Genomic DNA, 230,686 nt, shown 5'->3' on the forward strand with positions numbered 1-230,686 from the left:
TGCCGTCCTGGTATTCGTCCATGAGGTGCTATGAATCATGAGGAGGAGGGATAATGAAAGCGCTGATTTACAGCGGCATACTGTTGCTAACGCTCAGCCCGCTTGGGTGTCAGGCCAGCTTGTGTTACGTGAAGCAAGGTAAGGCCGATTGCATTGTACGCGCTGGCGAAAAGATGGCGCTGAAACAATCCTACAGTCCCTGTGATGAAGTGACTGTGATCTGCCCGGGCGCCACCCTGTGTTACACAAACCTGCAGAGCGGTATTTCATGCCTGGAGAGTGGCGCCGTGCTCGAAGACGCCGACACGGACGGCGCGGCCACCATCGACATTGCAGCACGCTCGAGCCGGCGCGACGACGCCTCTTTTTTGCAGGTGCTGCGGGATATCTTCTTTCCCCAGGCGGTCACCCACCTAGGGATGAAGCGGCTCAATACCTACGAGGAACTGGCCGGCTTTCCTGACGGCTATGTGCTCATGCCCGAACAAGCCCTGGTCTTCTCCAGTCACGACAAGGGCCATGCCCGCATCGAATCCTTTGCCTTGTGGCGCGCGCATGAGGAGCAAGCGATTCTCAAGCTGGATCGCCCCGGCGCCAGTGTCCGTATTCCTGCCGCCTTGCTCATGCCGGAGCAGCAGTATCGTTGGCGGGCGCTTGCCAATGGTGACGAGTTTGGCGGCGGGTTTACCATTGAATCCCAAGCGTATCAACAGGAGTTCGAACAGGCGTTGAACCAGGCGCTGCAGCATAGTGATTCCGCTAATGTGTCGCGGCACATCGTTCGGGCAGCCTTGGCCAAGAAGTACGGCTATAGTTTCGATTATCTGCAATCAGTGCAAATGGCACGCAATGAGATTAACAAAAGGGATCAGCCATGAGCATGATGTGTTACACGTCCCGCCTCGGATATGGCTTGCTGTTGCTGCTTTGCGCTGCCGCCATTCAGGCCGGCGAAGAGCAACCAACCCGCGTCGCCGGCTTGTTTGACGATTTCAAGGAGCAGCTCAAACAGCGCCTGGAGGAAAAGAGCGCGGCAACGCAAGAGACTGAGAATGACCTTGCCGAGACCGAACAGGTCGACCTGGATGTGCTGGCCCTGGCGGCCGAGGCCCACGACTACGAGGGCGCGCTGCGACCGGATGATTACACCTGCGCCACTATCGTCGAACCGTTCACGCTGGAAAAGAATATCGCCCAGCTTTTCGGCGCGTCGGATATGACGGGCCTGATCACGTTATTCAAGAAACCCGACAAGGCGGTATTGCTCGACAGCGCCAAACAGAAGGCCAAGCGCATGAACTGGCTGCCCATGGGGTTCGAGCGCCAATACGGCAGCCAGCTGCATGAGCAGAAGATTGCCTCGGATCCCAAGTTTATCGCGCGCAGCGGTGTGGGGCGGGCCAAACGCCAATACCAAATGGCCGATGCGTTGTTACAGCGGGTGGTGGCGTCGATCCATGAAGATCATCCCTATGAGTTTCACCTCTATCTGCTCAATAGCAGCCAGATTCAGGGGTACAGCGCGCCCGGCGGTTATATATATTTAAGCACTGCTGCCTTGGAGAGCGATTACGCCGATATGGTCATGGCCCATGAAATTGCCCACGTCCTCAAGCGCCACCAAACCCGTGAATTGCAGGCCCGTTTGATCGATACAGTGACCACCCTTGATGAATTAAAAGACCTGATGGATCTGAACGGCGTGGCGCGCGAGCGTTACGGCAAACTGCTGCTGCGCCTATCCGGCAGCTATCTGAACTTTTCCAGACAGCAGGAACTGCAGGCCGACGCCTGTTCGGTGCGCATTGCCGGCAGCCTAAGCAGCGCCGATATGCGCCACCGCATCGTTTCTTATACGGGTGAGCTGGAGAAGGCGGATCGCAGTGATAAAGAGCGCCTGTTCTCGATCCACGCCAGCTATCCCGATCGCTACCAGCGCATGGAGGCGGTGGCGGCGAGTATGGAAAAGGAAAGCGATAATGAGCGCTGAATCCGGCGACCTCAGAACGTCTTGACGAAATCCATGTAGTCCAGATAATACGTCACGGTGATGCGTAACTCTTCGACTCGTTGCAGCATGACCTCGCAGGTGTCACAGGTATAATCGCCTTTTTGCAGCCGCACGGTATAGTCGCTCACCTGCTGCTGCAAGGCGGCGCGTGTCGGCCATTGGTCATGATAGGCCTGGTTGAACTCCTTACAGACCTCCCCCTCCAGCGCTTTCTTACCGAAATAGTTCATGTGCTCGCCACAGGCATCGGCCATGTCGGTCAAGCGCGCCAGGGTCTTGATGAGATCCAGAATTTCGGCCTTTTCGGTCGCCTCTTGGGCGTGCAGAGGGGTGGTGGAGAAGAGGGTGACGGCGATCAAGAATACGGTTTGTAACTGTTTCATTAAGGGGCCTGCTGTCGATTTGAAGAATTTCCGTTGTGGCAGGCCCTAGTGTAAATCTTTTTATTCTCATGACAAACGCTGCGCGCCGGCCAAGACGATTTGCGCCGCTGCGACTTGCTATAATGCGGCGATGGCAAACAAACGCAGTAACGCGCGCCCTGCGCGTCCTCCCCGTCGTTATACCCTGTTTAAATCGATGTTTATATTGGGCGTGGTGGGTCTGCTGGCCCTGGCCGGCTACACCCTTTACCTCGACCGGGTGGTGCAGGACAAATTCGAGGGCAAACGCTGGTCGGTGCCTTCGCGGGTCTATGCCCGGCCGCTCGAGCTTTACCCCCACAAACCGCTTAGCCCCGAAAATCTGCTTACCGAGCTGAAACTGATCGGCTACCAGCCCTCGGTGGATGGCTTCGCACCGGGCAGCTATCGGCGTGACGGCGATGATTTCGTGATCACCACGCGCAGCTTTCGCCATTGGGACACTGAAGAACCCGCCCGTGCCATGCGCCTCACCTTTGCCGCGCAGCGTCTGGCATCACTGACGGATGCCGTGAGCGGCAAACCCCTTACCCTGCTGCGCCTGGAGCCGATGATGATCGGCATCATCCATCCGGCCAATCGGGAAGACCGGGTGCTGGTGCGTCTGGCCGACCTGCCGCCATTGCTCACCGTCGCGCTGCAGGCCGTCGAGGACCGCCACTTCGCCCGCCATCACGGCCTTGATTTTCGCGCCATCGCCCGCGCCGCCTGGGCCAACCTGCGCGCCGGTAAGGTAGTGCAGGGCGGCAGCACCCTGACCCAGCAGTTGGTGAAAAACTTCTATCTCAACAGCGAGCGCACCCTGACGCGCAAGATCAACGAGGCCATCATGGCGCTGTTGCTGGAGCTGCGTTATGACAAAGAGGCGATCCTGGAGGCCTATGCCAACGAGATCTATCTGGGCCAGGACGGCAACCGCGCCATCCATGGTTTCGGCCTGGCGGCACAGTTCTATTTCAACAAACCGCCGCAAGAGCTGACCCTGCCCGAGTCGGCCCTGCTGGTGGCCATCCTGCGCGGCCCCGCCTATTACAATCCGCGCCGTCATCCCGAGCGCGCCCGCGAGCGGCGCAACCGGGTCATCGAAATCCTGTGGCGCGACGGCGTCATCGAGCGGGCGCGGGCCAAAGCGGCCCAGGCCGCGCCGCTGGGGGTGACCCCCAAGCCCAACCTGGGCAGCAGCCGCTATCCCGCCTTTCTCGATCTGGTGAAACGCCAGCTGCAGCAGTATTACGATGATGCGGATCTGCGCAGCGAGGGGCTGCGCATCTTCACCACCCTGGACCCGGTGATTCAGGAGACCGGCGAACAGGCCCTGAGCCGGCGTATTCAGCGTCTGGCGCGTGACTACGGCAAGCGCGGCCTGGAGGGTGGGCTGGTGATCACGCGTCTCGGCAGCGCCGAAGTGGCCGCGGTGGTGGGCGGCCGCCAGCCCCGTTACCGCGGCTTCAACCGTGCCCTGGACATCCAGCGCCCGGTCGGCTCGCTGCTGAAACCGGCGCTCTACCTCACCGCCCTGAGCCGGCCAAGCCAATACACCCTGGCCACCCTGATCGACGACGGCCCGGTAGAGCTGAAACAGTCCGACGGCACGGTCTGGTCGCCCACCAACTATGATCGCGAGAGCCACGGCCAGGTCATGCTGGCCACCGCCCTGAGCCACTCCTACAACCAGGCCGCCGTCCAGCTGGGGTTGGATCTCGGCCTGCGGCGGGTGGTGGATACACTCCATGGCCTGGGCATCGACCAAACCATTCGGCCCTATCCCTCGGTGATCCTCGGCTCGCTGGAGCTGGCCCCCATCCACATGGCCCAGATGTACCAGACCCTGAGTGACCAGGGCTTCCACACGCCCCTGCGTGCCGTGCGCGAGGTGCTGGACGCCAAGCACCAGCCCCTGCAGCGCTACGCCCTGGAGACGGAACAGCGCTTCGACCCGGCGCATGTCTATCTGGTCAACCAAGCCCTGCGCCTGGCCTTGCGTGAGGGGACCGGGCAAAGCGTCGGCCAACACCTGCCCGAGGATTTGTCGCTGGTGGGTAAGACCGGCACCACCGACGACCTGCGCGACAGCTGGTTCGCCGGGTTCGGCAGCGACTATGCCGCCGTGGTCTGGATCGGCCACGACGACAACAGCGTCACCGGCCTGACCGGCGCCAGTGGCGCATTGCCGGTGTGGGCGGATATCATGCAACAGATCAACCTGAGTCAGGGCGCCGTGCCGCCGGCGCGGATCGAAACCGTCGCCGTCGATGCCGCCACCGGCCTGCGTGCCGCCGGCGGCTGTGATGAGCAACATGAGCTGCCCTTCGTAACAGGTTCCGCGCCGCAGGATTACGCTCCCTGTGCGGGTGGAGCAGTGAAACGCTCGGTGGGTAATTTTTGGGACCGGATTAAAGGAATGTTTCGATGACAAGAATTTCACTACTGATCGTTGTGCTCTTGCTCAACGGCTGCGCGCTATATAGCCCGCCCAAACAGGGCGAGCCGGTCGGCCCGGCGGAGATCCTGCTGGCCCAGGCGCAGGACAAAACAGCGGCGGGCGAATCCGAGCAGGCCGTCGCCCTGATCGAGCGGGCGCTACGCCTGGAGCCGCGCAAGGCCGAAGGCTGGCTGGCACTGGCGCAGCTCCATTTCGATGCCGGAGACCTGCGTCGCGCCGAGCAGTTCGCCCGCCGGGCGTTGCAGTTTGCCGGGGCCGATAAGCGGCTGGCAGGGGAGAGTCGGGCGTTGTTGGAGCGGATTCGGGCGGTGCGGGAAGCGGGGTAGGGGACTGCCGGGGGGGGGAACCCCCAAGCCTGATGTTATTCCAGGTGTGTTCTGAGAAGCCTGTGGTTACTCGCCTACTACCGGCTTGGGAACACTAACCCGCTTTTTATGGGGTGGAGGACCTGCTACTCGCACCGGGTTATCAAGCGGATTAACGGGGTAGGAACAAATATCGCATGAGTCAAATGCCGTCAACAGACATGGAAGCACTGCTGAATAACATCAGCACGGTGATTCAACAGGCCCGTGGCCAAGTGCGCCAAGCGGTCAACCACGCCATGGTGGTCAGCTATTGGGAGATTGGCCGCCTGATTGTTGAGGACGAACAACAGGGCGAGGCCCGCGCCGCTTATGGAAAGCAGCAGCTGAAATACCTCTCGGGCCAATTGACTGAGCGATTTGGCAAAGGTTTTGATGTCACGAACTTGCGCAATATGCGCCGGTTTTATCTCGCTTTTCCAATTCGCGAGACGCTGTCTCTCGAATTAAGCTGGTCCCACTACAACATACTGGCCCGCGTGGAAAATCCCAAAGCGCGAGAGTGGTACATGGCGGAAGCCGCGCAGCAGCATTGGAGCGTACGCGCCCTGGAACGCCAAATCGGCAAGCTCTACTACGAGCGCCTGCTCAGCAGCAAAGATAAAGAGGCGGTAGAGCAAGAAGCCGCACAACAGACCTCGCCCTTGGCCGAACAGCCCAAGGAGTACCTGCGTGATCCCTACATCCTCGATTTTCTCAACCTCGACGCGGGTCGCTACCTGGAGAGCGATATCGAACAAGGCATCATCGACAACCTACAGCACTTCCTGCTCGAATTGGGTAAGGGATTCGCCTTTGTCGAACGCCAACAGCTAATCCGTTTTGAAGACGAAGACTTTTACATAGATCTGGTCTTCTACAATTTCAAGCTCAAATGCTTTCTGCTTATCGATCTCAAGCTGGGCAAACTTACTCATCAGGACGTAGGGCAGATGGATACCTACGTCCGCCTCTACGACGAACAACGTAAAGACAACGACGACAATCCCACCATCGGCCTGATGCTGTGCAGTGAGAAAAGCGAAGCGGTGGTCAAATACTCCGTGCTGGCGGACAATCAGCAACTCTTTAGCGCCAAATACCTGCCTTACCTGCCCAGTGAAGAGGAACTGAAACAAGAGTTGCAACGTGAGCGCGCGCGAGTGGTGGCGCAATTGCAAAAACAACAGGAAGCAGGGGATGAATAAATCCCAGCTTTTGGGAGGTTGTTTTCCTAAAGCCGTAAATTAAAAAAAAGGGGGAGGTTTAATTAGACCCCACTCCGGCGTAATGTAACACCCCAAGATACCCTAAAATCCCCACCACCATCCAGCCGGTCTTGCGTTACAACCCAACATCTTGAACGCATCGATTGTTAACACTTTTCTAATATTCGCCTCAAATGACAATAGGGATATGGGCCATTTTGTCCCATATCCCCATTGCGAATCTGATCGCCGGGCGTTGCCGAGGTTCGCGTGCCCAAAATGGCTCAGCCCGGTCAGTGGGCTATTTAATCTCACGTCGTTTTAATAGCGCTGCATCATAAGAGACGCGCTGCTCATCGGTCAGAATCATACGCATTTCGACAAGGTGCGCATGACGGTGGCGCAGGATCGTGTTCTTGATGTCCGTCAGTTTATCAATGGCCTGGTTGATCTCCGGCTGCGTGATGTCGTCCTTGATGGTTAATCGGTTGAGTTGTTTGTGCGCCTGTTCTTCGTCGGCCTTGAGTGGCTCCAGGATTCGGTCCAGCGCATGGTGCATCCGGTCGACCTGTGTGCGCTGTGGCTCGGTTAATGTCTTCGACCAATGGGTGGCGTTTTGCGCCGGCCCCTGTTCCTGTCCATCCTGGTCATGTTGAGCTGTCGCATAACTTGAGCCGGTTCCCCCTGCGAACAGGGCGCCCAGCATAAAAATGCCTGTTAATAGTTTGTACACGATACTCTCCTTGCTGATTTAATGGGGACCGGCGGATGTCGACGGCAATCCAGGCCTACAGCGCCCGTAGCCAGGTGGCGATCCGCGCGGGAATTTCGGTCATATCCGTATAGCGCTGCAGCGTGACCAGCTCGGGATATTCCATCTCCAGCTGGATGACGTTGTGGATATTCAGCCGTGAGTGCTCGATGGTGGGGTTGAGAAAGCCGAGAATCGGTTTGTCGGCAGCGATGAAGCGCATGGCATTGACGCCTGAACCAAACCCGGCTTCATCAAACCCGTAGATGGCGACCCGGGCTTCGTCCTGGAAGCGCCGGTCGCGTTCCAGAAAGAAGGTGGTGGTGAGTTGGTCTTCGTTGTTGAATTTGGTTTTGTGCAATGCGCGCCAGGCGGGCCAATCCTTGTCGTAGTATTCAATCGGGTCGCAGACCATGCGCGCGAAGTCGTCGACGGGCATGTCGGGGAATTGCTGGCGGTAGTAGTGGTAGCGGGTGTCGTAGCCGAGGCCGGTGGTTGCCAGTGTTTGCATCACCGTGGTTTTGAAGGCCCAGGTGGTTTGCCCGGCGTGCATGCCTTTGCCGCTGACGTAGCAGGGGATGGACATCGCCTTAATCCGTTTTACACCATAGGCGTGGCTTGAACAGCAGGGCGGCGAACGCACCGCCGATGGCGCCGTAGAGGTGGGCATCGACAATGACCGGGCCGCCGGCCATGTCGGCGGAGCCGGGCAGGGCGCCGTAGAACTGTTCCCACATGAGCTTGCCGACCACGGCGACCAGCAGGATGGCTTCGCGCCGGTCGCCGCGGCGGATGCCGCCCACGGCGCCGCCGACGAACAGGCCGTGCAGTACCCCCGAGAGTCCCACATACCAGAGCAGCTGGGGGTTAAAGGCCAGCAGGCCGAGGCCCACCGCCAGCGCGCTGACGAAGGTGATGATGAGCCACTGACGCTGATTGAAGGCGCCCCAGAACAGGCCCCAGATCAGGCCCAGCCCGAGCAGGTTCATCAAGGTGTGCCCCCAGCCCAGGTGGACCAGGTTGCCGCTCAGCAGCCGCCAAAGCTCACCGCCTTTGATCTCCGCGGCCTGGTAGCGCAGGGCCTCGTTGACGCCGTCACCGCCTAGCGCCAGCAGCAGGGCCAGCAGGGTGATGACAACCGGCAGCAGGTGCGGCTTGATGCTGGGTGGTGTGACGCTCATAGGCGGCGTGTCTAATCTTCGAGATAAGAAATGATGGTCTGGCGCAATTGTTCCAGCACCTGCGGATCGCTGATCGGTTGCTTGTCCTTGTCGCTGATGAAAAACACGTCTTCGACGCGCTCGCCGATGGTGGCGATCTTGGCGTTCTGCAAATGGACATTGCATTTCATCAAGGCCTGGCCGACCTTGGACAGCAGGCCGGGGCGGTCGGCGGTAATCATCTCCATGACGGTGCGGTGGTTGCGCTGATCCTGGTTGAAGCTGATGTCGGTGGGTGTATCGAAGTGCTTCAAGCGGCGCGCCCTGCGGCGGTTGATTTCTTTGTGGGTGTAGCTGCTCTGCTGCAATTCGCGGCGCAGCGAATTGAGGATGTCGTTGACGCGGTGATGGCTTTGGATGGCTTCGCCGGTTTCTTCCAGCAGCACATAGGTGTCGAAGGCGTAGCCGGTGTCCGAGGTGATGATGCGCGCGTCGGCGACGGTCAGACCCAGTTGTTCGAAGGTGCCGGTGCTGGCGGCAAACAGATGATCGGCGATGGGCATGTGAATGAAGATCTCAGTGCCGCCGCGTTGGGCGTGCTGCTGCACCAGAATCAGCGGGAAGGTCTCGCCGTCATTGCTCAGAATGGCCTCGGTGTGCCAGGCGATTTCATCGGCCGAATGGCGCATGAAATATTCCTCGCTCAGGGTGCGCCACAATTTATCGACGCGCTGCGGCGCGACATCCTGACGTTCCAGAATTGCGCGCGCCTGGCGCTGAATCTCTTGGCAGTATTCGTTGAGATCCTGCGGGTTTTCCAAGCCGCGGCGCAGCGCCCGGCGGGTGGCCTCGTAGAGTTCGCGCAGCAGGGTCGCCTTCCAATCGTTCCAGATGCTGTGGTTGGTGCCGCGCATGTCGGAGACGGTGAGCAGGTAGAGATAGTCGAGGCGGGTGGTGTCGCCGACCTTGGCGGCGAATTCGGTGATCACGTCGGGGTCGCTGATGTCCCTGCGCTGGGCGGTGGTGGACATGATCAAGTGTTGTTTGACCAGCCAGGCGACGATGTTGGTGTCGTAGTTACTCAGGCCGTGGTGCAGGCAAAAGTCTATGGCGTCCAAGGCGCCCAGTTCCGAATGGTCGCCGCCGCGACCCTTGGCGATGTCGTGGAACATGCCGGCCAGGTAGAGCAGTTCCGGTTTGGGAATGCCGCGCATGATCTTGCTGCAATTGGGCAGCTCATGCTCGTACTGCTTCAGCGTCAGGCGGCGCATATTGCGGATCACCATCAGGGTGTGTTCGTCGACGGTATAGATGTGGAACAGGTCGTACTGCATCAGGCCGACGATGTTGCCGAACACCGGGATGTATTTGGCCAGGATGCCGTAGCGGTTCATGCGGTGCAGTTCGTGGCTGACGCGACGCGGTTGGCGCAGGATTTCCATGAACAGGCTGCGATTGCGTAGGTCTTCGCGGAAGCTGGTGTCGATCAGGTGGCGATGGCTGCGGATCAGGCGGATGGTGGAGGCGCGCACCCCTTTGATGTCGGTGTTCTGTTGGATCAGCAGAAACACCTCCAACAGGGCGAAGGGGTAGCGGCTAAAGATGCGCTCATTGGTGACCTCGATAAAGCCTTTGCGAATCTGGAATCGTTTGTTGATGACCGTGGGTTTGCCGTGGCTGTCGGCGTAGAGGATGGCCTCCTGGAACAATTGCAACAGCATTTCGTTGAGCAAGCTCAGCTCCATGAGGGTGCGATAATATTTCTTCATGAACTGCTCGACGGCCAGATTGGTGTTTTCGTCGCGATAGCCGAACAGCTCGGCCAGGGTGCGCTGGTAGTCGAACAGCAGCCGGTCTTCGCGCCGCTGGGTAATGGTGTGCAGGGCGAAGCGCACCTGCCAGAGGAAGTTTTGGCCCTCCATGAGCTGGAAGTATTCTTCCTCGCTGAGGAAGTGGTGTTTCACCAGGTCGTGCAGGGTGTCGGCGTTGAAGTGGCGCTTGGCCACCCAGCCGATCATCTGGATGTCGCGCAGTCCGCCCGGACCCTCCTTGATATTGGGTTCGAGATTGTAGGCGCTGTCGTCGTATTTGTGGTGGCGCCGGATTTGCTCGTCCCACTTGGCTTCGAAGAAGGCGCGGCTGGGCCAGATGCGGTCCGGGCCGGTCTCGTGGCGCAGGGTGTCGAACAGCTCGATCGGGCCGGCCAGATGGCGCGCCTCGATGAGATTGGTGGCGATGGTGATATCCTGCTTGGCCTCGGCCACGCACTCGTCGATGGAGCGCACGCTCTGGCCGATCTCCAGGCCGATGTCCCACAGGAACATGACGAACATTTCCAGCGCCTCACGATAACGCTCCTGATCGGCGTTGCGCAGCAGGATGAGAATGTCGATGTCCGAGCCGGGATGGAGTTCGCCGCGGCCGTAACCGCCCACGGCGATCAGCGCGATGTTGGGGTCCTTGGCGGAGAAATAGTCGCGCCAGACGCGGGTCAGGACCTGGTCGATGAGTTCGGCGCGCGCCTGCACCAACGCGGCGGCGCGGCGCTCCTCCATGAAGCGCTGTTCAATGGCCTTATGGGCGTTGCGCAGGAATTCGCGATACACCTGCACCGCGGCGCGGCCATCGGCCAGCTCCTCCTCGAAGCGGGCGGAATCAAATACGGGTTGCGGTACGGCGGACATGGGTGGGGTGCGGGCTAAAGTGCGTCGCCGGCCAGTTGCGTCAGGACTTCATGACCGTCTTCGGTCACCAGGATGGTATGCTCCCACTGCGCCGACAGGCTGCGGTCCTTGGTCACCACGGTCCATTTGTCCGGCAGCAGCTTGACCTCGCGGCGGCCGGCGTTGACCATGGGTTCGATGGTGAAGATCATCCCTGGTTTCAGGCTCAGGCCGGTGTCGGGCCTGCCGTAGTGCAGCACCTGGGGGTCTTCGTGGAATTCGGCGCCGATGCCGTGACCGCAATATTCGCGCACCACGGAAAAACTGTTCTGTTCCGCGTATTGCTGGATGGCATGGCCGATGTCTCCCAGCTTGACGCCCGGTTTGACCATTTCGATGCCCAATTTCAGGCACTCGTGGCTGATCTGGCAGACCCGGCGCGCCAGGATGGAGGGCTCGCCGACGAAAAACATTTTGCTGGTGTCGCCGTGATAGTGGTCCTTGATGACGGTGACGTCGATGTTGACGATGTCACCGCTCTTGAGCACCTTTTGGCCCGGAATGCCGTGACAGACCTGGTGATTCACCGAGGTGCAGATGGACTTGGGAAAACCGTGATAATTCAACGGCGCCGGAATCGCCTGCTGCTCATTGACGATATAGTCATGGCATAGCCGGTCCAGTTCCTCGGTGGTGACACCGGGCTGCACATGGGGGCGGATCATCTGCAGCACCTCGGCCGCCAGGCGGCCGGCGACGCGCATTTTCTCTATTTCTTCCGGGGTTTTTATCTTGACGGCCATGCTGAAGAACCTGAATAAACTACTAAGGAATGGGTATCCCGACCATATTAGCGTGTTTTGCATCTCCTTGTCAGCCCACAGATTTTTGCCTTTTTTCCGGCGCTGGCGCAGGGCCGTGAAGATTGAGCGCAAGGCCGCTTTATGGTATAAAGCGCGCCAACCGGATGGAAATTCACCGGTTTGGACGCAAGGCGCCTGTTGCAACCTCGTCATCGCGGATTTACCCGGTTTGACGGGCGTCTTTAAATAACCGCCGGTTTTGGCCGGCAAATTCACACGTGCATCGTCACCGCTGCCTGGGTGCCTCAGGGTCGAATATAGCCACAGAGGTTGGGTCGTCGGGATGTACGGAGGCTTAACCCGATTCAGGAGAATCTAAATGTCTAACGTTTCTATGCGTCAAATGCTGGAGGCCGGTGTTCACTTCGGCCACCAGACCCGTTACTGGAACCCGAAGATGGGTCCCTACATCTTCGGCGATCGCAACAAGATCCACATCATCAATCTGGAAAAGACCCTGCCGCTGTTCAACGATGCCATGAACTACGTCGGCAGCCTGGCGGCCAAGAAGGGTAAAATCCTGTTCGTCGGCACCAAGCGCGCCGCCCAGGACATCGTCCGTGAAGAGGCCACCCGTTGCGACATGCCCTATGTCAACCACCGCTGGTTGGGTGGCATGCTGACCAACTTCAAGACCATCAAGCAATCCATCAAGCGCCTCAAGGAGCTGGAGGCCATGGAGCAGGACGGCCGCATGGAGCGCTTTAATAAGAAAGAGGCGCTGGGCTATCGCCGCGAGATGGAAAAGCTGGAGCGCAGCCTGGGTGGCATCAAGAACATGGCCACCCTGCCCGATGCGATCTTCGTCATCGATTCCGGCCACGAAAAGATCGCCATCAGCGAGGCGCACACCCTGGGCATTCCGGTGGTCGGCGTTATCGACACCAACAACGATCCCCGCGCGGTGGATTACATGATCCCCGGCAATGACGACTCAGCCCGCGCCATTGCCCTGTACGCGCGCGGCCTGGCCGACGCCGTGATCACCGGCCGCGCCTCCGTGGTCAGCGGCGGTGCTGACGAATTCGTCGAAGTCGACGATCTGGAAGAAGCGGCCGTGAAGACCACCGTCAAGCAGCCGAAGAAGACCGCGGCGGGGCAGGACGAAGCAGGTAAATCGGCTCAGGCCTAAACGCCGTCGTCGTTCACAGGTCGAACGAGCCGCCCCCTGGGCGGCTCATTGTATAGACAGATATTAACTAGTTAATTTAGCGAGGTTGAGGCAATGGCAATTACAGCAGCCCTGGTGAAAGAACTGCGCGAACGTACCGGCGCAGGCATGATGGAATGTAAAAAGACATTGGTGGAAACCGACGGCGACATCGATGCGGCGATCGAGTTGATGCGTAAAAGCGGTATGGCCAAGGCGGATAAGAAGGCCGGCCGGGTCGCCGCCGAGGGCATTATCGCCATGGCGCGCGGCGCCGACGCCAAGCAGGCGGTGCTGGTGGAAGTGAATTGCGAAACCGACTTTGTCGCCAAGGGTGATGATTTCACCGCCTTCGCCGACAAGGTCGCACGCCGCGCCCTGGACGCCGGTGTCGATAGCGCCGAAGCACTGTCGCAAACCGCCATCGAAGACGGCGGCGCCACGGTGGAAGAGGCGCGCAAGGAACTGATCGCCAAGATCGGTGAAAACATCTCCGTGCGCCGCGTCAGCCGGGTCGAGTCGGGCGGCGTGGTGGGCGCGTATCTGCACGGCAGCCGCATCGGCGTCCTGGTCGCCGTCGAGGGCGGTGATGAGGCGCTGGCGCGCGACATCGCCATGCACGTGGCCGCCAGCAAGCCTGTCTGCGTAAGCGCCGATGAGGTGCCCGCCGACGTCATCGACAAGGAAAAGGAGATCTTTTCCGCTCAGGCGGCCGAAAGCGGCAAGCCCGCCGACATCATCGAGAAGATGGTCTCCGGCCGCATCAACAAGTACCTGAAGGAGATCACCCTGCTGGGTCAACCCTTCGTCAAGGATCCCGACCAGACCGTCGAGAAACTGCTTGCCGCCAAGGGCGCCAAGGTCACCGGCTTTGTGCGCCTCGAGGTGGGTGAAGGTATTGAGAAGAAGGAAGAGGATTTCGTCGCCGAAGTCATGGCTCAAGCCAAGGGAGCCTGATACGTGAATGAGGCAGTGGTAAAAGCTCCGAAGTACAAGCGCATCCTGCTAAAGCTCAGCGGCGAGGCCCTGATGGGTGAGGGTCAATACGGAATTGACCCTGATACCATCAAACGTATCGCGGAAGAAGTGGAGGGCCTGGTCAAGGCCGGTATCGAGGTCGGTATGGTGATCGGCGGCGGCAATATTTTCCGCGGCGCCGGACTGGCCGAGGCGGGCATGGATCGGGTTACCGGCGACCACATGGGTATGTTGGCCACGGTCATCAATGCCCTGGCCATGCAAGACGCCCTTGAGCATCGCGGCATTTACGCCCGTGTCATGTCGGCCATCAAGATCAACCAGATCTGCGAGGACTATATCCGTCGGCGCGCCGTGCGTCATCTGGAAAAGGGGCGCGTGGTGATCTTCGCCGCGGGTACCGGCAATCCGTTCTTCACCACCGATTCCGCCGCCAGTCTGCGTGCGGTGGAGATCGGTGCCGACCTGCTGATCAAGGCCACCAAGGTGGATGGGGTGTATACCGCGGATCCGGTCAAGGACGCGTCGGCGCAACGTTATAGGACGCTGGATTTCGACCAGGTCTTGGATCAGCGCCTGGCGGTTATGGATGCCACCGCGATCGTGATGTGTCGCGACTACAAAATGCCCCTGTGTGTATTGAATATCAACAAACCCGGTGCCCTGATGAATGCCTTGTTGGGGAATGAAGAGGGCACTTTCGTTCGGTAAAGGGATTAAGCATGATTGAAGAAATTAAGAAGGATGCCGCGACGCGGATGGGAAAAAGCATCGAGGCCCTGAAAAGCGAATTTTCCAAGATCAGAACGGGCCGCGCCCACACCAGTCTGCTGGATCACGTCAAGGTGGACTACTACGGCAACGAAGTGCCGCTCAATCAGGCGGCGACGGTGTCGGTTTCCGACGCCCGCACATTGACCGTGCAGCCCTGGGAAAAGAGCATGGTGCCGGTGGTGGAAAAGGCCATCCTCAACTCCGACTTGGGCCTGAACCCGTCCACCTCCGGTGAAACGATTCGCGTGCCCCTGCCCATGCTCACCGAAGAGCGGCGCAAGGAGATGATTCGCGTGGTCCGCAACGAAGCCGAAGGCGCGCGCGTGGCGGTGCGCAATATCCGTCGTGACGCCAACAACGACATCAAAGAGTTGTTGAAGGAAAAAGAGATTACCGAGGACGAGTCACACCGCGGTGAAGAAGAGATTCAAAAAATCACCGACAAGAACATTGCCGACATAGAACAGTTACTGGCAGTCAAAGAAAAAGATCTCATGGAGATCTAGTGTTGGAGGGGCCGTGGCGGTCCCGTCCAAGTTTCAGTGCAATTTGCTCCATACCTGTAGGTAAGCGCATGTCTGAAGGCCCACAAGCGGAAGAATATTACGGCAAGATCCCTCGCCACATCGCCATCATCATGGACGGTAACGGGCGTTGGGCCAAGCGCCGTCATATGCCGCGCGTGGCGGGGCATCGTGCCGGCGTGGAGTCGGTGCGCGCCATTGTGCGGCGTTGCGGTGAGCTGGACGTCAAGGTGCTCACCCTGTTCGCCTTCAGCAGCGAAAACTGGCGCCGTCCGGAACAGGAAGTGGGGCTGCTGATGGAGTTGTTCATGCTCGCCCTGCAGCGTGAATCCAAACGCCTGCATCAGAACAATGTGCGGCTCAGGATCATCGGCGATCTGAGCCGCTTTTCCGGCAAGCTGCGCGGCGAGGTCGACAAGGCCGAGGCCTTGACCCAGGATAACACCGGTCTGCAGCTGGCCATCGCCGCCAACTACGGCGGTCGCTGGGACATCACCCAGGCGGTGAAGACCATTGCCGGGCGTATCGCGGCCGCCGAGATCGCCGCCGAGGCTGTCTCCGAAGACTTGATTCATCAACAGCTGTGCCTGGCCGACATGCCCGAGCCTGATCTGTTTATCCGCACCGGCGGCGAGCAGCGCATCAGTAATTTCCTGCTCTGGCAGCTGGCCTACAGTGAACTCTATTTCACCGACACCCTCTGGCCCGACTTCAATAAGGATGAACTGGATGCGGCCCTGCACTGGTTCGCCAGTCGCCAGCGTCGTTTCGGACGCACCGGCGATCAGGTGGAGCAGATCAGAAGTGCTTAAGCAACGTCTGCTGACGGCACTGGTGCTCATACCACTGGTGGTGTGGGCTGTGTTGGGCTTGAATACCGAGGTGTTGGCCTTGATCCTGGCGCTGTTCGTGGTGATCGCCAGTTGGGAGTGGGGCCGTCTGATCGGGTTGAACTCCGTGGTGACGAAAACCGCGTATGCCTTGATGATCGTCACTTTGTTGCTGTTGGCCCATCTCGGCGCGCGGCAGCTGGCCGGTGTCGGGTTCATGATCTTCGCCCTGGCGGGCGCTTGGTGGTTGGTGGGCGCCGCATGGGTGTTTGTTTATCGCGGTGCCAAGGGTATCAAGGCGCGGGATACCTTTATCGGTATGCTCGTCGGTATCCTGGTGCTGGTGCCGACCTGGCTGGCGCTGACCCGCATTCACGGCTTTTCCGCCGACGGTCCCTACCTGATGCTGTTCGTGATGGTGCTGATCTGGGCGGCGGACAGCGGCGCCTACTTCGTCGGCCGCAAGCTGGGTCGGCATAAACTGGCGCCGGCGGTGAGCCCCGGCAAGACCGTCGAAGGCGTCGTCGGCGGCTTGGTCGCGGCGGGTCTGTTCTCGCTCATCGCCGCCTTCGGTTTTGAGTTGCCGCTGTTGGGTATCGCCGGTTTTGTCCTCTTGTCCCTGGTGGTGGTGCTGTTTTCCATCGTCGGTGATCTGTTCGAAAGTCTGGTCAAGCGCCGCGTCGGCGTGAAGGACAGCGGCCAATTGCTGCCCGGCCACGGTGGTATGCTGGATCGTATCGATAGCCTGACCGCGGCGGCACCCATTTTCGCCCTGGGCTTGAGCCTGTTCGGAGGGGCACGATGATCGGCGTTACCGTACTCGGATCCACCGGCTCCATCGGCGTCAGCACCCTGGATGTGATCGCGCGCCATGACGATCGCTATCGTGTTGTGGCCCTGAGCGCCAACAGCGACGCCGACCGAATGGCGGCGCAATGCCGTGAATTCCAGCCGGATTACGCGGTGATGGCCGATGAGGCGGCCGCCGAGGCCTTGGCGCTGCAGTTGCAGCAGACCGGCCTGGAGACCGAGGTGCTGGCCGGTGAAGAGGGGCTGGTCAAGGTGGCGAGCTTGGCCGAGACCGATTGCGTCATGGCCGCCATTGTCGGTGCCGCCGGGCTGTTGCCGGCATTGGCGGCGGCGCGTGCCGGCAAGCGTATCCTGTTGGCGAATAAAGAGGCGTTGGTGGTCTCGGGCCAGATCTTCATGGACGCGGTGCGTGAGAATGGCGCCGTGTTGTTGCCGGTGGATAGCGAGCATAATGCCGTGTTCCAGTGTATGCCGCCCGGTTACAGCGGCGATATGCTTCACGACGGTGTGCGGCGCATTTTGCTGACCGCGTCCGGCGGTCCGTTTCGCAGTGTCGATCTGGCCGAGCTCGAGGCCGTGACACCGGACCAGGCCTGCGCCCATCCCACGTGGGTGATGGGACGCAAGATCTCGGTGGATTCGGCCACCATGATGAACAAGGGCCTGGAGGTGATCGAGGCGCGTTGGTTATTCAACGCCGAACCGGAGCGGATTCAGGTGGTCATACACCCGCAGAGTGTGATCCATTCGCTGGTGGAATACGTGGACGGCTCGGTGCTGGCGCAGTTGGGCAGTCCCGACATGCGTACACCGATCGCCAATGCCCTGGCCTGGCCCGAGCGCATTGCCGCCGGCGTCAATCAGCTGGACCTGTTCGAAGTGGCGCGCTTGGACTTTGAGGCGCCCGACTTCGCGCGTTTCCCTTGTCTGCGCCTGGCCTACGAGGCCTTGGAGCGGGGCGGCAGCGCCTCGGCGGTATTGAACGCCGCCAATGAAGTGGCCGTTGCCGCCTTCCTCGACGGCCGTCTCAAGTTCACCGCCATCGCCGCCGTGGTGGAGCAGACATTGAATGCATTGCCGCCTGCTGCGGCGGATTCCTTGGAGCAGGTGCTGGATGCCGATCGCGAAGCGCGCGCATTCGCCGGGCGCTTGATTAATTAAATAATAGAATTATCTATGGGCACAATTTTATCGTCAGTCTTTTTCTTCATCGTCGCGCTCGGCATCCTGGTCACGGTGCATGAATTCGGCCATTTCTGGGTGGCCCGCAAAGCGGGCGTCAAGGTGCTCCGTTTTTCCGTCGGCTTCGGCAAACCGCTGTGGAGCAAGACCGCCGGTCCGGATCAGATCGAATACGTGATCGCCGCCATTCCCCTGGGGGGGTATGTGCGCATGCTGGATGAACGCGAAGGCGAAGTGGCGCCGCATGAACTGCATCGCGCCTTCAATCGCCAACCCCTGGGCAAACGCTTCGCCGTGGTGCTGGCCGGACCGTTGTTCAATTTCATTCTGGCCATCATCGCCTACTGGCTGATTTTCGTGTTGGGCGTCACCGGCATGAAGCCCATCGTTGGGACAGTTGCTGAAGATTCCATCGCCGCCCAGGGCGGCATGCAGGCCGGTGATCGAATCGTCGCCGTCGGCGGCCGCGAGACGCCCACTTGGTCGGTGGTGGTGGTGTCCATGTTGGAGCATGCCCTGGACAGCGGTGAGGTGGTTATGCGGGTAGCGCCGGCGCAGAGCGACGCCGAGACCCAACGGGTAATCCGCTTCGACAAGATCCCGGAAGACCTGAATCGCGGCGGGCTGCTGGACTTTATCGGCATTCGTCCCTATCGTCCGTTGATTCCCGCCTTGATCGGTAAGTTGGCGCCCAACGGGGCGGCGGAGCGCGCCGGGCTTGAGGTGGGTGACAGAGTGGTCGCCGCCGACGGGGAGGCGATCAAGGATTGGGAGCAATGGGTGGATTATGTGCGCGCCCGTCCCGAACAGACGATAAATGTCGGCGTCGAACGCGACGGCGAACGGATTAATCTGGATTTGACCCCGGCCCGCGTCGAAGGGGATGTGGGCAAGATCGGTGCCGGCGTGCGGCTGCAGGAGTTGCCCGAGGAGTTGAAGTCCGAGGTGCGTTACGGTCCGGCCGAGGCGCTATTGAGCGCGACGGTGAAGACCTGGGATATGTCCATTCTGACCTTGCGCATGCTGGGCAAGATGGTGACCGGCGATGTCTCCCTGTCTAACCTCAGCGGTCCGTTGAGTATCGCGCGTTACGCCGGCTATTCCGCCAGCGCCGGTTTTGTCTCTTTCTTAACCTTTCTGGCGGTGGTCAGCATCAGCCTGGGGGTGTTGAATTTATTGCCCGTGCCCATGCTCGACGGCGGCCATTTAATGTACTACATAGTCGAGTTTTTCAAGGGCAGTCCGGTATCAGATGCGGCCCAGATCACGGGCCAGAAGATCGGTATTGCTTTGCTGTTAGGGATGATGTTGCTTGCCTTTTATAACGATATTCTTCGGTTCTTTGTCAGTTAAAGCCGCAATGAGACGAGCGCTAACCTTGTTGTTGATGTGTCTTGCCCTCGCTTGGACGAGTCTTGCCGCCGCTTTTGAAGAGTTTTCGGTCGACGACATCAAGGTGCAAGGGCTGCAGCGCATCAGCGAAGGGACGGTATTCAATTATCTGCCGGTCGAGATCGGCGATCGCATCGGCGAAGCCACCACCCAGCAGATCATTTCGGCCCTGTATAAGACCGGTTTTTTCAAGGATGTGGTGCTGCTGCGCGACGCCGATACCCTGATCGTCAAGGTGCAGGAACGTCCTTCCATCGCCTCCATTACCATCAGCGGCAACAACGAGTTGGGCACTGAGGATTTGCAGGAAGGCCTGAAAAAGGCCGGCTTGGTGGAAGGGCGGATTCTGGACGCCTCGCTGCTGGACCGGATCAAGCAGGACCTGCAACGCCAATATTTCGTGCGCGGCTACTATGCCGTGGAGATCGAGACCGTGGTCGACGAGACCGGTGAAAACCAGGTCGACGTCACCATCAATATTCAAGAAGGCGAAGTGGCCCTGATTCGAAAGATCAATATCATCGGCGCCGAGGCCTTTGCCGAAGAAGAATTGCTGGATGAGTTTGAGCTTGGTATCCCCGCCTTTTATGCCGTGTTCAGCGACCGCGATCAATACTCGCGCCAGAAACTGTCGGCCGATATCGAGACCCTCAAGTCGTATTACCTGGACCGCGGCTATATCAACTTCAATGTCGAGTCCACCCAGGTCACTATCACACCGGAAAAGAAGGCCGTGTTTATCACCCTCAATATTCATGAGGGGGAACAATTTACTATCGAGTCCATTGAGCTGGCCGGTGATCTGATCGTGCCCCGTGAGGAATTGCAGGCGCTGGTCGACCTGCAGCCCGGCGACGTGTTTTCGCGCCGTGAAGTGAATGCCGTCAGCAGCGCCATCACCGAGCGCCTCGGCAATGAGGGTTACGCCTTTGCCAACGTGAATGCCATACCCGAGATCGATAACGAAAATCGGGAGGTGGCCCTGACCTTTTTTGTCGACCCCGGTAAGCGTGTTTATGTGCGGCGCATCAATATCACCGGTAACGAAAAGACTGAAGACGAGGTCATCCGGCGCGAATTCCGGCAAATGGAAGGGGCGTGGGTGTCGACCAGCAAACTGAATCGTTCACAGGTGCGCGTGCAACGCTTGAGCTATCTGGATCAGGTGACCCTGGAAACACCCATGGTGCCGAACAGCAGCGATCAGGTTGACGTCAATATGTCGGTCACCGAACGGCCGTCGGGCAGCTTGATGCTGGGCGTGGGGTATTCCGGGGGTGAAGGGATGCTGTTCAATGCCAGTGTCAGCCAGGAGAACTTTCTCGGCACCGGCAAGCGCGTCAGCACCGAGGTCAATACCAGCGCGGCCAACAAGATCTACAGTTTTTCCCATACCAATCCCTATTACACCCTGGACGGTGTGAGTCGCAGTGTGCGCCTGTCCTATCGCAAGACCGATGCCGCCGAGGCCAACCTGGCCAACTACATCGCCAATGTCTGGGGTGGTTCCATAACCTACGGGATTCCCATGTCGGAATACGATACGCTACGTCTCGGCGTCGGCTATGACAACACCGAGATCGAAACGACTGTGTTTACGCCACCGTCGTATATCGATTTTCTGGCCGCCAACAGTGATGATTTCGATGTCTACAAGCTGAGTCTGGGCTGGACTCACGATACCCGCAACAAGACCGTCTTCGCCACGCAAGGGGTGGTGCAGTCGCTGACCACGGACGTGGCCCTGCCCGCCGGTGGATTGACCTTCTACAAGGTGACGTCCAAGACGCGCTGGTTCCATCCGCTGTCCAAGCGCTACACCGCCTCTTTGGAGTTGGAGCTGAATCACGGCGACAGCTACGGTGACACCACCGAACTGCCGTTTTTTGAGCGTTTTTACGCCGGCGGCGCCCATTCGGTGCGAGGCTATCGCGCCAATACGCTGGGGCCGCGCGAGAATGATGTAAACTTGGGGGGTGATTTTCGCGTGGTCGGCAGCGCCGAGCTGATTTTCCCGCCACCGTTTTCCGAACAGAACAGCACGGTCCGTATGAGTGTGTTCTGGGACATCGGTAGTGTCTTCGACGAGATCAACAAGTACGAAAGTTCGGAGTTGCGACAATCCGCCGGCGTGTCGCTGATTTGGTTGTCACCCATTGGGCCGTTATCATTCAGTTTGGCCAGACCTTTGAATGATGAGCCCGGAGACAGAACTGAGCCGTTCCAGTTCACCTTGGGCACACTCTTTTAATTCAGGAGGACGTTGTTTTGAAAAAACTCACCGCGAATCTATTGATGTTGGTTGCCTTGCTGGCGCCGTTTGCCGCGGGCGCCGCCGATCTCAAGATCGGCTTTGTCAATGGCACCCGTCTGGTGGAGGAATCACCCCAGGCCCAGGCCGCCGCCGAGCGCATCAAGAAAGAATTCGATCCGCGCCAGCAGGAAATCCTCGAGGCCCAGCAGCAGTTGCGCCAGCGCGAGGAGCAGTTTCTCAAGGACAGCGCCTTCATGAGCGCCGACGAGAAACAGAAAAAGGAACGCCAAATCGTGTCGGCGCAGCGGGAATTGCGTTTGCGAGAGACCGAATTGCGCGAGGATTTCACCATCCGCCGTAACCAGGAAATGGCCAAGGTGTGGGAGGTGTTGCGCGACAGTATTCAGAGTTACGGCAAGGATCACAATTTCGATCTGATCCTGTTCGAGGGTGTCTCCTATGCCAGCCCCGAGGTCGATGTGACCGACAAGATTCTCGAACGTCTGAAATAAGCGGGCGGCGCGGTGGCGATGACCCTGGCTGAAATCGCAGCGCGCTTAGCGTGCGAGCTGCACGGCGACGGCGCGTGTCTGATCCGCGGCGTCGCGACCCTGCAAAACGCCACGCCGGGCCAGATCGCGTTTCTCGCCAACCGCCGTTACCGCCGTCATCTGGCGACCACCCGGGCCAGCGCCGTCATCCTCGCCGCGGACGATCTGGACGCCTGCCCGGTGAGCGCCTTGGTCTCCGAGAACCCGTATCTCGTGTATGCGCGGGTGACGGCCTTGCTGAATCCGCCCGCGCCGGTGCCGAACGGTTGCCATCCCTCCGCCGTCATTGAACCCGGCTGTCACATAGACCCCAGTGCCGCCATCGGCGCCCACTGTGTTATCGGTGCCAATGTCACCATTGGCGCCGCTGCGGTGATTGGTCCGGGTTGTGTCATCGGCTGTGGCGCTGCCATCGGCGACGCTACCCGGCTGACGGCCAATGTGTCCATCGGCGACGGTGTCAGCATCGGCCGCCGGTGCTTGGTGCAGCCCGGCGCGGTGATCGGCAGCGACGGCTTCGGCTATGCCCAGGATAAGGCCGCCTGGGTTAAGGTGCCGCAGCTGGGCGGCGTGGTGGTCGGCGATGACGTGGAGATCGGCGCCAACACCACCATCGATCGCGGCGCCCTGGAGGATACGGTGATCGAGGACGGTGTGATCCTGGACAATCAGATCCAGATCGCCCACAACGTGCGTATCGGCGCCCACACCGCCATCGCCGGCGCCACCGCCATCGCCGGCAGCACCCGCATCGGCAAGCGTTGCCAGATCGGCGGCGCGGTGGGCATCGTCGGCCATCTGGAGATCGTGGACGATGTCTACATTACCGCTATGAGTCTGGTCACTGGTAATATTAGACGGCCCGGCCTGTATTCCTCCGGGACCCCGCTGGCCGACAATAAGGAATGGCGCCGCAATGCCGCCCGCTTCGGCCAGCTAGACGACATGGCCCGCCGGCTCAAGGCCCTGGAAAAAAAGCTTGAAGATAACTGAACGCTATTGGGAAAATGGATAATGCAAGAAGGTAATGACTCATTGAACAGCATGGATATTTATGAGGTGCTCAAGCACCTGCCGCACCGTTATCCCTTTCTGCTGGTAGACCGGGTTATCGACTACAAGGTGAACGACTATCTCACCGCCATCAAAAATGTCTCCTACAACGAACCTTGTTTCCCCGGCCATTTTCCCCATCGGCCGGTGATGCCGGGAGTATTGATTCTCGAAGCCTTGGCCCAGGCCACCGGTATTCTGGCCTATAAGTCCACCGCCCAGACGCCGACGGAAAAGTCGCTGTACTATTTCGTCGGTATCGACAAGGCGCGCTTTAAGCAGCCCGTGGTGCCCGGCGATCAGCTTACCCTGGAGGTGAAGCTGACGCGCACCCTGCGCGGCATTTGGAAATTCGACGGCCTCGCCTGTGTCGACGGCAAGGTGGTGTGCGAGGCTGAATTGATGTGCGCTGAAAGGGATGTGTAGTTGTGATAGATGAGCGCGCCATCGTCGATGCCAAGGCCAGCGTTGCAGACGATGTCAGCATTGGTCCGTATTCCATCATCGGTCCTGATGTGGAGATCGGTGCCGGTACCTGGGTCGGCCCACATGTGATCATCAAAGGGCCTTGCCGCATTGGTCAGGACAACCGCATTTTCCAATTCAGCTCCATCGGAGAAGAGCCGCAGGACAAGAAATACAATGGCGAGCCCACCCGCCTGGAGATCGGCGACCGCAATGTGATCCGTGAATACTGCACCCTCAATCGCGGCACCGCGCAAGGCCTGGGCTACACCCGCGTCGGTAACGATAATTGGATTATGGCCTATGTCCATGTCGCCCACGACTGCATGGTCGGCGACAACACCATCTTCGCCAACAACGCCACCCTGGCGGGGCACGTCAACATCGAGGATTACGCCATCTTGGGCGGCGCTTGCCTGATTCACCAGTTTTGCACCATCGGTACCCACAGTTTCATCGGCATGGGCAGTGCCATCGCCAAGGATGTGCCGCCGTATTTGATGGTGTCGGGCCAGCCGGCCCAGCCTCACGGTCTGAACGCGGAAGGCTTGCGCCGCCGCGGTTTCAGCCCCGAGGCCATCAAGGCCTTGCGGCGGGCCTACAAAATCGTGTACCGCTCTGGTCTTACCGTCACCAAGGCCTTGGAACAACTGGCCGAGTGCAAAGACGCGTTCGCCGAGGTCGCTGCGTTCGCCGAGTTCATCGCCCAATCCGAGCGTGGTATCGTCAGATAAAGGGTCTATTCACAGGCCCTAACAAGCTACCCAAAGGTCAATGAAAATAGGCATTATCGCAGGCGAGGCATCGGGGGATCTGCTTGCCGCCGGATTGATCACAGCGATCAAGGCCGAACATCCCGACGCGCAATTCGAAGGTATCGCCGGCCCGGCCATGGTCGAGGCCGGTTGCCGTGCCCTGTATCCGGCGGAAAAACTGGCCGTGATGGGACTGGTGGAGGTGCTGGCGCACTACCGTGCGCTGAAACGCATCCAAACCAGCGTGGTGGAACACTTCAGCCGTCATCCGCCCGATGTCTTCGTCGGAGTGGACGCGCCGGATTTCAATCTCACCGTTGAACGCAAGCTCAAGGCGCGCGGCATCAAGACCGTGCACTATGTCAGCCCCTCGGTGTGGGCCTGGCGCCAGTACCGGGTGAAGAAGATCGCGCGCGCCGTGGACTTGATGCTGACCCTGTTCCCCTTCGAGGCCGAGTTTCACCGCCACCATGGGGTGAAGGTGGAATTCGTGGGCCATCCCCTGGCGGAGATGATCCCGCTGCAGGCCGATGTCGCCGCCGCCCGCCAGCGGTTGGCGCTGCCGCAGGACAAAAAGCTCGTGGCCTTGCTACCGGGCAGTCGCATGTCCGAGGCCAAGCAGTTGGCCGGCTTGATGCTCGACGCGGCAGGCCGGGTGGCGGCAGAGCACCCCGGTGTCGAGTTCGTCATGCCCTTGGCTACGCCCGCCATCCGCAGTTACGTAGAGGCGCTGCGCGATGACTCGGCGGACGGCCCCGCCTTTCACCTGGTCGATGGTCGTTCGCGCGAGGTGATGGCCGCGGTGGATGTGATCCTGCTGGCCTCCGGTACCGCGGCGCTGGAGGCCATGCTGTTCAAGAAACCCATGGTGGTAAGCTATAAACTCGCCCCCTTGACTTATGCCATCGTGCGGCGCCTGGTCAAGACAGCCTATGTCTCCCTGCCCAATATTCTGGCCGGGGAGGAGTTGGCAAAGGAGCTGATTCAAGCCGAGGCCACGGCCGCCAATATGGCCGCCGAGGTGCTTCGATTGTTGCGCGATGAGGACGCCGCCGCGGCCATCGGTGAGCGCTTCACCCGGATTCATCGCACCCTTAAACAGGACGCCAGCCGCAAGGCCGCCCGGGCGGTGCTGGAATTAACCGCCGCCGGCGTCGCAACGGATTCACCCAGCTGATGAAAATGCCAATGCACAAATCTACTAACAAGTCTTTCATGATGAGTACCGATGTGCCGAAACCGCTGGCCGCAGGGCCGCGGCCGTCGAGCGTAGCGGGACGTGTTCACAGCCTGTGTCAGAACATGGGTATTCATCACTTAAGTCGTGCGCGTATGTTACGAAGGTTCATTCCCAGTTTGATCGGGGTCGTGCTGTTGTCCGCCTGCGGCGTGGACAAGGAGCATCCCAAATACGATCAGCGTCGCTATGATGAATTACAGCGGGCCAATTGCCATGACATGGCCTCGGTCTTGTCATCCAGACTGTTGATGGAGACGCCTGAGGAGTTTGATACGGCCCTGAAACGTTGTCAGGACACCAAAAGCCTGAGCTTCGAGGAGTACCAGGCGCTGGCGGATTACGGCCGCGAAACGGGTGAATGGGATATCTATGCCGTCTATCCGGAGAAGCGCTCCAGCACGGCGCCCACGCACGCGAATCCTGCGCCTGAGCCGCAACCCCGGTGAGAAATGCGGGCTAGCTCACATTCAGAACTCGAATAATCGATCATCAATCAGACAACAAAATGAGTTTTACACGCCTGTCACTGCGTACCGTTATGGTCATCTTCATGGCGCTGACCAGTATGATTTTGGTGCTGGTAGCGTGGGAGGTGTATCGTGATTCCGCCCTCGACAGCCAGCGCCAGTCCTTGCAAGAGGTGCTGGCGCGCGAGACCGAACGGGTAATGCAGCAGGTGCGCGAAGCCAGCGCTGAACTGGCGGCGGCGATCCAAACCGACGCCGACTTTCGGCAGGCCTTGGCGGCGCAGGATAATGACCGCCTGGCGCAGATACTGGGGCAGCAGTTTCAGCGCTACCATGTCACCTCCGGCGTGCTCAATCTGGTGCAGCTCACTGCTGTCCCATAAACATGGAATAAAAAAGGCTTAAATCCCAACAAGTTGTTACAATGAAAGTGCGACCAAACACTGTAATAACAGAGAGATTTAAGCCATGGCACATCATAATACTATTTTCGCACAATTGCTAAAATTCGTACCGAGACATGAATTTGAAAGCCTCTCAAAAACGCATCATGAAGGTAGACAGTTGCGGAAAACAAGCCGCTGGTCCCAGTTTGTCGCGTTGTCTCTGGGGCAATTGGCAGGCCGCCATAGCCTAAGGGATATTGAGAGCAATATGAGCGCACAATCCAGTCGTCTTTATCACTTAGGAGCCAAACCCATTGCACGCTCAAGCCTGGCCAGATTAAATGAAAAGCAACCTGCTAAGTTATATGAGGCCTTGTTTGCAAAGCTTTATGCCAACTGTCAGAAGCTGACGTCCGGCCACCGGTTCCGTTTCAAGAACAAGCTCTATTCATTAGACGCCTCCTTGATTGACTTATCACTAAAAATATTTCCCTGGGCCCACTATGCCTTGGGAAAATCAGCAATGAAACTCCACCTGAGTTTAGATCATGATGGATACATCCCGAATTTCGCAGCTATTACCGAAGGTAAAGCATCCGATATAGAAATAGGGAGAACACTCCACTATAGCAAAGGCAGCATCGTCGTCTTTGACAAAGGATATACGGACTATGAATGGTTTAAGGCCCTTAATAACAAGGGTATTTTCTTTGTTACCCGGATCAGGAAGAATGCCATATGGAAGATTGAAGAGCGAAGAGCCGTCGATAAATCCAAAGGACTGACATCGGATCAAACAATCGTTTTAACAGGTGTTAAGCCAAAAAAGATCGGCATGCCAAAGCTACGACGAATTGGCTATCGAGATCCTGAGAGCGGAAAAGCCTATGAGTTCCTGACAAATAATTTCGCTTTAAGTGCACAGACCATCGCAGAGATTTATAAAGAACGGTGGCAAGTAGAATTATTCTTCAAATGGATCAAACAAAATCTAAAGATCAAGGCCTTCGTGGGCAATAGCAAGAATGCCATTATGACGCAGATATGGATCGCGCTCTGTACCTATTTGATACTGGCCTATTTGAAATTCAGTGCCAAGCTAGGATGGTCCTTACAAAGTATGTTGCGATTATTGCATCTGAATTTGTTTCTACGAAGAGACCTGATGGCATTACTTCGTGGTGATCCGCCAAAACAAAATGCTCTGGAAATACGGCAGCTATGCTTGGTGTAAAAGTTTATGGGACAGCAGTGGGTGCAGCTCTATGCCTACGACACGTCCTACGAGGTGGTCGCCTGGTCTCAGCTCGGACCTTCGGCACGGGGCGAGGTCGGCATCATTTGCCAAGAACTGCTGGCGCGGGCCAGACAGCGGCGCGGCGCCGAGCATATCAAGATCCTTTCAGGGTTGTGCCAATGGAAAGGGCGCGCCTATTTTTCCCTCATCGTGCCCGTCGGCGGTATCCAACAGCAGGGCTATCTGCAGTTGGTCACGGACCCGTTGGCGAACATGGTCAATCTGGAACAGTTTCTCGACATGCCCGTCAGGCTCAGTTCGGTCAACGGCGATCGGGTCTACCGCTCTCATGCCTGGCGCGGCGGCGCGGCGGGCCAGGACTTTATCACCGCCCATTACTGGCTGCAGGGCGGCGCTGGGGGGCGCCTGACCCAGGTCAGTGTGCAGCACGATCTGGACCTGTTCAACCAGCAGGTAACGGAGAGCCGCAATCTGCTCATGACCCTGGCCGGCGTGATCACCTTAGTGATGGTGCTGTTCACCCTGTGGGTGTTGCAGCAGTCCATGCTTCGCCCCATGCGTGCCTTTATCAATCAGCTCAACCTGGTGCGCAGCGATCGACGCAATCTGGGCAGGCCTATCGAGTTGCCCGCCAACGCCGAGCTGCGTGAGCTGGTACAGGTGTTCAACGACATGAGTCGGGAACTGGCCGTTGCCTATGAGGAATACGAAGACCTGGCCTTCACCGATCAGCTCACCGCGCTGCCCAACCGTGCCCTGTTTCTCGACCGTTTGAGGCAGCTCATCCTGCTGAGCAAGCGCAAGAGCGAGCGTTTCGGCGTCATGCTGTTGGATCTGGATAGTTTCAAGGAGGTCAACGATACCCTGGGGCACCATCTGGGGGATGAATTGCTCAGGCACATCGCCCTGCGCCTGCAGCGTATCCTTCGCGCCTCCTCCACCATCGCCCGCGTGGGCGAAGACAATACCGGCGAAGAGCCGGGCAAGGCCCTGCTGGAGGCGGAAGAGACCACCGTCGCCCGTCTCGGCGGCGACGAGTTCGCCTTTCTGCTGCCCAACCTGGGCGGTGTGGACGGGGCGGTCGCTGTCGCCCGGCGCGTGACCGAGGCGCTGGAAGCGCCGGTGGACGTGGACGGCAATTTGATCGTGGTCGCGGGCACCTTGGGCCTGGCGATGTTTCCGGAGCATGGCGACAGTGCCGAGACCCTGCTGCGCCGCGCCGATGTGGCGCTCTACGTGGCCAAGCATATCCAAAGCGATTTCTCCGTCTATGATCCCGCTTATGACCGCAACAGCGTCAAGCAGCTGGCGTTGAAGGCGGAACTGCGCAGCGCCATCGATGATGATCAGCTGCTGCTCTATTACCAGCCCAAGCTCGATCTGGAGAAGGGCTGTGTCGCCTCGGTGGAGGCGCTGGTGCGCTGGCAGCACCCAGAACAGGGCTTGATACCGCCCAATCAGTTCATTCCCATGTCGGAACAGCGCGGCCTGATCGGGCCGCTGACCGAGTGGGTAATCCACACGGCCTTGCAGCAACACCGCAGCTGGCAGGAGCAGGGCATTGATGTGAAAATCGCCGTCAATCTTTCCTCGCGGGTGTTATATGACTTGTCGCTGCCCGCTAAGGTCGAACAGGCGCTGGTCAAGGCCCAATTGTCGCCTGCGGCCCTGGCGCTGGAGATCACCGAAGAGGCCACCATGCTGGATCCGGAGCGTGCCATGATCATCCTGCAGCGGCTCAACGAAATGGGTATCTCCCTCTCCATCGACGATTTCGGCACCGGTCATTCCTCGCTCAGCTATCTCAAGCGCCTGCCGGTGGATGAGATCAAGATCGACCGCTCCTTCGTCATGGAAATGGAAAGCTCGGACAATGATGCCAAAATCGTGCATGCCACCATCGATCTGGCCCACAACCTGGGTCTGAAGGTGGTGGCCGAAGGGGTGGAATCGGAGCATATCCTGAGCATGTTAAAGACGCTCAACTGCGATTACGCCCAGGGCTTTCATTTGAGCCGGCCGGTGGCCGCCGACGACTTGGTGAAATGGTTGGCGGTTTCCGAATATCGTTGCGGCATATAAAATCACAAATCACGAAGGGAGGATAAATGGAACTGGGGAGAATGCTGATCGCAGGCGTGGATGAAGTCGGGCGCGGCCCCCTGGCCGGGCCGGTGGTGACGGCGGCGGTGATTCTGGACCCGGACATGCCCATCGACGGGCTGGTGGATTCCAAGCTGTTGCGCCCGGAGCGCCGCGAGGCATTGGAGCCCTTGATCAAGCAGCATGCCCTGGCCTGGGCGATCGGCCGCGCCGATGTAGATGAGATCGACAGCCTCAATATCCTGCACGCCACGATGCTCGCCATGCAGCGCGCCGTGGCCGGCTTGGCGCTGCGTCCGGCACGGGTGCTGGTGGACGGCGACCGTTGTCCGGATTTCGGCTGTCCCGCCGAGGCGGTGATCAAGGGTGACCAAAGTGTAGCGGCCATCTGTGCCGCCTCCATTCTGGCCAAGGTGTGCCGCGACCGAGAAATGATCGAACTGGATGGACTCTATCCCGGCTACGGCTTGGCCAGTCACAAGGGCTATGGCACCAAACAGCACCTGGAGGCGCTGCAATCGCACGGGGTGAGCGTGATCCATCGGCGCAGTTTCGGTCCGGTGCAGCGCTTGCTTTAAGCACCGCCGCGCAGTTCACGGCTTATGACAATAATGTAATTAATACATTCAGTTACCTGTAGTTGTTCGTGTTGTTTATTGAAATCTTTCGTCGCCACATGCGTTTTTTGCTGACGCGTATTTAGGTTAATATGAGCGCCATGCCCGCACCCTCATTCATCCATTTGCGCGTCCACAGCGAATACTCGCTGGTCAACGGCATCACGCGCATCAAGCCCTTGGTCAAGGCCGCCCGGGCGGCGGGGATGCCGGCCCTGGCGCTCACCGACCAGTGCAACATGTTCGCCATGGTCAAGTTCTACAAGGCCGCCCTGGCCGAGGGCCTGAAGCCCATCATGGGGGCGGACTTGTGGCTGTTCGAGGACGAGAATCATGGCCAACTCAGCCGTCTGGTGTTGCTGTGTCAGAACCGCGCGGGCTACCTCAATCTCAGCCGTCTCATCACGCGCGCCTATCGCGAAGGCCAGCACCGCGGCATGGCCACCATCCAGCGCGCTTGGCTCGAGGGCAGCAGTGACGGTCTAATCGCCCTGTCCGGTGGGCGGCAAGGCGATGTGGGTCAGCAATTGATCAGTGGCCACCCGGAGCAGGCCGCCAAACTCCTGGCCGACTGGCAGCGCCTGTTTCCGCAGCGCTATTACCTGGAGCTGCAGCGCACCGGCCGCGAAAACGAGGAGTTTTATATCCAGCAGGCCGTGGCCCTGGCGAGTCAGGCCGAGGTGCCGGTGGTGGCCACCAACGATGTGCATTTCCTCAAGCGCGAGGATTTCGAGGCCCACGAGGTGCGCGTCTGCATCCATGACGGCCGCACGCTGGACGACAAACGCCGGCCCAAGCACTATTCCGACCAGCAGTATCTGCGCACCCCCGAGGAGATGGTGGAACTGTTCAGCGACATCCCCGAGGCGCTCGAGAACACGGTGGAGATCGCGCGGCGCTGCAATCTGCCCCTGACCCTGGGCAAGTATGTACTGCCCGATTTCCCTATTCCCGGCGGCATGACCGAGGATGAGTATTTCCGCCAGCGCGCCCGCGACGGTCTGACGCAGCGCCTGCGCCTGCTGTTCGACCCGGCGGCGCCCGACTTCGAGCAACGCTGCCGGCCCTATTGGGAGCGCCTGCAGATCGAGCTGGACGTGATCCTGGGGATGGGCTTTCCCGGCTACTTTCTGATCGTGTCCGACTTCATCGCCTGGGCCAAGCGCAACGGCATCCCGGTGGGGCCGGGGCGCGGCTCGGGCGCCGGTTCCCTGGTGGCCTATGCGCTATTAATAACCGACCTAGATCCATTGGCATACGACCTACTCTTCGAGCGATTTCTCAACCCTGAGCGGGTCTCCATGCCCGATTTCGATGTCGACTTCTGCATGGACCGGCGCGACGCGGTCATCGACTACGTGGTGCAGACCTATGGCCGCGACCAGGTCTCCCAGATCATCACCTACGGCTCCATGGCGGCCAAGGCCGTGGTGCGCGACGTGGGCCGTGTCTTCGGTCATCCCTACGGCCTGGTGGACCGCATTGCCAAGCTGATCCCCTTCGAGATCGGCATGACCCTGGAGAAGGCCCTGCAACAGGAAGAGCAGCTGCGTGAGCTGTGCGAGCAGGACGAGGACGTCAACACCCTGATCGAAATGGCCCGCGCCCTGGAGGGTACGGCGCGCAACGCCGGCAAGCATGCCGGCGGCGTGGTGATCGCGCCCACGGCGCTGACCGATTTCTGCCCGCTCTATTGCGAGCCCGGCGGCGCCAACCTGGTCACCCAGTTCGACAAGGACGATGCCGAGGCGGTGGGCCTGGTCAAGTTCGACTTCCTCGGCCTGCGCACCCTGACCATCATCGACTGGGCTCTGAAGGCGGTCAATGACCTGCGGCAAAAGCAGGGCGAGGCGCCGCTGGATATCACCCAGCTGCCCCTGGATGACGAACAGAGTTTCCGCCTGCTGAAGAACTGCGAGACCACCGCCGTGTTCCAGCTCGAGTCGCGCGGCATGAAGGACCTGATCAAACGCCTGCAGCCCGACAGCTTCGAAGACATCATCGCCCTGGTGGCGCTCTTTCGCCCCGGCCCGTTGGAGTCGGGCATGGTGGACGATTTCATCAACCGTAAGCACGGCCGCGCCCGGGTGGAGTATCCCTTCCCGGAGACCGAGGAGATCCTCGGCCCCACCTACGGGGTCATCGTCTACCAGGAACAGGTCATGCAGATCTCCCAGGTCATCGGCGGCTACTCCCTGGGCGGCGCCGACCTGCTGCGCCGCGCCATGGGCAAGAAGAAACCCGAAGAGATGGCCAAGCAGCGCAAGCTCTTCATGGCCGGGGCGCAGAAGGGCGGCTTCGACACCGAAAAGGCCGGCGCCCTGTTTGACTTGATGGAGAAGTTCGCCGGGTACGGCTTCAACAAATCCCACTCCGCCGCCTACGCCCTGGTCTCCTACCAGACCATGTGGCTCAAGGCCCATTACCCGGCCGCCTTCATGGCGGCGGTGCTGTCCGCGGATATGGACAACACCGACAAGGTGGTGATGCTCATCGAGGAATGTCGTCAGATGCAGCTCACCGTGCAGACGCCCGACATCAACCGCTGCATGACCAAGTTCACGGTGGCCGATGATGGCTCGGTGCTTTACGGTCTGGGGGCGATCAAAGGGGTGGGCACGGGGGCCTTGGAGGCCATCATCGCGGAACGCGAAGACCACGGTGCGTTCCGCAATCTGTTCGATTTCTGCAAGCGTATCGATTTGCGCAAGGCCAACCGCCGTCTGCTGGAGGCCCTAATCCGCGCCGGTGCCCTGGACCGGCTCGGTCCCAATCGCGCCACCCTGATGGCTTCATTGCCGGCGGCCATCCAGACCGCCGAGCAGTTTCATCAAAATCGTAATGCCGGCGTTTCCGACATGTTCGGCTTCGATGCGCCGCAGCCGGATGACGCCCTGGTGGACTTCGTCCACGCACAGGATTGGCCCGATAAGCTGCGGCTGCAGGGGGAAAAAGAGACCCTGGGGCTGTATCTGACCGGGCATCCCATCGATCGTTACGAGACCGAATTGGAACGCTTCGTCAGCTGCCGCCTGGCCGGGCTCAACCCGGATCGCAATCAGACCGTCATCATCGCCGGCCTGGTGGTGGCGGTACGCACCATGAACACCAAGCGTGGCGACCGGATCGCCTTCGTCACCCTGGATGATCGCACCGGCCGCATTGAGACGGCGGTGTTCTCCGAGGGCTATCAGAAATACCGTGACCTGCTGGTCAAAGACCGGGTGCTGGTGGTGGAGGGCACGGTCAGCGTGGATGAATACTCTGGCGGTTTTCGCATGAGCAGCGACCATGTCTATGAGTTTGAGCAGGCGCGCGAGCGTTTCGCCAAGCGCCTGGAGATCCGCATCGGCCCCGAGCAGGCCGCCAACGGCTTCGTCGATTCCCTGGGGCAAATCCTCAAGCCCTTCAACGAGGGCGGCTGTCCGGTGTGGCTGGATTACGCCGGCCAGGGCGCCCAGGTCAAACTGGTGTTGGGTAACGCCTGGCAGGTCCGGCCCACCGACGAACTGCTGCTGCGTTTGGGCGAGTTGGCCGGGAATGACCATGTCAACCTGGTCTATGCTTGACGCGTGTTTCCCCGCGTCCGTAAACCGTTTAGAATACTGCTCATTAACCAATTGACGGCCAAAGAGAATAATGCGTTTCCTAGATTTCGAACAACCCATCGCCGAACTTGAAGCCAAGATTGAGGAGCTGCGCAACGTCAGCAGCGACAACGATCTCAACATCTCGGAAGAGATCGGCCGCCTGGAAACCAAGAGCAGCAACCTGATCGACCAGATCTTTTCCAAGCTCAACGCCTGGCAGGTGTCGCAATTGGCACGTCACCCCAGCCGCCCGTATACCCTGGATTACATCGGGCAGATCTTTACCGACTTCGAGGAGCTGCACGGCGATCGCGCCTATGCCGACGACGCCGCCATCGTCGGTGGCGTGGCACGCCTGGACGGCAACCCGGTGATGATCATCGGTCAGCAAAAGGGCCGCGACACCCGGGAAAAGGTCAAACGTAATTTCGGTATGCCGCGCCCCGAAGGCTACCGCAAGGCCATGCGCCTAATGCATATGGCCGAGCGTTTCAAGCTGCCCATTCTCACCTTTATCGACACCCCCGGCGCCTATCCCGGCATCGGCGCCGAGGAGCGCGGTCAGAGCGAGGCCATCGCGCGCAACCTGTTCGTCATGTCGGAACTGAAGACGCCCATTATCTGCACCGTGATTGGCGAAGGCGGTTCCGGCGGTGCTCTGGCCATCGGCGTGGGCGATCGCGTGATGATGCTGCAGTACGCCACCTATTCGGTGATCTCGCCCGAGGGCTGCGCCTCCATCTTGTGGAAGAGCGCGGAGAAGGCCTCCGATGCGGCCGAGGCCCTGGGGCTGACCTCCGCCCGCTTGAAAGAGCTGGGCTTGATCGATCGCGTGATTGAAGAACCGCGCGGTGCCGCCCATCGCAATCCGGCGCAAATGGCCGCCAAGGTCAAACAAGCCCTGCTGGAAGAGCTGGATGCATTACAGAATATGGATACAGAGACTCTGCTGCGCCAGCGGTATGAGCGTTTGATGGGGTTCGGGCGCTACAACGAACGCAGTTGATAACGGAGACGTGCAGCGCCGCTCCCGCCCCTTTACCCCCGTCCTCATCCCCCCCTTTGAAAAAGGGCACCCGAAATTCGGGCATAAAGGGTTAGGGGGGATTTTAAGACGTTTAAATCCCCCTCGATCCCCCTTTACAAAAGGGGGAGGCCAAATCGTACAATGAGCCGGGCCAGGCCAGACATGCTTACCCCCGAGACATTGCAGCATGCAATGCCACCCTTGGCGCGCGACAAAGTTGTCTGGGTCGCCTACAGCGGCGGCTGCGACTCCCATGTCCTGCTGCATCTCCTGAGTCAGCTGCGCAAATCAGTGCCGTTCGAACTCAAAGCCGTCTATGTCGATCATGGTCTCAGTCCCAATGCCGCCCAATGGGGCGAGCACTGTCGCGTGGTGTGCGCAGAACTCGCAGTTGAAATTCTCACGCTCAATGTGGATGCCACCCCCCAAGACGGCGCAAGCCCCGAAGCCGCCGCGCGCCAGGCCCGCTATGCCGCCATCAAGACGCTGCTCAAATCCGGCGACACTCTCTGCACCGCCCATCACCAGGAGGACCAGGCCGAGACCCTGTTATTGCAACTGCTGCGCGGCGCCGGCCCCAAGGGCCTGGCCGGTATGCCGCCGAGTTCGCCACTGGGCCTCGCTACGCAAGTGCGACCATTGTTGGGTTTCAGCCAGACACAACTGCGCGACTACGCCGAACAATACGGCTTGCAGTGGATCGAAGACGAAAGCAACAGCGACACCGGCTTTAACCGCAACTACCTGCGCCACGAAATCCTGCCCCGTTTGCGTGAGCGCTGGCCCGCCAGCGACGCCACCATCGCCCGCAGCGCCGCTCACTGCGCCGAAGCCGCGCGGTTGATGGAGGTGTTGGCGGAGCAGGATTTCCAATCGGTCAAGTCTGTAAGCTCGACCGAACTGGAAATCGAAGCGCTGCTTCGACTCGAGAATGCACGGCAGAAAAACCTGCTGCGCTACTGGATTCATCAGGCAGGTTTGCCCCTGCCATCCGAGATTAAGCTGCAACACATTCTCAGCGACGTGCTGACAGCGGCGGAGGACAAGATGCCGCTGGTGGCCTGGCCCGGTGCCGAAGTGCGCCGTTATGACGGCCGGCTGTATGTGATGGCGCCGTTGCCGGAATTCGACACGACGCAGGTGATTGAGTGGGCCGATCTCAGTCGCCCGCTTGAATTACCTGACGGGTCAAGGTTGTGCTGCGAATCAAGCGATCAACGTCCGGCGCTGGACCTCAAGCGGCTGCGGCAGGGGAGGGTGACCGTTCAGTTTCGTCAGGGCGGGGAGAGATGCCGTCTTGTCGGCAGTCAGTATCACAAAAGCCTGAAGCAGGTCTTTCAGGAACGAGCTGTGCCGCCGTGGCGGCGATCCAGAATTCCGTTGCTTTACGTTGACGATATGCTGGTGGCGGTGGTTGGCGTATGCGTAACGGATGTGCTTTTTACCACAGAATTCGCCCACGGGTCGGTTGTTCGGCTATCTTGAGTGATTTTGTGGCGCTAAGCCGGTAATATCCTGGGCGTTTTTAATGGTTTGTGGTAGATTAGTAGCCGCTTAAGAACAATAAACATGCTGGTCGCTGTTGTTTATCGGGGGTCGGGAAGGGGTAGGCCTTTCGACTATTCTCCTGAATCCTTACAGGCGGCCAGACGAGTAGGGGGTCGCTGTAGTCATGTCTTTTTCTGCGCGTATTTGTGCTTCTTTTTTTTCGTTCCTTATTATTCTCTCCTTGTTTGCTTCCGAGGCATTGGCCGAAACCAGCGGTGGAATTTCGGGGACTGTAACGGCTGCCGATAGCGGTGAAGCCTTAAGCGATAGGTCGGTATACCTCTATCGCTTCGATGGTGGTTTCGTGTCCTGGGCAAATACGGACCCTAATGGCAATTTTCAATTTAACGATCTCGCTGCCGGTCCCTATTACCTGAGGGTGTGGGGAGAGGACTATATTGATGAGGTGTATTCCGGGGTGGAGTGCGTAGACCAGTGTGATGTCACAGCCGGGACGGCTGTCATGGTAACTGCAGGAGAGGTTTCTACCGGAATTGATTTTGTCTTGCGGCGTGGAGGGGTTATAAGCGGCACCGTGACCATGGCCGATACGGGAAACGCGCTTAGCGATCGATTCGTAACTGTCTATGACGCGCATGGAAATCAAGTTTGGTCTTTTGCAAACACTGACATTGACGGTGAATTCCAGCTCGTCGGGCTTCCCAGTGGTAGCTACTATGTGCAGGTCCATGGTCGGGACTATATTGATCAAGTGTACTCCGGGGTTGAGTGCGCAAAATATTGGTGTGATGTCACCGAGGGGAAGGCAGTTGCGGTGATCGCCGGGGAATCCGTTGCCGGCATCGATTTTACCCTTGATCGAGGGGGCTCCATCAGCGGCGTGGTAAAGGCGCTGGACACCGGCCTGCCCCTCGGCGGCCACTCTATCAAGATTTACGCCGAAGGCGAGGAGTCGGTCGTCGCGCACGAGTTTTCGGCACAGGATGACGGTAGTTATGCTGTCATGGGGCTGCCGGCAGGCGATTATTTCGTGGTCGCAGAGGGGGCCGGTGACTATATCGGGCAGTACTTCGGCGGCCCTCTCTGCGTAGGCTGGTGCTCCAGACCATCCGGCACCCTTGTCACCATTGTAAAAGGACAAGACAGTGCCGGCATCGATCTTCTGTTGACCAAGGGCGGTATGATCAGGGGGGTGGTCAGTTCTGCTGAAGGCGGGGCACCTGTCGTCAACGCAAGGGTCTCGGTGGGTGATGTCGCCGGGGGCTCGGTGTGGACTAACTCGCAGGGTGAGTATCAAATTGGCGGCCTGGTGACGGGTGACTACTATGTACAAGTCTCCACAAATGGGCACGGCGGCATGGCATACGGCGATGTGCCCTGCCCGAGCGTTGACTGTGATTTGTCCCAGGCCAGCACCGTTGAGGTGGTGCAGGGACAGATCGTTGACGGTATCAATATCACTATGGCGCCCACCGGCAGCATTGCCGGCACGCTGCGCGATCAAGCTACCGGCCTGGGCTTGGGCTATCAACTTGTCGAAGCCTATTCCTGGGATGGACGGCCTGCAGGCGACGCATGGACCAACGAGCGCGGGGCTTATCATATAGACGGGCTGTTGCCGGGCGCCTATTTTGTCGCCGGCCCGGTCAATAGTGATTATATCCGTACGATTCATGGCGGACCGGAGTGTTTAGGGCCGTGGCGCTGTATGCTGGTTCTAGCCACTGCCGTGGAGGTCCTCCCAGACCAGGACACTACCGGAATAGATCTGGTGTCGCGCAAAGGTGGCGAAATATCGGGTGTGGTGACAGATGCAGATTCCGGAACGCCCTTGTCCAATGTATATATCGAAGCGTATGGGGGAGCATACTCGGGAAATGCATATACGGATGGCCAAGGTGGATATCGCATCAGCGGACTGCCACCCGGCACCTACACAATCCTTGCCCATGACGGGCGAACGCATAGCCGACAGGCCTATGGTGACTATCCCTGCGACGGCTGCAATATCGAACTCCTGGACGACACCGGCATTAGCGTTACTACAGGCCAGAGCATTTCCGGAATCGATTTCGCATTAAATGCGAAACAGGTGCCGGATACCGGAATCAGCGGCAGGGTGATTGCGGGCGACACCGGGCGGCCGCTAAAAGGTATACACATAGGGATCAGGGACCCGGACGGCATGGGTGTCGCTAGTGCGGTGACGGATGGAGAGGGCCGTTATCGAGCCGCGCTGCCTCCCGGCGACTACTATGTTGAGGTTCATCCTAAAGAGTACGTTGCAGAACACTATGATGGGGCACCATGTCCGAACCATTTTTGCGATACGGTCGACGGCACGCTGGTTACCGTGGCCGCAGGTCAGCTCGTCACGAACATTGATTTCAGCTTGACCAAGGGAGGAATGATCTCCGGGACGGTGACTGCTATCGATGGCAAGTATCTCGGCAAATCTGTATACGTAAAGGTGGTTGATCTCGATGGCTGGTACGTTGCGAGTAGCTCGATCGATGCCATGGGTAGTTATCGTATCGTCGGCTTGCCGGCGGGGAACTATTTTGTGAGCGCCATATATTTTAGCAGTGCTCCCGTGCCACCTCTATATACGGGCAAGGTATACAAAGGCGAGGATTGTGTCCCGGGGTGTTTCAATGTGGTCAAGGGTACCCCCGTGCGCGTTGCCGAGGGCGCGTCAGTAGCGGGTATCGACTTCACCCTCCATCGCGCCGGCGCGATCAGCGGTACCGTCCGTGCCGCGGACACGGGCGCAACCGTCGCCCACGCGCGGGTTGAGGTCTATGACGGCGATTCCGAGTTGCTGCTTTCCGGCGTAGCGAATGCCCAGGGTGAATATCGCCTGGGGGGACTGCCCACCGGCCGGTATTATGTGAAGGTTGTACCCGTGGTTAAACGGCAGAATGGCCATGTATATTCCGCGCCGTTACCAGAAGCGGTTGATTATATGGCGACGCTGTTTGGTGATCTCCCCTGCGTCAATCTGTGTGATGTGACGCGCGGGGTCGCTGTGAGTGTCACCATGGGCGAGACCACGTCGAATGTGGATGTCGCGCTGAGTCGGGGAGATGGTATAGCCGGTAAAGTGATCACTGGGGAGACGGGGGTCGGGGTGCCCTATGTTCTTCTTTCGGTCTTCGATTCGGCCGGCACCTGGGTGGGATTTCAGGCCTGGACCGATGCCAATGGTGATTACCGGGTGCGCGGATTGTCGCCGGGTCGCTACTACCTTCTGGCCCTTGGGGCAGATAAGGAGGATAACCAACTTTTCGATAGGCTGCCCTGTTCCTCCGAGGAATGTGTGATTACCGATGGCACGGCCGTTGAGGTTGTCCGGGGCCGTGATACTACAGGTATTGATTTCGTGTTAGGCGGTGTGGTTGAGGAACAGCCGATTGACGCTGTGCCGGCTGACAGCGGTGGCGGCCTAATCGGTTGGCAGCTTCTGGTGTTGATGCTGTGTTGGATGTTGTATGCCCGTGCAGCATGCTTGCGGCGCGACCGCGCATGGTAGCGCTCCGATAACAGCGCCTTCCCGCCATCTCCGGATGACTGTTCCAGGGTGCCGGCGCAGAGGTTGACCGCCACGTTGATTTTATGCAGCTTCTCTTTTAGTTAGTCTGAAACTCTCAGTATTAGTGTTTTTGCATGTGTATATGTTCGCAGGGGCGGGGCTGGCTGTTTAACGCCTGCGCTGATTCATTCAGGTTGTCCCCCAAACGGGGGACGGGAGTTGGCCAGCCGAGCCAAGCAGGGCCGAGCCAATCGACCGAGTGACAGTCATCAGGAGGGGACAAGCGCCTGCGGGATGCATTGAGAACCCCCCCCGTTTCTGGTAGTCTGCACTCCCGTCTTGATGTTGTTTTTTGCGCGGCTCAGGTTTTCATAATTATATGACTAAGTTCATTTTTGTCACAGGCGGGGTGGTGTCGTCCCTGGGTAAGGGGATTGCCTCGGCCTCTCTGGCGGCCATTCTCGAAGCACGGGGTCTGAAGGTGACCCTGCTCAAGCTCGACCCCTATATCAATGTCGATCCCGGGACGATGAGCCCGTTCCAGCACGGTGAGGTCTATGTCACCGAGGACGGCGCGGAGACGGACCTGGATTTGGGGCATTACGAGCGCTTCGTGCACACCACTATGTTGCGCAGCAATAATTTCACCACCGGCCGGGTCTATGAAAACGTGATCCGCAAGGAGCGCCGCGGCGATTATCTGGGCGGCACGGTGCAGGTCATTCCCCATATCACCGACGAGATCAAGCGCTTGGTGGTGGAGGGCGCCGACGCCGCCGACGTGGCCATGGTGGAGATCGGCGGCACGGTGGGTGACATCGAGTCGCTGCCCTTCCTCGAGGCGATTCGCCAGATGGGCGTGGAGTTGGGCCGCGACCGGGTGCTGTACATGCATCTCACCCTGTTGCCCTATATCCCTACAGCCGGCGAGCTGAAGACCAAGCCCACCCAGCACTCAGTCAAGGAGTTGCGCTCCATCGGTATCCAGCCGGATATCCTGCTGTGTCGCGCCGAGCAGTCCATTCCCGCCGAGGAGCGGCGCAAGATCGCTTTGTTCACCAATGTGCAGCAGCGCGCCGTCATTGAGTGCATCGACACCGATACCATCTACAAGATCCCGCGCCTGCTGCATGAGCAGGGGCTGGACGAAATCGTTATTCAGCGCCTGCAGCTGGATGCGGAAAAGGCCGACCTTGAGGCCTGGGACCGGGTGGTCTATAACCTGACCCATCCCGAGGCCGAGGTGAACATCGCCATGGTGGGCAAGTACATGGATTTGACCGAGGCCTACAAGTCCCTGTCCGAAGCCCTGATTCACGCCAGCATCCAGACCCTGACCAAGGTCAACATCACCTACATCGATTCGGAAAATATCGAGCAGAACGGTGTCGCCTGTCTTGCCGGGATGGACGCCATCCTGGTGCCCGGCGGTTTCGGCGAGCGCGGCGTGGAGGGCAAGATCAAGGCGGTGGAATACGCCCGGACCCATAACGTGCCCTACCTGGGCATCTGTCTGGGGATGCAGGTGGCGGTGATCGAATACGCCCGTCACGTGGCCGGCCTTGAAGGTGCACACAGTACCGAGTTGAATCCGGGCACGCCGCACCCGGTGATCGCCTTGATTACCGAATGGGTCACCCAGGACGGTGCCGTGGAGCGGCGTACGGAAGACTCGGACCTGGGCGGCACCATGCGCCTGGGCGGCCAGCAGTGCCGTCTGGAAGAGGGCAGTCGGGCGCGTGCGATGTACGGCCGTGAGGTGATCGTCGAGCGTCATCGCCACCGTTATGAATTCAACAACAACTACCTGGAGCAACTATCCCAGGCGGGGCTGCGTTTCTCCGGTAAATCCATGGACGGCCACCTGGTGGAAGTGGTCGAACTGCCGGACCACCCGTGGTTCGTGGCCTGCCAGTTCCATCCGGAATTCACCTCCACACCGCGCGACGGCCATGCGCTGTTCACCGGATTCGTGAAGGCGGCGCTGGAACACAAGCGCACATAACTGAGTAAGGACACTATGAGCATGAAACTGTGCGGATTCCAAGCAGGCCTGGACAAGCCCATTTTTCTCATCGCCGGACCCTGCGTCATCGAGAGCGAGGCCCTGGCGTTGGAGACCGCCGGCGCCTTGAAGGAGATGTGCGCGGCGCTCGGCATGCCCTTCATCTACAAGTCGTCCTTCGACAAGGCCAACCGCACCTCCAGCCAGAGCTTCCGCGGGCCGGGCCTGGACGAGGGGCTGCGTATCCTGCAGAAGGTCAAGAAAGAGATCGGTGTGCCGGTGCTGACCGACGTGCATGAAGACACACCGCTGGCCGAGGTGGCCGAGGTGGTCGACATCATGCAGACGCCGGCCTTCCTCTGCCGCCAGACCAATTTCATCCAGAACGTGGCGCGCCAGGGCAAGCCGGTCAATATCAAGAAGGGCCAATTCCTGGCCCCCTGGGACATGGCCAACGTGGTGGCCAAGGCCAAGGAGGCGGGCAACGAGCAGATCCTGGTGTGCGACCGTGGTGTCTCCTTTGGCTACAATACCCTGATATCCGACATGCGCGGCCTGGCGGTGATGCGCGATACCGGCTGCCCGGTGGTCTTCGACGCCACGCATTCGGTGCAGCAGCCGGGCGGGCAGGGGCAGCGTTCCGGCGGTCAGCGCGAGTTCGTGCCGGTGCTGGCGCGCGCCGCGGTGGCGGCCGGAATTTCCGGGCTGTTCATGGAGACCCACCCGGACCCCGACAAGGCGCTGAGTGACGGTCCCAACGCCTGGCCGCTGGGTAAGATGCAGGCCTTGTTGGAAACGCTGCAACACATCGATCGCGCCACCAAGGCGGGCGGCTTTTTGGAACAAAGTCTGTAGAGATTTACACAGCCGAACTGAATTCAGATCCTACGCATTAATACTTAGAAGAAACGGAGCAATCAATGTCACACATCAAGGACATTCGCGCACGCGAGATCATCGACTCACGCGGCAACCCGACAATCGAAGCCGATGTCATGCTGGAATCCGGCGCCATGGGCCGCGCCGCGGTACCCTCCGGCGCCTCCACCGGTTCGCGCGAGGCCATCGAGCTGCGCGACGGCGGTGAGCGTTTTATGGGCAAGGGTGTGTTGCAGGCGGTGAAACACGTCAATGAAGAGATTCGCGAGGCCTTGCTGGGCATGGACGCCAAGGACCAGGCCAAGCTCGACCAGACCATGATCGAGTTGGACGGCACCCCCAACAAGGCCAAGCTGGGCGCCAACGCCATCCTGGCGGTGTCCCTGGCCGCGGCCAAGGCGGCGGCGGCCGAGGCGGGCCTGCCGCTGTATCGTTATCTCGGCGGCGAAGACGCCACCACCATGCCGGTGCCGATGATGAACATCATCAACGGCGGCGAGCATGCCGACAACAGCGTCGACCTGCAGGAGTTCATGATCATGCCGGTGGGCGCAACCAGCATCAACCAGGCCTTGCAGTGGGGCGCGGAAGTGTTCCACAACTTGAAGAAGGTGCTGAGCGCCAAAGGCTACAACACCGCCGTGGGCGATGAGGGCGGTTTCGCGCCCGACCTGAAATCCAATGAAGAGGCCATCACCGTCATCTTGGAGGCGATTGAAAAGGCCGGTTACGAAGCGGGCAAGGATATCTTCATCGCCATCGATGCCGCCGCGTCCGAGTTTTATAAAGGTGGCAAATACGTGTTGGCATCCGAGAACAAAACCCTGAGCTCCGAGGGATTTGCCGACTTCCTCGCCGCCTGGGTCGATAAGTATCCCATCATCTCCATCGAAGACGGCATGGACGAGGGCGACTGGGACGGTTGGAAGGCGCTCACCGACAAGGTCGGCGATAAGGTGCAGTTGGTCGGTGATGACCTGTTCGTCACCAATCCCGAGATCCTGCAGCAGGGGATCGACAAGCATATCGCCAACTCCATCCTCATCAAGGTCAACCAGATCGGCACCCTGACCGAGACCCTGGCCGCCATCAAGCTGGCCAAGAAAAACGGTTACACCGCCGTGGTGTCGCACCGTTCCGGCGAAACCGAAGACACCACCATCGCCGACCTGGCGGTGGCCACCAATGCCGGCCAGATCAAAACCGGCTCCATGTCGCGGTCGGATCGTATCGCCAAATATAACCAGCTGATCCGCATCGCCGAAGCGCTCGGCGGCAAGGCGAGCTACCCCGGTCAAGATGCCTTCTATAATCTGTCAAAATGAGGCATTGCGTTATCGCGCAACTCTTCAGTTTGGGTTTAAGTTCCCCGCTTTCCTAAAGGGGGGACAGGGGGGGGGTAAAGGCAAAACCAAGGCGCCCATCCGTGACAAGTGCACCCTGTTTTTATGAAATGGATTATCGCCATCCTTGTTATCCTGCTGCTGTCACTGCAGTACAAACTCTGGGTGGGGCAGGGCAGCTTCGCCGAGGTATCACGGCTGCAACAGGCCATCGAAAAACAACGGACCACCAACGCCCGACTGCGCGGGCGCAACGCCGCCCTGGATGCCGAGGTGCAGGACCTTAAAAAAGGCGTGGAGGCCGTTGAAGAACGCGCCCGTAGTGAATTGGGCATGATCAAAAAAGATGAAACCTTCTTCCAGATCATCGATGAACAACAGGAATAAATACTATTGTGTGGTGCCGGCCGCCGGTGTCGGCAGCCGGATGGGCACGGCCGTGCCGAAACAGTACCTGCGCCTACACGGCAAGACGGTTATCGAGCATACCCTGGCCAGGCTTTGCGCCCATCCGTTGATCGAAGGCGTGGTGGTGGCCATCGGTGCGGACGACCAATACTGGCCGCAACAACAGTTACCCGATCCGGACAAGATTTACGTGGCGCAGGGCGGCGCGGAGCGTTGTCACTCCGTGCTTAATGGTCTGCAGTTTTTGAGCGGTTTTGCCGATGTCGACGATTGGGTGCTGGTCCACGACGCGGCGCGTCCCTGTCTGCATCATGACGATATCAGCCGCATGATCGATATGCTTAGCGATCACCCCGTCGGCGGGCTGTTGGGGGTACCGGTGGCCGACACCGTCAAGCGCAGCAATCCCGCCGGCGAGGTACTGCAAACCGTCAGTCGCGACCATCTCTGGCGTGCCCTGACACCGCAGATGTTTCGCCTGAGCCAACTGCAGCAGGCGCTGCAGGCGGCGCTGGATGAGCATTTTCTCGTCACCGACGAGGCCTCGGCCATGGAGCATGCCGGTCTCAAGCCGCATATGGTCGAGGGCCGCGCCGACAATATCAAGATCACCCGGCCTGAAGACTTGTCACTGGCCGAGTTATATCTGGCCCAACAGGAGACGGCCTGATGAGAGTCGGTCACGGCTATGACGTGCACAGATTTGCCGAAAACAGGACCTTGATTCTGGGCGGCGTCACCATCCCTTACGCATTGGGTATGGCGGCGCATTCCGACGGCGACGTGCTGATTCATGCCCTTATCGATGCCCTGCTGGGCGCGGCGGGCATGGGCGACATCGGCGCTCACTTTCCCGATACCCGCGCCGAGTTCGAAAACATCGACAGCCGCATCCTGTTGCGTGATGTCATCAGCAAGATGAGTGATGAAGGTTTCAGTATCGGCAACGCCGACATTACCCTCATCGCCCAGGCACCCAAAATGAATCCCCACCTCCCCCAGATGAAAAAGAATCTCGCCGCCGACCTGCAGGTCGGCGAGTCGCGCCTGAACATCAAGGCCACTACCACCGAAGGGCTGGGCTTTGCCGGGCGCAAGGAGGGCATCGCCTGCCATGCGGTGGTGTTGCTGCTTGAATCCGGTGATTAACGATGTCCTCCCCCCCCTTTGCCAAAGGGGAAAACAGCAAAGCCAATAACTAAAATGCCAACGACAATAACGCTAGCCCACGCCCTCGGCCAACCAACTCTCAAGGGCACCGTTCGCGCCACTCCCGAAGATTTTCAAGTAGACGAAGTGCTGGGCTTCGATCCCGACGGCAGCGGTGAACACGCCTGCCTTCATATCCGCAAGCGGGGCGCCAATACGGCCGACGTCGCCAAGCAGCTGGCCCGCCTGGCCGGGGTGAAACACATGGACGTCAGTTACGCCGGTCTAAAAGACCGCCACGCCGTTACTACCCAGTGGTTCAGCGTCTACCTGGGCAACACGCCCGAACCGGACTGGTCGCAACTGGAAAACGAATCGGTTAAAATCCTCACCGCCACGCGCCACCGACGCAAGCTCAGGCGCGGCACGCTCAAAGGCAATCGCTTCAAGTTGTGGCTGCGTGAGTTGCAGGGCGATACGGCTGATCTGGGACAGCGGCTGCAAACCATCGCCGCGACGGGGGTGCCCAATTACTTCGGTGAACAGCGCTTCGGTTACGACAACCTGGAAAAGGCCGGCGCCATGTTCGCAGGCCGCATCAAGGTCAAGGACAGGAATAAGCGCAGCATCTATCTTTCTGCCGCGCGCGCGGCGATCTTCAACCATGTCCTGTCACAGCGCGTCGCGGCCGGTACTTGGAATTGTGGTCTGAACGGCGATGTCATGATGCTGGCCGGCAGTCACAGCATCTTTCCGGTCGAACAAGTGGATGAGGACATCGAACGCCGTATCAAGGAGCAGGACATCCACCCCACCGGGCCGCTATGGGGCCGGGGCGCCTTGCCCAGCGGTGCTGAAGTCAATACCCTGGAACGGACCTGTGGCGCGGCGCATGCCGTGTTCTGCGAAGGCCTGGAACGTGCCGGCATGCGCCAGGAGCGCCGCGCCTTGCGTCTGCCGCTTGGGGAACTGGAGTGGCGGCTTGATGGGCGGGACCTGTGGCTTGCCTTTTTCCTGCTTTCGGGCAGCTATGCCACCGCCGTATTGCGCGAGTTGGTCTCGGCGTAATCCATAGGCGCGTCATTCGCCCCGCTCAAAGGTATACAACAGATCGGCCGATTGCTCGGCGCCGGATTCGGCGATGAGTTGCCAGCTGTCGGTAATTTCGTAGCGCAGTCTGAGGGTATTCACGGCGTCGATCAGGCCTACGCCGTAGCTGATGTAGAGATCAGGGGAAAGATAACGCCCCATCAGCAGTGAAGCTTCTTGACCCGACTGGGAGGTCTCCACCCGCACTTCGTCCAGGCCGAAGCGGTCGCCGATCTTGCGCGCCAGAAAATCTCCGCCTTTGAGCCCCAGGGCCAGGGCCGCACCGGCCACCAGCGAGCCGTCCGAGGACGCGCCTTCCTCCAGCGGCCGGCCGAGCAGTAAGTAGGCCAGGGCATCGGTCTGGCCCATGGCCGGGTTGCTGAACACGTCGAATTTGGGATTGCGCAGGGTGCCGGAGACGCTGACGCCCGCGGTCACATCCTGCACCCGGCGCACGGCGCGCAGGTCCAGGCCGGGGTTATTGAGCGGACTGCTGGCGAACAACAGGCGGCCGCGGACAATCTCCAGGCGCTGGCCATAGGCGCTGTATTGACCTTCCACCACACTCAGTTCACCCACCCCGATGGTGGGCTTGCCGGGCTCGCTCTTCAGCACCACATTGCCGGTGATGCGCCCTTCGAAGCCGAAGCCGTTAAGGAAGACGCGCTCGCTGAGAATCAGCCGGATATTGCTGTAAATCTTCCAGTCTTCTTCGGGTGCGGACTGCGCCCCCTCGATGCGCACGTCATCGGATGGCAGCTTGGCGTTGCTGATATCGGTGGGCTGAAGCTTGGCATAGGGAACTCTGACCGTACCTTCGACATCGATACGGCGGCCCTTGATGTGGATGGAAAGTTCCGGTGAGACATCGATTCTGGCCTCGGGGATGCTGGAGACTTCCAGGTCCTTGCCGCTGATATCGATCCGCGTCGGCCATCCGGCCTCCGGTTGCAGCTGGGTCTCGCCCCGGGCCTGGACATGACCGTCGCCGGACTCGGCATCGAGTTGGTAGTTGAGTTTGCGATCATTGCCCTCGGCCTTGAGATTGATATTCTTGATATGCAATCCGAGCCGCGGAATGTCCATGGCGCCGTCCTCCAATGCCAGCCGCCCGCTGACTTGCGGTGCCCCGAGCGTGCCGCGGGCGCTTGCCTCCACGGTGAGCAGCCCCCGGATGTCGCGTGCTTCGTAGATCATGCCCTGCAGCAGATCCAGCTGATCCAGTTTCAGGCTGGCCGAGGCCTTTAGCGGTTGGGTGTCGGGGTTGAACTCAAGCGCATTGAAGCGCGGCAGTTCGGCCTTGACGCTTAGCGAGTCCCGCGCAGTCACCGTGAGTTGCAGGCTGGCCTGTAAGCCGTCCTGGTTCAGGCTGAGATTGGCCTGGCCCCCTTGATAATCCCAATGCTCCATCTCATTGTCCAGCATGCGTACATCGACACTGCCGGGATGCAATTGCACCTGCCCATCGGCGCGCAGCTGTTGTTGTTTGTTGAGCGAGGCCTGCAGGGTGAAATCCGCTTCGCCGCTCAGCGCCATGCGCTCCTTCAGCAAGGGGGAGAACACGGCCAGCGGAAAATTCGTACTTTCGAGCTTAGCGTTCCAGGTTTGTCGGGCGTAATCGATATGCAGGCAGGCATGGGCCGCGTCACTGTCAAGACACATGCGCTGCAGAACCACCTGTTGCTCGGAGAGCCGCAATTCGACGGCTTGGCGTTGTGCCCAGTCGCCGAACTGCGGGCTGGTGATGCGAACGTCGTGCACCTGGCCGTGCCAGGTGTGTTGCCGCAGGGTGCCGGTGGCATGCAGTTCGATGGCAGCGTCCGCGTGCGTGATCTGCAGCGCAAGCTGCTGCCGGCCTCGTTCATTGTTCAGGTCGACAGCGATGGATTGCAGGGTTTGGCCGGCCAGTTCGAGCTGCTCGGCGCGGGCCTGCAAGGCGACTTGTTGCCAGCGGAACAGATCGGCTTCACCATTCGCTTTGATGCTGCCGATGGCGTAGTTGCGCCAGGCCAGGGACTGGCCGCTGAGTTGCAGCTGCAGCAGCGGCGTGGCGCGTGCGCCGCGCAGCGTGCCGGAGGCCGACAGGCTACCCTTCATATCTGGATGCAGTTGTGACAATTGCGGCGAGACCAGTTGCCAGTCCAGTTGCAATTGCGCCCCGATAGCGCCGTGGGCCTTGACCACCGATTCGGCCGAGCGGAATTCGAGTTGGTGCAACGACAGCGTGTCGCCCTGCCAGTCCAGACTGCCCGAGAGTTGCACCGGACGCTGCTGCAGGCGGCCGTCGAATTGTTTGATCGCCAGGCTGGCGGACAGGCCGCCCTGCGTATCGCCCTCGCTGTCGATCTTGAAATTGATTCGCCCCGGCAATTGGGCCAGGCGCTGGCCGGGGTCGAGGCCGCGGGCGGTGAGTGTGGTCTGCCAGCTGAAGCCCTCGGCCCAATCCAGCTTGACAGGTCCGGTGATGCCGCCGTCCAGGGTCAGCAGCCGGGCCTCGATGATATCCAGCCCCGTCAGGGTGCCCGTGCCGATACCGCGCAGGTGACTGTCATTCCAATAGGGGCTGCTAAGATCACCGGCCAGGCTCCATTGGTAATCCTCCAAACCGCCCTTGATATAGGCGCTGCCGTGGGCGCTGCTGATTTGACTTTCGCCTTGCAGCGGCCAGCCGATGCCGTGCCAGGCGAGGGCGAATTCGCCCTGTTTGCTCTGTGGTTGCAGCTCGCCATGCAGGCTGGCGCGGCGCCGACCGTCGGGCGATTGGAGAAGCAACTGGTCGACTTGAATCCGATCCGGGCTGGCGGTCAGCAGGAATTCAGCGTCGATGTCGGACCATTGCTCGGAACGGCTGCGGAAACCACCTTCCAAGGTCTGTTGTTGCAGGTCGCCCTGGATGCGGGTATCCAGCGCCAAGCTCGCCTGGGGCAGATCGGGTCCCAAGGCTTGCAGGGGAAATAGCTCGGCCTTGATCTGGCCTTCCCAATGGGGCCGACGCAACAGATCGCGCAGGTTCAGCTCGGCGCGCGCGGAGATGGGTTGATGTAAAGCGTGACTCAAGTGTGTGCCATCGAGGTCGCCTTTGAGCGTCGCTTGGCCACGTGCGCGGCCCACCGGCGTGTGCTCCACCTGCCAATTGAAGCTTAGATCATGGCGATACATATCACTCAGTTCGGCGGTGCCGCGCGCTTCCAGCCGGGCGTTGAGGGCGGACAGCTGCAGGCGTTTAAGCTTAAGCTCATCCCAGTGCAAGGATGCGGCCAGGCCCAGGTGGTCGATGCTGATGGGGGGTTGCTCGGGACGCCGGATTTGAATCTGATGCAGCTCGAGCCTGGCAAGGGCGACGCTGACGGGAACGGCGATACGTGGCAGCGCGGTGACGCTGTTCGCACCGGATGGCTGCGCAGCGGGCAGGTCCACGGTGAGTCGTTGAGCGGAGATGTCGCTGAAACGCAGTTGTCCCACCAGCAGGGCGCTGGGACTCCAGTCCAAATGCAGTTGTTCGATCTCCACCGCCATGCCGTCGTCCTGGCGATAACTGAGCGTGGCGATGTCCACCGGCCCACTGAGACGGCCGCGCAGTTGTTCCAATTGCAGGTCGCCGGGCAGATAGGGATGTGCCTGTTCGACTGTCCAGCGCAGGCCTGATTCGGTGTTGAGGATCCAGGTCAGGAAAAGTAACAGGCCGAATAACAGCATCAACAGCGCGGCACGTAGGATGTTGAACCAGCGCTTCATAGATCCGGCCCCACGTTAATATGAATACGCCAAGGTTCGCCCGGCTGACTCAGGGCCGACGCCAGGTCAAGGCGCACGGGGCCGATGGGTGTTTGCCAGCGCAGGCCGAAGCCGGCGCCGTATTCCAATGGGTCATTCATGTTGTTGATGGCATTGCCCTGGTCATAAAACACTGCCACCGCCCAATTTTTATTCAGACTGTGCTCCAGCTCTACGCTGCCGACCAGCAAATGTTTGCCGCCTACGACGCGGCCCTGATCATTGACGGGGCCGAGGGACTGGTAGGAGAAACCGCGTACGCTTTGGGAGCCGCCGGTAAAAAAGCGTACCGAGGCGGGCAGCTCATTGAACGCCTGCGTCCAGGTGCTGCCGGCCCTGCCGCGCAGGATAATCCGGTTGCTACCGAGGAAGGAGCGGATCAACTTGGCCGACAGTGTCGCCTGGGTAAAGTTGGTGTCGGACAGCACGGCGTCGCTGGCGCCGCGCACGCCCAGCTGCAGGCGCATGCCGTTGTCGACATCGGCGATGTCGTCGGCCCACACCCGACTCCAGTCGGCGCCAGGGATTAACAGTTTGGAGCGACCGCTCTCGTCGGCGATGGTGAAGGTTTCGTCCTGATAGTTGAGCGACAGCACGCGGCGCCAGGGACCCGGCGTCTGCACCAGGCTGACGCCGATGTTACGCACCAGGCTGTCGCTGGTGTCGGTGGTGGTGTCCACCACGGCGGCGTTAAAGGCGACCTCTTCGGTGGTGGGGTCGCCGATGGGGATATGGTAATTCGCGCTGACGCTTTTGCTGATGCCTGAGACCTTGATTTCACTATCGAAACGGTGGCCATACCGATTGACACGCGGGATGGCCCAGCCCAGTTTGGCGCGTGCCTTGGTGTCGCTGCCGTAGCCGATGCCAATGGTGTACTTATGGCGTTTGCGCGGTGTCAGTTTGACGTTTACCGGCACTGCGTGTTGCGGATTGGTGCTGGTATCCGGCTCGATTTCGATGTCGTGAAAATAGTCGCTATTCGATAATGCCTGCTGCAGTGCGATCAGCTCGCTGACCCGATAGGGATCGCCGCGCTCGAAGGGGATGAAACGGCGCAGGAAATCCTCTTCGAGCACGTCCTGGTTGAGGTGGATTTCACCGAAGTGATAGCGCGGTCCGCTATCGAACTCCAGTTCGATGCTGGCATTGTATTGTTCCAAGTTGATGAGGATGCGTTGGCGAATAAACTTGCTTTCGAAAAACCCCAGCTCACTGGCACTCTGAACGATGTCGGATTTGGCCGCTTCGTAGCGTACCTGATTCAGTACATCGCCGCGCTGCAGGGGAAAGTTGCTGAACTCCCGGCTCAGTTCGGGTGTGTCGCGGCCGTCTCCTCTTAACTCCACCGTGACGCTCGCCAGTCGCAGCGGTTCGCCGGGATCGATAACATATTCGGCGCGCCAGCTTTCCTCGCTGATACGGTCGAGCCGTGTGTCGATCTCGGCGCGGTAATAGCCGTAGGGTTTCAGGGCGGTACGGATCTCTTCCTTCGCTTTCTGGTGCAGGCGCTTGATACGGCCGGCGCTGAGCAGCGGATGGCCGCGCTGCTGCTGAATGCTCAGCAGCAACTGTACGTTGGTCAACAGCTCGTCCTCGACTCCCCGGATGTTGACATCGACATTAGGTGCAGCCAGCACCGGGACGCTGAGACAAAACAGCAACAGGCTGCACCACAGGTACTGGGTACGGCTGAATAAGGCGGATCGTGACTTATCTTCAAAAAGCATTCTGGACAGGTAATAAGCGCCGGGTTAGTGGGTGAATTGGCCCGATTCGACAGCCCCCTTGTGCGCAGCTAAGGAATCGTTTTTTAACAAAATAATACCATCGCCGGGGCGGCGCATTGATAATTGTTTGTCGGCCCGCGTCGCTGTCGACGAGGATGTGGAAACAGGTGAGGAGGGGGGGGATGAACGGGACAGGCAGACCTGACCCTGAGTGAGGATATTCACTCAGGGGATGCGCGCCACACTCGGGTGGTGTTACTTGCCTGTCTTGGTTTTACTGCTCACGGCGCTGTTATCGCGCTCACTGCCGGGTACGCTGCAGTCATAACCGTCGCGGCAGTGGACGTCCTTGCCGATGGCGGATTCGACCTCGTAGGGAAAGGTACCGCATTGATTGTGGCTTGATGTGTCACAGGACTTGACATGGCTGGCGGCATAGAACGGGTCCCAGCCCAACATACCGGTGAGCAGGGGATAAAGCGCGACAAGTGGCAGATAGGCATACCAGCCCAGTGTGACGCCCCGGTACAGGTCGAGAAACACAATCCCCACCAGGGCTAAGCCGATCAGGGTACGAACCACTCGATCCAGCCAGCCGACATTCTGTATTGCGCCCAGGTTTTTGTAGGCGAGTTGCATGGTAATCACCTCCTTTGGCATTGCAGTTGGTTACAGGTATTAATATAGAAACTATGGCTGAGAATATCTGTGACAAACTCACATATAAAAGGCATCTTTTAGTGTGGCTTAGATGGCGCCGAGGGCCGCGCGATCGGTGATTTCGATACTGCCGCGATGCAGTTTCAGCCAGCCGTTGCGTTCGAATTCCTTGAGTAAGCGGCTGATGACTTCACGTGCGGTACCGAGCTCGGTGGCCACAGCCTGATGGGTCGTTTGCAAGCGCGGCTGTTGCCGGGTGCATTCGAGTAGAAATTGCGCCAGACGATGATCCAGATGGCCGAAGGCCACCTCCTCAACTAGTGTCACCAGCTCGCTCATGGCGTCGTCGATAGAACTGTAAATCGCATTACGCAGCTGCGGGCTTTTTTCCAGCAACTGTTTGAATGCCGCCTTGGGAATTGTGAGCAGTTCCACCTCGGTTTCGCTAAAGGCCTCGGCGGGATAGCGCTGGCCGCCCAACAAACAGCTGTTGGTGAGTTTGCAGCTTTGTCCGGGAAGGACGTGATACAGCACAATTTCGTGGCCGTTGTCGGTGAGTTTTTGTACCCGCATGCTGCCTTTTAATAGCAGTAGAAACCCCGCGCAGCTTTCACCTTCATAAAACAGCCGCGTGCCGGCGGGAAAATGCTGCACCTGCACCTGCTTGACCAACCAGTCTCGGTCTTTGGCATCAAGTTGTTGCAGGGCGGGGAAAGATTCAAACACAGTCGAACGACTGGTCAGCATAGCCATATCTCCCGGTCATACAGTTTAATCGGTTGCTTGGGCCTGCCCGTTGCCCGGGTGTAGTCAACGGGATGGCGCGGGTATAAATCTTTGATCAGAACATGCTTAAGTATAGGCCCCCCTGTCAGGGATTGACATGGGTACGACTGCGGCCTGCGCCGTTACAGGGCATTATTGCTTCAACTAGGGTTAGTAATATACTGAATTCAGAACTCTTATAACGGGATCAAACAATGGCCATAGTCACGCGAGTTGTACTGGATGTGCTCAAACCCCACCGCCCCAACGCCCTGGAATTTGCCAGCCAGTTGGCCGATCTGGACCCCGGCTATCAGGTCAATCTGGTGGTGCAGGAGGTGGACGACAAGACTCAGAGCCTGATCCTCAGCATCAGCGGCGCAAAGCTGGATTTTGACGAAATCAGTCGCAATATCACCACCATGGGCGGGTCGGTGCACAGTATCGACGAAGTGGATGTGCGCGGCGGGGGCGCCGAGGCGGCGCCTTAATCAACCCGAGGCCGCATTCATGTTCGCCAGGCTTCGTTATCTCGTCGAACTCAGTCATGCCCACCGCATCGCGCGGCGCTACTTCGTTACCAACGGGTTTGACGGCGTGTTGGCCATGCTCGGCCTGTTGATGGGATTTCGGGTGACCGGCTCCAGCCCCGTGGAGGTGATGGTCGGCGCCTGTCTCGGCACCGCCGTGGCGCTGCTGATGAGCGGACTGACCAGCGCCTATATCAGCGAATCGGCCGAGAAGGCACACGAACTGCGCGAGTTGGAAAAATCCATGGTGACCTCGCTGGACGACAGCGCCCATGCCGAGGCGGCGCGGCTGATGCCCTGGCTGATCGCCCTGGTCAACGGCCTGTCGCCGTTGTTGCTGGCGCTGCTCATCCTGCTGCCGCTGTTGCTGGCACAGCGGCAAATTTGGCCGTCTGCCCTGCCGGTGCTCGACAGCGCCATTGTCATCGCCGTCTTGCTGTCATTTTTGTTGGGCGTGTTTCTGGGCCGCTTGAGCGGTCGCTTTTGGCTGTGGACCGGCGCCCGTGCGCTGCTGATCGCCGTGGTCACCGCCGCGCTTATCTTGCTGCTGAACCAGTTTCTGGAAAGCCCGTGAGCGAAGCGGCCTGGCATACGGCCGCCGCGGCCGCCCGATGAAAGCATCTTCGCCGGTTGGAGGCGGCAGCACCTGGTGTGGGTCGGATTGTTAATCGGCGCGGTCTCGCTGGCGGCTCAGGCATGGGCCTATGAACGCGGGACGCACTGGCGGACTCTGGTGTTGACCGTACTCACCTTTTTGTCAGCTGGCCCATGTGATGGTGATCCGTTCCGAGACGCAGTCGTTGTGGCGGCAAGGGGTGTTGTCCAATCTGCCATTGCTTGGGGCTGTGGTGTTGCAGTTGGCGGTGACTTACGTGCCGGGGTTGAATACGATCTTTAAGACCGAGGCGTTGAGTTTGTTTGAGTTGGGCGCCTGTTTTGTATTGCCGTTGATTGTGTTTGGGGCAGTTGAAATTGAGAAGATGTTGCGGCGGGCGCGGACGAATCTATTCGTCGTGAATTTATATTTTCCCCCTATTCCGTGATTTGAGTCGTGGTTTTTTTCCTCTGTCGACTTCCAGTTTTGATGATGGAGGCATTGACTTAACTGCTAAATGTTTGAGACATACGAACCAATTTCTACGTATTATTGTTCTATTCCATTCATTAGTAGTAGTGAGTATTGATTTAATTGTGTTCTGTGGCCACATTAGGATGTGGCGCGAATATCGAATTTAATAACGTTCTGAAAATCCATGAGCAAAGGGGGTGCTTATCAAACAAACAGAGAAAACGCTGCTTGAGCAGATGCAGATTGGTGATTTTGAGATTGAACAGCGCAAAACTCTTTTTTCTTTAACGGACGCCAACATTGCAGCGCTCAAGTCAGCAAAACCAATAATCGACGCTAATATTGACGATTTAGTGTCTAAATTTTATGAGCTGCAAACGAGCATTCCAGAAATTTCATTGCTGATTGGAGATGCGGACACCTTAAACCGTTTGCGTCATGCTCAACGAAAGTACGTAGTTGATCTGTTTTATGGTTTATATGATCTTGAATATGTAAACAATCGCCTTCGGATCGGGCTGGTACACAAGCGAATCGGTGTTGAGCCGAAACTCTATCTTTCAGCGATGTATGCACTCAAGAGATTGCTGTATGACTTGCTGACTCAAGAGATACAAGACCTAGGGCAACGGGAAGAAGTGCTTGCGGCACTTGAAAAGCTATTATTGTTTGACATAAGTCTTGTGTTTGATACTTACATCAGGAGTCTGCTTTCTGAAATTGAGATTTCGAAAGAGAAATCCGATCAATATGCACAAGATCTAGAATACAAGATAAAAGAACGCACCCGCCAACTTGAGCATTTGTCTCGTACAGACCCATTGACAGGCTTGTTAAATATGCGACACCTGGTGGATATTCTCACCGGGACTTTGCGAGCGGCTCAGCGACGCGCTGAGCCTGTGAGCCTTGTGTATATCGATATTGATGATTTTAAAGCGCTCAACGATACGCGCGGTCATCAATATGGCGACGAAGTGCTCAGGATTTTAGGCGCGTCCATCGCAAAGGTTTCTCGCAAAGAAGATAGTTGTTTTCGCTATGGTGGCGATGAGTTTTGTATTATTTTGCCGAATTGCACGGAAGACGCGGCGTTGGAATTATATAAACTGCGTCTCAGTGAGGAAGTGTTGGATAAATCGAAGGAAATCGTATTAAGTATCGGTATTGTTCAGACAGGTCCGTTGGAGTATTTGGAGCCGGAAGCGTTAATCAGGAAAGCCGACAGACGAATGTACAAGGCAAAGCAGGCAAAAAAATCCAGGTTAAAAAATACGGATATGAACACCTTGCGTTATGACCCTTCCGGCTCTTCATCAAAGGAATATAATGACAACAAGGTGCGGGATAAAAAATAAAGGGGGGACGGCTTAGCCGATAACTTCAATTTGGCCATTGACGGCTCGAGTAAAGCCAGCGGCCCTGACATGCCCTTTAACCTTCGTTATAGGACCTCTAGTCAAACCCGGTCATAATCGCTCACGAGTGAGGATTTATCCTCAGCTGGATGCGTATCCACGCTCATGGAAAGGATTAATGAGGCTATGCAGGCCGAATCCGCTGCATATTCTTAACCCGCGCCTCGTACGCCTCCCGGGCAATGCGGCAATCCTCAAGAAAATACGGCAGTTCACTCAACAATAAGGCCTGCGGCCCGTCCACCAAGGCCTTGGCCGGCGCCGGGTGAAAATCTACCAGCACCATGTTGGCCCCGGCGATAATGCCCTGGGCGGTGACGTGGAAGACATCCATGATGCCGTCGGGCGAGGCTTCACGACTGCCGACGGAGTGCGACGGGTCGACACACACCGGCATGCGGGTGAGGCGTTTGACGACCGGCACATGGGCGAAGTCGACAAAGTTACGGTGCGGGTCGCCCATGTTGGTCTTCATGCCGCGCAGGCCGAAGACGACTTTGCGGTTGCCTTCGGAGGCCAGGTATTCGGCGGCGTTGAGCGACTCTTCCAGCGTGATGCCGAAGCCGCGCTTGAGCAGCACGGGCATTTCCTGTTGACGACCCACCGCCTTGAGCAGTTCGAAGTTCTGGGTATTGCGGGTGCCGATCTGCAGCATGACCCCGGTGGGGTGGCCGGTTTGTTCCAGCGCCTGTTGGATCTCGTGGACGTGCTGGTCGCTGGTGACCTCCATGGCGATCACCTTGATGCCGTATTTACCCGCCAGCTCGAAGACGTAGGGCAGGCATTCGGCGCCGTGACCCTGAAAGGCGTAGGGGCTGGTGCGCGGCTTGTAGGCGCCCATGCGGGTGGTGACCTGGCCGTGGTCCTGCAGAGTCTTCATCATCTGTTCGACGTGGCTTGGATTGTCCACCGCACACAGGCCGGCGAAGATGTTGAGATTATTTTGGCTGAAGGTGACGCCGTTGTATTCGAAATGGCTGGAGCGATTGTCATCTTTGTGACGGCCCAGAACGCGGTATTCCTGGGATACGCGCACTACCCGCTCGACGCCGGGTAGGGCGCTGATCTCGACATCTTTCAGACCCTTGGTGTCACCGACCAGGTAGAGTTCGGTCAATACTTGCTGGGCGCCGGTTTCTTCGTGCACGCGCACCTGGATGCCGCTCAGGTTGGCAAGGTAATCCATGACGGCAGTGTAATCGGGGCCGGATTTGTCGATGCCTGGTTCGAGTATGACAATCATTGTGCTTGGTGTCCGTTGCGGTTGCGGGATTCAGGGACCGTATTATTTCATAATTTGCCGGACGCGTCTGGTTAGTCGCGGTATCTCAAACTCAGGTCGGCGTAGTCGTCGATACGCCGGTCGCGCAGATAGGGCCAGATGCGGCGCACCGCTTCGCTGCGGCCGAGATTGACTTCAGTGATCAGCACGGCGGCTTCGGCGATGGGGGCCTCGGCGAGAATCTCGCCCTGGGGACCGGTGACGAAGCTGCTGCCCCAGAATTGGATGCCGCCGCCCTGGCCGCTGGGATCGGCCTCGTACCCGGTCCTGTTGCAGGACAGCACCGGTATGCCGTTGGCCACGGCGTGGGCGCGCTGAACGGTAATCCAGGCCTCGCGTTGGCGCTGTTGCTCGGCCTGGTCGTCGCGCGGGTCCCAGCCGATGGCGGTGGGGTAGAACAGCATCTCGGCGCCGGCCAGGGCCATCAGCCGCGCCGCCTCCGGATACCACTGGTCCCAACAGACCAGTACGCCGAGGCGGCCGACGGAGGTGTCAATGGGGGTGAAGCCCAGATCGCCGGGGGTGAAGTAGAACTTCTCATAGAAGCCGGGATCGTCGGGAATGTGCATTTTGCGGTATTTACCGGCCAGGCGCCCATCGCGTTCCAGCACTACCGCGGTGTTGTGATACAGGCCGGTGGCGCGTTTTTCGAATAGGGAGGCGACGATGACCACCTTGCATTGCTTGGCCACGGCGCCGAGCTGCTCGGTGCTGGGGCCGGGGATGGTTTCGGCCAGGTCGAACTGGGCGGTGTCTTCGGTCTGACAGAAGTACAGGCTGTTATGCAGTTCCTGCAGCAGCACCAGCTCGGCGCCCTGGGCGGCGGCCCGCTTCACAGCGTCGAGGTTGGCGGCCAGGTTGGCCTGCAAATCGTTATCGGCGACGCTGCGTTGAACCAGCGCGACTTTTAGGATTCGTTGCTTCACTATAGCGGGACTCCTGCGGGAATTTGCATGGTGACGCAGTGCAGGCTGCCGTATTGCTCGATCAGCGGTTTGCAGTCGATGCCGATGATCTGGCGCTGTGGAAAGCATTCGCCCAGCCGTTGCAGGGCGAGGGCATCATGGGCATCGTGATAGGTCGGTACCAGCACGGCGTCGTTGATAATCAGAAAATTGGCGTAGGTGGCCGGCAGGCGTACGCCGTCTTCGTTATAAATGGCCTTCGGCAGGGGCAGGGCGACGCGCCGATAGGGCTCGCCATTCACTTGCCGGAAGGCCGCCAGTTCCTCCGCCATGGCCTGCAGCGGGGGCCCGTGTTCGTCGGCCGGGTCGTCACAGCTGACATGGCAGAGGGTGTCGGGCGCACAGAACCGCGCCAGGGTATCGACATGGCTGTCGGTATCGTCACCGGCCAGGTGGCCATGGTCCAGCCATAAGACCCGCTCGGCGCCCAAAAGTTTATGTAGGCGTTGTTCCAGGGCGATCTTGCCCATGCCTGGATTGCGCTGTGGCGACAACAGACAGCGGCTGGTGGTGAGCACGGTGCCCTGGCCGTCGCTTTCGATGCTGCCGCCTTCCAGCACCAAATCGATGGTCTCGATGGGCGTGTCGCCGAAGGCGTTCTGGCTGCACAGGTGACGGGTGACGGCGTTGTCCAGGCCGGCGTCGTATTTACTGCCCCAGCCGTTGAATATGAAGTCCAGCAGCACCGGGCGGCCCTGCTTCAGGACGGTGAGGGGGCCGTGATCGCGCGCCCAGGTGTCATTAGAGGGGACGCTGTAGTAACGCACCCGCTCGGGGTCGACACCGCGATCGATGAGGCAGCTGCGGATGTGACTTTTGTGGGATTCATTCCAGCAGACGATCACCACCCGTTCGCGCAGGGAAATATGGTAGGCGATGTCGCAAAACACCGGTTCCACCCGGCTCAGAAGCGCCTGCCAGTCGCTGTGGGCATGCGGCCAGGTCAGCATGACGCCGCTCTGCGGCGCCCATTCGGCGGGAAGTTGGGTCACCATTGTGTCTCGCTCATAAACGCAAAAAAAATCCGGCCGCGGCCGGATCGGGTGGTGATCTAGGCTTAGGCTACGCCGGATTCTACTGCGGCTGCTCGCTGGTGGCTACAGAATGAATCACGCGGCGGTCTTCAAAATAGACCATCATGCCATCATATTGCCAGCGGCTGATGGGCGGATCACCCACGGTGTGGAGGCGCTGGGCCGGTTCGCCGAAAAAGCGCCTCACCTGTTGCATCTCCATCCCCCGCACGGGCATGGAGCCAAGACCGGCGGCGGATTGGCGCGCTGCGGTTTGCGCATTGCTTTGGGCCACCGCGGTGGCGGGCAGGATCACGGCGAGGCAGAGGGGCAGTAGCAGGCGCAGCAGTGTAGGCATAGGGATTCCCTGTAACGACGATATCCATGTTATCGGAAGCGCAGCGGCGGATGTTAGCCGCCGGGGATTTATTCGGCGGCGGCTTGGTAGCGGCAGCAGTTTCTGCCACCGCTCTTGGCCTCATACAGGGCGGCGTCGGCGCGCGCGAACAGGCTCTCGCGGGTTTCGCTGTCGCGCTGGGTACAGGTGACACCGATACTGACGGTGGTGGAAACATGGGTGCCGTCGCAGATGATGCAGGTTTCTTCGATCTTCTGCCGCAGGCGCTCGGCCAGCAGGGTGGCACCGTCACGATCGGTGTTGCTGAGCAGGATCAAAAATTCCTCGCCACCGTAGCGAAACACCATGTCGGAACTGCGGATAGCGGTCTTGGCGGCCTCCGCCACGGCCTTGATGACGCAATCACCCACGGCATGGCCGTAGTTGTCGTTGATTTTTTTGAAATGGTCGATGTCCATCGCCAGCAGCGACAGCTGGGTCTTGTGGCGGATGGCAAGATTGACTTCCCTGTCGATCACTTCGTCCATGCTTGCCCGGTTGTTGACCCCGGTGAGGGGATCTTTGTGCGCGGCCTCGACTGCCTTTTTGTAGAGCAGGGCGTTGCGCAGCGGATAGACCAGACCACACAGCAGGGTTTCGATCAGTGTGGTCTCGGCCTTGGTAAATTTCTTGCGCCGGCTGATGACCAGTTCGCCCAATGTCTCGCCGGATACCACCAGGCGATAGGTGCAGGAGTGCGCGGCGCTGTTGCCGATGCTGTGCTTGATCCCCAGTTCGTCCTGGGTGTAGCTGATGGATTGATAGTCCACCAGGCGAATAATTTCGTGGGCGAAGATATCGATGAGTTGGCTGACGTCCAGGGTGGTCTGGAGGATGCCCGACAGGCGCAGCGCGTGTTGCAGTTCGTCCTGGCTGTCGTCCTGCGGCAAGGGCATGACCATGGCCAGATTGCCCAGGCGATCGTAGCGGGGTTGCTTGTGTTCTTGTTGTTGTATAACTGCGCTCATAAGCAAAAAACCTCCTGACTGCCCCTAGCTATGCGAGATGCATGCCAATCTCGAGTATAAATCCCTAAAAACTATTAAAACAGTAAGTTATATCCCAAGCTCGGCATGGCGGCGATTCTATCGTCAACACATTGACAGGCTAATGGCACCACAAGTTCCCTGGTAATACGCTGCTGCGACACAATTCCGACGCATGCCCGAACATTAAAATTTACCTTTATTCATGGTGATACGGAAATAAATTATAGAGCTACTAGAGAAATATGCAACAAGTGTGTGTAATTCCCCGGGGGGCACAATCTTGCCGCGTATATAAAGGTAAAGGTCAAAGAGGGCGATGATCCTATATGGATAATCCAGCCACGCGGGTGTGAGCAAGATGCAAACCTATGCCGTAAAAACCGACAACGATCTGAAGGCGCTGCTGCGTGTGCACAAACGCATGCCCGATATGCAGCTGGGCGATGCCTTGATTGAGGAGGGAATGATCAGCGCGGAGCAGTTGGAAACAGCGTTGGAGGCCCAGCGCCAATACAAAACCAGCAACCAGCATCTGGGACAGATATTGGTGCAATCCGGTTTGGTCACGCCCGAGCAATTGACGGTGGGCTTGGCGCACAAGCTGGCGATTCCGTATGTCAGCATCGCCGAGTTCGAAATCGAGCCTCAGCTAATCAGCCGGGTACCGCCGGAATTGGCTCAGCACTACAAGGTGCTGCCGTTGGCCAATTTCAACGGCAGCTTGGTGGTGGCCATGATCAATCCCTTCGACCAGGCCGCCGTCGATGCCCTGCGCTTTAATTCAAAAATGAACATCGAGGTGGTGATGGCCTCGAGCGAGGAGGTCGTCGAGGGGGTGAACAAGCACTACAGCAGCTACGAAGAGATGGAGGCGCTGGAAGATCTTAAGCTCGACCCAATCACCGAGCCCGCTTCCAACGAGCAGGCCCTGCATAGGGTCGAGGCCGAGGCCAAGAAAAAGCCCATTGTGCGCCTGCTCAACTCCATCGTGTTGCAGGCGGTCAACACCAAGGCCTCGGACATCAATATCCGGCCGGAAAAGGAGCGCGTCAACGTCTTCTTCCGCGTCGACGGCAAGATGCAGTTCGTTCGCAGCCTGAGCCGCAATCTGCTGCCGGCCCTGGTGAGCCGGGTCAAGATCACCGGTCAAATGGACATCTCGGAGCGGCGCCTGCCACAAGACGGACATGCCCGCCTGCTGCGCCAAGGCAAGCAGATCGATCTGCGTATTTCGGTGGTGCCCACGGTCAACGGCGAGAGCGTGGTGATTCGCATATTGGATAAGGATGCGGGTCTCAAGCCGCTGGACGCATTGGGCTTCAGCCCCGATGAGCTCAGGCAGATCCGGCGCCTGATCAGTCGTCCCAACGGCATCTTTCTGGTGACGGGCCCGACCGGTTCCGGCAAATCCACCACGTTGTATGCCGTGCTCAACGAAGTCAAGCAGCGCAACCCCCACATTCTGACGGTGGAGGATCCGGTGGAGTACGACATGGCGGGGGTGGAGCAGGTGCAGATCTCGCTGGCCAAGGGCTACACCTTTGCCGAGGCCTTGCGCCACTTCCTGCGCCACGACCCGGACGTGATTATGGTGGGTGAGATCCGTGACGAGGAGACCGCTCGCATCGCCAACAAGGCGGCGCTGACCGGTCATCTGGTATTCAGTACCCTGCACACCAATGATGCCGCGTCCACCGTTACGCGCTTGTTGGACATGGGCATCGAAAGCTACCTGCTCAGCACCACGCTGTTGGGCGTGATGGCCCAGCGCCTGGTGCGGGTCAACTGTCCCGACTGCAGCGCCGAGGAGAGCGTGGAGCCGTATATCCGCAAAACTCTCAATCTGGCGCCGGACGAAAAATTCCAGCGCGGTGCGGGCTGCTTCAAGTGTCATTACAGCGGCTACCATGGTCGTACCACCGTCATTGAATTATTGCGCGTCACTCCCGAAATCGCGCAACTGATTATCGCCGGACGGCCCGCCAGGGAGATTGCCGACACGGCCGTCAGCCAAGGCATGCGCAGCCTGCAGCAATGTGCCTTGGACCTGGCCCGGCAGGGCAGAACCTCGCTGGAAGAGGTCTACGCCCTGTTTACGGAGTAGATTTATTCAGTTTCGTTTAACCCTGCTTGGCTAATCTGCGGCTGTAGTCAACAAACAAGGGTTAATGCGATGAAGTCAGACTCAAAAACAAGTATCAATGTTTGGGACCCGCTGGTGAGGGTGTTTCACTGGTCACTGGCGCTGTTCTTTATTGTCTCTTATCTAAGCGGTGATGAAGAGTCGCTGCTCCACGTCTGGTCCGGTTACGCCATTGTGACATTGTTGGCTATCCGAATCGTATGGGGGATTATCGGTTCTAAATACGCGCGCTTTTCCAATTTCGTTTATGGGCCGGCCGAGATTCGCGGCTATGCGAAAGGCATGCTTAAGGGTGATGCGCCACGCTATATCGGCCACAATCCGTTGGGCGGACTGATGATCGTCGTCTTGCTTCTAAGTCTGATGGCGACCACCACCACCGGCATGCTTTACTACGGTGCGGAAGAGGGCAAAGGGCCGCTGGCCGGTGTCGTGGCAGAGCAAAGCATTATCATGCCCAGCCTGGTCAGCAGTGCCCACGCCGATGACGACGGGCATGAGGCCAAAGAGCACGGCGATGAACGGTATGAATACCTGGAAGACCTGCATGAATTCTTCGCAAATTTCACACTATTCTTGGTGATGATCCATCTCGCCGGCGTGTTGGTGGAAAGCGCGTTTCATAAAGAGAGTCTGGTAAGGGCCATGTGGACGGGGCGGAAACGGGTCGGGCCGCAAGTTTGATTCGTCGAACCGCGTAAGCTAACAGAGGGCCCAGGGAAGGGCCCTTGACTTAATGTATCAGCGCCAGAACATACGAGCCTGTGAGTCCCAAATGATGATGCCTCTACGTGGATGTGCGCGCGGCACTCCCTGCCCTGATGTCCGTCTATAATCCGTTGTGAACAGTGCTGTTTTAAATCCACTGTGATTGTATTAATCTAAAGGTACAGTCCGCAGTCGATAGCTAGGAGAGCGTGTTGACCGTTCGTAGAGCAGAGGGGACCTCTCTATTTCACCACCTGGGGGCGTTGGTCCTGTTTGTCGGATTGTGGTGGTTGCTAAGCGGTGAAGATCGGCAATCCTGGATTGTGGGTGTACCCACCATTATCCTGGCCTGGTGGGTGTTTTCGCGCAGTCGCGGCGCGGTGCTGGTGCCGGTGCGTTTGGGCCCCTTGGTTTCTTTTCTGCGTTTGTTCTTCAATTTCAGTGTTCGAGGCAGCGTTGATGTGGCCCGGCGGGTCTTGTCGCGTGAAATGGATATTGATCCCGGCGTAGTCAGATTTACCTTTACTAAATTGGCTCCCGGTGGCGGACGCTTGTTGTTCGTCGCAGTAATCGGGTTATGTCCCGGCACACTCTGCTTTGATCTCGGCGATGATTCGGTGAGTGTCCATGTATTGGATCGCAACGCCCCCATAAACGATGAGTTGTGTCGCGTGGAGGCGGCCATCGCTGCTCTGTTCGGGCCCGTGGCGGAGAGTGCTTGATGGACGCCTTTTATCTGCTCATGGCCTTGATATTACTTATAACTATACTGTTCGGGCTGATTCGGGTGGCGCGCGGCCCGGCGGCGGCCGACCGTATGTTGGCAGTGCAATTGTTCGGCACCACGGGCGTGGCCGTTGTGTTGTTGTTGGCCAAGGGGCTTGATCAACCGCGCTTGTATGAGGTGGCGCTGGTGTTCGCCGTCTTGGCCGCCATCGTTTTGATAGGATTTGTACGCTTGTACTGGCGCACCGAGGAGCGACGGGCAGGATCATGATCGAGTGGCTGGCCGCGGTATTGATCCTGGCAGGCATGGTGTTCTTTATCGCCGGAACGGTGGGCCTGTTGCGTCTGCCGGATGTGTATTGCCGCCTCCATGCGCTGAACAAGGCCGATAATATCGGGCTTGGCTTGGTGGTATTGGGGTTGCTGATTCAGGCCGACAGCCTACGCCAGGTGCTGCTGCTTGTGTTGATCTGGTTGTTGGTGTTGTGCGCCAGTGTGGTCGGCGCCTACCTGGTTGCCAACCGCGCACACTTAAAAGGGATGGCCCCGTGGCAACGCTGAGTGAGTCGGTGCTATGGGGCTTTGACCTGATCATGGCGGCGTTGTTGCTGGGTTTAAGCTGGCGCCTGATGCGTTGCCGCGACGTGTTTACGGCGGTGGTATTGTTCATTGCCTTCGGTTTGGTAATGGCCTTGGTATGGGTGCGTCTCAATGCCCCGGACGTGGCCCTGGCCGAGATCGCCATCGGCGCCGGTGTTACCGGCGCCCTGTTGCTGACCGCGCTGGCACGGCTCGAGCATCACGATACGGTTCAAGCCAAGGATCAGAACCATGCGCCTTGATGAAGCGCCCTTGCCGCAACGTCGCTGGCTGCAGCCACTCATCATCGCCACCTTGACGCTTGTCGCGGCCGCGCTGATCTGGGCCGTGTTCACCATGCCGGACGCAGCGCGACCGGCGCGGCAATTGGCCTTTGAGCGCCTGAGCGAGAGTGGCGTCAGTAATCCGGTGACGGCAGTACTGCTCAATTTTCGCGCTTACGATACCTTGCTTGAGATCAGCGTGTTGTTGTTGGCGCTCACCGCCGTGTGGGCGGTGGGGCGGGTCCAGCCGCCGCTGCCGCCCGCCGATGCCAATTTCATGCTCAAAAGCACCGCCCGGCTGTTGACACCGGTGTTGATCCTGGTGAGTGGCTACCTGCTCTGGACCGGCGCCAAGACCCCCGGCGGCGCGTTTCAAGCGGGCTCGGTGTTGGCGGCGGCGCTGCTGCTGCAGTTGTTTGCCGGACAACTGTCACTGCGCCTGGCGCATTGGTCGATGGCGAGCTGGCGCTGGTTGACGGCGCTGGGTCTGATGGTGTTCGTATTGGTGGCGCTGGCCATGGCCCTGGCCGGGCGTCATTTGCTGGAATATTCCCCTGCCGGTGCCGGCCGTTGGATCCTGTTGATCGAAACGGCGTTGACCGTCTCCATCGCCGCCATGCTGACCGGCCTGTTTCTCGGCTGTGAGCCGCCCGCCTTGTTGCGTCACCGTCCTGGCATCGACACGCGCGCACGCGAGCAAACGGATGAGTAGCGGCCAGTTTTTTGCCGTGGTCGGGGTATTGTTGTTTGTCTCCGGACTGGGCGGCGCCATGATCAGCGCCCATGTGGTGCGCCGCATCCTGGCGTTGAACGTGGCCGGCAGCGGGGTGTTCTTATTGTTGGTGGCCTTGGCCTATCGAGGTCAGGATGCGGTGCCGGACCCCATCCCCCACGCCCTGGTGCTGACGGGCATCGTGGTGGCGGTCTGCACGACCGCCTTGGCGCTGGTGTTAGCTGTGCGGCTGGCCCAGGAAAGGACACATGAATGAGCGCGGTAATGCCGGTGTTTTGGCCCCTGCTGGCCGCCGTGGCGCTGGCCGCGTTTCCGCGCGCGGTGCGTGTCTGGATCGGACTGGTGGGCGTCGGTACGGCATGGGCGCTGGCGCAGTTATACGAGCGCATTGGCAACGCGGGCCCGCTGCGCTATCAATTGGGCGGCTGGGGCGCGCCGTTGGGGATCGATCTCTACATCGACGGTCTCGCCCTGTTCATGCTCATCACCACCTGGTTGGTGGGCTTGGCCGTGTCCTTATATGCGCTGGGCTATTTCGCCGGCGCCGAGCATAAGGCGCGCGAAGGGCGCTACTTCTGGATACTCTGGTTCTTTCTCTGGGCGGCCTTGAATGCCCTGTTCATGTCGGCCGACCTGTTCAACCTCTACGTCACCCTGGAGCTGGTGAGTATCGGCGCGGTGGCGCTCACTGCGCTGTCGGCGAGCAAGGCGGCCCTGACTGCGGCGCTGCGTTATCTGCTGGTCGGTTTAGTGGCCTCGCTGAGCTACCTCATGGGCGTGGCGTTGCTCTACAGCGGTTACGGTCAACTTGATATCTACGCCTTGGCCGGGGTGGTCACGGCCCAGCCTCTAACCTGGTGCGTCATGGCCCTGATGCTGGCGGCGGTGATGATCAAGACGGCGCTGTTTCCGCTGCACTTCTGGTTGCCCCCGGCCCACAGCAGCGCCCTGGCGCCGGTCAGCGCGCTGCTGTCGGCCCTGGTGGTCAAGACCGGTTTTTATCTCTTTGTGCGCCTGTGGTTCGAATTGTTCGAATCCGTGACCACTATGGCACTGGCCAATCTGGTGGGTGTCTTGGGTGCGGCCGCCGTGTTGTGGGGGTCGATTCAGGCACTGCGCACGGCGCGCCTGAAACTGCTTATCGCCTATTCCACGGTGGCTCAGTTGGGCTATCTGTTCTTGTTGGCGCCACTGGCCATGTCCACCGTCGGGGCGGTGGCTTGGAGCGGGGTGTTTTATCTGCTCATCGCCCATGCCTGCGCCAAGGGGGCGTTGTTCCTCAGCGCCGGCACCATAATGAAAGTGCTGGGGCATGATCGTCTCAATGAATTGCAGGGGCTGGGCAAGGTCCTGCCTTTGACCCTGGCTACCTGTGCGTTGGCGGCGGTGAGCCTGGTCGGTTTGCCGCCCAGCGGCGGCTTCGTGGCCAAGTGGTCCTTGCTGGTGGCCGCCGCCGAGGGTGGACAGTGGTGGTGGATCGTTCTGTTGGCGGTGGGCGGTTTGCTCACCGCCGCCTACCTGTTTCGGCTATTGTCACCGGCCATGGCCGGGGGGACATTTGAAAATGAAATACGCGAACGGGATTATCCACTCATGGTCTGGCCGGCCTTCGCCCTGGCGGCCTTCGCCCTGGTGCTGGGTGTGGTGGCCCCGAACTTCTTCGAACTGCTGCTGATCGGTGCGCCGGTCGCGGCGGGAGGCAACGGCGCATGACTTGGCACAGTCTTTTGCCGCTGTTGTTGGTGTTGAGTTCGCTGATACCGGGCCTGGCCATTTTCTTTCTGCACGAGCGGGCGCGGCGCACCCGTATCGCGCTCAACTTGGGCGGCGCGCTGCTCAAAACCGGCCTCATGGGGGTGATGATTGCCGGTATTTATGCAGGCCAGGATTTTGAATTCCGCATACCCTTTATGCTGGATTACGACCTGGTCTTGCACGGTGACGCCATGTCGGTGATCTTCGCCTCGCTGTCCACGGTGCTGTGGTTGGTGACCACCGTCTATGCCATCGGTTATCTGGAAGAATCGCCCAATCGCAGTCGCTTTTTTGGATTCTTCAGCCTGTGCGTCAGCGCCACCATCGGTATCGCCCTGGCGGGTAACATGATCACCTTCGTCGTGTTCTATGAATTGCTGACCCTGACCACCTACCCGCTGGTGGTGCATCGCGGCACGCCCGAGGCGCTGCGCGCCGGCAAGATCTATCTTATCTATACTTTGGTGAGCGGCACGCTGTTGCTGGTAGCGGTGCTGTGGCTGCGCACCCTGGCGGGGCCGTTGGATTTTACCGCCGCCGGCCTGTTGGCTGACATCGATCCACTTCATTATGACGCCTTGATTATCATCTTCTGGATGTTGATCGCCAGCCTCGGCGTCAAGGCGGCACTGGTGCCTTTGCACGGTTGGCTGCCCCTGGCCATGGTGGCGCCGGCGCCGGTCAGTGCCTTGTTGCACGCGGTGGCGGTGGTCAAGGCGGGTGCCTTTGGCATCATTCGCGTGGTCTACGATGTCTACGGCATCGAGTTCTCCGCGCGCCTGGGGGTGTTGACGGGCCTGGCGGTACTGGCCGCGATTACCGTGATCTATGGTTCGCTGCGCGCCTTGTTTCAGGATGATTTAAAAAAACGCTTGGCCTATTCCACGATCAGTCAGGTGTCGTACATCATCCTCGGAGTGGCCATCTTCGGGCCCCTGGCCACTATCGGCGGGGTCACCCACCTGGTGCACCAAGGCATTATGAAAATCACCCTGTTCTTCTGCGCCGGTAATCTGGCCGAGACCCTGCATATCCATCGCGTCAGTGAAATGGCCGGGGTGGGGCGGCGCATGCCCTGGACCATGCTGGCTTTCACCATCGGCGCCCTGGGCATGATCGGTCTGCCGCCGCTGGCGGGCTTTGTCAGCAAATGGTTTCTCGGCGTTGGCGCGGCGGATCGGGAGATGGCTTGGGTGCTGTGGGTATTGGCCGCCAGCAGCGCCCTCAATGCCGCTTATTTTCTGCCCATACTATATACCGCCTGGTTCAAACCCCCTCAGCGGCAGTGGCATGAAGAGTTTCCGCGCGCCCGTTTCGAGACCCATTGGATGTTGCTGTGGCCGCCCGTTGTCACCGCCCTATTGGTATTGCTGGCGGGTCTGTTCGCCGCGAGTGAGTACAGCCCGTTGAGTTGGTCCAAGATCATCACCGCCCGGGAGTATCTGCAATGAGTGCGGCCCTGTTATTCGTTACGCCGCTGTTTCCCCTGTTGCTGGCAGTCGCCGGGTTGCGTTGGCCGGCATTGTCGCGCTGGAACGCCGTGGGCCTGGCGCCGGCGGTGGCGGTTCTGGTCGCTGTGGAGATAGACAGCAGCGCCAGTTACACCTGGTGGCTGCTGGGTAGCGAACTGGGGCTGGACCGCACTGCCTTTGTGTTCCTCTGTTTTACCGTGGTGCTGTGGCTGACGGCGGCGCTGCTGGCCAATGGAGAGATAGACGCAGCGCGACGGTCGCGTTTCAGCCTGGTGTTTCTCATGACCATGAGCGGCAACCTGGGCGTGATTCTGGCCCAGGATGCGGTCACCTTTTATCTGTTTTTCGCCCTGATGAGCTTTGCCTCCTACGGCTTGGTGGTTCAGCGCGGTGACGCCGCGAGCAGGCGCGCCGGCCTGATCTACCTGGTGGGTATCATGATCGGCGAGGTGGCATTGTTTGTCGCCTTAGTCATGCTTGACAGCGCTGCCGACGGTATCGGTTTTGATGGCCTGAATAATATCCAAGTGCCGGCGGCGGTCATGCTGTTGTTGCTGCTTGGGTTCGGCATCAAGAGCGGCATGCTGCTCTTGCACGTCTGGATGCCCCTGGCCTATGCCGCCGCCCCCAGCGCCGCCGCGGTGGTGTTGGCGGGGGCCATGGTCAAGGTGGGGCTGCTGGGCTGGCTGCGTTTTCTGCCCTTGGGCTGGGATATCACTGCGGTATGGGGTCAGATATTTTTAGTGGCGGGTTTCGTGGCCGCGTTTTACGGTGTCGTGATCGGGCTGTTGCAACGCAACCCCAAGGTGATCCTGGCCTATTCCAGCGTTAGCCAGATGGGCCTGATGACGGCCTTGATCGGCGTGGGATTGCTGGCGCCGCAACACTGGCCGAGCCTGCTGACGGTCACGCTGATCTATGCCGCCCATCACGCTCTCGTCAAGGGCGCCCTGTTTGTCGGGCTGGGGACGCTGGCTGCCAACACCGGTCTCTGGCAGCGGCGCGCGCTACTGCTGAGTTTCGTCATTGTCGCCCTGGCCATGGCCGGCGCGCCGGCATTGAGTGGCGCCGTCGCCAAGCTGGCCTATAAATCGGCGACCAAAGAGGTGCTGGATCTGGGGCTGCTGCTCAGCCTTTCTGCCGTGGCGACCGGCCTGTTGATGGCGCGTTTGCTCGATTGTTTGCGCTATCTGCCGCGCAGCGATCGGCCGCTGAGCCAGGGGCCCTGGTATTTGTTGTTTGCGCTGTTGCTGCTCTGGCCCGCCCTCTGGCCGACGGCGCGTATTTACCTCATCGATACCCTGACGGCGGCGCATCTTGTCGCGGCCCTGTGGCCGGTGCTGGCCGCGGCGGCGGGATACGGACTGTTCATGTTGCTGCGGCGCTTTGTCTTCCATGGCCTGGATATAGGCGTGCCGCCCGGCGATGTGCTGATGATTTACGCAGCCGTGGTGCGCGCCTTGGGGCGGACGACGGATTCCGTGGTGCAGTATGTGGCGCAGTCGGCCACGGCCATCTCGATCGCTTGGCAACAGACGGCGCTGCAAATGCGGCAGTGGCTGCGGGTGGGAGAGTTTGAAGCACTGCTGCTGCGCTGGGAAGTGGCCTGGAGCTTGTTCCTCGGTTTGATGGTGCTGTTGGTGCTGGCGGCGTTGGTGGTCTGAGCCGGCTGAGCGACCGAACGCTTATTGGTGTACGCCGTGGCGCCGCAACAGCCACTTTTCGATTTCCACCATAAACAGTACGCTGGCCGCCACCGGCACAATCAGCCCCCAGCTGGCCAGCGCCAGCGCCGTCGTCCCGAACAGCGTCTGGGCCGGGGCGGCATAGGTAAACAACAGTTGCATGACCATTAGGATGCCGATGGCCCAGAGCACATAGCGATTGCCGAAGAACCCTGCCCGGTTGAGCACACTGCCGGTGATATAGCGGGTGTTGAAGATGTAAAAGATTTCGAACATCACCAGGGTGTTGACCGCCACGGTGCGGGCATACTCCAGCTCCGCGCCCTGGCTGCGATACCACAGGAACAGGCCGAAGGTCCCGGCGACGATAATGGTGGAGACGAAGCCGATGCGCCACACCAGCATGGTCGACAGGATGGGGGTGCGCGGGTCGCGCGGCGGGCGCTGCATAACATTGGCCTCGGACGGTTCGAAGGCCAGCGCTAGGGCCAGGGTGACGGCGGTGACCATGTTGACCCACAGGATTTGCACCGGTGTGATGGGCATGGCCATGCCCAATAAGATGGCGGCGATCAGGGTCAGGGCCTCGCCGCCATTGGTGGGCAGGATGAACAGGATGGCCTTTTTCAGGTTGTCATAGACGGTGCGGCCTTCTTCCACGGCACTGGCGATGGAGGCGAAGTTGTCGTCGGTGAGCACCATCTCGGCGGCTTCCTTGGAGACCTCGGTACCTTTACGGCCCATGGCGATGCCGACGTCGGCGCGCTTCAGGGCCGGGGCGTCGTTGACACCGTCGCCGGTCATGGTGACCACATGTCCCATCGCCTGCAACGCCTTTACCAGGCGCAGTTTGTGCTCCGGGCTGGTGCGGGCATAGACATCCACCTGCTCAAGCCGCTGTGCCAGTTCGGCGTCGTCCATGGCGTCCAGTTCCACGCCGGTGAGGGTGGCTTCGCCGTCGCCGATGTGCATCTGCTGAGCGATGGCGGTGGCGGTGATGCCATGATCGCCGGTGATCATCTTGATGCGGATGCCGGCGGCCTGGCACTGGCGCACCGCTTCGATGGCCTCTTCGCGCGGCGGATCCATGAGACCCACCACACCCAGCAGGGTCAGGCCGGACTGGACATCATCGAAGTGCAGCTCGCGCTTATGGTCCACGTTGGCGCCCGAGGCAATGGCAAGCAGCCGATTGCCGCGGCGCGCCATGGCATCCATTTGTTGTTGCCAGTAATTGTGATCCAGCGGGATATCCTCACCGCGCATGCGTTGGCAGCTGCACATCTCCAGGATGCGTTCCGGTGCCCCCTTGATATAGATAAAGCCGTGACCGGCATGGTCATGGTGCAAGGTAGCCATGTAGCGATGTTCGGATTCGAACGGAATCACATCGGTACGCGGCCATTCCTCGTTCTCCCGCTGCAAATCGAGACCGGCCTTGAGGGCCAGGGTGATCAGCGCCCCTTCAGTGGGATCGCCACGCATCTGCCATTCGCCTTGGTGACACTCGACCGCGGCGTCGTTGCACAGGCTGGCGGCGCGGCACAACTCCTGCAGCACGGGATATTGTTCCGCATCGACAGGCTTATCATCGAGCAAAAACTCGCCGTGGGGGTCGTAACCGCCGCCGCTGACCTCAAACAGGCCGCCGGCGGTGGTGACCATGCGCGCGGTCATTTCGTTGCGTGTCAGGGTGCCGGTCTTGTCGGAGCAGATCACCGTCACCGAGCCCAGGCTTTCCACCACCGGCAGGCGCCGCACAATGGCGTTGCGCCTGGCCATGCGCTGGACACCGATGGCCAGGGTGATGGTCATGATGGCGGGCAGGCCCTCGGGAATGGCCGCCACCATCAGTCCGACGGCGGCGAGAAACATCTCCGCGGCGCTGTAACCCTTGAATAGCACGCCGAAGGCGAAGGTGGCCGCGGCAATGAGGATAATGGCCGTCGACAGCCACTTGCCGAATACGGCAATCTGTTGCAGCAACGGTGTGGTGAGTGTTTGCACCTCGCCGAGCAGGGTGCTGATGCGACCGATTTCGGTGCGATCGCTGGTGGCGACCACCACGCCGCGGGCCTGGCCCGAGGTGACCAGGGTGCCGGAGTAGGCCATGCAGCTGCGATCGCCGATGCCGGCCTGTTCCGCTACCGGGTCGACGGACTTGTGCGCTGGCACCGATTCGCCGGTGAGCATGGCCTCGTCGACGCGCAGCTCCTTCACCTGGGACAGGCGCAGGTCGGCGGCCACCTTATCGCCCGATTGCAGCAGCACCACGTCGCCCGGCACCAGATCTTCAGCCGGAACGGTAACGGCCTTGCCATCGCGCCGCACCGTCGCCTGTTGCGACAGCATGTTGCGAATCGCATCGAGGGCCTTTTCCGCCTTGCCCTCCTGGATAAATCCGATCACGGCATTGAGAATCACCACCGCCAGAATGACGCCGGTATCGATCCAATGCTGCAAAAAGGCGGTCATCACGGCGGCGCCGAGCAGGACATAGATCAAGACATTGTGAAACTGGCTGAGGAGGCGCCGCAGCGCGCCGCGTTGTTGCGGCGGCTTGAGGCGGTTGGGGCCGTACTCTTTGAGTCGTGCCTGGGCCTCGGCTGGTGTCAAACCGTCATGCTTCGTATCCAACTGCGAAAATACGCTGTCGATGTCCTGGCTGTGCCAGGTCGGTGAGGAAGATGCTGTTTCAGGCGTATTCATAGCTGGACAGTGTGACAGGAACGTCGCTGACAAGAAAATTCAAGCCTTCCAGAAGGCTATAGGAAGTGACACGCAGGCGCAATATATCCTATGTTAGGGTGGCTGTAACACAGCTATATTAAAGTGCATGAGCGCCGATTCCCCGACCGCCCGTCGCTTATGCGGCAAATTCAACAGGAGCCTTCATGATACTGGTTATCAACTCAGGCAGTTCCTCCATCAAGTTCGAGCTTTTCGAATCCGAGACATTGGACGTAATCGCCGCCGGTGTGGTGGAGCGCATCGGCGAAGGGCAGGCCCGGCTGCATTATCGCCATCGGGCCGGCGACGGCTTCGACGAGCAAAGCGACGATGATATGGACATCCCGGACCACGATGCGGGTCTGCGTGAAATCGTGCGGCGTTTGTCCACTTACACCGGCGCTTCGGGGGAAAAACTGCGGGGCATCGGTCACCGCGTAGTGCATGGCGGCGAACGCTATAAGGCTGCGGTGTTGATCGACGACGAGGTGATCGAGACCATCCGCGCGCTGATTCCCCTGGCGCCGCTGCACAACCCGGCCAATCTCAGAGGCATGGAGGTGGCGCGGCAGTGCTTCGGCCATGTGCCGCAAGCAGCGCTGTTCGATACTTCGTTCCACCATACCCTGCCGGAACATGCCTACCGCTATGCCCTGCCGGCGCAGTGCTATGAACAGCACCAGGTGCGGCGCTACGGCTTTCATGGGATTTCGCACCATTATGTGGCGAAGCAGGCGGCGGCCTTGTTGGATATGCCTCTGCAACGCTTGAATCTGATCACCCTGCATCTGGGCAACGGCGCCAGTGCCGCGGCGATTAAGCAGGGCCGCTGTATCGATACCTCCATGGGCATGACGCCGCTGGAGGGCCTGATGATGGGCAGTCGCTGTGGCGATCTGGACCCGGCCGTGCCCCTGTATCTGGCCAAGGCCATGAATAAAAGCGATGATGAGATCGACCAGCTCTTGAACGAGCAAAGCGGTCTGCTGGGTGTCTGCGGCGTGAACGACATGCGCGAGGTGCAGCGGCGCATCGGCAAGGGCGATGCCGACGCGCAGCGGGCCTTGGAGATGTATTGCTATCGCATTCGCAAGTATATCGGCGCCTATTACGCCGTGCTGGGAAGGCTGGACGCACTGGTATTCACGGCCGGCATCGGTGAGCACGATGCCGAAGTGCGCTGGCGCAGCTGCGCGGGCCTGGAAGCGCTGGGCATCGCCGTGGACCCGCGCCGCAATGACGCCGGCAGTGGCGCGCTGACCGAGATCCAGCGTGCGGACGCTGCGGTCAAGGTGCTGGTCGTGCCCACTGACGAGGAACGCGAGATCGCCCGGCAGACCTTGACACTTATCAATGAATCCGCCTGAGCACTGTGTAAGCCTCATTGATCCGGCAATTGCCGAAAGCAGAGTTGTATCCGCCCAATGACAAGCGTAAGGAGCACCGCATGGACGAAACCATAGAACGCATTCTCGAGCAGGGTCCGCTGAGCAACGAAGAGGTACGCCTCATCGACGCCTATTGGCGTGCGGCCAATTATCTGTCGGTGGGGCAAATCTACTTGCTCGACAATCCTTTACTGAAGGAGCGGCTGAACATCGATCAGGTGAAACCGCGTTTGCTGGGCCACTGGGGCACGACGCCGGGCTTGAATTTTATCTACGCCCATCTCAACCGTCTCATCAAGGCCCAGGATCTGAACATGATCTACGTCGCCGGCCCCGGCCACGGCGGCCCGGGCCTGGTGGCCAACACCTATCTGGAAGGTGCCTATAGCGAACTCTATCCTGACATCACCCAGGATGCCGGGGGGATGAAGAAGCTGTTCAAGCAGTTCTCCTTTCCCGGCGGTGTGGGCAGTCACGTAACGCCGGAAACGCCGGGCTCCATCCACGAAGGCGGTGAGTTGGGCTATGCCCTGTCCCATGCCTATGGCGCGGCCTTCGACAATCCCGACCTGATCGTCACCTGCGTGGTCGGTGACGGGGAGGCCGAGACCGGCCCCCTGGCCACCGCCTGGCATTCCAACAAGTTTCTCAATCCGGTGCATGACGGTGCGGTGTTGCCCATTCTGCATCTCAACGGCTATAAGATCGCCAACCCCACCGTGCTGGCGCGTATCTCCCATGACGAGCTGGAGAGCCTGTTTTTCGGCTACGGCTACAAACCCTATTTCGTCGAAGGCGATGACCCCGATGTCATGCATCAGAAAATGGCCTTGACTCTGGATGCGGTGATCGCCGAGATCCGGGAAGTGCAGAACATCGCCCGGGAAAGCGGTCTGGCGGCGAGGCCGCGTTGGCCCATGATTGTGCTGCGCACCCCCAAGGGCTGGACCGGTCCCAAGGAGGTGGACGGCAAGAAGACCGAGGGCTCCTGGCGTTCGCACCAAGTGCCGTTTTCTGACATGTCGGCCAAGTCCGGCCATCTCAAATTGTTGGAAGACTGGTTGCGCAGTTACGGGCCGGAAGAATTGTTCGACGAGGCGGGAACCTTGCACGCCGAGATCGCCGACCTGGCGCCCAAAGGCGAACGCCGCATGGGCGCCAATCCCCATGCCAATGGCGGTGTCCTGTTGCGCGATCTGCGCCGGCCGGAGTTTCAGCAGTTTGCCGTCAATGTAAAGCGCCCCGGCCATACCGTGGCGGAGGCCACCCGGGTGATGGGCGAATATCTGCGCGAGGTGATGCGGCTCAATCTCAAGCGCGGTAACTTTCGCGTCTTCGGGCCCGACGAGACCGCCTCCAATCGTCTCGGCGCCTTATTCGATGTGACCGGACGCACCTGGATGGCCGAGACCGTGGAGCAAGATGACCATCTCGCGCGCGACGGTCGGGTCATGGAGATCCTCAGCGAGCACACCTGCCAGGGCTGGCTGGAGGGCTACCTGCTCACCGGGCGCCATGGCTTCTTTTCCTGTTACGAGGCCTTTATCCACATCATCACCTCCATGTTCAACCAGCATGCCAAGTGGCTCAAGGTGAGTCAGGAGATCCCCTGGCGCCGGCCCGTCGCCTCGCTCAATTATCTGCTCACCTCCCATGTCTGGCGCCAGGACCATAACGGCTTTTCCCATCAGGATCCCGGCTTCATCGACCACGTGGTGAACAAGAAGGCCGATACCATCCGCGTGTATCTGCCGCCGGATGCCAACACCCTGCTCTATGTCACCGACAAATGCCTGCGCTCGCGCGATTTGATCAATGTCATCGTCGCCGGCAAGCAGGCCCAGCCGCAGTGGCTGGATATGGATGCGGCCATCAAACACTGCTCCGCCGGTATCGGTATCTGGGACTGGGCTAGCAACGACATCAACGGCGAACCGGACGTGGTGATGGCCTGCGCCGGTGATGTGCCCACCCAGGAGACCCTGGCGGCGGTGCAGTTGCTGCGCGAACAGGTGCCCGATCTGAAGATCCGTGTCGTCAACGTGGTGGACTTGATGACCCTGCAGCCTAAGGAGGAGCACCCCCATGGCCTATCGGATCGTGACTTCGATACGCTGTTCACCACCGACAAGCCGATCATTTTCAACTATCACGGTTATCCCTGGCTGATTCACCGGCTCACCTATCGACGCACCAATCATAAAAACCTGCATGTGCGCGGTTATAAGGAAGAAGGCACCACCACCACGCCCTTCGATATGGCGGTGCGCAATGACATCGACCGTTTCCATCTGGTCGGCGATGTTATCGATCGCGTGCCCAAGCTGGGCTATACCGCGGCCTATACCAAACAGATGATCCGCGACAAACTGATCGAGCATAAGCACTACATCACCCAGCATGGTCAGGACATGCCGGAGATACGGGAGTGGAAGTGGAAAGGCTGAGAGACGCATGAAGGCCACCCACTATTTATCGCGCGAATTACCCGCGGGACTCGAGCTGTTGCTGGAACTGACCACCGACCTGCGCTGGAGCTGGAGCCACGCCGCCGATGCCCTGTGGCAGACAATGGACCCGGACATCTGGTCGCAGACACGCAATCCCTATGTGGTGCTGCAGAACCTGAGCGAGGAACGGCTGCAGCAACTGGCCCAGGACCCCCATTTCAAGCAGCGCCTGGAAACTACCGCCCAGGCCCGCGAAGACTATCGCCGTCGTCCCGCCTGGTTCGGCGAAAACTACGCCCAGGCGGGGCTGCGCGGCGTGGCCTATTTCAGCATGGAGTTCGGCCTGGGCAACGCCCTGCCGCTGTATGCCGGCGGTTTGGGGATTTTGGCGGGGGACTATCTCAAGGCGGCCAGCGATCTGGGTGTGCCCCTGGTGGGCATCGGGTTGCTCTATCAGGAAGGCTATTTTCGCCAAAGCCTGGATCGCGCCGGCTGGCAGCAGGAGGTCTATCCCTATAACGATCCCACCATGCTGCCGGTGGTGCCGGTCTTCAGCAGCGCGGGTAACTGGCTGCATGTGGACGCCAACTTGCCCGGGCGGCGGGTGCGCTTTCGTATCTGGCAGGCGCGGGTGGGGCGGGTGACGCTGTATTTGCTCGACAGCAATGATCCCCTCAACAGCCCGGCCGACCGCGGCATTACCAATAAGCTCTACGGCGGCAGCCACGAGATGCGCCTGCTGCAGGAGATCGCCCTGGGTGTGGGCGGTTGGCGCGTGGTGGAGGCGCTGGGTCTGGATATCGATATTTGTCATCTGAACGAGGGCCATGCCGCCTTCGCCGCCATCGAACGGGCGCGCTGTTACATGGACCGCCATGGCGTCGACTTCCACCAGGCGCTGTGGACCACGCGCGCGGGTAATATCTTTACCACCCATACCCCGGTGAGCGCCGGTTTTGATCGTTTCCCCGCGGAATTGATATTCAAATACGGCCAGGAGTATATGGCAGGCCTGGGGCTGGATTTCGATGCGCTGCTGGCCCTGGGGCGCCTGGATGCCAATGACCGGCGTGAACCCTTCAATATGGCCTACCTCGCCATGCGTACCTGCATGAAGGTGAACGGCGTCAGTCAGCTGCATGGCGAGGTGAGTCGCGAATTATTCAATCCCCTGTATCCCCGTTGGCCGCGCCATGACGTGCCGGTGGACTATGTCACCAACGGGGTCCATGTGCCGTCCTGGGATTCACTCTGGGCCGACGACCTGTGGACCCAGGCGGTGGATAAGCAGCGCTGGCTGGCGGAACCGGAGCCCTTGTCCGGGGCGATCGAAAGGCTCACTGACGAACGGCTGTGGAACTTCAAGGGCCACGAACGGGCCGACCTGGTGACCTATGCCCGCGAGCGTCACAGGCGCCAACTCGGTTACAGCGGCGCCTCGGCGGCCGAGCTCGAGCGCGCCGGGGACGTGCTCGACCCCAACATCCTAACGCTGGGCTTCGCGCGCCGCTTCGCCGAATACAAACGCCCCAATCTGTTGCTGCATGATGAAGCGCGTCTGACACGGCTGCTGACCAATAACGACACGCCGCTGCAAATCATCGTCGCCGGCAAGGCCCATCCTCAGGACGACGCGGGCAAGTGCTTCATCCAACACTGGGCGCGCTTTGCGCAACGGCTGGAGGTACGCCATCGAGTGGTATTTTTGGAGGATTACGACATGGCCCTGGCCCAGGAGTTGGTGCAGGGGGTGGATGTCTGGATCAACACGCCGCGTCGTCCCTGGGAGGCCTGCGGCACCAGCGGTATGAAGGTGCTCGCCAATGGCGGCCTGAATCTATCGGTGCTGGACGGCTGGTGGGCCGAGGCCTATGGCGACGATGTGGGCTGGGCGGTGGGTGATCGCGAGAATCACAACGACAGTCGTCATGACGGACTTGAGGCGGAGCAACTCTATCGGCTGCTGGAAGAGGTGGTGGTGCCGGAATTCTATCGCCGCGATGCCAACGGTATTCCCCGTGCCTGGACCGCGCGTATGCGCGCCAGTATGGCCCGGCTGGCGCCCCAGTTCAGCACCAATCGCATGATGCGTGAGTATGTCATGCGCATGTACCTGCCGGCATCCGAGGCCTATCGGCTGCGCAGCGCCGATGAAGGTAGGCTGGGCCGTTCGCTATGCCGGTGGGCGGAGCGGCTGCGGCATCATTGGCAGGGGATTCATTTCGGCAACCTGGTCAGCGAGCGCCATGACAAGCGCCAGCGCTTCGAGGTACAGGTCTATCTCGGCGATATCCTGGCGGAGGCTGTGCAGGTGCAGCTCTATGCCGAGCAAGAAGGTGTGAGTGAGGCGAGTTGCGCGCTCATGCAACAGGGGGAGCCGATCCCGGGGTCCGCCAACGGCTATGTCTACCGCGTCGAAATAGACACCGAGCAGGCGGCGGCGGACTTTACCCCGCGCGTGGTGCCGCACAACGACGGTGCGCGTATTCCCTTGGAATTGCCCTTGATCAAGTGGTTTCGTTGAGCGCTGTTTGGCGCAAAATAGGACATGGGGTTTGAAATGTTTCCGAGTCTCCCTATTTATATAAAGATAGATGTGAAACAGGGCTAACGCGCCGACGACGAATCCATGGAATACAAAGACTATTACAAAATACTCGGGGTTGACCGTAAGGCGACTCAGGACGATATCAAGCGCGCCTATCGCAAGCTGGCGCGCAAGTATCATCCGGACGTCAACAAGGACCCGGCCGCCGAGGACAAATTCAAGCAAATGGGCGAGGCCTACGAGGTACTCAAGGACCCGGAAAAGCGCGCCGCCTACGACCGCCTGGGCGAGCAATGGCACGCCGGCGAGGAATTCCGCCCGCCGCCGGACTGGGATGCCGGCTTCGAATTCAGCGGTGGCGGTGCGGGCGTCGGCGCCGAAAATTTCAGTGATTTCTTCGAGACCCTGTTCGGTCGTGGTTTCGGCGGCGCCGGACCGGGCCGGGGCGGCTTTCGCGCCCGCGGCCAGGATCACTTCGCCAAGGTGATGATCGACATCGAGGACGCCTTTCACGGCGCCAGCCGCGCCATTACGCTGCGCGTCCCCGAGGTCGACGCCCAGGGGCAGCTGCATACCCGGCAGCGCAGCCTGAATGTAAAAATCCCCAAAGGCATTCGTCAGGGCCAGCATATCCGCCTGGCTGGGCAGGGCGCCCCGGGAATGGGCGGCGGCGAGACCGGCGACCTGTATCTGGAGGTTGCCTTCCGCCCCCATCCCTTTTACCGCGTCGACGGCAGCGATCTCTATCTCGATCTGCCGGTGGCCCCCTGGGAGGCGGCCCTGGGGGGGACGGTGAAAACGCCCACGCCTGCCGGGGCGGTTGACTTGAAAATTCCCGCCGGCAGCGAGAGCGGCCGCAAGTTGCGCCTAAGGGGGCGCGGCATTCCCGCCAAGCAGCCGGGCGATCTGTACGCCGTGCTGCAGATCGTCACGCCGCCGGCCAAGAGCGCGCGTGACGAGGCGCTGTACCGCGAAATGCAGCAGCACATGGACTTCAACCCACGCCGTCATCTGGGGGTGTAGCGCGATGAACAACCGCGATTTAATGGAAGTGCTGGCCGGTGAGATCCTGGAAGAGGAGATGCGTCTCACCCTGACCCAGCTCAGCCGTGCCTGCGAGGTGCGGAACGAGTGGCTGCTTGAGCTGGTGCGGGAGGGCGTGATTGAACCGGAGGAAACCGCCGCGCGGGAATGGATTTTCGCCGGCGCCAGTCTCAGACGGGCGCGGGTGGCGCTGCGCCTGCAACGCGATTTGGGGGTGAATCTCTGCGGCGCCGCCCTGGCGCTGCAACTCATGGACGAACTGGAGACACTGCGGGCCCGACTCGAGGCCGTGGAGCGACACGACTGAGGCATGGAATCCGTGCTGTGGTATCGACATGCCTTGTTGAATCGGCTGCAGTCGCTGTTGCTGCTGCTGGTCATGGCCGCCTTTCTGGCCCTGCTGGGCGGCTTGCTATGGGGCGGCGCGGGCCTGATCTGGTTGACGTTGATTGGCGCCGTGCTGGTGTTGTTCAATCCCATGAACTCGCCGCAGTTGATTATGCGCATGTATCGCGCCGTGCCGCTGCGCCCCGGCGAGTCGCCGGCCTTGTACGGTTTGCTGCAGCAATTGGCTCAGCGCGCCGGACTCAAGCATGTGCCCGAACTCTATTACCTGCCCAGTCCGATGGTCAATGCCTTCGCTGTGGGGCAGCGCGACACGAGTGCCATCGCCGTCAGCGACGGCCTGCTGCGCACTCTCAACAGCCGCGAGGGGGCCGGCGTGCTGGCGCACGAGATCAGTCATATCCGCAGCAACGACATGTGGGTGATGGGGCTGGCCGATCTGTTCAGCCGCATGACCGCGTTTTTGTCCCTGTTTGGACAGATCCTGCTGTTGCTCAATCTGCCGCTGATCATGCTCGCCTCGGTGAGCATCAACTGGTGGGCGATACTCATCCTGATTCTGGCGCCCAATCTCAGCGCCCTGGCGCAGTTGGGCCTGTCGCGCACGCGCGAATACGATGCCGACCTGAATGCGGTGCGCCTTACCGGCGATGCGGAAGGTCTGGCCAGCGCCCTGGTTAAGATCGAACAACGCCAGGGTGGTTGGCTGGAGCGCATTCTGATGCCGCAGCGCGGTACTCCGGAACCCTCGCTGCTGCGCACGCATCCGTCCACCGAGGAGCGCGTGCGGCGCTTGCGGGCATTGCAGCATTCCTTTGATCTGGATGGCGCCCGGCGCCAACCGCTGACGCAACTGTCCGCTGAGGTGCCCTTAGCCAAGCCGGTGCGCCGTTCACCACGGCGTTGGCATATCAGTGGTCTGTGGCATTAGCTAAGCGAGACACCCCCCCTGGCGCCGCCGGGGGTGATTTAACTCCGGCGTTCTCCCGCGCTGCCGGCCGCGGACCAACTTGATAATTAAACTGCTTCGTGTAGGCTGTTAAATAAGAATTTTTGTCAGGCAGTCAAGCGCTTGGGTTCTTTATATCCGCTGAGAAATGCGGGCGAGCTGCCGCTCGACAGCCTTCCCCCGGGCCTGTTGCTCGCCCGTCCTTGAGCTATCATAAATAAATCTGGATAAGAATTTTCGGGAGTTAGTAGATGATTAACAAATGCCTGTTTCCTGTCGCAGGTTATGGCACACGGTTTCTGCCGGCCACCAAGGCCATGCCCAAGGAGATGTTGCCGGTGGTCAACAAACCCTTGATCCAATACGGCGTGGAGGAGGCTCATGATGCCGGTATGCGGCGCATCGCCTTCGTCACCGGCCGTACCAAGCGTGCCATCGAAGATCATTTTGATATCACCTATGAGCTGGAAGATCAGATCAGCGGCACGGCCAAGGAAGACCGTCTGGGCGAGGTGCGCGCCCTGATCAAGGATTGCACCTTTTCCTATACCCGTCAGATCGAGATGAAGGGGCTGGGGCATGCCATTCTCACCGGTGAGACCCTCATCGGCAACGAAGCCTTCGGCGTGATCCTGGCCGATGACCTGTGTGTCGGCACCTCGGCGGGGGTGATGTCGCAACTGATGGCGGTGTATGACAAGTATCAGTGCAGCGTGGTGGCGGTGGAAAAGGTGCCGGCCCAGGAGGTGGATAAATACGGCGTGGTGGCGGGTGAGTTCATTGAAGAGGGTTTGATGCGGGTCAGCGATATGGTGGAGAAGCCGCCGGCGGACCAGGCCCCGTCCAACCTGGCCATTATCGGGCGTTATATCTTGACGCCGGATATTTTCGCCATTTTGCGCGAGACGGCGCCCGGCAAGGGCGGGGAAGTGCAGATTACCGACGCCTTGTTGGCCCAGGCCCGGCAGGGCAAGGTGATTGCCTGCCGCTTTGCGGGGCAGCGTTTCGATTGCGGCAGTGTGGACGGCTTCGTGGCGGCGACCAATTATTTTTATGACATCTATAAAAAAACCCAGGGATAATCCCGTTCCCTCGTTCAAACACAAGCATGTTGAGTTATTGATTGAATGAATATCCGTTTTGCCGGCGAACAATTGAAAGAGGATACCTGGCTGGACAAGCAGTCGCACACCTCGTTGCAGCGTCTGTTGCCCAGGCTGGACGCGCGCTTTAAGGAACAGGTCGATGCGGATGAGTGGCAGAATTATCTGCAACGTCTCAAATATCACTTTCCACGCCTGTTCAAGTGCCTTTACCACGTCTACGGCGCGCAATACGATTTTTTCTACCATCTGGAAAATATCCTCGCCTCGGCCACCCAGATGTGGCTGGAGCGTCCCAGCGAATTGAAGGCGCTGGATGCCATGCGCGAGGCCGATCCGCATTGGTATCAGTCCAATCGCCTGGTGGGCGCCATGTGCTACATCGATCTGTTTGCCGGCGACCTCCAGGGCATGTTCGAGCGCATCCCCTATCTCAAGGAGATGGGCATCAACTATTTGCACCTGATGCCCTTGTTCAAGGAGCCCGAGGGCGATAACGACGGCGGTTACGCGGTCAGCAGTTACCGCGAAATCAATACCAAGATCGGTACCATGGAGCAGCTCAGCGAGCTGGCCGGCGAGTTGCGCGCCCGCGGGATTTCCTTGTGTTTGGACTTTGTCTTCAATCACACCTCGGACGAGCACGACTGGGCGCAGCAGGCCCTGGCCGGTGATCCCGAATATCAATCCTATTACCGACTGTTTCCGGACCGCAGCATGCCGGAGGCCTATGAAAAGAATCTGATCACCATTTTTCCCGATGAGCGCCCGGGATCGTTCACCTATCGCAACGGCCTGAAAAAATGGGTCTGGACCACCTTTCACAATTACCAGTGGGATTTGAACTACGAAAACCCCATCGTCTTCAGTCGCATGTTGGAGGAGATGCTGTTTCTCGCCAACCAGGGCGTGGAGATCCTGCGCCTGGATGCGGTGGCCTTTATCTGGAAGAAGCTCGGCACCACCTCGCAGAATCTGCCCGAGGCCCACGTGCTGATCCAGGCCTTTAATGCCGTGGTGCATATCGCCGCCCCGGCCATGGTGTTCAAGTCCGAGGCCATCGTGCATCCCGATGAGGTGAGCAAGTACATCAGCGAAGAGGAGTGCCAGCTATCCTATAATCCGCAGCTGATGGCCCTGTTGTGGGAGGCCCTGGCGACCCAGGATGTGAACATCCTGCGTCACGCCATGGAGCGCCGCTTCAGCATTCCGGAGAATTGCGCCTGGGTCAATTATGTGCGCTGCCATGACGACATCGGTTGGGCCTTTTCCAATGATGACGTCGCCGCCTTCAATTTGGACCCGGGCGCCCATCGTCATTTCCTGACCCGTTTCTATACCGGTAAATTCGAGGGCAGCTTCGCCCGCGGCCTGCCGTTTCAAGAGGATCCCGAAACGGGTGACGCCCGTGTTTCAGGCACTTGCGCCTCGCTCACCGGTCTGGAAAAGGCGGTAGAGGAGAAAGACGAGGCGGGCGTGGACCTGGCCATCCGCCGCATCATGCTGCTTTATGGCGTGACTTTGACCATCGGCGGCATTCCCGTTATTTATCTGGGCGACGAGCTGGGGGCCTTGAACGACTACACCTATGATCAGGATTTGGAAAAGGTCGGCGATACACGCTGGGTGCACCGACCGCCCTTCGACTGGGGCAAGGTCGAGGAGCGCCACGATCCCAAGAGCATCAGCGGGCGGGTCTATCACGGCCTGCTGCGCTTAATTCAGATACGCCAGCAGAATCTCGCCTTCACCCGCTCCGAGACCGAGATCGTCGACACCGGCAACAAACACGTATTTGGCTATTTTCGCAATCATGATCACTATAATGTATTGGTGCTGGCCAATTTCAGCGGTCTGCCGCAGAGCCTGGAGGCACGCCGCTTGCGGATGTTGGGCTTGCGCAAGACGGTGGTCGACTTGGTGGCCGGCAAGGCGATCACCGCCACGCGCGAATTGTTGTTGGACCCCTACGATTTTATGGTGCTGGCCAAACCCAGTCACTGAGATAAACACGAACACGGTAGCTAACGGGAGCGGAAACTTGATCAGGCTGACGACGGGGTTATCCCTATGAGCACGAATCCCAAGGATCTCTATATTGTCCTGGTCAGTGTCCACGGCCTGATCCGCGGCGATGACCTGGAGCTGGGGCGTGATGCCGACACCGGCGGTCAGATACTCTATGTGGTGGAGCTGGCACAGGCCCTGGCCAAGCATCCGGACGTGGCGCGGGTCGACCTGCTGACGCGCCTGGTCGACGATGAACGCGTCTCCTCGGATTACGCTCAGCCCGTCGAAGAGATCGGCGACGGTGCACGGATTGTCCGCATTGAAGCCGGACCGCCCGGGTATATCGCCAAGGAACAATTGTGGGATCACCTGGATGCCTTCGCCGACAACACCTTGAACTATCTGCGTGCAGGCGAGCGCCTGCCGGATGTGATTCACGGGCATTACGCCGATGCCGGTTACGTCGGCTATCGACTCGCCAATCTGCTGGCCCTGCCCATGGTGTTTACCGGTCACTCCCTGGGGCGGGTTAAGCGCCGTCGTCTGCTGGCCAGCGGCCTGTCGGCCGAGGATGTGGAACGGCTGTACAATATCACCCACCGTATCGAGGGCGAGGAGCTGGCCCTGGCCTCGGCGGAGCGTGTTATCACCAGCACCTTTCAGGAGATCGAAGAGCAATACGAACTCTATGATCATTATCAGCCTGAACAGATGCGCGTCATTCCCCCCGGTACCAATCTATCGCACTTCATGCCGCCGCAAGGCGACGAGAAGCATAGCGCACTGTTCGACGAGCTCAAGCGCTTTCTCAACCAACCCAATAAGCCCATGATCCTGGCCCTGTCGCGCCCGGATAAGCGTAAGAACATCAGCGCCCTGGTCAAGGCCTATGGTGAATCGGAGCGCTTGCAGCAGCTGGCCAATCTGGTGGTGGTGGCCGGCAACCGTGATGACGTCGACGAACTGGAAGAGGGCGCCCAGGAAGTCTTCCACGAGCTCTTCGTCACCATCGATCGCTATGATCTGTGGGGTAAGATCGCCTTTCCCAAACATCACGCGCGCAACCAGGTGCCGCTGTTTTATCGCCTGGCGGCCAGCCTTAAAGGCGTGTTCGTCAATCCGGCCCTGACCGAACCCTTCGGCCTGACCCTGATCGAGGCCGCCGCCTGCGGCCTGCCGCTGGTGGCCACCGACGACGGCGGGCCGCGCGATATCATCGAAAACTGCAACAACGGCGTATTGATCGATGCCCTGGATACCGACGCCATGGGCACCGCGCTGGTGGAAATCATCTCGGATAAGGATACGTGGGAACAGCTCTCCGCCGCCGGCCTGGCGGGCGTGCGCGAGCACTATTCCTGGGATGCCCATGCCAGTCGCTATCTGGAGGTGATTGACCCCATCGTCGAACTGGGGCGCAAGGATCTGATCGAGCGGCGACCGGCACAGTTGAAGCAACAACTCTACCGCAGCCGCGCCATCTTTACCGACCTGGATCAGAACCTGATCGGCGACGAGCAATCACTGCGGGAATTTGTCGGCGTGATGCGGCAACATCGCAAGCTGGTTAAGTTCGGTATCGCCACCGGGCGCCGTCTGGATTCGGCCTTGAAAAAGATGAAGCAGTACGGCATTCCCGAGCCTGATTTTCTTATCACCAGCGGCGGCACCGAGATCTATTACGCGCCTAAACTGACCGTCGACGACGCTTGGAAAAAGCAGATCGATTATCATTGGACGCCGCATATCGTGCGCCGCGTGCTGAGTGAAATGCCGGGCTTGGAGCTGCAGCCTAAAACGGAGCAAAGCCGCTTCAAGATCAGCTATTTCTATGATCAAGAGAACGCCCCGGACGTCCGCGAAATCAACAGTCTGTTGCACAAAGAGGAGCAATCGGTGAACGTCAGCCTGGCCTTCGGCCAGTTCCTCGATATCACGCCGATCCGCGCCTCCAAGGGGCTGGCACTACGTTATATCAGTGACCGCTGGGGCATCCCCCTGGAGCACATCCTGGTGGCGGGCGGCTCGGGTGCTGACGAGGATATGATGCGCGGTAACACCCTGGCGGCGGTGGTCGCCAACCGGCACAACGAAGAGTTGTCGCAGTTGATGGATAAGGAGCGTATCTATTTTGCCGAAAGACCGTTCGCCGCCGGGATTCTTGAGGCCATCGAACATTATGATTTTTTCGGCAGCTGCAAAGGGCCGGACGACCGGTGACAATACAGGAGGAAGCGATGGCACAGGCTGACAGCGCGGGCCGATTGAAGCCGGTCATTTTCGGCGAGGTATTGTTTGACTGTTTTTCCGATGGTCAGACCGTATTGGGCGGCGCGCCCTTCAATGTCGCCTGGCACCTGCAGGCCTTGGGTGACGCGCCGTGTTTCATCTCGCGCGTCGGCGATGACAGTCATGGCGCCAACATCATCCAGGCCATGGCGCAATGGGGCATGGACGTCAGCGGCCTGCAGCGGGACGACAGCCATCCCACCGGGCAGGTCATTGTCACCATCGAAGACGGTGAACCGCACTACGATATCAAACGCGATGTCGCCTACGATTTTATCCAGGCCGCCGCATTTCCTGCGATTGATCAGCCCGCGTTGCTGTATCACGGCACGCTGGCGCTGCGTAATCCGGTCTCGCGTCAAGCCCTGGATGCGTTGCTGCAGCGCGGTGATTTTTCCATCTTTCTCGACGTCAATCTACGGCCGCCGTGGTGGGACGGCAGTAGGGTGCATGAATATCTGCAGCGCGCCCGCTGGGCCAAGCTCAACGAGCATGAGTTGGCCCTGCTCACCGACGAGCAGGCCGATGCCGAGGCGCGGGCGCAGGGTCTGCGCCGGCGCTGTGGTTTGGAGCTGTTGTTGGTGACCCACGGATCAAAAGGGGCGGTGGCCTATGCGGAAGAGGGTGCGGTCGCCCGGGTCGCGCCGGCCGCAGCGACGCAGGTGGTGGATACGGTGGGTGCAGGGGACGCCTTTACCGCGGTGCTGTTGCACGGCCTGTTGAACGACTGGCCCCTGCAGCGGACCCTCGATACGGCTCAGAACTTTGCCAGCGCGGTGGTGGGGATACGCGGCGCGGTGCCGAGCGACGTCCGTTTTTATCGTGATAATTTGCCTGGGCTCGGCTGAGGCTATGCGGCGTCGCACAGAGGATGAATCAGAAGGGTAAGTCCACATCCACATAGAGCTTGCCCCGTTTCACCGCCACCTTCTTTAATACGCCTCGGGCCATCTTTTCGCGCAGTTCAGTGTCCTTCAGCTCATACACCAAGATCATCGGCAGACTCTGTTGACTGATGCTGCTGAGCATTTGTTGCACCGTGCCGGTGAGTTGCCGGTCGGCGTTGGCGAAGCGGATGTTGTTGATCTGCGGATCGTGCAGATAAAACTGGTGCGTCTCCTTGCGGTATTCCAGGTCGCCGTCGATCTGGCCGCGCCCGGCGATGGCCATCATGCCCGGCATCTCGGCACGCACGGTGACCTCCAGACCGATGCGATTGGTCTTTTCGTCCAACATCACGCTGGGATTGGAATAGGTGACGCGGGAGAAAGGGGTCTGCTGGCTTAACGGAAAGTAGTCCACCACATACTGCTGCAGTTCGGCGCGGTTGAATTCCAGGGTATAGGCATGAGCGCTGAGGCTGGCGCCGCACAACAACAAGGTAATTAATGTTTTAAATCGGTTCATGGGCCCACTCGATTTCGCGACTTAGGGGTAAGGGTTTTTTCGGTATGATAAATGAAAACCGCTGTCAAAGGAGTAATGCCATGAATTCTTTTTGCAGGCTGATTTGCGTTGCCTTTATGTGCTGCGTGCCGATTGCGGCGGTGGCGCAACAGGGCGCCGCTGATGACGCTAAGCTGCGGGTGGCGACCAAGCACGCGCCGCCCTTCGCCATCAAGCACGAGGACGGCAGTTGGAGCGGCATCAGCATCGATCTTTGGCGCGATATCGCCACCGAGATGGGCCTGAGCTACACGCTGCAGGAAGAGAGTTTGGCCGGTATGCTGGAGGGCGTGAGTGACGGCACGTATGCCGCTGCGGTGGCGGCGCTGACCGTCACCGCGGAGCGCGAGCGGCAAATGGATTTCAGCCATCCGTTTTATAGTTCGGGCCTGAGTATCGCCGTGCCCCCTGAGGGTCAGGGCGCCTGGTTGAGCGTGGTGAAACGCTTTTTTACCCTGCAGTTTGTTACTGCGGTGATGGCCTTGCTGCTGGTATTGCTGGTGATCGGGGTGCTGGTGTGGCTGTTCGAGCGCCGCCGCAATGAGCAATTCGCGGGCGCGGCGGTGAACGGTATCGGCTCGGGGCTGTGGTGGTCGGCGGTGACCATGACCACGGTGGGCTACGGTGACAAGGCGCCGCTCACCCTCGGCGGGCGCTTGGTGGCGCTGGTGTGGATGTTTGCCAGCATTATCATCATCTCCAGCTTTACCGCCGCCATCGCCTCGTCGTTGACCGTGGGCCAGCTTTCCAGCGGCATCAGCGGGCCCCAGGATCTGTATCGCAGTCATACCGGCAGCGTAAAAAATTCGGCCAGCATGGCCTATCTGGAGAGCCGCCACATCAGCGCCACCGGGTTCGACAGTGTGCAGCAGGGCCTGGCGGCATTGGCCAGGGGCGAGTTGGACGCCTTCGTTTACGACCAACCGCTGCTGCAGTATTTTGCCGAGACCGATTTCCGCGGCCGGATTCAGGTATTGGCCAATGATTTTCGGCGTCAGGACTATGCCATCGCCCTGCCGGAAAACAGCGCCCTGAAAGAGCCGATCGACCGCCAGTTGTTGAACCAGTTGGAGTCCGCCGCTTGGCAACAGCAAGTGGCGCGTTATTTGGGATTGGATGACATATAGGCTGACAAAAACCGCCCCCGGGGCGGCTTTTTAGTCTGTCGGGCTAGTCTTTAAGCCAGCCCTGCAAGGCATCGATAATGGCCTGGGCCTGATCGGGGCTGGAGATATTGAATTTGGATTTTTGGAAGTATTCGCCGTTGCGTTTCTGGTAGCGGCGGATGGTGTATTTTTCCTTGCCGTATTCCTCCTTTTTGGCGTCCCAGTCCTGATAGCGGAAAATGAGCGTTGCCCAGGCGCCCTTTGACAGCACCTTCTTGTCCAGTTCCTTGACCAGTACCTGGTCGCCTTCGGAATATTCCACGCTGAGTTCGTCGACGCTTGAAGCCATGGCTTGATTTATCTCCCTTGATTGAGTGTCGCGGCCGTCGTTACGTCCGCTTGGGTAACACATAGCGCTCTAATCATTATATGCTATGCAAAGTTAATCGTTTGTAATCATACCGTTATAACCATATGGTATTAGTGGGTATATGTAAAGAATCACGGCAACGGTTCGTTAAGATAAGCAGAGAAAATAAACAGGGAGTGTACCAAATGAGCGATAAACCTGATTTCGAAAAGATCGGCGCCTCGGTGCTGGGCGGCGAGTTGACTTTGAAGGAATGCGAGGTATTAAGCGGTATCATGGATGCACGCCAGCTTAAGGACGGCGAAAACCTGGTGAGCGAGAGCGGTACCGAACACACACTGTTCGTCCTGATTGAGGGTAAGCTGAAGGTGCTGAGCGAATCGGAAGGCCAACTCAAGCATGTCTATACCATGAAGGCGGGCGAAGTGGCCGGTACCCGCGCCTTCGTCGATCGCACGCCGCGTAAGGCGACATTAGAGGCCGACGGGCAGGCCACCGTCTATACCCTGGAGCCCGACGCCTTCGAGTCACTGCTCGACACGCATCCGCGGATTGTCTACAAAGTCATGCGTTCCATCTTTCGCATTACCCATTCCAATCTGTTGCGTATGAATCAGGAAACCGAGCAACTCACCAACTACATCAACAAGACCCACGGCCGCTACTGATCAAGGTGACGCTGAGTGTGGAGGTCGGGGCTTCGCGCCCCTTTTTTGTTGGCGCAGCGCGCGGCTGTGAATTCGGCGGGGGTGTGTTAGAATCCGCCTTCTTTTGTATTTTCTGATCCGATTCAGCAGTACGCACCGGTTATGGTGGTCCGCGTCGGTCACCCCGCAACGATACATTGCGAACCCCGCCAGGCCCGGAAGGGAGCAACGGTAGTGATGGATTCGTGTGCCGGGGCACGGCGGGCGCGGGCCGCCTCCTATCTTTGCATCCCCCCTGATTTGTCCGGCCGCGACCGTGTGGTGAACGCCGTTTTGAGTTAAAATCAGGCCTTATGTCATTCAACAGCTTTCACAATCCAGACTGTCGGGGCGCCGTATGAGTTATCAGGTCTTGGCGCGTAAATGGCGGCCGCGCAATTTTCCCGCCATGGTGGGACAGGCGCATGTGCTGCGCGCCCTGATCAACGCTCTGGACAACGAGCGTCTGCACCATGCCTATTTGTTTACCGGCACCCGCGGCGTGGGCAAGACCACCGTTGCGCGTATCTTTGCCAAGTCGCTGAATTGCGAAACGGGGGTGAGCTCCACACCGTGCGGTGAGTGCGGCGCCTGCCGCGAGATCGACGAGGGCCGCTTCGTCGATCTGATTGAAGTGGACGCCGCCTCGCGCACCAAGGTGGAAGACACCCGCGAGCTGTTGGAAAACGTGCAGTACGCCCCCACCCGCGGGCGCTACAAGGTTTACCTCATCGACGAGGTGCACATGCTCTCCGCCCACAGCTTCAACGCTTTGTTGAAGACCCTGGAGGAGCCGCCGCCGCACGTCAAATTCCTGCTTGCCACCACCGATCCGCAAAAGCTGCCGGTGACCATTTTGTCGCGTTGTCTGCAGTTCAATCTTAAGCGCATGGCGCCGGAGATGATCGGCGGCCATCTTGCCCATGTGCTCGCGCAAGAGGGTGTTGAGTTCGACCCGGCGGCCCTGACCCTGATCGCCGCGGGCGCCGACGGCAGTATGCGCGACGCCCTCAGCCTGCTCGACCAGGCCATCGCCTACGGCGGCGGCAAACTGGTGGAGGATGAGGTACGCGCCATGCTCGGCACGATTGACCGTGGTCATGTGCTGCGCCTGTTGCAGGGCCTGGCGGATAACGACGCCACGGCCATCCTGGAGACCGTCAACGACCTGGCCCAGCAGGGCACGGATTTCAGTGCCGTGCTGGCGGAACTGATCTCCCAACTGCATACGCTGGCGTTGGCCCAGTTGGCCCCGGCGACGCTAGAAGGTCTTGCCGATCAGCAAGCGCTGGCGGCCCTGGCGGACAAAATCAGCGCCGAGGATATCCAGCTTTATTACCAGATCGGTCTGATCGGGCGCCGTGATCTGCCCCTGGCCCCGGAACTGCGCAGCGGTTTGGAAATGGTATTGCTGCGCATGCTGGCATTCCGCCCCGACAGTTCCACGGCGCAACCTGAGGCGCAGGCGCAAACCCCTGTCACGGGGCATGCCCGGCCCGCCACGACATCGGCGCCAGCCGAGCGGCGCCCATCCGCTGTGCAAGAGCCGGCGCCGCCGACTGCGCCGACAACCGGCCCGGACGCCTGCCCGTGGCCCGAGGTGGTGCAGCAGCTCGGCTTGAAGGGGATGGCCTACCAACTGGCGGCCAATTCCGTGCTGGTGGGCAGGCAGGGCACTGTGATCCGCCTGGCGCTGTCCAAGCAGCATGCCACGCTGCGCAGCAAGACCCTGGAGCAGCGCCTGCAGCAGGCCTTGAGCAAGTATTACGGCGAGAGCGTCAGGCTGGAATTCGTCAGCGGTGGCGATAACAGCCAGACCCCGGCCGGTATCCAACAACGCCAGGCCGAGGACCGGCAACAGGCCGCGGTGGATGCCATTAGCACCGACCCCAATGTGCAGCGCATACGTGAAGTGTTCGATGCCCAGGTGGTACCGGATTCGGTGCGGCCGCTGGAACAATAAACCCCCACTCAATACACAGCGAGGTAGACATGATGAAAGGTGGATTGGGCGGCCTGATGAAGCAGGCCCAGAAGATGCAGGAAAACATGCAAAAGGCCCAGGAGGAACTGGCCAACATGGAGGTCACCGGCCAGGCCGGCGGCGGATTGGTGAGCGTGGTGATGACCGGCCGCCACGACGTACGCCGGGTCTCCGTCGATCAAAGCTTGATGGAGGAGGACAAGGAGATGCTGGAAGACCTGCTCGCCGCCGCCGTCAATGACGCCGTGCGTCAGGTGGAGCGCGAGACCCAGGAGCGTATGTCCGGTATGACCGCGGGTATGGGCCTGCCGCCGGGAATGAAACTGCCGTTTTAATATTATTCAAAGGCAGTATCACACCCCTTGAAAACCCACATCGCTGAAATGCCGCCGCGGGCGGCGGACTGAATTGATGACGCAAAGCTCACTGATCGCCGATTTGATCGAAGCCCTGCGCTGCCTGCCCGGCGTGGGGCCCAAGTCCGCCCAGCGCATGGCCTATCATCTGCTGGAGCGTGATCGTGACGGTGCCCGGCGCATGGCCGCGGCCCTCACCGCAGCGGCGGACAAGGTGGGGCATTGCACCTCCTGCCGCACGCTCACCGAATTGGAGATCTGCCCTGTCTGCGCCAGCCCGAGCCGCGACCGTTCCCTGCTGTGCGTGGTGGAAATGCCGACCGATGTGGCCGCCATCGAGCAGTCTAATGTCTACAAGGGATTGTATTTCGTGCTCATGGGCCATTTGTCACCCCTGGACGGCATTGGCCCCGCTGATATCGGTCTCGATTTGTTATCGATCCGGCTGGGGCAGGGGGAGATCAAAGAGGTGATCCTGGCCACCAATTCCACCGTGGAGGGCGAGGCGACCGCCCACTACATCGCCGAGCTGGCGCGCAGCCATGGCGTGGCCGTCAGCCGTATCGCTCGCGGCGTGCCCATGGGCGGTGAGTTGGAATACATCGATGGCGGCACCCTGTCCCATGCCATGGCCGGCCGGCAGACGCTGTGAGGAGTCAAACTACATCATGATAGGCGGCACCCTACTGTTCGTAATCGCGACCTACGCCCTCATGGTGTGGGCCTTCTTCTGGGCCAAGAAGCGCTATTTCCACATCCCGGTGATGGCCTCCATAATGCTTATCGATCTGTTCTTTCCCGTCTATCTGGTCTTGAACAAGGACTGGTACCGGCGTCTGATCGAACAGGAGGAAATCCTATCCTTCATGATCTGGATGCACTTTATTCTGGTGTTGGTGCTGTATGCGCTTTACGTGCTGCAGATTCTCACCGCCAGGAAATTACTTAAGGGGGATGACAGCGTGCGCGCCGATCATCGCGCCCAGGGCAAGGGCATCCTGATCGCCCGCGCACTGGTGATCCTGTCGGCGGCCATGTTGATCGAGCCGGTGGACCAATAGGGTACAATTAAGACTCATCGCCAAGGACAGAACCCCGACCCATGCAGTTGACCCTCTACACCGATTACTCCCTGCGCGTGCTGATCTATCTCGGCATGCGCCCCGAGCAGCAGGCCACCATCACCGAAATCGCCGACAGCTATGGTGTGTCGCGCAATCACCTGGTCAAGGTGGTGCACAATCTCGCCAACCTGGGGTATATCAAAACCACCCGCGGGCGCGGTGGCGGCATGCTGTTGGCCTACCGTCCGGAGCAGATCAATATCGGCGAAGTGGTGAAAAAGACGGAACCCAATTTTGATTTGGTGGAATGTTTCGATAAGGAAAACAATACCTGTCCCATCGCCCCCGGTTGTGCCTTGATCAAGGCCTTGAAAGCGGCTCGGTCCAGCTTCCTCGAGGTGTTGAATCAATACACCCTCGCCGATGTGGTGGCCAATGCCGATGAGCTGGCGGCCTTGCTGAAAGTCGAAATTTCCGCTATCGGCAGGCACTGAGCGACACCAGGATCTCCAGGTAATTAGCATAGCGCCGCGGGCTGATGCGGCCGTCCGCCACGGCCTGCTTGACGGCGCACTGCGGTTCGGCGTGGTGGATGCAGTTATGGAATTTGCAGCGACCGAGATAGGGGCGAAACTCGATAAAGCCGTGGGCCAGATCGGCCGGCTCGATGCGCATCAGGCCGAACGCCCTCACCCCCGGTGAATCGATCAGGTCCCCGCCGCCGTCCAGGTGATACAGGGTGCTGGCGGTGGTGGTGTGCTTGCCCTTGCCCGATAAGGCCGATACCGCACCGACGCGAATCCCGACCTGCGTTAGCAGGCTGGCGATGATGGATGATTTGCCCACGCCCGACTCACCCACGAAGACACAGGTCTGATTCTTTAATTGAAGGCGCAATTGCTCCAGGCCGTGAGACTCTTGGGTGCTGGTGTGGATAAGGGTGTAACCGATGTCGCGGTAAGGCGCCAAATCCGCTTCCAGCTGTCTGCGTTCCGCGCCGCTGAGCAGATCAAGCTTGTTGATAAGAATGATCGGCGTGATGGAAAGGCTTTCGGCGGCCACCACATAGCGATCGATGAGATTATGATTGAGATAATAACTCTCGTCGCTTAAGGCCTTCACCGTCGCCACGATAATAAGCCGGCTGATGTTGGCGGCGATGGGTTTTTCGCGGCCGGCGTCATCGGGGCGGGCCAACAGGGTGGTGCGCGGCAGGCGCTCCACGATCACCCCTTCATTGTCGTGGGTCGGCTGCCACATGACCCGATCGCCGCAGACCACGGCACCGAACTTGCGCCGCGAGGTGCAGCGATACAGCACGCCGCTCTCATCCTCCACATCCAGCTCGGCACCAAAGCGCGCCACCACCAGTCCCGGGTTGAGTGCCTGGGCAGCAATACTGCTTGGGCTGATTTCCTGTTTCTGTCGTTGTTGCTGGCGGTGGGCGGGGCGTTTGCGCGGCATCAGGGGAGGGAAGGGTTACGGCTTGGGGAATTTATAATAAGTGTCGTTGAGATACTCGATCACTTGCCTGATTTGTGCCTCGCTCATATGGGCCTGGGCGGCGTTGTCACAAAACTCGACGCGCGCCTGCAGTTCGGAATAGGCGTGGATAATGCTGTCGCTGCGGGTAAAAATACTGTTGTCATGACAACGCTGACAGTGCTTATCCACCAAGGCCTTGCCCGGATCTTCCGCGGCCTGCGCGGCGGGCACGAGGCTGAGCGTCGCAAACATCAATACAATGGGTGAAGGTCTCATTGCCGTCCTCGTCAATTAAGCTGGCGCCCATTCTATCCCATTTTATCTGATCACCATAACGCGGCCGTGGTCGTCACGCTGCGCATCTGTTGCTAGAATGATTGGATCATATGTGCAAATTGGAAACCGCATGCCCCAAAATCAAAACAACCTGATCTGGATCGATCTGGAGATGACCGGTCTGAATCCGGACAGTGACCGCATCATCGAAATCGCCACCATCGTCACCGATGCCGAGCTGAATATTCTGGACGAGGGGCCGGTGCTGGCCATCCACCAGAGCGACGAGGTGCTGGACCAGATGGACGATTGGTGCACGCGCCAACATGGCCAATCCGGCCTCACCGAGCGGGTGCAGAACAGCCGCATCAGCGAGCGCGAGGCGGAGTTGCAGACCATTGAATTTTTACGTAACCATGTCCCGGCCAACACCTCGCCCATGTGCGGCAACAGCATCTGTCAGGACCGACGTTTCCTGTATCGCTGCATGCCGGAGTTGGAGCGGTATTTCCATTATCGCAACTTGGATGTCAGTTCCCTGAAGGAGTTGGCGGCACGCTGGGCGCCCAAGGTGGTGCAGGGGTTCAGCAAGAATGCCACCCATCTGGCCTTGGACGATATCCGCGACTCCATCCGCGAGTTGCAGTACTACCGTGAACACTTCATCAAACTACCGGCGGGGTAGGTTGCAGCCTAGGCATCGGCTGTGTTGTTTGTGCCCATGCGCGTGCATGGGTGAACTTTTTAGCGCAGCTGGTCCAGAGCCCATTGCACATGCTCCCTGACCATCTCGGAAGGATGCTCCAGGCGCCCCTTCAAGGCATCGATCACTGCCTCGCTCTTGGCGCCATTGCCCAAGGCTACCGCGATATTGCGTAACCAACGTTCATGGCCGATGCGGCGGATGGGTGACCCCTGCAGCCGCTCATTGAACGTTTGTTCACTCCAAGCGAACAACTCGATCAGGTAGGGGGCGTCCAAGCCATGGCGCGGCAGAAAGTCATCCTCGCCCGATAACTGAGCGAAACGGTTCCAGGGGCAGACCAACTGACAGTCATCGCAGCCGTAGATGCGGTTGCCCAGCAGCGCGCGCAGCTCCACCGGGATACTGCCGTGCAGCTCGATGGTGAGATAAGAGATGCACAGCCGGGCATCCAGTTGATAAGGCGCGACGATAGCCCGGGTGGGACAGATATCGATGCAGGCGCGGCAGCTGCCGCAATGCTCCTCAGGGCTGTCATCGGTGGGCAGGGGTAGGTCGGTATAGATCTCGCCGAGGAAAAACCAGGACCCCGCCGTGCGGCTGAGCAGATTGGTGTGCTTGCCTATCCAGCCCAGCCCGGCCTTCTGCGCCAGGGCCTTTTCCAACACCGGGGCGCTGTCGACGAAGACGCGGTAACCGAATTCACCGACGCGCGCCGTGATCCAGTCGGCCAGCCGCTGCAGCCGTTTGCGCATGACTTTGTGATAGTCCCGGCCCAGGGCGTAGCGCGACACAAAACCCAGTTCGGGATTGTTCATCACCGCCTCGGCATCGCCGCTCGGGGGCAGATAGTCCATGCGCACACTGATGACGCGCACAGTGCCGGGGACCAGCTGTCGCGGGTCGTCGCGCAAGGCCTGGTGGCGCGCCATATAGCCCATTTCGCCGTGGAAGTTGGCCTGCAGCCAAGCGCGGAGATGTTGCGAGGCCTCGCTCAGATCGATATCGCTGACGCCCAGCTGTTGAAAACCCAGCGCCCGGCCTTGTTCCTTGATGGCGCGCGCCAGGGCCGGATAGTCGACAGCCTCATGCGGCTGGGTTAACGTGTGTTTTTCCGTCATACATCAATCATACCTAGCCAAACAATATTTACCATGAGCCGCTTACCTAACACGCTTTATCGTGCCGCCGATGTCAGAGAATTGGATCGTATCGCCATCCAGGAATTCGGTATCCCGGGCATCGAGTTGATGAACCGGGCCGGAACCGCCCTGTTCGACGAGCTCTGCAGCCGCTGGCCCGCGGCCGGGCGCGTCGCCGTGGTCTGCGGCGCCGGCAACAACGCCGGTGACGGCTATGTGGTGGCGCGCCTGGCCAAGGAAAAGGGCTTCGAGGTGACACTGCTGGCCCTGCTCGACCCGGCTGAACTGAGGGGCGACGCCAAGACCGCCTGGGGTGCAGCCCAGGCCGCCGGTGTGACGGTAAATGAATTCGAGGCCGAGGCGCTGGCTGACGCGGAGGTGATCATCGACGCCATCTTCGGCACCGGCCTGGACCGGCCGGTGGCGGGGCGCTGGGCCGATGCCGTCGCGGCCATCAACGCCGCAGGGCTACCGGTGCTGGCGGTGGACATCCCCTCCGGCCTGCATGCCGACAGCGGCCGGGTCATGGGCGTGGCGGTGCGGGCCGCGGCCACGCTGAGCTTCATCGGTCTCAAACAGGGGCTGTTCACCGCTGCCGGGCCGGATTATTGCGGGCTGCTCGGTTACGACGACCTGGGCGTGCCGGCGGCGGCCCTGGCCAGACGTAGCCCGGCGGCGCAGCGCGTCGATTGGCTGAATCAGCGCGCGCGCCTGCCGCCACGACCGCGCAGCGCCCATAAAGGTTTGTTCGGTCATGTTCTGGTGGTGGGCGGTAACCACGGCATGGCGGGTGCGACGCGCATGGCGGCGGAGGCGGCGGCGCGGGTGGGCAGCGGACTCACCACGGTGGCCACCCGTCCCGAGCACGTGGCCGCCATGGCGGCGTTTCGGCCCGAAGTGATGTGGCACGGGGTGTCGGGCGCCGCCGAGTTGCGCCGGGCCCTGCAGCGCGCCACCGTGGTGGCCGTGGGGCCGGGCCTGGGCCGGGATGAGTGGGCCCGAACCATGCTTGAGACGGTGCTGGCCGCCGGTCTGCCTCTGGTGGTGGATGCCGATGCCTTGAATCTGCTGGCCCAGGACCCGTGTCGCAACGACCAGTGGATTCTTACGCCCCATCCGGGCGAGGCCGCCCGGCTGTTGCAAACCGATAGCGGCGCGATCAACGAGGATCGCTTCGCCGCGGTGGCGCAGCTCGGCCAGCGCTATGGCGGTACGGTGGTATTAAAGGGTGCCGGCACGTTGATCGGCGATGAACGGGGCGCGCTGGCCCTGTGCAGCGGCGGCAATCCCGGTATGGCCAGTGGCGGCATGGGGGATGTCCTGACCGGCGTGATCGCCGGCCTGGCGGCGCAAGGCCTGGCCTTGACCCAGGCGGCAACGGCGGGGGTGGCGCTGCATGCCGCGGCTGCCGACAAGCTCGCTCTGAGCGGCGAACGCGGCATGTTGGCGGGGGATTTGATGAGCGTATTGAGGGGCTTGGTCAACTAGCCCGCATCGCGGCATCGAGCGCGTCGTCGGCCAATAGCGCCCGGGCGCTCATAATGCCGCTTTTCACTGCGCCCTCCAGGGTCGACGGATAGCCGGTGTTGAGATAGTCCCCCGCCAACCACAGGCCTTCGACCGCGGTCTTGGCCTCGGGGCGTTTTTGTTGAATGCCCGCGTCACAACCGAAGGTGGCGCGCTTCTCGCGCAGCACTCGCCAGCGCATGGCCGGTGGCCAGTGCGGATACAGCGCCGCCAATTCCTCCATGAGCGCCTGCGCCAGGGTCTGGTTGTCCAGGGTCATGTGGTTGCCGGGACCGCAGATCACCACCGCCATCAAGCCCGGCTGACCGTTGATGCGGCGGTCAAAGACCCAGTGGCCGATGCCGTCCACCAGGCCGATCAAGTCATTGCCCAGGCTGACGCTGTCCGGATATTGGAGGTAGATCGTGCAAATGGGGTGATGATGAAATTGCGCCAGGGTGTCGGCCAGGACTCGGGTTTGCGGGTGTGCGCTGAGCAGTTTCTGAGTGCTCCAGGGCGGCGTGGCGAGGATGAGCCGTTCACAAGGCTGGAAGGCCTCGCCGCAGTAAAAGCCCTGCAGTTTGCCGGCGGCGATGGCCAAGCCGGTGATGCGCCGTTGCAGATGCAGGCGACCGCCGTGGTCCTCGATAAAGTGCCGGGCATGGCGTGGCAGGGCATCGCTCAGCCGGGGCAGAATGAAGAGCAGGTCCGAGTCCTCGCGTTCGCGTGCGAAGTGTTTGCGCAGGATGCGCAGGAATACCTGGGTCGAGGCGTCTCGAATCGGGGTGTTGAGCATGGCCAGGCACAGGGGTTGCCACAGGAACTGGATCAGACGGCGGGTCTGGCCGTGCTGCAGCAGCCACTTTTCCAGCGGCTGGTCCTGGCCGATGCTGAACCGATTTCTGATCAAGCGGGCGCCCAGGCGCAGCGCCGTCCCGCGTTCATGCAGGTCCAGCCCCTTGGCGCGCATCAGGCCCCAGAGCAGATGCATGGGCGCCGCCATATTGTGGACGTGCAGGGTGACGGTTTGCTGTCGGGCGCTGCGCATTTCAAACTGCAGCAGTTTGCGTTTCACCATGCGGTGTTCCGGAATGCCCAGGGTCTGCAGCATGCCGAGAATGTTGCGGTAGGCGCCCAACATCATGTGCTGACCGTTGTCGATGTGCCAATCCTGATTGCTGACGGAGCGGGCACGACCGCCCAGGACGCTGCCGGACTCGAACAGGTCCACGGCCATGCCGTAGCGGCTCAGGGTGGTGGCGGCGGCCAGTCCGGCCCAGCCGCCGCCCACAACGACGGTGTTCAGTGCTTGCGTCGCCATTGGCGGTAGCGGCGTTTTTCGTGCCGGGCGCTGCGCCAGGCGATCCAGAATTTGCGCAGCGGTGTCAGCGAGATGCGTTGATCCAGGACGCGATAATTGTCCTTTTCGATTTCGTCCAGCGTGGCTTGGTAGATGGCGGCCATGATCACGCCGCTGCGCTGGCGGTAGCGATCCTCTTCGGGCAACAGGGCGAAGGCCTTGGTGTAATACTCGCGCGCCCGTTCGGCCTGAAAGGCCATCAGCTTGGCGGCATTGTCGCTCATTTGGTGATTAAGGATGTCGTCCTGCGCGACACCGAAGCGCTGCAGCTCGTCCTGCGGGATATAGATCCGGCCGCGCGCCGCATCCTCGGCCACATCGCGTAGGATGTTGGTGAGTTGGAAGGCCATGCCCAGGTTGTGCGCGTACTTGAGCGTTTGCCGGTTTTGATAGCCGAAGATCTCGGCCGCCATCAGGCCGACGACCGCGGCGACGCGATAGCAGTACAGGCTCAGGTCCTTGAAGCTTTGGTAACTGAACTGTTCCAGGTCCATGGCCATGCCGTCGATGATTTCAAGAAAGTGCTCCTGGGGCAGATTGAAGCCTTGAACGGCTGTTTGCAGGGCCTGGGTGACGGGATGGGTGGGTGTGCCGTCGAACAGGGCGGCGATTTCCGTGCGCCACCACGCCAGTTTGGTGGCGGCCAGGTTCGGGTCGCTGCATTCATCGACGACGTCGTCCACTTCGCGGCAGAAGGCATAGAGGGCGGTAATGGCCTGGCGCTGAGGCGGCGCCAGAAATATAAAGCTGTAATAGAAGCTGGAGCCGCTTTTGGCGGCTTTGTCCTGACAATATTGGTCCGGGGTCATGATGTCGTATCGATCGGCGCTGTTGCAAAGAAGGGGCCTAGGATACCGAAGTCCTTGCCCGCTTGCGAGTTGCCGCGCCAAGTGGCGGCGGATTGTTCAGGCGCTCTTTTTGGTTTGTTCATCCCGCGGCAGAGGGTCCTTGATTTCGGTACCGTCCTGCATGCGTTGTTCCGCCTTGGCGGCGCTGGCGCCGAATACCGACACGGCGCGGTTGTAGCTGTTGAGCACGCCGCTGAGCTCCGACCCCAGTTCGGCGATCAATTTGATAAACGTACCGAAGCGCTTGTATAGGTGCACGCCGGTCTCGCGGATCTTCTTGGCGTCGCCGGAGAAGGCCTGCTGGCGCCACCCGAAGGAGACGGTCTGGAACAGATTGAACAGGTCGGTGGGCGTGGCCAGAATGAGTTTGTGTTGCTGCGCCAGTTGCAGCAGATCGTTGTCGACCTCCAGCGCGGTAGCGAGGTAGTGATCGTTGAGGATCATCAGAATATGCGCCGAGGGCGGCTGCCGGTATTGGGACAGGTAAGCGCGACTGCTCATTTCCATGATGCGTTCGCGCAGCTTGCGCGCATGGCTTTCCAGGTGCCAGCCCCTGACCGTGGCGTCCGGGGCCTGGCAGATATTGACATAGGCCTCCAACGGCGTGTTCGGGTCGACGGCAATGGTGCTGTTATTGGGCAGTTTGATCAGGCAGGGCGATGAGCGTTTGGCATCGTCGCTAGTCACATCTTGCATGCGGTAATGGTCGGTCATGTAAGTCAGTTCGAGCAGCTTTTTCAGGGTCTGGATGCCCCATCGGCTGCGAGTCTCGTTATCCCCCAGTGTCCTGGCGATCTGCTTGAGATCGCCGCGCCCCAATTGTTGCGGGGCGCGCAGTATATCGAGTTGTTTCTGGATCTGACTTTGCACCTTTTGGCCCTCGCGCAGAACGCGTTTGGCCTGCTGGTCGGCGCTGAGCAGGGATTCCTGCAGCGGCCTGAGCAGGGTGCCGACGAAGCGTTCCTTGTCGGATAGGTCCGTGCCCTCGAGTGCCTCATCCTCGGTCAGGGAGGACAGGCTGTGTTCCAGATCTTCGCGCATCTTCTCCACCGTCGAGAACTTCTGATGGGTGTCGTTCCGATGGGTGCTCAGTTTTTCATTCAGGTCGATGTATTTCTGTTTCAGTTGATCGAGCTGGTGGCGGGATTTGAGCATGGACAAGACAAAGCCTAGCGCCGTGGCGATGATGCTGACGATGAGAATGACGGCGAAAAAGGCTGAGTTATCCATACGTGTACCTACTGGTTTTTAGGCGACCGCGCGGCCGAGCCAGGTGAGTATGTCCTGAGGTTGGTCGATCATACCGTCGGCACCCCACTGGTCGGGATGCTCGTGTTCGCTGATATAACCGAACAGAGCCGCCAGGGTTCTCATGCCGGCGCGCCGGCCGGCAACGATGTCGCGTTCAGCATCGCCCACATACAGACATTCGCATCCACGTGAGCCGGCCAGTTGGCAGGCGAACAGCATGGGTTCCGGATCCGGTTTGCGCTTGGTGGTGGTGTCGCCGGAAACGATACAGGCGGCACGTTGTTTAAGGCCCAGTTGACGCAGCAGGGGTTCGGTAAGCCAGCTGGGTTTGTTGGTGACCACGCCCCAGTTCAGGCCTTTGGCCTCCAGGGTGTCCAGCACCTGTTCCATGCCAGGGAAGAGGCGGGTCTTGTTGGCGATGTTTTCGAGATAGGTATCGAGCAGCTGATCGCGGATGGCGTCGAATCCCTCATCGCCGGGAGAAAGTTCGAAACCCAGGTAGATCAAGGCGTTGCTGCCGTGCGAGACGATCGGGCGGATGACGTCGTAGGACATCGGGCTGAAGCAGTTCTGCTCGCGCACCGTGTTCAAGGCGTCGGCCAGATCCGGCGCCGTATCTGCCAGGGTGCCGTCCAGGTCGAATAACACGGTACGCACGTTGAGAAGTTCCTTGGTCATGATTTGCTTATGACAGGTTTATCGGCGTAAACAACTGTTTTTTTATATTTTTCGCCGCGAATCGGACCAGGGTCATGCCTTGCGCGCATGCACCAGATAGTTGACGTCCATGTCCTTGCCCAATTTGTACTGGCGCGTCAGTGGGTTATAGCTCATGCCGGTGATCTCGACCAAGTCCAGGCCGGCGCCGCGCAGCCACCGGCCCAGTTCCGAGGGGCGGATAAACTTGCGGTAATCGTGGGTGCCCTTGGGCAGCAGCTTGAGGAGGTATTCGGCGCCGACAATGGCCAAGGCGTAGGCCTTGGGGTTGCGGTTGATGGTGGAAAAGAATAATTCGGCGCCGGGCTGGGCCAGCTCGGCGCAGGCGCGGATCACCGCGGCGGGATCGGGGACGTGTTCCAGCATCTCCAGGCAGGTGACCACCTCGAACTGGCCGGCGTGCTCGGCGGCATAGGCCTCCGCGGTAGTCTGTTGGTAATCGATCTGCACATTGGCCTCCAGGGCGTGCAGCTTGGCCACCGTCAGCGCTGCCTGGCCGGCGTCGATGCCGGTGACGACGGCGCCGCGCTTGGCCATGCTCTCGGCCAGGATGCCGCCGCCGCAGCCCACGTCGATGACGCGCTTGCCCGCCAGGGCGGCACGCTTGTCGATGTAGTCGAGGCGCAGCGGATTGATCTGGTGCAGGGGTTTGAATTCGCTGTTGGGGTCCCACCAGCGTGCGGCCAGTTGTTCGAATTTGTTGACTTCCGCCTGGTCCACATTGGCTGAGGCTGTGTTCATGGTGATTCCCTCTACTGCTGTTCGTCGGCGGCCCGGATCTTCTCGCCCCAGGCGACGGCCTTATGCCGAATCATGTTCTCGTCCATGGTGGTGAGTGTAGCATCCTTGACGACATGCTTTCCGGCGATCCAGACGTCGCTCACCTTGTCGCGGCCGGTGGCGTAGACCAGTTGGGAGATGGGGTTGTAGAGCGGCTGGCTGTCCAGCCCGCCCAGGTCCACGGCCACCAGATCGGCGGACTTGCCGATCTCCAGCGAGCCGGTCTCGGCATCGATACCCAGGGCCCGGGCGCCGTTGATGGTGGCCATGCTCAAGGCGGTGGCGGCGGGGACGGCGCTGGCGTCACCGGCCACCGCCTTGGCCAGCAGGGCGGCGCTGCGCATTTCGCCGAACATGTCCAGGTCGTTGTTGCTGGCGGCGCCGTCGGTGCCCAGGGCGACGTTGATGCCGGCCTTGAGCAACCTGTCCAGCGGGCAGAAGCCGCTGGCCAGCTTGAGGTTGGATTCGGGACAATGCACCACGTGGCCGCCCAGTCGGGCCATCAATTCGATGTCGTCGTCGTCCAGCTGGGTCATGTGCACGGCCAAGAGACGGGGCGAAACCAGCCCCAGTGTGTCCAGGCGCTGCAGCGGACGCATGATGTGTTGCTCGACGCTGGCGGCGACTTCGTCGGCGGTTTCGTGGACATGCATGTGGATGGGCACGTCCAACTCCTCGGCCAGGGTGGCCACGCGTTGCAGCGGTGCGTCGGAGACGGTGTAGGGTGCGTGGGGGGCGAAGGTGGTCTTGATCAGCGGATGGTTGCGGTAGTCGTCGTGCAGCTTGAGCCCTTTACGGATGTACTCGTCGGCGTCTGCGGCCCACACGGTGGGAAAGTCGATCAGGATCATGCCGATGCTGGCGCGCATGTGATTTTCCGCCGCCAGCCGGGCGGTCTCATCGGGAAAGAAGTACATGTCATTGAAGCACGTGGTGCCGCCGCGCAGCATTTCGGCGAGCGCCAGACGGCTGCCGTCATGGACGAAATCGGGGCTGACCCAACGCCTCTCGGCGGGCCAAATGTGGTGATTGAGCCACTCCATCAGCGGCAGGTCGTCGGCCAGACCGCGAAACAGGGACATGGCCACATGGGTATGCGTGTTGATCAGTCCCGGGATCAGGGCGTGGTGTTCGAGATGGAGTGACACGTCGGCCCGGTATTTCCGCGCCGCCTCGGCGGCCGGCAGCAGGTCGATGATGGTGCCGTCGTGAACGGCCAGGGCATGGTCTTCGTGCCAGCTGTGCTCCGGCACTACCGGGATAATCCATCGGGCGTGTATGAGGGTGTCGATGTGCTGCATGGCGCTCCAGCCTTTAAATGAACCAGACGGGAGTATAACCGAGGGCGATGGTGGCGAGGCAGTGGACCAGCGGCCGCTGCCCAGGCATCCGGAATCCGACAGGCTCCCGGGCGGTTTAACGCTGCCAGTGAACCGCGTAAATGGAGACGTGACGATTGCGCCGGCGCCCGTCTCGGGTCCAGTTCTGGTCCACCGGATGGTATTCGCCTTTGCCGATCAGGTTGATGAGTTCGGGGTCGATGCCTTTGACGGTCAGGTAATTGCGCACGATGCGGGCGCGCCGGTCGGAGAGTCCATCGTTATACGTTTTACCGCCCACTTCGTCGGTATGGCCTTCCACCAGGATGCGTTTGATATTGGCGTGGCGTCGCAGATAGTCCACCGCCGCGTCCAGCGAACGTTGGCCCTGGTGCGTAATCGTGGCCTTGCCGCTGTCGAAGTGAATAGGGCTGAGCGGCACGTATTCGAACGACTCCGGCGCCATCTCCTCGGTGGGAACATGCAGCGAGTCCGGCGGCAAGGCGGCGGCGCCGTCCCACAGCCCGGGGGTGGCGGCCAAGGCCGGCAGGCAGGCCAGGATCAGCGCTGCGGCGAGCAAATAGTTTGGTGTGCTGATTTTATTCATTTCATGCTTGATATCGGTCGGCTGCGGCTGTGAGTTTAGGTTTTGGCCTGGATCGCAATAATCGGTATCATCGCAGAGTTTTTTAGTGACGGAGAACACTTCCATGCGGCACCACGACAGGATCAGGGCGGTTGAATGGAGCGACGCGGGGTTGAAATTGCTGGATCAACGCCTGTTGCCGCGTCTGGAACAATGGGTGCTGCTCAGGGATGCCAAGGGCGTGGCGGAAGCGATTCGCGACATGGTGGTGCGCGGCGCCCCGGCCATCGGTGTTACCGCCGCCTACGGCGTGGTGCTGGCGGCGCGCGACCGCTATGCCGAATCGCCGCAGCACTGGAAAAACGCCATCGAAGAAGACTTTCGCGTGCTGGCAGAATCGCGCCCCACCGCGGTCAATCTGTTCTGGGCCCTGGAGCGTATGAAGACACAGCTGGCGGGGATAGACGGCGACCCGGCGCCGGCCCTGCTGAACGAGGCCCGGCGCATCCACGAAGCGGATATCGCCGCCAACTATCGCATGGGCGAACTGGGCGCGGCCCTGATTGACACCCCCGGCGCGGTGCTTACCCATTGCAACACCGGCTCCCTGGCCACCGGCGGCTTCGGCACCGCCCTGGGGGTGATCCGCGCCGCCTACGGCACCGGTCGGGTCGATCATGTCTTCGCCAGCGAGACCCGGCCCTGGCTGCAGGGGGCGCGCCTGACCGCCTGGGAGTTGGTGGAAGACAACATCCCCGTTACTTTGATCACCGAAGGGGCGGCCGCCACCTTGATGAAGCAGGGCAAGGTCAACTGGGTGATTGTGGGCGCCGACCGTATCGCCGCCAACGGCGATGTGGCCAACAAGATCGGCACCTATTCGCTGGCGGTGGCGGCGCGCCATCACGGCGTAAAATTCATGGTGGTGGCGCCCACGACAACGGTGGACATGAACATTACCAGCGGCGCCGACATTCCCATCGAGGAACGCGCCGAGGATGAGGTGCTGACGCTGGGCGGTACGCGCCTCGCGCCGCCCGCTGCCCATGCCTGGAATCCCTCATTCGATGTCACACCGGCGGCGCTGATCGATGCCATCGTCACCGAGAAGGGGGTGGTGGCGGCGCCGACCCTGGAGAAAATGCAGGCCATGATGGCGGCCTAGCCTGCATTTTCTCCCCGGCCGGCCAAGGGCTGTGATGTGTCTGATTGATACTGATGAAGCACGATCTAACGAGAATATTGGATCGACCCGCCAATGACACTCGGTTCACGCCGCCGGTCTATGGCGGTGAGAAAGGTGGGCCAGCCCCTGTTTTTGCCGAGCCGGGACTCACCCGCCGGTGAGGGTGTTTTTCCTAGCAATCCAAAGGGCTTACAGCGACAAAAAGGTGCCGAGCCGGGGCCGGGTGTGCTAAAATTCGCTCCTTTATATCTAGGGGCTGTAGCCCGGCGGGGTTGGATTTTTGCGGCTGCAGACTGCGCTGTATTTTGACAAAGAAAGGCACTAACAAATAATCCATGGTTGATTTTGCTCAAGAAGTTCTCCCGATCACCATCGAGGAGGAAATGAAGCACTCGTACATGGAGTACGCCATGAGTGTCATCGTGGGGCGTGCTCTGCCGGATGTGCGAGACGGTCTGAAACCGGTCCATCGCCGCGTGCTCTACGCCATGCGCGAACTGGGTAACGATTGGAACAAGCCCTACAAAAAATCCGCCCGTGTCGTCGGGGATGTGATCGGTAAATATCATCCCCACGGCGACACCGCCGTCTATGACACCATCGTGCGCATGGCCCAGCCCTTTTCGCTGCGCTACATGCTGGTGGACGGCCAAGGTAACTTCGGCTCCATCGACGGCGATTCCGCCGCCGCCATGCGTTATACGGAAGTGCGCATGGCCAAGATCGCCCATGAGTTGCTGGCCGATCTGGAAAAGGAGACGGTCGATTTCGTCCTCAACTACGACGAGACCGAAACCGAGCCCTCGGTCTTTCCGACCCGCATCCCCAACCTGTTGATCAACGGCTCCGCCGGCATCGCCGTCGGCCTGGCCACCAACATCCCGCCGCACAATCTCAACGAGGTGATCGACGCCTGTCTCGCCCTGGTGGACGATCCGGAGATTGACATCGCCGGGCTGATGGAACACCTGCCGGGCCCCGATTTTCCCACCGCCGCCATCATCAACGGCGCGCGCGGCATCCACGAGGCCTATTACACCGGTCGCGGCCGCATCTATCTGCGCGCCCGCAGCGAGATCGAGATCGACGAGGCCAAGGATAAGCAGACCATCATCATCACCGAGCTGCCCTATCAGGTGAACAAGGCCAATCTGCTGGAGAAGATCGCCGAGCTGGTCAAGGAAAAGAAGGTCGAGGGCATTACCGAGTTGCGCGACGAGTCCGACAAGGACGGCATGCGCATGGTGATCGAGTTGCGTCGCGGCGAGACCGCCGAGGTGATCCTCAACAATCTCTACCAGTACACCCAGCTGGAGAACGTCTTCGGCATCAACATGGTGGCCCTGGTGGACGGCCAGCCCAAGCTGCTCAACCTGAAGCAGATGCTGCAGGCCTTTATCCGCCACCGTCGCGAAGTCGTGACGCGGCGCACCATTTTCGATCTGCGCAAGGCGCGCGAACGCGCTCATATTCTGGAAGGTCTGGCGGTGGCGCTGGCCAACATCGACGAGGTGATCGCCCTGATCAAGGCCTCGCCCAGCCCGGCCGAGGCCAAGGCCGGCTTGATGGGTCGCCCGTGGCAGCCCGGCGTGGTCACCGAGATGCTGTCACGCGCCGATGCCGACATGTCCCGCCCCGAGGGCTTGCCCAAGGAGTTCGGTCTGGGGGACGGCGGTTACCGCCTGTCCGAGGCCCAGGCCCAGGCCATCCTGGATCTGCGCCTGCACCGCCTCACCGGCCTGGAACAGGACAAGATCACCGCGGAATACAGAGAGATCCTGGAACGCATCGCCGACCTGCTCGACATCGTCTCCAATCCGGAGCGGCTGATGCGGGTGATTCGCGAGGAGCTGGTGGAGATCCGCGAGCAGTATCAGGACAAGCGCCGCAGTGAAATCGTCGCCGAGCGCCTTAACCTGACCCTGGAAGACCTGATCTCGGAAGAGGACGTGGTAGTGACCTTGTCCCACGCCGGCTACGTCAAGGCCCAGCCGCTGACCCTGTACCGGGCGCAAAAGCGCGGCGGTCGCGGGCGGGCGGCGGCCAGCGTCAAGAATGAGGACTTTATCGACAAGCTGTTCGTGGCCAACACCCACGACACCATTCTGTGCTTCTCCAGTCGCGGCAAGCTGTACTGGAAGAAGGTCTACGAACTGCCCCAGGCCGGGCGCACCGCGCGCGGCAAGCCCATCGTCAACCTGTTGCCGCTGGAAGAGGGTGAGCGTATCAACGCAGTGCTGCCGGTGCGCGCCTACGAAGAGGGCAACTTCGTGTTCATGGCCACCAGCAATGGCACGGTGAAAAAGACGCCGCTGACCGATTTCTCGCGGCCGCGCGCCAACGGCATCATCGCCCTGGAGTTGCTCGGCGACAACTGTCTGGTGGGCGTCGACATCACCGACGGCAGTGATGACGTTATGTTGCTCAGCAGCGCCGGCAAGGCCCTGCGTTTCAATGAGAAGGACGTGCGTCCCATGGGGCGCACCGCGCGCGGCGTCAAAGGTATCAAGCTGGGCCCGGGTCAGGAGGTGATCGCGCTGATCAAGGTGGGCGAGGGCGATGTGTTGACCGTCACCGAAAAGGGCTACGGCAAGCGTACCCCGGTGGCGGATTATCCCATCTACGGGCGCGGCGGTCAGGGCGTGATCTCGATCCAGACCAGCGAGCGCAACGGCGCGGTCATCGGCGCCACCCAGGTGTGCAGTGATGACGAGCTGATGCTGATCACCGATCACGGCACCCTGGTGCGTACACCGGTGGGCGATATCTCCTGCATGGGTCGCAACACCCAGGGCGTGCGGCTGATCAGGCTGTCTGAGGATGAAAGTCTGATCGGCGTGGAAAAGATCGTCGAGCAGGAAGAAGACGCTATCATCGAAGAACAATAGAGCCGGCTGACAAAGACTCGCGCAGACCGCGCCGGCAAGACCGGGACGGCGGTCGAGTGTCTTTTCGGCCTTCAAGCAACGCATACAGCAACGAGGGAAATTATGACCAGAATCTACAATTTCAGTGCCGGCCCGGCCATGTTACCGGAAGCGGTATTGCGGCAAGCTCAGGACGAGATGCTGGACTGGCAGGGCAGCGGCATGTCGGTGATGGAAATGAGCCACCGCGGCAAGGAGTTCATGTCCATCGCCGAACAGGCCGAGGCCGATCTGCGCCAGCTGATGGCCATCCCCGACAACTACAAGGTGCTGTTCCTGCAGGGCGGCGCCAGCAGCCAGTTCGCCATGGTGCCCATGAACCTGCTGCGCGGCAAGCAAGGCGCCGATTACGTCAATACCGGCAGTTGGTCGAAAAAGGCCATCGCCGAGGCCAAGCGTTATTGCCAACTCAACCTGGCCGCCACCACGGAAGACAGCACGTTCACCCGCGCCCCGGCGCAGAGTGAGCTGAAGCTCGATCCCGATGCCGCCTATGTGCATTACACCCCCAACGAGACCATCGGTGGGGTGGAGTTCAACTACATTCCCGACACCGGTGATGTACCGTTGGTGGCGGATATGTCCTCCACCATCCTGTCGCGTCCGATGGATGTGTCCAAGTTCGGTGTCATCTATGCCGGTTCGCAGAAAAACATCGGACCCGCCGGTCTGACCGTGGTGATCGTGCGCGATGACCTGATCGGTCAGACCCTCGACGGCACGCCGACCATGTTTGACTATGCCGCTCACGCCGAGGCCGGTTCCATGTACAACACGCCGCCCACCTATGCCTGGTATCTGGCGGGCCTGGTGTTCGCCCATCTGAAACAGCAGGGCGGCCTGGAGGCCATGGCGCAGATCAACCGCAACAAGGCGATGAAACTCTACGCCGCCATCGACAACTCTGATTTCTACGCCAATCCGGTGGAACCGGAGAGTCGCTCGTGGATGAACGTGCCCTTCACCCTGGCCAATGCCGAACTTGATGCGGAGTTCCTCAAGCAGGCCTCCGCGCGCGGCCTGCAGACGCTCAAGGGGCACCGCTCCGTGGGCGGTATGCGCGCCAGCATCTATAACGCCATGCCGGAAGCGGGTGTGGATGCGCTGATCGAGTTTATGGCGGAGTTCGAACGCAAGCACGGATAAAGGGGGCTATATGTATAAAATCCTAACGCTGAATAACATTTCGGTCACCGGCCTGGAACGCCTGCCGCGCGACAACTACGAGATCGCCTCGGAGATCCAGCATCCGGACGCCATCCTGCTGCGTTCCTTCAAGATGCACGACATGGCGATCCCGGACACCCTGAAGGCGGTGGGACGCGCCGGCGCCGGTGTGAATAACATTCCCGTCGATAAAATGAGCCAGCGCGGCATCCCGGTCTTCAACGCCCCAGGCGCCAATGCCAACGCAGTCAAAGAGCTGGTGCTGGCCGGTATGCTGCTGGCCTGCCGCAACCTCTGCCAGGCCTGGGATTACACCAACAAGCTCGACGGAGATGACGCCGAGCTGAGCAAGCTGGTGGAGGCGGGCAAGAAGAAATACGCCGGTTTTGAACTGCCCGGTCGCACACTGGGTGTGGTGGGTCTAGGCGCCATCGGCATCCGTGTCGCCAATGCGGCCTTGAGTCTGGGCATGAAGGTGATTGGATATGATCCACAGATCACTGTGCGTAGTGCCTGGCAATTGGAAGCCAATGTGGAACAGGCCCATAGCGTCGACGATCTGGTGTCGCGCTGCGACTTTATCACCTTCCACGTGCCGCTGGTGGAGGGTACGCGCAACATGCTCAACGCCGCGCGCATCGGCATGATGAAGCAAGGCGCCGTGGTGCTCAACTTCGCCCGTGACGGCATCGTCGACGACGACGCGGTGTGTACCGCGCTGGCGCAGAATAAACTCTATGCCTACGTTACCGACTTCCCGACCAATGCCCTCAAGGGCCAGCCGGGTGTCATTGCCCTGCCGCATCTGGGCGCCTCCACCAAAGAGGCCGAGGACAACTGCGCCGTCATGGTGGCGGAACAGGTGCGCGATTTTCTCGAAAACGGCAATATCGTCAACTCGGTCAATTTCCCCGAGGTGGTCATGCCCTATAGCGAGGGCGCGCGACTGGCAGTGGCCAACTCCAATGTGCCCAATATGGTGGGGCAGATTTCCACCGCCGTGGCCGAGGCCGGCCTGAACATCATCGACCTGCTCAATAAATCCAAGGGTGAGGTGGCGTATACCCTGGCCGATATCGAAGGCGAGATCCCCGACTCGGTGGTTGAGCGCATCAAATCCATTCAGGGCGTATTGTCGGTCAGGGTTCTGTAAGCGGGGATGGCTAACAAATACACCAGCCTGGACCAGGTGCGTGAGCGCATCGATGAGCTCGACGAGCAGATCCAACGCCTGATCAACGCGCGCGCTGAGTGTGCCCAGGCGGTGGCCCAGATCAAGACGCAATCGGGCCACACCGAGGCGGACTTTTACCGCCCCGAGCGCGAGGCCCAGATCCTGCGCCAGGTCATCGAACGCAATCCCGGTCCCGTGTCCGGCGAGGAGATGGCGCGCCTGTTCCGTGAGATTATGTCCGCCTGCCTGGCCTTGGAACAAGCCATGCGCATCGCCTTTCTCGGGCCCGAGGGCACCTATACCCACGACGCCGCGTTGAAGCATTTCGGCCATTCGGTGACCGCCGTGCCCCACGGCGCCATCGACGAGATCTTCCGCGACGTGGAGGCCGGCTTTTCCCACTACGGCGTGGTGCCCATCGAGAACTCGACCGAAGGGGTGGTCGACCACACCCTGGACATGTTTCTCAATTCGCCGCTGCAAATCAGCGGCGAGGTGGAGCTGCGCATTCATCATTGCCTGCTCGCCAAGGGGGATAGTTTGGACGGCATCAAGGCGGTCTACGCCCATCAGCAGGCCCTGGCCCAGTGCCGCGAATGGCTGGACGAGAATCTCAAGGATGTGCCGCGCATTGCCGTCAACAGTAATGCCGCGGCGGCCAAGATGGCCGCCGCGGACGAGGCCGTGGTGGCCATCGCCTCCATGGCGGCGGCCGAGTTGTACGCGCTGAACAGCATCGCCTGCAATATCGAGGACGAGCCGGACAACACCACCCGTTTTCTCGTCATCGGGCGCCAGTCCCCGGCCCCCAGCGGCAAGGACAAGACCTCGCTGCTGGTCTCCACGCCCAACCGCCCCGGTGGTTTGAACAATCTGCTCAAGCCGCTGGCCGACGCCGGGATCTCCATGACCCGTATCGAATCGCGGCCGTCGCGGCGGGCTATGTGGGAATATGTGTTTTTCATCGATATCGAGGGTCACAAGGATGATGTTAATGTGGCCGCCGCGCTGGACGTTCTGGCCGATCGGTCATCGGTATTGAAGGTGCTCGGCTCGTATCCGGCGGCGGTTGTATAGCCCAGCAGCATTTCGAACTTTTTAAGGTAAGCAAGCATGATTATAATTCTGCGTTCCAACTCCAGCGACGAAGACATCAGCTCCGTCGAGGCTAAGATCCGCGACATGGGCCTGGAGCCTCATGTCTCCAAGGGTATCCAGCGCACCGTCATCGGCGCCATCGGCGACGAAAGCAAGATCGACAAGGAGATCCTCGAGGCCCTGCCCTGTGTCGAGAATGTGGTGCGGGTGATGAAGCCCTACAAGATCGTGTCGCGCGACTCCCATGATGGCGACACCGTGATCGATGTGGGTGGCGTGCCCATCGGCGGCAATCGGGTCCAGGTGATCGCCGGCCCCTGTTCGGTGGAAACCGCGGATCAGATGAACCAGGCCGCCGATGCGGTCGCGGCGGCCGGTTGCCGGCTAATGCGCGGCGGCGCCTTCAAGCCCCGCTCCAGTCCTTACACCTTCCAGGGGGTGGGCGTGGAAGGCTTGGAGATGTTCCAGAATGCGGCGCGTAAGCACAACTTACCCATCGTCACCGAGTTGATGGACGTGCGCATGCTCGACACTTTCCTCGAGCACAAGGTGGATGTGATCCAGATCGGCACGCGCAACATGCAGAACTTCGACCTGCTCAAAGAAGTGGGCAAGGTGCAGACGCCGGTGATCCTCAAGCGCGGCATGTCGGCCACCGTTTCCGAATGGCTGATGGCGGCCGAGTACATCGCCGCCGCCGGTAACCACAACATCATCTTTTGCGAGCGCGGCGTGCGCTCCTTCGAAACCGCGTATCGGAATATGCTCGATGTCACCGCCATTCCGGTGCTCAAGCGCGAGACCCACCTGCCGGTGATTATTGATCCCAGTCATGCCGGGGGTAAGGCCTGGATGGTGCCGTCACTGTCACGCGCCGCCATCGCCGCCGGGGCCGACGGGCTGTTGATCGAGGTCCATCCGCGTCCGGCCGAGGCCTGGTGCGACGCCGACCAGGCGCTGAGCCCGGATCAGCTCAATACCCTGATGGGTGAGCTGCGCGGGATTGCGCAGGTGATTGGGCGGGATCTCTAAGCGCGAGGGGATGGAATTTCGTGCTTGGTTTGGTGGCAGCGGCTGTTAAATCCCCCCTAGCCCCCCTTTTGCAAAGGGGGGAACAAGGGGGCAGGCGAATAGCGCGGGAGCACCCCCGAAGCATCCCCCCCTTTGCAAAAGGGGGGCTAGGGGGGATTTATAAACTAGCGGGGATTTATAAACTAGCGGGGATTTATAAACTAGCGGGGATTTATAAACTAGCGGGGATTTATAAACTAGCGGGGATTTATAAACTAGCGGGGATTTATAAACTAGCGGGGATTTATAAACTAGCGGGGATTTATAAACTAGCGGGGATTTATAAACCAGAGGCGATTCATAAAAAGGGAATTCCTTCATGATCCGCCAACTCACCATCATCGGCGTCGGCCTCATCGGCGGTTCCCTGGCGCGCGCGCTTAAACAGGTGGGGCATGTGGGTGAAGTCGTCGGCTGCAGCCGCAACCAGGCCCACCTGCAGGACGCCCAAAAGCTCGGCGTCATCGACCGTTTCACCACCGACATCGGCGCAGCGGTGCAGGGCGCGGACGTGGTGCTGCTGGCCGTGCCGCTGGGGGCGATGGAGGACTGTTTCCGCGCCATGGTCGGGCACCTGGGGCCCGATACCGTGGTCACCGACGCCGGCAGCGCCAAAGCCAGTGTGGTGGCGGCGGCGCAGACCGCCTTCGGCACGCTGCCGGCCGGTTTCGTGCCGGGGCATCCCATCGCGGGGACGGAGCAGAGCGGGGTGCAGGCCTCGTTTGCCGAGCTCTACCGCAACCGCCGGGTGATCCTGACCCCGCTGGCGAGCTCGTCGCCCGCGGCGCTGGAGGCCGTGCGTAACATGTGGCAGGCGACAGGTGCCTTTGTGGATGAAATGGGCGTGGAGCACCACGACGAAGTGTTGGCCGCCACCAGCCATCTGCCCCATCTGCTGGCCTACGGCTTGGTGGATACCCTGGTGTCCATGGACGAAAGCGAGGAAATTTTCCGCTTCGCTGCCGGCGGCTTCCGCGATTTCACCCGCATCGCCGCCAGCGATGCGGTGGTGTGGCGCGACATCTGTCTTGCCAATCAGACGGCCTTGCTGGCGGTATTGGAGCGTTATCGGGCCGATCTGGAAAAACTCACCGAGCTGGTGCGCCGGGGTGACGGTGAGGCCCTGGCGGCGCTCTTCACGCGCGCCAAAGCGGCCCGCGGCAGGTTTGTGGATCAACTTGAAAAATAGCATATAACTTAGTGAAAAATATAATTTATGTCTTCTAATAATATTCGCTTTGTGGTCTACCCGGGCGGTAGCCTGAATGGCGACCTGCGGGTGCCGGGCGACAAGTCTATTTCGCACCGTGCCATCATGCTCGGCTCCCTGGCTGAGGGGACGACCCAGGTGAGCGGTTTTCTCGAGGGTGAGGACAGTCTGGCCACCCTGAAGGCCTTCCGTGCCTTGGGGGTCGAAATCGACGGTCCCGAGGCGGGCCGGGTGCTGATCCACGGTGTGGGGATGCACGGTCTGAAGGCGCCCCAGGGACCACTGGATCTGGGAAACTCGGGCACCTCCATCCGGCTGATGGCGGGCCTGTTGGCGGGGCAGGATTTCGATGTGGAGATGGTGGGCGACGCCTCGCTCTCCAAACGCCCCATGCGCCGCGTGACCGAGCCCCTGGCGCTGATGGGGGCGAACATCGATACCGCCGCAGGCGGCACGCCGCCTTTATATCTGCATGGCGGCGCCCGCTTGAAGGGCATCGATTACACCCTGCCCATGGCCAGCGCTCAGGTGAAATCCTGCCTGCTGCTGGCGGGGCTGTATGCCGCGGGCGAGACCCGGGTGACCGAGCCGGCGCCCACCCGGGATCATACCGAACGCATGCTGCAGGGCTTTGGTTACCACGTGCTGCGCGACGGCGCCACCGCGTGCCTCAGCGGCGGCGGCAGGCTCAGTGCGACGGCTATCGATGTGCCGGCGGATATTTCCTCCGCGGCCTTCTTTATGGTCGGCGCGGCGATTGCGGAAAATGCTGACATTTTACTTGAGCATGTCGGCGTAAACCCAACGCGCACGGGTGTTATTGATATTCTGCGTCTCATGGGTGCGAATATCGAGGTGCTCCATGAGCACGAGGTGGGCGGCGAGCCGGTGGCCGATATCCGGGTCCGCTCCAGCGCCTTGAAGGGCGTCCGCATCCCGGAGGAATGGGTGCCTCTGGCCATCGACGAATTCCCGGCCCTGTTCGTGGCCGCGGCCTGTGCCACGGGCGAAACCGTGCTCAGCGGCGCCGCGGAGCTGCGCGTGAAGGAGAGCGACCGCATTCAGGTGATGGCCGACGGCCTGGTGAAGATGGGCATCAAGGCCGAAGCGACGCCGGACGGCATTGTCATCCAGGGCGGCCCCATGCAGGGCGCCGAGGTGGATGCCCACGGCGATCATCGCATCGCCATGAGTTTCGCCATGGCGGCGCTTAGGGCGCGCGGCGAGGTTGTCATCAACGACTGCGCCAATGTGAATACCTCCTTTCCCGGTTTTGTCGACCTGGCCGCCCGCGCCGGGCTCAAAATCAGCAATCTGGATCCCTAACTGCATGAGTGAGCAAGAACACAACGCCGACGTCATCACCATCGACGGCCCCAGCGGCTCGGGCAAGGGCACCATCAGCCGCCTGCTGGCCAACAAGCTGCACTGGCATTTTCTCGACAGCGGCGCACTGTACCGCCTGGTGGGTCTGGCGGCGCGCAACCACGCCATCGCGTTTGATGACGAAGAGGCGCTGGCCACCCTGGCGGCCCATCTGGATGTGGAATTCGGCGCCGATGAGGATGCGGACGAAACCCATATTTTCCTGGAGGGAGAAGAGGTTAGCAGCGTTATTCGAAGTGAAGAGGCAGGTAATGACGCCTCGCGCGTGGCGGCGGTGCAGGCAGTGCGCGACGCCCTGTATCAGCGCCAGCGCGCCTTTTTGCGCCCGCCCGGCCTGATCGCCGACGGGCGTGATATGGGCACGGTAATCTTCCCGGATGCGCGACTCAAGATCTTTCTCACCGCGAGCCTGGAAGAACGCGCCCGCAGGCGCTATAAACAGTTGAAGGAAAAGGGCCTTAATGCTAATCTATCGGCCCTTTTGGATGAGCTGGCGCAGCGTGACGCACGCGACAAAAACCGCTCTGCCGCGCCCCTGGTCCCCGCCGCCGACGCGGTGAGCATCGATACCTCGGATTTGAGTATTGATGCGGTGGTGGCCGAGGTCTACGGCCGCTGGCAGCGCATCCAACAGGCGTAAGGCAGGACGTGCGGGCGCATGTCCGGCTGTGTGTATGGTACGGGTGGCCTGATGTCAGGCCGTTTTTTTATTCACTCCGCTGCGGCGGAACAACAACTGCCCCGCGATCCCATTGGGGGATGAAGGGTTAAAGGTACAAACGAATGAGCGAAAGCTTTGCACAACTGTTAGAGGAAAGCCTGGTCGACGAGCGCATGCGTCCCGGCACAATTTTGACGGCGATGGTGGTCAGTGTCGACCCCAATATGGTGGTGGTCAACGCCGGTCTGAAATCGGACAGTGCCATCCCCGCCGAACAGTTTTATAACGACGCCGGTGAGATCGACGTCAAGCCCGGCGACGAGATCGAGGTGGCGCTGGAGGCCGTGGAAGACGGCTACGGCGAGACCCGCCTGTCGCGCGAAAAGGCTGTCCGCGCCCACGCCTGGACGGTGCTGGAAAAGGCCATGGACGCCGACGAGGCCGTCATCGGTGTCATGACCGGCAAGGTCAAAGGCGGCTATACAGTTGAGCTGAACGGCATTCGCGCCTTCCTGCCCGGGTCGCTGGTGGATGTGCGCCCGGTGCGCGATGCGGCGCACCTGGAAGGCAAGGATCTGGAATTCAAGGTGGTCAAGCTGGACCGCCGGCGCAACAACGTGGTGGTTTCACGCCGCGCCGTGGTGGAGAAGGAAACCAGCGCCGAACGCGAGCAGTTGCTGGAAAACCTGCAGGAAGGCCAAGTGGTCAAGGGCATTGTCAAGAACCTGACCGACTACGGCGCCTTCATCGACCTGGGCGGTATCGACGGCCTGCTGCACATCACCGACATGGCCTGGCGCCGGGTGCGTCAGCCGTCTGAGATCGTCAACGTGGGCGACGAGATCGAAGTCAAGGTGCTCAAGTTCGACAAAGAACGTCATCGCGTCTCCCTCGGTTTGAAGCAGATGGGCGAGGACCCCTGGGAAGATATCGCGCGCCGTTATCCGGTCGGTTCGCGCCTGTTCGGCAAGGTCACCAACATCGCCGACTACGGCTGCTTCGTCGAGATCGAGAGCGGTGTCGAAGGTCTGGTGCACGTCTCCGAAATGGACTGGACCAACAAGAACATCCATCCCTCCAAGGTGGTGCATGTGGGCCAGGAAGTGGAAGTCATGGTGCTGGATATCGACGAAGAACGTCGTCGTATCTCGCTGGGCATGAAGCAGTGTCAGGAAAATCCCTGGGACGCTTTCGCCGCCACCCACAACAAGGGCGATAAGATCAGCGGCACTATCAAGTCCATCACCGACTTTGGCGTATTCGTCGGTCTGGAAGGCGGTATCGACGGTCTGCTGCACTTGTCCGATCTGTCCTGGAACGATGCCGGCGAAGAGGCTGTGCGTGAGTACACCAAGGGCGAAGAGATCGAGGCCGTGATTCTGGCCATCGACCCCGAGCGCGAGCGTATCTCGCTGGGTGTCAAGCAGCTGGATCAGGATCCCTTCTCACTCTTCGTGGCCGCCAATCCCAAGGGCAGCATTGTTAAAGGAAAGGTCACCGAGGTCGATGCCAAGATGGCAGTGGTGAATCTGGCCGAGTCTGTCGACGGTGTGCTGCGCGCTTCCGAGCTGTCGCAGGAACATGTCGCCGACGCCCGCAATGTGCTGAATGTGGGTGACGAGGTCGAAGCCAAGTTTACCGGCGTTGATCGCAAAAACCGCACCATCATGCTGTCCATCAAGGCCAAGGACAGTGATGAGGAAGCCGAAGCTATCAAGGAATACAGCGGCGCTTCCGAAGGTGGGGCAACCACGTTGGGCGACCTTCTGAAAGAACAGATCGAAACCCAAAACTAAAAAAATCAGTAAATCCCCCTGGAAGTTGATTTCAGGGGGATTTTCTTTCAAACAGCTGTTGCCAAACAAGCGAAGATGCGCCAATATTGTATGATCTACAAGGGGTTACGGCCCCTTACTGTTAGAGGAAGACAATAATGACAAAGTCCGAGCTGATTGATTTATTGGCCCAGCGGCAGAAACACTTGACCTATAAAGACGTGGAGTTTGCGGTCAAGACCATGATTGAACAAATGGCCCAGAACCTCTCCACAGGGGAACGCATCGAGATTCGCGGCTTCGGTAGTTTTTCTCTCCATTATCGTCCGCCCAGACTGGGCCGGAATCCGAAAACCGGTGAGTCGGTGCCCCTGGCGGGCAAATACGTGCCTCACTTCAAGCCCGGCAAAGAACTCAGGGAACGCGTCAACCAAAGTATCGAGCGCGTTGATATCGTTGACAGTTGATTCGGTTCTCTTCCAGGGGAGGAGAGATGTCTAAAATAATTGGGCTCATCTTTTTATTCATTCTCGCCGCGGTGGTGATCAGCTTTACCACCCTCAATGCGCAATCCATCCAGATTGATTATTACCTCGGTTCAGCGGAAATCCCCCTGGCCATCGCCTTGGTGATCGCCATCGCCGCGGGTATCCTGTTCGGATTCGTCGCCAGTTTTGGCATGGTGTTGAGATTGAAGCGGGAAAATCACCGACTGAAAAAATCCGCCAAAAGCGCAGAAAGCGAACTCGTCTCTTTGAAAGCCGCACCCTCCCAGCACAGCCATTAAAATGGAATTGAGTCTGCTCTGGCTTCTCCTTCCTGTCGCGGCGGCCTCCGGCTGGTATGCGGCGCGGCGCGAATATCAAAAAAAGGCCCGGCAGTCGGCCGCCAATCTGCCCCAGGATTACTACAAGGGGCTGAACTTCATCCTCAACGAACAGCCCGACAAGGCCATTGACGTATTTATGAAATTGTCGGAGTTGGACGACACCACCATCGAAATCCATCTGGCCCTGGGCAGTCTGTTCCGGCGTCGCGGCGAGGTCGACCGCGCCATCCGTCTGCACCAGAACCTAATCAATCGTCCCAATCTGAGCGCCGTGCTCTACAGTCAGGCCCTGCAGGAACTGGCCCTGGATTACACCAGCGCCGGTTTGCTGGATCGGGCGGAAAATCTATGCCTGGAACTGGTGGACGTGGACGGACGCAACCTCGCCGCGCTGCGCCTGCTGCGCGATATCTACCAACAGGAAAAGGAATGGTTTCGCGCCATTGATGTGGCGCGCAAGATCAGCGCCTGCCTGGGCGAGCCCCAGTCTCTGATGATCGCCCATTACTACTGTGAAATGGCCGAGCAGGCCTGGCGTAAGGACGATCCGGTCCAGGCCCAGCGCATGCTCGACAAGGCATTGCAGGAAGACCCGCGCTGCGGCCGCGCCTTTATGATTCGCGGCCGCATCGAGCAGCAGCGCGGCAATTACGACGCCGCCATTTCCGCCTATCAGAAGCTCGAATCCAAGGCGCCGGAATACATGTCCGAGATCCTGCAGGAATTAAAGACCTGTTATCAGGCCATCGGCCAAAGGGAAAAGATGGTCACCTATTTGAAGCGCATCATCCGCCATCATCACGGCGTCGAACTGGTGTTGACCGCCGCGCACATGCTGCAGGAATACGAAGGCGCGGATGTTGCCTTGGCGTTTCTCGGCCACGAGGTGACGGAGCGGCCCTCGCTGCGCGGGGTGCAATATCTGCTCGAGCTGGACTTGGGCCAGGTCAATGACGAAAAGGGTTATCTGGCGGTGATCAAGGCATCCTTGGACAAGCTGCTGGCCAACAAGCCGGTGTATCGTTGCAACAGCTGCGGCTTTACCGGGGTGGAGATGCATTGGTGCTGTCCGAGCTGTAAGAAGTGGTCGAGCATCAAGCCGATCCATGAGTTTCAGTGGGGGGCGAGTATCTAGACGTTGTGCTCGACAAATCGCTCTACAATAGAATGACTGCCGATAATAAACCCATCATCATCGCACTCGATTTTCCCAGCGCGGCACCGGCGCTCGAGCTGGCGGAACGTCTCGATCCCGACCGCTGTCGTCTCAAAGTGGGCAAGGAGCTATTCACCCGCGCAGGGCCGGCTGTGGTGGAGCAGTTGCAATCCAAGGGCTTTGAGGTCTTCCTCGATCTCAAATTTCACGACATCCCCCATACCACGGCAGCCGCTTGCAGTGCCGCCGCCGAGCTGGGTGTCTGGATGGTCAACGTCCATGCCTCGGGCGGACGGCGCATGATGGAAGCAGCGCGCGAGGCCATCGACGCAGGGCGGCATCGTCCCCTGCTGATCGCCGTCACCGTGCTGACCAGCATGTCCGCCGACGAGCTGACCGAAATCGGTTTGTTCACCGACCCGGCGGATCAGGTCATGCGCCTGGCGCGCCTGGCGCATCAATCCGGGCTGGACGGCCTGGTGTGTTCCGCGCAAGAGGCCGCCAAACTGCGCGACGAATTCGGTGCCGGGTTCAAGCTAGTCACCCCGGGTGTCCGACCGGCCGGGGCCGACAGCGGCGATCAACGCCGGATCATGACGCCGGAACAGGCGCTCCAGGCCGGCGCCAGCTACCTGGTCATCGGCCGTCCCATCACTCAGGCGACTGATCCGGTCGCCGCCTTCGAACATATCCAACAACAAATCGCTGTGTCTCGATAACAGGGCGCGCCCAACCAGTCCCCCTCTTCGCAAAAGAGGGGCCAGGAAGGATGGCGTAACTTGTTCCTCTGCCAGGCGATGAATCCACATAACTCTGCTAAGGCGTGACAACCCGCCTCCCCCTTTGGAAAAGGGGGAGTGAGGGGGATTTGAGGAATCTGACTCGACTGTTAAATTCCCCGCCCGCTTTTTTCAAAGGGGAATGACCGCGCCAAGATTGATGTGGGTACCCATGTTAGGAGGGGAAGGGCTTTGGTAGGCACCCTTCGAACCAGGGGAAATTTAAATGGGCGGCAAATCGCCCCAAATCCCCCCGATCAACATATTGACCAATCATCACAGATTGTGCATCCTAAAACTGCATTAAAAAAATGCATAATTAAGTAGGCACTAACATTCAAAATAATAAAGGGGGTTTTATGTTTAAGCATATTGTTATGGCTGTCGCGCTGATGTTTGCTGCCTTCACGGCACAGGCGGCAGATACGATCGACATCAACCAGGCCGACGAGCAGGTGCTAGCGAGTGAGTTAGTCGGCATCGGCCCGACCAAGGCCAAGGCGATCGTGAAACACCGTGAAGAGCACGGTCCATTTCGTAACGCCGATGAGTTGACCGAGGTCTCCGGTATCGGTGAAAAGACCGTTGAAAAGATCCGCGACAAACTCTCGTTTTCAGACGAAAGCAAATAGTCGTATTTCCATGATGACCCAAACGCCATGCCGAGTGCATGGCGTTTTTTTTGGTCTCCTGTTTGAGATGCTCGGGGATGGATAACTAGAGTGCTTGGGGCCAGGGGAGAGCTGGGCGAGATTTAATAAACTCTAATATACTCCATTTAATACGTCACCCATGCAGAGGGATGGGAAGGGGGTGTTACCAAGAAATGCGTCAGTAAAACAACAAAAATCGCGGTTGTTGCTGTAAAATACTGACGCTTACCGGCACAAAGATTGGCTGCGCAGCATAAATGAAAGCTTTATAAAGATGGATATTCAACCCGTAATTCTGAGCGGCGGCTCCGGCACCCGCCTGTGGCCACTCTCCCGCGAACACTATCCGAAACAATTGATCGCTCTGTGTGGAGAAAACACCCTGCTGCAAGACACCGTGCTCCGCCTGGATGGATTGGAAGAAAGGGCGGCCAATCCCGCTGAAACGTTCTCAGTCAAAGCCCCGCTGATCATCGCCAACGAAGAACACCGCTTCCTCATCGCCGAACAACTGCGCCAAATCAGTCAGCCCTTCGAAAAGATCATCCTCGAGCCGGTAGGTCGCAATACTGCCCCGGCCCTGACCCTGGCCGCCCTGGCGGCGGTTCGAGGCGGCGACGATCCCATCCTGCTGGTTATGCCGGCGGATCATGTGATCCAGAGCGTCGAGGCCTTCCAGCAGGCCATCCTGCAGGGCGCCAAACTGGCCAGCGACAATTACCTGGTCACCTTCGGTATCGTCCCTGACGCACCGGAAACCGGCTATGGGTATATCAAAAAGGGCGAAGCTCTCGGCGGCGGCGCAAGCCAGATTGCCCAATTCGTGGAAAAACCCGACCAGGCCACTGCAGAAACATATCTGGATTCTGGCCAATACCTCTGGAACAGCGGCATGTTCATGATGCGCGCCTCGGTCTGGCTGGCGGCCATCGAAAAACATCAGCCCAAAATGGCGGCGGCCTGCAAAGAGGCCTGCGAAAAGGGGCGCGAGGATGTGGACTTCTACCGGGTCGACCACAACAGCTTCGAGGCCTGTCCCAGCGACTCCATCGACTACGCCGTAATGGAAAGAATCACCGCCTTACCCCCTCTCCGCCATGGGGGAGAGGGCGGGGGTGAGGGGGTGAAGAACACGCCCTTCAACGCGGCCGTTATCCCTCTAAACGCCCAATGGTCCGACGTAGGCTCCTGGTCCAGCCTCTGGGAGGTAAGTGACAAGGGTGACGATGGCAATGTCATCAAGGGTGACGTCTACACCCACAACACAAAAAACAGCCTGCTGATTTCCGAATACCGCCTCCTGGCCACCGCCGGCCTGGACGATGTCATCGTGGTCGAAACCGCCGACGCGGTCATGGTGGCGGCAAAGGACCATGCCCAAGACGTGAAGAAACTGGTGGAGAGCCTGAAAGGGGACCAGCGCAGCCATCATCAAAGCCATCGGAAGGTCTATCGACCGTGGGGCTGCTATGAATCCATTGATGGCGGTGACCGGTTTCAGGTTAAACGGATCACCGTCAAGCCCGGTGCCTCGCTGTCGTTACAGATGCACCATCATCGCGCCGAGCATTGGGTGGTGGTGCGAGGCACTGCAAAGGTGACCTGCGGTGAAAAACAGGTTTTGTTGACTGAGAATCAGTCGACGTATATACCGATTGGGGTGACACATCGATTGGAGAATCCGGGGACCATCCCACTTGACTTGATCGAGGTGCAATCGGGGAGTTACCTGGGTGAAGACGATATCGTCCGGTTCGAGGATGTGTACGGGCGGTAATAGAAGACCGCCGGCAGACAAAAATATTCGCTGCCCCTCCCTAAACTTCCCTTTACATGCTTGATTTTCCTATCTAGAATGGGTTTTTGTTCACTGGCTGAACAGAATGATTGCGCCTATTGGTACGCACTGTATGTCGATATATCGTGTTGTCGGCTTTTAGTGTGCAGTTGTCAGTAGTCAGGGGTTACCAACTGAAACCTTGATTCTGGATTATGTTGAACCTGATTTGGGGTGAAGCAGGGCGGTAGCGTGCCTTTTTGAGCTGTTTCTTTAATTAGTGGGTTACCGACTACCGTTTACTGACACTACTGACCCTACTGACCCTACTGACCCTACTGACCCTACTGACCCTACTGACCCTACTGACCCTACTGACCCACTGTTACTTTGATCTTAAACGACGAAACTCGCTATCAACTGCTCAAATTACTCGAGCAGAACCCGAATCTCACACAACGCGCATTGGCTAGTGAGTTGGGGATCAGTCTAGGCAAAACAAATTACTGTCTTAATGCCCTGATAGAAAAGGGTTGGATTAAAACGCGTAATTTTCGCCGCAATAAAAAAAAGTTAGGTTATGTCTATTTGTTGACGACCAAAGGACTTGATGAAAAAGCACGTATGACATTAAAGTTTCTGCGCCTCAAGCAACAGGAATATGATGAACTAGTTAAAGAAATCGAAGCACTTCGTGAAGAAGCCGCTTTGATCAATTTAGCTGAGGAGGGGGAATGATAGAAGCACATCAGCAATGGTTTGTAGTTCAAACCAAGCCACGTAAAGAGTCAGTGGCTTCAGAAAATCTGGAGCGGCAGGGTTACACAGCCTACTGCCCCAAAATAACCATATCTAAACGTCGCAAGCAGCGTTGGTGTCAAATCGTCGAGCCCCTGTTTCCTCGTTATCTGTTTGTTAAGCTCGAAGTAGGTGAGGATGATTTTTCTCCCATCCGTTCGACACTAGGTGTTCAGAACTTGGTTCGATTCGGTGAAAAAACTGCAGTTATGCCGGAACAAGTGATTGAAGCAATCAGGTCGCAGGAGCATTGCTTTTTGGATCAGTGTGCAAATCATCCTGATTGGAAAGCTGGCGATACTGTTGAAATTATAGAAGGGCCCTTTGCAGGCCTTAAAGGTGTTTTTCAAACCAAAAATGGAGAAGAACGGGCCATTGTGTTGCTGAAATTACTCGGGCGCGATAGCTGTGTATCAGTAAATGTGGATACGTTAGCTTCCCGACCTACCCACGAAAAGTAGACACACATCATTAATGCAATAATATCTAATGAGACGTGTCACTATGGCTAGAATGAAAACCAACGCATATTCTGAAGCATTCCGTAAAGAGGCGGTTCGTCTTGCAAACCTGCCAGACCGAACAGCCACCGATGTAGCCAAAGAGCTGGGGATTCATCCCGGGCAAATCTACAACTGGCGGACTCAATTCAGTAAGCTATCCAAGGGTCAATTCAAAAAGGTGGATGGTGTGGACTATTCAAAAGAAGAAGCCGAGGAGATTCGTCGGCTGAAAAAGGAAGTCTCCAAACTCAAAGAGGAGCGTGACTTCCTAAAAAAAGCGACGGCGTACTTTGCCAAGGAAGACAAGTAAAGTACGCCCTAATCCAGTCATTACGTGACGAATTCCACATCAATATGATGTGTCAGTTGCTGGGGGTGTCCCGTTCTGGATACTATGCCTGGTTAAAACGCCCGGTCAGCCAACGCCGACAACGCAGAGATTTGGTGTGCGATGCCGTTGAAGCCACCTATCATGGCTTCAAGCGACGCTATGGTGCCCCCAGGCTTACCGTAGAGCTGAACGAACAGGGAATCGACTGCAGCCTGAATCATGTCGCCATGCTACTCAAGGAAAAAGGCCTCAGGGCTCGAAATGGCAAAGGCTTCAAATACCGTGCGCGCATTGAATCCAAAACCAATGTCAGCGACAACCTGCTGGGGCGGCGATTTGAGACGAATGCACCCAACCGGAAATGGGTGTCAGATATCACCTATATCAAGGTGGGTAGAGTCTGGGTTTATTTAGCAGTTGTGCTGGACCTGTATTCACGCAGAGTCATTGGCTGGGCACTGGATACGCATATGCGCGAGGGGCTTATTTTGGAGGCCTTTAATATGGCCGTGTCCAGGCGAGACATTCAGGGTAATCTAATGCTGCACTCAGATCGAGGCGTACAGTACCGCGGGCATGAGTATCAGGCGGCTCTGGAAGAGAACGGTGTGCGGTGCAGCATGAGCCGCAAAGGTGACTGCTGGGACAATGCTGTGATGGAGTCATTCTTCAGTCGTTTGAAGGTTGAGCTCGTTTAAGCGGAGAATTACACAAATGTTGAAGAAGCCAGGGCAGGAATCTTCGAATATATTGAGCTGTTCTATAATCGAGTCAGACGGCATTCCGCCATTGGTTATACCAGTCCGGTTGAATATGAACAGAAATTTAAGAATTTTACCGTGTCCACTATTCGTGGGTAGGACCACTTCGTAATAACGGAACGGTAGTTAACAACATACAAGTGAAGAGAAAATATAGTAATACACATTTTAGGTTATACACTGATTTGCCTAATTCTTCTGAGGAGTCAGTGAAAGGATATGTGTGGTGTATTACCTCTTTAACTCAACTGGTTGTCATAAAGTGAAACTTTCTCCTCTTCTCAAAAGATTATGGGTTCATGTTGCGCCGCGTCGGCGTAAACAACTCGGACTGTTATTTGCTCTTGTGGTTATTACGTCTTTTACAGAAGTGGTGGCTATTGGCGCGGTTCTACCTTTTTTAGCAGTTCTTTCTAAACCAGAGACAGTATTTTCACATGAGCTGGCTCAACCTTTAATTAAAGTTTTAGAGTTAACTGCGCCACAGCAACTTGTATTACCTATTACAGTTATTTTTGCCCTGGCTGCTGTTGTATCGGGAGTGATGCGAATCGCAATGCTTTGGGGGCAGGCACGGCTTGGGCAAGCTATAGGCGCCGATCTCAGCTATCAAGTTTATCGCCGCACTTTATTCCAGCCTTACTCTGTTCATGTTGCACGTAATAGTAGTGAAGTTATTGCTGCAGTTACAAGTAAAACTAATCAGGTTGTTGCTGGGATTGTCTTGCCAGTATTAATGATGACTGGTTCCGTATTGCTTATGGTGGCAATTTTGGCGACGTTAATTTCTATCAGTCCTATAATAGCATTGAGTGGAATATTAGGTTTTGGAACGATTTATGGGGTAATAGTCTGGGTGACCAAGAAAAGACTGTTGATCTACAGTCATCGTATTAGTGATGGGGGTAATCAAGTTGTAAAGATTGTACAGGAGGGGTTAGGAGGAATTAGGGATATACTCATCGATGGTGCTCAATCCACATACTGTAAATCGTTTCGTACGGTTGATGTGTCAATGCGGCGCGCTCAAGCTAATAGCCAAGTTATTAGTTTGACTCCTCGTTATGGCATTGAATCGTTAAGTATGGTGCTAATAGCAGTAATCGCTTTCAGTTTGGTTGGAAGCAGTGGTGGATTGATAGACGTGCTTCCGGTTTTAGGGGCTTTTGTTGTGGGAGCTCAACGTCTTCTGCCTGCCCTGCAGTTGATCTATGCTAATTTGTCTTCAATGCGAACCGCTCAGATTGTATTGGTAGATATTTTGAGTTTAATTGAACAGCCGCTGCCCAATTATACGGGTGCTTTTGCGCAACCACCGTTATCTTTTGAGCGTAGTATTAAAATAAATGACCTTGGTTTTCGTTATGCTTCAGACGCACCATGGGTACTGCGCGGCCTAAATATTGAAATACGTAAAGGTAGTAGGGTCGGTTTTATAGGCTCCACTGGTAGTGGAAAAAGCACATTGCTTGATATTGTCATGGGGTTACTCCACCCGGTAACAGGAACGTTAACTATTGATGACAAACCAATAACAGAGGAAAATTATCGAAGTTGGCAAGCGCATATTGCACATGTTCCGCAGGCAATTTTCCTGTCAGATGCAACAATTGCTGAAAATATTGCATTCGGGGTTCCTGTAGAGCAGATTGATCTTGAGCGCGTTTGTCAGGCTGCTAGACAAGCTCAGATAGCTGAAACAATCGAATCTTGGAAGTCACAATACGAGACAATTGTTGGTGAAAGAGGAATGCGCCTTTCCGGTGGGCAGCGTCAGCGAATAGGTATAGCACGTGCGCTTTATAAGCAAGCTGATGTTATCGTATTTGATGAAGCCACGAGTGCTTTGGATAATGAGACCGAGCAGGCTGTTATGGATACTATTGATAATATTGCTGGAGAAACCACCATTCTTATCGTGGCCCATCGATTAACGACTCTTAAGAAATGTGATCAGGTAGTTGAATTGGAAAATGGCACGATTAAACGATTCGGAGTGTATGAGGATATTGTTGCATAATTATTTATCCTTTGTTTGGCGATAGATTTAATTTGGCTGATTAATAATGTTCTGGAACTTTTTAAATTATGATCCCATATGGTAAGCATTATTTAGACGAAGATGATATTGAGTCGGTAGTGAAAGTGCTACGCGAAGGGAGGCTAACACAGGGGCCTAAGGTGGCAGAGTTTGAGCAAGCAGTTGCCGATTATACTGGAGCGACGTTTGCTGTTGCTGTTTCGAGCGGAACTGCCGGATTGCATTTAGCGTGCATTGCAGCCGGTATAACATCAGGATGTCATGTTTACACCACAGCCAATACATTTGTTGCAAGCGCGAATAGTATTCTTTATGCAGGGGGACAACCGAATTTTTGTGATATTGATCCAGAGACACTAAATATGTCAACGGGTTACCTTGAAGAAAAGCTACAATCTACCCGTAAGCTTGATGGAATTATTCCAGTCCACTTCGCAGGATTGCCATGTGATATGGTAAAAATATGTGAAATTGCAGATTCATATGATGCCCCCGTTATTGAGGATGCGGCGCATGCATTTGGTGCTACTTACCCAGAAGGGGGGCGGGTAGGAAATTGTCAATATTCTGATATGACAGTTTTTTCTCTACACCCTGTTAAAGGGGTTACATCAGGAGAAGGCGGTGTAATTACAACTAACAATGAAAAAATATATCGTAAATTACTGCGTCTAAGGAGTCATGGTATTTGTAAAGGAAATTTCGACCTGCCTGGTGTGAGTGTTGCAGATAGTGATGTGCTGTATTATCCAGATGACGCTCTTTATGATGGGAAGCTTAATCCGTGGTATTACGAGATGCAAGAGCTTGGGTTTAATTATAGGCTTACAGACTTCCAATCTGCACTTGTCCTATCTCAACTAAAGAAAGCAGAGCCTTTTTTAGCCAGAAGAAAAGAAATAGCTGCAATGTATGATGAGCTTTTCGAAGGAGTAGATAGCATCACGGTTAAGCAGAAGCATGATAGATACAATACGTCACTGCATTTGTATGTATTAGAGATAGATTTTGAGAAAGTTGGCCGTGCTAGAGGCCAGGTTATGAGAGATCTATTCGAGAAAAACATAGGTACACAAGTTCACTACATCCCAGTTCCTTTTCAGCCATATTATGCGAAGCTAGGTTTTAAGAGGGAAGACTACCCTGTTACTCAGTCATATTACAATAAGGCTTTGTCTATCCCGATATATTATGGGTTGACAGATGATCAAGTGAAGTTTGTGGCAGATGAAATTATAGACATTGTTTTGGCATAGTTCTTTCCTAAGGTAGTCAATCGGTTGAGGGGCTTATTTGATTTGTGAGGTTCTTGTGTATGAGTGATAGGAATGGCTCTTATTAGATTAATAACTGAGCGGCTAATTCTGCGCGCTATGACAGTCGATGGTGTTTCTTTAGAGTATGTCTCTTGGCTTAACGATCCTGAAGTTAACCGTTACTTAGAGTCTCGTTTTATTGAGCATAATTTCGAAGACGTTGCAGGATTTGTGAGGCGCTTGCAGGCGGATGATTCCACGATATTTTTAGGTATATACCTTAAAGATAGCGACAAACATATAGGAAATATCAAGCTTGATTCAATTGACTCATACCATAGCCGGGGCATCGTCGGTCTAATGCTGGGTGATAAACAAGAGTGGGGGAAGGGGTTCGCGACCGAAGCTATACGCGAAATAACTAAATATGCTTTTAATGAATTAGGGTTAAAGAAAGTTTCTGCAGGTTGTTACGAGAGCAATCTTGGGTCAAAAAAGGCTTTTGAACGAGTTGGTTATGAGGTTGAAGGTTTTTTAAAGAGTCATGTAGAAACGGGCTCAGGAAGAGAAGGTTTGTGGCAGTTGGGAATGCTATCGGATAGTTTTCGCCTTGAAAAATAAGATTGCATTAGGCACTGTCCAGTTTGGTATGGCCTATGGTGTATCTAACACATCCGGGCAAACTAATCTTAATGAAGTAGAGGAAATTCTAACTTATGCTTTTTCCCATGGCATTAGTACTTTAGACACTGCTATGGCTTATGGCTCTTCTGAAGAGATTCTTGGGAGCACCATTCATCAATGTGGTGATAATTGGGAAATTGTCACTAAGACCCCTCACTTTAAGTCAGCAGAAATTACTCAAAAAGACTTAGATACGCTTAAGGCAAGTCTTGATAACTCGCGTGAGAAGCTTGGGAAGTCGAGCCTGTATGGGTTGCTTGTCCATGCATGTGACGATTTGTTTAAGCCAGGTGGGTGGCGGTTGATTAGTTGTATGGAGAAGCTTAAAGATCAGGGGCTGGTTAATAAAGTTGGTGTCTCTTTGTATTGTAGCGGGCAAATAGACAAGCTTTTGGAGTGCTGTTCTATCGATTTGGTTCAATTGCCATTGAATATTTTAGACCAGCGTTTGATTGAGAGTGGTCACTTGACTAAGTTGAAAAATAAAAATATTGAGATACATGCGAGAAGTGCTTTTTTACAAGGCCTGCTGCTTATGCCATTGGATAAAATTGACTCATGGTTTTCACCCATTAGAAATATGCTTTCAGGGTTCCACCAGGCGGCACTAGATAGAGATATAACTGTTTTACAGCTTGCTTTGGGTTTTGTCTCTAATATTAAAGAAGTCGATAAGGTCGTTGTGGGTGTGAATAATTTAGATCAACTACGAGAGATTGTCGCAGCCACTGATATTAATATTGATGTGGTTGATTTTAAGTTTCTTTCTGTTAGAGATCCGGCATTTATAAATCCCTCTAAGTGGAAGTTGAAGTGAAAGTTGTAGCAATTATTCAAGCGCGCATCGGTTCAACTCGTTTGCCCAACAAGGTGATGAAAACTATCAATGGTGTGCCAATGATAGAGCTTTTGTTAAAGCGCTTATCTAAATCAAAAGAGGTCAATGAAATTGTAGTTGCTACCTCGGTAGATAAAAATAACCAACCTCTTGTAGAGCACGTAAAAAAATTAGGGTATTGTTGTGAGCAAGGCAGTGAGAATGATGTATTAGATAGATATGTGCAGGCAGCAAGAGCTCACGATGCTGATGTTGTGGTCCGTATCACAGGTGATTGCCCTTTAATCGATCCCGGCTTAATTGATAAATGTGTCCTAGAATTTAAAAAATATAATATCGATTATTTTTCAAATATTTTGCAGCCGACTTATCCAGACGGTTTGGATGTGGAAGTGATTAAAAGGGAGTCTCTTGAGTACGCATTAGAAGCAACGGATGAGATTTACGATCATGAACATGTAACACCCTTTATACGTGAATCAGGCCGCTTTAAGATATCCGGAGTGGTTAATGATGAAGATGTCTCTAATTTACGCTGGACTGTAGATGAGCCTGCTGACTTTGAAGTAGTAAGTAATGTTTTTGATCATTTCTGGCCTAACATTTATTTCGATTGGAAAGAAGTATTGGGGCTTCAGCGCCGATCACCAGAATTATTTTCAGCGAATCAACAAATTCTTCGTAATCAAGGAGCAGCTATGGGTACCGGTCAGAAGTTGTGGCTACGTGCCAAGCAAGTAATTCCTGGTGGCAACATGCTGCTTTCAAAGCGGGCTGAGATGTTTTTGCCTGAACAGTGGCCCGCTTATTATAGTAAGGCAAAGGGTTGCCATGTTTGGGACCTGGACGGAAAAGAATATATTGATATGAGTATCATGGGGGTTGGTACCAATATCTTGGGTTATGGGCATCCCGCGGTTGATGAAGCTGTGCTTGGGGCTGTTAAGGCCGGCAACATGTCCACACTTAACTGCTCTGAAGAGGTGTTTCTTGCGGAGAAATTGGTAGAACTTCACCCATGGGCTGATATGGTCCGCTTCGCCCGCTCAGGAGGAGAAGCGAATTCTATTGCAATACGCATTGCCCGCGCGGCTTCTGGAAGGGATAAAGTTGCTATTTGTGGGTATCACGGCTGGCACGATTGGTATCTTTCTGCCAATTTGTCTGACGATAAAAACCTCGACGGGCATTTGCTTCCCGGTTTAGAGCCTAAGGGAGTCCCTCGTGACTTAAAGGGCTCAGTATTGCCATTTAGCTATAACAATTTTGAACAATTGGAAGAGCTAGTGATTAATAATGACATAGGTGTAATTAAGATGGAGGTCATTCGTAATCAAGAACCCAAAGATGACTTTCTTCATAAGGTCAGAAAGCTGGCTACTGACAATGGTGTTGTGTTGATATTTGATGAGTGTACTTCAGGATTTCGTGAGACATTTGGGGGGATACATAAAAAATATGGGGTGGAGCCAGATGTGGCGATTTTTGGTAAAGCCTTGGGTAATGGTTATGCTATTACAGCTGTAATAGGAAAACGCGATATTATGGAAGCAGCTCAGAGCACGTTTATTAGTAGTACATTTTGGACAGAGCGCATAGGCCCGTCAGCTGCATTAAAAGCCTTAGAGGTGATGGAGAAAACAAATTCATGGTGGAAAATTACTGAAACAGGTTTAACTATTAGTAGGTATTGGCAATCATTAGCTGATAAGTATGGGCTGTCCATAACTCATTCTGGTATACCAGCACTAACCAGCTTTTCATTTAATAATAAAAATTCACTAGCATATAAAACATTAATAACACAGGAAATGTTATCCAAGGGCTACTTGGCTGGCACGAGCACTTATGTTTGTACGGAGCATGTTCCTGAAATCGTCAATGGGTATATTGAGGCTCTTGAATCTGTTTTTGAACTGATTGGAGACTGCGAAGAGGGGCGTGATGTGTATTCGCTACTTAAGGGGCCAGTATGTCATAGCGCTTTTAAGCGTTTAAACTAATGCGAATAGTTTTTCGTGTGGACTCTTCTGATGTTATAGGTGCTGGGCACATTATGCGATGTTTGGCATTGTCTGAAGCGCTATCAGCACGAGGAGAAACCTGTCATTTTATAGTTCGTTCCCATAGTGGTCATCTTGCATCGTATATAGAGGAGAAGGGTTATACAGTTTCACTCTTGGAGTTACCTAATACAGAGATTAAAGAGCTATCTGATACTGATTACGCTGCCTGGCTTGGTGTCACTCAGGCTGATGATGCAGAAGAATGTATTGTTGCATTAAATGACGAACAAGCAGACTGGTTAATAGTAGATCATTATGCCTTGGATATTGTTTGGGAACAACAAATGCGGAGCCATTGTTGCAAATTAATGGTAATAGATGACTTGGCAAACAGAAAACACGAATGTGATTTATTGCTTGATCAAACGTATAAAAGAAGCAAAGAAAATTATTCGTCTCACGTTTCCAATGAATGCCAACTATTATGTGGCACAGAATATTCGCTGTTGAGAAGAGAATTCCAACTTTGGCGTGATTTTAGCCTTTTAAGACGACAATCGAGAAAACTAAATAATATACTGGTAAACATGGGAGGTGTGGATAATGACAACCTCACATGTCAAGTGTTGCAGGTGCTACAAAATTGTCTTTTGCCAAAGGGTTGTTCTGTCACCATTGTAATGGGGTCGACTGCGCCTTGGGCTAGAGAGGTTAAGCGCATAGCGGGTGTGTTGCCATTTACAGCAAATGTAAAAATTGGTGTAAACAATATGGCTGAGCTGATGGCTAATTGCGATCTGGCCATAGGGGCTGCGGGGTCAACCTCATGGGAGAGGTGCTGTTTGGGGTTGCCTACTATTCTGTTGGTTGTTGCTGAAAATCAACGTGAAATTGCACAGGCCTTGTCTACTGTAAGGGCAGTTCGATTTGTAGATAATATTGCTGATATTGCTAGTGAGATAAATAGTGCTTTAGATTGGATGGGTACGGCTAGTATAGAAAGCTCTAAAATTGTAGATGGCTTTGGCGCGGATAGAGTTGCAGACTTAATCGTTGGCAATAACTAGAAAGATACGATGTTGTATCCAAAGAATAAAATCTCATGAATAAGAAAATTTCACTGCGAAGGGCTACTATACGAGATGCGAGCACTCTCTTGGATTGGCGGAATGATCCAGAAACAAGGAAGTCGAGTCACAATGTATCTGAAGTAAATAAGGAAGAGCATGTTTCATGGTTAACTGCACAATTGGAAAACAGTAAATGTCGAATATATGTAGCTGAACAAAATGGTGTCCCTATTGGTACAGTTCGTGCGGATTATTCAGGTGGTGTATGGGAATTGTCTTGGACAACAGCGCCAAGCGCGAGAGGAAAAGGAGTGGCTAAACGCATGGTTGCCATATTAGCACGGCTGATTTGTGACCCAATTCGAGCTGAAGTTAAAGTCGGCAATGTAGCATCTGCGCGAATTGCGGAAAACGCAGGAATGGAACTGATCAATGAAGTTGAAGGAATTCTTCACTATGGTAGGGGGATGCTAAAAAATGAAAAGTCATAATAAGTGATTTATTCCAAATATTGAGGTGGTCGATGTTCCCTAATTTCAGAATCAATGGTAGAGAGATAGGTAATGGCTGTTGTCCTTATATGATTGCGGAGCTTTCAGCAAATCATAATGGGAAGTTAGAAAATGCGCTCAGAATAATTGAGCAAGCTAAATTAGCTGGCGCGGATGCGGTTAAGTTGCAAACCTATAAACCTGATACAATTACTTTGAGTTCTGATCGTGAAGAATTTCAGATCAAAGATGGGCTTTGGGCAGGTAAAACACTCTATTCTCTCTATGAGCAGGCGCATATGCCTTGGGAATGGCACGGCGTTCTTTTTGAATATGCAAGAAATCTAGGGATCACGATATTTAGCTCTCCATTCGATAATACGGCCATAGACCTGCTCGAGGATTTGAATGCGCCAGCATATAAAATAGCCTCCTTCGAAGCTATTGACTTACCTCTAATTAAGTATGCAGGCCAAACCGGCAAACCATTGATTATCTCGACAGGAATGGCTGATAAAGAAGAAATTCAAGAAGCAATAGATGCGGCAAAAAGTGCAGGTTGTAAAGAATTAGCAATATTGCACTGCGTAAGTGGTTATCCTGCGCCCGCGGATGATTATAACTTGATTACAATAAAAGATATGCAAAGCAGTTTTCAGGTTCCTGTTGGGCTTTCTGATCATACGCTTGATAATACGACCGCTATTGCAAGTATAGCCCTCGGTGCATGCATAATTGAGAAACACGTGACTATGGATCGTAATGGAGGTGGGCCGGATGATAGTTTCTCTCTTGAACCCGATGAGCTGGAACGGCTTTGCACAGGCACAAGAGTTGCCTGGAAAGCCATGGGAAATGTCGACTATGGTCGAAAATCAAGTGAGGAGGGCAATATAAAATTTCGCCGTTCGCTTTACTTCATGCAGAATGTTAAAGCAGGTGAGAAGGTAAGCGAGAAAAACGTTAAAAGCATTAGGCCTGGCTACGGGTTGCCTCCAAAGTATCTTGAAGAAATTCTTGGGAAGGTTGTAAAGACTGATGTTAAGCGTGGCATGCCAGTAAGCTTTGAATTGATAGAAAAGTAACTTTGCCCTAGGTTGTAGGGGCGAAAGTAATGTTAGCCATGTAAGATTTGAAGGAAAGTAGATGGTTTGTTTGATTTTTGGTCCAAGGAAGGGTGGTACAAGTTTGCTGCAACGGCTAATAGATAATAATAATGTGTTTAGCCATCCAACGGAAACCAATATAAAACACTATAAAAAATTGCAACATATTCTTAACGAAGATTCGGACGAAAAACCTTTTTTTTCGAAATACGAGAAGTATTTTTATACTCGCTATGAAAAAGATATTGGACTTGATAAGGAAAGGTATCAAAGTCATATAGTCGAATCACTAAAGGATGTTAAAACGCTTAAAGATTATGTTTTATTGCACGTAAGGGCTACTGTTGAAGCGTCTAATAATATCAATAAAGATGTTAGCGTATTTTTTATCAAGGAAGTCTCAGGGGACATAGAAAAAATATTTGCTGAATTTTTAGAAGAGTTTGAAGACGGAAAAATTGTATCGCTAAGGCGTAACCCTAGATGGGTTGCAAGAGCCGTGCTGACTGATCGGGGCAGAAGAGGCATTAAACTCGGACTTAACAAAAAAATAAGACAGATCGTTGACCCAATTTATATTGATAAGCAACAAATTAAATTTGTAGATAATCCACGTGTAATTACGGAGACATATGAGGACTTGATAGAGAATACAGAAGTGACAATGACAAAAATAATGAATTTTTGCGGATGCAGCATGGAAAACGAGAATTTGGTGCCAACAATATGTGGAAGGCCAACTGTGGTCGTAACTTCTTCTAAAAACGAAGGAAAAGTTTTTCAGCAGGCAGATAAAAAGCTATGGGATGACGTCTCAAAATTAGATTATTTGCTTCTTTTCATGGGGCCTATATTTTATTTCATTATTAGGTTGCTGGTTAATGCGAAATCTGAGTTTCATAGAGCATTTAAATAGATTGCCCCCCCCTTATATTGCTGAAAGGCTTTATTTAAGTTCTCTCTTTTAATTTTAAATGACAATGATTTGTTAGTTTTTTAGAGAAATGAAACGCTACTGTTATTTTATGACAGGAAGTCCGCTATGGATGAATGTCGCAGTTGATCTTTACGAAAAAGGTATAGCGAAGCCCGTACTCTGGCTTGGTGATGATAGGCATTATGAAAATGCTAAAGCTGTGTTTGGGGATGATGTTGTAAGAATGCTACATTTTGTTCATCGTCCTTATCAGTTACAAGGTATAGAGTATTGCGGTGAGAATTCTGAATTCTTCTATTCTGAAAATTATTTAAGAGCTAAAGATATATGTATCAAAATGATGGATCGGTTAGATCTGTATGGAACGTTCGGCAGGCTAGATCGCGAAGTATATTTCCATAATCTTTGTATTTGGGCATTGGCTAAACTGGAAAAAGAGCGCCCAGATGCACTCCTTATGGTGGAAAGACCCCACTCCCATGCTCAATATTTAATATATGAAATATGTCTATTCTTAGGTGTTCATATTGCACACTTTATTGCGTGGGCAATACTGCCTTTGAATTTTCTATACGATAAAACGAATGGACATAATGTAAGGAAATCATTTGCTACCGACAGGGGAGCTATAGATATTTTTGACCAAGAACTAGATAAATACGTTTCTAAGCTTTCAGGGTTATCAGATAAAGAAGGTAAGCATGAGCCATCTTATATGAAGCATCAACGATTGAGGTCAAGATGGTTGGTTAAAAAGAAGGATGCTGTCACTAGAGGGAGTGTTTTGTTATACCGTGAAATTAGGCATCATTTAGGTAACAAGTTGAGGAGGCAATATAATCCAATAAACCCTTATGATATGGGAGTCTGGGGCTGGTCAAAAATAAGGTCTAAGAGGCAGGCTAAATTATTAGGTAGTTGTCGAAAAGCAGGTGTAAATGTAGAGTTTTCAAATCAATATGTTTACTTTCCGTTACATTTTGAGCCAGAAAGAACTACAAACCCTGATGGAGGAAGGTTCCATGATCACTTTGTGGTACTGGTTGCGCTTCGTAGCATATTACCCACGAATGTGGATATATTAGTAAAGGAACATCCTTCACAATTCTTTTATGCAAATAAAGGCTCTAGAGGCCGAAGTCCGTTATTTTATGATTTGGTAAAAAATATTAAAGGCGTACGTTTTGTTGGAACAGAAGGTGACTCAATTGATTTTATTAGAAAGTCAGTTTTTGTTGCCACAATTACTGGGTCTGTGGGTTTGGAAGCCGCTCTAATGGGTAAAAAATGTTTGACTTTCGGGCAAACATGGTACGAGGGTTGTCCAAACACGATTAATTGGAAAGATGGGATCACTTACGAAGATATTGTTAGTGGATATATTCAAAAGCCGGATAATATATTAGAATACTTAAGAAATGTGATGAACCAGTATAGCGTCCCTCTTTTACATAATCCTAGTGCTGATATTGTACATAAAGAATATGTGTCTGATGAGTTTCACCGGATTCAGCGAGATGAAGTGTCGAGATTAATTAGTGACTTTTTTGAGGCAGTATAAAGCCGGTTTTTAATGAATGCTTGACGACAAGATATAAAAATTCATTTGAATAGGCAGGCAGGTCGCTACAATGACAGTGAACGGGGTAATAATATTTTCAAGGCTGGACTCTAACCGTCTCCCAGGAAAGGTTATGTTGGATATATCAGGACGCCCTTTGCTTGGTAGGGTGATTGATAGAGCAAAGTGCATTCCGGAAGCAAATAAAATTATTGTGGCAACATCTTCACGTTCAATAGATGATCCTATCGCAACCTTTGCGAATGCAGAAGGTGTGGATTTGTTTCGGGGAAGTATAGATGACGTAGCATTGCGTGCATTGTGTGCTTGTGATGAATTCAACATAACAAAGTTTGCGCGAATTTGTGGGGATCGGCCTTTTTTTGATCCGGATGTGGTGTCGCATCTCTTTGCTATTCATGAAGATGGTGTCGATTTGGCTACTACTTCGTTCCCAAGAACATATCCACCTGGCTTGACGGGAGAAGTGATAAGAACAGAAGCATTACGTAGGGCTCTATCTCAAACTGATGATCCAGAAGATAAAGAGCATATTACGAGGTATTTTTACCAGCACCCCAATGAATTCGTTATAAGGAACATAGAAGCTCCAAAAGATATTGATTTGAATGGGCTACGTTTAGTCGTTGATGATGAATCAGATTTAGCACGTGCTAGATGGATTGCCTCTGGAGTAGTAAAAAACGGCAAAGACAATTGCAGAAATCTCAGACAGGTTGTTGATCTTGCACGTGAATGGGATCGTATAAATTTAGTTTAAGCGTGATATATATTAAATATTGAGGAAAAGCCATGATTGTTTTGGGTGTTCACGATGGGCACAATGCTAGTGCCGCGCTTGTAATCGATGGAAACCTAGTAGGTTCCATTGCTGAAGAACGTTTGTCACGCAATAAACACGAATATGGGTTTCCGGGACGGGCTATAAAAACTGTACTTGATACTGCGGGGATAACCATCGACGATGTTGATCATATCGCGATGGCAACTCCTACATTGCCTCCTGCTTATTATTACACTTCGCGTAATGCAAAGTTTTCTATAAGTGATTATTGGAAAGAGCAAAAAGAATACTGGTACCCAAAATTATATGAAAGTAAAGATCCTAGCTATATGGATATCTTTTCTGAGCATGTAGATCGCGATAACTTTCCTTATGATGAATCGCTTATTAGTGATGAAAAAGACTATAAAGGGATGTGGCAAGCACGTCTAGCGCATTTGTGTTTCACTCTTGGAGTCAGTAAAGATATCGTGTCTGTACATAACCACCATGAATGTCATGCGTATTATGGGTACTTAGCCTGTCCGTATCGTGAGAATGAGTCTGTTTTGGTTTACACAATGGATGGTGGTGGAGATGGTGTCAATGGAAGTGTATCGATAGGTCGCCCTGGTGAGACTTTAGAGATTATTTCCAAATCATCCAATTGCAATATCGGAAGAATATACCGATACACGACACTGTTATTGGGTATGCGCCCCGCCGATCATGAGTATAAATTGATGGGACTGGCAGCGTATAACAGTGGTGAATTTTCCCAAGAAGCTTACAATGTTTTCGCAGAGACTCTTCAAGTTGATGGTCTCGGGTTTAAATATAAGACTGAGGTGAAAGATCATTTTTTCCACTTTAAAGATCGATTAGAAGGTCAAAGATTCGACTCAATTGCGTATGGTATACAACGTCGAACAGAAGAGTTGCTAACAGAATGGATTAGTAATGGGGTTCAAGAAACAGGCATCGGTAATATAGTAATGTCTGGTGGAGTTGCCCAAAATATCAAAGCGAATAAAGCTATATGGGAAATGGATGGCGTGACTCAGTTGTTTATTCCACCTGGTCCTGGAGATGAGTCTATCTCGATTGGTGCAGCTTACGCTGAATCTATCAAGCAGGGATTAAAGGCTAATCAGTTTGAGCCTATTTCTAACGGTTATTTTGGGCCGTCTTACGATGATTCTTCTATTCGGAAGGCAATTGACAGCAGTGATTTGAAGGACTGGACTGTTAGGCAAGTTACTCCCGAAGATGTTGCCAATGTTTTAGCAAATGGTGATGTAGTCGCGCGTTTTGGTGCAGATAATGCGGAGTTTGGTGCGCGTGCTTTGGGGAATCGCTCTATAATTGCTGATCCGCGTCGCCCAGATGTAATTCATCATATTAACAAACTTGTGAAAATGCGTGATTTCTGGATGCCATTTGCACCAAGCATTTTGGCTGAGCGTGAAGATGATTATATGATTAATCCAAAAGGGATTGATGGGCGCTTTATGGCTATTGGCTTTGATTCAACACCACTTGCACGTGAACACTTGCCTGCAGGGCTGCATCCATTTGATCGCTCAGCAAGGCCTCAAATTGTTCGTAAGGAAGACAATCCTGGCTACCATGCGGTCATCAAGGCCTTTGAAAGTATCACAGGTGTTGGTGCTGTACTAAATACCTCATTTAACATTCACGGAGAACCAATAGTTGGTACGCCTGAACAAGCTATTGACACTTTCAGTCGCTGTGGCCTTCATCATCTGCTGCTAGGGTCATGGCTTATTAGCAAGCCTGCATCTAATTAGCCTTATTGATCAGCGAGCTTGGTTGAAAGCAGTATTATGGGAAGGTATTTAAATATCGGTATAGCTGTGATATGCCGTTATGATACGAGTACATTAACGGGTAAGCTTCTTTTCGATATTAGCGGTCGGCCTGTGCTTAGTTATACGATTGAACGTGTTCGGAAAGCAGCTCCAGGAATCTCTTTAGTCGTTGTTACGTCTACCGCCGCATCTGATGACCCCATAGTTTCTTATTGTAGAAGGTCAGGGCTTGAATATCTACGCATCGATGACAGTGAAGACGAACTAATTTATTGTATTGAATATTATGGTTGGGACTTTGCAGCCTGTCTAAGTGGTGAAGAATTGTTCCTTGATACGGGGGTGCTACGAGACATGATTGCTGTGGCTAATACTGATCACTTCGATTTTGTCTCTAACGTACCTGGAGATACGTTTCCTGGGGGTATGGCGGTTGAAATTATTCGGTCTGATTTTTATCGCTCAACCAAGACTAGCATCAATGCTAAGAAGCATGAGAAAGTATTTTCATGGCTTTATGAAAATGTCGAAATTGGTCAACGATACATATACGAAAACAGAATATGTCCAGAAGCTTCAGATTTGACACTAGTATTAGAGACATCAACTGACCTAGAACAAGCTCGTCAGATTATTCAATATGCAGGTTTACCCGCATCAAATCTTGGGTTACAGGAAATCTATTCGTTTCTAAGCCGTGAACTAAAGTCGTCTCCTTGGGAAGGTGCTGTTGGACCGTTATTGATAGCCGAGATAGGCGGCAACCATGAAGGAGATTTTAACCTTGCCAAACATATGGCAAACCTTGCAATTTCTTGTGGTGCAGATAGCGTTAAGTTTCAATTGTATCGAGGTAACACTCTAGTAAGTCCTGTGGAGAGTGCCGACAGGAATCGTCATTTTAAAAAATTCGAATTGACGAAGAATCAGCACATCTATCTTGCAGAGATGTGTCGTGATGCAAGCGTATCCTACTCGGCGTCAGTTTGGGATTTGGATATGCTCGATTGGATAGATCCATACCTCGAATTCTATAAAATTGGTTCTGGTGATATGACTGCGTGGCCTATATTGGCGGAATTTGCGCGGCGAGGAAAACCAATATTATTATCAACGGGACTGTCAACAATGGAAGAAATACTTCAGACGGTTGAATTCTTGAAGCGTATAAATCCTCGTTATTCTGAACCCAACATGCTTTGCATTTTGCAGTGCACCTCTATGTATCCTATACCCGATGAAGATGCGAATCTTAGAGTAATGGACTCATTGCGTGATGTTGCGCGTGCGTCTGTTGGATATTCAGATCATACAATCGGAATGGACGCCTTATTGGCAGCGGCAGCTATGGGAGCAAGAGTGTTGGAGTTTCATTTCACAGACGACCGTGAAGGCAAATCGTTCCGAGACCACAAAGTATCGTTAACTCCTGACGAGGTACAAAACTTAAAGAGTCAGATTAAACGCATCATAGCTTTGCGCGGTGATGGTGTGAAGTTGCCACAACCTAGTGAACTAGCTAACGAACATGAAGTGTCATTTCGCAGAGGCGTGTTTATACAGCGTCCGATGAAAGCCGGAGAACTAATAAAAGAAGACGATCTGGTCTTTTTACGCCCCGCTCACGGCACGGATGCACGTGATGCAGAGATGCTTATTGGTTGCAAAGTACTCCGTGATATAGAGCCTTTCAAGGCTATTGAGTCAGGTGTGGATTATTCAAACTCTTAGTCAGCTATGAGCGGCTATTTACTGTTTCAATTCTAAATGCCGAAGTTTATAGATTTCATGGATTCCTCTCCTCTCGTTACTGTTTATATTCCTTGTCGGAACTACGGTCGTTTTCTGCAGAAGTGTGTAGATAGTGTATTTGAACAGCTTTATACCAACTGGGAACTGATCATTGTTGATGAAGCGTCAGATGATGATAGCGCAGAGATAGCTCGTGATGTGTGTCGTCGTTATCCTGACAAAACGACATTTATACAAAACAAGAAGGCAACGGGATTGCAGAGACTTGCCAATACCGTTCTAGGAATATCTAAAGGTAAATATATGGTACGCCTAGACGCAGACGACTGGCTAGATGAATGCGCCTTGCTACTTATGGTTGCAAAGCTTGAAGCAACGCCTCATATAGGAATGGTATACGGTAACTACTTCTATACAGATCCTGAAGGTAAAATTATCGGAATAGAGCGCAGGCACAAGCTTGGTAATGAAGATACCGTAGGACATTTACCGCCACATGGCGCCTGTACTATGTTTCGCACGCGCGCGCTTAAGGCGGTTGGTGGATATTCTGAGGACGTCAATGCTCAAGATGGTTGGGAGCTCTGGTACAAGCTATATAAAAGAATTGGTGCTGCAAACCTAGATATACCGGTTTTTTATTATCGACAGCATGGGAGTTCATTAAGTCATGACTCAAAACGTTTGCTTGTTGCTCGTACACGTATCTTTGATCGTATAAGCGAAGCATTGGAAGGGGATTATAAGCCAAAGAATATTGCTGTTATTCCAGTGCGCGAGTCCTATCCCGGATTTGAGGGTGTGCCCTACCGCGAATATGAAGGAATGTCTTTGCTGGAGAGAGCAATTTTAACTGCGGCGCAGTCGGATAAGATAGACCGTATCATTGTGTCATCTCAGAGCCAGAAAGTACTCGATTACGCACAGGAGTTAGCGGAGACTGGGCGGGTACCAGAACATTTAAGAGTTCTGCGAGATGAGGATGAATGTTCTGGAAGGAATATTCCAATTAGAGATTTAATGATTAATGCGGGTAGCTATTACGCCGAGGTAGAAGGGGTGTTCCCAGATGTGATGGCGTTTTTAAGTATGCATGCAGTTCATCGACGTGTTGAACATATAGATAAGGCATTAAACGTACTAAGAATTACTGAGAGTGATACTGTTGTTTCCGTTCAGGAAGAGCGTGAGCCCATGTTTACTCATGGTGAAAACGGGTTGGCGTTATTTAATCCAGGGCGTTTTCAGGATTTGACATATGATCGGGAACGTTTGTACCGTTTTAATGGCTCGATCATTGCAACCTGGTGGGAAGTTTTGAAAGAGCATCATTTATTTGGTGAAAAAATATCATTCATCGAAATGTCCACTGAAGATAGTTATCAAATAAAGAATGCTTCGATGTTAATCAATAACAGTAATCAATAGTATGCCACTACAACCTAAATTAATTAGTGATGCAATTGAAAATGGCTGGGATCATGTATTTATGATTAACAGTCCGGTTGTTGCGATGGTGGCTAGAATGGTTATTGACGCATACAAAATTCCAGATGGAAATATTGTCTGTGTTTCAATGCGTAGAGCAGACACCTCACTGGTTTGCAAGCGAGCGTATCTTTCTAAGGTTAAATGGTTTGATCGATACGTGGTAAGAGGATTGGGTTTCAGTCCAGCTGGTAGACGTATACTTAGTAAGGTTAACAAAAATAATAATAACTTTGTGGTCTATGCGGCATGGGTGTATCCGGAAGTAGAAAGCTTATTGAAATCTAAAAATTGTGCAGGACATGTATATCTAGAAGAAGGTCAGTTATCTTATTATAAAGCCAACGCTTATCCTTCTGATAAAAAATTGTCTTGGCGGTTTAGAAAAAAGCAGAAACTATCGGGGAACTCCGATTATCAATATCGTGATGATGCAGCAGCCTGGATAGGTATATTGCCAGATGTATTTCCTTTGATGCCTGAAGATAAGCGGGTTGTACTGCAGAACTTCAGCGATGTATGTCAAAAGTATTCCGCCCGATTGAAGGGGGTAAAAAAGATAGGGCTTATGCCAACACCTCACAGGATTCCTTTCGAAAAGCTCAAAGCTGCGTTGGAATTGCTTATAGAAAAAATGCCGGATGGCGGCGTTATTAAGTTGCATCCAGGGTTTAGAAAAATGCCTGAGAGTAGACAACACCTAAATTCGTTATTGCAAAATATTTCGCCAGGTAATGTTGAATTTTGTGATGATAGCGTTGTATTAGAGTTAGAAATGCTGGCAGAGCCTAAGACACTAATAGGTGCTAGAAGCTCCTTGACTAAGTATGCTGAAGGCTTTGGGTCAGACTTTGAATATGTTGAATTTGATGGGTACACGGCGCCTAATAACTGAGGCCACTTGATCGCTATCGTTATTGACTAGGTACATCAAACATGTGTGGCGTAGTAGGATTTTTCAAACCTAAAGGACTAACTGATTATGAGAAGAGTAAAGTGCTTTCCTCTATGTGTAATCAGTTGGTGCATCGAGGTCCGGATGATGAGGGGAAATGGATTGATGCTGAATCCGGGATTGCCTTGGCACACAGGCGCCTTTCAATTGTAGACTTAACATATGCTGGTCACCAGCCAATGGATTCTACATCCGGGCGCTATTGTTTGATTTTTAATGGAGAACTATATAACCACTTAGAGATCAGGCGGAAATTAGGTGAAGGTATAGTCTGGCGGGGAACCTCGGACACTGAGACTCTGGTAGCTGCCATAGAACACTGGGGTATAATCAAAACCTTGCAAGCCTGCGTTGGTATGTTCGCAATTGTCGTTTGGGATCGCATAGAAAGGACACTGTCATTAGCTAGAGATAGAATGGGTGAAAAGCCTCTTTATTTTGGCTGGCAAGATGACACGCTATTATTTGCTTCAGAGCTTAAAGCTCTAAAAGTACATCCGGCATTTAAGAAGGAAATTGATAGAGATGTCCTGTCTCTGTATTTACGATTAGGATATATTCCAGCACCATGGAGTATCTGGCGAGGCATACGTAAGCTTAAACCTGGTTGTGTAATCTCATTTTCTTCTGATTCTGCAAATAGGTATCCTGAGCCCGTTGTGTATTGGTCTTTTGAAGATGTGGTTGTTCGTGGATCGCAGTCTCCTTTTGAAGGTTCATATGAAGAAGCTATACATTCCTTAGAAAGCATTCTGGGCAATGCTGTGTCTGGTCAGATGGTTGCAGATGTTCCCTTGGGAGCTTTTCTTTCAGGGGGAGTGGATTCCTCTGCGATTGTTGCTTTAATGCAAGAGCGTGCAAGTCGTCCTATTAAAACGTATTCGATAGGATTTCATGAACAGGACTATGATGAGGCGTTGCACGCAAAAAAGGTCGCTTCGCATCTGGGTACTGAGCATACGGAATTCTATATTACACCGAAGGAAGCCTATGAAGTAGTTCCAGAATTGCATACGATATACGATGAACCCTTTGGGGATTCATCCGCCATACCTACTCATTTGGTGTCAAAGCTGGCGCGGCAAGAGGTAACTGTAGCTCTAAGTGGCGATGGTGGTGATGAGCTATTTGGTGGGTATGGGCGCTATTTTAATAAAAAGGCTGAGCATTTAAGGAAAGTCTTACGAGTCACGCCAACTGTGGCCATAAGCGCGATAAAACACTTGTTTGAAGCTATTCCAGTACCTAGCTCAAAATTCGCCTCTAATATTGAAGCACGACTCCAGTTAGTCGAAGACTTGGCTAAATGTAATGATTTTCAATCTTTTTATCAGCGATTTACTAGCCAATGGGCTCCCCCGCCGGTAAGTTTTGACTCAAAGTCTTTAACCTATGGTTTGGATTCTCGTGTATTGAAAAATATTCAAGATCATGTTGGGAAGATGATGGCCATGGATACCTGTGTTTATATGCCGGATTGTATACTTACTAAACTTGATCGTGCCGCAATGTCGACGAGTCTGGAGACGCGGGTGCCTTTGCTAGATCACCGAGTGGTTGAATTTGCATGGCGTATTCCTATTACTATGAAGGTTAATGAAGGTAAGGGTAAGTGGATATTCAAACAATTACTTTACCGTCATGTACCGAAAGAATTAATTGAAAGACCCAAACAAGGATTTGGTGTGCCTGTGGGGAGCTGGATTAAGGGACCTCTCCGAGAATGGGCTGAAAGTCTTTTGGATGCACAGAGACTTAGAGAGCAGGGTTTGCTTGATTCAAGCCGAATAAGGGATCGATGGGCTGAACACGCGTCAGGGTATCGAAATTGGCAGCACCCGTTATGGGTTATTTTGATGTTTCAGGCGTGGGCCGAAGCTCAGTAGAGTTGTCATGCGTGAATCTGTGCATGAGGTATATTAATGGTCAATTATTTTTGTACTGGATCGCAAATTTACGTTAGAGACCGGTAATATATGATATGGATTACGATTATTATGAGTCTGTCCAGCGATCGACGAATTCTATTTTAAAGCATCTTCAGACCATCGCTTTATGCTTCTATGCATTTTCCTTAAATATAGAATTTTTTGATCCCTTTAATAGCGGAGGTAGTTTTTCCTTTGCTAAGCTGGCGGGATTAATTTACTTGTTTTTTATTTTTCTTTCATTTAATAAGTACTTCATACTGCGAAAAAGAATTATTTATTGCTTATGGCCTATATGGGGTGTCTTTTTAGTCATGACAATAAATGGGCTCGCTCATATTAATTCTCTTTCAAGTAATTTTTTTGATGTCGCCTTTTTTCTTAATTTGATAATGATTTTTGTCATGATTAATCATGGCATAGTCGATACGAAAGTTCTGGATCTGGCAATGCTTTCTTTCGCTATAGGTGCTGCAATAATCAGTATTTTTATGTTCTTAGGGATCGGCGTAGAAGAAATCGGTCAAGGTAGAATTAAGCTTATAGGTACTAATATTAATTCGTTGGGTATTAAGCTCAGTATTGCATTTAGCATACTTATGAGTTTTTTCTATAATGATAGGCTGAAATTTGGTGTAAATAGGTATTGGTTTGTATTGGCTATTCCCTTTCTGCTTACTGCAATCGTTCAAACAGGATCAAGATCAGCTTTATTAGTAATGATTTTAACGTTCTTGACTATGATTTTTCTATTTAAGGGAAAAAACATTATAAAGAGAATTATTTTTTATCTGATGGCGATTGCATTATTTTCACTAGGCATTGAATTTATTCTAAATTCAGATGTAATGATGGCGCGCTTATCTTCACTCGCATTTGAGGCCTCGGAACGCGATGGCATGGGAGTGCGCTTAGATGTATGGGCTGTTTATATACCACTAGCCCTAGAGAATCCTATTATCGGATTGGGTAAGACTGGGTTCGAATATGAGGCAATCCAATTATTTGGTGGAGTGAAAAGTCCTCACAACGTAGTATTAGAGATAATGCTGTATAGCGGAATCGTTGGAGTAATTCTATTTCTTTTTTTTATATTTAAAATTATGCGTTGCGCATTTCTAGCTTACCGATACTCTTCTAATGAATTGCCAATACTTCTATTGCCTGCGATATTCGTAATGGTTGGCGCGAATCAAGTGCTCAATATTAAGGTTAGTTGGTTTCTATTTGCCTATATTGTCGTTATATATTTAAAGCATTTTAGACTCAGAGTGCGAAAAATATCGTCCAATGAAAATACTATGTATTATTGACTCTCTTGGTTCTGGTGGTGCCCAACGTCAAATGACGTATCTGGTAAAAGGGCTTAAGAAGCAAGGCCATGATGTGAGTTTATTTATATATCAACCAGGTCATAATCATTTTAGATCGACTATTGAGTCTATAGGAATTCCAATTTATGAAGTGGAAAGAAATGGCCGCAAAGGGTTCTCCTTGCTTGTGCTATGGAAGCTTTATTTGCGACTAGTTGGAGGGATGGATGGTATAGTTAGCTTCCTTCCTACGGCCAATGTCTACGCAGCCTTAGCTAAGGTTATGGTTCCTAACTGCCGTTTAATCGTTAGCCAAAGAACTTCATCTGTAGCTGTAACTTCAAAGGTTCGCAAATGGATATCTTGTTTTGCGTATTATTGTGGATCAACAGTAACCACTAATAGCCAAACCGAAACGGATGTCCTTCGCAAAGCGCTGCCACGGTTGGCAGGCAAGATTCATACGGTTTGGAATGGATATGACTTTGATGAATTCGAATTAGAGCGCTCTCGAAATATAGGGGTGCGAAAACTTTTAGTTGTCGGGCGTGTCGCGTATATGAAAAACGGCTTGAGGCTTCTTCAGGCTTTAGATCTGTTTCAACGTCGAAATGGTTGGTTGCCATATGTACAATGGGCGGGCCGAAGAGAAACGAGCGCACACTCTTATAAGATTCAGATGGAAATGGATCAGTTTTTGAAGAAGCACCCGATGGTTGCTGATCGTTGGGCATGGTTGGGAGAAGTTAGTAATGTCGATCAGCTTTATAGAGAAAGCGATGCTTTGGTCCATGTTAGCTTATTTGAGGGGCTTCCTAATGTGGTTTGCGAGGCGATGATTGCTGGGTGCCCGGTTATTGCTTCCGATGTATGTGATCATCCAATACTACTAGGACGAGGCGAGCGTGGATTGTTATGTGATCCGCTATCACATGAGGCTATTTGTGAAGCTATTGAGAGGCTTGATTCTATGGCAGAGAATGATCGCACAACAATGGTTCTTAAAGCACGTGAGTTTGCCGAAAAAAATTTGGGGATAGAACGTATGGTCAAAGAATATGAGGCATTTCTCACTTAAGTATATTTGTTAGAGGGAGAGAAGCGTAGAAGTATAACGTTTTATCTATAAATTAATTGAATTTATGTCAAGTGCTCTCAAATTATTAATTGTAGGATCTTTTTTAGCCGAAGAGAAAAGGGTCTTTGGTGGTATAGCAAGATCTTGCCAAACTCTAATGCAGTCGACGTTCTCAAAGCGGTTTACCATCATTCCAGTCGATTCGACACAAATTTCAAATCCGCCGCCCGGCTTGTTGATACGTAGCGTTTTGGCGCTGAGACGTTTGGCCATTTTTATTGGGCTGTTGATTCGGCACCGCCCGGATGGCGTGTTATTGTTTACAGCCGTTGGTGTCAGTTTTATCGAAAAATCGCTGATGGCCTGGGTGAGTCGCATATTTGGTTGTACATCGTTTATCTTTCCACGAGGTGGTAGGCTGATTGATCAAACGGAACAATCTCATTTAATGTTTTTTATCGTTAGTACCTTACTTAAGGGGGCAGACGTTTTCCTTAGTCAAGGTCCTAGTTGGAGTGACTTCGCTGTAAAAAGAATGGGTTTCAATCCTTCCAGGGTACATGAAATTCCAAACTGGACTGCGACAGAGCATCATTTAAAAATTGGCTCGCAACGTGATTTTGATGCTAACAGAAAACCTCCTTGTATACTTTTTGTTGGTTGGCTAGAGGAATTTAAGGGGGTATTCGACTTATTGGAAGCCGCTCATAACCTCGTAAAACAAGGCCACATTTTTAAACTTACATTTGCTGGTAGCGGGCACGCTGAGGAACCAGCAAAAGGATTTGTTAAGAAAAACCACTTAGAAAATGTAATAACTTTTGTCGGTTGGGTGGATTCGGAAGATATAGGAGAATTGTTGAGTGCAAATGATATCTTCGTGCTCCCGTCTTGGGCTGAAGGATTACCCAATTCTATGATTGAAGCGATGGCTGGAGGACTTGCGGTAGTCGTGACCAATGTGGGAATGATTCCGGATTTCGTTAAAGATAAAAAACACGCGTTACTTGTGCCTCCCAAAGATGCCAAGTCTCTAGAGGAAGCATTGAGTCTTTTAATTACTGATGCGGAATTGCGTTGTCAAATCGCAATTAATGGTTTTGAAATGGCTTCACGAGAGTTTTCTGTCGAGCCAGTTATCGGTAAGCTTGGAGACGTAATTGAAGCGGCGATATTGCGGTAGTGCTAGCGTGTTTTCAGAATTATAAATGCTTTGGGATTGGATATTGAAATGTTCAAAGATAATGTATTGCTGATTACCGGTGGAACAGGTTCATTTGGGAACGCGGTTTTACGACGTTTCCTAAACAGTGATCTTTCAGAGATACGTATATTGAGCCGAGATGAAAAAAAGCAGGACGATATGCGCAAGTTGTACAGTGATCCTAAGCTTAAATTTTACATAGGTGATGTGCGTGACTATGACTCAGTATTGAGCGCAACCCGTGGTGCTGATTTCGTATTTCATGCGGCAGCTTTAAAGCAGGTTCCGTCTTGTGAATTTCATCCGCTCCAAGCGACCAAGACTAATGTGCTGGGTACCGAAAATGTGCTAGAAGCAGCAATTGTTTGTAACGTCCAAAGAGTGATTTGTTTAAGTACAGATAAGGCAGTTTACCCGATTAATGCAATGGGAATATCTAAGGCGTTAATGGAAAAGGTGGCTGTCGCTAAATCGCGTATCAAAAGCAATACCACAATATGTGTTACACGTTATGGTAATGTTATGGCATCGCGTGGGTCAGTAATTCCGCTATTTGTTGACCAGATTCGTGGGGGGCAGTCGATTACAATTACTGATCCAAATATGACACGTTTTATGATGACGCTGGATGATGCAGTAGACCTAGTTTTGTATGCATTTGAGCATGGTAAACCCGGGGATATTTTTGTGCAAAAAGCACCTGCTGCAACTATTGAAACGTTGGCTAAAGCACTGACCGAATTGATGGAAGTGCCTGAGCATCCAGTGAATATGATCGGGACCCGCCATGGAGAAAAACTCTACGAAGCTTTGTTAAGTCGAGAAGAAATGGCGGAGGCAGAAGATATGGGAAGTTATTTCCGTGTCCCCCCAGATTTACGCGATCTTAATTACGGTAAGTTTGTTGATCAGGGTGAGGAGCGCATTTCGCACTCAGAAGATTATAACTCCCACAATACTGATCGGCTTGATGTTGACAGGATGAAAAGCATGCTGATAAGGCTTGCCTTCGTTAGGGCTGCTGCACGTGGCGAATATATTGAACCAGAAGAATAGTACAACGCCTATTGATACCATGCAAAGTCAGGTTAAATCAATTTTGCTAATTGGCATGAATCGTTCTGGTACTAAGTGGTTGTCGAATATTTTCTGTAACCATTCTGATGTTATAGGAATACAGCACCAACGTCATTTTGGTATTGTAGAAACAAATATGTTTGGAGTTATGCAGGCTAAATTTGGGGAGCTGTCTGCACTGGATGATTATATTGGTTTTATAGAGCTTTGGTCTAAAACTGACTTTTTTAAAATCTCTGGAGTCGATAAGGAGTTATTCTATAAATTAGATCCTAGGCCAACAAGTTATTGTGAGCTATTCGATATTCTTATGTCAAAGGTGGCCAGTAATCTCAATAAGCCTTTTTGGCTACAAAAAACGTCCCCTTTGAATGTATATGTCTTGGAGAAAAAGTTTTTGCGATATTTTGGAGATAGTTTTTTTATATTAATACAAAGAAACATGATTGATACATTAAAGTCAAATACGCAGCTTTCCCAGCAAAGACAGCAATCTATATTTCGTATTGTTCAAAGAGTATTTTCGTACACGTTACAAAAGAAAATTATGATTTATATTTCTAGAAATTATGATGTCGCGCTTGTCTCTTATGAGGATTTGTTGATTAGTCCTGAAAAAGTAATCAAAGGGATATGTGAAAAGATTGGGATAGAATATCAGCCTAATATGCTTGAGGTGTTTTATAATAAAAATACCTCGTTTTCTACAAAAGCAGATCGTAAATCAGTCTTTTATAAGTACCAGATGTTTGTAATTTACTTAGTGTATTTTATATTTCAGTTATTTCCTTTGAAATTGCTCAGCAAAATGTATGAATTTAGCAAAAGGAAAAAGCTGGTTTTTCCTTTTGTGTTTGGTACATTTTCAGAAATTAAAGAAAAGCACAATCTTCTTTGATCTATATGACCTATATTTGGTTTTATAAACTTTCTTCTTTTGGCTTTAAGTTTTACAGGGATTGTTGAGTAAATCGAATCGGTTCCCAGTTTATTTACGCCTTATAGAAATCGCACCGCCTCTATAGAATGACAGATAATCATACGTTAGACCAAAGGGCTCAGGATTCGAATGAGTTGTAAAAGAATAAATACGGGTACTTAATTAAATGATCCGTAATAATCAGTGAAATTAAGCAGTGTTTTTAGCCGATTCTGGTTTCAGTAGCTGTGGATATAATTGTAAATTGTGCGGATTGTTTCTCGTGAATGTATTCAGCGCTTGAGGAATTATGTTGGTGGATGAGAAAATGCGTATTTTAATAACTGGTTCAAATGGGTTTATCGGTAAAAACCTTATGTTAAAACTGAGCGAGTTAAAAAAATATGATGTATGCGAGTTTGTTCGAGACGACTCGTTTGACTTATTAAATGAGCTGATATCAAAGGCAGATGTCATTATCCATCTTGCCGGTGAAAATCGTCCGAAATGTATTGAGGCATTTGAAACTGTAAATGTAAATTTAACGCAATCAATTTGCGAGCTTATTAGAAAGTCAAATAAAAAAATTCCGATAATTCTAGCCTCTTCAATTCAGGCAGATAGAGATAATCCATATGGGAGAAGTAAGCTTGAAGCCGAACGTGTGGTACAAAAGTTTGCTAGTGAGACGGGTAATCCTGCCTATATATATCGTTTGCCAAATGTTTTCGGGAAATGGTGTAAACCTAATTACAACTCGGTGGTTGCTACTTATTGCTACAACATCGCCCACAATTTACCGATTACAATCAATGATGCCACGATAACGTTAAAGTTGGTATATATTGATGATGTGGTTGATGAATTCATACGTGTGATTGGCCTAGAACCTAAAGGTATTTCGCGGCCGGTCGTAGAGCCAGAATACACAATTACTCTTGGTGACTTGGCCGAACAGATACAAGCATTTAGGTCTTCTCGTGAATCCCTCGTTTCTGAACCAGTTGGCGTGGGTTTGGTGCGCGCCTTGTATTCAACTTATGTTAGCTATTTCAACGCCGATCAGTTCTCTTATTCCCTGCCCAGCTACGAAGATGATCGGGGCATATTCGTTGAGATGTTAAAGACGAAAGATAGCGGCCAGTTTTCTTTCTTTACGTCTCTCCCAGGGGTCACGAGAGGAGAGCATTATCACCATTCTAAAACCGAAAAGTTTCTTGTTATCAAAGGTTCAGCCCATTTTAGATTTCGTCATTTAATTACTAATGATACCCATGAAATTTATACAACTGGTAGTAAGCCGCAAGTCGTGGAGTCAATACCAGGGTGGGCACATGACATCACTAACGTTGGGGAAGATGAAATGATAGTTATGTTATGGGCAAATGAAATATTTTGTCGTGTTCGGCCTGATACCATTGCTTGCAAGGTCTAATATGAAGAAATTAAAAGTCATGACCGTGGTTGGGACGAGGCCGGAGATTATTCGTCTATCTCGCGTTCTTGTTCGATTAGATGAATTTTGTGACCATATTTTGGTCCATACTGGGCAAAATTATGATTACGAACTCAACCAGATATTTTTCGAAGATCTAGGCATTCGTAAGCCGGATTATTTTTTGAACGCAGCGGGGGAGAGCGCGGCTCAGACCATTGGCGCTATTATAGCGTCCATAGATAGCGTATTATTGGATGTAAAGCCTGATGCGCTGCTGGTACTGGGTGATACCAATAGCTGTCTGTCCGTATTGCCCGCGAAGCGACGAAAGATTCCTGTGTTTCATATGGAGGCAGGTAACCGCTGCTTTGATCAGCGGGTGCCAGAAGAAATCAATCGACGTATCGTCGACCATACCGCCGATATTAATCTTACTTATAGCTCTATTGCCCGCGAATACTTGCTGCACGAAGGCCTCTCACCTGATTTGGTAATTAAGACAGGAAGTCCGATGTTCGAAGTTTTGAGTTATTATCGGCATGGTATTGAAGGCTCTGATGTGCTTGAGCGCTTAGGTCTTGAATCAGAGCAATATTTTGTGGTTAGCGCCCATCGCGAAGAAAATATCGAGTCAGAGAGTAAGTTTGAGAAGCTTGTAGAAGTGCTGAACGTGATAGCCGAGAATTATGGCCTGCCAGTGATTGTCTCTACTCATCCACGTACGAGAAAGCGCGTAGATGCTGCCGGGGTCAGATTTCATTCTCTGGTGCGATTGCTTAAACCACTTGGGTTCAATGATTACATCAATCTGCAAATGAGCGCGAAGGCAGTGCTTTCGGACAGCGGTACGATAACTGAAGAATCGTCTATTCTTAATTTTCCGGCACTAAATATCCGCGAAGCGCATGAGCGACCGGAAGGTATGGAAGAGGCTTCAACTATGATGGTCGGTTTCGAGTGTGAGCGGGTAATGCAGGGTTTGGCAATTCTTGACAGCCAGCCGCGTCATCAGAATCGTCTGTTGCGTCAGGTTGACGATTATTCTATGCCTAATGTTTCCGACAAGGTTGTACGTATAATTCATAGTTATACTGATTATGTTAATCGTGTGGTTTGGAAAAAATATTAAGCAATGCGAATCTTGGTTGTAACACAGTACTTCTGGCCGGAGAATTTCAGAATCAATGATCTAATTGCAGAGCTCAAGCAGAGAGGCCACGAGCTTACTGTGTTAACCGGAAAGCCAAATTATCCTTTAGGCGAGGTATTTCCCGAGTTTCGGCGCGCTCCTTCTTTGTTCTCAAATTATGAGGGTGTGGAAATTTTTCGGGTTCCGATGTTGCGTCGTGCTCGAGGGTCGGTGCGTTTAATTTTGAATTATCTGAGTTTTGTTTTGGGTGGCTCACTTTGGGGCCCCTGGTTTCTCCGCAAGCGTGAATTCGACGTCGTCTTTATTTACGAGCCTTCGCCAGTTACGGTGGCTTTGCCCGCCATTCTTCTGGGTCGGATTAAGAAAATCCCCGTCGTGTTTTGGGTGCTTGATCTATGGCCGGAGACACTTGCTGCGATAGGCGTTGTGCGCTCACCTAGACTTCTTCGTTGGATTGGTCATTTGGTACAATTTAGTTACAACAATTGCGATATTGTGCTTGGCCAGTCCAGGGCATTTATTGATGGAATTGCGAAGTATTGTTCGGATAAAAGTAAAATACGTTATTATCCTAGCTGGGCCGAGGACGTGTTTTTAGACAATGCCTCTGAGAAAGCAAATGAGATCCCTGTACGGGGCCGCACATTTGACATTCTCTTTGCGGGAAATATTGGAGAGGCACAGGATATGCCGTCGATTTTGTCAGCGGCTGAATTACTGAAACATGACGATGGGGTACGTTGGATTATTGTCGGCGACGGACGGAAGTCGGAATGGCTAAAGGCGGAAGTTGAGCGCCGTGGGTTGGCCGAAAAGGTATTGCTTTTAGGTCGCTATTCTGTTGATCGAATGCCATCATTTTATGCTCATGCAGATGCATTACTGGTATCGCTAATGAGTGATGCGGTGTTCAGTATGACGATTCCAGGTAAGCTCCAGACTTATCTTATGGCAGGCGTTCCTGTGTTAGGGATGCTTGATGGCGAGGGTGCTTCCGCCATTAGACAGGCAAAGGCCGGATTTACCTGTCCTGCTGGTGATGCTAATGGCCTGGCCGCTGCCGTGAAGCAGCTGGCTGCTATGCCTGAATCTGAGCGCCGAGATATGGGCTTGAATGGGCGGCGTTATGCGCAAAGAGAGTTTGACCGAGATATGCTGATAAGCAAACTGGAAGGTTTTTTTGAAGAGGCTATATTGAGTTATCGAGAAAGGGAAACCATTTGATCGCAATTACAGGCGCTTCTGGCTTTGTTGGTGAGCGGCTGTGTCAACGGACTCAGCATGAAGGCTGGCAGGTCCGGCGCATAGTCCGGCGCGCTGAGCATGCTGGGGGTGTGGTTGTCGGTAACATCTGTTCCGATACCGATTTTGCATCAGCATTGGCCGAAGTGGCCTGTGTTGTGCACCTCGCCGCCCGAGTCCACGTCATGCAGGATGTTTCTGCCGATCCCTTGGCGGAGTTTCGGCGCGTTAATGTCGAAGGCACGTTGAATCTTGCGAGGCAGGCGGCCGCAGCAGGGGTGAGGCGGTTCGTCTATGTCAGTTCGGTGAAGGTCAATGGCGAGGCGACACGGCCGGGTCACCCGTTTACGGCGTGTGACGGGCCTTCGCCAACTGATCCCTATGGGGTTTCTAAATTTGAGGCCGAGCAGGGGCTGTTGTCGCTCGCCCGTGAAATAGGCATGGAGGTGGTGATCGTCCGTCCACCGTTGGTCTATGGCCCAGGAGTTAAAGCCAATTTTCTTGAGATGATGCGGTGGCTGGACAGGGGGATTCCGCTGCCGTTGGGGGCGATTCGCAACAAACGCAGTCTGGTGGCGCTGGACAATTTAGTCGATCTAATCATTACTTGCATTGATCATCCCGCCGCGGCCAACGAGGTGTTCCTGGTCAGCGATGGCGAGGATTTGTCCACCACCGATTTGCTTCGTCGGACCGCGATGGCGCTGGGCAGACCGTCACGACTGATTCCGCTGCCAACGGTTATGTTGTCCGCTGGTTTGTCAGCAATCGGAAAAGGTGACTTGGCGCGGCGGCTGTGCGATTCCTTGCAGGTGGATATCAGCAAGACGCGGGAACGGTTGGGCTGGGAGCCGCCGGTCAAGATTGACGTAGCGCTCAGGAAAACCGCCGAGGATTATCTCGCGCGCAGGACAGGCGATGCCCGATAGCACCGGGATGTAGTACTATCCCACGCCATGAAAACTGAAATCATATGGATGTGGCTGCTGGCCGGTGTGCTGTCTTGGGGACTCACCGGCCTTTTGCGTCGTTATGCCTTGGAGCGCAGCCTCCTGGATCTGCCCAACGAGCGCAGTTCGCATGCAGTTGCCATGCCTAGGGGGGGCGGACTGGCAATTGTGTTGACCTGCCTGGCCGGAGTATTGTTCGCAGGATGGGCAGGAATGATTGCGCTGAATGTGGTCTGGGCGTTGCTCGGGGCCGGTGCGCTGGTTGCACTGGTTGGTTGGCTGGACGACCACGGCCATGTGGCGGCGCGCTGGCGACTATTGGCCCATTTTTTAGGTGCGATGTGGGTGCTTTGGTGGCTTGGCGGCTTGCCGCCCTTATTATTGCTGTTCGGCGCTGTGATCGACCTCGGCTGGCTTGGCCATGGGGTAGGGGTGCTTTATCTGGTCTGGCTATTGAATTTATATAATTTCATGGACGGCATTGATGGTATCGCTGGAATCGAGGCGGTGACTGTTTGTTTCGGGGGCGGGGTCCTCTATATTTTCTCTCCGATGGCAAATCAGGAATGGATTGTGCCGATACTGCTTTTGGCAACAGTGCTTGGGTTTCTTGTGTGGAATTTTCCGAAAGCCAGGATATTTATGGGGGATGCAGGCAGCGGCTTTCTCGGCATGATGCTCGGTGTCTTGTCCCTTCAAGCTGGGTGGGTGGCACCTGAATTATTTTGGGGCTGGCTGATACTGCTCGGTGTCTTTATCGTGGATGCGACGGTAACATTATTTCGCCGGGTACAGCGCGGTGATAAATTTTATGAGGCCCACAGGAGCCATGCCTACCAGTACGCATCAAGGTATTACGGTTCCCATAAAAAGGTGAGTCTGGCGGTGGGTTTTATCAATTCGCTCTGGCTATTACCGGTCGCGATCCTGGTTGGATTGGGGGTATTGGATGGGGTTATCGGGATGGTTTTGGCGTATGCGCCGCTGATTCTGCTGGCATTTCGATACAAGGCCGGCGCCAGAGAATTGCAGGTAGGGTGAAGGGAGGTAGTATGTTAGGCATCTTCACATTGGGCTTGAAACGGTTGCTACTCCCCCCGACTTGAATGCCAATCCCAAAGATCCACAGCAAGGCGGTTCGTCGGCCTATTTTATTGTTTTTAATGGGTGAAAAGGTTAGCATGGCCCAACTGCAAATGTTATAAATTGTATTCATCGCCCAATGGGGAGGGCAGTATCTCTCAATGAATCAGTTTACTCGCCGCATTGCCGTAATCGGTCATGACTTGGTCATGGTGAGCCTTGCCTGGCTACTTGCCTATCTAGTCAGATTCAATTTTTCCCTGGCGAATCTAAACTGGGATTCATACCTTGCTACGCTACCCGTGGTGTTGGCGGCTCAAGGGCTGGTTTTATGGTTTACCGGTTTATATCGTGGGGTCTGGCGCTTTGCCAGCATTCCGGATTTATGGAATATCACCCGTGCGGTATTAATAGGTGCCTTGGTGGCTGCCTTGTCGCTATTCCTTTATAACCGTCTCGCGGGCGTCCCCCGTACGATTCTGGTTCTTTATCCTGTTTTTCTGGTTTTGATGCTTGGCGCCCCCCGCCTGTCGTATCGCATGTGGAGGGATCATGGTCTCAACACCAAGTTCGAGCCGGAGGCCAAGCGCGTCCTTATCTTGGGTGCGGGGCGGGCCGGGGAGATGCTGGTGCGCGACATGCGCCGGGAGTCTGTATACAAGCCGGTGGGGTTTCTTGACGACAGTCCTCGCCTGAAGGGGGCGAATGTCCATGGCATTCCCGTATTCGGTCCCATCGCCAGGCTGCGTGATGCGGTCGAGAAGAACGACATCGATCTGGTCATGATCGCCATGCCCTCGGCCACCAGCAGCCAGATGCGTCGCGTCGTCGCCCTGTGCGAGCAGGCGGAAGTGACTTTCCGCACCCTGCCTAGGTTGCAGGACCTGGTCTCTGGTCAGTCCGCGCTCAAGGAGATGCGTGAGGTGGCCATCGACGACCTCCTCGGTCGCGACCCGGTGGCGTTGGATTGGAAACACGTTAGCGAGAGTCTGGCCGGCAAGACCGTGTTGGTCAGCGGCGGTGGCGGCTCCATCGGTTCGGAGCTATGTCGCCAGATCGCCAAGCTGGGGCCGTCCACGCTGGTTCTCGTTGAACAATCCGAGTTCAACCTCTACAACGTGGAGATGGAGCTAGGCCGTGCCTATCCCAATCTGCAGCTCCACAGCTGCCTGACGGATGTGGCCGATAAGACGGCGGTGGAGCATGTTTTGAAGACCTATCGCCCGGATGTAATTTTCCATGCCGCGGCCTACAAGCATGTTCCCATGTTGGAACATCAGGCGCGCGAGGCGGTTCATAACAATGTGTTAGGCACCCGTACATTAGCGACTGCCGCAGATAAGTTTGGTTGTGGCACGTTTGTAATGGTATCCACCGACAAGGCCGTCAATCCAGCCAACGTAATGGGGGCGAGCAAACGAGCGGCCGAGATCTACTGCCAAAGCCTGGATAAGAAGTCCAAGACCAAGTTCATTACCGTCCGCTTCGGCAACGTGCTCGGTTCCGCCGGTAGTGTGGTGCCGCTATTCCGAAAACAGATTGAGGCAGGCGGTCCGGTGACGGTCACCCACCCTGAGATTACCCGCTTTTTCATGACCATCCCCGAGGCCAGCCAGCTGATTATGCAGGCCGGAGCCATGGGGACCGGCGGTGAGATATTCGTGCTGGATATGGGTGAACCGGTGAAGGTGAATTATCTAGCCGAGCAGATGATACGTCTCTCCGGCAAGGTGCCGGGCAAGGATATCGAAATCACTTATACCGGGCTGCGGCCGGGCGAGAAGCTGTTTGAAGAGCTCTTCCATGATCAGGAGTGCCTTGCCGAGACCAGCCATGAGAAGATCCTGCTGGCTCAGTGTCGCCTGGCGGATTGGGAGCAGGTTCAAGAGGTGATGGGGCTCATGGAAACGGCCTGCGACAGCTATGATGAGCCTGAGTGTAAGCGTCTGTTGAAGAAGTTGGTGCCGGAGATGGGTGCCACAGGTGTGTCGGTGACAGATAAAGATAATGTCATTCCGCTAAAAGTAGCTAAGGTTAGCCATGAGAGTTAAAAAGGCCGTCTTCCCCGTCGCGGGCATGGGGACCCGCTTCTTGCCCGCCACCAAGGCCAACCCCAAAGAGATGCTGCCCATCGTGGACAAGCCCTTGATCCAGTACGCGGCCGAAGAGGCGATCGCCGCGGGTATCGATGAACTGATCTTCGTCACCAGCAGCAGCAAGCGCGCCATCGAGGACCATTTCGATAAGAACTACGAGATGGAGACCGAGCTGGAGAAGCGCGGCAAGCGTGAGCTGCTCAATATTTTGCGCGGCATCGTGCCCGAGGGGGTGTCGTGCGTGTATGTGCGTCAGCCCGAGGCCTTAGGGCTAGGGCACGCAGTGCTATGCGCCAAGCCGGTGGTGGGCAATGATCCCTTCGCGGTGATTCTGGCGGACGATTTGATCAATGGCGGAGATAATCCTTGTCTGAGCCAGATGGTGGAGGTCTTTAATGACCGCCAGGCCAGCGTGCTGGGGGTGGAGCGGGTGGACCCCAGTGAGACCAACAAGTATGGCATCGTGAAGACCACCGAGAGCAAAGAACAACTCAACAAGGTCAGCGGCATCGTGGAAAAGCCCCATCCCGAGGTGGCGCCCTCCAATCTGGCCGTGGTAGGGCGTTATATCCTGACGCCGGAGATCTTCGGCCTGCTGGAGCGGACCGAACGCGGGGCGGGTGGCGAGATCCAGCTGACAGACGCCATCGCCATGCTTCTAAAAGATCAGGCCGTATACGCCTATGAATTTGAGGGCAAGCGCTTCGACTGCGGCAGCAAGCTGGGGTATCTGCAGGCCACGGTGGAGTATGCCCTGGAGCATGAGGAGTTGGGGGAAGAGTTTCGGGCCTATCTCAAGTCGTTTATTTGTGATGTGGGCTTGGAGGGGTAAATCCCCCTCAATCCCCCTTTAACAAAGGGGGAGGTTGGGCCTGGTGGTTATTTGCTCCCCTCATTTGTAAAGAGGGGGTGGGGGAGATTTGCCGGAAATCAAATTCTGCTCGATCTTCCTTTAATAAAGGGAAAATGGCCTAGCAGGCTGTTGAAAAAACGTTTTGATACCTTCTCCCTTAGGGAGAAGGTTAGGAAAGCTTACCCCGGAGCCTGCCCCGCGAAGCGCTTTGGGTACGAAGCGCATTGGGTATGAGGGGATACAATCAATAAGTTATGCTATTTTTATCCCCTCAGCCCAGCCCTCTCCCTGAGGGAGAGGGGGGTTTTTCAACAGTCTGTTAGCGTGCCTGGACGCTGGTGCTTGCTGCATTTTAGTCAAAAGCATCTTTCATAGAAAGATAGATATGGCTTGATTTGTCTTTCAGTGAAAGATATTATTTTGCCATGGATGCCCTCTTGGAACAAATCATTGCCGATTTTCACGAGCGGCCACTGCCCCAGCTAACCCGTCGGACAGTAGAATTGCCCGCGCTTACCAACAAGATCGATACCGTGATCGGCATGCGGCGTACTGGCAAGACCTGGTTCCTGTATCAACAGATGCAGGACTGCATGGAGCGGGGGATTCCCAAGGAGTGCTTGCTTTACATCAATTTCGATGATGAGCGCCTCTACCCGATGCAGCGGGATGAATTGCGGCGTATACCCGAGACGTATTACCGCCTGTATCCGCTGCACAAACAGAACACCTGTTACTTCTTTTTCGATGAGATCCAGAATGTCGACGGCTGGGAGCCATTTGTACGCCGATTACTGGATAGCGAAAATATTCAGCTTGCGCTGACCGGTTCTTCTGCGCGGCTGTTGAGCCGGGAGATTGCCTCGACGCTGAGGGGGCGGGCCATTACCACAGAGATCTTCCCCTTCAGTTTTGCTGAGGTCCTGACACACCAGGGCATCGATCATGACCTTTTTCGTCCGCCGGGGGCAGAAAAGCGGGCTTTGTACGCCAATCGTCTGCATCAGTATCTACTGCAGGGCGGATTCCCGGAGATCCAGGGCGTGGAGGCACCTTACCGGCAACAGATTCTCCAGGAGTATGTCGACGTTGTTATCCTGCGCGACGTGATCGAACGGCATGGCGTGACCAACATCGTACCGTTGCGTTATCTCATTCGTCATTTGCTGAATGCGCCGGCAACGCTGTTCAGCGTCAACCGCTTTCATAACGATCTCAAGTCGCAGGGAATCGCCATTGGCAAGAATACCCTGCATGAATATCTGGAATACCTGATCGATGCCTATCTCATCGATACGGTGCCCATCTTCGCGCGCTCGGTACGGCGCCGGCAGGTCAACCCGCGTAAGGTCTACGCGATTGATACCGGATTGGCGCAGGCCTTTCGCCATGACGCTCATGTCGACCGGGGCAGGCTGTTGGAGAACATGGTCTTTACCGCGTTGCGTCGACAGCGGCTGGAGATCAGCTATTTTCGCAGTGAAGAGGGATACGAGGTGGATTTTCATACTACTTCACGGGACGGCATCCGGCAGTTGATACAGGTCAGTGAAACACTCTCGAATTCCCAGACGCGCCAGCGCGAGTTGCGCGCCCTGGTGGTGGCGATGGAACAGTGTCAGCTCAATACAGCCACCGTCGTGACCGTGGATGAGGCGGAGCGGATCGAACAGCATGGCCGGTTGATTGAAGTCATTCCCGCTTGGCGCTGGTTGCTGACCCAAACATGAGACGTCGATCCCTCAGCCCGTCCATATACGCGCAAACTCAAATTCGATGGTGCATTTGCCGAGATCGAATAGGACGTTTTCATCAGCAGCGTCTATCTGTTTTACGTACCGACCCTCGCGGAGCGAGTACACCTTGGCGACGTTGTTTTCGGGATCGACAATACAATAGTGACCTACACCCTCCCGTTCGTATATGGAAAACTTGGTGCGCCGGTCCTTCTCTGCGTTAGACGGTGACAGCACTTCAAATATCAGCGAGGGGGCTTTGGTCAAAAAATCACCGCTGGGTTGATAGCAGATAACCATGTTGTCGGGCTGGACCACCGTGTCCTCGGCGACTTTCCAATCAACAGGCAGAACGGCCTGACAATGGCTGCAATCGTCCAGCGCCTCGTCCAGCATTCGCGCGATAATCTGACTGATACGTTGGTGGCGAAAGCTGGGGGAAGGGGTCATGGCATAAGGGATGCCCTTGATTAACTCCCAGCGACCTTCCCACTGAATGTAGTCTGAGTATACGTAATGGGGCAGCTCATCGGGCGATAACATGTGCAAGTCTCCTGTCCAGCAGGGGAGATTTCATAAATTTCCTCAATTAAAATGCTACGCTGGTTATTGCCAAATGGCAATTTATCGGCGAAATGGGAATCCTCCACAATGGGCTCTATTCTCGTCACCCATCCGTCGTTCCGGTAAAATACCCCCCTATGAATTTCCCAACCCTTGAAGACTTCATCGGCAATACGCCCCTGGTGCGCCTGCAACGCCTGTTGCGGAGCAGTTCCAACACCATCCTGGCCAAGTTGGAGGGCAATAACCCCGCTGGTTCGGTCAAGGACCGTCCGGCCCTGAGCATGATCCGGCACGCCGAGGCCCGGGGTGAGATCCGGCCCGGCGACACCCTTATCGAGGCCACCAGCGGCAATACAGGCATCGCCCTGGCTATGGCTGCCGCCACCAAGGGCTATCGCATGGTGTTGGTCATGCCCGAGCACATGAGTGTGGAGCGGCGCGCGGTGATGAAGGCCTTTGGCGCCGAGATCATTCTTACCGCCAAGGCGGGCAGCATGGAGGCGGCGATTGATCTGGCCGCCGAGATGGAAGGTCGGGGTGAGGGCAGGGTACTGAATCAGTTCGGCAACTTTGATAATCCCCTGGCTCACTATGAAGGGACGGGGCCGGAGATCTGGCGCGATACCCAGGGCAAGGTGACCCATTTTGTCAGTTCTATGGGGACCACCGGGACCATCATGGGGGTATCCCGTTATTTGAAGGAGCAGAATCCCGATATACAGATCGTCGGTGTCCAGCCTACCGAGGGGGCCAGTATCCCCGGTATTCGTCGTTGGCCGCAGGAGTACCTGCCTAAGATTTATGAGTCTGAACGGGTGGATCGCATCATTGATGTCAGTCAGCAGGCAGCGGAGGAGACGACCCGCGCCCTGGGGGTCCAGGAGGGGATCTTTGCGGGGATTTCGTCGGGCGGGGCGGTGAGTGCCGCCCTGCGCCTGGCGCGTGAGGTGGAAGATGCGGTGATTGTGACCATTATCTGCGACCGTGGGGATCGGTATTTGTCGACGGGGGTGTTTCCGCAGTAGATTTTGGGGGCGGGATGGGTCGGTTAAATCTCCCCTAACCCCTCTTTAGAAAAGAGGGGAATGAAGGCCTGCTATTTGAAACGACCGGGTAATTCCCCCCTCTTTGGAAAGAGGGGTTAGGGGAGAATGGCACTTACTTAAGCTTCTTAGGGTGACCATTTTTCATCACTTCCGCTCTTGCTTCATGCCGTGTTCTCGTCAATAAGGGATAGGCTTTCGGTCTTCGCTTCACCGCTCTCGGTTCGATTCGGCCGGGACGATTCCCCACCTTTTTCTGCACCATCATGCGGAATAAATAACCGATATATTCATCATCCAAATACTGCGCGTTTTGTAGATAGATCAGCCATATCTGCAAGCAGTGCTTGAAACTTATACGTCTTGGGCTGATTGATGTGGTCTGATACATCCGGACACCGAGTTAAGGCTGTAAAATGCCATAACGGGGTGAATGATGCCAACAGAGAAGAAGACAAGACGGAAATACACGGAAGACTTCAAGCGGGACGCGGTGGCGCTGGTGACCGAACAGGGTTACAAGGTGGCGGAGGCGGCCCGGAGTCTGGGGATCAACGACAATCTGCTGCGCCGATGGCGGCAGGAATTTTCGGACGATGCCAGCGGTGCGCAGCTGTCGGCGGATGAGCGCGAGGAGCTGAATCGGCTGCGGAAGGAGAACCGCATGCTGCGGATGGAAAAGGAGATTTTAAAAAAAGCCAGCCAGTACTTCGCGAAGGAAATGAAGTGAAGTACGCCTTCATCCGGGACCATGCATGCCGTTGGCCGGTATTGCATCTGTGCCGCCTGCTAGGTGTGCAGCGCAGTGCCTACTACGACTGGCGGGACCGGCCTGGCCAGGTCATTCCGGCCGAGGAACTGGCCTTGCGGCGGCGCATGAAGGCGTTGTTCAAGGCCTCCCGGGACAGTTTGGGTAGTCGAACGATGGCGCGCAAACTGCGCGAGGAGGGCTTTGAGATCGGCCGTGACCGGACGCGCCGCCTGATGAAGGCGTTGAGCCTGGAGGTTAGAGCGAAGCGCAAATACAAGGCGACAACCGACAGCAAACACCAGCTGCCGGTGGCGGAGAATGTGCTGAACCGCCAGTTCAACCCGACGAGGCCGAACCAGGCCTGGGGCGCAGATATCACGTATCTGTGGACGCAGGAAGGCTGGGTATACCTGGCGGTGGTGATCGACCTGTATTCGCGCCGCGTGGTCGGCTGGGCCATGGATCGGCGCATGAAGAAAGCCCTGGTGATCCGGGCCTTGCTGATGGCGATCAATCTGAGAAACCCGCCACCAGGCCTGATCCATCATTCGGACCGTGGCAGCCAATATGCCAGTCGCGCCTATCAGAAGCTGCTGGCACAACATGGGATGGTTTGCAGTATGAGTCGCAAGGGTAACTGCTGGGATAATGCCCCGGTGGAACGCTTCTTCAGTAGCCTGAAGCGGGAATGGACCGGTGATCGCTTGTACCGGACCCGGAAGGAAGCGATTGCTGATGTCCGGGAATACGTGGCGGTGTATTACAATGCTCAGCGCCTGCATTCGACGCTGGGTTACAAGACACCGATGGATTACGAAAAGGACCTTAACAAAGTGTCCGGAAACACTTGACCACTACAAACCCCTCCCTTTTACAAAGGGGGGAACTCGAGTTTCATTTTAGGTTTAGGGGGGAGGGGGCTTCCATGCTGCGCTATAGGGCAAATTTAAAAGGATGCTCGCGCCAGCTGCGCCGCGATATGACCGATGCTGAGCAGTTGTTGTGGTCGCGGCTACGGCGCAAGCAGATTTTAGGGGTGCAGTTTTATCGCCAACGGCCCATCGGCGATTACATTGTCGATTTCTTTGCACCAAAGGCAAGGCTGGTGGTGGAGGTGGATGGCGGGCAGCATTTTGAGCTGGAAAATCAACGCCACGACGAACGCCGCGATCTATATCTGACCGGGCAGGGCCTGGACGTGATGAGGTTCGATAACTTGCAGGTATTGAATGAGATTGATGCGGTGGCTGAAGCCATTTTCCAGGTTGTCACCAAGAGGTTGAGTGATTAGTCTTGAAACTTCTCTCAATCCTTTATGCCCTGTGGGTGCCCATTAAGTAAAGAAGGGGGTTAGGTTAAGTGTTTTTTTGCTCCCCTCTTTTTTAAAGAGGGGTTGGGGGAGATTTCTTATCCTGTCCGCCTCAGTAACAAATAAGGGAATATATGTTGAAACACCGGAGTGAGCCAAGGTAGTGGCAAGACGCCGTCAAAAACTAAAGCCCATGCCTGCAGGGGCATTTCCCGGCCACGTCGAGTCCCTCGACCACGACGGCCGCGGCGTGGCCCACGTGGATGGCAAGGCGACCTTCATCGAGGGGGCATTGCCGGGCGAAGAGGTGAGGTTCAAATACCTTACCCAGCACAAGAAGTTTGACGAGGGTTATGTCACCGATATCATCCAGTCCTCGTCCGATCGCGTCGAACCCAAGTGTCCCCACTTCGACATCTGCGGCGGCTGCAGTCTGCAGCACATGGATGCCGCTGCGCAGATCCAGGCCAAGCAGCAGATCATGCTGGACAACTTCAAGCACATCGGCAATGTGGTGCCTGAAGAGATATTGCCGCCATTGACCGCCAGCCACTGGGGCTACCGGCGCAAGGCCCGCTTGGGTTGTCGCTATGTCTTCAAAAAGGCATCCATGCTGGTGGGCTTTCGCGAACGGCGCAGCGGCCTGCTGGCTGAGCTGAGCCGCTGCGAGGTGCTGCACCCCGCCATCGGCGAGCGCATTATGGCCTTGCGCGAATTAGTGGGTAGTTTGCAGGCCTACAAGCGCATGCCCCAGATCGAGGTGGCCATCGGCGATGATGTGGTGGCGCTTGTCTTTCGTAATCTCGATGAGCTGGTAGAGCAGGATATTGAGCGCCTGGTTCAATTCGGCCAAGACAACCATATCCATATCTATCTTCAGCCCAAGGGGCCGGACAGCGCCTATCGGCTCTGGCCCGCACAGTCGCAGCTCAGTTATCGTCTGGATGAGTTCGATCTGGAGATGTTGTTTGAGCCCACCGATTTCACCCAGGTGAACGCGGAAATCAACCGCAAGATGGTGAGCCGGGCCGTCACCATGCTGGATCCACAGCCCAGCGAACGGGTCTTGGATCTGTTCTGCGGCCTGGGCAACTTCAGCTTACCGTTGGCGCGCAAGGCCGGCCATGTGATCGGCGTCGAAGGCGAGGCGGGGCTGGTGCAGCGGGCGCATGCAAATGCTGCACACAATCGAGTTAGCAATGCGGAGTTTCATGCCGCTGATCTGGCTCAGGAGCCCCATCAGCACCCATGGTTCGGCGCGGGTTTCGACAAGCTCCTCATCGACCCGCCACGCAGCGGGGCCTTTGAGATCGTCAAGCATGTGCCGGCCTTTGGCGCCGGTCGGGTGCTCTATGTCTCGTGCAATCCCGCCACCCTGGCGCGCGATGCCCAAGTGCTGGTCGAGGCGGGATACAGACTCAAGGCGGCCGGGGTGATGGATATGTTTCCGCATACCACCCATGTGGAGTCGATGGCCTTGTTCGAGCAGGGTTAGGTTAAGCCCCCTCTTTTGTAAAGAGGGGGTTGGGGGAGATTTAAGGACGTTGAGCCGTTCAGCGTATGGTGAATTAAATCCCCCCTAGCCCCCCTTTTTCAAAGGGGGGAACCTCGTGTCAGTCTGTGGTCAACACTACCTTGCCCATCATCCCCCCGGCCTCGATCAGGCGATGCGCCTCGGCTGCCTGTGCCAGGGACAATTGATGGCTCACATGGATCTTGAGTTTGCCCTGTTCCATCAGCGCGGCGCACTGACTCAGTATCCAACTCTGGTGGCTCTGCGCCTCAAACAGACCTTGGTGCATCGGCGTCAGCATCAACTCCAAGCTGACGCGCTGATTGCGCATTCGGGCGGTTTGCCAGTCGGTATCCGGGCCGGGTTGGAGCAGGGTCACCACATCACCGTAGACACGTACCGCAGCGAAGGTTTGGTCCAGCACCTTGCCGCCGACGGTGTCGAAACCCACAGCGACGCCGGCACCCTCGGTCCATGCATTGACGGCGGCGACTAGATCTTTCTGCTTGTAGATCACCGCCTCATCGGCGCCGAGCTCGCGCACGAATTCAGCCTTGTCTTCATCACCGACGCTGGTGATTACTTTGGCCCCAACTGACTTGGCGAGTTGAATCGCCACATGGCCGACGCCGCCGGCGCCGGCATGGATCAAGACTGTGTGTCCGCTTTGAAGGTTGGCGCGATCAAACAGGCTTTCCCAGGCGGTGATCGACACCAGCGCTGCCGCGGCCGCTTCGGCGAAACTGACGGTGGCGGGCTTGCGGGCGGCGAAGGCTTCATCCACCACTGCCAGTTCGGCATAGTTGCCGGGATGAGCGCCGATGCCGCCGTTACAGAAAAAGACCTCATCGCCGGGTTTGAAACGGGTGACTTGCGTGCCCACATCTTCCACCACACCCGCGCCGTCGCAGCCGAGGACCGTCGGCAGCTTGTCGGGATAGTAAGTCCCGCGGCTACGCAGTTTGGTATCCACCGGATTGACGCCGGCGACCTTGAGGCGCACCCGCATGTCGCCGGGGCGCTGCAACTCAGGCGCATCGACCTCTTTTAGCTGCAACACCTCCGGCGGGCCGGGCGCATTCATCAGTATGGCCTGCATCCTTTCCTCCGCGCGTATTACGCCTCGCTGTCTTTTTCCTGTTTTTCTTTTTCGTGTTTCACCTTACTGAGAAATTCCACCATGAACGCGGCAAAGACACCCAGCATGCCGCCCAGAATAATCCCGAGGGCGATAATCATCAGGGGGGAGGTGCCTGTTGTCTTGGCGGTCTCTAACGTGACGCTGATCAAGGCCGTCTCGGGCATGGTATCGAGTTTGTAACGCAGCTCGTTGATCTTGCTTTGCAGCTCAATACTTCGGGTGGTGGCGGCCTGTTCTTCTTCGATGAGCTTGGTCTGCAGGAATCTGAGCTCGTCCTTAACGCTGAGTCTCACGCTGTCTGAGATGTTTTGCGCTTCTAGATATTGTTGCCTCAGCGTAGCCACATCATCACGCAATACCGTCAGGTAGCCGCTGTTCTTAATACTCTCCAAGGTTAAACGCAAGCGCTCGATTTGGTTTTGGATGGCGACACGTTCTTGGTTCAGTTTTTTGTCGTGCTCGGCGATGAATCGCTGGGCAACCATACTATGCAGTTCATTGACCGCGTCGGGATTGTCAGCCACCGTCTGGGTCTCGAGAATTATCAAATCGCTATCCTTGGGGGCGCGGGCTTCTATGTTGAGAGCGCTGAGCGTTTCGTTGGCTTTGATCGCATTCAGGGTAGCTGGGATATAGGTTTCTTGCAGCTTGGTCAGCGCGCTGGTGCTGGACTCAATCTTGGGATCGCCGCCGATTTCTATGGTGGTGGCATAGGTGGTTTTTTCGCTTTTGATAAAGGTCGCGGCGATGGCTAGGCCGGTGCAGAGCAATAGCGTTAACAGGATGACCAGTTTGCGTCGGTAAAGGACGACAAATAAATCCACCAGACTGATTTCATCCTCCCGGTTGTCGATATAATAGGCCGGGACTGGTACCGGGGTGGTGGGTTTGATATCGTTCATATTTGGTTCTCAAGGTTCAGAAACTGCTTGGACTTTTAACCCTTTGGCTTTGGCCGGGTCGATATTTATGAGTCAGACATATTACCAGCCCCGTGCCCGGACGGAAACTCATGGCGACCGAAATCGAACGTAAATTCCTGGTTAAAAATGATGCCTGGCGCGACGCGGTAAAAAAGGCCTCGTTTTATCGCCAGGGCTACCTGGCCAATTCCGACGGCGCCTCGGTGCGGGTGCGCGTGGCCGACGGCACAGGTTATCTAAATATCAAGAGTATGACCCTGGGCGTGAGTCGTCATGAATTTGAATATGTCATCCCCGTGAGTGACGCCGAGCAGATGCTCGATGAACTCTGCCTCGGGCCCAAGATCGAGAAGACGCGCTATTTTGTCGATCACGGCCATCACCTCTGGGAGGTGGATGTGTTCGAAGGCGACAACAAAGGCCTGGTCGTGGCGGAAGTGGAATTGAACGCCGAGGACGAAGACTTTGAGCGGCCGTCCTGGGTCGGCCGGGAGGTCTCCGACGACAAGCGCTATTACAACGTCTGCCTGGTCCAGCATCCCTATCGCGAGTGGAAGGACACCGACTGATTTTGACCACGTTTGTCCGTTATGCGCTGCTGCTGGTATTGCTGGGGGCGTTGGCACTTTCCGGTTGCAGCCGGCCGGATCCTGAGGCGCTGCGCTTCGGCCTCTCCAGCAGCCCCATCAATCTCGATCCCCGTTTTGCCACCGATGCCGCCTCCACGCGCATCAACCGCCTGCTCTACCAACGTCTGGTGGATTTCGATCAGAACCTACGTCCGCAACCCTCCTTGGCCGAATGGCGCCGGCTCAGTCCGGACCATTACCGCTTTCATCTGCTCATGGGCATGGCGACCTTTCACAATGACACCGCATTGACGGCGGCGGACGTCAAGGCGACCTATGCTGCTATTCTCGATCCCGCCACCGGTTCGCCTCACCGTGCCGGTCTCAACATGATCGAGGCCATCGAGGTGATTGACGAGCAGACCCTAGATTTCCATCTCAAGGACGCCGATCCCTTGTTTCCCGGCCGGCTGGTGATCGGCATCCTGCCGGCCGAATTGCTGGCGGCTCAGCATCCCTTCAGCCGGCAACCGGTGGGCAGTGGGCCGTTCCAATTCCTCGCCTGGCCGGAGGAAGGTAAGTTGGTCCTCGAGCGGCTGGACGACGAGCGCCGTTTCGAATTCATTACGGTCAAGAATCCCACCGTGCGGGTGCTGAAACTGCTGCGCGGCGAGATCGACATGTTGCAGAACGATCTGCCGCCCGAGCTGGTCAGCTATCTTGCCGAGCAGGAAGCGATTCGGCTGCGGCGCGCGCCGGGCTCCAATTTCACCTATCTGGGGTTTAACCTGGAGGACGAGGATACCGGTCGGCTCAAGCTGCGCCAGGCCATTGCCCACGCCATCGACCGTCAGGCCATCATCGAATACATCATGGGCGGGGCGGCGACGCGCGCCAGCGCCCTGTTGCCGCCCGATCATTGGGCCGGCGATCCCGATCTAAAACTTTATCCCTACGCCCCCGCCCGGGCGCGGGTGCTGCTGAAAGAGGCGGGCTACATCGGCGCCAAGCGGCCGCACTTGGTCTACAAGACCTCCAGCGATCCCTTCCGCATTCGTCTGGCCACGGTGATACAGCAGCAGTTGGCCGAGGTCGGCATTGATGTGGAGCTGCGCAGTTACGACTGGGGCACCTTTTACGGTGACATCAAGGCGGGACGCTTTCAGATGTTCAGCCTCAGTTGGGTGGGCATCAAGACGCCGGACATCTTCCGCTATGTGTTTCACAGCGAATCGATACCGCCGCGCGGCGCCAATCGCGGCCGCTATTTTGATAAGCTGGCCGATGAGCTGATCGAGGCCGCTGAGCAGAAGACGGCCTTGGACGATCAGGCCCGGCTGTATGCCGAACTCCAGGCCCGCCTGTTGCAGCAGTTGCCCTATGTGCCTCTATGGTACGAAGATCATCTCTTCGCCGCGCGCAAAGGGATCAACGGTTATACCCTGGCGCGTGACGGCAATTATGACGGACTGATCAATGTCAGCAAAGATGGAACCTGACGAACTTTGGATCGAAATCAGCGTTGCCGCGCAGCAGCTGAGGCTGCGTCGCGGCGCGGCGGTGGTGGCAAGCTTTCCGGTCTCCACCGCCGCCAACGGTGTGGGCGAACAAGACGGCAGCGCTTGTACCCCCCGCGGTTGGCACAAGGTGCGCGCCAAGATCGGTGCGGGCGAACCGGAAAACGCCGTCTTTAGCGGGCGCCGGCCGACAGGGGAGATCTACACGCCCGCGCTGGCGGCGCGTCACCCGGAGCGGGATTGGATACTCAGTCGCATTCTCTGGCTCAGCGGACTGGAGCCGGGCGTGAATCGCCTGGGTAAAGTGGATACCATGAGGCGCTTTATTTATATCCACGGTACGCCCGACAGTGAAGCCATGGGCGTGGCCAATTCACATGGCTGCGTGCGGATGCGGAATCAGGATGTGATGCGCTTGTTCGACCTGGTGAAGGTAGGGACGCGGGTGTTTATTGCGGGGGAGGAGGGTGAAATCCCCCCTAGCCCCCCTTTAGTAAAGGGGGGGATATGACGGGGCTGCGTCACAGCTATGGTGTTTCCTCTTGGCGGGACGGAGCCTCGCTAATCTCCCTCATTACTAAAGAGGGAGTGTGGGGGGTTAAAAGGCATGGCGTTTCCTCGAGGGAGGACGGAGCCCCGCTAAGCCCCCGCTTTTCTAAAGAGCACCCTAAAGGGCATAAAGGGGTTTGGGGGCGAATTAAAGGGCTTGATATTTACGCGTGGCGGGACGGCACCCCGCTAAGCCTTCTCTCTTTTAAAGAGGGGGTTTGCAGGAGATTTAAAAGACCTAGCGTTTCCTCGTGGCGGGGCGGTGGTCCCATAAGCCCCCTCTTTGCTAAAGAGCACCCTAAAGGGCATAAAGGGGTTGGGGGGAGATTTAAGGTCTGGGGGAGATTTAACAAGCCAGGAAAGACCCCCCCTCCATGCTGAGCTTTCTCGTCTCTCGCCTGGCCAGTGCCCTGTTCGTCGTCTTCGGCGTGACCACCCTGGTGTTCTTCTTTCTGCACCTGGTGCCCGGCGATCCGGTGGAGGTGATGCTGGGCGAATCGGCCCAGGCCGCCGACCGCGAGGCGCTGCGCCAATCTTTGGGACTGGATCAACCCCTCGCGGTACAATACGGCCACTATCTTGCCCAACTGGTGCGCTTTGATCTGGGTACCTCGCTTTACTCCCAGCAACCCATCACCGAGATGCTGGCCGAGCGCATCCCGGCCACGGCGGAATTGGCGCTCGCCGCCCTGATCGTCGCCGTGCTGATCGCGTTTCCCCTGGGCGTACTGGCGGCGGTGCGCAAGGGCAGCCATTGGGATCAAAGCGCCATGGGCTTGTCGCTGCTGGGTGTCTCCATCCCCAACTTCCTCATGGGGCCGATCCTGATCCTGGTGTTCTCGCTCTGGCTGGGCTGGTTTCCGGTCAGCGGCCGCGACGGTCTGGCCTCGCTGATTCTGCCCGCCCTGACCCTGGGTACGGCCATGGCGGCCATCTTGTCGCGCATGGTGCGCGCCACCCTGTTGGAGACCCTGGGAGAGGACTACATCCGTACCGCCCGCGCCAAGGGTCTGAGCGAGCGCCTGGTGATCTGGCGCCATGCCTTGGGCAACGCCTTGCTGCCGGTGATTACCCTGCTGGGTTTGCAGCTCGGGGTGCTGCTGGGCGGGGCGGTGATCACCGAGGTGGTGTTTTCCTGGCCCGGCCTGGGTCAGCTCACCATTGAGTCCATCCAGCGCCGCGATTACCCCGTGGTGCAGGCCTGCGTGTTACTGATCAGCCTGAGCTATGTGGTGGTCAACACGCTGACCGACGTACTCTACGGCTGGCTCGACCCGCGCGTGAGGGTGACGGAATGATCCGCCTGTACTGGCCGGCCGGGGTGCTAGTCGTGTGGGCCTTTCTCGCCCTGTTCGGCGGTTGGCTGGGGCTCATGCCCAACGACATCCACCTGCCCAAGATCCTGCAAACGCCGGGCATTGATGCCTGGCTGGGTTACGACGACCTGGGTCGACCCTTGTGGGACCGGCTGGTGGCCGGGGCCCGGACCTCGTTTCTGGTGGCGGTGGTGGTGGTGCTGTTGTCTCTCATCGTCGGTACCCTGATCGGTGCGGTAAGCGCCTATGCCGGCGGCTGGCTGGATCACCTGGTGGTGCGCATTATCGACATCTTCCTGGCATTTCCCGGCATCCTGCTGGCCATCGCCCTGGCGGGTCTGTTGGGGCCGGGCATTAACAATGTCATCATCGCCCTGAGCGTGGTGGGGTGGGTGGGCTTCGCGCGTCTGGCGCGGGCCCAGGTGCTCACCATCAAGCATCGCGAGCACGTGGTGGCGGCCCATGCCCTGGGCACGCCGCCCGCCAAGATTATTCTGAAACACATTCTGCCCTTGATCATGGCACCACTGATTGTGGAGGCCACTTTTGCCGTCGCCGGGGCGGTGATCGCCGAGGCCGGGCTGTCGTTTCTGGGTCTGGGGGTGCAGCCGCCGGCGGCCTCTTGGGGCAGCATGATCCGCGACGGCGCGCGCTATCTGCTGGTGGCGCCGCACATGGTGTTGGTGCCCGGGGTGATGTTGATGCTGGTGGTGCTGGCGGTGAATCTGTTGGGGGATCAAATGCGTGATTGGTTGGATGTGCGCGGGCGCTGAGGCTGGTCGCGTTTGCCTTGCCCAGCTCGGATGATTTGTCAGGACTCTGAGGGCGCACCAACCCAGCGTCCCCCTTTTTTAAAGGGGGATGGAGGGGGATTTACAGGGCGGCGAAATCCCCCCTAACCCTTTATGCCCGCGAGGGTGCCCTTTTTCAAAGGGGGGAACCGTGAGGTGGTTTCCGGACATCGGCGGATAGTAGGATAAGTCCCTGTTTGGCAAAGAGCATCCTGATGTCTCCGCGTTACGCGGGTGTACGTACTTAGCCTCCCCCTTTTTAAAGGGGGATGGAGGGGGGATTTAGAGGACGGCGAAATCCCCCCTAACCCTTTATGCCCGCGAGGGTGCCCTTTAAAAAGGGGGGCGGGAAGGTGGATCTCGGATTAATGAACTAACGACTAACACCAACATGACGAATGTATTCACCACAAACACAAGGACAATCCCATGTCACTAGGCCCGGTAATGGTCGGCCTGTCAGGCAAGACCCTGAACCAGGAAGAACGGGACATGCTGCTCCACCCGATGGTGGGGGCGGTAATCCTGTTCAGCCGTAACTATGACAGTCCGCACCAACTGCAAACACTGATCGCCGAGATCCATCAACTGCGCGATCCCCATTTGCTGGTCAGTGTCGATCACGAGGGGGGTCGGGTGCAGCGTTTTCGCGACGGCTTCAGCCGCTTGCCACCCATGCGCCGTCTGGGCGAGATCTACGACGACGAGCCTAAGCGTGCCCGGCGCCTGGCCGAGACCGTGGGCTGGCTGATGGCGGTGGAGCTGCGCGCCGTGGGGGTGGATTTCAGTTTCGCCCCGGTGCTGGATTTGGATCACGGCGTATCCGAGATCATTGGTGATCGCTCGTTTCACCGCCAGGCGCAGGCCGTGGCCGACCTGGCCCAAAGTGTTGTCAGCGGCATGAACAAGGCCGGCATGTCGGCGACGGGCAAGCACTTTCCCGGCCATGGCGCGGTGGAGGTCGATACCCACGTAGGCATCGCGCGCGACGAGCGCGCATTGGTGGACATCGAGCTGGAAGACCTGGTCCCCTTCGAACGCCTGGTCCATGCCGGGCTGGCCGGCGTCATGCCCGGCCATGTGATCTATCCCCAGGTGGACAGCCAGCCCGCCGGTTTCTCCCGCTTTTGGTTGCAGGAGGTATTACGCAAGCGTCTCGGTTTTCAGGGCGCCATTTTCAGCGACGATTTGCTGATGGCGGGGGCGGCGCCGATGGGCAGTGTCAGCGATCGCGCCGAGGCGGCGCTGGCGGCGGGCTGCGACATGGTATTGGTGTGCGACAATTTCACCGAGATCTGCAATACCCTGGAACGCCTGGAGCGCTTCGACAACCCGGCGTCCCATTTGCGTCTGGCGCGCATGCACGGCCGCCAGCCCATCAGCCGCGACCGGCTCCACAACGATCCCCATTGGCACCAGGCCTTGCAGGCCGTTGAGCCGTTGTTGCAGGCCAAGCCGCTGGATTTATTGTAAAATCCGCCAATGTTTTATCAAGCTGTGATGGCCGCCGCGGTCGCCACCGAACGGCGCATCACAACACCTTTCATTTCGATATAGGAACAAGCATGCAGTTATCCCAACTCGTTTCCGCATTGGTTCTACTGATGATGATGTCAGTGGCCCAGGCCGCCATCCCCTGGACCTTTCAGCCCCTGCCGCCGCAGCCGCCCATTCCAGACGAAAATCCGCAAAGTCAGGCTAAGATCGCGCTGGGCAAGCAACTGTTCTTTGATCCGCGCCTGTCGGTCACCGGCACCCATGCCTGTCAGAGCTGCCACAATCTCGCCGCCGGCGGCGAGGACGGCCGCGCCCAGCCGGTGGGCGTCTACGGCCGCACGGGCCGGCGCAGCACCCTGACGATTTGGAACGCCGCCTATCATACCGTCTATAACTGGGACGGCAGCGCCCAGACCCTGGAGCAACAAAATCAGCGGCATCTGCTCGATCCCAAGGTGATGGGCATGGCGGACGGCTATCAGCTCGCCGCGCGCATCGCTGCCATTCCCGAGTATCGGCAGCAGTTCGAGCAGGTGTTCGGCGAGCCGGGGGTGAGCTTTGCCAACATTGTCCGCGCCCTGGCCAGTTTCGAACGCACCCTGGTGACCGCCGACAGTCCCTTTGATCGTTATTTGCGTGGCGCTGAGCAGGCCATCTCAACGCAAGCGCAACGGGGTTTTGAGACCTTTATTGAGCAGCGTTGCGCCTCTTGTCATTTCTGGGTCAATCTGGCCGGTCCGCAACCCGGGCTGGCCTTGCAGCAGGGCCAAGGCTTTTACGAATTGTTCCCCAATCATCCCGGCACCGATTACGAGCGGCGCTACCGCCTGGCCGAGGACATCGGCCGCTACGACTACAGCCAGATCGACACCGACCGGCGCATGTGGCGCGTGCCGTCGCTGCGCAATGTGGCGCTAACCGCGCCCTATTTTCATAATGGGGCGGTGAAGACCCTGGACGAGGCGGTGCGCGTCATGGCCAAGACCCAGACCCAAACCGAATTGGATGAGGCGCAGGTGGCCGACATCGTCGCCTTCTTGCGGACCCTGAGCGGCGAATTCCCTACCATCGACCTGCCGCGGCTGCCGGCGACGCCGGGGCGCACCGCCGTGGCGGGGCATGATTAAGCGAGTGGAGCAGCGATGATGACATCCGACTATCTGGACGAGGCAAAGCAGGTCATGCGCGAGGCCGATCTGCTCTGCAGCAAGGCGCAGGTCGAAGCCGCCTTCGACACAATGGCCGCCGCGATCAGCGCCGAACTGGCGGATAAAAATCCGCTGGTGCTGTGCGTTATGACCGGCGGTGTGATCCCCGCCGGCATGTTGCTGCCGCGCCTCGATTTCCCGCTGATGACCGATTACATCCACGCCACCCGCTACGGTCACAATACCGCGGGCGGCAGCCTGGACTGGGTCGTCAAACCCCACAAGCCGCTCAAGGATCGGGTGGTGCTGCTGGTGGATGACATCTTCGACGAGGGTTTGACCCTGGAGGCCATCGTCGCCGACTGCCAGGCCGCCGGCGCGGCGCAGGTCTATACCGCGGTGTTGGTGGAAAAGACGCGCCAACGCGCATCCCACCTGCAGGTCGATTTCGTCGGTCTGCAGGTGGAAGACCGTTATCTGTTCGGCTACGGCATGGATTACAAAGGTTACCTGCGCAACGCCGCCGGCATTTACGCGGTCAAGGGCATGTAGTGCCTGCCATACATCTGAATTTTCGGGAGCGATCAAAATGAGCAATGTGGCCATTATCGGCGGTACCGGACTCACCCGTCTGGAGCAACTGGAAATCACCAAGCGGGAAGTGGTGCACACCCCCTACGGCGAACCCTCGGGCACCATCACCCACGGCACTCTGTGCGGTAAGAATGTGTTGTTTCTGCCGCGCCACGGCGCCGGTCACACCATCCCGCCGCACAAGATCAACTACCGCGCCAACATCTGGGCGCTCAATAATCTGGGCGTTGAACGCATCGTCGCCATTGCCGCGGTCGGCGCCATCGATTCAGCCTTTGTGCCCACCTCGCTGGGCATTCCCGATCAGATTGTCGACTACACCTGGTCACGCAAGAACACCTTTTTCGAGGAAGGGCTGGACGAAGTGGTGCATATCGATTTCACCTATCCCTATGACGCCGAGCTGCGCCGCCTGTTGATTCAGGCCTGCACTGAGGCGAAGGTGGACTTCTGCGACGCCGGCACCTATGCCGCCGCCCAAGGCCCGCGGCTGGAGACCGCCGCCGAGATCAATCGCTACGCGCGCGACGGTTGCACCATGGTGGGCATGACCGGCATGCCCGAGGCCGCCCTGGCACGGGAGCTGGGCATGGCCTATGCCACCTGTGCCGTGAGCGTCAATTGGGCCGCGGGACGCAGTGAGGGCGAGATCACCATGGCGGAAATCCAGAAGTGTCTGGGCAAGGGCATGGATAATGTGCGCGCCATGTTTGAGCGGCTGGTGCCGTTGCTTTAGCCCGGCGTTCTCACCGCCCGTCTACTGCGACTGCCGTGTCGGAGTGCTTTGATTGACGTCGACAAAGGGTTCGATGGCCTTATCCGAGTCGGATTGTGCATCGGCCGGTTGCGGTTCCGGGGGTGTGTAGGGAGTAAACAGAATCAGCATGCCCACCCGTGGGTGATCCAGATAATGCACTTCGCCGCTGGGCAAACGCAGATCGCCCTGGATGCGGAATAACTCGGGGGGATGCTCGTCTTCTTCGGCTACGGCGTCGCGCCCGGCGGTATCGGCCAGGGCTGAGGGTGGTTCAAACTCCAGGTTTTCATCCAGCGGCGCGTTCTGCGCCATCTCCTGCGCCTGCGGTTTATACAGCAACAGGTCGGCGTTGACGTGCAGATAACGCCCAATCCCGAGACTGATCACACCGCTTAGGGTGTGGGCGGGCGGATTAAAATCCAGCGGCCCTTCGATGAGCATGTCATCGGCGAATATATCGGCGGCCGAGGGGGCCGCCTGCGCTGCTTGAGCCGCCGGTGACTCGTCGCCGGGTGCGTCCTGAAGCGCTGCGCTGAGTTGGTCATGAATGAAGATGCGGTCGGGGTGTTCGCGCGGCGGAATGATCTGGCGCCAGGCCACATGGACATAGGGCAGGTAGTCCGGCGCGTCGACCAGCTCGCGGTAGGCGTCATTGAGTTGATATTGCTCAGGCGGCAGAATCAGGTAGGGAGCGGCGCCGCCGGGCGTGCCGCTTGCCGCTGCGTCGGGCGCGGCGGTGGCCTCGGCAGTATCCTCGGGCGGGGCTTCATGCAGCAATTCGATACTGCCCTCGAGATTCGGCGCGACGACCTCCCGAGGCCAGCGCTCGGACGCCGCGGCATCCGGATTTAGATGTTCGAAGAGGATGATCTCGACCTCGTACCAGGGCGGCGCCTGCTGCGCCTGGGCCATCGCCGGCAGGGCGATCGAGACGAAAATAAGGCCGTGAATTACGCGTTTCATAGGCACCGCGATCGGGTTATGATGGGTTAATCGTTTGCTTATCGAGAGGGAGCAGGATGGCAATCAGGCAGGTCTTGCGCATGGGCCACCCGACCCTGTTACAGGTCGCTCAACCGGTGACAGAGTTTAACACAGCCGTGCTGGATGCGTTGATCGCCGACATGTTCGACACCATGGCCGAATATCAAGGTGTGGGCTTGGCGGCGCCGCAGATCGGCGTAAGTCTGCGCATCATTATTTTCGGCTTTGAACGGAACGCGCGCTACCCCGAGGCCGAGCCGGTACCCACTACCGTACTGATCAATCCCGACATCGAATATCCGGTGGCCGAGCAGCAGGAAGGCTGGGAGGGCTGCCTGAGCGTGCCGGGGATGCGCGGCCTGGTGCCGCGCTATACCCAGATTCGCTATCGCGGCGTCGATCAGGCGGGCACGCTCATCGATCGCAGTGTGAACGGCTTCCACGCCCGGGTGGTGCAACACGAGGTGGATCATCTGGACGGCATCCTGTATCCGCAGCGGGTCGAGGATATGACTCAGTTTGGGTTTATCGAGGAGTTGGGTTTGCGGGGTGGTGCTTGAAATCCCCCCTAACCCCCCTTTACGAAAGGGGGGAACAAGGGGCCTTTACGAAACGGGGGAAGCAGTTAGAGGTCTTTACCAGAGATTGCCGGTCAGAGATAAAAAGAGATAGCTACAATTTGACATCGACCCATTTCCCCCTTTGAAAAAGGGGGGTTAGGGGGGATTTAAGCCCCTGTGATAAAATCACGGTTCTTCCCCAACAACCATTTACACACGCACATGTTTGACCCCAATTGCCGGCAATGCCCGCGCCTTGCGAGCTTTCTCGACCAGGTCAAGGCCGATTATCCCGCTTATCACGCCCGTCCGGTGGCACCCTTCGGGCCGAAGAATATCCAGTTACTGATTGTCGGCCTGGCCCCGGGGATGCATGGCGCCAATGCGACCGGTCGGCCCTTCACGGGCGATTACGCAGGGGTGCTGTTGTACCAGACCCTCTATGATTTTGGCTTCAGCAACCGGCCCGTTTCCGCGTCGGCCGCCGACGGCTTGAAGCTGAAAAACTGCCGCATCACCAATGCGGTGAAGTGCCTGCCGCCGCAAAACAAGCCGAGCACCGACGAGATCAAGGGCTGTAATGGTTTCCTCAAGCAGGAATTGGCCGCGCTCAAGCCGGGCACCGTGGTGTTGGCCCTGGGGTCCATCGCCCACCATGCCGTGCTGCGCGCGCAGGGACTGAAACAGGGGCAGTACAGGTTCGGCCATGCCCATGAATATGCCCTGCCTGACGGCCTGTGGCTGCTGGATTCGTATCACTGCAGCCGTTACAACACCCAGACCAAGCGCCTCACCGAGTCGATGTTCCAACAGGTCTTTGCACGCGCCCGCCAGTTGATGGGGACGCCTGCGCAAGCGGCATGAGCGGGCAGCCCCACAGCGCCGACTTCGATCCCAAGGCCTTCCTCAAGACCCTCAGCTCACACCCGGGGGTGTACCGCATGCTCAACGCCGCGGGCGAGGTGATCTACGTCGGCAAGGCGCGCAACCTGGCCAAGCGCGTCGGCAGCTATTTCAGCCGCGGCGCCGGCTCGCCCAAGACCCGCGCCATGGTGAGCCAGATCGCCAACATCGAGGTGACGGTCACCAACACCGAGAACGAGGCGTTGATCCTTGAGAACAATCTGATCAAGGAGTTGCGGCCGCGCTACAACGTGCTGTTGCGTGACGACAAGAGTTATCCTTATATCTATATTTCCGCCGACGGCTTTCCGCGCATGTCGTTCCATCGCGGTGCCAAGCGTGGCAAGGGGCGTTACTTCGGCCCCTTTCCCAGCGCCGGGGCGGTGCGCGAAACCTTGAACCTGTTGCAGAAGGTGTTCCGTGTGCGCCAGTGCGAGGACAGCTTTTTCCGCAATCGTTCGCGCCCCTGCCTGCAATACCAGATCAAACGCTGCACCGCGCCCTGTGTCGGTTACGTCAGCGAGGCGGACTATGCCGAGGACGTGCGCCATGCCGAGATGTTTCTCGAGGGCAGGGACAGTCAGGTGATTGACGAGCTGGTCAGCGAGATGGAGCGCGCCAGTGCCGCGCTGGCATTTGAAAAGGCGGCGGCATTGCGCGATCAGATCGCCACGCTGCGGCGCATACAGCAAAAGCAGTATGTCAGCGGCGCCGGCGGCGACCTGGATATCATCGTCAGCGATGTCAAAAATGGGGTGGGCTGCGTGCAGGTATTTTTCATCCGCGGCGGCCATCACCTGGGCAACAAGACCTTCTTCCCCAAGCATACTCGGGAGTCTGATCCGGCCGAAGTGCTGGGCGCCTTCCTGCCCCAGTATTATCTGGGCAAGCCGGTGCCCGCCGAAGTCTTGGTCAATCAGGCCCTGGAGGAACAGCAATGGCTGGAGTCGGTGCTGGGCGAGCAGGCCGGGCGCAAGGTCTCTATCAGCCACAACCTGCGCGGCGATCGGGCGCGCTGGCTGGAGATGGCCGAGGCCAATCTGCAGCAGGCCCTGGCGCGGCAACTGGTGAACAAAACCGGTCTGCGCCAGCGCTACGAGGCCTTGCAGGATGCCCTGGGCTTGGACGATCTGCCCAACCGCTTGGAGTGCTTCGACATCAGCCATACTCAGGGTGAGGCGACGGTGGCCTCCTGTGTGGTGTTCGATCACGACGGGCCGCGCAAGAGCGATTATCGCCGTTTTAACATCGAGGGCATCACACCCGGCGATGACTACGGCGCCATGCACCAGGCCTTAACAAGACGCTACACGCGCCTGAAAAAGGGGGAGGGCAAGCTGCCCGATATCCTGTTTATCGACGGTGGCAAGGGGCAGTTATCGCAGGCGCGCGCGGTGCTGGATGAGCTGCAGGTGGCGGATGTCGCCCTGGTGGGCATCGCCAAGGGGCCGGAGCGCAGACCCGGGCTGGAGACGCTGTTCTTGTCCGGGCGTGGCGAGCCGATTATACTGCCCGCGGACTCGCCGGCCCTGCATTTGATCCAACAGATTCGCGACGAGGCGCATCGCTTTGCCATCACCGGCCATCGCCAGCGTCGCGCCAAGGCGCGTAGCACGTCGCCCTTGGAAGGCGTGCCCGGTGTCGGTGCCAAACGGCGCCGCGATCTGCTTAACCAGTTTGGCGGCTGGCAGGAGGTGGCGCGTGCCGGGGTGGACGATCTGGCCCGGGTGAAGGGGGTCAGCCGGGCGCTGGCGCAACGCATCTACGACGCCTTTCATCAGGACTAATGGATTTATGACCAGCATACCGACCCTACTGACCTATCTCAGGATCGCATTGATCCCGGTGTTCGTTCTGGTGTTCTTCCTGCCCTATGACTGGGTCAATATCGCCGTGACCGCCATCTTCGGCGTGGCCGCCGTCACCGACTGGCTGGATGGCTATCTGGCGCGCAAGCTGGGACAGATGTCGCGCTTCGGCGCCTTTCTCGATCCGGTCGCCGACAAGCTCATCGTCGGCGTGGCCCTGGTGCTGTTGGTGCAGGCCCACCCGACCTTCCTCATGACCGTAGCGGCGGCGGTGATTATCGGTCGCGAGATCACCGTCTCGGCCTTGCGCGAGTGGATGGCCGAGATCGGCGAGCGCGCCCAGGTGGCCGTTTCCAATCTGGGTAAGTGGAAGACCACGGCGCAGATGACGGCCCTGTTCATGCTGCTGTATCGCGATCCGCTGCTGGGTATCCCCATGTACTCGCTGGGCATGGTGTTTCTCTACATCGCCGTGGCCTTGACCCTATGGTCGATGGTTCTGTATTTAAAGGCCGCGTGGCCGGTATTGAGCAGAGAAGAATAAGGGCGATTTGGCTCATGGCGCAATGTCTCCGTGCCGTTCCACGGGTGCCCGAATGCTTGCGAATAAAAAGTAAAAACAGTGAGATAGAAGCTTGACAGGCGGACGGAAAACGTTAAAATAGCGCTCACTTTTTGTGAAGCAAGCGGGAATAGCTCAGTTGGTAGAGCACAACCTTGCCAAGGTTGGGGTCGCGAGTTCGAGTCTCGTTTCCCGCTCCAAATCTCGAACCTCGGATACACTCCCCGGGGTTTTTTTGTAGCGAATTAATCCGCTATACTCGATTTCCGATGGCTGGGTGGCAGAGTGGCTATGCAGCGGCCTGCAAAGCCGTGGACGGCGGTTCGATTCCGCCCTCAGCCTCCATTGTTCTAGTAGTTGTAACAAGCAAGTCACCTATAGCCCGGGTGGCGAAATTGGTAGACGCAAGGGACTTAAATATCTGAGCACCCAGGCTGGAAACACCTGGCGTGAATGGAGTCAAATTCGGGGAAACCTCAGCGCATCCGGCGGTGGCAATCCCGAGCTAAGTCCTGGTTCTGTTTTTGCTTCGATACGTCGGAGTAAGGGCATGGCAGTTGGGGCAGAGAAGACGCAGGTTTTCTAATCTATTGTCTTTGTTGTTGCCATTGACATGGTCAAGCTCAAGGGGGATCGGCGTGTTTTAGCCGACGGGTGTTGTTGCAGAGGCTGCAACGGTGCTCGAACATGCCCTCTTTTAAAAGTCTTCTTTTCAATGTGCAAGATTGAATATGGACTTTGTTGGACAGGCAATCACCGCTTGATGTTTTACGCGGCAGAGCTTGTCCTGTGTTCCAGGCTTGGCCTTTGAAATGGGATGTACCTAATTGGAAATGATTGATGGCCGCTTTCCTTAGAACATCATCGTTGCCCCCATTGCCAAGACCAGGAAAAGTGTAGAGACTTGACGGCTCCCGCCTACGTCATGCTTGCATGATACGGTGAAGAGAAAGTCCAGACCACAAATGCGTTTTCAATGAAAATGCAGCAGCGAAAGCTGTAGTGGGTAAGAAAATCCCTCGACTGGAGACGGTCGTGCCGGTTCGATTCCGGCCCCGGGCACCATCTCGTGATTCCCGCTTTCTTCTTTTCTTGCTCAAGCTCATAGATTAAAGTGAGGTGACGGTTATCGGTCATCAAAAGGATTCTGGATGAATTTCTTAAGGACGCTGTGTTTCCTCATTGCAATGCTTTCAACGCTGTCGGCGTTGGGTCAGGGCGAAAGCGTCATTCACCACGATCTGGATGTCCGTCTGCACCCCGGCGATCATCGGCTAGACGTCACTGACCGGATTCGTTTTACGGCAGGTGAGTCGCTGGTGTTTTATCTCAACGCGGCGCTGACCCTGGAAGCGCCGCCGGACAACGTGGAACTCGTCTCCCAAGAGACAAACGGCGCGGTACCGGCAAAGGCCTACCGGATTTCAGCGGCGCCGGATCAAACCACCTTGACTCTGCGCTATTCCGGCCTCATCGATCACGGTCTGAGCGAGGAGGCCACCGAATACGCCGGGAGTTTTCCTCAGAGCGCCGGGGTGATTGCCGATGAGGGTGTGTTCCTGGCCGGCTCGTCGCTCTGGTATCCGCATGTGGAAGGCCGTTATGTCTCATTTACCCTGAATACTGTTGTGCCGGCGCGATGGCAAACGGTCAGTCAGGGCGCGCGGCAGCTGGCGGACGACGGGCGGGTCAGCTGGCGGGAGCGCCATGCGCAGGAAGAGATCTATCTCATCGCCGCGCCGTTTCATGTCTATTCAAGGCCGGCCGGGCGGGTGCAGGCCATGGCCTTTTTGCGCGCCGAAGATACCGCCCTGGCCGACCGCTATCTCGAGGTGACGGCGCAATATCTGGCAATGTATAACCGCCTGCTGGGCCCATATCCCTATACGAAGTTCGCGCTGGTGGAGAATTTTTGGGAGACCGGCTACGGCATGCCTTCGTTCACCTTGCTGGGACCGACGGTCATCCGCCTGCCGTTTATCCTGCACTCGTCCTATCCACACGAGATAGTGCACAACTGGTGGGGCAACAGTGTCTATGTGGATTATCGCCAGGGCAATTGGGCGGAGGGCTTGACCTCCTATCTGGCCGACCATCTGATTCAGCAGCAGCGCGGGACGGCCCTCATCTTTCGCCGCAATCTGTTGCAGCACTATGCCGACTTCGTCTCCGAGGGGCGCGATTTTCCCCTGGCCGAGTTCACCGCCCGGCACAGTTCCAGCAGCGAGGCCGTCGGTTACGGCAAGACTCAGATGCTGTTTCACATGTTGCGCCAGCGCCTGGGCGATGAGGCCTTTGTCCGCGGCCTGCGCCGCTTCTATCGCCAGTATCAGTTCAAGCAGGCCGGCTTCGCTGAGCTGGCCGAGGTGTTTCAGGGGCTCGACGAGGCCGATTTGAGCGGATTTTTCGAGCAGTGGGTGCAGCGCACCGGGGCGCCCGAGCTACAAGTAAAAACGGTGGAGACGGCCGAGCAGGACGACGGCTGGCGCCTGACCGTGGTGTTGCAGCAGCAACAGCCGGGGGCCGCCTATCGCATGTCCGTGCCCTTGGCGGTGACGCTGAAGGGCGTCGAGCAGGCCGTTCAAACCCGCGTCGAGATGAAACAGAAACAGCAGGCCTTTTCCCTAAGGTTGGATGCCAAACCGATGCGGCTGGATGTGGACCCGCAGTTTGATCTGTTTCGCCGCCTGAGTCGGGCCGAGATCCCGCCGGCCCTGTCCCAGGCCTTCGGCGCCGAGCGGGTGTTGTTGGTGTTGCCGGCCGCGGCCGCCGCCGAGACGCGCGCCGCCTATGAAACCCTGGCGGCGTCTTGGCGCCAAGGTCAATCCGCCGAGGTGGACGTGCGTTATGACGACACCTTGATCAGCTTACCGGACGACCGCACGGTGTGGTTGTTGGGGGGCGCCAATCGCTTTGCCCCGGTGCTGGTGGCGGCCTTGGCCGAACAGGGTGTGGAACAGCGCGACGGGCAGGTTGTTCTGAATCAGCGTCATTTTGACCCGGCCCGCGACGCTGTGGTGTTGGCCGCCCGGCGCGCCGGTGACAATGCCCATGCCTTGGTCTGGCTGGCAGCGGATCGGGCCGCGGCGCTGCCGGGCCTGGCGCGCAAGCTGCCCCATTATCGTAAATACAGCTATCTGGTCTTCAGCGGCGACGAACCCACCAATGAGCTCAAGGGCCAATGGCCGGTGATCGCCTCGCCCATGACAGTGCGCTTGGCGGAACAGCCGATTCCAATGGCGCAATTGGAGTCGCGCCAGGCCCTGGCACAGTTGCCGACGGCGTCCCGGTGACGTAATCGAAGTGGCCACGGGGGCCCGAGTCGCAACGCAAATGATGACTCCGGATTTGAATCTATTGACTAAGTTATTGATCAAAAAAGATATCTCGCGTTATCCACAAAAGCTGTGGATAACTTTGTGGATGAGTTGCCCGGAAGGGCGTGCAAGCTTGATAAAATCGGGCTCCATGACAAATTGATTAAAAAATAGCCACCTTGTAAGCTATTGATTATTCGAGGCTAAAAGTGGGTCAAACGAAGCGGCGCGATGATCAGAAGAGGTCTATTGTCACACAAACCCATCTGATGCCAGCTTGTGAGTAACTCGGGGCTTTAAGTGTAAATTACCATTAGAATGCTATATTAAACATTAAGAATAGCTCTCAACATATTGTTATTTAGTGAAACGTTTTGCCATAACAATTTTTAGCAAGAATCGCCGGTTGATTTTGCTAAGGTAAGGGCTTCGCAACGTCTTATTAGTTAAACACGCAGTTCCGATGACTTACTCGACCAACATGTTTTCTCTGGTACCGATACAACTCAATTGGGGGTTTTTCTATTGATTAGTAATCCATTCCTGGCAATTCGTGCGTATGGGCCGCGCTGGGCATTGCTGGCGACGCTGTTGTTCGGTACGGCAGTGACGGCGGACGATTGTGTCCCCGTCGGCAGCGTTCTAATGCCCGCCAGCGGAAAGCAGATCAGCGTGGTTGATTTGATTAAGTCCAGCGCCAAGCGCCGCATCGTGTTGCTGGGCGAGCATCATGACAACATGGAACACCACCGCTGGCAGTTGCAGATGATTACCGGATTGCACAGCCTGGATCCCCAGATGGTGCTGGGCTTCGAGATGTTTCCGCGCCAGGTTCAGGGCGTGCTCGACGAATGGGTTGCCGGGACGCTGAGCGAGGAGGCGTTTCTGCAAAGGGTGAACTGGGATGAGTACTGGAGTTTCGATCCCCAGCTCTATCTTCCCCTGTTTCATTTTGCCCGCATGAACAGCATCCCCATATACGCGCTGAATGTGGATCGGACCTTGATCCGTGAAGTGGGCAGGCAAGGTTGGGGTAACGTCAGCGAAGAGCGCAAAGAAGGGGTCTCGGAGCCGGCCGCCGCCAGTGAAGGCTATCGTCAATTACTGGCCAACGTCTTCATGCAGCATGGCGAGAATCACGCCGAGGGCAGTGACAAAGAATTGGTGCAGAAGGCGATGGCCATGCCCGGCTTTGCGCGTTTTGTTGAGAGCCAGCAGGTGTGGGACAGGGCCATGGCACAGGCCATTGCCGAAGGCGCGCGCGCAAATCCCGATGCGCAGTTCGTCGCCGTGCTGGGCAGTGGGCACATGATGTATGACTTCGGGGTGCCCGAGCAGTTGGCCGATTTGGGGATGCCCAAGCCCTACGTCTTGATTCCCTGGGATCCGGAATTCGAATGTGATTATATCCAGAAAAATTTTGCCGACGCGGTGATCGGCTTGAAGGCGTTTCGCTTTTCGGAACAACGGGGGCCCAACGACGGGCCGCGGCTGGGTGTTTACCTTGACGCGGGCGAAAACGGTGTGGTGATTAAAGATATCGTCCCCGATAGCGTGGCCGAGGGGCTGGGGCTGAAGCCCGGCGACCTGATCGTGGGTATGGCGGGCAGTAAAATTACCGAGGTCGAACAAGTCATCGATATCGTCAAGTCGACACACTTCGGCACGTGGCTGCCGTTGAAGGTGAAAAGGGCCGACGCGATGCTGGACCTGGTGGCTAAATTTCCACCCCAGGCGGAGCAGAGCGAATAGCCCCGTATTGAGCACCACAACGATGTTCCACGCATGAATACCCGCCGCCCGAACGGCTTCAGGATCAATTTCCATTGGCAGATCATCGCCCTGATTGCATCGGGCATTCTGTTGCTGGCGGTTATCGGCAGTCTGACGGCCGGGTTCATTATCAACAAACGCATCTCTGACCTGGTGTATGACCAGGCCATACAGATTACCCGCGGATTCGCCCATCGCAGTATTCTGCCGCTGCTCTCCGGGGCGGGTGATAGTGCCATTGATGACCTGGAAACCACACTTTCCCATTCCAATGTAAAGTCACTGGGAATCTACACCGCCGATGGTGAGCTGCTGATCGGCACCGACTCCGCCGCACAGAACGATCTGACTGGAGTGTTGCCGGTCGAGGCGGAGTCCTTTGAGCCGGTCCTGGCCGAGGAAACCGAGTCACTTTGGGTCTTCGTTGCCCCCGTCTATGACACCGATGTGCTCGATGACGGCACGGGCACTATCGATACGTTGTTCAATCAGACGCCCAGGTTGTTGGGCTTCGTCAGCGTTACCATCGACCGCAGCAGTCTGTTCAAAATCCAACAGGAGCTGTTGCTGGATAACCTGTTTATATCCATTGCCATCGCTTTAGTGGTGCTGTTGGTTGCGGTGCTGATTACCGGGCGCGTGGTCGAGCCTCTGTATCAGTTTATTTCCTTGATGAAGAAAGCGGAGAAGGGCGATAACAGCGTCAGGGCCGAGTTGGCCGGCCCGGTCGAGATCGAAAACATGTCGCGCGCCTTCAATACAATGATGCAGGCGCTGGAGCAGCGGCGGGAATATGCGGAACAGCAGCATACTTCGCTGCTCCAGGAGATCGATGAACGGGTCAGCGCAGAGCAGGCCCTGAGAAAAAGTGAGCAAAGTCTCAAAACCCTGCTGGCCCAACATGAGGCCGTGGTGGCGACCATTCCGGGCATTATTGTCGAGGTCGACCCGCAAGGCAATCCCATTTGGTGGAACCGGCGTGTGGAACAGGTTACCGGTTACAGCAAGGCTCAGATCGCGGAGATGAACGCCGCGGATTTTGTGCCGGAAACATTCAGTGCCGCGCTGCGGGATTCTATCCAAGCCTGTATTCGCGACGGCAAGGGGGAATTGCATACCGAGATCCTTATCCCCGGCGGCAGCGTGCCTTATCAGTTCAACAGCGTTCGTATCGATCATCCATCGCGAGATCCAAACAAGGCCACCGTGCTGGCAGTGGGAATGGATGAGAGTGAATCGGTCAATGCTCAAATAGCGCTCAAGGAGGCCCGTGATGCAGCGCTCGAATCGGCCCGGGTGAAAAGTGAATTCCTCGCCAATATGAGTCACGAAATCAGAACGCCCATGAACGGCATGTTCGGCATGCTGCAGCTATTGGCCGACAGTAATTTGGATTCAGAGCAGCGCAATTTCGCCGACATCGCGCTGCGATCCGCGGATCATTTGATGAGCATCATTAACGATGTGTTGGATTTCTCCAAGATAGAGGCGGGTAAGTTGTCGCTTAATGCCGCGCCATTTTCGCCCCGAGAGCTGATTGAAGATGTGGTGGAGTTATTTGCCACCAAGGCCCATGAAAAGGGGCTTCGCATATACGCAGATGTATCTTTTGACGTTCCACGCACCATTGTTTCCGATTCACACCGATTGAAGCAGGTCGTGTATAACTTGGTCAGCAATGCCATAAAATTCACCGACAATGGACATGTGCTGGTGCGCGCCTCAGTGAGCGGGGCAGGGCACGAATCAGCCAGTCTGGTGATTGAGGTCATAGACACCGGTATCGGAATCGAGACTGACTCCAAGGAGAAGGCGTTTGAATCATTTGTTCAAGTGGATGGCTCCTCCACGCGTAAATACAGCGGTACAGGCCTGGGCCTGGCCATAGTCAATCAGTTGTGCGAATTGCTTGGCGGCGATGTGGAACTCGAGTCCGAGTTCGGCAAGGGAAGTCGTTTCTCCGTGTCACTGCCGTTGGCGAAGCTGAATCCCGGCGATATGGTTGACGACGCCGGTGAGGCGCTGCCCGAGGACCTAACGGTTACCTACCTGGTCGGTGACAGAATTCAATCATCCATTTTTAAGAGCTATTGCGATCATTTAGGTAATCCTTATCGTTGGATGGCGGGGCGGGACTATTTGGAATTCAAACCGCTCCCAGGGAGACATCAATTTTTCGTCGATGCCGAAGCCCTTCCCGAAGTGTGTGCGTCGAACCTATGGGCATCAATTTCCAGGCATCCGGTTCATGTGTTGGTGAACCACATGGACTCCCATAGCGTCGACGAATATATTCAACGCTTCGATAACGCGTCAAAGGTAATGATACCGTTACGTTTCAAGTGCTTTGTTGAACTACTCACCCTAAGCGCGAATACCCATGAGACAGTCCTTGCCGGGGCGGCGGAACAGCAGCATAGTGAAAATGACAGGCGTATCTTGGTTGTCGAAGACAATGAGATCAATCAGCGCGTTATTGTCACGATGCTAAACAAACTTGGATATGAGGCGGTACTCGCTAATGACGGTCAGCAGGCTCTCGATTTGTTGCATGCGAACCCGTCTATTGAACTGATCTTCATGGATTGCCAGATGCCGGTGATGGACGGCTATGAGGCATCACGCCAAATCCGACGAGACGAAAGCGATAACACGCACGTCAATATTATAGCGATGACGGGTAATGCCATGGAGGGGGACAGAGAGAAATGTATTGATGCGGGTATGGACGACTATGTCGCCAAGCCTATCCGTCTATCTACGTTGAAGAAAACCTTGAATAATTGGCTGTCTTCCTAAAAGCCCGCTAAGCGCCGCTGCATTCGTGAGTGATTTCGCTTGAACCGTCTTCGTGAAAGGTTTCGATGCGGGTGGTAAATCCCCATAGCCTAACCAGGTGTTTTAATACCTCTTCGGTTTCGTCGCCCAGCGGCCGGCGGTTGTAAGGTTCATATTTCAAGGTCAACGAACGGTCACCGCGTCGGTCCACCTTGTAGACCTGCAGATTCGGTTCGCGACTGCCGAGATTGTATTGGTCGGAAAGCGTACGTCTGATGTGACGATAACCTTTTTCGTCATGAATAGCCGATACATTCAAGCTGGACTCGCGATCGTCGTCGAGAATGGAAAACAGCTTAAGATCGCGGATCACCTTGGGGGACAGGTATTGAGCGATGAAACTCTCGTCTTTAAAGTTGCGCATGGCGAAGTCCAGCACCTTGAGCCAATCACCGCCGGCGATGTCCGGAAACCAGTAGCGATCTTCGTCGGTGGGTTCTTCGCAGATACGTCTCAGATCCTGGTACATGTTGAACCCCAGTGTATAGGGGTTGAGTCCGCTGTAGTACGGACTGTCAAAGGGAGGCTGGTATATCACGTTGGTATGGGACTGTAGGAACTCTATCATAAAACCGTCATTCACCAACCCCTCGTCGTACAGTTTGTTCAAGAGTGTGTAGTGCCAGAACGTAGCCCAGCCTTCGTTCATCACCTGGGTTTGACGCTGTGGATAGAAGTATTGTGCGACCTTTCTGACGATGCGTACGATCTCGCGCTGCCAGGTTTCGAGGATGGGCGAATTCTTTTCTATAAAGTAGAGCAGATTTTCCTGAGGCTCGGGCGGCCAAATCGGCTCTTGCTGTGCCTGTGCATCTTTATCCGCGATGGGCAGCGTCCGCCATAGATCATTGACTTGGGACTGGAGATATTCCTCACGTTCCCGTTGGCGGGCCTCCTCATTGCGTAGAGAAATGCGCTTCGGGCGTTTATAGCGATCCACGCCGTAGTTCATGAGCGCATGGCAGGAATCAATTAATTGCTCCACTTCGTCGGTACCGTAACGTTGTTCGCATTTGAGCACATAGCTCTTGGCGAACAGCAGATAGTCGATAATGGAATCCGCGACCGTCCAGGTTTTGAACAAATAGTTGTTCTTGAAAAACGAATTGTGGCCGTAAGAGGCATGGGCGATCACCAGCGCTTGCATAGGCATGGTGTTTTCTTCCATGAGGTAGGCTATACAAGGGCTGGAATTGATCACGATTTCGTAGGCCAACCCCATGTGGCCCCGCTTGTAGCGTTGTTCCACGCTGAGGAACTGTTTGCCGAAGGACCAGTGATGGTAGCCCACCGGCATGCCGATCGTGGAGTAGGCATCCATCATCTGTTCTGCGGAGATGACCTCGATTTGGTTGGGATAGGTGTCGAGGCCGAAATCGGCGGCGATACGGGAGATTTCGCGGTCGTAATCCTTGAGCAGGTCAAAGGTCCATTCGGATGTTGCGGATATATGTTTTCCCATTACTGCTGCTTCTCGAATAGTTTGCGGAATACTGGATATATTTCCCCGACTTCAACCAGCTTTTGCATAGCGAAGTTGGGACACGTCTCGGATACCTTCTCGTATTCTCGCCATAGGTTGCCGATGGGCGTGTCTGCATTGATCTCGATATAGGCGTAGTACTGCAGGTACGGCATGATGGATTCGATCAGAAGATTCCGACAGGTGGGCGAATCATCGGTCCAGTTGTCACCATCGGAGGCTTGGGCGGCGTAAATGTTCCACTCGGTTGTCGGATAGCGATCCTGAATGATTTCCCGCATCAGTTTCAAGGCGCTCGACACCACCGTACCCCCGGTTTCACGGGAATAGAAGAATTCTTCCTCGTCCACTTCCTTGGCTATGGTGTGGTGGCGGATGAAGACCAGCTCGATATACTCGTATGACCGCGTCAGAAACAGGTAGAGCAGGGTGAAGAAGCGCTTGGCAACATCCTTTTCGAATTCACCCATGGAACCGGACACATCCATCAGACAGAACATCACCGCCTGCGTGGTCGGGACCGGTTCGTCGATGCGGTTGTTATATCTAAGGTCAAAGGTGTCGATGTAGGGAATGCGCTTAACCTTGCCTTTCAGGCTGAGGATTTCCTCCTCCAGTATGGTGATGCGTTTTTCGTCCGGTGTGGGAGACGCCTTTTCATCGGCGATCTGCTCGTTTATTTCCCTGATCTGGCTGTTATATGGGCCGGCGAGGGCGATCCTGCGTGCCAGAGCACCCTTCATGGAGCGAACCACATTGATATTGGAGGGGTTGCCGGTGGTGGTATAGCCGGCGCGGACCTTCTTGAATTGAATGTCCTTGGCCAGCTGGGTCTTGATCATGTTGGGCAGCTCAAGGTCTTCGAAAAACAGGTCCATGAACTCTTCGCGCGAGAGGGTAAAGGTAAAGTCATCCTCACCCTCGCCCGAGCTGCTGGCGTCTTTTCCACCACCCTGGCCGGCCCCCCCTTTGGGGCGCGGAATTTCATCGCCGGTGACAAACTCCTTGTTGCCGGGGAAGACAGTGTCACGCTTACCGCCGCGGCCGATGCCGAAGGTGGGTTCCGAGATGTCGCGGGAAGGGATGTTGACATTCTCACCGCGCTCCATGTCGGTGATGCTGCGTTTGGAGACGGCGTCTTCGACGGCCTTTTTCAGGTGCTTTTTATAGCGCCCGATAAATTTTTGCCGATTTACCGCGCTTTTATTCTTTCCATTGACACGTCTGTCGATAATCTGGCTCACAATACATCCACCTCAATTTGTGCACGCTGTCTGCCTGGCGGGAGCCCCTTGATCGCGGAGGTCCTCGTCGGCATTTATGACGACTTGCGCGTCCTCAGGTGCCATTCGCACAGTAGCCGCACCTGCTTCGGTGTATAGCCTTTCGATACCATCCGGTCGACGAACTCCTGATGCTTTTTATGTTCCTCGGTAGACGACTTGGCGCTGAAGGAGATCACCGGCAGAATATCTTCCGTGGTGGAAAACATTTTGGTCTCAATTACCGAGCGCATCTTTTCGTAGCTGGTCCAGGCCGGATTCTTACCGGCATTATTCGCCCGGGCGCGCAGGGTGAAATTGACGATCTCGTTGCGAAAATCCTTAGGATTACTGATGCCGGCCGGTTTCTCGATCTTCTCCAACTCATCATTAAGGGCCGCACGGTCAAGCATTTCGCCGGTGTCCGGGTCGCGGTACTCGGAATCCTGGATCCAATAATCCGCATATGTGACGTAACGGTCGAAGATGTTCTGACCAAACTCGGCATACGATTCGAGATAGGCCGTCTGCAATTCCTTGGTCAGTGATTCGGCGTAATTAGGTGCCAGGTAGCCCTTCAGGTACGACAGATACCTGTCCTTGACTTCAGGGGGGTACTGTTCCTGTTCCACCTGCTGCTCCAAAATATAGAGCAGATGCACCGGGTTGGCCGCCACCTCAGAGTGATCGTAGTTGAATACCTTGGACAGGATCTTAAAGGCGAAGCGGGTGGACAGACCCGTCATGCCTTCATCCGGGCCGGCTGCGTCTTTGTATTCCTGCAGCGACTTGGCCTTGGGGTCCACGTCCTTCAAATTCTCACCGTCGTAGATGCGCATCTTGGAATAGATACTGGAGTTCTCCGGCTCTTTTAGCCGGGTGAGTACGGCAAACTGGGCCATCATTTCCAGAGTGTCGGGTGCGCAGGGGGACTCGCGCAGCGAGCTGCTCTTCAACAGTTTCTGGTATATCTTCACCTCTTCGGAGACACGCAGGCAATACGGCACCTTGACTATATAGATGCGGTCGAGAAAGGCTTCGTTGTTTTTGTTGTTCTTGAACGACAGCCACTCGGATTCATTGGAGTGGGCCAGGATGACGCCGTTGAAGGGGATGGCGGGGAAACCCTCGGTGCCTTTGTAGTTGCCTTCCTGGGTAGCGGTGAGCAGCGGGTGCAGCACCTTGATGGGTGCCTTGAACATTTCCACGAATTCCAGCAAGCCCTGATTGGCCAGGCACAGACCGCCGGAGTAGCTGTAGGCGTCCGGGTCGTCCTGCGAGAACTGCTCAAGCTTGCGGATATCCACTTTACCGACCAGTGATGAGATATCCTGATTGTTTTCGTCGCCGGGCTCAGTTTTGGCCACAGCGATTTGTTGCAGCACGGACGGCTTCATACGCACTACCCTGAACTTGGACAGGTCGCCATTGAACTCATGCAGACGTTTGATCGCCCACGGTGACATGACGCCGGGCAGGTAGCGGCGATGAATACCGTAATCCTCCTCCAGGATGCGGCCGTCTTCTTCCGGTGAAAACAGTCCCAGCGGTGATTCGTTCACCGGTGATCCCTTGATGGCATAGAAAGGGACCTTCTCCATCAAGGATTTAAGTTTTTCCGCGAGCGAGGATTTGCCGCCGCCGACTGGGCCGAGCAGGTACAGAATCTGCTTTTTCTCTTCCAGGCCCTGGGCGGCATGCTTGTAGAACGAGACGATCTGTTCGATGGTCTCTTCCATGCCGTAAAATTCTTTGAAAGCGGGGTAGATCTTGATGACCTTGTTGGAGAACATCCGGCTCAGTCGGGTGTCTTTGCGCGTATCGACAAGTTCAGGTTCGCCAATTGCCATCAACATGCGTTCGGCTGCACTTGCGTAAACAGAGGGATCTGATTTGCACAGGTCCAGGTACTCCTGGAGGCTCATTTCTTCCTCTTTGGCGTCCTCGTACCGATCCCGGTATTGGTTTAGGATACTCATGCCGATTTACCTCGCTGCTTTAGTGATGTCCGTAATCAAATATATCCTTCATGGATCAGGTACAGCCCCCGCGGGACACAGCGGTCGTCGCTGAAAAACTATGTCCTCGGTATTTGGATATCCCTGCAGCCAATTGAGTCTAGATCAGTACAGGGAGTCTGTCGGGGTGGCTGCAGCTTTTAAAGATCCATTATATCTATCGGCACCGACAATGTAGTCGTTAGCCCTTCCATAACTAGAGTGTAAAACTCAGAATGAGTTCAATATCACATTAGCGATGTTGGAATATAAATTTCAAGTCCCGCCGCGAATTTTTTCCTGAAGAGATATTTACTGTTTTTCGAGATTACGCGGAAAAATGACAAATAACGCAGTTAAATTTTGGAAGATCAAATTAAGCTTTTGAATCTTAAATAGTATTATAGCGAACGGTGTGGTGTTTGACGGCTGCCGTTGCCAGCGCCGGATCACAACCCTGCTTGCGTCATTTTTGACGACGGCCGCTCATTCGCCGCAATATTTCTCATGCCACACGCGACGTTCTTCAATCAGGGCCTGTTTTTCCTCATCGGTGAGGATTTTGCTGGTTTCACCGCTTTGCAAGCGAATGCGTGCAGTGTTCGTCAATTTTTCCATGTCCGCGGCGACCTGCCGGCATTTTTCCGCATCCGCTTGAGGCGCTGTGACGGCCACGGCCCCCGGCGCCCGCGGGTCACTGGGGGCCGCGTCGGCCGCAGTCGCTGGGTTGGAGGTGGCTGGCTGGGTTTGGCTGGATCTGGATTGGGGGCTGGTCTCCACAACGGAGAAGTGTTGCTCGGGTGGCGGGGTATGGGCGTAGTGGGTGACGCCCGCCGCATCGGTCCATTTGTATACCGCGGCCAAGGCCGCATGGGGGCCCAGCAAGCCAGCCAACAGCACCGGGAGCAGTAAGGGCAGACAGCGTCGGATATTCATCATGAGATTCCTCGTACGGGTTAATAGCACTCTGCCGCAACCGCAATCATGGAGTCAATCGACGCGGGTCACATTTTGGCCAATTGTCCGTTCAGGGCCAGATTGATCCATTCAGTTTCAAAGTTGCGCCACAGCTGTTCTTGTTTCAGATTACTATGACTGACCGGAAACTCGCGCACTACCTTGGCGCAGCGGAGCCGGTCACTGATAGCACGTACCGTGGCGGCGGGCACGACAATATCCCGCAAACCGACGCCGATTAGGCAGGGTGCCTGCACGCGGTCGGCGAAATTGGCGCAGTCGAAATAGGCCAGGCTGTTCATCACCGTTTCAATGAGCCGGGGATGACGCGCCAGATGGTCGTTGACCTCCTTGCCCGAACCCGCCTTCACCAGTTGTCGCCGGCCCGCCATCCAGCCCAGAGAGGGCACGCCGGCCGCGACGCAATCGGCGTCCTGACGCAGTGCGGCGCCCATCAGCGCCAGGGCACCGCCGAAGCTGTAGCCGTAGAACAGGGTGCGCGGCGGCTGTGGCAATAGGCGCCGCGCCACATCCACGGCGCGATAGTAATCGCACATGGCGCCGCGTAGGATTGATGTTCGAGCTGACTCGATACCGGTCAGAATCCAACCCTCGGCATGAATTGAGCCCCCCACTTTGGAGCGGCCGAAGCCGCGAATGTCAAAGCCGAACACATCTAGGCCGCGCTCGGCCCACGGCCGTGCGATGTCGTATTGACCGTTGTAACCATGGGTATAGACCACCAGCGGCCTGGGTTTGGCGCTGTTTTGGTGCAACAAATAGCCGCGAATGGGGCATGCCGCCCAGGATTGGAAACACAGGCTGTCCAGTTGCAGCCCGTTGCCGAGGGATTGCGATCGTTCAACCTGGATTTCAAATGGGATGGTGGCCAGCGTATTGAGCGTGTCGAGCCAGAAGTCGTCAAAATCGGCGGGGCGTTGGAGGGTGTCCGCGGCCGGCGTGTCATCGTCGTAGGGGGTGTCCATCAAATCTTCCGCAACATCAGGCATAGGCCTTGCATAAGCGTTTAAGTGCTGCAATCCACTTTGTGTTACGACAATATCATGTAATCGAGGGACGGCGTTTTCCAGTGGCCCATTTAGATACACTCGCGAACCTTATCTGGTCGGCCGCGCCGCGCGCCTTTGTCGCCGACTGGCGTAAACGGGCGCAGCCAGTCACCCTAGCGGCGAACCAAATGATCACCCGGCAATATCATCCTGCCGCTGACTTCTATTTTTTGCTGGACGGTGAAGTTGAGCATACCATCCAACTTCAAGGGCGCGATGAACACTTCAAGGTCGGTGATCTGTCGTTGCGATACTTTCCGCTCGGCTGGTCCGGTTTTTCTTTGCCGCAGCGCTATGCCACTTCCGCCCGAGCCATTACCGACTGTCAGTTGCTGCGCTGGTCCAGCGAGGATCTACAACACCTGTTTTCCCGCGCCCCGTGCCAAGCGCGCCAGTTGTATCACTATGTGCTGTCGAGTGTGCTCAACCTGCTCGCCGATGCCCGGCAACAGCTACGCCGAACACCGTCGGTGACCGACTTGCTGCTCGAGGCCCTGAGCCAAAACCGCGCCGACAATGGCCCGGACGAAGGTCGCGAGGCCGCCGTGTCCGAGATATTGGGCCACTCGCTGTTTTTCGAGGTCTTTCCCGAAGCCTATCTCGACCGACTGGGTGACCTGGTCGAGCTGCGTCGTTTCCGCAAGGACGAATACATCTATCAACAGGGCGCGCCAGGGCACTATTTGATGATGCTGATGGACGGGTCGGTGGCATCCAGTTTTAGCGCCGCCGACGGGTCGGATGAAATCTATCTGCGCTCCTATACCACGCCGGGACAAATTATCGCCCATCCCGACTTGTCGCTCTCCGGCCGCCATGAGGAGACAGCGCTCGCGCTCAGCGACGGCAGTCTTGCCTTGATCAACAGCGCTGCGCTGGAGGACTTGGCCGAGACGCAGCCCGAGTTCGGCGAGCTGTTGGCGCAGCGCTTGTTATGGCTAGTCAGCGCGCGCTTGCGTACCCTGCGTATTCAGCTCATCGCCCAACGGTATCAACAGGAGGAAATCGCCGTGCAGAACCTGTTGGCCCAGGTCAGTCCGCAGCTGGGGATCGCGTCCAAGCTATACAAGTTGCCGCACCTGCTGGCCAACCGCATCACCCATGCCGAGGCCTTCGATTGTCTGGAGTCCGTCAAACGCCACGGTTCACGCTTGGAACGCACGCTAGCCGGCGTCTGCGTCGATCTCCTCAGCGAGCTATGGCGCGAATTGCGTTTTTATCAGGGCCTGCAACAGGTCTATCAAGCAGTCACCCAGGCACCCTTGGACGAGGACACGCGCAGCGTCAGGCAGCGTTGCAGCCACAGCTTTCAGCAGGCCTTCAGCGCCGCCCGCTATGTCATTCGCGGAGCGGAACACCTGCCCGACGCGCCCGGCCACATCTTCATACTCAATCATCTCATCAGCCACCCCTGTTACGCGCTGCCCAACGGCTTTGAGTTGGCGCTGGATACGCACTTCGTCAGCGCCATGATCCTCGATCCCAACTATGGCGACGGCGGCGTGCGTGTGGTCAGGCGTGGGCGTGGCGAAGAGCACGGACACCACGGCTATTACGATCGCCTTGGCCATATCTATGTCCACACCGGCGAGTCGCACGTGGTGGCGGCATCCGATCAGACACTGGCCATGCAACGTGCGGCGTTTAACGAACTGGCCAGCAGCTATCTGCAGCGCGGTATCAACCTGATCATCTGTCCGGAAGGCACCAGTCATTGGTCGCAGGATTCGCCGGCCCCGTTTCGCAAGGGCGCCTTCCATTTGGCCGCAGCGCTGGATCCCGAGCCTTTAATCGTTCCCATTGCCGTGGCCAATTTCGATAGACGGCTTAAGCACAGCGCCTTTGCCGCGGTGATCCATGAACCATTTCGTGTGTCGGAGCGCTGCATACCCCAGCACAAGCAGAGTCTGGCCAATTTCCTCGATGAGTTGCGCGACAGTTATCGCGCTTATGTGGCCAAGGCGGCGGCATTGGCTGAACAGGTCGCCGGCGATACGGTACACGACACCCGCCAGGACGGCGCACCACCTGCCGCCCAAACGGCGGTAAGAATACGTGGCTGTTGACGCCCCGATGATGAAAACGTTCTAATGTTGAACAACTTATGACCGTGCGGAAATCTAGATGGCCATCGACTTTAAGAACTACGATCCCGGCAAGGGATACGACGAACTGATCTCAAGCAAAGGCCATCCGCGCCGTGCCGCCGGCTCTCTGTGCCGTTTCCTCGCCAATCTCGGCGATGAGGAGGTGACCGACCTGACCCAGGGCATCGATCTCGCCATTCGCGCCCTGGGCATCTCGTTTACCGTCTACAGCGAAGGCAGCAATATCGACCGCATGTGGCCGCTGGACCTGGTGCCGAGAATCATCAGCGCCAAGGAGTGGGCCAAGACCGAGGCCGGGCTGCAACAACGCCTGAAGGCCCTCAACATGTTCATCACCGATCTCTACAACGAGCAACAAGTAGTGAAGGATGGCGTGTTTCCACAAGAGGTATTGGACGGCGCCAAGAATTATCGCGCCCAGTGCGAGGGCATTACACCTCCCTACGGTGTCTGGGCCCATATTTGCGGCACCGACCTGGTGCGCGACGCCGACGGTAAACAGTACGTGTTGGAAGATAACCTGCGGGTACCGTCGGGGGTGTCCTACATGCTGGAAAACCGCCATGTCATGAAGCGGGTATTTCCAGAATTGTTCGAGGACTACGACATCCTGCCGGTGGACGATTACACCACGCAGCTGTATGACATGCTCGCTTCGCTCTCGCCGCGCAAGGAGGACACCCCGGAAGTGGTGGTGCTGACGCCCGGCATCTACAACTCCGCTTATTTCGAACACAGCTATCTGGCGCAGCAGATGGGCGCCGAGCTGGTGCAAGGCAGCGATCTGTTCGTGGACGAGCAGGACATGGTCTACATGCGCACCGTTTACGGCCCCAAGCGTATCGATGTTATCTATCGCCGTATCGACGACGATTTTCTCGATCCGGAGGTGTTCCGCAAGGATTCGGCGCTGGGCTGCAAGGGCCTGATGCGCGCCTGGGCCAAGGGTCATGTGGCCTTGGCCAATGCGCCCGGCGCCGGGGTGGCCGACGATAAGGTGGTGTATGCCTTTGTGCCCGACCTCATCCGTTACTACCTCAACGAGTCGCCCATCATCCCCAATGTGCCCACGTATCTTTGCATGTACGAGGATCAGCGCGAATATGTGCTCGAACACCTGGACGAACTGGTGGTCAAGCCGGCCAACGAATCCGGCGGCTACGGTCTGTTGGTCGGTCCCAAGGCCAGTAAGACCGAGTTGAAGAAGTTCGCCGGGCTGATCAAAAAAGACCCACGCAATTATATCGCCCAGCCTACCTTGAACATCTCCACAGTGCCCACCCTGTGCGACGGCGGGGTGGCGCCGCGCCATGTGGATCTGCGACCTTTCACGCTGCAGGGTGAAAAGAGCTATTCCACCACCGGCGGCTTGAGTCGGGTGGCCTTGCGTGAAGGATCGCTGGTGGTCAATTCCTCGCAGGGCGGTGGCAGCAAGGATACCTGGGTAGTGGATATGGGAGGCAAATAATGCTGTCGCGGGTGGCGGAAAATGTTTACTGGATGGCGCGCTATATCGAACGCGCCGAGGACACGGCGCGGCTGATCAACAGCATGACCAATCTGTTGCTGGACATGCCGCGCAATGCCGAAGTGGGCTGGTACGAACTCACCAAGGTCATTGGCGCGGAGGAGCAGTTCGACGAACTGCATCCCGACAAACAGGACGAGCGCACGGTGATGCACTTTCTCATCTGCGACACGCGCAATCTCAGCTCCATCGCCGCCTATATCAAAGCGGCGCGCGAGAACGGCCGGGTGACGCGCGACATCATTCCCAATGAGGTGTGGGAACAACTCAACGAGCTTTATCACTATACCCAGGAACGCGCCAAGTCCTCCATCGGACGGCGCAAGCGTGACGATTTTATGCGCGGCCTGATCCGCCGTTGCCAGACCATGACCGGCATTTTGATGGGCGTGCTGACCCATGACGCCGGCTACTATTTTCTGCGTCTGGGCCGCAACCTGGAACGTGCCGACATGAGCAGCCGTATCATCGATGTGGCGGCGGCCAACCTGTTGGTGGATCAAGAGACTCAGATTCCGGCCTATGCCACGGTGCGTTGGATCAATGTGCTGAAATCCCTGAATGCCTTTCAGGCCTATCGTCTGCAGGGGCATATCGGGGTGCGCGGACCCTATGTGCTTGACTATTTATTCCATGAGATCACCTTTCCCCGCTCCATGGCCCATTGCCTGGATGCGGTGGCCGAGTGCCTGAAGCACCTGCCCAATCCGCGCGTACCACGGCGTTATCTCAACAAGGCGAAAAAACACCTGGAAGATGTCAAGACCCCAAGGCTTAGCCGCAAGGCGTTGCACCAGTTCATCGACGATTTTCAGGTTGAATTGGGCTCACTCCACACGGCCATCGCCGACAGCTATTTTCGCTCCGAATAATGATGCCGGGTCGACCCTGCGCCTGTACCCGTAAGCATTAGATGAAGCGCTGTGCGGTGTATCTGGCGCTAAGCGCTGTGCTGTTCGCCGGCGGCGTACGGGCCGGTGAGGTGAGGGTGGCGGTGGCGGCCAACTTTCTCGCGACGCTGCAGGCCATCGAGCCTGTTTATGCCGAGCAAAGCGGCGATCGATTGATCATCAGCAGCGCCTCCAGCGGCAAACATTATGCCCAGATTATCCACGGGGCGCCCTACGATGTGTTCTTGGCCGCCGACCAGCACCATCTGGACAGATTGGCGCAGACGGGCAAGGTGGTGCCCGACAGCCGTTTTGTCTATGCGCGCGGCCGGTTGGTGTTGTGGAGCGCCGCGGCCCGGCCTGTCAACCGGGGCAGCCTCAGCGATGCGGCAGTGCAGCGCATCGCCGTCGCCAATCCGCGCACCGCACCCTACGGTTCGGCGGCGCGGGAGGCCCTTCAGTCGCTCGGCTTGTGGGCTTCACTGCAACATAAATTGGTGCGCGGCGAGAGCGTCGGCCAGGCGTTTCAGTTTGTCGCCAGCGCTAACGCCGAGCTGGGATTCGTGGCTCTGTCTCAGGTGCTGAGTCCCGCCAACCGTTTTAATCGCGAATACTACTGGCCAGTGCCGCAGCAACACTACCGGCCGCTGCGTCAAGGTGCGGCGTTGTTGCAATCCGGCAGGGACAATCCAGCGGCGCGCCGTTTTCTAAGATTTTTGCAGGGCGACGAGGCGCGCCGGGTGATGAAACGATATGGCTATTTATAATGGCCGGGCTTGATCTCGACCCGGTATGGCTAAGCCTGCAGCTGGCGGCAGTCACGACTGTTATCCTGTTGTTGCTGAGCACGCCGCTGGCCTGGTGGCTGACCCGTGCGCGCTCCAAATGGAGCGCGGCGGTTGAGGCGGTGGTGGCCTTACCCCTGGTGCTGCCGCCGACGGTGATCGGCTTCTATTTGCTATTGGTCCTCGGTGCGAATGGCGTCATCGGTGGCCCCTGGGCCGAACTCACCGGCTCGGCACTGACCTTTAGCTTCTCCGGTCTGGTGATCGCCTCGGTGATCTATTCATTGCCGTTTGTAGTGCAGCCGTTGCAAAACGCCTTTGCTGCCGTCGGCCGTCAACCCCTGGAAGTGGCCGGGTGTTTGGGTGCTTCACCACTGGATGCATTTGTCAGTGTCATGATACCGCTGGCCCTGCGTGGCTATGTCACCGCCGCGGTGCTTGGGTTTACCCATACCTTAGGGGAGTTCGGCGTGGTGCTCATGGTGGGCGGCAGTATCCCCGGCGAGACCCGTGTGTTGTCCATCGCCATCTACGAGCAGGTCGAGGTGCTGGACTATGCCAGTGCCCATACCTTGTCGGCCGGATTGCTGATCTTCACCTTCGTGGTGTTGTCCCTGGTGTATCTTATCAATCGCCGCTACCCCGGCCATGGCTAGGGAACTGAAGGCCCGATTTGGGCTCAACTACCCCGGTTTTAAACTCACGGCCGAACTTGATGCGCCGCTCCCCGGCGTCACCACCTTGTTCGGGCCCTCCGGCGCGGGCAAGTCCAGCGTGCTGCGCTGCCTGGCGGGACTGGAGCGCAGTGCCACAGGGTATGTGCAGTTGGGTGATCAGGTTTGGCAGGATGAACGCCGCAATATCTTTTTGCCTGTTCATCAAAGACGTCTGGCTTACGTGTTCCAGGAGCCGCGCCTGTTCAATCATCTCGGTGTGCGCGCCAACCTGGAATATGGCTACCGGCGCAGGCCGCCGGCACAACGGCGACTGGATTGGGACACGATCATCGATCTGCTTGCCTTGGGGCCGTTGTTGGCGCGCAGACCACAGCACCTTTCGTTGGGGGAACAGCAGCGCGTCGCCATCGGCCGTGCCTTGTTGGCCAGCCCTCAACTGCTGCTGATGGATGAACCGCTGGCCTCGCTGGATATGGCGCGCAAGCGGGAAGTGCTACCCTTTATCAAGCGGCTGCACGATGAACTGCAGATGCCGGTGGTCTATGTCAGCCATTCACTGCACGAGGTATTACAAATCACCGATACCCTGGTGCTGATGCAAAACGGCCGCAGCATCGCCAGCGGTCCGCTGGCGCAGCTCTGTTCCGAACTTACTTTAAGTCAATACCTGGGCGACATGTCCGGTTCGGTGCTGGAAACCCGCGTGGACGGGCACGAAATTGAATTCGGTTTGACGCGTCTGTCGTTTGCGGGCGGTCATCTGTATGTGCCGTTGCAGCCGAACAGCCCGGGGGAATCACTCAGGGTCCATGTGCTGGCGCGCAATGTGGGCATCGCTTTGCAACAGCCTCAGGCGACCACCAGTTTTCTGAATATCCTTCCGGCCACCGTTACGCAGATTGACACACCCGACATTTCCGGTCATGAGGTTCATTTCAAACTTGATATCGGCGTCCCCCTGCTGGCCAATATCAGCCGTAAGTCCCAGCACAGTCTCAGGCTGGAGCCGGGACAGCGCTGTTATGCCCTGATCAAGGCCGTCTCACTGGTCCAGAACGCGACCTTGACTAGCTGAATGCAGCGCTATACCGAGCCGTGTGGGTGAGATTTCAGTATTCACACGATTGCTCGATATGTATCATAAATACCGAATCAATCTAGCTGAAGGTCTACTGCAATGAATAAACCGCATGTCGATGATCAACCCCGCGACGCCTATCCTGTCTGGGACCGGACGGTCAGAATATTCCACTGGTTAAACGTGATTTGTGTGCTGGGTTTAATCGCTGTCGGCGTGGTCATTCTCAACAGCAAAATCCTCGGCGTCAGTTCGGACGGCAAGGTTCTGTTAAAGACGGTCCACGCCTATATCGGATATGTATTTGTACTTAACCTGATATGGCGACTGATCTGGATGTTTGTCGGCAATCGCTATGCGCGCTGGCGCGCCATCCGGCCCTGGGGTCGGGCCTATCGGCGCATGCTGGCGGACTATGTCCATGGGGTTAAGCAGGGCGATCCACCCCAATATCTGGGCCACAATCCACTGGCGCGGTTGATGGTGACATTTCTCTTTGTCTTGCTGGGTGCTCAGGCGACCACGGGGCTGGTGCTGGCCGGCACCGACCTGTATCTGCCGCCGTTCGGTCACGAGATCGCGGAGTGGGTGACCGGGGCAGGTGAAGATCACAGCAAGCTGGAAGGATTGGAACCGGGTTCGAAAGAAATGGTCGATGAGCAGGCGTATGAGGAAATGCGCGCCTTCCGTAAGCCGTTTATTACAGTCCATGAATACACATTCTACATTCTGTTGGCCGCCATATTCCTGCACATTGCCGCCGTGGTGGTAATGGAGTTTAGGGAGAGATCGGCCTTGGTGTCGGCCATGTTTACGGGGACCAAACTGTTTGCGAAAAAACCGCTTGACCTGGAGCAAGATAAATAAACGCGGCTCCCCCTCCGCCTGTCTGCGCCCCCTGCTGGCCAATATCAGTCGCAAGTCGCTGCACACGCTAAGCTTGGCGCCGGGGCAACACTGCCACGCCCTGATTACGGCCGTCGTACTGGCGCGCACCGGCGAGGCGTTCTAGAGTGGTATAAGAGCGTTTTTGTAACAGGTGCCGTTCGATGCTATCCAGGAGCTCGACGATGAAAACCGCCTTTGTGGTCATAGCCGTGGTGTTGTTGTCCGCCTGCAGCAGCACAGCGTCCCAGGACAGAATTTTTTCCATCACAGCCGAAGAGTTGGCACGCCTGCGCCTGGCCTATTATTCCGATTATTTCTCTTTCGTCGGTTGGGATGAAAAGGGCGCAGTGGCCTTCGCCATCGACACCAATCGCGGTCAGGACGGCGACAGCTGGCAGGCGGAACACTTCGTCGTGCTCTACGACCAGCAGTCCGGCTGGCGTAGCCTGCAGGGCAATGGTGCCTATGACAATGCCTCCCGTCGTCTGGAGCGTATTCCCGACTCGGCCTATTTTTCCTTCAGCGGTGACCAGGCCAGCGGCATGACTGTGAGCAGCGCTGCCAATCAACTGCAACTGAAGACCACGCCAATCAACACGGTGATCGCCACTGCGGCGGGATTGAGCCGTTATCGTCTGGGCGTGGCGGCCGCGACACTGGAATGGCAGGGCCGGCGCCTGGAGGGCCGGGTGATTCATGAATACCTGTATTTGCCGGCCTTCAACCGCCTGACGCGTCGCTATGCCGACGTGTTCGACGACTTCCATGGCATATATGCCGTTATCGATAAGCGCGGGGACTTTTATTTTCATAGCCAGGACAGCGATTTTCTTGCCGAACTGACCGGTCACGAGGAGGGCTTTGTGGTATTCAACGGCGAGGTGACGCCCTTGCTTGGATTTAAAGGGGGCGTCACGCGGCGGCAACAGGCGCTAGGATTTTACCGCTGGCCTAGCGCGTGGGCCGGCGCTTTCCAGGCGGCGGGCACTGACTACAATTTTGTCTTGACACTGAGCCATAGAAACAATATCGCCAATTGGGTGATCGGCGGCTTCGCCATGGGCATCGTCACGGGCGAACTGCAAGCAGGTAAGCGGCGCATCCCCTTATTCGGCTTGGGTGAGTTGATTATCTGATGCCGAAATCCATGATGTGGTTTATTTTGATAAATTGAACCATATGCCTGCGCGCGAAGGAAGCAATCAATGAGTATCAGAAACATCATGGCCACCGAGATAGTCACTGTGGAACTGGATGATACGCTGGCGGCAGTCAAGGAGATCTTTGACAATACCGGATTTCATCACCTGCTGGTGGCGGCCAATGGGAAATTGGCTGGGGTGGTGTCCGACAGGGATCTGCTCAAAGCCCTGAGCCCCAATATCGGCACTCTGGTCGAGACCGCGAGGGATGTCGCCACACTCAATAAGCGGGTGCATCAAATCATGTCCAGAGAGCTGGTAACCTTGCCCCCGGACGCCAGTATCTATGACGCCGTCCATTTTTTTAACGTGCACACGGTGTCATGTAATCCCGTGGTCGACGAGGCAAGGCGTCCCGTTGGAATTGTGAGCTGGCGCGATATATTCAAGGCGATTGAACGGTTGCAGCTAAAATCGACACCGCCAGCCTGAGCCGATGCTTTTGTACATTATTTAGCCGGGCGGAGACAATGATATATTCACCACTGTCTGGAGGGTTGGTATTGCCTTAATAGTTTGGCAATAATATCTATTCAAACTGGAATATAAAATCAGACAGCGGAGGGATGCGCGCATGAGCGGAACATCAAACCTGTATATCACCAAAACCGATCTCGCCGCCGATTATCGCGCGATTCGCGACGAAAGCGCGCGCATCTGTGCCTTGCTGCACACTGACGATTATCAAATACAGTCCATCGTCGAGACCAGTCCGCCGAAATGGCATATCGCCCATGTCAGCTGGTTTTTCGAAGCCTTCGTGCTGCCGGAGTTCCACAGTGCTTATCACCCTTTTCGTCCCGAATTCGCCTATCTGTTCAACTCCTATTACGAAACGGTCGGCAGCATGCATCCGCGCCCGGCACGGGGCATGTTGTCGCGTCCCACAGTGGAAGAGGTGTATCGCTATCGTGCCCATGTGGATGAACACATGCTCGAACTGATTGAGCGCGTCGAGGAGGCGCGTTGGCCCGAATTCGCATATCGCGTCACTTTAGGGTTGAATCATGAACAACAGCACCAGGAGCTGCTGTTGATGGATATTAAACATAATCTGTCGGTGAACCCGACGCGGCCGGCCTATTCGGACAGTCTGCAGGTATCCGAGCCGGCGTCCGTCCCCATGGTTTGGATCGACCGCCCGGGCGGCATTATGGACATCGGTCATGCTGGGGACGGCTTCGCCTACGACAACGAAACGCCCAGGCATCAGGTGCTGGTGCGCGATCACCGACTGGCCTCGCGGCCGGTCAGCAACGGCGAGTATCTCGCCTTCATCGAAGACGACGGCTATGCACGGCCTGAGCTTTGGTTGTCGGACGGCTGGTCGCTGCTCAAGCGCGAGGGTTGGCAGCAACCCTTGTATTGGGAACAGCGCGACGGGGTGTGGCTGCAATTCACCTTGGGCGGTATGCGCACACTGAACCCCGACGAACCGGTTTGTCATGTGAGTTTTTACGAGGCCGATGCCTATGCGCGCTGGGCCGGCAAGCGTCTACCCAGTGAGGCCGAGCTGGAATTGATGTTGGCGCAGCAGCCGGTGGCGGGTAACTTTCTCGATCACACCCGGCTGCAGCCTCAGCCCGGCGAGGGCCAGTGGTACGGCGATGTCTGGGAATGGAGCGCCAGCCCCTACGCGCCGTATCCGGGCTTCAAGCCCTTGGCCGGTTCCATGGGCGAATACAACGGCAAGTTCATGTGCAATCAGATGGTGCTGCGCGGCGGCTGTTGCCTGACACCGCCGGGCCACCTGCGCGCCAGTTATCGTAATTTTTTCTATCCCCATGACCGCTGGCCGGTGACCGGGGTGCGCCTGGCGGAGGATGCATAATGACGGAGCACGTCACGTTCCATGATCACTCGCCCAAGACCTTAAGCCTGTACGAGGCCGTAGTGCAGGGCCTGTCGCGGCCACACAAAATGATTCCGCCGAAGTTTTTTTATGATGATCGCGGCTCTGAATTATTCGACGCCATTTGCGCACAACCCGAGTATTATCTGCCGGCCGCCGAGCATCGCTTGCTGACCCGCTGTGCGGATGAGCTTGCCGACTTGGTCGGCGGCGGTCGGGTGGTGATCGAACCGGGTGCGGGCAGCCTGAAGAAGATCCGCTGGCTGCTCGATGCCCTGCAGCCCAGTGCCTATGTGCCCATGGATATCTCCCATACCTATCTGCAGTCCGCGGCGCGGCAGCTGGCGGCCGCGTTTCCCTGGCTGCCCATCCACGCCGCCTGTGTCGATTTCAGCCATTCCATGCCCTTGCCGCGGCAGGTGCCGGAGGGGCCTCGCTTGGTCTTCTTCCCCGGTTCCAGCCTGGGCAATTTTCATCCCCCCGAGGCGCGCGATTTTCTGGCCTTGATCCGCGACACAGTGGGGCAGGACGGCATGTTGTTGATCGGCGTGGATACCAAGAAGCCGGCCGCGGTGTTGGACGCCGCCTACAACGACGCCGCCGGCCTGACGGCGCAATTCAACCTTAACCTGTTGCACCGTATTCAGCGCGAACTGAAGGCCGACTGCGATCCCCAGGGGTTCAGACACCACGCCTTTTACAACAGCGCGGCGGGCCGGGTCGAGATGCATCTGGTGAGCGCGCAGTCGCAACGGCTGCGCATTAATGGTCATCGCTTTGATTTCGATGCCGGCGAATCGGTGCATACCGAGTGTTCGTACAAATACGCGCCCGCAGAATTTATCGGCCTGGCCGCCGACGCGGGATTCGTGCCGGTCAAGCATTGGCTGGCGCAAGATGACCTATTCGGCGTGTATTTATTGGCCTGCGGTTGAAGGCGCCGGTGGTGCGCCAGGCGTGTATTAAAATCCTCACAAGCGCCGTTGGATCCGCCCAGCATGGGCTATTCTTGAGCCTATGTCGCGGCGCTACTGGCAATTGGCGCCAAGCGGTCTATAACTAAAATGCTGTAGTCCACTGGCACAACAAAAACAGACAGGTTCCGAATTCAACCCCGGGTATCCCGTTATGCCATTCAATATAGAGGAGGATGTGGCGCCGCTGGCGCGGCAATCGGCGCTCAGCGCGTTACGTATTCCGGTCGAAAACGCACTCAGGGTGGAAATTCGTTTTTCCCTGCTCGACGCGCGCGACCGTTTCTATCCTCGCGAGTGGTACAAGATTCCCCTGTTGCCGTCACGGGATTCCGCCTGTTGTCACGAAATCAACCTGGCCGATATGGGCTTGGCTGACGGCGTCTATGAGTACGAGTTTATTCTCGACGGTAATGACGAGCGGCCGGTGGCCGACCCGTACGCCGAAGAGATCACCCGCTTCGGCGGTTATCGCGGCGTATTCCGCATCAAGGACGGACTGCGCTGGCAACCGCCTTTTTCCTGGCAGGATGAACTCAGCCCGGATTATCCCCTGCCGGCAAATAATCAACTGGTGATCTACGAAATGCCCTTGCGCTGGATGCACACCCCGCCGGGCGAGACGGGCAGTATGCGCCAGCTGGGACTGGGCACCTTCGACCGCGTGATCTTCGAGCATCTCGATAATCTGGCCGATTTGGGCATCAACGCCATTGAGCTGCTGCCGGTGCAGGATTCCGCCGACACCCTCAACTGGGGCTACGGCACGCGCTTTTTCTTCTGCCCGGACATCGACATGGGCACGCCGGTGGATATGAAATTTTTCATCAAGTGCTGTCACCAGCGAGGCATCCGGGTATTTCTGGATGTCGTCATGAACCATGCCCGTGAATGCCCTTTGGAACCCTTGGCCGAAAGTTGGTTTTTTCTCAACAGCCGTGACGAGGAGCCGGGCCGTGGCGAGGACTATGGCGCGCGGCTGTTCCGTTATCGCAGCCCGGGGGCGGACGGGCGTTACTGGGCGCGTGAATTTCATTTGCAAATGGCCGACTATTGGATCGGCCACTATCACATCGACGGCTTTCGCATCGACGAGTTTCGCGGCATTGATCACTGGGAGTTCATCCAGAGTTTTACCGAACATGCCTGGGCCAGCCACCACAATCTGTTCCCGCATCGGCCGTTCCTGGTGATCGCGGAAGACTCCTGGCGCCGCGCCGTGATCACCAAACCGACATCCACCAATCCCAACGGTCGCAAGGTGGTCGATGCGATGTGGAATTTCGCCTTCCGCGACGAACTGCGGCGCTTAATGCGGGATGACATTCATACCGAGTGGGGACAGCCGGCCCGGCGCGCACGGATCCAGGCGCTGATCGGAGGTTGGCGCACCTGGAATGATCTGGAAAGCAGTTTCAAAGCGGGGTTCGATGATCTGGCCCAGGCGGTCAACTACATCACCTCCCATGATGTGGAGAACGAGGGCGAACAGCGTTATTTCAATGCGGTGTTCGCCCGCCTGTTGCGTGAGCGTGGGCTCTCCGACGGCAATGTGGAGGCGGTGCGCTGGTTCGTCAACAACCTGAGTCATCAGGACGCGGCCATGCGCCAGGCCCATGAAGACGCCTTGCAGCAGATACGCAGCGCTTTCGTCCTGCTGTTAACGGCGGTGGGGATTCCCATGATCCTGGCCGGCGAGGAGTTCGGCGACTGCCACGACCTCGACCATAATGACTGGCGTCTGAAGATGTCGGACCCCATCGACTGGCACCGCGCCTATCAGCCGGGGCATCAGAGCCTGCGCGGCATGGTGCGGGCCTTGATAGAGCTGCGTCGCCGGCATCCGGCGCTGCAGCGTAACGAAGTGGATTTTTTCTATTTTCATCCCGGCATGGATGAGCGTTTCGGCGAACGGGTATTCGCCTACTGCCGTAGCGCAGGCCGGCCGCTCGGCAATCCCGATCAGGTCATGGTGATCGCCAACTGCAGTGCCCGCAACTACCCGGAATTTTATCTGCCCTGGCACTGGCGCCATCTCGGCAGTGCCGCCGAGGTCGCCGCGCCGCTCAGCGGGGCGGCGCCGGAAATTTATCCCCACGAGCGCCGCGCGCGGTTTTCGCTGGCGCCGTTTCAGGTCAGGGTGCTCGTGTCCTGATCCGGGCGCCCCAAGTATTCAACCCTTGCACGACGAAACAGAGGAGGCGATATGGTCAGTCTTGCCCTTGAAAACAAAACCATCGATTGTCCCTATTGCGGCGAATCCAATGTGATCATGGTGGACACCACCGCCGGGAGTCAGGAATACGTCGAAGATTGCGAAGTGTGTTGTCAGCCCATACTGATAAATGTCAATGTCAATAATGATGAGATTGTTAACCTGGATGTTGTGCGCGAAAACGACTAGCCGGAGGAACACCATGTCAAAAGTTCTAGTGCTTTATTACAGCATGTACGGCCACATCGAAACCATGGCCAAGGCCGTGGCCGAGGGGGCCGCTAAAGTGGGCGGTACCGAGGTGGACATCAAGCGCGTGCCCGAGTTGATTCCGGAAGACAAGGCGCGCCAGGCGGGCGTCAAGCTGGATCAGGACGCCCCCGTGGCCAGTGTCGACGACCTCACCGATTACGACGCCATTATCTTCGGCACGCCCACCCGCTTCGGCAACATGTGTGCCCAGATGCGTAATTTCCTCGATCAGACCGGTAAGCACTGGATGAACGGCAGCCTGATCGGCAAGGTGGCCAGTGTCTTCACCTCCACGGCGACTCAGCACGGCGGCCAGGAGACCACCATCACCTCGTTTCACACCACTTTGCTGCATCAAGGCATGATCATCGTCGGTGTGCCGTACTCCTGCCAGGAATTGATGAACATGAAGGAGATCAGCGGCGGTACACCCTACGGCGCCTCGACCCTGGCAGACAGCGACGGCAGCCGTCAGCCGTCAGAGAACGAGCTCACCATCGCCCGTTTTCAGGGCGAGCATGTGGCCAAGGTGGCGCAGAAGCAGGCGGCCTAAGGCAAGACACGGCAAAGGGGCGAATCCGACACCCGCTAATATGTCGAGCTGTGGTGCGTATGCGCTATAAAACCTTTGTGAATCCCTCGAATTGCGGCGCGCCCAGATAGATGTCCTTAGTCTGGCCGCCGGCGTTGGCATGCGCCTTTCTGAACTGCTCCGACTGGGTCCAGTTAATAAAATCCTGTTCCGATTCCCAGATGGAGTGCGAGGCGAACAGGGTGTATTCCTCTGTGCTCGATCCCTGCAATAGCTGAAAAGACTTAAAGCCGGGGACGGTGTCGAGATAGGTCTCGCGGTTTTTCCAGACGTCGATAAAATTCTGTTCGCGCCCGGGCGCGATCTTGAAGCGATTCATGGCGATGTACATAGGCGCTCTCCGTGTGCATGTCGTTGGTATTATGGTGTTCCAGTCTACCATCGATGCCGTCTTGCCGGCGCTTGACTCACCTCCTTGAAACGGTAACCATTCTGCTGGAATCCATAACAACCACAAGGAGCAAGCGGTGAGCAGTCAAGCCGGTATTTTAGCCCCCGTACCCAGACACGCCCGTTATCTGATGTTCAGTTTCGAATCCGACGCGAGCGCCGCCGCCGAGGCCTTGACGCCGCTGTTGGAGGTGGTGGACGGTGAAGACACTGTGGTTGGCTTGGGACCGTCCCTGGTGACGGCGCTGGATGCCGAGATCGCCGGCCTGCGACCGTTTCCCGCCATGGTCGGGTCGGGCTTTGATATCCCGTCCACGCAATACGCGTTATGGTTTTGGCTGCGCGGCAGTGATCGGGGCGAACTGTATCACCGCTCACGCGTCATCGAACACGCCCTGGCCATGGACTTTCAACTGCAAGAGGTGCTCGATACCTTCCTGCATCGCGATTGCCGTGATCTGACCGGCTATGTGGACGGCACTGAAAACCCCCAGGGCGAGGCGGCCGTCGCCGCCGCGATTGTACGCGATCAGGGCGCGGGCCTGGACGGCGCCAGCTTCGTCGTGGTGCAGCAGTGGCTGCACAATCTGGAGATCTTCGAGGCCATGAGTCCGCTTGAACAGGATATGTCTGTCGGTCGGCGCAAACGCGACAACGAAGAGTTGACCGAAGCCCCCGAGTCCTCCCACGTCAAACGTACCGCCCAGGAGAGTTTCGCTCCGGAGGCCTTCATGGTCAGGCGCTCCATGCCCTGGACCGAGGGCAACGACGCCGGTCTCAACTTCGTCGCCTTCGGCCATTCCTTGGACGCCTTCGAGGTGATGCTGGCGCGTATGGCCGGCCACGAAGACGGTATTACCGATGCCTTGTTCAACTACACCCGGCCGGTTTCCGGCGGCTACTATTGGTGTCCGCCCATGGCGGCGGGCAGGCTCGACCTGCGCGCCTTGAACGCCTGAGCGTCGGCCGCTGCCGTTACCCTGTCTTAAACTGATTCCACCCGGGCTAGCACGTCGATGCCAAACCCTGGCTTGAACCTGACCGAAAGATTGGGGTGGGTGTTGATGGCGCCGGGCATCGCCAGCGGCGTATTGGCCGCTCTCCAGATACGCAGGTCGTTCTGGTGACATTGATTCGCCGTGTCCACACCTATCGTGTACAGCTTCGATGCACAGGCCACATCCGTGGCCTAGTGCTACTTGGGTATGGGTCAGGCGGTATCGGCCTGATGCAGCGCATCGTTGCGCGCTTACTTCGAACCCATGGTGCCCCGAAATAGTCGCGATGATCAGCGATTGCGAAATATCAAAGCCCCATCCCCGTGCCCCCTCCATAATCATGTGCTGTTGTTTGTTGAACGCTACATGTCAGGTTGGAAAGGAGGGGACTCGTGAGCGAACACAGTCAGGACGCAGCACCGCAGTTAGTCAATAAAAAACTTATCAGGCATTGGCTGTGGTGGGGCTTGGCCTGGCTGACCGTGTTTCCACTTCTCGGATTGCTGGTCTCCATCAAATTCCATAACCCCGGCTTTCTCGGCGAGACCGCCTGGCTGACCTTCGGCCGCATGCGCCCGGTACATGTCAACGGCGTGATCTTCGGCGCCTTTTCCACACCGGTGCTGGGCATGCTGTATTACCTGGTACCGCGCCTGTGCGGCCGCCCCATGGCCAAAGAGGCCTGGGGCTGGTGGGCCCTGATCGGTTGGAACGTGTTTCTCATTACCGGCTCCATCTCGTTGTTGCTGGGTTACAACCTGGGCTTCGAGGCGGACGAGTTCGAGTGGCCCTTCAATATCCTGCGTTGGCTGGTATTGGCGCTGATCGGCGGCCAGGTGTTGGTGACCATCTTCAAGCGCCGCGAGGGCGGTTTCTACGTTTCTCTCTGGTATACCATTGCTGCCCTGGTGTGGACCCTGATGAACCTGGTGCTGGGCAATGTGATTTTGCCCTATATGGAGATGTCGGGCATCAGCAATGCCGCCCTGCACGGGCTTTATATCCACTATGTGGTGGGTTTGTGGATCACCCCGGCGGGATTGGCGATTATGTATTATTTCGTGCCGCTGGCGACCCATAATCCGTTGTTTAGCCACCGTCTGTCGTTGTTGGGCTTCTGGACGCTGGCCTTTTTCTATCCCTTCGTCGGTACCCATCACTACTTGTTCAGCCCCATCCCCTATCACAATCAGACCATTTCCATCGTCACCAGCATGTTGTTGATCATCCCCGTATGGGCGGTGGTCACCAATCTGTTCGGCACGGCCCTGGGGCGCTGGGGCGCCATCGCCGGCGGCAAGGACGGTGACAGTTACGGTGCTAAGTTTCTGCTGTTGGGCGTTTTGTACTACCTGCTCGGCTGTTTTCAGGGCTCGGTCGAGGCCCTGCGGCGCATGCAAGAGCTGACCCATTTTAACGATTTCGTCATCTCGCATTCCCATGCCACTGTGTTCGGCACGTTTATCGTCTCGGTGGTAGGGGCCATGTACTACCTCTGGCCGCGGCTCACCGGCCGCCAGTTATGGAGCGCACGCCTGGCCAGCTGGCATTTTTGGCTCACCGTGGCCGGGTCGGCGGTAATGTTGTTGGGCCTGACGGCGCAGGGCTTTGTGCAGGGCAGTATGCTGGAGTATGGCGCTAATTTCGTCGATTCGGTGGTCACTATGAAGCCCTGGTGGCTGGGGCGCACCCTGGCGGGGGCCACCATGGATATCGGTTTTCTGCTGATGGTGATCAACTTCGTTCAGACCGCCCGCCACGGCAAGCCGGTGCAGCCGGAAGACAAGGAACACGAGGCCCTGGAGGCGCGCCCGGCGCGCGAGAGCGTGAGCTGGTTTGGGCGGCCGTCCTCGGTGTTCATCGTCGCCGGCATCGGCTTCTTTTTCGCCGCCGTGGTGGTGCAGGGCATCATGCCCTCGTTGCTGCCCGAGACCGCCATTCCCGAAGTGGCCGAGGCGCGCACCGGCAAGACCATCCAAGTGACCGATTATACCGAGCAGGAACAGCGCGGCCGGGAGATCTATATTCGTGACGGCTGTTGGTATTGCCACTCCCAGTACATCCGGCCGGTGACCGGGGAGACGCAGCGCTGGGGACCGGTGTCCCAGGCCGGAGAATATGTCTTCGACCAGCCCCATCTGCTCAGTACCCGCCGCATTGGTCCCGATCTGACCCGTGTGGGTCGCCGCTACGACGACACTTGGCACGCCGCCCATTACTGGGATCCGCGCGCGGTGGTGCCGGACTCCATCATGCCGCGTTTCCCGTGGTTGTATAAACAGGAGGGCGACGGCGCGCCGCAATTGAACGCCGATGGCAAGGCCTTGGTGGCCTATCTCCAGCGCCTGGGTACCAACATCGGGGATTGGCGCGAGACCTTTATGCCCACCCGCCTCAACGCCGGGGCCGCCGTGCGCCTGCAAGGTGAGGAGCAAGAGCAACTGGTGGGCCTGGGGCAAGAGGTCTATGCGCGGCGCTGCATCGGTTGCCATGGGGCCAAGGGCGACGGACAGGGCCCGGCGGCCCAATTTCTTGAGCCCAAGCCGCGTGACTTCACGGCCGGCAAGTTCAAGTTCCGCTCGACCCGTGGCGGCCCCAATTCCTTGCCCTCGGACGAGGACCTGTTCGTTACCATCAGCCACGGCCTGTGGGGCACGGCCATGCCGCCCTGGTACAAGATCTCGGTGGATGAGCGCCTGGCGGTCATTCAGTATCTCAAGACCTTTTCCGAACGCTGGCAACAGGAAACAGTCAATCCGTCGGTCGACATTCCACCCGAACCGGACGTGACTGCGGAGTCCATCGCCCAGGGGCGACAGCAGTTCATGAATATCTGCTTTACCTGCCATGGCAAGACCGGCGAGGGCGACGGCCCCCTGGCGACCAGCCTCACTGACGACTGGGGCAATCCCGTCACGCCCGCCAATTTCACCCTGCCGGCCGGTGTTGCGGGCGGGGTGAAATTGGGCCACGATGGTGAGCACCTGTTCGAGACCATCATGACCGGGGTCGGGGCCACGCCCATGCCGCCCTTTGCCGGCAGTTTCGACGGCAAAGCGATCTGGAATATTGTCCATTTCGTGCAGTCGCTGCGCATCGATGCCCAGATGGAGACGCTCAGGGACAAGGGCCTGGCCGAGGCCCAAAGGGGCGATGCCCGTCGCCGTCTGTGGGCCTCCCTGTCACAGGCGGCGGGGCGCGGTGATATTGCCGAGGCGGTCTGGCAGAGTCGCGACAACAGTCAATTGGCCGGCCTGGGCCGGGGCGACAGTGAGAGGAAGGCACAATGACGCAACAAGGCAAGGCGCGTGAAGATCAATCGGTCGATCGGCGTTTTCAGGACGCGGAGAAACGAACTGAGGCCAAGCAGGCCTATATCTATAAGGACTCTGGTCTGGTGGAAAACCATGGTTATGTCCCGCGCTGGCTGATACTGGTGGCGGTAGGACTGTTGATCTGGGGCGCCTACTATTTGTATGCCTATTGGCAGTCACCCGGGGGCTGAGCCCCTCATTGAGCGTGGGCGCTGTGGGCCGTGGCCGCCGCTGATGGCTGGGCATCCTGGGCGCAGCGAAAGCCTACATCGTCCAGCCGGCTGTTCGGTCTAAGGTTGAAACGATACGCCGCACGCAGAAACAGATGCAGGGCATAGTGGCCTTCGCGGCCCCAGGCGCCGCCACGGATGACGCGGAACTGCTTACCGAAAGCGGCGCTGACCTCATGCGACCCGGGGTAGGCCTGGTACCAGTCGGCCACCCATTCAGCGACATTGCCGCCCATGTCCATGACGCCGTAGGGTGAGCGATCGTCCGGATAGGTGCCCACCGGCGCGACGCCGTCTTCCCAGTACTCGTCGCCGCTGTTGCTGTAGCCAGCGTGCCATTGGTCGCCCCAGGGGAATTCATTGGCATGGCTACCACGAGCCGCCTTTTCCCACTCCGCTTCGGTGGGCAGGCGCTTGCCGGCCCAGTCGCAATAGTCGTGGGCGTCGTGCCAGCTCACTTCAATGACGGGCAGGGTGTCCAGATAGCCAAGGCGATTGTCGATGGCCTTGAGCAGACCGGCGTGGTCCAGCGTGCGGCTGTCTACATCGATCCTGAAGATATCCGCCACCAAGGCGCGCAGGCGGCCGTCGTCGAGTTTGCCGATGTCGCCTTTGCGCAGACTCAACACGTAACCGTTGCTGAGCCAGTAAGGCGGCGGCGGGTGGCCGGTGGCGGCGATGAATGCGCGATAGTCGGCATTCGTCACTTCATAACGGTCGATGCGAAAGGCGGGGAGATCGACCGGATGCTGCGGGTGTTCATCCAGGTACAGCGGCTTGATGTTGCCGTATTCCGGGCCGTTCTTCTCCGTGTCGAGCTTGTCGCTGCCCATTATAAAAGTGCCGGCCGGCACAAGTACGGTATCGTCCTTGGCTGTCGCAGTCGCCGCTGTAAGCAGTGCAACAAGCGCTATTGAACCAAGCTGTAGTCCGGTATTATTCATGACAGCCCTCCCCCCAAGAGATGTTTTTTGAAATAGTGTCGTCACCCATAACCTATCGCGTCGCTCGGGAAATTTCCAGGGCATGGTTTATCTGGGTCATGGGGAACTATTGCGCCGCCGGGCCGCCTAATCGACAACGCCGTGATAATGGGCACTATGTTAGTATTTCATTTGTCTAATCATTTCCCGGGCGCGTGCGCGACGCTGTTTAAAAAGACACACCAAAAGAGGGGGTTTTCTCTTTTCCCGGGCGCGTGCGCGGCGCTGTTTTTGACGATAATGGCCTTGGCTTGATCCATGCCGCTGAAATGCATCGCGATCTGAACTATCCTGCAAGCAATACGATAAACTATCCGAGGTTTTAATGATTAACGGTCTTCTCGATTTGTCCATCTGGGAAATGGTCGGCGCCACGCTGATCCTCACCCATCTGACAATCATCAGCGTCACGGTATTCCTGCATCGTCACCAGGCGCACCGCGCGCTGGAACTGCATCCGCTCCCAAGCCACCTGTTTCGCTTTTGGCTGTGGCTGAGCACCGGCATGCGGACCAAAGAATGGGTGGCGATCCACCGCAAGCACCACGTCAAATGCGAAACCGAGGAGGATCCCCACAGTCCCCAGGTGCTGGGAATTAAAAAGGTTTTATGGCAGGGGGCCGAGCTGTATCGCGAAGCAGCCGAGGTGACTGAGACCCTGGATAAATACGGCAAAGGTACACCTGATGACTGGCTGGAACGAAATGTCTATCGCCACAGCTTTGCCGGCATCGGCCTGATGCTGCTGGCCGATGTACTTATGTTCGGTGTGGCCGGGGTCACCGTCTGGGCCGTGCAGATGCTCTGGATTCCCTTCTGGGCCGCCGGGGTGATCAACGGGATCGGCCATTACTGGGGCTATCGCAATTACGAATGTCCCGATGCCGCCACCAATATCGTGCCCTGGGGCATACTCATCGGCGGCGAAGAGCTGCACAATAATCATCACACCTATCCCAACTCGGCGCGGCTGTCCTCCAAGCGCTGGGAATTCGATATCGGTTGGCTCTACATCCGCGTGTTGGAAATGCTGGGCCTGGCACGGGTGAAAAAGGTGGCGCGCCTGCCCCAGCTGGGTCAGCCCAAGTCTGCCTTGGATATGGATTCGGTACGTGCCGTGTTGTCCAATCGCTTTCAGGTAATGGCGCGCTATTCCCGCGATGTGATCGTGCCGGTCTGCCGTATGGAGGCACAGCGTTCATGCGCCAACTCCCGCGCTTGCGCGTGGCTGAAACGCGCGCGCAAAGCCCTGGTGCGCAATGAAGCGCTACTGGATTCGCGCGACCGGCAGGCCTTGTCCCAGGCGCTTGAGAACAGCGAACAGCTGCAAGTGGTGTACAGCTTCAAACAGCGTCTTCAGAAGATCTGGGAACGCTCCGGCACGCACTCGGCGACCCCTTTGGCGGATTTGCAGGAGTGGTGCCGGCAGGCAGAGGCCACCGGTGTCGCCATGCTGGGAGAGTTCGCCGGTCGGCTGCACCGCTACACCCTGGAGAACGCCGCTGCACGCTAGATATTTTGCCTGCACACAGCGGCTGTTGGCCGGGATGATTTAAGTGTCAAATCATGTCGAACAGGTCTTGTTTTTTGCCCGTCGAGAACTAGATTTAAGTAGGTAGGCCTGATTAATTCAGGGGGCGGGGGAATCGAGCGTTAGTCAGAGGTTTTCCTACCGGGTAGGTTGCACATACCGTCCTTATTTTTCCCCGCAGAGCGCGCCTAGCGCTGCCCCCTATCATTTGATGGCAGGTGAACGATATGGAATCGAGATTGCATCCGCGTGAGCATGTTGATCTCAATGTCAGTCTGATCCGACAGGGAAGTGTAATGGCCTTGGCCAAAGCGGTCGATCTTAGCCAGGGCGGGGTGGCCATCGAGCAGCCCAAGGTGCCGCTCAACAAGGGCCAAATACTCGATGTTAACTTGTCCAGATCCGGCCATCCGCGCGGCACCAGCCTGAATGTGCGCGCCATGGTGATTCATTGCAACCATGACCGGGTGGGACTGATGTTTGCTGATCAAGTCCGCTTGTGACACTAAATGCGCTGAGCGGCACTGCCGCTCAGCGTGAGCGCCCACTGGTCTGGATGAGTCGTTATTGAAACGGATCAATAAACGGGCAGATGGCCACGTGATCGCTATTCATTGGGCGGGCGATGGCCATCTTGAGGGCGTCGGCCCCCTGCTGGGCGAAGATGTCATCCACCGTCTCCAGCAGGCGGGCCTGGTCCGGTGACTTCCAGCTGATCATATGAATGCGCCACAAGGGACTGTAATTGGCATCCCTCGGGCCGAGGCCGCAATACCGGGCTGAAAACCCATGGGACCGGTGCCCTGGTGCCGTTTTTGAACTGATACAAATTCACGGCACCGCGCTGTAGCGTTCACTCTAGACCGGCGTGCTGGTAAACACCTCATGCAGACCTTACATGCGTGCGAAATGAATATACGGGCTTAGTCCACCTCGAGTTTGTTGACTACGCGCACCGCGCCGCCCTCTAAGGCATTTTCTGTGGCGGCATCGAATTCGCGCCAGCTCTCCACTTGGCCTTTCAGGGTTACGATTCCCGCATCCACTTGCACCTTGACATCGTCGGCGTCGACGAAGGGGCTCCAGAACAGCTCGTCATTGATATCCGCTCTGATCTCATGGTCGCGTTTACGTGGCGTGATTCTATCCACCGCGTACCAGGGAGAATTATAGATCTCCCAATCATCGACGTAGGGGTTGTAGACCATGGGTTGCGGCGTACCGATCTCGATATCGTTCTGCACATGGATTACACCGGCGACGCGCGCGGCCACGTCTTCGGCGCTGGCCTTCTTGAACACGGTGTCCACCCGGCCGTCGAGATGCGCAGTACCGTCGATCACCCGCACCTCGATCTGGTCGGTTTCAATATGTGCCTGGCCCGCCAGAGCAGCGCGGATTTCGGCGGCGATCAGCGCATCGCTGCGTGGCTGCTCGGTGCGTACCTTGATCAGATTGCTCACCCCAATGACACCGACGGTGTTGCGGGCATCGCGTTCGGCCACCTGTTTCGCCTTAAGGTTGGAGACCTTGCCCTGCAGGGTGACGAAGCCGTCGCGCACGTTGACGTTAATATCATCCACCGCCACCCGCGGGTCATAGCGCAGTGCATCGCGGACGGCCGCTTTCACCTCGACGTCGGGCTTGTCGCTGTACTTGTCCTTGCGCAAATTCGGGTCGCGCGCCCATTCGGCAACCTTGATGGCCTCGCTGTCGACGCTGCGCACGCCACTGACCCAGGCATCTAGACTGGCCTGGCGCTTTTCCGCCGCGCTGCCCACCGTGCCACTCAGCTTGACCTTGGCATCCTCGACCTCGACATTGATCATGGCACTGTCGACCAGCACATTCCAACGCAGCGCCGCCTCAATGTCTTGCTCTATTTCGCGGTCGGCACGCTGTTCCATCTTGGCTACCTTGATGTTGTTCTGCAGTTCCTTGACGCCGGCCACGCCCTTGGCCACCTTGGCTGCCAGCGCGCGTTCCTGCCAGGATTCCGTCTGGCCTTCCAGCACCACCTTGCCCTCGCTGGGCACGCGGGCGGTCACTTCGAAGGATTCGGTGGCGGCATCGGCAAATAAGGCCGCTTGCACGGACTGGCGCAGTTGCCACGGCATGTGGTCCATCACGGGCACCACATCGATTCGGTTATTGACAGCGCGTACGCCCTTGACAGTTTCGGCGATGCGCGCGGCGCGCTCTTTGGAAAGCAGGTCGTTCACCGTACCGGTCAGGGTGACGATACCGTTTTTGCTGTCGATATCGATATTCTGTTCCGGTACCGCCTGATCGAAACGCAGCTCCCGTTCGATACTCATTATCATCTCAGTGGCCGGGATCTCCTGCGCCAGCAGCGCGCTCGACGACAGGGCGGTAAGTGCAATGAAGACACTCGCCGTTAACATTCCAGATGTCCTAAACATGGTGACTCCTTACTTGGTATCGTTGGCTGACTTTGCTCGTCCCGATAGTCACAATGCCAATGCTCGCGGCATGGGGCATTGAAATTGGTCAATTCAGCTCATCGGAGGTGTGTCCCCGCCTCAGCCGTGATAAAAGTAGGGCAATAAACAACAAAAAAGATTGTTGAAGTTTCAAATGCTTTGCCGAAATATGTAAGATTGTTGGTGAATTTTTAGAAGGACCTGATATGCCATCCCGGCACTATGACTTGATCATTATCGGCGGCGGTGTCACCGGCACCGCCCTGTTGCATACCGTGAGCCGTTACACGGACATTGGTAAGATCGCGCTGCTGGAGAAATATGACCGGCCGGCGCGCGTCAATTCCTACGGCAGGAATAACAGTCAGACTCTGCATTGCGGCGATATCGAAACCAATTACTCCTTGGACAAGGCACAGACGGTCAATCGCGCGGCGCGTATGATCGTCAATTATGTCGAAGCCCTGCCTGGCACGGAGGCGAGCAAGATTCTTTATCGTATGCCCAAGATGGCCCTCGGCATCGGCGAGCAGGAGATTGCTGAGCTCGAGCAACGCGCCGAAGAATTCAGTTCGAGTTTTCCGTATATGTCTATGATGGATAAGCATAAGATCGCCGACGTGGAGCCGCGGGTGGCACGCATCGACGGCGGTTTTCGCGCCGAGCCCATTGGGGCCTTCGGCTGCGCGGACGAATACAGCGCCGCCGATTTCGCCGCCCTGTCCCGATCCTTTCTCGAGCGCCTACCCAAACATGCCGGGCGGCAGGTGGATGTGCATTTCAATACCCGGGTGGAGTCCATTCGCAGGCAGGGCGACGGTTTTCATATCAAGACCGGCGCCGAGACCTGGCAGGCCGGCGCCGTGGTGGTAGCCGCCTGCGGCCACAGCCTGTTGTTGGCACAACAGATGGGCTACGGTCTGGAATATTCCTGCCTGCCGGTGGCCGGCAGTTTTTACTTGGCGCCGCAGGTCGTCAATGGCAAGGTCTATACCATTCAGAATAAAAAACTGCCCTTTGCCGCCATTCACGCCGATTATGACTTTCTGGTGGAGGGGCAGACCCGTTTCGGGCCCACGGCCCTGCTGTTGCCCCTGCTGGAACGCTATAATTTGTCCTCCCTGCCCGAGTTCTTGCGCGTGTTGCGTCTCGACACCCGCGTGATCCAGGTGTTCTGGGATCTATTGAAGGACCGCGACATCCGCAATTATATTTTCAAGAACTTTCTCTACGAGGTGCCCTTGCTGCGTAAGCGCCTGTTCCTGCGGGAGGCGCGGCGCATCGTGCCCTCGCTCAAACTCAGCGAGCTGACATATGCCCGCCATTTCGGCGGCGTGCGGCCTCAGCTCATTGATAAGCAGCAACGCAAATTGATGTTGGGTGAAGCCAAGATCGAGCCGGGCAACGGCATTATTTTTAATATGACCCCGTCGCCGGGCGCCAGCAGTTGTCTTGGCAATGCGGAGCAGGATATGCGTGCCGTCGCGGCCTACCTCGGCGCGACGATCAATGAAGATGCCCTGCACACCGAGCTGCACCGTGAAGGTGGTTAAATGTCGGGCCTGGTGAGGTGATTTGAATGAAATATGTACTGGGTTTATTGTGTTCGCTTGCGACCCTTCCCGGCCAGGCCGCCGATTTTCGCTTTCTCGATTTCGGCGATCACTGTCAGGACATCGTGATGCAGGAAAGGGGCATGGGCGCCACATTGGAGTCCAGCGGGCATGGCCGCTACACATTTAGGGGGACGCACTTGCAACACCCGGTGACCATTGCCTACGAATGCCGCAATGAACGCTTTAGCCGCGGTATCTTCGTCTTTGAATTCCATGACTTCGACGCCGCGAAGCGCTTTTTTAACCGGCAAAAGGGCGAATTCATCGCCTTTTACGGCGTGCCCGACCTGGACCAGGGCGCCGCCGGCTATGCTGATTACATGGCGTCCATCGGCTTCGAGATCGAGGATGCGCACCAATATATGTTGGGCTGGGAGTTGCCGGACAAAAACGTCCTGTTCGGTGCCAGTCCTGCGGCGGGTGAAGCGGGACGGGCATTGGTCACCGTCGATATCGCGCCCAGCCAAAAATAGGCGCATAGATTGCCGCCAATCCTCGCCTGAGGGTCTAAAATACAGCCACAACGAGGAGGGTACGCCCATGCATCTGCAAGGTTCGTGTCACTGCGGCAGCGTCCGTTTCGAGTTGGATTCCGCCCACCCATATCCCTACAACCTCTGTTATTGCTCTATTTGTCGCAAGACCGCCGGCGGCGGAGGTTACGCCATCAACCTGGGCGGCGCCTTTGACAGCATGAAGGTCACGGGCAGCGAGCACGTCAGTGTCTATCAGGCCCACCTCCAGGAGGCCCACACCGGGGTGGCGAAACAAAGCCCCGGCCAGCGCCATTTCTGCAGCAACTGCGGCAGTGCCTTATGGGTGTGGGATCCGCGCTGGCCCGAGTTGGTCCATCCATTCGCCTCCGCCATCGATACCGAGCTACCGCGGCCGCCGCAGCGCAGCCACATGATGCTGGCCTCGAAGGCGCCCTGGGTGCAGGTCCGGGCCGAGCCGCAGGATCGGCGCTACGACGGCTACCCGGAAGAATCCCTGGCCCAATGGCACCGGCGTCTGGGGTTGGAAGATAGCGTCCCGGGAGATTGACTACGGCGGCGATATTGCCTTTAATTCAAGCAGAGACATTCACGCAATAGATGATAGGGAGATCATTTTCATGAAAATACGTTATCTAGCCTTGGCCGCAGCTTTATCGTTGGGTGCCGCTTCCAGCGCATGGGCACAGAGCACTTGGACCAGCACCAACACCAATAACACCACCAACACCAACAACAATGTCACCAATGCCCAGAGCTTCGGGACAAATTCGTTTTCATTCTCGTCAGGGAATATGAATATTTCTCAGAGCGGTGCCACCGGCGCCGATTCCAGTGGCTTTTGTCAGTTCTTCAGTTTTTCCTTTGGCATGATGCAGATCGTCCAAATCATCCAGGGCAATTCCTTTAGCCAGGTATTTGGGTCCGCCTCTGACCCGGTGGAAGACCCCTGCCTGTAGTATCCCGCCGCAGTACACCCTGTCGGACGCACGCGATCAGCGTGTCACCCGTCCGACAGGGTTTCTTGTTGCCCCAATTTGGCGCTCAAGCTGTCCAGATAGGTAACAATACGCCGGGCATTCGTACCCACGTCGCTTAGGCCGACACGCGACAGGGAGCGTACATCCACCCGGGAACCGCCTTCGTGCGCCCTAATGCGAACCACCACATCATCCTTGAAACCGAACCAAAACGTGGTATCCGTCGCCTCGATGCGCGTGCTGTCGGCGTCGGCCGCCACGATGTGCCAGCCCATCTCCTGGGCCGTCGCCAATGCGGCTGGAAACACATCTCGGGGCGGTGCCGCGAACACGAGCGGCTGGACCTCGGGATAGGCCTGACGTTGTTGGCGCGCAATCTCCGCGCCGCCGTATGCGCTGGCATTCGGCGCGTCGCGACGTAAGGGCAGCACGGCGTCGAACCGCGGTGGATTAACGGTATCGGTGGTGATGTCGTGAATGCGGGGCACGGCTGCGGCGCGCTGCATCCACAGCAGAGGCGGCGTCAAGGTGGTCGCAGCGATGATGATGCCCAGAAACGCCGGCAGTGTACCGCGCCGGGTCTGGCGCAGCTGCGTGACGTAGAGGGCAATGAGCGCCACTGCCAGTGCGACTGCCGCGATTATCGCCGCCCATTTCAGCAGCGTAAAACCGACGCTGAAATGCCACATGTCCATACGTGTGCCGAGGCCGGACAGGGCGGCCATCAACATGCCGGCGACGGCCAGTACCACGCCGCTCACGGCAAGTTTCGACAAGGGGCGTTGCGGGCTATGCATGGAGTCTCTCCTGCTGCAATGGGCTCATGAAGTTTCGGCGCTTGATTGCCTGTGATGCACCACTCTACAAAGGGAGGGCCCTTTCGGCAACACATCTACGCCGGCTGAGATGTTTTTTATTATCCGATTTCGCTATATATGTATAAAACAATCGCGTAGTTCGTGTGATTGACGAAATTGCGATTGTTGCCTTTACTTAAGTCCGAACCAATACCAATAACAGACGTAGTGAACACGTCAGGGCGGACGCCAAGTCCGAGGACAGGGAGAGTTCACATGATAATCAGAAGCGTTAGCCGTCTGCTACTGGGCCTGCTCGTTGTCTTGAGCGGCTGTTCCACCAGCCCCAAAGAAGAACTCCTCGCCTGTGTCAGTGTGGCGCGCGACGGTTTTCGTCCGGTCGCCGAAACACGTGACCTTCGCTTCGAAGGTAAGGTGCAAGAAGACACCGCCCGTTGTCGCGGCGGTGAAAAGGCAGTGGCTTATCGCGATACCCCGTGGGTGGATTGGCAACATTACTGGGCGGCGGGGGATGCCTCCACACTGTCGCAAATCA

The 230,686-nt window shown here is 56.8% G+C and carries 199 protein-coding genes, 2 tRNA genes and 2 pseudogenes (2 of these 203 cut by a window edge); 160 read left to right on the top strand and 43 right to left on the bottom strand.

The features are described 5' to 3' along the window. The 3 genes in view from Tel_07965 to Tel_07975 are tightly spaced (at most 19 nt apart) and all read left to right on the top strand, a layout consistent with a single transcriptional unit that may run on beyond the window. Window positions 1–34: the final stretch of a hypothetical protein gene (locus Tel_07965; GenBank protein ALP53097.1), read on the top strand. Its footprint begins 1,286 nt before the window's first position; only the last 34 of its 1,320 coding nucleotides appear in the window; its start codon lies off the left edge, out of view; it ends in the stop codon at window positions 32–34. Window positions 35–53: 19 nt separating this feature from the next. Further along, a complete protein-coding gene (locus Tel_07970; protein ID ALP53098.1) occupies window positions 54–878 on the top strand; it encodes a hypothetical protein in 825 nt (274 codons plus the stop codon). Then, the gene (locus tag Tel_07975) at window positions 875–1,990 is read left to right on the top strand and encodes a hypothetical protein (GenBank protein ALP53099.1); all 1,116 of its coding nucleotides are present in this window, start codon (window positions 875–877) and stop codon (window positions 1,988–1,990) included. The genes Tel_07970 and Tel_07975 overlap by 4 nt, the downstream gene beginning before the upstream one ends. Before the next feature lie 11 nt (window positions 1,991–2,001). Here Tel_07975 and Tel_07980 read toward each other — a convergent pair whose 3' ends face one another. Further along, a complete protein-coding gene (locus tag Tel_07980) occupies window positions 2,002–2,394 on the bottom strand; it encodes a hypothetical protein (GenBank protein ID ALP53100.1) in 393 nt (130 codons plus the stop codon). Window positions 2,395–2,590: 196 nt separating this feature from the next. Here Tel_07980 and Tel_07985 point away from each other — a divergent pair, with 196 nt between their 5' ends. The 3 genes from Tel_07985 to Tel_07995 all read left to right on the top strand — a co-directional run bounded on the left by Tel_07985 (window position 2,591) and on the right by Tel_07995 (window position 6,428). Next, window positions 2,591–4,846: a penicillin-binding protein 1B gene (locus tag Tel_07985; protein ID ALP54778.1), complete on the top strand. Its 2,256-nt coding sequence runs from the start codon at window positions 2,591–2,593 to the stop codon at window positions 4,844–4,846. 23 nt (window positions 4,847–4,869) lie between these two features. Continuing rightward, window positions 4,870–5,202 (top strand): hypothetical protein, encoded by a 333-nt coding sequence (locus Tel_07990; GenBank protein ALP53101.1) that lies wholly within the window; start codon window positions 4,870–4,872, stop codon window positions 5,200–5,202. Window positions 5,203–5,378: 176 nt separating this feature from the next. Next, the gene (locus Tel_07995; protein ALP53102.1) at window positions 5,379–6,428 is read left to right on the top strand and encodes a hypothetical protein; all 1,050 of its coding nucleotides are present in this window, start codon (window positions 5,379–5,381) and stop codon (window positions 6,426–6,428) included. Between the two features lie 301 nt (window positions 6,429–6,729). On the opposite strand, the gene Tel_08000 is transcribed toward Tel_07995, so the two are convergent. From Tel_08000 to Tel_08020, 5 genes are all read right to left on the bottom strand, one after another. Then, window positions 6,730–7,134 carry a hypothetical protein gene (locus tag Tel_08000; GenBank protein ID ALP53103.1) on the bottom strand — a complete coding sequence of 135 codons (405 nt, stop codon included), beginning with the start codon at window positions 7,132–7,134 and terminating at the stop codon, window positions 6,730–6,732. A gap of 82 nt (window positions 7,135–7,216) precedes the next feature. Beyond that, window positions 7,217–7,765 carry a hypothetical protein gene (locus tag Tel_08005; protein ID ALP53104.1) on the bottom strand — a complete coding sequence of 183 codons (549 nt, stop codon included), beginning with the start codon at window positions 7,763–7,765 and terminating at the stop codon, window positions 7,217–7,219. Window positions 7,766–7,769: 4 nt separating this feature from the next. Next, window positions 7,770–8,360, bottom strand: a complete 591-nt coding sequence (locus tag Tel_08010) for a hypothetical protein (GenBank protein ALP53105.1) — start codon at window positions 8,358–8,360, stop codon at window positions 7,770–7,772. An 11-nt stretch (window positions 8,361–8,371) separates the two neighbouring features. Continuing rightward, window positions 8,372–11,023 (bottom strand): bifunctional uridylyltransferase/uridylyl-removing protein, encoded by a 2,652-nt coding sequence (gene glnD / locus Tel_08015; GenBank protein ALP53106.1) that lies wholly within the window; start codon window positions 11,021–11,023, stop codon window positions 8,372–8,374. Between the two features lie 14 nt (window positions 11,024–11,037). Further along, window positions 11,038–11,805 carry a methionine aminopeptidase gene (locus Tel_08020; protein ID ALP53107.1) on the bottom strand — a complete coding sequence of 256 codons (768 nt, stop codon included), beginning with the start codon at window positions 11,803–11,805 and terminating at the stop codon, window positions 11,038–11,040. A 379-nt stretch (window positions 11,806–12,184) separates the two neighbouring features. Between Tel_08020 and Tel_08025 the strand changes: the two genes are divergently transcribed. The 30 genes and pseudogenes from Tel_08025 (at window position 12,185) to Tel_08170 (ending at window position 47,164) form a co-directional block, all read left to right on the top strand. Continuing rightward, window positions 12,185–12,997 carry a 30S ribosomal protein S2 gene (locus Tel_08025; protein ID ALP53108.1) on the top strand — a complete coding sequence of 271 codons (813 nt, stop codon included), beginning with the start codon at window positions 12,185–12,187 and terminating at the stop codon, window positions 12,995–12,997. A 93-nt stretch (window positions 12,998–13,090) separates the two neighbouring features. Then, a complete protein-coding gene (locus Tel_08030; protein ALP53109.1) occupies window positions 13,091–13,972 on the top strand; it encodes an elongation factor Ts in 882 nt (293 codons plus the stop codon). A gap of 15 nt (window positions 13,973–13,987) precedes the next feature. Further along, window positions 13,988–14,704 carry a uridylate kinase gene (locus Tel_08035; protein ALP53110.1) on the top strand — a complete coding sequence of 239 codons (717 nt, stop codon included), beginning with the start codon at window positions 13,988–13,990 and terminating at the stop codon, window positions 14,702–14,704. An 11-nt stretch (window positions 14,705–14,715) separates the two neighbouring features. Further along, window positions 14,716–15,273 carry a ribosome-recycling factor gene (locus tag Tel_08040; GenBank protein ID ALP53111.1) on the top strand — a complete coding sequence of 186 codons (558 nt, stop codon included), beginning with the start codon at window positions 14,716–14,718 and terminating at the stop codon, window positions 15,271–15,273. Between the two features lie 68 nt (window positions 15,274–15,341). Further along, window positions 15,342–16,103, top strand: a complete 762-nt coding sequence (locus Tel_08045; protein ALP53112.1) for a hypothetical protein — start codon at window positions 15,342–15,344, stop codon at window positions 16,101–16,103. Further along, entirely contained in the window at window positions 16,096–16,926 is an 831-nt protein-coding gene (locus Tel_08050) for a hypothetical protein (protein ALP53113.1), read from the top strand. The genes Tel_08045 and Tel_08050 overlap by 8 nt, the downstream gene beginning before the upstream one ends. Continuing rightward, window positions 16,923–18,092: a 1-deoxy-D-xylulose 5-phosphate reductoisomerase gene (locus tag Tel_08055; protein ALP53114.1), complete on the top strand. Its 1,170-nt coding sequence runs from the start codon at window positions 16,923–16,925 to the stop codon at window positions 18,090–18,092. Before Tel_08050 ends, Tel_08055 begins: the two co-directional genes overlap by 4 nt. Window positions 18,093–18,107: 15 nt before the next feature. Then, the gene (locus tag Tel_08060) at window positions 18,108–19,466 is read left to right on the top strand and encodes an RIP metalloprotease RseP (GenBank protein ID ALP53115.1); all 1,359 of its coding nucleotides are present in this window, start codon (window positions 18,108–18,110) and stop codon (window positions 19,464–19,466) included. Beyond that, a complete protein-coding gene (locus Tel_08065; protein ALP53116.1) occupies window positions 19,456–21,756 on the top strand; it encodes an outer membrane protein assembly factor BamA in 2,301 nt (766 codons plus the stop codon). The genes Tel_08060 and Tel_08065 overlap by 11 nt, the downstream gene beginning before the upstream one ends. Window positions 21,757–21,773: 17 nt before the next feature. Then, on the top strand, window positions 21,774–22,271 hold the full coding sequence (locus Tel_08070; protein ALP53117.1) for a hypothetical protein: 498 nt from the start codon (window positions 21,774–21,776) through the stop codon (window positions 22,269–22,271). A gap of 18 nt (window positions 22,272–22,289) precedes the next feature. Then, a complete protein-coding gene (locus Tel_08075) occupies window positions 22,290–23,303 on the top strand; it encodes a UDP-3-O-(3-hydroxymyristoyl)glucosamine N-acyltransferase (protein ALP53118.1) in 1,014 nt (337 codons plus the stop codon). Between the two features lie 21 nt (window positions 23,304–23,324). After that, window positions 23,325–23,789 (top strand): beta-hydroxyacyl-ACP dehydratase, encoded by a 465-nt coding sequence (locus Tel_08080; GenBank protein ID ALP53119.1) that lies wholly within the window; start codon window positions 23,325–23,327, stop codon window positions 23,787–23,789. A gap of 2 nt (window positions 23,790–23,791) precedes the next feature. Then, on the top strand, window positions 23,792–24,562 hold the full coding sequence (locus Tel_08085) for a UDP-N-acetylglucosamine O-acyltransferase (protein ALP53120.1): 771 nt from the start codon (window positions 23,792–23,794) through the stop codon (window positions 24,560–24,562). Between the two features lie 40 nt (window positions 24,563–24,602). After that, window positions 24,603–25,760 carry a lipid-A-disaccharide synthase gene (locus Tel_08090; GenBank protein ID ALP53121.1) on the top strand — a complete coding sequence of 386 codons (1,158 nt, stop codon included), beginning with the start codon at window positions 24,603–24,605 and terminating at the stop codon, window positions 25,758–25,760. A 155-nt stretch (window positions 25,761–25,915) separates the two neighbouring features. Continuing rightward, window positions 25,916–26,269 carry a hypothetical protein gene (locus Tel_08095; protein ALP53122.1) on the top strand — a complete coding sequence of 118 codons (354 nt, stop codon included), beginning with the start codon at window positions 25,916–25,918 and terminating at the stop codon, window positions 26,267–26,269. Between the two features lie 59 nt (window positions 26,270–26,328). Further along, window positions 26,329–26,673 carry a hypothetical protein gene (locus Tel_08100; protein ID ALP53123.1) on the top strand — a complete coding sequence of 115 codons (345 nt, stop codon included), beginning with the start codon at window positions 26,329–26,331 and terminating at the stop codon, window positions 26,671–26,673. Between the two features lie 85 nt (window positions 26,674–26,758). After that, complete coding sequence (locus tag Tel_08105) at window positions 26,759–27,910, top strand: transposase (GenBank protein ALP53124.1); 1,152 nt, start codon at window positions 26,759–26,761, stop codon at window positions 27,908–27,910. Window positions 27,911–27,916: 6 nt separating this feature from the next. Then, a complete protein-coding gene (locus Tel_08110; protein ID ALP53125.1) occupies window positions 27,917–30,016 on the top strand; it encodes a hypothetical protein in 2,100 nt (699 codons plus the stop codon). A 26-nt stretch (window positions 30,017–30,042) separates the two neighbouring features. Next, window positions 30,043–30,615 (top strand): ribonuclease HII, encoded by a 573-nt coding sequence (gene rnhB / locus Tel_08115; protein ALP53126.1) that lies wholly within the window; start codon window positions 30,043–30,045, stop codon window positions 30,613–30,615. 140 nt (window positions 30,616–30,755) lie between these two features. Then, window positions 30,756–34,223 carry a DNA polymerase III subunit alpha gene (locus tag Tel_08120; protein ALP54779.1) on the top strand — a complete coding sequence of 1,156 codons (3,468 nt, stop codon included), beginning with the start codon at window positions 30,756–30,758 and terminating at the stop codon, window positions 34,221–34,223. Window positions 34,224–34,293: 70 nt separating this feature from the next. After that, window positions 34,294–35,250, top strand: a complete 957-nt coding sequence (locus Tel_08125) for an acetyl-CoA carboxylase subunit alpha (protein ID ALP53127.1) — start codon at window positions 34,294–34,296, stop codon at window positions 35,248–35,250. Window positions 35,251–35,463: 213 nt separating this feature from the next. Then, window positions 35,464–36,684: pseudogene (locus Tel_08130) on the top strand (hypothetical protein). A gap of 259 nt (window positions 36,685–36,943) precedes the next feature. Continuing rightward, entirely contained in the window at window positions 36,944–40,312 is a 3,369-nt protein-coding gene (locus tag Tel_08135) for a hypothetical protein (protein ALP53128.1), read from the top strand. A 391-nt stretch (window positions 40,313–40,703) separates the two neighbouring features. Beyond that, window positions 40,704–42,317 (top strand): CTP synthetase, encoded by a 1,614-nt coding sequence (gene pyrG, locus Tel_08140; protein ALP54780.1) that lies wholly within the window; start codon window positions 40,704–40,706, stop codon window positions 42,315–42,317. Between the two features lie 21 nt (window positions 42,318–42,338). Then, entirely contained in the window at window positions 42,339–43,172 is an 834-nt protein-coding gene (locus Tel_08145; protein ALP54781.1) for a 2-dehydro-3-deoxyphosphooctonate aldolase, read from the top strand. 65 nt (window positions 43,173–43,237) lie between these two features. After that, a complete protein-coding gene (gene eno / locus Tel_08150) occupies window positions 43,238–44,521 on the top strand; it encodes an enolase (GenBank protein ID ALP53129.1) in 1,284 nt (427 codons plus the stop codon). 123 nt (window positions 44,522–44,644) lie between these two features. Further along, on the top strand, window positions 44,645–44,926 hold the full coding sequence (locus Tel_08155; protein ALP53130.1) for a cell division protein FtsB: 282 nt from the start codon (window positions 44,645–44,647) through the stop codon (window positions 44,924–44,926). Continuing rightward, on the top strand, window positions 44,910–45,617 hold the full coding sequence (gene ispD, locus Tel_08160) for a 2-C-methyl-D-erythritol 4-phosphate cytidylyltransferase (GenBank protein ID ALP53131.1): 708 nt from the start codon (window positions 44,910–44,912) through the stop codon (window positions 45,615–45,617). Before Tel_08155 ends, ispD begins: the two co-directional genes overlap by 17 nt. Further along, complete coding sequence (gene ispF / locus Tel_08165; protein ALP53132.1) at window positions 45,617–46,096, top strand: 2-C-methyl-D-erythritol 2,4-cyclodiphosphate synthase; 480 nt, start codon at window positions 45,617–45,619, stop codon at window positions 46,094–46,096. The genes ispD and ispF overlap by 1 nt, the downstream gene beginning before the upstream one ends. 54 nt (window positions 46,097–46,150) lie before the next feature. Next, window positions 46,151–47,164 (top strand): hypothetical protein, encoded by a 1,014-nt coding sequence (locus Tel_08170; protein ALP53133.1) that lies wholly within the window; start codon window positions 46,151–46,153, stop codon window positions 47,162–47,164. Window positions 47,165–47,176: 12 nt separating this feature from the next. Here the strand turns inward: Tel_08170 and Tel_08175 are convergent, their stop codons facing one another. From Tel_08175 to Tel_08190, 4 genes are all read right to left on the bottom strand, one after another. After that, complete coding sequence (locus Tel_08175) at window positions 47,177–50,920, bottom strand: hypothetical protein (protein ALP53134.1); 3,744 nt, start codon at window positions 50,918–50,920, stop codon at window positions 47,177–47,179. Further along, window positions 50,917–52,689, bottom strand: a complete 1,773-nt coding sequence (locus Tel_08180; GenBank protein ID ALP53135.1) for a hypothetical protein — start codon at window positions 52,687–52,689, stop codon at window positions 50,917–50,919. Before Tel_08180 ends, Tel_08175 begins: the two co-directional genes overlap by 4 nt. 255 nt (window positions 52,690–52,944) lie before the next feature. After that, window positions 52,945–53,328 (bottom strand): hypothetical protein, encoded by a 384-nt coding sequence (locus tag Tel_08185; GenBank protein ID ALP53136.1) that lies wholly within the window; start codon window positions 53,326–53,328, stop codon window positions 52,945–52,947. A gap of 108 nt (window positions 53,329–53,436) precedes the next feature. Beyond that, window positions 53,437–54,096, bottom strand: coding sequence for a hypothetical protein (locus Tel_08190; protein ALP53137.1), 660 nt, complete (start codon window positions 54,094–54,096; stop codon window positions 53,437–53,439). Window positions 54,097–54,329: 233 nt separating this feature from the next. On the opposite strand from Tel_08190, the gene Tel_08195 reads away from it, so the two are divergent. The 4 genes from Tel_08195 to Tel_08210 all read left to right on the top strand — a co-directional run bounded on the left by Tel_08195 (window position 54,330) and on the right by Tel_08210 (window position 57,071). After that, a complete protein-coding gene (locus tag Tel_08195; protein ID ALP53138.1) occupies window positions 54,330–54,605 on the top strand; it encodes a hypothetical protein in 276 nt (91 codons plus the stop codon). 19 nt (window positions 54,606–54,624) lie between these two features. Beyond that, the gene (locus Tel_08200) at window positions 54,625–55,218 is read left to right on the top strand and encodes a hypothetical protein (protein ID ALP53139.1); all 594 of its coding nucleotides are present in this window, start codon (window positions 54,625–54,627) and stop codon (window positions 55,216–55,218) included. 199 nt (window positions 55,219–55,417) lie between these two features. Then, a complete protein-coding gene (locus tag Tel_08205) occupies window positions 55,418–55,687 on the top strand; it encodes a hypothetical protein (GenBank protein ALP53140.1) in 270 nt (89 codons plus the stop codon). A gap of 229 nt (window positions 55,688–55,916) precedes the next feature. After that, complete coding sequence (locus tag Tel_08210) at window positions 55,917–57,071, top strand: diguanylate cyclase (protein ID ALP54782.1); 1,155 nt, start codon at window positions 55,917–55,919, stop codon at window positions 57,069–57,071. 184 nt (window positions 57,072–57,255) lie between these two features. Here Tel_08210 and Tel_08215 read toward each other — a convergent pair whose 3' ends face one another. From Tel_08215 to Tel_08235, 5 genes are all read right to left on the bottom strand, one after another. Further along, window positions 57,256–58,374 (bottom strand): 3-deoxy-7-phosphoheptulonate synthase, encoded by a 1,119-nt coding sequence (locus tag Tel_08215; GenBank protein ALP53141.1) that lies wholly within the window; start codon window positions 58,372–58,374, stop codon window positions 57,256–57,258. A gap of 71 nt (window positions 58,375–58,445) precedes the next feature. Further along, on the bottom strand, window positions 58,446–59,339 hold the full coding sequence (locus Tel_08220) for an acyltransferase (GenBank protein ALP53142.1): 894 nt from the start codon (window positions 59,337–59,339) through the stop codon (window positions 58,446–58,448). Continuing rightward, the gene (locus Tel_08225) at window positions 59,339–60,373 is read right to left on the bottom strand and encodes an agmatine deiminase (protein ID ALP53143.1); all 1,035 of its coding nucleotides are present in this window, start codon (window positions 60,371–60,373) and stop codon (window positions 59,339–59,341) included. Before Tel_08225 ends, Tel_08220 begins: the two co-directional genes overlap by 1 nt. Window positions 60,374–60,452: 79 nt before the next feature. Further along, entirely contained in the window at window positions 60,453–60,749 is a 297-nt protein-coding gene (locus Tel_08230; protein ALP53144.1) for a hypothetical protein, read from the bottom strand. A 68-nt stretch (window positions 60,750–60,817) separates the two neighbouring features. Beyond that, window positions 60,818–61,756, bottom strand: coding sequence for a hypothetical protein (locus tag Tel_08235; protein ALP53145.1), 939 nt, complete (start codon window positions 61,754–61,756; stop codon window positions 60,818–60,820). Window positions 61,757–62,135: 379 nt separating this feature from the next. Here Tel_08235 and Tel_08240 point away from each other — a divergent pair, with 379 nt between their 5' ends. The 11 genes from Tel_08240 to Tel_08290 all read left to right on the top strand — a co-directional run bounded on the left by Tel_08240 (window position 62,136) and on the right by Tel_08290 (window position 71,841). After that, the gene (locus tag Tel_08240; GenBank protein ALP53146.1) at window positions 62,136–63,881 is read left to right on the top strand and encodes a hypothetical protein; all 1,746 of its coding nucleotides are present in this window, start codon (window positions 62,136–62,138) and stop codon (window positions 63,879–63,881) included. Window positions 63,882–63,950: 69 nt separating this feature from the next. After that, entirely contained in the window at window positions 63,951–64,604 is a 654-nt protein-coding gene (locus tag Tel_08245) for a hypothetical protein (GenBank protein ALP53147.1), read from the top strand. A gap of 287 nt (window positions 64,605–64,891) precedes the next feature. Further along, window positions 64,892–65,350 (top strand): hypothetical protein, encoded by a 459-nt coding sequence (locus Tel_08250; GenBank protein ALP53148.1) that lies wholly within the window; start codon window positions 64,892–64,894, stop codon window positions 65,348–65,350. Continuing rightward, the gene (locus Tel_08255; GenBank protein ID ALP53149.1) at window positions 65,350–65,625 is read left to right on the top strand and encodes a hypothetical protein; all 276 of its coding nucleotides are present in this window, start codon (window positions 65,350–65,352) and stop codon (window positions 65,623–65,625) included. Before Tel_08250 ends, Tel_08255 begins: the two co-directional genes overlap by 1 nt. Continuing rightward, the gene (locus Tel_08260) at window positions 65,622–65,915 is read left to right on the top strand and encodes a cation:proton antiporter (protein ALP53150.1); all 294 of its coding nucleotides are present in this window, start codon (window positions 65,622–65,624) and stop codon (window positions 65,913–65,915) included. Before Tel_08255 ends, Tel_08260 begins: the two co-directional genes overlap by 4 nt. A gap of 32 nt (window positions 65,916–65,947) precedes the next feature. Continuing rightward, complete coding sequence (locus Tel_08265) at window positions 65,948–66,196, top strand: hypothetical protein (GenBank protein ALP54783.1); 249 nt, start codon at window positions 65,948–65,950, stop codon at window positions 66,194–66,196. Continuing rightward, a complete protein-coding gene (locus Tel_08270) occupies window positions 66,186–66,929 on the top strand; it encodes a hypothetical protein (protein ID ALP53151.1) in 744 nt (247 codons plus the stop codon). Before Tel_08265 ends, Tel_08270 begins: the two co-directional genes overlap by 11 nt. Continuing rightward, window positions 66,922–67,206, top strand: coding sequence for a hypothetical protein (locus Tel_08275; protein ALP53152.1), 285 nt, complete (start codon window positions 66,922–66,924; stop codon window positions 67,204–67,206). Before Tel_08270 ends, Tel_08275 begins: the two co-directional genes overlap by 8 nt. A gap of 8 nt (window positions 67,207–67,214) precedes the next feature. Continuing rightward, on the top strand, window positions 67,215–68,663 hold the full coding sequence (locus tag Tel_08280) for a hypothetical protein (GenBank protein ID ALP53153.1): 1,449 nt from the start codon (window positions 67,215–67,217) through the stop codon (window positions 68,661–68,663). Further along, window positions 68,660–70,156, top strand: a complete 1,497-nt coding sequence (locus Tel_08285; protein ID ALP53154.1) for an NADH dehydrogenase — start codon at window positions 68,660–68,662, stop codon at window positions 70,154–70,156. The genes Tel_08280 and Tel_08285 overlap by 4 nt, the downstream gene beginning before the upstream one ends. Further along, window positions 70,153–71,841 carry a hypothetical protein gene (locus Tel_08290; GenBank protein ALP53155.1) on the top strand — a complete coding sequence of 563 codons (1,689 nt, stop codon included), beginning with the start codon at window positions 70,153–70,155 and terminating at the stop codon, window positions 71,839–71,841. The genes Tel_08285 and Tel_08290 overlap by 4 nt, the downstream gene beginning before the upstream one ends. A 21-nt stretch (window positions 71,842–71,862) precedes the next feature. On the opposite strand, the gene Tel_08295 is transcribed toward Tel_08290, so the two are convergent. Next, window positions 71,863–74,571 (bottom strand): carbonate dehydratase, encoded by a 2,709-nt coding sequence (locus Tel_08295; protein ID ALP53156.1) that lies wholly within the window; start codon window positions 74,569–74,571, stop codon window positions 71,863–71,865. A 185-nt stretch (window positions 74,572–74,756) separates the two neighbouring features. On the opposite strand from Tel_08295, the gene Tel_08300 reads away from it, so the two are divergent. The 10 genes from Tel_08300 (at window position 74,757) to Tel_08345 (ending at window position 89,566) form a co-directional block, all read left to right on the top strand. After that, window positions 74,757–75,959 (top strand): acetate kinase, encoded by a 1,203-nt coding sequence (locus tag Tel_08300; protein ID ALP53157.1) that lies wholly within the window; start codon window positions 74,757–74,759, stop codon window positions 75,957–75,959. A gap of 80 nt (window positions 75,960–76,039) precedes the next feature. After that, window positions 76,040–78,427, top strand: coding sequence for a phosphoketolase (locus tag Tel_08305; protein ALP54784.1), 2,388 nt, complete (start codon window positions 76,040–76,042; stop codon window positions 78,425–78,427). A 7-nt stretch (window positions 78,428–78,434) separates the two neighbouring features. Further along, window positions 78,435–80,954, top strand: a complete 2,520-nt coding sequence (locus Tel_08310; protein ALP53158.1) for an alpha-glucan phosphorylase — start codon at window positions 78,435–78,437, stop codon at window positions 80,952–80,954. 105 nt (window positions 80,955–81,059) lie between these two features. After that, the gene (locus Tel_08315) at window positions 81,060–82,001 is read left to right on the top strand and encodes a cytochrome C biogenesis protein (GenBank protein ALP53159.1); all 942 of its coding nucleotides are present in this window, start codon (window positions 81,060–81,062) and stop codon (window positions 81,999–82,001) included. 4 nt (window positions 82,002–82,005) lie between these two features. Next, window positions 82,006–82,329, top strand: a complete 324-nt coding sequence (locus Tel_08320; protein ALP53160.1) for a MerR family transcriptional regulator — start codon at window positions 82,006–82,008, stop codon at window positions 82,327–82,329. 3 nt (window positions 82,330–82,332) lie between these two features. Continuing rightward, window positions 82,333–83,298 carry a peptidase M48 gene (locus tag Tel_08325; protein ID ALP53161.1) on the top strand — a complete coding sequence of 322 codons (966 nt, stop codon included), beginning with the start codon at window positions 82,333–82,335 and terminating at the stop codon, window positions 83,296–83,298. Between the two features lie 269 nt (window positions 83,299–83,567). Then, window positions 83,568–84,398: a UTP--glucose-1-phosphate uridylyltransferase gene (locus Tel_08330; GenBank protein ID ALP53162.1), complete on the top strand. Its 831-nt coding sequence runs from the start codon at window positions 83,568–83,570 to the stop codon at window positions 84,396–84,398. A 72-nt stretch (window positions 84,399–84,470) separates the two neighbouring features. Beyond that, on the top strand, window positions 84,471–86,423 hold the full coding sequence (locus Tel_08335) for an amylosucrase (GenBank protein ALP54785.1): 1,953 nt from the start codon (window positions 84,471–84,473) through the stop codon (window positions 86,421–86,423). A 66-nt stretch (window positions 86,424–86,489) separates the two neighbouring features. Continuing rightward, window positions 86,490–88,649: an HAD family hydrolase gene (locus Tel_08340; GenBank protein ID ALP53163.1), complete on the top strand. Its 2,160-nt coding sequence runs from the start codon at window positions 86,490–86,492 to the stop codon at window positions 88,647–88,649. A 17-nt stretch (window positions 88,650–88,666) separates the two neighbouring features. Then, window positions 88,667–89,566, top strand: a complete 900-nt coding sequence (locus tag Tel_08345) for a hypothetical protein (GenBank protein ID ALP53164.1) — start codon at window positions 88,667–88,669, stop codon at window positions 89,564–89,566. A gap of 28 nt (window positions 89,567–89,594) precedes the next feature. On the opposite strand, the gene Tel_08350 is transcribed toward Tel_08345, so the two are convergent. Then, a complete protein-coding gene (locus Tel_08350) occupies window positions 89,595–90,098 on the bottom strand; it encodes a hypothetical protein (protein ID ALP53165.1) in 504 nt (167 codons plus the stop codon). Window positions 90,099–90,334: 236 nt separating this feature from the next. On the opposite strand from Tel_08350, the gene Tel_08355 reads away from it, so the two are divergent. Continuing rightward, the gene (locus Tel_08355; protein ID ALP54786.1) at window positions 90,335–91,291 is read left to right on the top strand and encodes an ABC transporter substrate-binding protein; all 957 of its coding nucleotides are present in this window, start codon (window positions 90,335–90,337) and stop codon (window positions 91,289–91,291) included. Window positions 91,292–91,334: 43 nt separating this feature from the next. Here the strand turns inward: Tel_08355 and Tel_08360 are convergent, their stop codons facing one another. After that, window positions 91,335–91,619, bottom strand: a complete 285-nt coding sequence (locus Tel_08360) for a hypothetical protein (GenBank protein ID ALP53166.1) — start codon at window positions 91,617–91,619, stop codon at window positions 91,335–91,337. Window positions 91,620–91,825: 206 nt separating this feature from the next. Between Tel_08360 and Tel_08365 the strand changes: the two genes are divergently transcribed. The 6 genes from Tel_08365 (at window position 91,826) to Tel_08390 (ending at window position 96,224) form a co-directional block, all read left to right on the top strand. Then, on the top strand, window positions 91,826–92,308 hold the full coding sequence (locus Tel_08365; GenBank protein ID ALP53167.1) for a Crp/Fnr family transcriptional regulator: 483 nt from the start codon (window positions 91,826–91,828) through the stop codon (window positions 92,306–92,308). Between the two features lie 376 nt (window positions 92,309–92,684). Next, complete coding sequence (locus Tel_08370; protein ALP53168.1) at window positions 92,685–94,289, top strand: DNA polymerase III subunit gamma/tau; 1,605 nt, start codon at window positions 92,685–92,687, stop codon at window positions 94,287–94,289. A gap of 29 nt (window positions 94,290–94,318) precedes the next feature. Next, window positions 94,319–94,645 (top strand): nucleoid-associated protein, encoded by a 327-nt coding sequence (locus Tel_08375; protein ID ALP53169.1) that lies wholly within the window; start codon window positions 94,319–94,321, stop codon window positions 94,643–94,645. Window positions 94,646–94,721: 76 nt separating this feature from the next. Beyond that, window positions 94,722–95,318: a recombination protein RecR gene (gene recR, locus Tel_08380; GenBank protein ID ALP53170.1), complete on the top strand. Its 597-nt coding sequence runs from the start codon at window positions 94,722–94,724 to the stop codon at window positions 95,316–95,318. Continuing rightward, complete coding sequence (locus tag Tel_08385; GenBank protein ALP53171.1) at window positions 95,290–95,727, top strand: hypothetical protein; 438 nt, start codon at window positions 95,290–95,292, stop codon at window positions 95,725–95,727. Before recR ends, Tel_08385 begins: the two co-directional genes overlap by 29 nt. Before the next feature lie 41 nt (window positions 95,728–95,768). Continuing rightward, window positions 95,769–96,224 carry a hypothetical protein gene (locus tag Tel_08390; protein ID ALP53172.1) on the top strand — a complete coding sequence of 152 codons (456 nt, stop codon included), beginning with the start codon at window positions 95,769–95,771 and terminating at the stop codon, window positions 96,222–96,224. On the opposite strand, the gene Tel_08395 is transcribed toward Tel_08390, so the two are convergent. After that, the gene (locus Tel_08395) at window positions 96,208–97,194 is read right to left on the bottom strand and encodes a hypothetical protein (protein ID ALP53173.1); all 987 of its coding nucleotides are present in this window, start codon (window positions 97,192–97,194) and stop codon (window positions 96,208–96,210) included. The two genes, Tel_08390 and Tel_08395, sit on opposite strands and share 17 nt — an antisense overlap. 15 nt (window positions 97,195–97,209) lie before the next feature. After that, complete coding sequence (locus Tel_08400; GenBank protein ID ALP53174.1) at window positions 97,210–97,467, bottom strand: hypothetical protein; 258 nt, start codon at window positions 97,465–97,467, stop codon at window positions 97,210–97,212. 154 nt (window positions 97,468–97,621) lie between these two features. Here Tel_08400 and Tel_08405 point away from each other — a divergent pair, with 154 nt between their 5' ends. Next, on the top strand, window positions 97,622–98,176 hold the full coding sequence (locus Tel_08405) for an oligoribonuclease (GenBank protein ALP53175.1): 555 nt from the start codon (window positions 97,622–97,624) through the stop codon (window positions 98,174–98,176). 59 nt (window positions 98,177–98,235) lie between these two features. Here the strand turns inward: Tel_08405 and Tel_08410 are convergent, their stop codons facing one another. Next, complete coding sequence (locus tag Tel_08410) at window positions 98,236–99,315, bottom strand: epoxyqueuosine reductase (protein ALP53176.1); 1,080 nt, start codon at window positions 99,313–99,315, stop codon at window positions 98,236–98,238. Window positions 99,316–99,348: 33 nt separating this feature from the next. On the opposite strand from Tel_08410, the gene Tel_08415 reads away from it, so the two are divergent. After that, on the top strand, window positions 99,349–100,824 hold the full coding sequence (locus tag Tel_08415) for a bifunctional ADP-dependent (S)-NAD(P)H-hydrate dehydratase/NAD(P)H-hydrate epimerase (GenBank protein ID ALP53177.1): 1,476 nt from the start codon (window positions 99,349–99,351) through the stop codon (window positions 100,822–100,824). Here the strand turns inward: Tel_08415 and Tel_08420 are convergent. The 7 genes from Tel_08420 to Tel_08450 form a co-directional block, all read right to left on the bottom strand. Continuing rightward, entirely contained in the window at window positions 100,817–102,163 is a 1,347-nt protein-coding gene (locus tag Tel_08420; GenBank protein ALP53178.1) for a hypothetical protein, read from the bottom strand. The genes Tel_08415 and Tel_08420 overlap by 8 nt on opposite strands. Next, entirely contained in the window at window positions 102,145–103,011 is an 867-nt protein-coding gene (locus tag Tel_08425; protein ALP53179.1) for a squalene synthase HpnD, read from the bottom strand. The genes Tel_08420 and Tel_08425 overlap by 19 nt, the downstream gene beginning before the upstream one ends. 96 nt (window positions 103,012–103,107) lie before the next feature. After that, entirely contained in the window at window positions 103,108–104,280 is a 1,173-nt protein-coding gene (locus Tel_08430) for a hypothetical protein (protein ALP53180.1), read from the bottom strand. Window positions 104,281–104,298: 18 nt separating this feature from the next. Then, window positions 104,299–104,979 carry a phosphoglycolate phosphatase gene (locus tag Tel_08435; protein ALP53181.1) on the bottom strand — a complete coding sequence of 227 codons (681 nt, stop codon included), beginning with the start codon at window positions 104,977–104,979 and terminating at the stop codon, window positions 104,299–104,301. A 72-nt stretch (window positions 104,980–105,051) separates the two neighbouring features. Continuing rightward, complete coding sequence (locus tag Tel_08440; protein ALP53182.1) at window positions 105,052–105,759, bottom strand: bifunctional 3-demethylubiquinone 3-O-methyltransferase/2-octaprenyl-6-hydroxy phenol methylase; 708 nt, start codon at window positions 105,757–105,759, stop codon at window positions 105,052–105,054. Window positions 105,760–105,770: 11 nt separating this feature from the next. After that, complete coding sequence (locus Tel_08445) at window positions 105,771–107,099, bottom strand: N-ethylammeline chlorohydrolase (GenBank protein ID ALP53183.1); 1,329 nt, start codon at window positions 107,097–107,099, stop codon at window positions 105,771–105,773. Between the two features lie 115 nt (window positions 107,100–107,214). After that, window positions 107,215–107,829, bottom strand: coding sequence for a hypothetical protein (locus Tel_08450; protein ALP53184.1), 615 nt, complete (start codon window positions 107,827–107,829; stop codon window positions 107,215–107,217). Between Tel_08450 and Tel_08455 the strand changes: the two genes are divergently transcribed. The 20 genes and pseudogenes from Tel_08455 (at window position 107,828) to Tel_08550 (ending at window position 129,044) form a co-directional block, all read left to right on the top strand. Further along, complete coding sequence (locus Tel_08455; GenBank protein ID ALP53185.1) at window positions 107,828–108,868, top strand: methylthioribose-1-phosphate isomerase; 1,041 nt, start codon at window positions 107,828–107,830, stop codon at window positions 108,866–108,868. The two genes, Tel_08450 and Tel_08455, sit on opposite strands and share 2 nt — an antisense overlap. A 356-nt stretch (window positions 108,869–109,224) precedes the next feature. After that, complete coding sequence (locus Tel_08460; GenBank protein ID ALP53186.1) at window positions 109,225–111,777, top strand: DNA gyrase subunit A; 2,553 nt, start codon at window positions 109,225–109,227, stop codon at window positions 111,775–111,777. A gap of 102 nt (window positions 111,778–111,879) precedes the next feature. Beyond that, entirely contained in the window at window positions 111,880–112,962 is a 1,083-nt protein-coding gene (locus tag Tel_08465; protein ID ALP53187.1) for a 3-phosphoserine/phosphohydroxythreonine aminotransferase, read from the top strand. 10 nt (window positions 112,963–112,972) lie between these two features. Next, window positions 112,973–114,136: a 3-phosphoglycerate dehydrogenase gene (locus Tel_08470; GenBank protein ALP53188.1), complete on the top strand. Its 1,164-nt coding sequence runs from the start codon at window positions 112,973–112,975 to the stop codon at window positions 114,134–114,136. A gap of 6 nt (window positions 114,137–114,142) precedes the next feature. Then, window positions 114,143–115,234 carry a prephenate dehydratase gene (locus Tel_08475; protein ALP53189.1) on the top strand — a complete coding sequence of 364 codons (1,092 nt, stop codon included), beginning with the start codon at window positions 114,143–114,145 and terminating at the stop codon, window positions 115,232–115,234. A gap of 36 nt (window positions 115,235–115,270) precedes the next feature. Continuing rightward, window positions 115,271–116,287, top strand: a complete 1,017-nt coding sequence (locus tag Tel_08480) for a 3-deoxy-7-phosphoheptulonate synthase (protein ID ALP53190.1) — start codon at window positions 115,271–115,273, stop codon at window positions 116,285–116,287. 29 nt (window positions 116,288–116,316) lie between these two features. Further along, window positions 116,317–116,649, top strand: coding sequence for a hypothetical protein (locus Tel_08485; protein ID ALP53191.1), 333 nt, complete (start codon window positions 116,317–116,319; stop codon window positions 116,647–116,649). Then, the gene (locus tag Tel_08490; GenBank protein ID ALP53192.1) at window positions 116,646–117,515 is read left to right on the top strand and encodes a prephenate dehydrogenase; all 870 of its coding nucleotides are present in this window, start codon (window positions 116,646–116,648) and stop codon (window positions 117,513–117,515) included. The genes Tel_08485 and Tel_08490 overlap by 4 nt, the downstream gene beginning before the upstream one ends. 27 nt (window positions 117,516–117,542) lie before the next feature. After that, the gene (locus Tel_08495) at window positions 117,543–118,862 is read left to right on the top strand and encodes a 3-phosphoshikimate 1-carboxyvinyltransferase (protein ALP53193.1); all 1,320 of its coding nucleotides are present in this window, start codon (window positions 117,543–117,545) and stop codon (window positions 118,860–118,862) included. Window positions 118,863–118,866: 4 nt separating this feature from the next. Next, window positions 118,867–119,562: a cytidylate kinase gene (locus Tel_08500; protein ALP53194.1), complete on the top strand. Its 696-nt coding sequence runs from the start codon at window positions 118,867–118,869 to the stop codon at window positions 119,560–119,562. A 143-nt stretch (window positions 119,563–119,705) separates the two neighbouring features. Next, window positions 119,706–121,379 (top strand): 30S ribosomal protein S1, encoded by a 1,674-nt coding sequence (rpsA, locus tag Tel_08505; GenBank protein ALP53195.1) that lies wholly within the window; start codon window positions 119,706–119,708, stop codon window positions 121,377–121,379. Window positions 121,380–121,516: 137 nt separating this feature from the next. Continuing rightward, window positions 121,517–121,825, top strand: coding sequence for an integration host factor subunit beta (locus Tel_08510; protein ID ALP53196.1), 309 nt, complete (start codon window positions 121,517–121,519; stop codon window positions 121,823–121,825). 26 nt (window positions 121,826–121,851) lie between these two features. After that, window positions 121,852–122,145 (top strand): hypothetical protein, encoded by a 294-nt coding sequence (locus tag Tel_08515; GenBank protein ID ALP53197.1) that lies wholly within the window; start codon window positions 121,852–121,854, stop codon window positions 122,143–122,145. A gap of 1 nt (window position 122,146) precedes the next feature. Next, on the top strand, window positions 122,147–123,322 hold the full coding sequence (locus Tel_08520) for a hypothetical protein (GenBank protein ALP53198.1): 1,176 nt from the start codon (window positions 122,147–122,149) through the stop codon (window positions 123,320–123,322). A gap of 32 nt (window positions 123,323–123,354) precedes the next feature. Then, entirely contained in the window at window positions 123,355–124,062 is a 708-nt protein-coding gene (locus Tel_08525; GenBank protein ID ALP54787.1) for an orotidine 5'-phosphate decarboxylase, read from the top strand. Between the two features lie 419 nt (window positions 124,063–124,481). Next, window positions 124,482–124,754, top strand: a complete 273-nt coding sequence (locus tag Tel_08530; GenBank protein ID ALP53199.1) for a hypothetical protein — start codon at window positions 124,482–124,484, stop codon at window positions 124,752–124,754. 295 nt (window positions 124,755–125,049) lie between these two features. After that, a complete protein-coding gene (cpsB, locus tag Tel_08535; protein ID ALP53200.1) occupies window positions 125,050–126,552 on the top strand; it encodes a mannose-1-phosphate guanyltransferase in 1,503 nt (500 codons plus the stop codon). Between the two features lie 393 nt (window positions 126,553–126,945). After that, window positions 126,946–127,290, top strand: a complete 345-nt coding sequence (locus tag Tel_08540) for a MarR family EPS-associated transcriptional regulator (protein ID ALP54788.1) — start codon at window positions 126,946–126,948, stop codon at window positions 127,288–127,290. Between the two features lie 564 nt (window positions 127,291–127,854). Beyond that, window positions 127,855–128,163, top strand: coding sequence for a transposase (locus Tel_08545; protein ALP53201.1), 309 nt, complete (start codon window positions 127,855–127,857; stop codon window positions 128,161–128,163). 44 nt (window positions 128,164–128,207) lie between these two features. Then, window positions 128,208–129,044: pseudogene (locus Tel_08550) on the top strand (transposase). Window positions 129,045–130,662: 1,618 nt separating this feature from the next. On the opposite strand, the gene Tel_08555 reads toward Tel_08550, so the two are convergent. Beyond that, a complete protein-coding gene (locus tag Tel_08555) occupies window positions 130,663–130,872 on the bottom strand; it encodes a hypothetical protein (GenBank protein ALP53202.1) in 210 nt (69 codons plus the stop codon). A 161-nt stretch (window positions 130,873–131,033) separates the two neighbouring features. Between Tel_08555 and Tel_08560 the strand changes: the two genes are divergently transcribed. From Tel_08560 to Tel_08670, 23 genes are all read left to right on the top strand, one after another. Then, on the top strand, window positions 131,034–132,242 hold the full coding sequence (locus Tel_08560; protein ID ALP53203.1) for a UDP-4-amino-4,6-dideoxy-N-acetyl-beta-L-altrosamine transaminase: 1,209 nt from the start codon (window positions 131,034–131,036) through the stop codon (window positions 132,240–132,242). A 72-nt stretch (window positions 132,243–132,314) separates the two neighbouring features. Then, a complete protein-coding gene (locus Tel_08565; protein ID ALP53204.1) occupies window positions 132,315–132,863 on the top strand; it encodes a hypothetical protein in 549 nt (182 codons plus the stop codon). A gap of 28 nt (window positions 132,864–132,891) precedes the next feature. Next, entirely contained in the window at window positions 132,892–133,743 is an 852-nt protein-coding gene (locus tag Tel_08570) for a hypothetical protein (GenBank protein ALP53205.1), read from the top strand. Next, window positions 133,740–135,767: a glutamate-1-semialdehyde aminotransferase gene (locus Tel_08575; GenBank protein ALP53206.1), complete on the top strand. Its 2,028-nt coding sequence runs from the start codon at window positions 133,740–133,742 to the stop codon at window positions 135,765–135,767. The genes Tel_08570 and Tel_08575 overlap by 4 nt, the downstream gene beginning before the upstream one ends. A gap of 1,596 nt (window positions 135,768–137,363) precedes the next feature. Then, window positions 137,364–138,416, top strand: a complete 1,053-nt coding sequence (locus tag Tel_08580; GenBank protein ID ALP53207.1) for a pseudaminic acid synthase — start codon at window positions 137,364–137,366, stop codon at window positions 138,414–138,416. 61 nt (window positions 138,417–138,477) lie between these two features. Continuing rightward, window positions 138,478–139,353 carry a hypothetical protein gene (locus tag Tel_08585; protein ID ALP53208.1) on the top strand — a complete coding sequence of 292 codons (876 nt, stop codon included), beginning with the start codon at window positions 138,478–138,480 and terminating at the stop codon, window positions 139,351–139,353. A gap of 3,866 nt (window positions 139,354–143,219) precedes the next feature. Then, a complete protein-coding gene (locus Tel_08590; GenBank protein ID ALP53209.1) occupies window positions 143,220–143,399 on the top strand; it encodes a hypothetical protein in 180 nt (59 codons plus the stop codon). Between the two features lie 830 nt (window positions 143,400–144,229). After that, a complete protein-coding gene (locus Tel_08595; protein ALP54789.1) occupies window positions 144,230–145,282 on the top strand; it encodes a hypothetical protein in 1,053 nt (350 codons plus the stop codon). Window positions 145,283–145,318: 36 nt separating this feature from the next. Beyond that, complete coding sequence (locus Tel_08600) at window positions 145,319–146,731, top strand: hypothetical protein (protein ALP53210.1); 1,413 nt, start codon at window positions 145,319–145,321, stop codon at window positions 146,729–146,731. A 532-nt stretch (window positions 146,732–147,263) separates the two neighbouring features. Beyond that, complete coding sequence (locus tag Tel_08605) at window positions 147,264–147,686, top strand: hypothetical protein (protein ALP53211.1); 423 nt, start codon at window positions 147,264–147,266, stop codon at window positions 147,684–147,686. A gap of 2,041 nt (window positions 147,687–149,727) precedes the next feature. Then, window positions 149,728–150,987 carry a hypothetical protein gene (locus tag Tel_08610; GenBank protein ID ALP53212.1) on the top strand — a complete coding sequence of 420 codons (1,260 nt, stop codon included), beginning with the start codon at window positions 149,728–149,730 and terminating at the stop codon, window positions 150,985–150,987. Window positions 150,988–151,672: 685 nt separating this feature from the next. Then, on the top strand, window positions 151,673–152,065 hold the full coding sequence (locus Tel_08615; GenBank protein ID ALP53213.1) for a hypothetical protein: 393 nt from the start codon (window positions 151,673–151,675) through the stop codon (window positions 152,063–152,065). Window positions 152,066–152,222: 157 nt separating this feature from the next. Further along, entirely contained in the window at window positions 152,223–153,248 is a 1,026-nt protein-coding gene (locus Tel_08620) for a hypothetical protein (GenBank protein ID ALP53214.1), read from the top strand. Between the two features lie 48 nt (window positions 153,249–153,296). Next, the gene (locus tag Tel_08625) at window positions 153,297–154,325 is read left to right on the top strand and encodes a UDP-glucose 4-epimerase (protein ALP53215.1); all 1,029 of its coding nucleotides are present in this window, start codon (window positions 153,297–153,299) and stop codon (window positions 154,323–154,325) included. Between the two features lie 169 nt (window positions 154,326–154,494). Continuing rightward, window positions 154,495–155,244, top strand: coding sequence for a hypothetical protein (locus Tel_08630; protein ALP53216.1), 750 nt, complete (start codon window positions 154,495–154,497; stop codon window positions 155,242–155,244). 349 nt (window positions 155,245–155,593) lie between these two features. After that, window positions 155,594–156,700: a capsular biosynthesis protein gene (locus Tel_08635; GenBank protein ID ALP54790.1), complete on the top strand. Its 1,107-nt coding sequence runs from the start codon at window positions 155,594–155,596 to the stop codon at window positions 156,698–156,700. Window position 156,701: 1 nt separating this feature from the next. Beyond that, window positions 156,702–157,832 (top strand): UDP-N-acetyl glucosamine 2-epimerase, encoded by a 1,131-nt coding sequence (locus Tel_08640; GenBank protein ID ALP53217.1) that lies wholly within the window; start codon window positions 156,702–156,704, stop codon window positions 157,830–157,832. Between the two features lie 3 nt (window positions 157,833–157,835). After that, the gene (locus Tel_08645) at window positions 157,836–159,077 is read left to right on the top strand and encodes a glycosyl transferase family 1 (GenBank protein ID ALP53218.1); all 1,242 of its coding nucleotides are present in this window, start codon (window positions 157,836–157,838) and stop codon (window positions 159,075–159,077) included. Next, window positions 159,074–160,024, top strand: coding sequence for a hypothetical protein (locus Tel_08650; GenBank protein ID ALP53219.1), 951 nt, complete (start codon window positions 159,074–159,076; stop codon window positions 160,022–160,024). The genes Tel_08645 and Tel_08650 overlap by 4 nt, the downstream gene beginning before the upstream one ends. A 39-nt stretch (window positions 160,025–160,063) precedes the next feature. After that, window positions 160,064–161,086: a glycosyl transferase gene (locus Tel_08655; GenBank protein ID ALP54791.1), complete on the top strand. Its 1,023-nt coding sequence runs from the start codon at window positions 160,064–160,066 to the stop codon at window positions 161,084–161,086. A 203-nt stretch (window positions 161,087–161,289) separates the two neighbouring features. Further along, entirely contained in the window at window positions 161,290–163,179 is a 1,890-nt protein-coding gene (locus Tel_08660; GenBank protein ID ALP53220.1) for a multidrug MFS transporter, read from the top strand. Then, window positions 163,169–164,056, top strand: coding sequence for a UTP--glucose-1-phosphate uridylyltransferase (locus Tel_08665; GenBank protein ALP53221.1), 888 nt, complete (start codon window positions 163,169–163,171; stop codon window positions 164,054–164,056). The genes Tel_08660 and Tel_08665 overlap by 11 nt, the downstream gene beginning before the upstream one ends. Window positions 164,057–164,502: 446 nt before the next feature. Continuing rightward, a complete protein-coding gene (locus Tel_08670) occupies window positions 164,503–165,807 on the top strand; it encodes an ATPase (protein ID ALP53222.1) in 1,305 nt (434 codons plus the stop codon). Between the two features lie 12 nt (window positions 165,808–165,819). Here the strand turns inward: Tel_08670 and Tel_08675 are convergent, their stop codons facing one another. Next, window positions 165,820–166,356: a hypothetical protein gene (locus Tel_08675; GenBank protein ALP53223.1), complete on the bottom strand. Its 537-nt coding sequence runs from the start codon at window positions 166,354–166,356 to the stop codon at window positions 165,820–165,822. A gap of 158 nt (window positions 166,357–166,514) precedes the next feature. On the opposite strand from Tel_08675, the gene Tel_08680 reads away from it, so the two are divergent. Beyond that, complete coding sequence (locus Tel_08680; protein ID ALP53224.1) at window positions 166,515–167,405, top strand: cysteine synthase; 891 nt, start codon at window positions 166,515–166,517, stop codon at window positions 167,403–167,405. Between the two features lie 133 nt (window positions 167,406–167,538). Here Tel_08680 and Tel_08685 read toward each other — a convergent pair whose 3' ends face one another. Continuing rightward, a complete protein-coding gene (locus Tel_08685) occupies window positions 167,539–167,763 on the bottom strand; it encodes a hypothetical protein (GenBank protein ID ALP53225.1) in 225 nt (74 codons plus the stop codon). A gap of 96 nt (window positions 167,764–167,859) precedes the next feature. Here Tel_08685 and Tel_08690 point away from each other — a divergent pair, with 96 nt between their 5' ends. The 4 genes from Tel_08690 (at window position 167,860) to Tel_08705 (ending at window position 170,978) form a co-directional block, all read left to right on the top strand. Further along, on the top strand, window positions 167,860–168,153 hold the full coding sequence (locus Tel_08690) for a transposase (GenBank protein ID ALP54792.1): 294 nt from the start codon (window positions 167,860–167,862) through the stop codon (window positions 168,151–168,153). Next, window positions 168,150–169,025, top strand: coding sequence for a transposase (locus Tel_08695; protein ALP53226.1), 876 nt, complete (start codon window positions 168,150–168,152; stop codon window positions 169,023–169,025). Before Tel_08690 ends, Tel_08695 begins: the two co-directional genes overlap by 4 nt. 74 nt (window positions 169,026–169,099) lie before the next feature. Next, window positions 169,100–169,465, top strand: coding sequence for a hypothetical protein (locus tag Tel_08700; GenBank protein ALP53227.1), 366 nt, complete (start codon window positions 169,100–169,102; stop codon window positions 169,463–169,465). A 211-nt stretch (window positions 169,466–169,676) separates the two neighbouring features. Then, on the top strand, window positions 169,677–170,978 hold the full coding sequence (locus Tel_08705) for a 23S rRNA methyltransferase (GenBank protein ALP53228.1): 1,302 nt from the start codon (window positions 169,677–169,679) through the stop codon (window positions 170,976–170,978). Between the two features lie 118 nt (window positions 170,979–171,096). On the opposite strand, the gene Tel_08710 is transcribed toward Tel_08705, so the two are convergent. Beyond that, window positions 171,097–172,095, bottom strand: a complete 999-nt coding sequence (locus Tel_08710) for an alcohol dehydrogenase (protein ALP53229.1) — start codon at window positions 172,093–172,095, stop codon at window positions 171,097–171,099. A gap of 17 nt (window positions 172,096–172,112) precedes the next feature. After that, window positions 172,113–173,039: a hypothetical protein gene (locus Tel_08715; protein ID ALP53230.1), complete on the bottom strand. Its 927-nt coding sequence runs from the start codon at window positions 173,037–173,039 to the stop codon at window positions 172,113–172,115. A 110-nt stretch (window positions 173,040–173,149) separates the two neighbouring features. Between Tel_08715 and Tel_08720 the strand changes: the two genes are divergently transcribed. The 9 genes from Tel_08720 (at window position 173,150) to Tel_08760 (ending at window position 181,777) form a co-directional block, all read left to right on the top strand. Continuing rightward, a complete protein-coding gene (locus Tel_08720) occupies window positions 173,150–173,629 on the top strand; it encodes a hypothetical protein (GenBank protein ALP53231.1) in 480 nt (159 codons plus the stop codon). Then, on the top strand, window positions 173,629–175,128 hold the full coding sequence (locus tag Tel_08725; protein ALP54793.1) for a peptide ABC transporter substrate-binding protein: 1,500 nt from the start codon (window positions 173,629–173,631) through the stop codon (window positions 175,126–175,128). Before Tel_08720 ends, Tel_08725 begins: the two co-directional genes overlap by 1 nt. Further along, complete coding sequence (locus Tel_08730) at window positions 175,106–175,657, top strand: peptidase (GenBank protein ALP53232.1); 552 nt, start codon at window positions 175,106–175,108, stop codon at window positions 175,655–175,657. Before Tel_08725 ends, Tel_08730 begins: the two co-directional genes overlap by 23 nt. A gap of 412 nt (window positions 175,658–176,069) precedes the next feature. After that, the gene (locus Tel_08735) at window positions 176,070–176,993 is read left to right on the top strand and encodes a glutathione ABC transporter permease (GenBank protein ID ALP53233.1); all 924 of its coding nucleotides are present in this window, start codon (window positions 176,070–176,072) and stop codon (window positions 176,991–176,993) included. Beyond that, entirely contained in the window at window positions 176,990–177,784 is a 795-nt protein-coding gene (locus tag Tel_08740; protein ALP53234.1) for an ABC transporter permease, read from the top strand. Before Tel_08735 ends, Tel_08740 begins: the two co-directional genes overlap by 4 nt. 447 nt (window positions 177,785–178,231) lie before the next feature. Further along, window positions 178,232–179,275 (top strand): beta-hexosaminidase, encoded by a 1,044-nt coding sequence (locus Tel_08745; protein ID ALP53235.1) that lies wholly within the window; start codon window positions 178,232–178,234, stop codon window positions 179,273–179,275. A gap of 131 nt (window positions 179,276–179,406) precedes the next feature. Next, window positions 179,407–180,426: a hypothetical protein gene (locus tag Tel_08750; GenBank protein ALP53236.1), complete on the top strand. Its 1,020-nt coding sequence runs from the start codon at window positions 179,407–179,409 to the stop codon at window positions 180,424–180,426. 18 nt (window positions 180,427–180,444) lie between these two features. Further along, window positions 180,445–180,999, top strand: coding sequence for a hypoxanthine-guanine phosphoribosyltransferase (locus tag Tel_08755; protein ALP54794.1), 555 nt, complete (start codon window positions 180,445–180,447; stop codon window positions 180,997–180,999). Window positions 181,000–181,036: 37 nt separating this feature from the next. Continuing rightward, window positions 181,037–181,777 (top strand): 5'-methylthioadenosine phosphorylase, encoded by a 741-nt coding sequence (locus tag Tel_08760; GenBank protein ID ALP53237.1) that lies wholly within the window; start codon window positions 181,037–181,039, stop codon window positions 181,775–181,777. A gap of 21 nt (window positions 181,778–181,798) precedes the next feature. On the opposite strand, the gene Tel_08765 is transcribed toward Tel_08760, so the two are convergent. Further along, window positions 181,799–182,761 (bottom strand): hypothetical protein, encoded by a 963-nt coding sequence (locus Tel_08765; GenBank protein ALP53238.1) that lies wholly within the window; start codon window positions 182,759–182,761, stop codon window positions 181,799–181,801. Window positions 182,762–182,817: 56 nt separating this feature from the next. Between Tel_08765 and Tel_08770 the strand changes: the two genes are divergently transcribed. From Tel_08770 to Tel_08810, 9 genes are all read left to right on the top strand, one after another. Then, complete coding sequence (locus tag Tel_08770) at window positions 182,818–183,342, top strand: peptide deformylase (GenBank protein ID ALP53239.1); 525 nt, start codon at window positions 182,818–182,820, stop codon at window positions 183,340–183,342. Between the two features lie 222 nt (window positions 183,343–183,564). Next, complete coding sequence (locus tag Tel_08775; protein ALP53240.1) at window positions 183,565–184,206, top strand: SPO1 DNA polymerase; 642 nt, start codon at window positions 183,565–183,567, stop codon at window positions 184,204–184,206. After that, window positions 184,203–186,032, top strand: a complete 1,830-nt coding sequence (gene uvrC / locus Tel_08780; protein ALP53241.1) for an excinuclease ABC subunit C — start codon at window positions 184,203–184,205, stop codon at window positions 186,030–186,032. The genes Tel_08775 and uvrC overlap by 4 nt, the downstream gene beginning before the upstream one ends. 7 nt (window positions 186,033–186,039) lie before the next feature. Then, window positions 186,040–186,597 (top strand): CDP-diacylglycerol--glycerol-3-phosphate 3-phosphatidyltransferase, encoded by a 558-nt coding sequence (locus tag Tel_08785; protein ALP53242.1) that lies wholly within the window; start codon window positions 186,040–186,042, stop codon window positions 186,595–186,597. A 142-nt stretch (window positions 186,598–186,739) separates the two neighbouring features. Then, window positions 186,740–186,815 (top strand) — tRNA-Gly (locus Tel_08790). Window positions 186,816–186,886: 71 nt separating this feature from the next. Next, a tRNA-Cys gene (locus tag Tel_08795) sits at window positions 186,887–186,960 on the top strand. 863 nt (window positions 186,961–187,823) lie between these two features. Further along, window positions 187,824–189,908, top strand: a complete 2,085-nt coding sequence (locus Tel_08800; GenBank protein ALP53243.1) for a hypothetical protein — start codon at window positions 187,824–187,826, stop codon at window positions 189,906–189,908. A 669-nt stretch (window positions 189,909–190,577) separates the two neighbouring features. Then, window positions 190,578–191,684, top strand: coding sequence for a hypothetical protein (locus Tel_08805; protein ID ALP53244.1), 1,107 nt, complete (start codon window positions 190,578–190,580; stop codon window positions 191,682–191,684). Window positions 191,685–191,717: 33 nt separating this feature from the next. After that, window positions 191,718–194,504, top strand: a complete 2,787-nt coding sequence (locus tag Tel_08810; protein ALP53245.1) for a hypothetical protein — start codon at window positions 191,718–191,720, stop codon at window positions 194,502–194,504. A gap of 7 nt (window positions 194,505–194,511) precedes the next feature. Here the strand turns inward: Tel_08810 and Tel_08815 are convergent, their stop codons facing one another. From Tel_08815 to Tel_08835, 5 genes are all read right to left on the bottom strand, one after another. Continuing rightward, window positions 194,512–196,005 (bottom strand): SpoVR family protein, encoded by a 1,494-nt coding sequence (locus Tel_08815; protein ID ALP53246.1) that lies wholly within the window; start codon window positions 196,003–196,005, stop codon window positions 194,512–194,514. Then, the gene (locus tag Tel_08820; protein ID ALP53247.1) at window positions 196,005–197,270 is read right to left on the bottom strand and encodes a hypothetical protein; all 1,266 of its coding nucleotides are present in this window, start codon (window positions 197,268–197,270) and stop codon (window positions 196,005–196,007) included. The genes Tel_08815 and Tel_08820 overlap by 1 nt, the downstream gene beginning before the upstream one ends. Window positions 197,271–197,344: 74 nt before the next feature. Further along, window positions 197,345–199,267, bottom strand: coding sequence for a serine/threonine protein kinase (locus Tel_08825; protein ALP53248.1), 1,923 nt, complete (start codon window positions 199,265–199,267; stop codon window positions 197,345–197,347). A 504-nt stretch (window positions 199,268–199,771) separates the two neighbouring features. Beyond that, entirely contained in the window at window positions 199,772–200,221 is a 450-nt protein-coding gene (locus tag Tel_08830; GenBank protein ALP53249.1) for a hypothetical protein, read from the bottom strand. 68 nt (window positions 200,222–200,289) lie between these two features. Next, window positions 200,290–201,252, bottom strand: a complete 963-nt coding sequence (locus Tel_08835; protein ID ALP53250.1) for a hypothetical protein — start codon at window positions 201,250–201,252, stop codon at window positions 200,290–200,292. 188 nt (window positions 201,253–201,440) lie between these two features. Between Tel_08835 and Tel_08840 the strand changes: the two genes are divergently transcribed. From Tel_08840 to Tel_08905, 14 genes are all read left to right on the top strand, one after another. Beyond that, window positions 201,441–203,378 carry a hypothetical protein gene (locus tag Tel_08840; GenBank protein ID ALP53251.1) on the top strand — a complete coding sequence of 646 codons (1,938 nt, stop codon included), beginning with the start codon at window positions 201,441–201,443 and terminating at the stop codon, window positions 203,376–203,378. Window positions 203,379–203,436: 58 nt separating this feature from the next. Then, window positions 203,437–204,888 carry a hypothetical protein gene (locus Tel_08845; GenBank protein ALP53252.1) on the top strand — a complete coding sequence of 484 codons (1,452 nt, stop codon included), beginning with the start codon at window positions 203,437–203,439 and terminating at the stop codon, window positions 204,886–204,888. Beyond that, entirely contained in the window at window positions 204,888–205,820 is a 933-nt protein-coding gene (locus tag Tel_08850; protein ID ALP53253.1) for a hypothetical protein, read from the top strand. The genes Tel_08845 and Tel_08850 overlap by 1 nt, the downstream gene beginning before the upstream one ends. 41 nt (window positions 205,821–205,861) lie before the next feature. Continuing rightward, window positions 205,862–206,605 carry a hypothetical protein gene (locus Tel_08855; protein ID ALP53254.1) on the top strand — a complete coding sequence of 248 codons (744 nt, stop codon included), beginning with the start codon at window positions 205,862–205,864 and terminating at the stop codon, window positions 206,603–206,605. Continuing rightward, window positions 206,605–207,279, top strand: a complete 675-nt coding sequence (locus tag Tel_08860; GenBank protein ID ALP53255.1) for a molybdenum ABC transporter permease — start codon at window positions 206,605–206,607, stop codon at window positions 207,277–207,279. Before Tel_08855 ends, Tel_08860 begins: the two co-directional genes overlap by 1 nt. Then, entirely contained in the window at window positions 207,272–208,375 is a 1,104-nt protein-coding gene (locus Tel_08865) for a molybdenum ABC transporter ATP-binding protein (GenBank protein ALP53256.1), read from the top strand. Before Tel_08860 ends, Tel_08865 begins: the two co-directional genes overlap by 8 nt. A gap of 102 nt (window positions 208,376–208,477) precedes the next feature. Next, a complete protein-coding gene (locus tag Tel_08870; GenBank protein ALP53257.1) occupies window positions 208,478–209,245 on the top strand; it encodes a cytochrome B in 768 nt (255 codons plus the stop codon). Between the two features lie 203 nt (window positions 209,246–209,448). After that, complete coding sequence (locus Tel_08875; protein ALP53258.1) at window positions 209,449–210,402, top strand: hypothetical protein; 954 nt, start codon at window positions 209,449–209,451, stop codon at window positions 210,400–210,402. A gap of 69 nt (window positions 210,403–210,471) precedes the next feature. Beyond that, a complete protein-coding gene (locus tag Tel_08880) occupies window positions 210,472–210,900 on the top strand; it encodes a signal transduction protein (GenBank protein ALP53259.1) in 429 nt (142 codons plus the stop codon). Window positions 210,901–211,042: 142 nt separating this feature from the next. Next, window positions 211,043–212,299, top strand: coding sequence for a hypothetical protein (locus Tel_08885; GenBank protein ID ALP53260.1), 1,257 nt, complete (start codon window positions 211,043–211,045; stop codon window positions 212,297–212,299). Beyond that, window positions 212,299–213,255 carry a dimethylhistidine N-methyltransferase gene (locus tag Tel_08890; GenBank protein ID ALP53261.1) on the top strand — a complete coding sequence of 319 codons (957 nt, stop codon included), beginning with the start codon at window positions 212,299–212,301 and terminating at the stop codon, window positions 213,253–213,255. The genes Tel_08885 and Tel_08890 overlap by 1 nt, the downstream gene beginning before the upstream one ends. Window positions 213,256–213,448: 193 nt before the next feature. After that, on the top strand, window positions 213,449–215,449 hold the full coding sequence (locus tag Tel_08895; GenBank protein ALP53262.1) for a hypothetical protein: 2,001 nt from the start codon (window positions 213,449–213,451) through the stop codon (window positions 215,447–215,449). A 51-nt stretch (window positions 215,450–215,500) separates the two neighbouring features. After that, window positions 215,501–215,698 carry a hypothetical protein gene (locus Tel_08900; protein ID ALP53263.1) on the top strand — a complete coding sequence of 66 codons (198 nt, stop codon included), beginning with the start codon at window positions 215,501–215,503 and terminating at the stop codon, window positions 215,696–215,698. Window positions 215,699–215,711: 13 nt separating this feature from the next. Next, window positions 215,712–216,314, top strand: coding sequence for an NAD(P)H:quinone oxidoreductase (locus Tel_08905; GenBank protein ALP53264.1), 603 nt, complete (start codon window positions 215,712–215,714; stop codon window positions 216,312–216,314). Between the two features lie 64 nt (window positions 216,315–216,378). On the opposite strand, the gene Tel_08910 is transcribed toward Tel_08905, so the two are convergent. After that, window positions 216,379–216,684 (bottom strand): antibiotic biosynthesis monooxygenase, encoded by a 306-nt coding sequence (locus tag Tel_08910; protein ID ALP53265.1) that lies wholly within the window; start codon window positions 216,682–216,684, stop codon window positions 216,379–216,381. 190 nt (window positions 216,685–216,874) lie between these two features. Between Tel_08910 and Tel_08915 the strand changes: the two genes are divergently transcribed. The 3 genes from Tel_08915 (at window position 216,875) to Tel_08925 (ending at window position 221,246) form a co-directional block, all read left to right on the top strand. Then, window positions 216,875–217,702 carry a peroxidase gene (locus tag Tel_08915; GenBank protein ID ALP54795.1) on the top strand — a complete coding sequence of 276 codons (828 nt, stop codon included), beginning with the start codon at window positions 216,875–216,877 and terminating at the stop codon, window positions 217,700–217,702. Window positions 217,703–218,133: 431 nt separating this feature from the next. Further along, window positions 218,134–221,031 (top strand): hypothetical protein, encoded by a 2,898-nt coding sequence (locus tag Tel_08920; protein ID ALP53266.1) that lies wholly within the window; start codon window positions 218,134–218,136, stop codon window positions 221,029–221,031. Continuing rightward, on the top strand, window positions 221,028–221,246 hold the full coding sequence (locus Tel_08925; protein ID ALP53267.1) for a hypothetical protein: 219 nt from the start codon (window positions 221,028–221,030) through the stop codon (window positions 221,244–221,246). The genes Tel_08920 and Tel_08925 overlap by 4 nt, the downstream gene beginning before the upstream one ends. 5 nt (window positions 221,247–221,251) lie before the next feature. On the opposite strand, the gene Tel_08930 is transcribed toward Tel_08925, so the two are convergent. Then, window positions 221,252–222,118, bottom strand: a complete 867-nt coding sequence (locus tag Tel_08930) for a hypothetical protein (protein ID ALP53268.1) — start codon at window positions 222,116–222,118, stop codon at window positions 221,252–221,254. Window positions 222,119–222,593: 475 nt separating this feature from the next. Here Tel_08930 and Tel_08935 point away from each other — a divergent pair, with 475 nt between their 5' ends. Together Tel_08935 and Tel_08940 are read left to right on the top strand one after the other, a co-directional pair. Beyond that, window positions 222,594–223,781, top strand: coding sequence for an aminotransferase (locus Tel_08935; protein ALP53269.1), 1,188 nt, complete (start codon window positions 222,594–222,596; stop codon window positions 223,779–223,781). 257 nt (window positions 223,782–224,038) lie between these two features. Beyond that, a complete protein-coding gene (locus tag Tel_08940) occupies window positions 224,039–224,302 on the top strand; it encodes a hypothetical protein (GenBank protein ALP53270.1) in 264 nt (87 codons plus the stop codon). Window positions 224,303–224,722: 420 nt separating this feature from the next. Here the strand turns inward: Tel_08940 and Tel_08945 are convergent, their stop codons facing one another. Then, window positions 224,723–226,204: a hypothetical protein gene (locus tag Tel_08945; protein ALP53271.1), complete on the bottom strand. Its 1,482-nt coding sequence runs from the start codon at window positions 226,202–226,204 to the stop codon at window positions 224,723–224,725. 245 nt (window positions 226,205–226,449) lie between these two features. On the opposite strand from Tel_08945, the gene Tel_08950 reads away from it, so the two are divergent. From Tel_08950 to Tel_08965, 4 genes are all read left to right on the top strand, one after another. Further along, entirely contained in the window at window positions 226,450–227,796 is a 1,347-nt protein-coding gene (locus tag Tel_08950; protein ID ALP53272.1) for a malate:quinone oxidoreductase, read from the top strand. Window positions 227,797–227,822: 26 nt separating this feature from the next. Then, a complete protein-coding gene (locus tag Tel_08955) occupies window positions 227,823–228,332 on the top strand; it encodes a hypothetical protein (protein ID ALP53273.1) in 510 nt (169 codons plus the stop codon). A gap of 67 nt (window positions 228,333–228,399) precedes the next feature. Beyond that, window positions 228,400–228,903: an alanine acetyltransferase gene (locus Tel_08960; protein ALP53274.1), complete on the top strand. Its 504-nt coding sequence runs from the start codon at window positions 228,400–228,402 to the stop codon at window positions 228,901–228,903. A 109-nt stretch (window positions 228,904–229,012) separates the two neighbouring features. Then, complete coding sequence (locus Tel_08965) at window positions 229,013–229,312, top strand: hypothetical protein (GenBank protein ALP53275.1); 300 nt, start codon at window positions 229,013–229,015, stop codon at window positions 229,310–229,312. 44 nt (window positions 229,313–229,356) lie between these two features. Here the strand turns inward: Tel_08965 and Tel_08970 are convergent, their stop codons facing one another. Then, on the bottom strand, window positions 229,357–230,130 hold the full coding sequence (locus Tel_08970; GenBank protein ALP53276.1) for a hypothetical protein: 774 nt from the start codon (window positions 230,128–230,130) through the stop codon (window positions 229,357–229,359). 276 nt (window positions 230,131–230,406) lie between these two features. Between Tel_08970 and Tel_08975 the strand changes: the two genes are divergently transcribed. Beyond that, on the top strand, window positions 230,407–230,686 hold the beginning of the coding sequence (locus Tel_08975; GenBank protein ALP53277.1) for an oxygenase. It continues 2,597 nt past the right edge of the window; 280 of the gene's 2,877 nt are visible here — the first part of the coding sequence; its start codon is at window positions 230,407–230,409; its stop codon lies beyond the right edge, outside the window.

Source organism: Candidatus Tenderia electrophaga (assembly GCA_001447805.1).
Lineage (GTDB): Bacteria > Pseudomonadota > Gammaproteobacteria > Tenderiales > Tenderiaceae > Tenderia > Tenderia electrophaga.

Excerpts from the sequence above, each read along its gene's own strand:
- Tel_07970 (ALP53098.1), top strand. The coding sequence starts at position 54 with ATGAAAGCGCTGATTTACAGCGGCATACTGTTGCTAACGCTCAGCCCG.
- Tel_07975 (ALP53099.1), top strand. The coding sequence starts at position 875 with ATGAGCATGATGTGTTACACGTCCCGCCTCGGATATGGCTTGCTGTTG.
- Tel_07980 (ALP53100.1), bottom strand. The coding sequence starts at position 2,394 with ATGAAACAGTTACAAACCGTATTCTTGATCGCCGTCACCCTCTTCTCC.
- Tel_07985 (ALP54778.1), top strand. The coding sequence starts at position 2,591 with ATGTTTATATTGGGCGTGGTGGGTCTGCTGGCCCTGGCCGGCTACACC.
- Tel_07995 (ALP53102.1), top strand. The coding sequence starts at position 5,379 with ATGAGTCAAATGCCGTCAACAGACATGGAAGCACTGCTGAATAACATC.
- Tel_08000 (ALP53103.1), bottom strand. The coding sequence starts at position 7,134 with ATGCTGGGCGCCCTGTTCGCAGGGGGAACCGGCTCAAGTTATGCGACA.
- Tel_08005 (ALP53104.1), bottom strand. The coding sequence starts at position 7,765 with ATGTCCATCCCCTGCTACGTCAGCGGCAAAGGCATGCACGCCGGGCAA.
- Tel_08010 (ALP53105.1), bottom strand. The coding sequence starts at position 8,360 with ATGAGCGTCACACCACCCAGCATCAAGCCGCACCTGCTGCCGGTTGTC.
- glnD (ALP53106.1), bottom strand. The coding sequence starts at position 11,023 with ATGTCCGCCGTACCGCAACCCGTATTTGATTCCGCCCGCTTCGAGGAG.
- Tel_08020 (ALP53107.1), bottom strand. The coding sequence starts at position 11,805 with ATGGCCGTCAAGATAAAAACCCCGGAAGAAATAGAGAAAATGCGCGTC.
- Tel_08025 (ALP53108.1), top strand. The coding sequence starts at position 12,185 with ATGTCTAACGTTTCTATGCGTCAAATGCTGGAGGCCGGTGTTCACTTC.
- Tel_08030 (ALP53109.1), top strand. The coding sequence starts at position 13,091 with ATGGCAATTACAGCAGCCCTGGTGAAAGAACTGCGCGAACGTACCGGC.
- Tel_08040 (ALP53111.1), top strand. The coding sequence starts at position 14,716 with ATGATTGAAGAAATTAAGAAGGATGCCGCGACGCGGATGGGAAAAAGC.
- Tel_08045 (ALP53112.1), top strand. The coding sequence starts at position 15,342 with ATGTCTGAAGGCCCACAAGCGGAAGAATATTACGGCAAGATCCCTCGC.
- Tel_08055 (ALP53114.1), top strand. The coding sequence starts at position 16,923 with ATGATCGGCGTTACCGTACTCGGATCCACCGGCTCCATCGGCGTCAGC.
- Tel_08060 (ALP53115.1), top strand. The coding sequence starts at position 18,108 with ATGGGCACAATTTTATCGTCAGTCTTTTTCTTCATCGTCGCGCTCGGC.
- Tel_08075 (ALP53118.1), top strand. The coding sequence starts at position 22,290 with ATGACCCTGGCTGAAATCGCAGCGCGCTTAGCGTGCGAGCTGCACGGC.
- Tel_08080 (ALP53119.1), top strand. The coding sequence starts at position 23,325 with ATGCAAGAAGGTAATGACTCATTGAACAGCATGGATATTTATGAGGTG.
- Tel_08090 (ALP53121.1), top strand. The coding sequence starts at position 24,603 with ATGAAAATAGGCATTATCGCAGGCGAGGCATCGGGGGATCTGCTTGCC.
- Tel_08095 (ALP53122.1), top strand. The coding sequence starts at position 25,916 with ATGTTACGAAGGTTCATTCCCAGTTTGATCGGGGTCGTGCTGTTGTCC.
- Tel_08100 (ALP53123.1), top strand. The coding sequence starts at position 26,329 with ATGAGTTTTACACGCCTGTCACTGCGTACCGTTATGGTCATCTTCATG.
- Tel_08105 (ALP53124.1), top strand. The coding sequence starts at position 26,759 with ATGGCACATCATAATACTATTTTCGCACAATTGCTAAAATTCGTACCG.
- Tel_08110 (ALP53125.1), top strand. The coding sequence starts at position 27,917 with ATGGGACAGCAGTGGGTGCAGCTCTATGCCTACGACACGTCCTACGAG.
- rnhB (ALP53126.1), top strand. The coding sequence starts at position 30,043 with ATGGAACTGGGGAGAATGCTGATCGCAGGCGTGGATGAAGTCGGGCGC.
- Tel_08120 (ALP54779.1), top strand. The coding sequence starts at position 30,756 with ATGCCCGCACCCTCATTCATCCATTTGCGCGTCCACAGCGAATACTCG.
- Tel_08125 (ALP53127.1), top strand. The coding sequence starts at position 34,294 with ATGCGTTTCCTAGATTTCGAACAACCCATCGCCGAACTTGAAGCCAAG.
- Tel_08135 (ALP53128.1), top strand. The coding sequence starts at position 36,944 with ATGTCTTTTTCTGCGCGTATTTGTGCTTCTTTTTTTTCGTTCCTTATT.
- Tel_08145 (ALP54781.1), top strand. The coding sequence starts at position 42,339 with ATGAAACTGTGCGGATTCCAAGCAGGCCTGGACAAGCCCATTTTTCTC.
- eno (ALP53129.1), top strand. The coding sequence starts at position 43,238 with ATGTCACACATCAAGGACATTCGCGCACGCGAGATCATCGACTCACGC.
- Tel_08155 (ALP53130.1), top strand. The coding sequence starts at position 44,645 with ATGAAATGGATTATCGCCATCCTTGTTATCCTGCTGCTGTCACTGCAG.
- ispD (ALP53131.1), top strand. The coding sequence starts at position 44,910 with ATGAACAACAGGAATAAATACTATTGTGTGGTGCCGGCCGCCGGTGTC.
- ispF (ALP53132.1), top strand. The coding sequence starts at position 45,617 with ATGAGAGTCGGTCACGGCTATGACGTGCACAGATTTGCCGAAAACAGG.
- Tel_08170 (ALP53133.1), top strand. The coding sequence starts at position 46,151 with ATGCCAACGACAATAACGCTAGCCCACGCCCTCGGCCAACCAACTCTC.
- Tel_08175 (ALP53134.1), bottom strand. The coding sequence starts at position 50,920 with ATGAAGCGCTGGTTCAACATCCTACGTGCCGCGCTGTTGATGCTGTTA.
- Tel_08180 (ALP53135.1), bottom strand. The coding sequence starts at position 52,689 with ATGCTTTTTGAAGATAAGTCACGATCCGCCTTATTCAGCCGTACCCAG.
- Tel_08185 (ALP53136.1), bottom strand. The coding sequence starts at position 53,328 with ATGCAACTCGCCTACAAAAACCTGGGCGCAATACAGAATGTCGGCTGG.
- Tel_08190 (ALP53137.1), bottom strand. The coding sequence starts at position 54,096 with ATGCTGACCAGTCGTTCGACTGTGTTTGAATCTTTCCCCGCCCTGCAA.
- Tel_08195 (ALP53138.1), top strand. The coding sequence starts at position 54,330 with ATGGCCATAGTCACGCGAGTTGTACTGGATGTGCTCAAACCCCACCGC.
- Tel_08200 (ALP53139.1), top strand. The coding sequence starts at position 54,625 with ATGTTCGCCAGGCTTCGTTATCTCGTCGAACTCAGTCATGCCCACCGC.
- Tel_08205 (ALP53140.1), top strand. The coding sequence starts at position 55,418 with ATGGTGATCCGTTCCGAGACGCAGTCGTTGTGGCGGCAAGGGGTGTTG.
- Tel_08215 (ALP53141.1), bottom strand. The coding sequence starts at position 58,374 with ATGATTGTCATACTCGAACCAGGCATCGACAAATCCGGCCCCGATTAC.
- Tel_08225 (ALP53143.1), bottom strand. The coding sequence starts at position 60,373 with ATGGTGACCCAACTTCCCGCCGAATGGGCGCCGCAGAGCGGCGTCATG.
- Tel_08230 (ALP53144.1), bottom strand. The coding sequence starts at position 60,749 with ATGCCTACACTGCTGCGCCTGCTACTGCCCCTCTGCCTCGCCGTGATC.
- Tel_08235 (ALP53145.1), bottom strand. The coding sequence starts at position 61,756 with ATGAGCGCAGTTATACAACAACAAGAACACAAGCAACCCCGCTACGAT.
- Tel_08240 (ALP53146.1), top strand. The coding sequence starts at position 62,136 with ATGCAAACCTATGCCGTAAAAACCGACAACGATCTGAAGGCGCTGCTG.
- Tel_08245 (ALP53147.1), top strand. The coding sequence starts at position 63,951 with ATGAAGTCAGACTCAAAAACAAGTATCAATGTTTGGGACCCGCTGGTG.
- Tel_08255 (ALP53149.1), top strand. The coding sequence starts at position 65,350 with ATGGACGCCTTTTATCTGCTCATGGCCTTGATATTACTTATAACTATA.
- Tel_08260 (ALP53150.1), top strand. The coding sequence starts at position 65,622 with ATGATCGAGTGGCTGGCCGCGGTATTGATCCTGGCAGGCATGGTGTTC.
- Tel_08265 (ALP54783.1), top strand. The coding sequence starts at position 65,948 with ATGGCGGCGTTGTTGCTGGGTTTAAGCTGGCGCCTGATGCGTTGCCGC.
- Tel_08270 (ALP53151.1), top strand. The coding sequence starts at position 66,186 with ATGCGCCTTGATGAAGCGCCCTTGCCGCAACGTCGCTGGCTGCAGCCA.
- Tel_08275 (ALP53152.1), top strand. The coding sequence starts at position 66,922 with ATGAGTAGCGGCCAGTTTTTTGCCGTGGTCGGGGTATTGTTGTTTGTC.
- Tel_08280 (ALP53153.1), top strand. The coding sequence starts at position 67,215 with ATGCCGGTGTTTTGGCCCCTGCTGGCCGCCGTGGCGCTGGCCGCGTTT.
- Tel_08285 (ALP53154.1), top strand. The coding sequence starts at position 68,660 with ATGACTTGGCACAGTCTTTTGCCGCTGTTGTTGGTGTTGAGTTCGCTG.
- Tel_08290 (ALP53155.1), top strand. The coding sequence starts at position 70,153 with ATGAGTGCGGCCCTGTTATTCGTTACGCCGCTGTTTCCCCTGTTGCTG.
- Tel_08295 (ALP53156.1), bottom strand. The coding sequence starts at position 74,571 with ATGAATACGCCTGAAACAGCATCTTCCTCACCGACCTGGCACAGCCAG.
- Tel_08300 (ALP53157.1), top strand. The coding sequence starts at position 74,757 with ATGATACTGGTTATCAACTCAGGCAGTTCCTCCATCAAGTTCGAGCTT.
- Tel_08305 (ALP54784.1), top strand. The coding sequence starts at position 76,040 with ATGGACGAAACCATAGAACGCATTCTCGAGCAGGGTCCGCTGAGCAAC.
- Tel_08310 (ALP53158.1), top strand. The coding sequence starts at position 78,435 with ATGAAGGCCACCCACTATTTATCGCGCGAATTACCCGCGGGACTCGAG.
- Tel_08315 (ALP53159.1), top strand. The coding sequence starts at position 81,060 with ATGGAATACAAAGACTATTACAAAATACTCGGGGTTGACCGTAAGGCG.
- Tel_08320 (ALP53160.1), top strand. The coding sequence starts at position 82,006 with ATGAACAACCGCGATTTAATGGAAGTGCTGGCCGGTGAGATCCTGGAA.
- Tel_08325 (ALP53161.1), top strand. The coding sequence starts at position 82,333 with ATGGAATCCGTGCTGTGGTATCGACATGCCTTGTTGAATCGGCTGCAG.
- Tel_08330 (ALP53162.1), top strand. The coding sequence starts at position 83,568 with ATGATTAACAAATGCCTGTTTCCTGTCGCAGGTTATGGCACACGGTTT.
- Tel_08340 (ALP53163.1), top strand. The coding sequence starts at position 86,490 with ATGAGCACGAATCCCAAGGATCTCTATATTGTCCTGGTCAGTGTCCAC.
- Tel_08345 (ALP53164.1), top strand. The coding sequence starts at position 88,667 with ATGGCACAGGCTGACAGCGCGGGCCGATTGAAGCCGGTCATTTTCGGC.
- Tel_08360 (ALP53166.1), bottom strand. The coding sequence starts at position 91,619 with ATGGCTTCAAGCGTCGACGAACTCAGCGTGGAATATTCCGAAGGCGAC.
- Tel_08365 (ALP53167.1), top strand. The coding sequence starts at position 91,826 with ATGAGCGATAAACCTGATTTCGAAAAGATCGGCGCCTCGGTGCTGGGC.
- Tel_08370 (ALP53168.1), top strand. The coding sequence starts at position 92,685 with ATGAGTTATCAGGTCTTGGCGCGTAAATGGCGGCCGCGCAATTTTCCC.
- Tel_08375 (ALP53169.1), top strand. The coding sequence starts at position 94,319 with ATGATGAAAGGTGGATTGGGCGGCCTGATGAAGCAGGCCCAGAAGATG.
- recR (ALP53170.1), top strand. The coding sequence starts at position 94,722 with ATGACGCAAAGCTCACTGATCGCCGATTTGATCGAAGCCCTGCGCTGC.
- Tel_08385 (ALP53171.1), top strand. The coding sequence starts at position 95,290 with ATGCCATGGCCGGCCGGCAGACGCTGTGAGGAGTCAAACTACATCATG.
- Tel_08390 (ALP53172.1), top strand. The coding sequence starts at position 95,769 with ATGCAGTTGACCCTCTACACCGATTACTCCCTGCGCGTGCTGATCTAT.
- Tel_08395 (ALP53173.1), bottom strand. The coding sequence starts at position 97,194 with ATGCCGCGCAAACGCCCCGCCCACCGCCAGCAACAACGACAGAAACAG.
- Tel_08400 (ALP53174.1), bottom strand. The coding sequence starts at position 97,467 with ATGTTTGCGACGCTCAGCCTCGTGCCCGCCGCGCAGGCCGCGGAAGAT.
- Tel_08405 (ALP53175.1), top strand. The coding sequence starts at position 97,622 with ATGCCCCAAAATCAAAACAACCTGATCTGGATCGATCTGGAGATGACC.
- Tel_08410 (ALP53176.1), bottom strand. The coding sequence starts at position 99,315 with ATGACGGAAAAACACACGTTAACCCAGCCGCATGAGGCTGTCGACTAT.
- Tel_08415 (ALP53177.1), top strand. The coding sequence starts at position 99,349 with ATGAGCCGCTTACCTAACACGCTTTATCGTGCCGCCGATGTCAGAGAA.
- Tel_08420 (ALP53178.1), bottom strand. The coding sequence starts at position 102,163 with ATGGCGACGCAAGCACTGAACACCGTCGTTGTGGGCGGCGGCTGGGCC.
- Tel_08425 (ALP53179.1), bottom strand. The coding sequence starts at position 103,011 with ATGACCCCGGACCAATATTGTCAGGACAAAGCCGCCAAAAGCGGCTCC.
- Tel_08430 (ALP53180.1), bottom strand. The coding sequence starts at position 104,280 with ATGGATAACTCAGCCTTTTTCGCCGTCATTCTCATCGTCAGCATCATC.
- Tel_08435 (ALP53181.1), bottom strand. The coding sequence starts at position 104,979 with ATGACCAAGGAACTTCTCAACGTGCGTACCGTGTTATTCGACCTGGAC.
- Tel_08440 (ALP53182.1), bottom strand. The coding sequence starts at position 105,759 with ATGAACACAGCCTCAGCCAATGTGGACCAGGCGGAAGTCAACAAATTC.
- Tel_08445 (ALP53183.1), bottom strand. The coding sequence starts at position 107,099 with ATGCAGCACATCGACACCCTCATACACGCCCGATGGATTATCCCGGTA.
- Tel_08455 (ALP53185.1), top strand. The coding sequence starts at position 107,828 with ATGCGGCACCACGACAGGATCAGGGCGGTTGAATGGAGCGACGCGGGG.
- Tel_08450 (ALP53184.1), bottom strand. The coding sequence starts at position 107,829 with ATGGAAGTGTTCTCCGTCACTAAAAAACTCTGCGATGATACCGATTAT.
- Tel_08460 (ALP53186.1), top strand. The coding sequence starts at position 109,225 with ATGGTTGATTTTGCTCAAGAAGTTCTCCCGATCACCATCGAGGAGGAA.
- Tel_08465 (ALP53187.1), top strand. The coding sequence starts at position 111,880 with ATGACCAGAATCTACAATTTCAGTGCCGGCCCGGCCATGTTACCGGAA.
- Tel_08470 (ALP53188.1), top strand. The coding sequence starts at position 112,973 with ATGTATAAAATCCTAACGCTGAATAACATTTCGGTCACCGGCCTGGAA.
- Tel_08475 (ALP53189.1), top strand. The coding sequence starts at position 114,143 with ATGGCTAACAAATACACCAGCCTGGACCAGGTGCGTGAGCGCATCGAT.
- Tel_08480 (ALP53190.1), top strand. The coding sequence starts at position 115,271 with ATGATTATAATTCTGCGTTCCAACTCCAGCGACGAAGACATCAGCTCC.
- Tel_08490 (ALP53192.1), top strand. The coding sequence starts at position 116,646 with ATGATCCGCCAACTCACCATCATCGGCGTCGGCCTCATCGGCGGTTCC.
- Tel_08495 (ALP53193.1), top strand. The coding sequence starts at position 117,543 with ATGTCTTCTAATAATATTCGCTTTGTGGTCTACCCGGGCGGTAGCCTG.
- Tel_08500 (ALP53194.1), top strand. The coding sequence starts at position 118,867 with ATGAGTGAGCAAGAACACAACGCCGACGTCATCACCATCGACGGCCCC.
- rpsA (ALP53195.1), top strand. The coding sequence starts at position 119,706 with ATGAGCGAAAGCTTTGCACAACTGTTAGAGGAAAGCCTGGTCGACGAG.
- Tel_08510 (ALP53196.1), top strand. The coding sequence starts at position 121,517 with ATGACAAAGTCCGAGCTGATTGATTTATTGGCCCAGCGGCAGAAACAC.
- Tel_08515 (ALP53197.1), top strand. The coding sequence starts at position 121,852 with ATGTCTAAAATAATTGGGCTCATCTTTTTATTCATTCTCGCCGCGGTG.
- Tel_08520 (ALP53198.1), top strand. The coding sequence starts at position 122,147 with ATGGAATTGAGTCTGCTCTGGCTTCTCCTTCCTGTCGCGGCGGCCTCC.
- Tel_08525 (ALP54787.1), top strand. The coding sequence starts at position 123,355 with ATGACTGCCGATAATAAACCCATCATCATCGCACTCGATTTTCCCAGC.
- Tel_08530 (ALP53199.1), top strand. The coding sequence starts at position 124,482 with ATGTTTAAGCATATTGTTATGGCTGTCGCGCTGATGTTTGCTGCCTTC.
- cpsB (ALP53200.1), top strand. The coding sequence starts at position 125,050 with ATGGATATTCAACCCGTAATTCTGAGCGGCGGCTCCGGCACCCGCCTG.
- Tel_08545 (ALP53201.1), top strand. The coding sequence starts at position 127,855 with ATGGCTAGAATGAAAACCAACGCATATTCTGAAGCATTCCGTAAAGAG.
- Tel_08555 (ALP53202.1), bottom strand. The coding sequence starts at position 130,872 with ATGGGCCACGATAAGAATGGTGGTTTCTCCAGCAATATTATCAATAGT.
- Tel_08560 (ALP53203.1), top strand. The coding sequence starts at position 131,034 with ATGATCCCATATGGTAAGCATTATTTAGACGAAGATGATATTGAGTCG.
- Tel_08565 (ALP53204.1), top strand. The coding sequence starts at position 132,315 with ATGGCTCTTATTAGATTAATAACTGAGCGGCTAATTCTGCGCGCTATG.
- Tel_08570 (ALP53205.1), top strand. The coding sequence starts at position 132,892 with ATGGCCTATGGTGTATCTAACACATCCGGGCAAACTAATCTTAATGAA.
- Tel_08580 (ALP53207.1), top strand. The coding sequence starts at position 137,364 with ATGTTCCCTAATTTCAGAATCAATGGTAGAGAGATAGGTAATGGCTGT.
- Tel_08585 (ALP53208.1), top strand. The coding sequence starts at position 138,478 with ATGGTTTGTTTGATTTTTGGTCCAAGGAAGGGTGGTACAAGTTTGCTG.
- Tel_08590 (ALP53209.1), top strand. The coding sequence starts at position 143,220 with ATGGGCGCTTTATGGCTATTGGCTTTGATTCAACACCACTTGCACGTG.
- Tel_08600 (ALP53210.1), top strand. The coding sequence starts at position 145,319 with ATGCCGAAGTTTATAGATTTCATGGATTCCTCTCCTCTCGTTACTGTT.
- Tel_08610 (ALP53212.1), top strand. The coding sequence starts at position 149,728 with ATGGATTACGATTATTATGAGTCTGTCCAGCGATCGACGAATTCTATT.
- Tel_08615 (ALP53213.1), top strand. The coding sequence starts at position 151,673 with ATGGATCAGTTTTTGAAGAAGCACCCGATGGTTGCTGATCGTTGGGCA.
- Tel_08620 (ALP53214.1), top strand. The coding sequence starts at position 152,223 with ATGCAGTCGACGTTCTCAAAGCGGTTTACCATCATTCCAGTCGATTCG.
- Tel_08625 (ALP53215.1), top strand. The coding sequence starts at position 153,297 with ATGTTCAAAGATAATGTATTGCTGATTACCGGTGGAACAGGTTCATTT.
- Tel_08630 (ALP53216.1), top strand. The coding sequence starts at position 154,495 with ATGCAGGCTAAATTTGGGGAGCTGTCTGCACTGGATGATTATATTGGT.
- Tel_08635 (ALP54790.1), top strand. The coding sequence starts at position 155,594 with ATGCGTATTTTAATAACTGGTTCAAATGGGTTTATCGGTAAAAACCTT.
- Tel_08640 (ALP53217.1), top strand. The coding sequence starts at position 156,702 with ATGAAGAAATTAAAAGTCATGACCGTGGTTGGGACGAGGCCGGAGATT.
- Tel_08645 (ALP53218.1), top strand. The coding sequence starts at position 157,836 with ATGCGAATCTTGGTTGTAACACAGTACTTCTGGCCGGAGAATTTCAGA.
- Tel_08660 (ALP53220.1), top strand. The coding sequence starts at position 161,290 with ATGAATCAGTTTACTCGCCGCATTGCCGTAATCGGTCATGACTTGGTC.
- Tel_08665 (ALP53221.1), top strand. The coding sequence starts at position 163,169 with ATGAGAGTTAAAAAGGCCGTCTTCCCCGTCGCGGGCATGGGGACCCGC.
- Tel_08670 (ALP53222.1), top strand. The coding sequence starts at position 164,503 with ATGGATGCCCTCTTGGAACAAATCATTGCCGATTTTCACGAGCGGCCA.
- Tel_08675 (ALP53223.1), bottom strand. The coding sequence starts at position 166,356 with ATGTTATCGCCCGATGAGCTGCCCCATTACGTATACTCAGACTACATT.
- Tel_08680 (ALP53224.1), top strand. The coding sequence starts at position 166,515 with ATGAATTTCCCAACCCTTGAAGACTTCATCGGCAATACGCCCCTGGTG.
- Tel_08690 (ALP54792.1), top strand. The coding sequence starts at position 167,860 with ATGCCAACAGAGAAGAAGACAAGACGGAAATACACGGAAGACTTCAAG.
- Tel_08700 (ALP53227.1), top strand. The coding sequence starts at position 169,100 with ATGCTGCGCTATAGGGCAAATTTAAAAGGATGCTCGCGCCAGCTGCGC.
- Tel_08705 (ALP53228.1), top strand. The coding sequence starts at position 169,677 with ATGCCTGCAGGGGCATTTCCCGGCCACGTCGAGTCCCTCGACCACGAC.
- Tel_08710 (ALP53229.1), bottom strand. The coding sequence starts at position 172,095 with ATGCAGGCCATACTGATGAATGCGCCCGGCCCGCCGGAGGTGTTGCAG.
- Tel_08715 (ALP53230.1), bottom strand. The coding sequence starts at position 173,039 with ATGAACGATATCAAACCCACCACCCCGGTACCAGTCCCGGCCTATTAT.
- Tel_08720 (ALP53231.1), top strand. The coding sequence starts at position 173,150 with ATGGCGACCGAAATCGAACGTAAATTCCTGGTTAAAAATGATGCCTGG.
- Tel_08730 (ALP53232.1), top strand. The coding sequence starts at position 175,106 with ATGTCAGCAAAGATGGAACCTGACGAACTTTGGATCGAAATCAGCGTT.
- Tel_08735 (ALP53233.1), top strand. The coding sequence starts at position 176,070 with ATGCTGAGCTTTCTCGTCTCTCGCCTGGCCAGTGCCCTGTTCGTCGTC.
- Tel_08740 (ALP53234.1), top strand. The coding sequence starts at position 176,990 with ATGATCCGCCTGTACTGGCCGGCCGGGGTGCTAGTCGTGTGGGCCTTT.
- Tel_08745 (ALP53235.1), top strand. The coding sequence starts at position 178,232 with ATGTCACTAGGCCCGGTAATGGTCGGCCTGTCAGGCAAGACCCTGAAC.
- Tel_08750 (ALP53236.1), top strand. The coding sequence starts at position 179,407 with ATGATGATGTCAGTGGCCCAGGCCGCCATCCCCTGGACCTTTCAGCCC.
- Tel_08755 (ALP54794.1), top strand. The coding sequence starts at position 180,445 with ATGACATCCGACTATCTGGACGAGGCAAAGCAGGTCATGCGCGAGGCC.
- Tel_08760 (ALP53237.1), top strand. The coding sequence starts at position 181,037 with ATGAGCAATGTGGCCATTATCGGCGGTACCGGACTCACCCGTCTGGAG.
- Tel_08765 (ALP53238.1), bottom strand. The coding sequence starts at position 182,761 with ATGAAACGCGTAATTCACGGCCTTATTTTCGTCTCGATCGCCCTGCCG.
- Tel_08770 (ALP53239.1), top strand. The coding sequence starts at position 182,818 with ATGGCAATCAGGCAGGTCTTGCGCATGGGCCACCCGACCCTGTTACAG.
- Tel_08775 (ALP53240.1), top strand. The coding sequence starts at position 183,565 with ATGTTTGACCCCAATTGCCGGCAATGCCCGCGCCTTGCGAGCTTTCTC.
- uvrC (ALP53241.1), top strand. The coding sequence starts at position 184,203 with ATGAGCGGGCAGCCCCACAGCGCCGACTTCGATCCCAAGGCCTTCCTC.
- Tel_08785 (ALP53242.1), top strand. The coding sequence starts at position 186,040 with ATGACCAGCATACCGACCCTACTGACCTATCTCAGGATCGCATTGATC.
- Tel_08805 (ALP53244.1), top strand. The coding sequence starts at position 190,578 with ATGCCCGCCAGCGGAAAGCAGATCAGCGTGGTTGATTTGATTAAGTCC.
- Tel_08810 (ALP53245.1), top strand. The coding sequence starts at position 191,718 with ATGAATACCCGCCGCCCGAACGGCTTCAGGATCAATTTCCATTGGCAG.
- Tel_08815 (ALP53246.1), bottom strand. The coding sequence starts at position 196,005 with ATGGGAAAACATATATCCGCAACATCCGAATGGACCTTTGACCTGCTC.
- Tel_08825 (ALP53248.1), bottom strand. The coding sequence starts at position 199,267 with ATGAGTATCCTAAACCAATACCGGGATCGGTACGAGGACGCCAAAGAG.
- Tel_08830 (ALP53249.1), bottom strand. The coding sequence starts at position 200,221 with ATGAATATCCGACGCTGTCTGCCCTTACTGCTCCCGGTGCTGTTGGCT.
- Tel_08835 (ALP53250.1), bottom strand. The coding sequence starts at position 201,252 with ATGCCTGATGTTGCGGAAGATTTGATGGACACCCCCTACGACGATGAC.
- Tel_08840 (ALP53251.1), top strand. The coding sequence starts at position 201,441 with ATGATCACCCGGCAATATCATCCTGCCGCTGACTTCTATTTTTTGCTG.
- Tel_08845 (ALP53252.1), top strand. The coding sequence starts at position 203,437 with ATGGCCATCGACTTTAAGAACTACGATCCCGGCAAGGGATACGACGAA.
- Tel_08850 (ALP53253.1), top strand. The coding sequence starts at position 204,888 with ATGCTGTCGCGGGTGGCGGAAAATGTTTACTGGATGGCGCGCTATATC.
- Tel_08855 (ALP53254.1), top strand. The coding sequence starts at position 205,862 with ATGAAGCGCTGTGCGGTGTATCTGGCGCTAAGCGCTGTGCTGTTCGCC.
- Tel_08860 (ALP53255.1), top strand. The coding sequence starts at position 206,605 with ATGGCCGGGCTTGATCTCGACCCGGTATGGCTAAGCCTGCAGCTGGCG.
- Tel_08865 (ALP53256.1), top strand. The coding sequence starts at position 207,272 with ATGGCTAGGGAACTGAAGGCCCGATTTGGGCTCAACTACCCCGGTTTT.
- Tel_08870 (ALP53257.1), top strand. The coding sequence starts at position 208,478 with ATGAATAAACCGCATGTCGATGATCAACCCCGCGACGCCTATCCTGTC.
- Tel_08875 (ALP53258.1), top strand. The coding sequence starts at position 209,449 with ATGAAAACCGCCTTTGTGGTCATAGCCGTGGTGTTGTTGTCCGCCTGC.
- Tel_08880 (ALP53259.1), top strand. The coding sequence starts at position 210,472 with ATGAGTATCAGAAACATCATGGCCACCGAGATAGTCACTGTGGAACTG.
- Tel_08885 (ALP53260.1), top strand. The coding sequence starts at position 211,043 with ATGAGCGGAACATCAAACCTGTATATCACCAAAACCGATCTCGCCGCC.
- Tel_08890 (ALP53261.1), top strand. The coding sequence starts at position 212,299 with ATGACGGAGCACGTCACGTTCCATGATCACTCGCCCAAGACCTTAAGC.
- Tel_08895 (ALP53262.1), top strand. The coding sequence starts at position 213,449 with ATGCCATTCAATATAGAGGAGGATGTGGCGCCGCTGGCGCGGCAATCG.
- Tel_08900 (ALP53263.1), top strand. The coding sequence starts at position 215,501 with ATGGTCAGTCTTGCCCTTGAAAACAAAACCATCGATTGTCCCTATTGC.
- Tel_08905 (ALP53264.1), top strand. The coding sequence starts at position 215,712 with ATGTCAAAAGTTCTAGTGCTTTATTACAGCATGTACGGCCACATCGAA.
- Tel_08910 (ALP53265.1), bottom strand. The coding sequence starts at position 216,684 with ATGTACATCGCCATGAATCGCTTCAAGATCGCGCCCGGGCGCGAACAG.
- Tel_08915 (ALP54795.1), top strand. The coding sequence starts at position 216,875 with ATGTTCAGTTTCGAATCCGACGCGAGCGCCGCCGCCGAGGCCTTGACG.
- Tel_08925 (ALP53267.1), top strand. The coding sequence starts at position 221,028 with ATGACGCAACAAGGCAAGGCGCGTGAAGATCAATCGGTCGATCGGCGT.
- Tel_08930 (ALP53268.1), bottom strand. The coding sequence starts at position 222,118 with ATGGGCAGCGACAAGCTCGACACGGAGAAGAACGGCCCGGAATACGGC.
- Tel_08935 (ALP53269.1), top strand. The coding sequence starts at position 222,594 with ATGATTAACGGTCTTCTCGATTTGTCCATCTGGGAAATGGTCGGCGCC.
- Tel_08945 (ALP53271.1), bottom strand. The coding sequence starts at position 226,204 with ATGTTAACGGCGAGTGTCTTCATTGCACTTACCGCCCTGTCGTCGAGC.
- Tel_08950 (ALP53272.1), top strand. The coding sequence starts at position 226,450 with ATGCCATCCCGGCACTATGACTTGATCATTATCGGCGGCGGTGTCACC.
- Tel_08955 (ALP53273.1), top strand. The coding sequence starts at position 227,823 with ATGAAATATGTACTGGGTTTATTGTGTTCGCTTGCGACCCTTCCCGGC.
- Tel_08960 (ALP53274.1), top strand. The coding sequence starts at position 228,400 with ATGCATCTGCAAGGTTCGTGTCACTGCGGCAGCGTCCGTTTCGAGTTG.
- Tel_08970 (ALP53276.1), bottom strand. The coding sequence starts at position 230,130 with ATGCATAGCCCGCAACGCCCCTTGTCGAAACTTGCCGTGAGCGGCGTG.